This window comes from Pedobacter sp. UYEF25, from assembly GCF_054061655.1.
The window spans coordinates 173,015-403,700 of record NZ_JBSSEL010000001.1 but is presented as its reverse complement, the minus strand read 5'-3'; the positions used below and the strand labels follow the sequence as shown (position 1 = coordinate 403,700).

General features: G+C 38.2%; 173 protein-coding genes, 1 tRNA gene and 1 pseudogene (2 of these 175 cut by a window edge). 114 read left to right on the top strand and 61 right to left on the bottom strand.

Annotation, left to right across the window (positions count from 1 at the left end; translation table 11 throughout):
- Both ACVWYG_RS01605 and ACVWYG_RS01600 read right to left on the bottom strand, forming a co-directional pair.
- Nucleotides 1-267, bottom strand: the beginning of a protein-coding gene (locus tag ACVWYG_RS01605) for an exonuclease domain-containing protein (protein WP_457268376.1). It extends 1,107 nt beyond the left edge of the window; the window shows 267 of its 1,374 coding nt (coding positions 1-267); it begins with the start codon at nt 265-267; its stop codon lies off the left edge, out of view.
- A gap of 416 nt (nt 268-683) precedes the next feature.
- Complete coding sequence (locus ACVWYG_RS01600) at nt 684-1,307, bottom strand: hypothetical protein (RefSeq protein WP_457268375.1); 624 nt, start codon at nt 1,305-1,307, stop codon at nt 684-686.
- A gap of 197 nt (nt 1,308-1,504) precedes the next feature.
- On the opposite strand from ACVWYG_RS01600, the gene ACVWYG_RS01595 reads away from it, so the two are divergent.
- From ACVWYG_RS01595 to ACVWYG_RS01565, 7 genes are all read left to right on the top strand, one after another.
- On the top strand, nt 1,505-2,386 hold the full coding sequence (locus tag ACVWYG_RS01595) for a MerR family transcriptional regulator (protein ID WP_457268374.1): 882 nt from the start codon (nt 1,505-1,507) through the stop codon (nt 2,384-2,386).
- An 8-nt stretch (nt 2,387-2,394) separates the two neighbouring features.
- Nucleotides 2,395-3,231 (top strand): phytoene/squalene synthase family protein, encoded by an 837-nt coding sequence (locus tag ACVWYG_RS01590; RefSeq protein ID WP_457268373.1) that lies wholly within the window; start codon nt 2,395-2,397, stop codon nt 3,229-3,231.
- A 16-nt stretch (nt 3,232-3,247) separates the two neighbouring features.
- Complete coding sequence (gene idi, locus ACVWYG_RS01585; RefSeq protein WP_457268372.1) at nt 3,248-3,811, top strand: isopentenyl-diphosphate Delta-isomerase; 564 nt, start codon at nt 3,248-3,250, stop codon at nt 3,809-3,811.
- A 212-nt stretch (nt 3,812-4,023) separates the two neighbouring features.
- Nucleotides 4,024-4,230, top strand: a complete 207-nt coding sequence (locus ACVWYG_RS01580; protein ID WP_457268371.1) for a hypothetical protein — start codon at nt 4,024-4,026, stop codon at nt 4,228-4,230.
- A 132-nt stretch (nt 4,231-4,362) separates the two neighbouring features.
- Nucleotides 4,363-5,172, top strand: coding sequence for a HipA family kinase (locus ACVWYG_RS01575; protein WP_457268459.1), 810 nt, complete (start codon nt 4,363-4,365; stop codon nt 5,170-5,172).
- Nucleotides 5,150-5,533, top strand: a complete 384-nt coding sequence (locus ACVWYG_RS01570; RefSeq protein ID WP_457268370.1) for a DUF3037 domain-containing protein — start codon at nt 5,150-5,152, stop codon at nt 5,531-5,533. Before ACVWYG_RS01575 ends, ACVWYG_RS01570 begins: the two co-directional genes overlap by 23 nt.
- Nucleotides 5,534-5,585: 52 nt before the next feature.
- The gene (locus ACVWYG_RS01565; protein ID WP_457268369.1) at nt 5,586-6,035 is read left to right on the top strand and encodes a hypothetical protein; all 450 of its coding nucleotides are present in this window, start codon (nt 5,586-5,588) and stop codon (nt 6,033-6,035) included.
- Here ACVWYG_RS01565 and ACVWYG_RS01560 read toward each other — a convergent pair.
- Nucleotides 6,025-6,804, bottom strand: coding sequence for a murein L,D-transpeptidase catalytic domain family protein (locus ACVWYG_RS01560; protein WP_457268368.1), 780 nt, complete (start codon nt 6,802-6,804; stop codon nt 6,025-6,027). The genes ACVWYG_RS01565 and ACVWYG_RS01560 overlap by 11 nt on opposite strands.
- A gap of 206 nt (nt 6,805-7,010) precedes the next feature.
- Here ACVWYG_RS01560 and ACVWYG_RS01555 point away from each other — a divergent pair, with 206 nt between their 5' ends.
- The 3 genes from ACVWYG_RS01555 to ACVWYG_RS01545 all read left to right on the top strand — a co-directional run bounded on the left by ACVWYG_RS01555 (nt 7,011) and on the right by ACVWYG_RS01545 (nt 10,201).
- Nucleotides 7,011-7,142, top strand: a complete 132-nt coding sequence (locus ACVWYG_RS01555; RefSeq protein ID WP_457268367.1) for a hypothetical protein — start codon at nt 7,011-7,013, stop codon at nt 7,140-7,142.
- A gap of 209 nt (nt 7,143-7,351) precedes the next feature.
- Nucleotides 7,352-8,320 (top strand): exonuclease domain-containing protein, encoded by a 969-nt coding sequence (locus ACVWYG_RS01550; RefSeq protein ID WP_457268366.1) that lies wholly within the window; start codon nt 7,352-7,354, stop codon nt 8,318-8,320.
- A 24-nt stretch (nt 8,321-8,344) separates the two neighbouring features.
- A complete protein-coding gene (locus tag ACVWYG_RS01545; protein WP_457268365.1) occupies nt 8,345-10,201 on the top strand; it encodes a M1 family metallopeptidase in 1,857 nt (618 codons plus the stop codon).
- A gap of 480 nt (nt 10,202-10,681) precedes the next feature.
- On the opposite strand, the gene ACVWYG_RS01540 is transcribed toward ACVWYG_RS01545, so the two are convergent.
- The 4 genes from ACVWYG_RS01540 to ACVWYG_RS01525 form a co-directional block, all read right to left on the bottom strand.
- Nucleotides 10,682-12,595, bottom strand: coding sequence for an AMP-dependent synthetase/ligase (locus tag ACVWYG_RS01540; RefSeq protein ID WP_457268364.1), 1,914 nt, complete (start codon nt 12,593-12,595; stop codon nt 10,682-10,684).
- A 188-nt stretch (nt 12,596-12,783) separates the two neighbouring features.
- Complete coding sequence (locus ACVWYG_RS01535; RefSeq protein WP_457268363.1) at nt 12,784-13,110, bottom strand: HesB/IscA family protein; 327 nt, start codon at nt 13,108-13,110, stop codon at nt 12,784-12,786.
- A 103-nt stretch (nt 13,111-13,213) separates the two neighbouring features.
- Nucleotides 13,214-13,627: a Fe-S cluster assembly scaffold IscU gene (iscU, locus tag ACVWYG_RS01530; RefSeq protein ID WP_457268362.1), complete on the bottom strand. Its 414-nt coding sequence runs from the start codon at nt 13,625-13,627 to the stop codon at nt 13,214-13,216.
- A 187-nt stretch (nt 13,628-13,814) separates the two neighbouring features.
- A complete protein-coding gene (locus ACVWYG_RS01525) occupies nt 13,815-15,026 on the bottom strand; it encodes an IscS subfamily cysteine desulfurase (protein ID WP_457268361.1) in 1,212 nt (403 codons plus the stop codon).
- A gap of 116 nt (nt 15,027-15,142) precedes the next feature.
- Between ACVWYG_RS01525 and mce the strand changes: the two genes are divergently transcribed.
- From mce to ACVWYG_RS01480, 9 genes are all read left to right on the top strand, one after another.
- Nucleotides 15,143-15,550: a methylmalonyl-CoA epimerase gene (gene mce, locus ACVWYG_RS01520; protein ID WP_457268360.1), complete on the top strand. Its 408-nt coding sequence runs from the start codon at nt 15,143-15,145 to the stop codon at nt 15,548-15,550.
- 293 nt (nt 15,551-15,843) lie between these two features.
- Nucleotides 15,844-17,871 carry a M3 family metallopeptidase gene (locus tag ACVWYG_RS01515; protein ID WP_457268359.1) on the top strand — a complete coding sequence of 676 codons (2,028 nt, stop codon included), beginning with the start codon at nt 15,844-15,846 and terminating at the stop codon, nt 17,869-17,871.
- Nucleotides 17,872-18,042: 171 nt separating this feature from the next.
- Entirely contained in the window at nt 18,043-18,291 is a 249-nt protein-coding gene (locus ACVWYG_RS01510) for a type B 50S ribosomal protein L31 (protein WP_457268358.1), read from the top strand.
- A 71-nt stretch (nt 18,292-18,362) separates the two neighbouring features.
- Entirely contained in the window at nt 18,363-19,541 is a 1,179-nt protein-coding gene (locus tag ACVWYG_RS01505; protein WP_457268357.1) for a putative sugar nucleotidyl transferase, read from the top strand.
- Nucleotides 19,542-19,619: 78 nt separating this feature from the next.
- Complete coding sequence (gene tpiA, locus ACVWYG_RS01500; RefSeq protein WP_457268356.1) at nt 19,620-20,381, top strand: triose-phosphate isomerase; 762 nt, start codon at nt 19,620-19,622, stop codon at nt 20,379-20,381.
- Nucleotides 20,382-21,224: a 50S ribosomal protein L11 methyltransferase gene (gene prmA, locus ACVWYG_RS01495; protein WP_457268355.1), complete on the top strand. Its 843-nt coding sequence runs from the start codon at nt 20,382-20,384 to the stop codon at nt 21,222-21,224.
- A 40-nt stretch (nt 21,225-21,264) separates the two neighbouring features.
- Complete coding sequence (locus ACVWYG_RS01490) at nt 21,265-21,597, top strand: helix-turn-helix domain-containing protein (RefSeq protein WP_457268354.1); 333 nt, start codon at nt 21,265-21,267, stop codon at nt 21,595-21,597.
- A 111-nt stretch (nt 21,598-21,708) separates the two neighbouring features.
- The gene (locus ACVWYG_RS01485; RefSeq protein WP_457268353.1) at nt 21,709-22,410 is read left to right on the top strand and encodes a CoA transferase subunit A; all 702 of its coding nucleotides are present in this window, start codon (nt 21,709-21,711) and stop codon (nt 22,408-22,410) included.
- Nucleotides 22,411-22,517: 107 nt separating this feature from the next.
- A complete protein-coding gene (locus ACVWYG_RS01480) occupies nt 22,518-23,177 on the top strand; it encodes a 3-oxoacid CoA-transferase subunit B (RefSeq protein WP_457268352.1) in 660 nt (219 codons plus the stop codon).
- Between the two features lie 26 nt (nt 23,178-23,203).
- Here the strand turns inward: ACVWYG_RS01480 and ACVWYG_RS01475 are convergent, their stop codons facing one another.
- Together ACVWYG_RS01475 and ACVWYG_RS01470 are read right to left on the bottom strand one after the other, a co-directional pair.
- Nucleotides 23,204-23,848: a uridine kinase family protein gene (locus ACVWYG_RS01475; protein WP_457268351.1), complete on the bottom strand. Its 645-nt coding sequence runs from the start codon at nt 23,846-23,848 to the stop codon at nt 23,204-23,206.
- Complete coding sequence (locus ACVWYG_RS01470; RefSeq protein ID WP_457268350.1) at nt 23,845-25,362, bottom strand: LysM peptidoglycan-binding domain-containing protein; 1,518 nt, start codon at nt 25,360-25,362, stop codon at nt 23,845-23,847. The genes ACVWYG_RS01475 and ACVWYG_RS01470 overlap by 4 nt, the downstream gene beginning before the upstream one ends.
- 246 nt (nt 25,363-25,608) lie before the next feature.
- Between ACVWYG_RS01470 and ACVWYG_RS01465 the strand changes: the two genes are divergently transcribed.
- Together ACVWYG_RS01465 and ACVWYG_RS01460 are read left to right on the top strand one after the other, a co-directional pair.
- Nucleotides 25,609-26,088, top strand: coding sequence for a Dps family protein (locus ACVWYG_RS01465; RefSeq protein ID WP_457268349.1), 480 nt, complete (start codon nt 25,609-25,611; stop codon nt 26,086-26,088).
- 96 nt (nt 26,089-26,184) lie between these two features.
- Nucleotides 26,185-28,032, top strand: a complete 1,848-nt coding sequence (locus ACVWYG_RS01460) for a UbiD family decarboxylase (protein WP_457268348.1) — start codon at nt 26,185-26,187, stop codon at nt 28,030-28,032.
- 83 nt (nt 28,033-28,115) lie between these two features.
- Here ACVWYG_RS01460 and ACVWYG_RS01455 read toward each other — a convergent pair whose 3' ends face one another.
- From ACVWYG_RS01455 to ACVWYG_RS01435, 5 genes are all read right to left on the bottom strand, one after another.
- Nucleotides 28,116-29,324 carry a glycoside hydrolase family 76 protein gene (locus ACVWYG_RS01455; protein ID WP_457268347.1) on the bottom strand — a complete coding sequence of 403 codons (1,209 nt, stop codon included), beginning with the start codon at nt 29,322-29,324 and terminating at the stop codon, nt 28,116-28,118.
- A 107-nt stretch (nt 29,325-29,431) separates the two neighbouring features.
- Nucleotides 29,432-29,836, bottom strand: coding sequence for a hypothetical protein (locus tag ACVWYG_RS01450; protein WP_457268346.1), 405 nt, complete (start codon nt 29,834-29,836; stop codon nt 29,432-29,434).
- A 12-nt stretch (nt 29,837-29,848) separates the two neighbouring features.
- Nucleotides 29,849-31,339, bottom strand: a complete 1,491-nt coding sequence (locus ACVWYG_RS01445) for a hypothetical protein (protein ID WP_457268345.1) — start codon at nt 31,337-31,339, stop codon at nt 29,849-29,851.
- 23 nt (nt 31,340-31,362) lie between these two features.
- Nucleotides 31,363-33,972, bottom strand: coding sequence for a type I DNA topoisomerase (gene topA / locus ACVWYG_RS01440; RefSeq protein ID WP_457268344.1), 2,610 nt, complete (start codon nt 33,970-33,972; stop codon nt 31,363-31,365).
- Nucleotides 33,973-34,172: 200 nt separating this feature from the next.
- On the bottom strand, nt 34,173-35,285 hold the full coding sequence (locus tag ACVWYG_RS01435) for a metallophosphoesterase (protein WP_457268343.1): 1,113 nt from the start codon (nt 35,283-35,285) through the stop codon (nt 34,173-34,175).
- Nucleotides 35,286-35,622: 337 nt separating this feature from the next.
- On the opposite strand from ACVWYG_RS01435, the gene ACVWYG_RS01430 reads away from it, so the two are divergent.
- The 11 genes from ACVWYG_RS01430 (at nt 35,623) to ACVWYG_RS01380 (ending at nt 48,813) form a co-directional block, all read left to right on the top strand.
- On the top strand, nt 35,623-36,060 hold the full coding sequence (locus ACVWYG_RS01430; RefSeq protein WP_457268342.1) for an RrF2 family transcriptional regulator: 438 nt from the start codon (nt 35,623-35,625) through the stop codon (nt 36,058-36,060).
- A gap of 155 nt (nt 36,061-36,215) precedes the next feature.
- Entirely contained in the window at nt 36,216-38,303 is a 2,088-nt protein-coding gene (locus ACVWYG_RS01425) for a nitrite reductase (RefSeq protein WP_457268341.1), read from the top strand.
- Between the two features lie 4 nt (nt 38,304-38,307).
- Entirely contained in the window at nt 38,308-39,084 is a 777-nt protein-coding gene (gene cobA, locus ACVWYG_RS01420) for a uroporphyrinogen-III C-methyltransferase (protein WP_457268340.1), read from the top strand.
- Nucleotides 39,068-40,582 (top strand): TSUP family transporter, encoded by a 1,515-nt coding sequence (locus ACVWYG_RS01415; protein ID WP_457268339.1) that lies wholly within the window; start codon nt 39,068-39,070, stop codon nt 40,580-40,582. Before cobA ends, ACVWYG_RS01415 begins: the two co-directional genes overlap by 17 nt.
- Before the next feature lie 2 nt (nt 40,583-40,584).
- Nucleotides 40,585-41,295, top strand: a complete 711-nt coding sequence (locus tag ACVWYG_RS01410) for a phosphoadenylyl-sulfate reductase (protein ID WP_457268338.1) — start codon at nt 40,585-40,587, stop codon at nt 41,293-41,295.
- 140 nt (nt 41,296-41,435) lie between these two features.
- A complete protein-coding gene (cysD, locus tag ACVWYG_RS01405) occupies nt 41,436-42,341 on the top strand; it encodes a sulfate adenylyltransferase subunit CysD (RefSeq protein ID WP_457268337.1) in 906 nt (301 codons plus the stop codon).
- A 149-nt stretch (nt 42,342-42,490) separates the two neighbouring features.
- A complete protein-coding gene (locus ACVWYG_RS01400) occupies nt 42,491-43,741 on the top strand; it encodes a sulfate adenylyltransferase subunit 1 (RefSeq protein ID WP_457268336.1) in 1,251 nt (416 codons plus the stop codon).
- An 88-nt stretch (nt 43,742-43,829) separates the two neighbouring features.
- Complete coding sequence (locus tag ACVWYG_RS01395; RefSeq protein WP_457268335.1) at nt 43,830-44,045, top strand: hypothetical protein; 216 nt, start codon at nt 43,830-43,832, stop codon at nt 44,043-44,045.
- Between the two features lie 148 nt (nt 44,046-44,193).
- Nucleotides 44,194-45,606: a glycogen synthase gene (locus ACVWYG_RS01390; RefSeq protein WP_457268334.1), complete on the top strand. Its 1,413-nt coding sequence runs from the start codon at nt 44,194-44,196 to the stop codon at nt 45,604-45,606.
- A 9-nt stretch (nt 45,607-45,615) separates the two neighbouring features.
- Entirely contained in the window at nt 45,616-46,884 is a 1,269-nt protein-coding gene (locus tag ACVWYG_RS01385; protein WP_457268333.1) for a glucose-1-phosphate adenylyltransferase, read from the top strand.
- Nucleotides 46,885-47,022: 138 nt separating this feature from the next.
- Entirely contained in the window at nt 47,023-48,813 is a 1,791-nt protein-coding gene (locus tag ACVWYG_RS01380; RefSeq protein WP_457268332.1) for a glycoside hydrolase family 15 protein, read from the top strand.
- 88 nt (nt 48,814-48,901) lie between these two features.
- Here the strand turns inward: ACVWYG_RS01380 and ACVWYG_RS01375 are convergent, their stop codons facing one another.
- Nucleotides 48,902-51,076, bottom strand: coding sequence for a bifunctional alpha,alpha-trehalose-phosphate synthase (UDP-forming)/trehalose-phosphatase (locus ACVWYG_RS01375; RefSeq protein WP_457268331.1), 2,175 nt, complete (start codon nt 51,074-51,076; stop codon nt 48,902-48,904).
- 121 nt (nt 51,077-51,197) lie between these two features.
- On the opposite strand from ACVWYG_RS01375, the gene ACVWYG_RS01370 reads away from it, so the two are divergent.
- From ACVWYG_RS01370 to ACVWYG_RS01340, 7 genes are all read left to right on the top strand, one after another.
- On the top strand, nt 51,198-51,995 hold the full coding sequence (locus ACVWYG_RS01370; RefSeq protein WP_457268330.1) for a helical backbone metal receptor: 798 nt from the start codon (nt 51,198-51,200) through the stop codon (nt 51,993-51,995).
- Nucleotides 51,996-52,110: 115 nt separating this feature from the next.
- Nucleotides 52,111-52,341, top strand: coding sequence for a hypothetical protein (locus ACVWYG_RS01365; protein WP_457268329.1), 231 nt, complete (start codon nt 52,111-52,113; stop codon nt 52,339-52,341).
- Nucleotides 52,342-52,562: 221 nt separating this feature from the next.
- Nucleotides 52,563-52,644 (top strand) — tRNA-Leu (locus ACVWYG_RS01360).
- Between the two features lie 134 nt (nt 52,645-52,778).
- A complete protein-coding gene (gene tig, locus ACVWYG_RS01355; protein WP_457268328.1) occupies nt 52,779-54,131 on the top strand; it encodes a trigger factor in 1,353 nt (450 codons plus the stop codon).
- A 344-nt stretch (nt 54,132-54,475) separates the two neighbouring features.
- Nucleotides 54,476-55,183 carry an ATP-dependent Clp endopeptidase proteolytic subunit ClpP gene (gene clpP / locus ACVWYG_RS01350; RefSeq protein WP_457268327.1) on the top strand — a complete coding sequence of 236 codons (708 nt, stop codon included), beginning with the start codon at nt 54,476-54,478 and terminating at the stop codon, nt 55,181-55,183.
- On the top strand, nt 55,167-56,405 hold the full coding sequence (clpX, locus tag ACVWYG_RS01345) for an ATP-dependent Clp protease ATP-binding subunit ClpX (RefSeq protein WP_457268326.1): 1,239 nt from the start codon (nt 55,167-55,169) through the stop codon (nt 56,403-56,405). The genes clpP and clpX overlap by 17 nt, the downstream gene beginning before the upstream one ends.
- Before the next feature lie 78 nt (nt 56,406-56,483).
- Nucleotides 56,484-57,347 (top strand): AMP nucleosidase, encoded by an 864-nt coding sequence (locus ACVWYG_RS01340; RefSeq protein WP_457268325.1) that lies wholly within the window; start codon nt 56,484-56,486, stop codon nt 57,345-57,347.
- 208 nt (nt 57,348-57,555) lie between these two features.
- On the opposite strand, the gene ACVWYG_RS01335 is transcribed toward ACVWYG_RS01340, so the two are convergent.
- From ACVWYG_RS01335 to ACVWYG_RS01325, 3 genes are all read right to left on the bottom strand, one after another.
- Complete coding sequence (locus ACVWYG_RS01335; protein WP_354360485.1) at nt 57,556-58,416, bottom strand: sigma-70 family RNA polymerase sigma factor; 861 nt, start codon at nt 58,414-58,416, stop codon at nt 57,556-57,558.
- A gap of 402 nt (nt 58,417-58,818) precedes the next feature.
- Nucleotides 58,819-60,363: an OmpP1/FadL family transporter gene (locus tag ACVWYG_RS01330; RefSeq protein ID WP_457268324.1), complete on the bottom strand. Its 1,545-nt coding sequence runs from the start codon at nt 60,361-60,363 to the stop codon at nt 58,819-58,821.
- A gap of 23 nt (nt 60,364-60,386) precedes the next feature.
- Nucleotides 60,387-61,316, bottom strand: coding sequence for a hypothetical protein (locus ACVWYG_RS01325; RefSeq protein WP_457268323.1), 930 nt, complete (start codon nt 61,314-61,316; stop codon nt 60,387-60,389).
- A 194-nt stretch (nt 61,317-61,510) separates the two neighbouring features.
- Between ACVWYG_RS01325 and proS the strand changes: the two genes are divergently transcribed.
- The 4 genes from proS to ACVWYG_RS01305 all read left to right on the top strand — a co-directional run bounded on the left by proS (nt 61,511) and on the right by ACVWYG_RS01305 (nt 66,093).
- The gene (gene proS / locus ACVWYG_RS01320; RefSeq protein ID WP_457268322.1) at nt 61,511-62,983 is read left to right on the top strand and encodes a proline--tRNA ligase; all 1,473 of its coding nucleotides are present in this window, start codon (nt 61,511-61,513) and stop codon (nt 62,981-62,983) included.
- A gap of 123 nt (nt 62,984-63,106) precedes the next feature.
- Nucleotides 63,107-64,249 (top strand): cystathionine gamma-synthase, encoded by a 1,143-nt coding sequence (locus ACVWYG_RS01315; RefSeq protein ID WP_457268458.1) that lies wholly within the window; start codon nt 63,107-63,109, stop codon nt 64,247-64,249.
- 37 nt (nt 64,250-64,286) lie between these two features.
- Nucleotides 64,287-65,156: a TIGR02757 family protein gene (locus ACVWYG_RS01310; protein ID WP_457268321.1), complete on the top strand. Its 870-nt coding sequence runs from the start codon at nt 64,287-64,289 to the stop codon at nt 65,154-65,156.
- A 289-nt stretch (nt 65,157-65,445) separates the two neighbouring features.
- Complete coding sequence (locus tag ACVWYG_RS01305; protein ID WP_457268320.1) at nt 65,446-66,093, top strand: response regulator; 648 nt, start codon at nt 65,446-65,448, stop codon at nt 66,091-66,093.
- Between the two features lie 12 nt (nt 66,094-66,105).
- Here ACVWYG_RS01305 and ctlX read toward each other — a convergent pair whose 3' ends face one another.
- Together ctlX and ACVWYG_RS01295 are read right to left on the bottom strand one after the other, a co-directional pair.
- Nucleotides 66,106-67,023 (bottom strand): citrulline utilization hydrolase CtlX, encoded by a 918-nt coding sequence (gene ctlX / locus ACVWYG_RS01300; protein WP_457268319.1) that lies wholly within the window; start codon nt 67,021-67,023, stop codon nt 66,106-66,108.
- Between the two features lie 16 nt (nt 67,024-67,039).
- Nucleotides 67,040-68,503 carry an arginine deiminase family protein gene (locus ACVWYG_RS01295; protein WP_457268318.1) on the bottom strand — a complete coding sequence of 488 codons (1,464 nt, stop codon included), beginning with the start codon at nt 68,501-68,503 and terminating at the stop codon, nt 67,040-67,042.
- A gap of 248 nt (nt 68,504-68,751) precedes the next feature.
- On the opposite strand from ACVWYG_RS01295, the gene argS reads away from it, so the two are divergent.
- Complete coding sequence (argS, locus tag ACVWYG_RS01290; protein WP_457268317.1) at nt 68,752-70,524, top strand: arginine--tRNA ligase; 1,773 nt, start codon at nt 68,752-68,754, stop codon at nt 70,522-70,524.
- Nucleotides 70,525-70,613: 89 nt separating this feature from the next.
- Here argS and ACVWYG_RS01285 read toward each other — a convergent pair.
- Together ACVWYG_RS01285 and mgrA are read right to left on the bottom strand one after the other, a co-directional pair.
- Nucleotides 70,614-71,525: pseudogene (locus ACVWYG_RS01285) on the bottom strand (cation diffusion facilitator family transporter).
- Between the two features lie 24 nt (nt 71,526-71,549).
- A complete protein-coding gene (mgrA, locus tag ACVWYG_RS01280) occupies nt 71,550-72,539 on the bottom strand; it encodes an L-glyceraldehyde 3-phosphate reductase (RefSeq protein ID WP_457268316.1) in 990 nt (329 codons plus the stop codon).
- Between the two features lie 151 nt (nt 72,540-72,690).
- Between mgrA and ACVWYG_RS01275 the strand changes: the two genes are divergently transcribed.
- A complete protein-coding gene (locus ACVWYG_RS01275) occupies nt 72,691-73,866 on the top strand; it encodes an aldose epimerase family protein (protein WP_457268315.1) in 1,176 nt (391 codons plus the stop codon).
- Between the two features lie 622 nt (nt 73,867-74,488).
- Here ACVWYG_RS01275 and ACVWYG_RS01270 read toward each other — a convergent pair.
- Nucleotides 74,489-75,061 (bottom strand): phosphatase PAP2 family protein, encoded by a 573-nt coding sequence (locus ACVWYG_RS01270; RefSeq protein WP_457268314.1) that lies wholly within the window; start codon nt 75,059-75,061, stop codon nt 74,489-74,491.
- Nucleotides 75,062-75,243: 182 nt separating this feature from the next.
- On the opposite strand from ACVWYG_RS01270, the gene ACVWYG_RS01265 reads away from it, so the two are divergent.
- The 3 genes from ACVWYG_RS01265 (at nt 75,244) to ACVWYG_RS01255 (ending at nt 76,506) form a co-directional block, all read left to right on the top strand.
- Nucleotides 75,244-75,582, top strand: coding sequence for a hypothetical protein (locus ACVWYG_RS01265; protein ID WP_457268313.1), 339 nt, complete (start codon nt 75,244-75,246; stop codon nt 75,580-75,582).
- A gap of 7 nt (nt 75,583-75,589) precedes the next feature.
- Nucleotides 75,590-75,751 (top strand): DUF559 domain-containing protein, encoded by a 162-nt coding sequence (locus ACVWYG_RS01260; protein ID WP_457268312.1) that lies wholly within the window; start codon nt 75,590-75,592, stop codon nt 75,749-75,751.
- A 65-nt stretch (nt 75,752-75,816) separates the two neighbouring features.
- Nucleotides 75,817-76,506 carry a lysoplasmalogenase gene (locus ACVWYG_RS01255; protein WP_457268311.1) on the top strand — a complete coding sequence of 230 codons (690 nt, stop codon included), beginning with the start codon at nt 75,817-75,819 and terminating at the stop codon, nt 76,504-76,506.
- 186 nt (nt 76,507-76,692) lie between these two features.
- On the opposite strand, the gene pbpC is transcribed toward ACVWYG_RS01255, so the two are convergent.
- The 3 genes from pbpC to ACVWYG_RS01240 form a co-directional block, all read right to left on the bottom strand.
- Entirely contained in the window at nt 76,693-79,068 is a 2,376-nt protein-coding gene (gene pbpC, locus ACVWYG_RS01250) for a penicillin-binding protein 1C (RefSeq protein ID WP_457268310.1), read from the bottom strand.
- A 679-nt stretch (nt 79,069-79,747) separates the two neighbouring features.
- Nucleotides 79,748-85,339, bottom strand: coding sequence for an alpha-2-macroglobulin family protein (locus tag ACVWYG_RS01245; protein ID WP_457268309.1), 5,592 nt, complete (start codon nt 85,337-85,339; stop codon nt 79,748-79,750).
- A 197-nt stretch (nt 85,340-85,536) separates the two neighbouring features.
- Entirely contained in the window at nt 85,537-87,603 is a 2,067-nt protein-coding gene (locus ACVWYG_RS01240; protein ID WP_457268308.1) for a beta-L-arabinofuranosidase domain-containing protein, read from the bottom strand.
- A 178-nt stretch (nt 87,604-87,781) separates the two neighbouring features.
- Here ACVWYG_RS01240 and ACVWYG_RS01235 point away from each other — a divergent pair, with 178 nt between their 5' ends.
- Together ACVWYG_RS01235 and ACVWYG_RS01230 are read left to right on the top strand one after the other, a co-directional pair.
- Nucleotides 87,782-88,210 carry a GNAT family N-acetyltransferase gene (locus tag ACVWYG_RS01235; protein WP_457268307.1) on the top strand — a complete coding sequence of 143 codons (429 nt, stop codon included), beginning with the start codon at nt 87,782-87,784 and terminating at the stop codon, nt 88,208-88,210.
- 43 nt (nt 88,211-88,253) lie between these two features.
- A complete protein-coding gene (locus ACVWYG_RS01230) occupies nt 88,254-89,324 on the top strand; it encodes an alanine racemase (protein WP_457268306.1) in 1,071 nt (356 codons plus the stop codon).
- Nucleotides 89,325-89,576: 252 nt separating this feature from the next.
- On the opposite strand, the gene ACVWYG_RS01225 is transcribed toward ACVWYG_RS01230, so the two are convergent.
- From ACVWYG_RS01225 to ACVWYG_RS01210, 4 genes are all read right to left on the bottom strand, one after another.
- Nucleotides 89,577-89,789, bottom strand: coding sequence for a hypothetical protein (locus ACVWYG_RS01225; protein ID WP_457268305.1), 213 nt, complete (start codon nt 89,787-89,789; stop codon nt 89,577-89,579).
- A gap of 118 nt (nt 89,790-89,907) precedes the next feature.
- Nucleotides 89,908-90,285, bottom strand: coding sequence for an SRPBCC domain-containing protein (locus tag ACVWYG_RS01220; protein WP_457268304.1), 378 nt, complete (start codon nt 90,283-90,285; stop codon nt 89,908-89,910).
- A 77-nt stretch (nt 90,286-90,362) separates the two neighbouring features.
- On the bottom strand, nt 90,363-93,536 hold the full coding sequence (locus tag ACVWYG_RS01215; RefSeq protein ID WP_457268303.1) for a peptidase MA family metallohydrolase: 3,174 nt from the start codon (nt 93,534-93,536) through the stop codon (nt 90,363-90,365).
- A 111-nt stretch (nt 93,537-93,647) separates the two neighbouring features.
- Entirely contained in the window at nt 93,648-96,107 is a 2,460-nt protein-coding gene (locus ACVWYG_RS01210) for a transglycosylase domain-containing protein (RefSeq protein ID WP_457268302.1), read from the bottom strand.
- Between the two features lie 131 nt (nt 96,108-96,238).
- On the opposite strand from ACVWYG_RS01210, the gene ACVWYG_RS01205 reads away from it, so the two are divergent.
- From ACVWYG_RS01205 to ACVWYG_RS01175, 7 genes are all read left to right on the top strand, one after another.
- A complete protein-coding gene (locus ACVWYG_RS01205; RefSeq protein ID WP_457268301.1) occupies nt 96,239-97,123 on the top strand; it encodes a polyphosphate kinase 2 family protein in 885 nt (294 codons plus the stop codon).
- Between the two features lie 18 nt (nt 97,124-97,141).
- Nucleotides 97,142-98,329: a nicotinate phosphoribosyltransferase gene (gene pncB, locus ACVWYG_RS01200; RefSeq protein WP_457268300.1), complete on the top strand. Its 1,188-nt coding sequence runs from the start codon at nt 97,142-97,144 to the stop codon at nt 98,327-98,329.
- A gap of 32 nt (nt 98,330-98,361) precedes the next feature.
- Nucleotides 98,362-99,321, top strand: coding sequence for a glycoside hydrolase family 43 protein (locus tag ACVWYG_RS01195; RefSeq protein ID WP_457268299.1), 960 nt, complete (start codon nt 98,362-98,364; stop codon nt 99,319-99,321).
- A 157-nt stretch (nt 99,322-99,478) separates the two neighbouring features.
- Nucleotides 99,479-100,747 carry an L-fucose:H+ symporter permease gene (gene fucP, locus ACVWYG_RS01190; protein WP_457268298.1) on the top strand — a complete coding sequence of 423 codons (1,269 nt, stop codon included), beginning with the start codon at nt 99,479-99,481 and terminating at the stop codon, nt 100,745-100,747.
- Nucleotides 100,748-100,853: 106 nt separating this feature from the next.
- Nucleotides 100,854-101,189 carry an L-rhamnose mutarotase gene (locus tag ACVWYG_RS01185; RefSeq protein ID WP_457268297.1) on the top strand — a complete coding sequence of 112 codons (336 nt, stop codon included), beginning with the start codon at nt 100,854-100,856 and terminating at the stop codon, nt 101,187-101,189.
- An 11-nt stretch (nt 101,190-101,200) separates the two neighbouring features.
- Entirely contained in the window at nt 101,201-102,028 is an 828-nt protein-coding gene (locus ACVWYG_RS01180) for an amidohydrolase family protein (RefSeq protein ID WP_457268296.1), read from the top strand.
- Between the two features lie 83 nt (nt 102,029-102,111).
- The gene (locus ACVWYG_RS01175) at nt 102,112-102,582 is read left to right on the top strand and encodes a GyrI-like domain-containing protein (protein ID WP_457268295.1); all 471 of its coding nucleotides are present in this window, start codon (nt 102,112-102,114) and stop codon (nt 102,580-102,582) included.
- A gap of 567 nt (nt 102,583-103,149) precedes the next feature.
- On the opposite strand, the gene ACVWYG_RS01170 is transcribed toward ACVWYG_RS01175, so the two are convergent.
- From ACVWYG_RS01170 to ACVWYG_RS01155, 4 genes are read right to left on the bottom strand one after another with little or no spacing between them, the layout of a single operon-like run.
- Nucleotides 103,150-104,280 (bottom strand): DUF4998 domain-containing protein, encoded by a 1,131-nt coding sequence (locus ACVWYG_RS01170; protein WP_457268294.1) that lies wholly within the window; start codon nt 104,278-104,280, stop codon nt 103,150-103,152.
- A 29-nt stretch (nt 104,281-104,309) separates the two neighbouring features.
- Entirely contained in the window at nt 104,310-105,494 is a 1,185-nt protein-coding gene (locus tag ACVWYG_RS01165; protein WP_457268293.1) for a DUF5000 domain-containing lipoprotein, read from the bottom strand.
- Nucleotides 105,495-105,535: 41 nt separating this feature from the next.
- On the bottom strand, nt 105,536-107,422 hold the full coding sequence (locus tag ACVWYG_RS01160) for a RagB/SusD family nutrient uptake outer membrane protein (RefSeq protein ID WP_457268292.1): 1,887 nt from the start codon (nt 107,420-107,422) through the stop codon (nt 105,536-105,538).
- Between the two features lie 54 nt (nt 107,423-107,476).
- Nucleotides 107,477-110,671 carry a SusC/RagA family TonB-linked outer membrane protein gene (locus ACVWYG_RS01155; RefSeq protein WP_457268291.1) on the bottom strand — a complete coding sequence of 1,065 codons (3,195 nt, stop codon included), beginning with the start codon at nt 110,669-110,671 and terminating at the stop codon, nt 107,477-107,479.
- Between the two features lie 1,559 nt (nt 110,672-112,230).
- On the opposite strand from ACVWYG_RS01155, the gene ACVWYG_RS01150 reads away from it, so the two are divergent.
- The 32 genes from ACVWYG_RS01150 (at nt 112,231) to ACVWYG_RS00995 (ending at nt 159,582) form a co-directional block, all read left to right on the top strand.
- The gene (locus ACVWYG_RS01150) at nt 112,231-114,906 is read left to right on the top strand and encodes a c-type cytochrome (RefSeq protein WP_457268290.1); all 2,676 of its coding nucleotides are present in this window, start codon (nt 112,231-112,233) and stop codon (nt 114,904-114,906) included.
- Between the two features lie 61 nt (nt 114,907-114,967).
- Nucleotides 114,968-116,047 carry an aldose 1-epimerase family protein gene (locus ACVWYG_RS01145; RefSeq protein ID WP_457268289.1) on the top strand — a complete coding sequence of 360 codons (1,080 nt, stop codon included), beginning with the start codon at nt 114,968-114,970 and terminating at the stop codon, nt 116,045-116,047.
- Between the two features lie 31 nt (nt 116,048-116,078).
- Nucleotides 116,079-117,284 (top strand): class I mannose-6-phosphate isomerase, encoded by a 1,206-nt coding sequence (locus ACVWYG_RS01140; protein ID WP_457268288.1) that lies wholly within the window; start codon nt 116,079-116,081, stop codon nt 117,282-117,284.
- Between the two features lie 39 nt (nt 117,285-117,323).
- Nucleotides 117,324-118,358: a sugar phosphate isomerase/epimerase family protein gene (locus ACVWYG_RS01135; protein ID WP_457268287.1), complete on the top strand. Its 1,035-nt coding sequence runs from the start codon at nt 117,324-117,326 to the stop codon at nt 118,356-118,358.
- Nucleotides 118,359-118,384: 26 nt separating this feature from the next.
- Nucleotides 118,385-119,548 (top strand): Gfo/Idh/MocA family protein, encoded by a 1,164-nt coding sequence (locus tag ACVWYG_RS01130; protein ID WP_457268286.1) that lies wholly within the window; start codon nt 118,385-118,387, stop codon nt 119,546-119,548.
- 37 nt (nt 119,549-119,585) lie between these two features.
- Nucleotides 119,586-120,353 (top strand): 3-keto-disaccharide hydrolase, encoded by a 768-nt coding sequence (locus ACVWYG_RS01125; protein ID WP_457268285.1) that lies wholly within the window; start codon nt 119,586-119,588, stop codon nt 120,351-120,353.
- An 11-nt stretch (nt 120,354-120,364) separates the two neighbouring features.
- Nucleotides 120,365-121,777, top strand: a complete 1,413-nt coding sequence (locus ACVWYG_RS01120; protein WP_457268284.1) for a 3-keto-disaccharide hydrolase — start codon at nt 120,365-120,367, stop codon at nt 121,775-121,777.
- A 130-nt stretch (nt 121,778-121,907) separates the two neighbouring features.
- The gene (locus ACVWYG_RS01115) at nt 121,908-123,854 is read left to right on the top strand and encodes a plastocyanin/azurin family copper-binding protein (RefSeq protein ID WP_457268283.1); all 1,947 of its coding nucleotides are present in this window, start codon (nt 121,908-121,910) and stop codon (nt 123,852-123,854) included.
- A gap of 19 nt (nt 123,855-123,873) precedes the next feature.
- Entirely contained in the window at nt 123,874-126,969 is a 3,096-nt protein-coding gene (locus ACVWYG_RS01110; RefSeq protein WP_457268282.1) for a PVC-type heme-binding CxxCH protein, read from the top strand.
- A 214-nt stretch (nt 126,970-127,183) separates the two neighbouring features.
- Nucleotides 127,184-129,685 (top strand): DUF1549 domain-containing protein, encoded by a 2,502-nt coding sequence (locus tag ACVWYG_RS01105; protein WP_457268281.1) that lies wholly within the window; start codon nt 127,184-127,186, stop codon nt 129,683-129,685.
- A 30-nt stretch (nt 129,686-129,715) separates the two neighbouring features.
- Nucleotides 129,716-131,140, top strand: a complete 1,425-nt coding sequence (locus ACVWYG_RS01100) for a DUF1501 domain-containing protein (protein ID WP_457268280.1) — start codon at nt 129,716-129,718, stop codon at nt 131,138-131,140.
- 107 nt (nt 131,141-131,247) lie between these two features.
- Nucleotides 131,248-132,273, top strand: a complete 1,026-nt coding sequence (locus ACVWYG_RS01095; protein WP_457268279.1) for a hypothetical protein — start codon at nt 131,248-131,250, stop codon at nt 132,271-132,273.
- Nucleotides 132,274-132,603: 330 nt separating this feature from the next.
- Complete coding sequence (locus tag ACVWYG_RS01090; protein ID WP_457268278.1) at nt 132,604-135,774, top strand: PVC-type heme-binding CxxCH protein; 3,171 nt, start codon at nt 132,604-132,606, stop codon at nt 135,772-135,774.
- 91 nt (nt 135,775-135,865) lie between these two features.
- Nucleotides 135,866-136,888, top strand: a complete 1,023-nt coding sequence (locus ACVWYG_RS01085) for a ThuA domain-containing protein (RefSeq protein ID WP_457268277.1) — start codon at nt 135,866-135,868, stop codon at nt 136,886-136,888.
- A gap of 108 nt (nt 136,889-136,996) precedes the next feature.
- Entirely contained in the window at nt 136,997-137,848 is an 852-nt protein-coding gene (locus tag ACVWYG_RS01080) for a sugar phosphate isomerase/epimerase family protein (protein ID WP_457268276.1), read from the top strand.
- Nucleotides 137,849-137,878: 30 nt separating this feature from the next.
- Nucleotides 137,879-138,706, top strand: a complete 828-nt coding sequence (locus tag ACVWYG_RS01075; protein WP_457268275.1) for a sugar phosphate isomerase/epimerase family protein — start codon at nt 137,879-137,881, stop codon at nt 138,704-138,706.
- Between the two features lie 7 nt (nt 138,707-138,713).
- Entirely contained in the window at nt 138,714-139,517 is an 804-nt protein-coding gene (locus tag ACVWYG_RS01070) for an alpha/beta fold hydrolase (RefSeq protein WP_457268274.1), read from the top strand.
- A gap of 563 nt (nt 139,518-140,080) precedes the next feature.
- Nucleotides 140,081-141,805, top strand: coding sequence for a hypothetical protein (locus ACVWYG_RS01065; protein ID WP_457268273.1), 1,725 nt, complete (start codon nt 140,081-140,083; stop codon nt 141,803-141,805).
- 124 nt (nt 141,806-141,929) lie between these two features.
- Entirely contained in the window at nt 141,930-144,641 is a 2,712-nt protein-coding gene (locus ACVWYG_RS01060; RefSeq protein ID WP_457268272.1) for a family 78 glycoside hydrolase catalytic domain, read from the top strand.
- A 760-nt stretch (nt 144,642-145,401) separates the two neighbouring features.
- Nucleotides 145,402-147,327, top strand: coding sequence for a threonine--tRNA ligase (gene thrS, locus ACVWYG_RS01055; RefSeq protein ID WP_457268271.1), 1,926 nt, complete (start codon nt 145,402-145,404; stop codon nt 147,325-147,327).
- A 21-nt stretch (nt 147,328-147,348) separates the two neighbouring features.
- Nucleotides 147,349-147,918, top strand: coding sequence for a translation initiation factor IF-3 (gene infC, locus ACVWYG_RS01050; RefSeq protein ID WP_457268270.1), 570 nt, complete (start codon nt 147,349-147,351; stop codon nt 147,916-147,918).
- Nucleotides 147,919-147,953: 35 nt separating this feature from the next.
- The gene (gene rpmI, locus ACVWYG_RS01045; protein ID WP_457268269.1) at nt 147,954-148,154 is read left to right on the top strand and encodes a 50S ribosomal protein L35; all 201 of its coding nucleotides are present in this window, start codon (nt 147,954-147,956) and stop codon (nt 148,152-148,154) included.
- Nucleotides 148,155-148,233: 79 nt separating this feature from the next.
- A complete protein-coding gene (gene rplT, locus ACVWYG_RS01040) occupies nt 148,234-148,578 on the top strand; it encodes a 50S ribosomal protein L20 (protein WP_457268268.1) in 345 nt (114 codons plus the stop codon).
- Nucleotides 148,579-148,691: 113 nt separating this feature from the next.
- Complete coding sequence (locus ACVWYG_RS01035) at nt 148,692-149,456, top strand: DeoR/GlpR family DNA-binding transcription regulator (protein ID WP_457268267.1); 765 nt, start codon at nt 148,692-148,694, stop codon at nt 149,454-149,456.
- Between the two features lie 41 nt (nt 149,457-149,497).
- A complete protein-coding gene (locus ACVWYG_RS01030; protein WP_457268266.1) occupies nt 149,498-149,863 on the top strand; it encodes a response regulator transcription factor in 366 nt (121 codons plus the stop codon).
- A gap of 426 nt (nt 149,864-150,289) precedes the next feature.
- The gene (locus tag ACVWYG_RS01025; protein ID WP_457268265.1) at nt 150,290-151,879 is read left to right on the top strand and encodes a beta-galactosidase; all 1,590 of its coding nucleotides are present in this window, start codon (nt 150,290-150,292) and stop codon (nt 151,877-151,879) included.
- A 157-nt stretch (nt 151,880-152,036) separates the two neighbouring features.
- Nucleotides 152,037-152,717: a TolC family protein gene (locus ACVWYG_RS01020; RefSeq protein WP_457268264.1), complete on the top strand. Its 681-nt coding sequence runs from the start codon at nt 152,037-152,039 to the stop codon at nt 152,715-152,717.
- Nucleotides 152,718-152,734: 17 nt separating this feature from the next.
- Entirely contained in the window at nt 152,735-154,879 is a 2,145-nt protein-coding gene (locus ACVWYG_RS01015; RefSeq protein WP_457268263.1) for an exopolysaccharide transport family protein, read from the top strand.
- Nucleotides 154,880-154,916: 37 nt separating this feature from the next.
- The gene (locus ACVWYG_RS01010) at nt 154,917-156,194 is read left to right on the top strand and encodes an O-antigen ligase family protein (protein ID WP_457268262.1); all 1,278 of its coding nucleotides are present in this window, start codon (nt 154,917-154,919) and stop codon (nt 156,192-156,194) included.
- A 137-nt stretch (nt 156,195-156,331) separates the two neighbouring features.
- The gene (locus tag ACVWYG_RS01005; RefSeq protein WP_457268261.1) at nt 156,332-157,501 is read left to right on the top strand and encodes a glycosyltransferase; all 1,170 of its coding nucleotides are present in this window, start codon (nt 156,332-156,334) and stop codon (nt 157,499-157,501) included.
- Between the two features lie 30 nt (nt 157,502-157,531).
- Nucleotides 157,532-158,728, top strand: a complete 1,197-nt coding sequence (locus ACVWYG_RS01000; RefSeq protein WP_457268260.1) for a glycosyltransferase — start codon at nt 157,532-157,534, stop codon at nt 158,726-158,728.
- Entirely contained in the window at nt 158,725-159,582 is an 858-nt protein-coding gene (locus ACVWYG_RS00995) for a beta-1,6-N-acetylglucosaminyltransferase (RefSeq protein WP_457268259.1), read from the top strand. Before ACVWYG_RS01000 ends, ACVWYG_RS00995 begins: the two co-directional genes overlap by 4 nt.
- A gap of 108 nt (nt 159,583-159,690) precedes the next feature.
- Here ACVWYG_RS00995 and ACVWYG_RS00990 read toward each other — a convergent pair whose 3' ends face one another.
- From ACVWYG_RS00990 to ACVWYG_RS00975, 4 genes are all read right to left on the bottom strand, one after another.
- Entirely contained in the window at nt 159,691-160,539 is an 849-nt protein-coding gene (locus ACVWYG_RS00990; RefSeq protein WP_457268258.1) for an alpha/beta fold hydrolase, read from the bottom strand.
- Between the two features lie 4 nt (nt 160,540-160,543).
- On the bottom strand, nt 160,544-163,177 hold the full coding sequence (locus ACVWYG_RS00985; RefSeq protein ID WP_457268257.1) for a non-ribosomal peptide synthetase: 2,634 nt from the start codon (nt 163,175-163,177) through the stop codon (nt 160,544-160,546).
- Nucleotides 163,178-163,281: 104 nt separating this feature from the next.
- On the bottom strand, nt 163,282-164,070 hold the full coding sequence (locus tag ACVWYG_RS00980; protein ID WP_457268256.1) for a glycosyltransferase family 2 protein: 789 nt from the start codon (nt 164,068-164,070) through the stop codon (nt 163,282-163,284).
- 13 nt (nt 164,071-164,083) lie between these two features.
- Nucleotides 164,084-164,938 (bottom strand): glycosyltransferase family 2 protein, encoded by an 855-nt coding sequence (locus ACVWYG_RS00975; RefSeq protein WP_457268255.1) that lies wholly within the window; start codon nt 164,936-164,938, stop codon nt 164,084-164,086.
- Between the two features lie 214 nt (nt 164,939-165,152).
- On the opposite strand from ACVWYG_RS00975, the gene ACVWYG_RS00970 reads away from it, so the two are divergent.
- The gene (locus tag ACVWYG_RS00970) at nt 165,153-166,145 is read left to right on the top strand and encodes a hypothetical protein (protein WP_457268254.1); all 993 of its coding nucleotides are present in this window, start codon (nt 165,153-165,155) and stop codon (nt 166,143-166,145) included.
- A gap of 45 nt (nt 166,146-166,190) precedes the next feature.
- Here the strand turns inward: ACVWYG_RS00970 and ACVWYG_RS00965 are convergent, their stop codons facing one another.
- Nucleotides 166,191-167,540, bottom strand: a complete 1,350-nt coding sequence (locus tag ACVWYG_RS00965; protein WP_457268253.1) for a lipopolysaccharide biosynthesis protein — start codon at nt 167,538-167,540, stop codon at nt 166,191-166,193.
- Nucleotides 167,541-167,657: 117 nt separating this feature from the next.
- Between ACVWYG_RS00965 and ACVWYG_RS00960 the strand changes: the two genes are divergently transcribed.
- Together ACVWYG_RS00960 and ACVWYG_RS00955 are read left to right on the top strand one after the other, a co-directional pair.
- The gene (locus ACVWYG_RS00960) at nt 167,658-168,233 is read left to right on the top strand and encodes a gluconate 2-dehydrogenase subunit 3 family protein (protein ID WP_457268252.1); all 576 of its coding nucleotides are present in this window, start codon (nt 167,658-167,660) and stop codon (nt 168,231-168,233) included.
- Nucleotides 168,233-169,930, top strand: coding sequence for a GMC oxidoreductase (locus ACVWYG_RS00955; RefSeq protein WP_457268251.1), 1,698 nt, complete (start codon nt 168,233-168,235; stop codon nt 169,928-169,930). The genes ACVWYG_RS00960 and ACVWYG_RS00955 overlap by 1 nt, the downstream gene beginning before the upstream one ends.
- Before the next feature lie 342 nt (nt 169,931-170,272).
- On the opposite strand, the gene ACVWYG_RS00950 is transcribed toward ACVWYG_RS00955, so the two are convergent.
- The 6 genes from ACVWYG_RS00950 to ACVWYG_RS00925 form a co-directional block, all read right to left on the bottom strand.
- Nucleotides 170,273-171,595 carry a hypothetical protein gene (locus ACVWYG_RS00950; RefSeq protein WP_457268250.1) on the bottom strand — a complete coding sequence of 441 codons (1,323 nt, stop codon included), beginning with the start codon at nt 171,593-171,595 and terminating at the stop codon, nt 170,273-170,275.
- Nucleotides 171,596-171,976: 381 nt separating this feature from the next.
- A complete protein-coding gene (locus ACVWYG_RS00945; protein ID WP_457268249.1) occupies nt 171,977-172,933 on the bottom strand; it encodes a glycosyltransferase family 2 protein in 957 nt (318 codons plus the stop codon).
- Between the two features lie 37 nt (nt 172,934-172,970).
- Complete coding sequence (locus tag ACVWYG_RS00940; RefSeq protein ID WP_457268248.1) at nt 172,971-173,987, bottom strand: UbiA family prenyltransferase; 1,017 nt, start codon at nt 173,985-173,987, stop codon at nt 172,971-172,973.
- Nucleotides 173,980-175,056, bottom strand: coding sequence for a hypothetical protein (locus tag ACVWYG_RS00935; protein WP_457268247.1), 1,077 nt, complete (start codon nt 175,054-175,056; stop codon nt 173,980-173,982). The genes ACVWYG_RS00940 and ACVWYG_RS00935 overlap by 8 nt, the downstream gene beginning before the upstream one ends.
- 2 nt (nt 175,057-175,058) lie before the next feature.
- On the bottom strand, nt 175,059-176,234 hold the full coding sequence (locus tag ACVWYG_RS00930; protein ID WP_457268246.1) for a glycosyltransferase family 4 protein: 1,176 nt from the start codon (nt 176,232-176,234) through the stop codon (nt 175,059-175,061).
- Nucleotides 176,231-178,048, bottom strand: coding sequence for an ABC transporter ATP-binding protein (locus ACVWYG_RS00925; protein WP_457268245.1), 1,818 nt, complete (start codon nt 178,046-178,048; stop codon nt 176,231-176,233). Before ACVWYG_RS00925 ends, ACVWYG_RS00930 begins: the two co-directional genes overlap by 4 nt.
- A gap of 150 nt (nt 178,049-178,198) precedes the next feature.
- Here ACVWYG_RS00925 and ACVWYG_RS00920 point away from each other — a divergent pair, with 150 nt between their 5' ends.
- Nucleotides 178,199-179,119 carry a glycosyltransferase family 2 protein gene (locus ACVWYG_RS00920; RefSeq protein ID WP_457268244.1) on the top strand — a complete coding sequence of 307 codons (921 nt, stop codon included), beginning with the start codon at nt 178,199-178,201 and terminating at the stop codon, nt 179,117-179,119.
- Nucleotides 179,116-180,294: a glycosyltransferase family 2 protein gene (locus ACVWYG_RS00915; RefSeq protein WP_457268243.1), complete on the top strand. Its 1,179-nt coding sequence runs from the start codon at nt 179,116-179,118 to the stop codon at nt 180,292-180,294. Before ACVWYG_RS00920 ends, ACVWYG_RS00915 begins: the two co-directional genes overlap by 4 nt.
- Nucleotides 180,295-180,328: 34 nt before the next feature.
- Here the strand turns inward: ACVWYG_RS00915 and ACVWYG_RS00910 are convergent, their stop codons facing one another.
- Nucleotides 180,329-181,813 (bottom strand): hypothetical protein, encoded by a 1,485-nt coding sequence (locus ACVWYG_RS00910; protein ID WP_457268242.1) that lies wholly within the window; start codon nt 181,811-181,813, stop codon nt 180,329-180,331.
- A 284-nt stretch (nt 181,814-182,097) separates the two neighbouring features.
- On the opposite strand from ACVWYG_RS00910, the gene ACVWYG_RS00905 reads away from it, so the two are divergent.
- The 5 genes from ACVWYG_RS00905 (at nt 182,098) to ACVWYG_RS00885 (ending at nt 190,677) form a co-directional block, all read left to right on the top strand.
- Complete coding sequence (locus tag ACVWYG_RS00905) at nt 182,098-182,553, top strand: OmpA family protein (RefSeq protein WP_457268241.1); 456 nt, start codon at nt 182,098-182,100, stop codon at nt 182,551-182,553.
- A gap of 333 nt (nt 182,554-182,886) precedes the next feature.
- Nucleotides 182,887-186,096, top strand: coding sequence for a SusC/RagA family TonB-linked outer membrane protein (locus ACVWYG_RS00900; protein WP_457268240.1), 3,210 nt, complete (start codon nt 182,887-182,889; stop codon nt 186,094-186,096).
- A gap of 24 nt (nt 186,097-186,120) precedes the next feature.
- On the top strand, nt 186,121-188,019 hold the full coding sequence (locus ACVWYG_RS00895) for a RagB/SusD family nutrient uptake outer membrane protein (RefSeq protein WP_457268239.1): 1,899 nt from the start codon (nt 186,121-186,123) through the stop codon (nt 188,017-188,019).
- Nucleotides 188,020-188,040: 21 nt separating this feature from the next.
- Complete coding sequence (locus ACVWYG_RS00890) at nt 188,041-188,742, top strand: DUF3823 domain-containing protein (protein ID WP_457268238.1); 702 nt, start codon at nt 188,041-188,043, stop codon at nt 188,740-188,742.
- An 84-nt stretch (nt 188,743-188,826) separates the two neighbouring features.
- Nucleotides 188,827-190,677, top strand: a complete 1,851-nt coding sequence (locus ACVWYG_RS00885; protein WP_457268237.1) for a glycoside hydrolase family 2 protein — start codon at nt 188,827-188,829, stop codon at nt 190,675-190,677.
- Nucleotides 190,678-190,962: 285 nt separating this feature from the next.
- Here ACVWYG_RS00885 and ACVWYG_RS00880 read toward each other — a convergent pair whose 3' ends face one another.
- Entirely contained in the window at nt 190,963-192,294 is a 1,332-nt protein-coding gene (locus ACVWYG_RS00880) for a vanadium-dependent haloperoxidase (RefSeq protein ID WP_457268236.1), read from the bottom strand.
- Nucleotides 192,295-192,514: 220 nt separating this feature from the next.
- Here ACVWYG_RS00880 and ACVWYG_RS00875 point away from each other — a divergent pair, with 220 nt between their 5' ends.
- From ACVWYG_RS00875 to ACVWYG_RS00855, 5 genes are all read left to right on the top strand, one after another.
- Nucleotides 192,515-196,066 (top strand): VCBS repeat-containing protein, encoded by a 3,552-nt coding sequence (locus ACVWYG_RS00875; RefSeq protein WP_457268235.1) that lies wholly within the window; start codon nt 192,515-192,517, stop codon nt 196,064-196,066.
- Nucleotides 196,067-196,251: 185 nt separating this feature from the next.
- Nucleotides 196,252-197,274 carry a glycosyl hydrolase gene (locus ACVWYG_RS00870; protein WP_457268234.1) on the top strand — a complete coding sequence of 341 codons (1,023 nt, stop codon included), beginning with the start codon at nt 196,252-196,254 and terminating at the stop codon, nt 197,272-197,274.
- A gap of 33 nt (nt 197,275-197,307) precedes the next feature.
- Nucleotides 197,308-198,342 carry a glycoside hydrolase family 43 protein gene (locus ACVWYG_RS00865; protein ID WP_457268233.1) on the top strand — a complete coding sequence of 345 codons (1,035 nt, stop codon included), beginning with the start codon at nt 197,308-197,310 and terminating at the stop codon, nt 198,340-198,342.
- 26 nt (nt 198,343-198,368) lie between these two features.
- Complete coding sequence (locus ACVWYG_RS00860) at nt 198,369-199,457, top strand: glycoside hydrolase family 2 TIM barrel-domain containing protein (protein ID WP_457268232.1); 1,089 nt, start codon at nt 198,369-198,371, stop codon at nt 199,455-199,457.
- Nucleotides 199,458-200,435 carry a glycoside hydrolase family 43 protein gene (locus ACVWYG_RS00855; RefSeq protein WP_457268231.1) on the top strand — a complete coding sequence of 326 codons (978 nt, stop codon included), beginning with the start codon at nt 199,458-199,460 and terminating at the stop codon, nt 200,433-200,435.
- A gap of 10 nt (nt 200,436-200,445) precedes the next feature.
- Here ACVWYG_RS00855 and ACVWYG_RS00850 read toward each other — a convergent pair whose 3' ends face one another.
- The 4 genes from ACVWYG_RS00850 to ACVWYG_RS00835 all read right to left on the bottom strand — a co-directional run bounded on the left by ACVWYG_RS00850 (nt 200,446) and on the right by ACVWYG_RS00835 (nt 208,196).
- The gene (locus ACVWYG_RS00850; RefSeq protein WP_457268230.1) at nt 200,446-204,462 is read right to left on the bottom strand and encodes a hybrid sensor histidine kinase/response regulator transcription factor; all 4,017 of its coding nucleotides are present in this window, start codon (nt 204,460-204,462) and stop codon (nt 200,446-200,448) included.
- Between the two features lie 95 nt (nt 204,463-204,557).
- Nucleotides 204,558-205,889, bottom strand: a complete 1,332-nt coding sequence (locus ACVWYG_RS00845; protein ID WP_457268229.1) for a serine hydrolase domain-containing protein — start codon at nt 205,887-205,889, stop codon at nt 204,558-204,560.
- Nucleotides 205,890-206,118: 229 nt separating this feature from the next.
- A complete protein-coding gene (locus ACVWYG_RS00840; protein ID WP_457268228.1) occupies nt 206,119-207,210 on the bottom strand; it encodes a mannose-1-phosphate guanylyltransferase in 1,092 nt (363 codons plus the stop codon).
- 17 nt (nt 207,211-207,227) lie between these two features.
- Nucleotides 207,228-208,196, bottom strand: coding sequence for a KpsF/GutQ family sugar-phosphate isomerase (locus ACVWYG_RS00835; protein ID WP_457268227.1), 969 nt, complete (start codon nt 208,194-208,196; stop codon nt 207,228-207,230).
- A 90-nt stretch (nt 208,197-208,286) separates the two neighbouring features.
- Here ACVWYG_RS00835 and recQ point away from each other — a divergent pair, with 90 nt between their 5' ends.
- The 3 genes from recQ (at nt 208,287) to ACVWYG_RS00820 (ending at nt 212,101) form a co-directional block, all read left to right on the top strand.
- The gene (recQ, locus tag ACVWYG_RS00830) at nt 208,287-210,476 is read left to right on the top strand and encodes a DNA helicase RecQ (RefSeq protein ID WP_457268226.1); all 2,190 of its coding nucleotides are present in this window, start codon (nt 208,287-208,289) and stop codon (nt 210,474-210,476) included.
- A 91-nt stretch (nt 210,477-210,567) separates the two neighbouring features.
- A complete protein-coding gene (kdsA, locus tag ACVWYG_RS00825; RefSeq protein WP_457268225.1) occupies nt 210,568-211,380 on the top strand; it encodes a 3-deoxy-8-phosphooctulonate synthase in 813 nt (270 codons plus the stop codon).
- A gap of 4 nt (nt 211,381-211,384) precedes the next feature.
- Complete coding sequence (locus ACVWYG_RS00820; RefSeq protein ID WP_457268224.1) at nt 211,385-212,101, top strand: YqjF family protein; 717 nt, start codon at nt 211,385-211,387, stop codon at nt 212,099-212,101.
- Here the strand turns inward: ACVWYG_RS00820 and ACVWYG_RS00815 are convergent, their stop codons facing one another.
- From ACVWYG_RS00815 to ACVWYG_RS00805, 3 genes are all read right to left on the bottom strand, one after another.
- The gene (locus tag ACVWYG_RS00815) at nt 212,102-212,518 is read right to left on the bottom strand and encodes a DUF6526 family protein (RefSeq protein ID WP_457268223.1); all 417 of its coding nucleotides are present in this window, start codon (nt 212,516-212,518) and stop codon (nt 212,102-212,104) included.
- 2 nt (nt 212,519-212,520) lie between these two features.
- Nucleotides 212,521-214,374, bottom strand: a complete 1,854-nt coding sequence (locus ACVWYG_RS00810) for an OmpA family protein (RefSeq protein ID WP_457268222.1) — start codon at nt 214,372-214,374, stop codon at nt 212,521-212,523.
- 67 nt (nt 214,375-214,441) lie between these two features.
- Complete coding sequence (locus ACVWYG_RS00805) at nt 214,442-215,065, bottom strand: 7-carboxy-7-deazaguanine synthase QueE (protein WP_457268221.1); 624 nt, start codon at nt 215,063-215,065, stop codon at nt 214,442-214,444.
- A 105-nt stretch (nt 215,066-215,170) separates the two neighbouring features.
- Here ACVWYG_RS00805 and ACVWYG_RS00800 point away from each other — a divergent pair, with 105 nt between their 5' ends.
- Entirely contained in the window at nt 215,171-215,506 is a 336-nt protein-coding gene (locus ACVWYG_RS00800; RefSeq protein WP_457268220.1) for a Rieske (2Fe-2S) protein, read from the top strand.
- 153 nt (nt 215,507-215,659) lie between these two features.
- Here the strand turns inward: ACVWYG_RS00800 and ACVWYG_RS00795 are convergent, their stop codons facing one another.
- From ACVWYG_RS00795 to ACVWYG_RS00775, 5 genes are all read right to left on the bottom strand, one after another.
- Nucleotides 215,660-216,541 carry a bifunctional 5,10-methylenetetrahydrofolate dehydrogenase/5,10-methenyltetrahydrofolate cyclohydrolase gene (locus ACVWYG_RS00795; RefSeq protein WP_457268219.1) on the bottom strand — a complete coding sequence of 294 codons (882 nt, stop codon included), beginning with the start codon at nt 216,539-216,541 and terminating at the stop codon, nt 215,660-215,662.
- 25 nt (nt 216,542-216,566) lie between these two features.
- A complete protein-coding gene (locus tag ACVWYG_RS00790) occupies nt 216,567-217,499 on the bottom strand; it encodes an alpha-1,2-fucosyltransferase (protein WP_457268218.1) in 933 nt (310 codons plus the stop codon).
- A 1-nt stretch (nt 217,500) separates the two neighbouring features.
- The gene (lepA, locus tag ACVWYG_RS00785) at nt 217,501-219,288 is read right to left on the bottom strand and encodes a translation elongation factor 4 (protein WP_457268217.1); all 1,788 of its coding nucleotides are present in this window, start codon (nt 219,286-219,288) and stop codon (nt 217,501-217,503) included.
- A 597-nt stretch (nt 219,289-219,885) separates the two neighbouring features.
- A complete protein-coding gene (locus ACVWYG_RS00780) occupies nt 219,886-220,305 on the bottom strand; it encodes an acyl-CoA thioesterase (RefSeq protein ID WP_457268216.1) in 420 nt (139 codons plus the stop codon).
- Nucleotides 220,306-220,611: 306 nt separating this feature from the next.
- A complete protein-coding gene (locus ACVWYG_RS00775; RefSeq protein WP_457268215.1) occupies nt 220,612-220,953 on the bottom strand; it encodes a hypothetical protein in 342 nt (113 codons plus the stop codon).
- A gap of 142 nt (nt 220,954-221,095) precedes the next feature.
- Here ACVWYG_RS00775 and ACVWYG_RS00770 point away from each other — a divergent pair, with 142 nt between their 5' ends.
- The 3 genes from ACVWYG_RS00770 to ACVWYG_RS00760 all read left to right on the top strand — a co-directional run bounded on the left by ACVWYG_RS00770 (nt 221,096) and on the right by ACVWYG_RS00760 (nt 223,101).
- Nucleotides 221,096-222,013: a DUF58 domain-containing protein gene (locus ACVWYG_RS00770; protein ID WP_457268214.1), complete on the top strand. Its 918-nt coding sequence runs from the start codon at nt 221,096-221,098 to the stop codon at nt 222,011-222,013.
- A 96-nt stretch (nt 222,014-222,109) separates the two neighbouring features.
- Nucleotides 222,110-222,583: a redoxin domain-containing protein gene (locus ACVWYG_RS00765; protein ID WP_457268213.1), complete on the top strand. Its 474-nt coding sequence runs from the start codon at nt 222,110-222,112 to the stop codon at nt 222,581-222,583.
- A complete protein-coding gene (locus tag ACVWYG_RS00760) occupies nt 222,580-223,101 on the top strand; it encodes a DsbA family protein (protein WP_457268212.1) in 522 nt (173 codons plus the stop codon). The genes ACVWYG_RS00765 and ACVWYG_RS00760 overlap by 4 nt, the downstream gene beginning before the upstream one ends.
- A gap of 239 nt (nt 223,102-223,340) precedes the next feature.
- On the opposite strand, the gene hppD is transcribed toward ACVWYG_RS00760, so the two are convergent.
- Nucleotides 223,341-224,471, bottom strand: coding sequence for a 4-hydroxyphenylpyruvate dioxygenase (gene hppD / locus ACVWYG_RS00755; RefSeq protein ID WP_457268211.1), 1,131 nt, complete (start codon nt 224,469-224,471; stop codon nt 223,341-223,343).
- Nucleotides 224,472-224,668: 197 nt separating this feature from the next.
- Nucleotides 224,669-225,826 (bottom strand): homogentisate 1,2-dioxygenase, encoded by a 1,158-nt coding sequence (locus ACVWYG_RS00750; RefSeq protein ID WP_457268210.1) that lies wholly within the window; start codon nt 225,824-225,826, stop codon nt 224,669-224,671.
- Between the two features lie 833 nt (nt 225,827-226,659).
- Here ACVWYG_RS00750 and ACVWYG_RS00745 point away from each other — a divergent pair.
- From ACVWYG_RS00745 to ACVWYG_RS00735, 3 genes are all read left to right on the top strand, one after another.
- Nucleotides 226,660-227,664 (top strand): fumarylacetoacetate hydrolase family protein, encoded by a 1,005-nt coding sequence (locus ACVWYG_RS00745; protein ID WP_457268209.1) that lies wholly within the window; start codon nt 226,660-226,662, stop codon nt 227,662-227,664.
- A 178-nt stretch (nt 227,665-227,842) separates the two neighbouring features.
- Nucleotides 227,843-228,730: a flavin reductase family protein gene (locus ACVWYG_RS00740; RefSeq protein ID WP_457268208.1), complete on the top strand. Its 888-nt coding sequence runs from the start codon at nt 227,843-227,845 to the stop codon at nt 228,728-228,730.
- A gap of 476 nt (nt 228,731-229,206) precedes the next feature.
- On the top strand, nt 229,207-230,686 hold the 5' portion of the coding sequence (locus tag ACVWYG_RS00735) for a DNA translocase FtsK 4TM domain-containing protein (protein WP_457268207.1). 1,088 nt of this gene lie beyond the right edge of the window; 1,480 of the gene's 2,568 nt are visible here — the first part of the coding sequence; the start codon lies at nt 229,207-229,209; the stop codon falls past the right edge of the window.

The following is a 230,686-nucleotide window of genomic DNA, read 5'->3' as shown; positions in this document are numbered from 1 at the left end:
TACGTTATGGGCTACAAAAACCTTATCAGACAATAGCTTAAAGATTTTTGCAGCTACTTCATAAAATTTTGGCGCATTGATAAGCATTTGTTGATCAATCCCCGTCAGCGCAGTGATGTAAATTGGGATGTTACGTTCGGGATTAATGAGTGTAGAAAATCTCTCTACCACCTTGCCATCATCATGTATGTTTATGGCGACTTCAGTAATCCCACTTGCTGAGGCATGACCTCCCGTGGTTTCAATATCTACAACTGCGTATAACATTCAACATAAAATTTATCACAAATCTATGCTAAAATAATTAGTAAAAAAAAGAAAAAAATATTTTTGTAACGTAAGCGCTTTTTATGCCTCAAAAGCGTTAATATATATTTATCAGTATTATTTTCCCGTTATGGATCTCCATATCTTTCAATTTAGTATGCGCTAAAGCTAACCAAATAAGACATTTTAGTTGTTTTACGAAAATGTATTTTAAAATATCTTATTTAACAATCAACCGTTGTTTTTTAGGAAAACAAAAATTAGCACTAATCTTTAAGTAAATAGAAAAAAGTAAAGTACACGTCATTTATTTTAAATAGGTGAGTAATACAGCTTCCAAAGCAGTTTAAGTTAGCATCTATACTCCGCTTTTAACTTAAGCGTTGAATTCTAGAAAACAATTCTGCGCAAACTTTTTATAACTTACTTAATAACTTACTTAAATTCGGTTTTATGCCAACCATAATCGGCACTGCGCTGAACACCCTATTTTGGATTTTGCTAAATCCATACATGTAGCTTGCTTCAATAAATAAATTTGCGCTACCAATGTTGTATTCTATTCCGGCGCCTCCTTCGGCAATGCCTAGCGTATTCGTTTTATTGCTTAAAGTCACTTCAGCCATTGCAGTGTTAACCGCAGCTTGTGGAGTCAAAATAAACCCACCACCGGCACCAGCGAAGCCGTAAAATCCCCATTTCTGTACAATTTTTCGGTACCCTAACGCAATGTTAAGCAAGTACGTCGTAGACCTTCCTTTTTCCAAATTATAATTAAATCCAGCATCTGGTTTAAGTTGGTTGAAACCAAACGAATGTAGGCTTACTTTTGGATATAAAAATAAGCCTCCGTCGCCAAAACCCAAGTTCAAGCCTAAGGCTGTAGAAAATTTCGCTTTCAAAAAGTCGCTCGTCTCTCCAATGGGAAAAGAAAACCCCGCACCGTTCATTGTATAAAGTTTATCGACACGCTGAGCGAAAACTTTTGGGCTTAAAACAAAAACTGCAGCTGCAGTAAGTAGTATTAATTTTATTTTCATCTTTTATGATTTGAGTTTTTAACAAATTTTAACATAAAAAGTTTCCTTTTTTTCTCTTCAACTATTTACCTTAAAAAGATATTTAACGGAAAAAATCAAAAATTTTGAAGAACATAAATTTTTGGTAGATTAATGTACTAAATTTGATTTTTTAGTTTATTTTTGTTCAGATATTTGATGCAGAATATAAACAAAACATGAACTATAGTATATCGGACTTAGAGAAACTCTCTGGCATTCAGTCTCATACAATTAGAGTGTGGGAGCGCAGGTATAAAATATTGAAACCGCTTCGTACGCTAGGAAACACCCGTTTGTATGACGACGATGAATTAAAAAAGCTTTTGAGTATTGCCACACTCAATAAATCTGGTTTAAAGATTTCTAAAATTTCTAAACTTTCCACAGTTGATTTAAATAAACTTATTTCAGTTAGAGAAAATGCACATGTTGGAGAGAATGATTTAGATGTAGTTATCGCTCAAGTGTTAAATAGCGTATTCGACTTCGACGAGCAAAAAATTGAAATTTTATTAAATAAATCGATCAAAACATTTGGTTTCATAACGTGTTATAAATGCATCATGTATCCGCTATTGGTTAGGTTGGGTTTCATGTGGCTAAAGCAAAGCATTTTCCCTTCTCACGAGCATTTTTTAGTAAATATTTTAAGGCAGAAAATTATTGCCGCTGTAGACGCTATTCCATCTGTAAAGAATTTTAAGAAAACATGGATTTTATTTCTTCCCGAGCACGAAAATCATGATGTAGGTTTACTTTTTGCAAAATATTTGTTAAAAAAGGCTGGGCAAAAAGTAATATATCTCGGAGGAAATGTTCCACTGCCTGATATGGCTGAAATTGTAAAAAATACTCATATAGATTACGCGTTATTATTTATGATTAAAGCTCGGAACATTAACGAAGCACAATACTATTTTGATAAATTAGTTGAAAACTGCAAAGGCATTCCCGTATATGTGGCAGGCAACAAAGAGATTTTAAAAACAGTAAAAAAACCCATCGGAGTAACCTGGTTGAAAACGGTAACTCAGTTTGAAGCATGTATTAACAATTAAGGAAAGCTATGAAAGCGATATACGATCAATTATCTGCTGATTGCAGTAAAATGACCACCGAAAGGTACAGCACAAGTTTTTCATTTGGCATTTACTTTCTAAATAAAGATCTGCGACCGGCAATCTATTCTATTTATGGATTTGTGAGGCTGGCTGATGAAATTGTAGATACTTTCCATGATTTTGATAAATCTTACTTGCTTAGAAAATTTAAAGACGATACATTCGAATCAATTGCGCATGGAATTAGTTTAAATCCCGTGTTGCATGCATTCCAACATGTCGTAAATAAATATAATATCGATCATAAGTTGATAAACCAATTTCTAAAAAGTATGGAAATGGATTTAGAGAAACAGGAATATACAACTGCCTTGTACGAAGAATATATTTTAGGTTCAGCAGAAGTGGTTGGATTGATGTGTTTAAAGGTTTTTACCAAAGGTGATGAGGTAGAATATGAGCGCCTCAAACCATATGCTATGAAACTTGGTGCTGCTTTTCAAAAGATAAATTTCTTAAGGGACGTAAAAGCTGATCATCAGGAATTGAGTAGAAATTATTTTCCTAATGTTAATTTAGCAGCTTTTTGCGATAGACAAAAACAAGAAATTGAATTGGAAATTAAGGGCGATTTAAAAATTGCGTTACAGGGAATAAAGATGTTGCCGGTCAGCTCCAGAAACGGTGTTTATCTGGCTTACGTATATTATCAAAAACTGTTCATGAAAATACAGCGCCTGTCGGCAGAAAATATTATGATAGAACGCATTAGAATTCCAAATCGAATAAAGATTGGTTTAATGCTAGATTCTATGATAAGAAACAAACTTAACGTTATTTGATGTTACAGAAAATTAAATGATGAATCAACAATTGATTTTGGTAGACGAAAATGATTGCCAAATTGGCAAAATGGAGAAAATGGCTGTTCATGAGACTGGCGCATTGCACCGTGCATTCTCCGTATTTGTGTTCAACAGTAAAAATCAACTGCTTCTTCAACAACGTGCGCACGATAAATATCATTGTGGCGGGTTGTGGACAAATACATGTTGTAGTCATCCAAGGGTGGGCGAAGATAACACCTCGGCAGCCTGCAGACGTTTATTGGAAGAGATGGGTATGATTTCTAGTCTCGAACATAAATTTTCTTTTAAATATTACGCAAGTTTCGAGAACGGACTGATAGAGCATGAGATCGATCACGTTTTTTTCGGATTTTCCGATCAGATACCAGTTTTAAATCCTACGGAAGTTGAAGCTTATAAGTTTATGACTTTGGAAGAATTAAGTTTGAATATCGGACAAAACCCGAGCCTATATACGCCTTGGTTAAAAATTTGTATCTCTCAAGTAATCGAGTTTCAAAATTCTTCTAAACAAAAAACGGGAATGCAACCTAAGTCACACTCCCGCATCTAAATTAACGCTCTCGGAATCAAAGGTAAAAAAACATTTATCAATAAAAAACAATTTTTTACGAAGCTACGTAACTAAATGACATACAATCACTTATGTATTGTAACAATTTAGCGCTAAAAAAAATTACTTTAATTTTAAACTAAATAAATAGCTTTCAAAGTTTTTGATTAAACAATTGAGCACTAGTTGTGTTTTTTTTTAAATTACTCCCCATGGAAAGATTAGAAATCGTCGAAATGTTAGCAGAAATCAATCAGCAGGTAAGTTCGTCCATTCTTGGCGGAATGAACGATAAGTATGAGGAATTGGAGGCACTTGGGTTGGTTAAATTTGATACTGAAAACGCGCAGTGGTCTGCATCTTTAACTCAAAAAGGCCACGAGTTTTTGGAAAATAGAGGTGGAAAAGAAAACTTCTAAAATCTTTTTTAAAATAGAAATACCTTTCGTGCTGACCTCATACTTTAGCACTCTGTGCTGATAAACCTCCGCTTGCGTTAGCCTTTAAGTTCCATATTATTATTTCTGTATCTTGCAAAAACTTTAAAAATCCTGCTTTTGGATAGTCCAGAAAATTTTCTTTCTTTCAGAACAGTTCATGTTACTAGATATGTTAGTCCGTTACGAGAAGGCGGCTCATTGCCTGCATTGGTAGAGGCAGATGACGGTTTTTTATATGTTTTAAAATTCGTTGGTGCGGGCCAAGGTCCGAATGCACTAATCGCAGAATTAATTGGTGGCGAAGTGGCACGTTTGTTAGGGTTAAATGTGCCGGAACTTGTATTTGCTAATTTAGACGAAGCGTTTGGTAGAACAGAACCTGACGAAGAAATTCAAGACTTATTAAAAGCAAGTGTAGGGTTAAATTTAGCATTGCATTATCTACAGGGAGCAATTACATTTGATGCGACGGTGGGAAATATCGACCAATTGCTGGCGTCCAAGATTGTATGGTTAGATTGTTTTTTAACCAACATGGACAGAACTTGCAGAAATACCAATATGTTGATTTGGCACAAAGAACTTTGGCTAATAGATCACGGGGCTGCATTGTATTTTCACCACTCTTGGGACAATTGGGAGAAAAAGGCAGAAAGTCCGTTCTTACTAATTAAAGATCATGCATTATTGCCTTGGGCAACTCGAATGCAAGAAGTGGATGAGCAGTTTAAAGCCATTTTGACTGAAAGTAAGCTTAAGGCTATAGTTGGTTTAATACCAGATCAATGGCTTCGTTCCGAAGGTAATTTTGACGACAGTCAAAGCCACCGTGCAGCTTACTTAAAATTTCTATCAAAGAGATTAGCGCATTCTATTATTTTTATAAACGAGGCAAACCATGCAAGAGAAATTTCTGTTTGAGTACGCCGTGATTAGACTTGTGCCTCGGGTAGAGCGCGAAGAATTCTTAAATGTGGGTGTGGTGTTATTCTGCACTGCGAAAAACTTTTTAGAAGCTTTTATTTCCGTTGATCAGTCTAGGATTTTATGTTTAAATAGAGAAACCGATTTTGAGATGCTTCAAAATCATCTAAATGCTTTCGAAAACATAGCAAAGGGAATTAAGGGTTCTGGTGTAATTGGCTTTTATGACATAGCCTCGAGATTTAGATGGTTAACTGCCACGAGGAGTACAATTATTCAGTGTTCTAAGGTGCACCCCGGGTTCACAACAAATCCACATGCAACCTTAAATCGTTTGCATCAACAATTGGTTTTATGAAAGAATAAACATAAAAGTCAAAATTTTCTAAAATTGCAGCCAAACTACTTTCGTGGATCAACTATTTATTACATCATTTAAGGTTTTAAAAATTGGACTTGAACCAGGCTTAATTAAGCTTTACAGCAACTCCGCTCTTTGGACTTACCTTAAGGGAAAGGATCCTGATAGACTTTTGTTCCTAATTGACGAGATAAAGAGGAGATATGAGGAGAAATATCAGAAACCGCTGCATATTGGAGATTCGTCGCTTTTGGTAGAAATTTTAATCCATGTCTACTGTCACAATGTGGGATTATGCATATTGCCTTTTGTTAAAATTAATTTTTTCAGGACTGTCCTTGAAAAATTAATTGAGCGTGCGAGTATTGTCGATTGTGGAGAATTTAAAAGTGATACAAATCGTTGGTTTTGGGATTTACTCGGACCTTTTAAAACAATTGTAGTCGGCGCTTTTCCGAATGAATTAAAAATGATTAGCTATGCTAAACCTACAGGCTAGCAAGAAAAATATGTGCTTGCCTAGCAACTAGTGATGCTGTTTTTACATCCAGATATTGCGAATAATAATCGTCTTGAGAATGGTTGATAAATAGTACACTTCGGTTGAGGGTTGCATTTATAATTGCATCACTTAACGCTCGCGCAACTGCCGGACAGCCAAGACTTTTTCCCAATCTGCCGAGTTCGTCAATGCAATCTTGACTAACATAGTCGGCGCCATGTAACACTATGTCTCTATTGCGAGCATTGTCGTTAAATCCACTATCCAAACCATCTAATCGCATTGATCGGCCGTGTTTGCCAAAATAAACTTCTCCTGTTATGTAAAATCCAATGCTACTTTCGTTAGAGTTTAGTAGGTTGGAAAAATGATCAGGTTTATCTTCGCCACTATTTTTTCCATGCGCTACCCAAGTATTCAAAAGCAATTTTCTATGTACAACATCGATGAGAAAAAGTCTCTTTGTGCAACTTTCTTTATCAAAATCGATTATCGTAAGAATGTTGCTATTGGCAGATAATCCATCGAATTGCAAATTATAAAATCCAGTAATTGCCTTTTGAAAAACAAGAGGATTCAATCCAGCTGAGTCTAAATGTGCCTCTCTAAAAATTTCTAGGGTAAAAGAGTTATATAAGCTATCTGCTGAAATTATACCCGCAAACTCGTTTCCATAAAAAGAATTTACAGAAGCATTAGACCTTGCAACATTAACAATGAAAAGAAGAAATAATGTTGGTATAAACTTAAGAAAAGATCTGATCATCAAAATAGAGTTGGAAAGATTAGGCTATTTACGCTATGAAAAGCAGAATAGTGTCCAAATAGCTGATTATTCAATATCTAGTTATTTTTATTGCTTTAATATGACAATTATGCTAGCGCATTAACAAAAATGGAAATTCAACTGAGCCAACCATTTTGGTTAGAACTTGATCTAAGTTTTTTATCTTTGGCTTCAACACTAAAAGTATGGATGACGAGGGAAAGGATGAATCTTTTTGGAAAAAATATAAGCACTTCGCAAGTACCGAAATTATTATGTATTTAATAATGGTTATAGGTATTGGAGTCGGAATAATAATTATTTTACTAAACACCTAGAGTTTTGACTACCGGAATATTTTTGTTCTGGGTTTAAGTAGGCCGAAATTAGTTGGAATAAATATTGCACATCAAAAATCTATCTTAAGACAATGGAATGGCAGACGATAAGATTTAATCATTAATTAATTTGTCTTATATTTAAAACAATTGTTCTTTTTTAGCACCTTTGATTGTCATTCTTTTTAAGAAAGTAACTTATTCCTTACATGAAACTAAATTTAAAACGTCCGCTTGCATTTTTTGATATAGAGGCGACAGGCCTAAATGTTGGCGCAGACAGAATTGTTGAAATTGCCATTTTAAAAGCGATGCCCGATGGGTCTGAAGAAGTGAAAACCTGGCGGGTTAATCCTGAAATTCCCATTCCCTTAGAAACATCACTCATTCATAATATTTATGATGAAGACATCGCAAACGAACCTACTTTTAGAATGCTTGCAAAGGAGTTGGCCGATTTTTTTGGTGATAGCGATCTAGCCGGGTACAATTCTAACAAATTTGATATCCCCATGTTATTGGAAGAGTTTTTGCGATCTGGCCTTGATTTTGATATGACAGAGCGTAAGTTCGTAGATGTGCAAAATATTTTTCACCAAATGGAACAGCGTACTTTAAAAGCTGCTTATCATTTTTATTGTAAGGAAGATTTGGTAAATGCCCACGCTGCGGAGACTGATGTACGTGCGACCTATAAAGTACTGCTAGGTCAGTTAGATTTGTATAAGGATAAAGAGTTTGAAAGTAAAGATGGCAAAAAAAGCAAACCAGTAGTTAATGACATCGACCAATTACACAATTTTACCAATTTGCAAAAGCCCGTAGATTTTGCAGGCAGGATGGTTTATAACGACAAAGGCGATGTGTGCTTTAATTTTGGAAAGCACAAAGGTAAAACCGTTTTGCAAGTTTTTAGTGCCGAACCCAGCTATTATGCCTGGATGAAGCAGGGGGATTTTCCGTTGTACACCAAGAAAAAATTGGATGAGGAATGGGCAAAGTTCAACGAGAAGAAAAATGAGGAAAGGACATCAAAGGCGGCAGCTGAAGTTAAAAAAGTGCCAGTCCAGCACATAGAAACAACTCAACCTGTGCGCAAAGAGTTTAAACCAAAGCAGCCAGCCAAGCCGATAAATGACGAAATGCTGGATCAGCTCAAAATGAAATTCGGGAAATAATAATTTTAGATGAAGGTGTTGTATATGAGGTTTTTAGTCGCCTTTGCTTTAATTGTTTTCGGGTTTCTTTATGCCAGTGCACAGGTTAAACTTCCTATTGATCCTGTCTTTCAAAAAACATATACTCAAAAAACTAGAGATATGTCGGGGAAACCTGGCATAAATTATTGGCAAAATCATTCTGATTACAAGATTAAGGTTAACTTCAATCCAGATACCAGGCTTCTAAATGGACATGTAGACATCACCTATTCTAATAATAGTCCAAATACATTAAATCAAATTTGGTTCAAGTTGTATCCAAATTTGTATAAAAAGGGTACCAGTAGAAAATCTAAAATTGCTGACGCCGATTTGGGTGATGGTGTTTCCATCCAACAATTTAAAGTTAATGGAAAGGCAATTAGCAATTATCAGGTCGATGGAACGAACATGACATTGTCGGTGCCGTCGTTGCTTCCAAAAAGCAAGATGACATTTTCTATAGATTACAGTTATGTCTTAAATAGAGGGTCGCACATTCGCACAGGCCAGGTTGATGAAGGGTCTTATTTTATCGCTTATTTTTTTCCACGAATAGCCGTTTACGACGATGTTGACGGATGGAATAAATATCCATATAACGGAGCAGAAGAGTTCTATAACGATTTTGATCATTTTAAAAGTGAGATAACAGTTCCAAAAAATTTCGCAGTTTGGGCTACCGGAGATTTGTTAAACGCCAATGAAGTTTATCAGCCACAGATAGTGAATAAAATTAAACTCGCAGAACGCGTTGACTCCGTGGTAGATGTAATAAATGATAAGGAATTAAAACAGCAGCTGGTGACAGCGCAAAATGCATCCAATACATTCAAGTTCGAAGCTAGCAATGTAACGGATTTTGTTTTTGCATTAAGCGATCATTATCTGTGGAAATCAACAAGTTTGGTGGTAGATTCAGTAACTAAAAGGCGAACGCGAGTAGATGCAGCCTTCAATTCGACACATAAAGATTATTATGAAGTGATAGATTTCGCCAGAAAAACAGTTCATGCAATGAGCTACATTTTTCCAAAATGGCCATTTCCCTATCAGCATGAAACAATATTTGACGGTTTGGATCAAATGGAATATCCAATGATGGTAAATGATAATCCTGTAGAGAACCGTACAGATGCAATTACATTAACAGACCATGAGATCTTTCATACCATGTTTCCATTTTATATGGGTATCAATGAAACAAAATATGGGTGGATGGATGAAGGTTGGGCAACTATTGGAGAATGGACGATTTCTTCTATGATAGATTCTACCATCGTTGATGAATATGGGATCCAACCAACTGCAGCTTCTTCTGGTAGTAGAAATGATACGCCCATTATGACTTTAACTCCGAATTTATCCGGTAGCGGTGCTTTTACAAATTCTTATCCAAAACCCGGCCTAGGCTACCTGTATATTAAGGATTATTTGGGAGAGGTAAAATTTAATGTAGCTTTGCACAATTACATTAAAAATTGGCATGGTAAACACCCAATGCCATTTGATTTTTTCTACAGTATAAATGCAGGCGCCGGAGAAAATTTAAACTGGTTTTGGAAAAGGTGGTTTTTCGATGGAGGCATTACTGATATGGCCATCACAGCAGTAAATAAGACAGCAGATGGGTATTCGATTGCGATAGAAAATAAAAGTTTAAAGCCATTGCCGGTCGATCTGACCCTGAAATACCAGAATGGCGACGAAGAAGAACTACATTACACCATCGCCGTTTGGAAAAATGCTGAAAAGACGATAGCGACTATTAAGACGCAGAAAAAGTTAAAAAAGGTGGTATTGGGAAGCGCTCACGTACCCGATAAAAACAAGCATGATAACATTTTTTCAGTAAATTAGAAGAGACTGACAGGTTTGTTAAGTTTTTGTATCTGCATTAATTTTTAAACTGTTTATGTTTTCAATTTGGTTGGTGAGCCGATATTGCTTTGACGTGATGTACGGCAGGTGTTCGGTGAACGCCTAAATCATTTAAATCGTATTGAAATATATACTGAATTAGAATTTAACTTATGATTTTAGCGATCTGATCCGGAGGCGATAGCGTTTTTTAGCGCATTTCTCTCATCATCGAATCTCCAAATTCCATAATAAAAATTTATTTCTATTTTCAGCGTTTAGACGCAAAGTCCATTATGCGGTTAACGATTGCAGGGAAAATCCTTTTTGAGAGAAATGAGCAGAAAGATTGAAACGAAAAGCGTAACCCTTTTTTGGGGAACGCCCAATAACTGAAAATGGAAAATATGGTTAACGTGAACGACATTGACCATTGTTCACTTACGCTCATCGAAATTCTAAATCTCCATATCCCGGATTTCAATCTGTATCCGTAGAATTTTTGTACATGCTGCCAATATCTTTAGAGTATTTGCTTTCCACTACCTTGCGTTTAACTTTTAATGTCGGCGTAATTTCTCCTTCGTCTATACTAAAGGGTAGACGTTTTATTTTGAACGCTTTTATGCGCTCAAATTTTGCCAGTTCGGTCGATATTTTTTTAATATCTGTTTCCATCCAAGCCATGATTTCAGGATCTTCGATGAATGTATTATCTTGTTCGAAAAAGTTGTTTTGTAACTTAAAAGTTTCTTGAAGTGTCTCTCTATTAGGAATGATGATGGCTGTGATAAATTCGCGTTTATCGCCAATTAAGAACAACTGGTCGATTTTAAGGCTTTTCAGATAAATATTTTCCACAGGTGTTGGATAAATATTTTTTCCATACGCATTTACAATCATATTCTTCAAACGATCTGTAATTTGTAAGTTTCCTTTATAAAACCTCCCAATATCGCCCGTGTGAAACCATCCTTCTCTGTCAATTGCCTCGGCGGTCTCTGCAGGCTTGTTGAAATAGCCCTTCATAACACAGTGGCCGCGTACAATCACTTCTCCTTCTTCGCATTCAAAGTCTGGGGCAAAACTTTCATGCGTCTGGTTGGTTACAAATAATTTCGATTCAATATTCTGTATAGCTACTTCAATTCCCGGAATTATTCTGCCTACCGTGCCGTAAACTTGCCGATGGAACTCTGTTACCGACATGACTGGGGAGGTTTCTGTCAATCCAAACCCCTCTAAAATTACAATTCCCAAGTCTCCAAAAAATTCTCCAACGTTTTTGGGTAATGCCGCACCTCCAGAGATCATAAATTTTAATCGACCACCCGTTTTCTCTTTTATTTTGCCGAAAACAAGCTTTTCTGCAACAGCTTTTTTAGCGCTTAGCAGAAAACCGGGTCTGTGATCACTTTCCAGCGTGTTGCGATAAGTTTTTCCAACATCCAACGCCCAGTTAAATATTTTTGCTTTTGCGCGCCCATTTGAGGTTGCCGATTTGATTGCTTTATCGTGTATACGTTCCAACAACCGCGGAACGCAGCTCATTACCGTTGGCCTCACTTCTCCCATATTTTTTGCTAAGAGCTCTAGGCTTTGAGCAAAAGCAATTTTGCACCCTTGCGTACAACAAACGTGATAAGTGGCAGTACGCTCGAATACGTGAGAAAGCGGAAGAAATGATAAAAAGGTTTCATCTTTATTAATTACAGGAATTTGTTCCAGACAAACTTTTACATTTTCAACAAAATTACTATGTGTTAACATCACGCCTTTAGGTGTACCAGTAGTTCCCGAGGTGTAGATTAGCGATGAAATATCTTTTGGCATCACTAACTTCCTGCACTGGTCTATCGCCGCTTGTTCAGATGGGGTAACTTGGTGTTTTAACGCTAATATGTCCGCAAAGGCGATGATTTCTACATTCAAACCTTTCGGCACCTCAATAGCCTCGTACTCCGCGAACGCTGGAATTAAGTATTCAATTGACTTTGCATTAGAAATGAGTTTTAAAACCTTTTTATACAAAAAACTGGTGCCAATAAGTAACGCTTTAATTCCAGAATCGTTGATGATGTATTCGGTTTCTTTCTCTGAAAGTGTTGGGTAAATTGATACATTTATGGCACCTATTTGCTGTATGCCCTGATCAAAATACACGTACTCTGGCGAATTCTCTATTATTAATCCCAAGCGGTCTCCCTTATTTATTCCTTTTTCTAAAAAATAGGCAGAAACTGCGTCGGCTTTCTTCAAAGTTTCCTCAAACGAAATTTCCTTCCAATCATCTCCATTTTTTGCCAATAAAAAGGTTTCGCTAGCGGGGTGGATATGTGCTACTACGTTACGTAATAGGGTTGGGACGGTAGAATATTCGGTTATTAAAGACATAAAAATGGTACTGTAAAGTTTTAAATCACAATATTAGTTAATTTTAGCCTAACATTTAAACCAGATTTGGTGTGAGATTTTACATTAATTAACTAGGTTAACTGATTTATATTAAAATAGTTTTAGATAAAAACTGGCAAAAAAAAAAGCCCCGATAATTCGAAGCTTTTAAAAAGTTTATATTAATCTTAAACTGAAAAACTCTCTCCACAGCCGCAGGTTCTGCTCGCATTCGGATTTATAAAATTAAAGCCCTTTCCAGTTAACCCCTCCGTAAAGTCCAATTCCGTACCTGCTAAATATAAGAAGGATTTCATTTCTAGTGCAATTTTAATTCCTCGATCTTCGAAAAACTGATCGCCTGTTTTGACTTCGTTGTCGAAATCTAGCTTATAAGAAAGGCCAGAACAACCGCCCCCTTTCACAGAAACCCTTATGAAATAGTCCTCGCCCATTGCTGCATCTTGCATCAAATGACTTATTTTTTCTTTCGCTTTATCTGTTATGGTTATCATAATGTCAATGTTTAATAATTAATATCAACTAGTTTGTATCAAGTATCGATCGATCATCAAATTCGAAGAAATTCAAACTTAATACTTATATTTTGCTAATTTTTTAATGGTGACTTTTTTCAGAAACAAATGCTTCTAAACCGTTTTTAGTGCGATAATCGTTAATGGCAGACTTAATTGCATCTTCGGCCAACACTGAGCAATGGATTTTCACTGGTGGTAAAGCCAACTCTTCTACAATGTCCATATTATCGATGGTTAATGCTTCATCAATTGTCTTTCCTTTTAACCATTCTGTGGCCAACGAAGAAGAAGCAATTGCTGATCCACAACCAAAAGTTTTAAATTTAGCATCTGTAATAATGTTATCGGCGCCAACCTCAATTTGCAAGCGCATTACATCGCCACATTCTGGAGCACCAACTAAACCAGTGCCTACATTTTTATCGCTTTTGTCTAATGTTCCCACGTTGCGTGGATTGTTGTAATGATCTATTACTTTTTCTGAATATGCCATGTTTTATTTTTTTAAATCCTTATGCGAAGGTGATTTTTTATTTTTAGATAATAGGGTAATAGGTTGCAAGTTATGGTTTACATTTTACAGCTCATATGGAATGTTTTGGCATCCTGACTGATAACTTTCAACTTTTAACTCTGAACTTTTGAATTTTAACTTTCAAGCCATTAATTCGCTGGGCAGATTAATGTTCTGCCCATTCTATTTTACTTAAATCTATTCCTTCTTTAAACATTTCCCATAATGGAGAAAGTTCTCTTAAATGGTATACAGCTTTCTCCGTAATTGCTATCGCGTGGTCAATATCTTCTTCTGTAGTAAATCTTCCCAAACCATAACGGATTGAAGAATGCGCCAGATCATCAGAAAGACCTAAACTCTTCAATACATAAGACGGTTCTAAAGAAGCAGAGGTGCAAGCAGAACCAGACGAAACGGCCAAATCGCTCATTGCCATCATCAATCCCTCACCTTCTACATATTTGAAAGAAATGTTTGCCACATGCGGTAATCTATGTGCAGTATTTCCATTTACATAGCTTTCTTCCATCTTGTTAAGCGTGCTTTCTAATTTATCGCGTAAATGAGATAAACGTTTAGATTCGCTTTCCATCTCTAGCCTACAAAGCTCACAAGCTTTACCTAAACCAACGATGCCTGGAACGTTCAATGTGCCAGAGCGCATTCCGCGTTCGTGACCGCCACCATCCATTTGAGAAGTAACTTTAACTCTTGGATTTTTCCTACGCACGTAAAGTGCGCCAACACCTTTTGGACCGTACATTTTATGAGCTGTAAAAGCCATTAAATCAATTCCATCTGCATTTACATCCACAGGAATTTTTCCAACGGCCTGTGTGGCATCACTCATAAATAATGCGCCGTGTTTGTGCGCAATGGCAGATATTTCTTTTATAGGCTGAATCACACCGATTTCGTTGTTTCCATACATAATAGAAACCAATATGGTTTCTGGAGTCATCGCAGCTTCTAATTCGACTAGATCTATCAGGCCGTCTTCTTTAACACCAAGGTAGGTAACTCTTGCACCGATTTTTTCTAAGTGCTTGCAAGTATCTAAAACCGCTTTATGCTCTGTAACCGCAGTAATGATGTGATTGCCTTTTTCCTTATACATTTCAAAAACACCCTTAATGGCTAAGTTATCGGCCTCGGTTGCTCCTGAAGTAAAAATAACTTCTTTTTCTGTACAGCCAATTAATTTTGCAACTTGCTCGCGGGCATAATCAACGCCCTCTTCGGCTACCCATCCAAATGCATGATTTCGGCTAGCAGCATTACCAAATTTTTCATTAAAATAAGGTAACATAGCCTCCAACACTCGTGGATCTAAAGGGGTAGTTGCATTATTATCTAAATATATCGGCTGTTTCATTTTGTTCTCTTAATTTTGCAAAACAAAGATACATAAAAAGTTTTCGAACATTAATTATTCATGCCGCTAGGCAAGGCTTAAGCCAGCATTTTTACATTTAACCAACCTTCAAAGTAATGAAAAAAATAGAACACATTGGCATTGCGGTAAACGACTTGGAGCAAGCAATAGATATTTATCAGAAACTGTTTAATGCAGGCTGTTACAAGACAGAACAGGTTGAAAGTGAGCAAGTAAATACCGCTTTCTTTAAAATTGGTGAAAATAAAGTTGAGCTTTTGGAAGCTACATCCCAAGATAGTGCAATAGCAAAATTTTTGGCAAAAAAGGGAGAAGGCGTCCACCACATCGCTTTTGAGGTGGATGATATTTTGGCCGAAATGGAACGCTTACATAACGATGGTTTTGTGTTGCTGAGTGAGTTGCCAAAAAAAGGAGCAGACAATAAAATGATATGCTTCGTACACCCTAAAAGCACCAACGGTGTGTTGATAGAACTTTGCCAAGAGATTAAGTGGGTTTAATCTTTTAAAAGCATCGAACGAATGGACGTTATTCATCTTTAAATTCTGTTGTTCTCCATAACAGTTCGGTACATTGTAACCGTGCTAATTGCTCGCTTTAACGTGGGTTTGTATGCTGGCAAAGTGTTTTTTAGGAGTATTAATCCACTTATTGACCTTAAAGTTTCGTTCCATCATCGTTGGAAAAACATAGATTTTGTTGGTTTTTAGAATGCGAATTTTTACAACCGAAAAGTTTTATAATAGTGTATATTTATTCTGTTTAACACTTAGAAAAATTAAGAATATTAATCATGAAAAAAATTATTTTCTACTTGTCACTGGTCGTTATTGTTGCTGAATCAACGAGCTGTAACAATTCAAAGACTACTAAAAATGCATCTTCGGATGCGTCAGATACCTCTAATGTTTTTGCGAAGCCAAGCAAACTTGCTTTAGAAGCGCCAGACTTCGATAAGATAAAGGACAGCGATTTTGCGCCTGCATTTGACGCTGCCATGAAACAGCAACAGCAAGAAGTAGACGCTGTTAAAAACAATCCTGCAGCACCGACATTCGAGAATACTATTTTAGGTATAGAAAAAAGTGGCCAATATTTAGGTAGAGTAAACAGTGTTTTTGGTTTGTTAACAGGCGCAAATACAAACCCTACACTTCAGAAACTTCAAGAAAACATTGCCCCGAAGCAATCGGCAAATAGTGATGCAATTTATTTAGACAGCAAATTATTTGCACGAGTTAAAGCCGTATATGATGGCAAATCTTCTAGTAAATTGGATGCAGAATCTTTACGCTTGATCGATATTTATTATCAAAGGTTTACTTTAGCTGGCGCCAGCTTATCAGATGGAGATAAAGCAAAATTGAAAACCTTAAATAAGGAAGATGCTACGCTGTCCACTCAGTTTAGCAATAAGTTGTTAGCGGCCGGTAAGGGATTAGATAACACCACGCAACAATCTGCCTTGCAAGATATGTCCAATAGGGGCGAAAGAGAGAAATTATTTAATAAGGCTTGGAACCGTGCAGAAATGAACGATGCCAACGATACCCGAAAGACAATTTCTCGCCTCGCACAAATTCGTGGCGAACAAGCAAAGCTTTTGGGTTTTGCGAATTACGCAGCTTGGAAATTGCAAGATCAAATGGCTAAAACGCCAGAAGCAGTTAACGCTTTCTTAAAAGACCTGGTGCCTGCAGCTACTGCAAAAGCTAAGGCAGAAGAGAAAGACATTCAAAGTCTAATCGACACGCAAAAAGGTGGATTTAAAGTGCAGCCTTGGGATTGGAATTTCTATGCGGAACAGGTTAGAAAAGCTAAATACAACATAGACGAAAAGGAGATTAAACCATATTTTGAGCTAAATACAGTGTTAGAGAAAGGTGTATTTTATGCGGCAAATCAGCTTTATGGTATCACTTTTAAAGAGCGTAAGGATTTACCAGTATATCAAAAAGATGTTCGCGTTTTTGACGTATTTGATAAAGATGGCAGTCAACTTGGACTTTTTTATGGCGATTACTTCAAAAGAGACAATAAAAGTGGTGGCGCTTGGATGGGTAATCTTGTCCCTCAATCTAAATTATTTGGGCATAAACCAGTAATTTATAATGTTTGTAATTTTGCTAAACCTACAAATGGTGAACCCGCATTATTGAGTTTTGATGATGTTATTACCATGTTCCATGAGTTTGGACATGCGCTGCACGGCTTGTTTGGAAATCAACAATATGAAAGTGTTTCGGGTACAAATGTGGCCAGAGATTATGTTGAATTTCCTTCGCAATTTAATGAGCACTGGGCGTCTGATCCAAAAGTGTTAAAAAACTACGCCATTCAGTACAAAACAGAAAAAGCTATGCCACAAGATTTACTAGACAGAATAAAAAAGGCAAGTACTTTTAATGAGGGATATGCTTTTACCGAGGCTTTAGCTGCATCTACACTAGATATGCAATGGTATACGCTGCCGGCAGGTAGTCCGCTGCAAAATGTAAATGAATTTGAAAAGAACGCTTTGGCTAAAACAAATTTAAATTTAAACGCAGTACCGCCGAGATATAGGAGCAGTTACTTCCTACACATTTGGAGCAACGGTTATGGCGCAGGCTATTATGCCTACACTTGGACGTCTATGCTCGAAAACGATGCTTTTTCATGGTTTCAAGAACACGGTGGGTTGACGCGCGAAAATGGTCAGCGGTTTAGAGATATGATCTTATCTAAAGGAAACACAGAAGACTATAATAAAATGTTCTTCGATTTTAGAGGTCATAAACCAGACATCAAGCCGATGTTGAGAAAAAGAGGCTTGCTTTAGGACGGGATTCAATTATTTATTTTTAACAAATCATTGCTTTTTTGGAAATGATTAGGTATATTTGCAACCTCTAAAAATAGAAATATTAATGGAAAGCGTTATAGCCGTTTTTGCCAGCAAATTGCAAAAAAGGTCTTAATTTTTTCACACAAATAACTAAAAGATATTATCATGAAAAAAGATTTGCACCCAACTACTTACAGACCTGTTGTTTTTAAAGACATGTCTAACGAACATGCTTTTTTAACCAAATCTTGTGTAGAAACAAGAGAAACCGTTAAATGGGAAGATGGAAACGAATATCCTTTGTACAAATTGGAGATTTCTAACACTTCTCATCCGTTTTACACTGGTAAAATGAAATTGGTAGATACTGCAGGTCGTATCGATAAGTTTAAAACTCGTTATGCCAAGAAATAATTTCTAGCACTTACAATATTTTTTAAAGTCCGCGTGTTAAAAACAGCGGACTTTTTTTATTTTTGCTGCTTATGACAATCAATTTTTTTGATGACGATAGTTGGGAAACTTTAAATCCTCTCACTTTTACGCGCCCAGTGGCCGATTTGAGAATTGGCATACTTACGATAGCAGAAAAATGGGTTAAGTATTTCAATGCTGAATTTGGTTTTGTTACTGAAAGCTATCTTTCGCATAAATTTTTAAGACATCAGCGAGCAGATACTTTTATAAATGGATCAATTTGTCCCAATCAAGCGCTTTTAGAGGCTGTTGATCAACTTTTGAACGGTGAAGTTTTATTAAAGGGAGATGTAATAATCGCTTACAAGGCAACCTCCTTTAGTCAAGATAATTTTAATCCTAAAACAGACTTAAAGCAAATCCCGTTCGAAAAAGATTTTCTAAAAATCCGCTTTCCTGAAGATATATTTTCAAATAACGCTTCAGAAATTAACGTCGATTTTAAGCTTTTAGCTAAAGGAAGGACTTCTGCTAAGTTAAGCAATACCAACACATTTTTGGGTGAAAATATTTTCGTGGAAGAAGGTGCAACGGCAGAATGTTCGATTTTTAACAGTTTGCAAGGTCCCATCTATTTGGGTAGAAATTCACAAATTTGGGAGCTTAGTGCGGTGCGCGGCTCTTTTGCTTTGTGTGAACATTCGTCGTTAAAAATGGGTACAAAAATATATCCTGGCACTACAGTTGGTCCTCACAGTAGGGTTGGAGGAGAATTGAATAACGCTGTTATTTGGGGTTATTCTTCAAAAGGTCATGAGGGTTATTTAGGGAATGCAGTATTGGGGCAGTGGTGTAATTTGGGTGCCGATACCAATAACTCCAACTTAAAAAATAATTATGCTGATGTGAAACTTTGGGACTATACAACTGAACGTTTTCGAAATACTAACTTGCAATTTTGTGGCCTTATTATGGCAGATCATGCTAAATGCGCAATAGATACAACATTTAACACAGGCACAGTAGTAGGTGTAGCGGCCAACATATTTGGTGCCGGTTTTCCAAGGAATTTTATCCCGGATTTTTCTTGGGGTGGCGCTTCTAAGATAGAAGAATATAGTCTAAGGAAGATGGTAGAGACTGCCGAAAAAGTTTTTAAACGCAGAGCAATGACTTTTGACAACTTGGAAGAAGACATCATGAATCACGTGTTTGAACAGACCAGACGATTTAGGAAATTTAATTAATACTTAACGATAAAATGCTGTAGACTGTTAATCTTCAATGAGGTATCCAACACATTACTACAGCTTAAAACCGATGAAATGAGAAAGAAAATTATTGCAGGCAACTGGAAAATGAATTTAGATTATAATGAAGGCGTTTCTTTGTTTAGTGAGATTGTAAATATGGTTAAAGATGAACGCAAAGGCGATCAGATTGTGGTAATTTGCCCTCCTTATATTCATTTAAATAGTTTAGCGAAGTTGGGTGGTACCGAAGTTAAAATTGGCTCACAAAACATTAGCGACAAAGACAGCGGCGCTTACACGGGTGAAATTTCCGCCAAAATGGTCAAGTCTACTGGTGCCGAATACGTACTTATCGGCCATTCAGAACGGAGAGAATATTTTGCTGAGAGCGATGAATTGCTTGCTACAAAAACTAAGAAAGCGTTAGAAAACGATCTAAAGCCCATATTTTGTATTGGGGAAACATTAGATGAACGCAATAATGGAAGTTATTACGAGGTGTTAAAGAAACAATTATTTCACGGTCTGTTCAGTCTCGCAGAAGTTGATTTTGTTAAAGTCACTATTGCTTACGAGCCAATTTGGGCTATTGGTACCGGACTAACGGCCACCCCAGCGCAAGCACAAGACATCCACGCCTTTATAAGAAGCGAGATTGAAGCCAACTACGGGTTTAATGTGGCGGATGATACCTCCATTTTATACGGCGGAAGTTGTAATCCAAAAAATGCAAATGAACTTTTTTCGCAAAAGGACATTGATGGCGGTTTAATTGGGGGTGCATCTCTTAAATCTAGAGATTTTACAGACATCATAAGTGTATTCAATAGCTAAATGCAGTACATCAAAGTAGTATTTCAATTCGACAAAATCGAAGATTATCAGCAAGATTTGTTTGTCAACGATCTTGCTGATATTGGTTTTGATGCTTTCGAAGAAACGGCAAATGGTTTTATAGCATATGTTATAAAAGATCAGTTTGTATATGAAAAACTAAAAGTGGTTGTTGCTAACTGTGAAACCGACTTTACTACGAGCTATGAAATTGAAGACGTTGCGGAGGAAAACTGGAATTTGGAGTGGGAAAAAAACTTCGAGCCACTTATTATTTATGATGTTTGCTACGTAAGGGCATCATTCCATAAACCACAGCCGTCCTATCCGTATGAGATTATTATAGATCCAAAAATGGCTTTCGGTACTGGGCATCATCAAACTACTACCATGATGATGGAATACATTATAGCTGCGGACATTAAAGATAAGACAATTTTAGATATGGGATGTGGCACAGGAATTTTAGCAATCCTAGCCGCAAAAGTGGGAGCGAAACATTTAACCGCAATTGATTATGATGAGGTTTGTTACGAAAGCACAAAAGAGAATGCCACATTAAACCTCATAACCAACATTACATCCATTTGTGGCGGCAAGGAGGTTATTCCTGAAGGTATTTTTGAGTTAATTTTTGCCAATATCAATCGGAATATTCTTCTAGATCAAATTGCACGTTATGCAGAAGTCTTAGCTAATCATGGTCGAATTTTCTTTAGTGGGTTCTATCTAAATCCAGATTTAGAGATGATAAAGGTGGAGTGTGCGAAGTATGGCCTTAATTTCGTTGACCATAAAAGCCAAGATAAATGGGTAGCAGCTCAGTTCATCAAGGAGGTTTAACCAGCATTAAATATTTTTTCTTGAGTTTTTGAGGTTGTAAATGGGAAAGGAATTAGGAGACATTGGTTCAAAAATTAAAAAGCAAAGGACTAACTTAGGCCTTAGCCAAGCCGCTATGGCTAAATTGTTGACCATTTCTGCGCCTGCTTATTGCAAAATTGAAAGTGGTCAGACTGATTTGAATATTTCTAGATTCATCCAGATTTGCAAAGTCTTAAAGACAGCTCCTGGAGAAATATTTGGCGTCGATAGTCAACAAATAGCGCATAACGACGAACTCAATGCTGCAAAGAGAGAATTGCTGTTGCAGGAGGAAGAACTTAATAAGCTTAGAAAAAAGGTGATAAGTCTTTATGATAAATTAGAGATGTAAATTGTTTCGAGAACTCTTTTGCATCGCATCGGAATTTACTGACCCAGTAGATAAGTTTCCTTTATAACATCATCGCAATTTTGTAATTTAGCCACATAACCAAAGTATCTTATGATAAACAAAGTGGTACAGGATGCCCAAACGGCAACAAAGGATATAGAAAGCGGTTCTACAATAATGCTTGGAGGATTCGGTTTATGCGGCATCCCAGAGAATTGTATAACGGCCTTGGTTAATAGAAAAATCGACAATTTAACGTGTATTTCAAATAATGCGGGGGTAGATGACTTTGGTATTGGCTTGTTGCTGAAACAACGACAAGTAAAAAAGATGATTTCTTCCTATGTTGGAGAAAATGCTGAATTTGAACGGCAACTATTAAGCGGTGAGCTGGAAGTTGAACTCGTTCCGCAAGGAACGTTGGCAACCAGATGCATGGCTGCCGGATATGGTATGCCAGTGATCTACACTCCTGCTGGCGTGGGCACAGAAGTAGCCATTGGTAAAGAAACTAGAACGTTCGATGGTACGGAATATCTAATGGAGTATGCCTTTAAAGCAGATTTTGCCCTTGTAAAAGCGTGGAAAGGAGATACGGCAGGCAATTTAATATTTAGAGGAACGAGCAGAAACTTCAATCCTATTATGGCAATGGCGGGCAAAATTACCATCGCCGAAGTAGAAGAATTGGTAGAGGCGGGTGCGTTGGATCCAGATCAAATTCATACCCCTGGCATCTACGTCCATCGAATCTTTCAAGGCAAAGATTACGAAAAGCGAATTGAGCAGCGCACCACTAGAAAACTTGAATAAGGTTGAGTTAGATTGCGCGCTCCACAAAATATCTAGGATTTTAATTTTGGTGATTTTTGCTAGAACTATTGAACATTCACAAAAACTGTAAAAACGACAAGACGGATATGGCTTTAACCAAAGAACAAATAGCACAGCGCATTGCGATAGAAATTAAAGATGGTTACTATGTAAATTTGGGTATTGGGATTCCAACGTTGGTGGCTAACTATTTACCAAAAGGAATAAATGTGGTTCTACAATCAGAGAATGGATTATTAGGTATGGGGCCATTTCCAATAGATGGAGAAGAGGACGCAGATATGATTAACGCGGGTAAGCAAACCATAACCACTTTGCCCGGCTCATCAGTTTTTGATTCTGCCATGAGTTTTGGAATGATTCGAAGCCAAAAAGTAGATCTAACTATTTTAGGAGCGATGGAAGTTGCAGAAAATGGAGACATTGCAAGTTGGAAAATTCCTGGAAAAATGGTTAAGGGTATGGGCGGCGCGATGGATTTAGTTGCCTCCGCAAAAAACATCATCGTTGCCATGCAACATGTAAATAAAGAGGGGAAAAGCAAACTCTTAGGAACATGTACACTGCCATTAACTGGGGTAAAGTGCATTAAAAAAATAGTAACTGAGCTCGCCGTTTTAGAAATTTTACCGCAAGGCGGATTTCAATTGTTAGAAAGAGCGCCAGGAGTTAGTGTTAACCAAATTAAGGCCGCTACAGCAGGAAAACTGATTATAGATGGGGAAATACCAGAAATGAAATTTTGAAAATATGATGCGTAATTCGCAAAACCTTAGCGTTTAAAAATCTTTTCCTTCAATTCTTTAGAAATGTTTTCAGTAATTGAAATAATTTCATCAGCACTGTCTGTATTATTCATAATTAACTTATCGCAGGTCGGCTTATATGGAAGCAAAAACTGTTTATAAGCTGGTACCACGTGGTTGTTCCACTTATAAAGTACATCTGCTTCTGGATATCCGCGCTCTAAACCATCTCTTCTAACACGACGTTGAAGCGCAACTTCTTCATCTGCGTGAATAAAAATCTGTTGATCTATAAGTGAGGCAATTTCCTTAAAATGAAGAATAAACAACCCTTCCACGATGATGATCGGGGCAGATTTAATCTCAAGAATTTTTACTACAGCAAGCGGATTGTTAAAGTTGTACTCTTTCTTGTACACAACTCCACCGCCCATTAACTGCTTTATATCTGTTAAAAATTGTTGACTATCAATGGTGCTCGGAAGATCAAAATTATATAACATGTTCTCTTCTTGGCTCATCTCCCCTGCAGGGATGTAGTAATCATCCTGAGAAACCAAGGTCACTTCGTCTTGTTTAAAATGATGAAGAAATGCATTTAAAAAAAATGTTTTTCCAGAACCACTTCCGCCCGCTATTCCTACTATAAAGGGTTTTTCTTTTAAACTCATTGAGCACTATACATTAAGTCACACAAAAATCGCTTGTCTAGAGCCCCGAGCGAATCTGCTACCGCTTTAGTCATCACGATGATTACATCTTTCGTAGATTCATTTTCTGTAAACTTTCCTACCACTTTTGCAAAAGTAGAAATATTAGTCATAGGATTTGTAATTTTTATCACCGTACCGATTGGTGCGGAGCGATGAAGAACCAACATTTTAGAACCATCTAAATCTTGGTCTGCAATCCAAACGCCAGTGCCTTTCTCTTCCACTTGATTTAGACCATACACACTTGGATCTCTCCTCAACTTTGGGTCTTTTAAGGTTAAACTATCTGGGTGTTCTTTTTGGTCTTCAATAGATGCTTGATTGACCGATTGTGGCTCTGGAGGTTTCGGTATGATGATTTTTTGTCCAATAACAAGGTCATTGTTTTTTATGTTATTTGTATTTTTAATCTGGTATGTGGTCAGATTAAACTTCTTAGAAATGCTATAAATATCATCTCCACTGGCAACAACATATTCAAACGAGCTCAATGCTGATGGATCATCTGGAACCACTTTAGCAACTTTATTTTCGACAGGTATTACTTCGTCAACTTCAATATTCGACGGAATTTTAATTAACTGCCCAATTTGCAGGTTATTATCGTCGAGGTTGTTTGCTTTTCTGATTTGATAGGCCGTAACGCCAAATTTCTTAGCTAACGTAAAAATATTTTCACCTGCTAGTACCTTGTGAGTGCCTGCTACTTCTTTCTCAGCGGTATCTTGTCCGCCAACAGCGTCTGCGATATTATCTATACTTTTATCATCTATAACCTTGGTCACTGGAATCTTAAGCTTTTGCCCAATCTGTAGATGGCTACTGCTCAAATTGTTGAGTTTCTTAATGTCTTCTACCGTAGTTCCATAATTGTCCGCTATTTTATTTAAAAATTCCCTAGGCTTAACAATGTGCACTGAACCATCTTGCACTGAATTGTTATCAGCCATGGAAGTTGTTGGCGAAGTTGCAACTTCTTGGGGGGCGGCGGCGTCACCCAGGATTCTCGCTTTATCTGTAAGAGGTATTTTAATTATTTGTCCTATACTTAAAGTAGTTTTAGATAGGCCATTTATCTCTTTGAGGTTATCTATCGTAGTGCCGTATTTCTCGGCTAAAAAGTTTAAATTGTCTTTCGGTGCGATCGTGTAGGTAAAATAAGCTGAGTTTGCAACACTGTTGTTTGCATTTTTGTCCATGCTATTAAACGGTATCTTTGTCGGTACTCTGATGATGGTTCCAACCTTTAAAAACTTATTGTCGTTATAAACTAGTACATCTTTTGGGGAAACATTAAATCTCCTAGCAATAGAATAGTAAGTCTCTTTTACCGAAGCTTGATAAATAATTACTTTTAAACCGTTAATATTTTCTACGCCAATAGAATCTGCGGACGATTTTGCGTTAACAATTTGGAAATTTAAGGCGCTAATAAGGAATAGAATAACGGCAGATAAATATACTTTTTGCATCTATTTTATTTGGATTTTCTGATCACTGTTGGCAATTATACGAATAATAGTTGAGGCACTTTGGGCACAAGTGTCAATTTAATTTGTTTAAAACAATTATCAATGAACTTAATAATCTGTTTTTGTTTCTTGCCCTGTTATTGTTAGTAAACGGTCATACATTTAACGTATTGCTTAATGTGGTCATTTCAGTGAAACTTTATGGTTGCTTCTCGGTTAAATAGGTAGTAATAAATACAATAAAATATGAACGCGAAAGAAATTAGTTTAGAGGAGAATAAGATTAAACCGGTAGTGGATATGTTAAATGACTATTTAGCAAATTATCAAGTGCATTATCAAAAGTTGAGGGGTTGCCACTGGAATGTAAAAGGGCAAAACTTCTTTACGTTACATATAAAATTTGAAGAGCTATACACTAATGCCCAGGTCACTATAGACGAGATAGCTGAACGCGTGTTGACACTCGGTAAACCACCACATAGTACTTTCAGCGATTATATTTCTGAGGCTTCTATTAAAGAAAGCAAAACAATAGGCATGAAGGATCTGGAAATGGTTGACGTGTTATTGGACGACATGTCGAACTTGATAGAACTAGAACGAAATCTACTTGAGGAAACAGCCAAAGTCGGAGACGATGGAACTAACGACATGGTAAACAGATTTATGCAATTTAAGGAAAAGAACACTTGGATGCTGCGTTCTTTTGCCGGGAAAAAATAATTATTAATTAACTTTAACTGCCACAATAATTTTTGGTTTCGATGAACTGAATTTATTGTGGCTTTTTTAAATCTATTCAATCTCAAAAAACTAAAAATGGCCTATAGCAGTTTGGCGGCTTGCGTCGAAGATCTCGAAAAAAACGGACACCTGATTCGGATAAAACGTGAGGTGGATCCAAACTTAGAAATGGCTGCCATCCATTTAAGGGTTTTTGAGAACCAAGGACCCGCAATTTATTTTGAGAAAATTAAGGGAAGTCCGTTTCCTGCTGTATCTAACCTTTTTGGGACCTTAGAAAGATCTAAATTTATTTTTAGAGATTCTCTTCCCAAAGTACAACAACTTGTTACGCTTCGAAATGACCCGATGGAGGCGATTAAAAAACCTTTTAAATATGTTGGCTCCGCGCTAACTGCACTTAGTGCTCTTCCAATGCGATCTAATGCAGCAAAAAAGCGTTTCCTAAAAACCACCATAGATCAATTACCTCAAATTGTAAATTGGCCAAAAGATGGAGGTCCTTTTGTAACCATGCCCCAAGTGTATACCGAAGACTTCGACAAACCTGGTGTTTTCCATTCGAACCTCGGGATGTATCGCATTCAATTGGCAGGAAATGAGTACGAATTAAACAAAGAGATTGGACTTCATTATCAGTTGCACAGAGGAATTGGTATTCATCAAACCAAAGCCAACAAGGCGGGAATTCCCTTAAAAGTGAGCATTTTTGTTGGGGGACCGCCATCACATCCTTTAGCAGCAGTAATGCCGCTGCCCGAGGGCTTGTCTGAGTTGACCTTTGCAGGCGCTTTAGGCAATAGGAGGTTTAGGTATTTCTATGATGATGAAGGTTTTTGCATTTCTGCCGATGCAGACTTTGTCATCACTGGAACTGTTTATCCCGGAGAAAACAAACCCGAGGGTCCTTTCGGAGATCATTTGGGTTACTATAGCTTAAAACATCTATTCCCATTGATGAAGGTGCACAACGTGTATCATAAACCGAACGCCATTTGGTCGTTTACTGTTGTCGGCCGACCTCCGCAAGAAGATACAAGTTTTGGAGCTTTGATACATGAAATAACGGGAGCAGCCATTCCACAAGAAATTGCCGGTTTGAAGGAAATAAATGCAGTTGATGCAGCCGGAGTTCATCCATTGCTTTTTGCGATCGGTAGCGAGAGGTACACACCTTATCTGAAGCATAAAAAGCCACAAGAGGTTTTGACAATTGCCAACCAAATTTTGGGTAAAAATCAGTTGAGTTTAGCTAAATATGTATTTATCGCCGCACGTGAGGATGACGAAAGGCTCAGCACCTCAGATATTGCAGGATTTTTAAAACACATGTTGGAGCGAATAGATATGAAAGGCGACATTCATTTTTATACAAACACTACGATAGATACGCTCGATTATAGTGGTGACGGACTTAATAGCGGATCAAAGGTTGTTTTTGCGGCTGTTGGCGACGCTAGGCGCGATTTGGGTAAAAAATTGAGTGCAGCTGATCTTAGCCATTTCTCCGACAAAAATGAAATTTCTGTAGCATTGCCAGGTATACTTATGGTCTTTCCTGGTACCTATAAAGATGCAGAGGATACACTATTCCAAGTTGAAGAAATTAAACAACAGCTCTCAAAAATTGATTTGGCAACATGGCCATTAATTGTGTTATGTGATAATCCTGTTTTTGCTGCAAAGACTACTAACAATTTTGTGTGGGTTACTTTTACGCGAAGTAATCCTGCAGCAGACATTTACGGAGTTGGCGAATTTATAACGGATAAACATTGGGGATGTCTGGACTCTCTAATTATCGATGCCAGAAAAAAACCGCATCATGCGCCCGAAATGTATAAAGATGCTTTGACAGAAGAAAAGATTGCTCGGTTTTTTAATAGCGACGGAACGATAAACCAAAATGAAAATCAGTTCTAACAGTAAGTCAGCTAGAAGCGATCTCTCTGCAATCGACAAAGATCTTTAAACCGTATGCTTGGTAATTTAAAATTGCTATGCCTTTAATTTTTAATTAATTTTTCAAACGGTAGGGTATTCATAATTAACGACACAGCTGTCGACGATCCAAAAGCCGATTTAGGTTTATCCTCTGGGGTTTTTGTCGCCCATTTTGTATGTATTAAACCTAGCGAATTTCTATTGTTATAAGCAACTTTTGCATTTAGCAGCATCCAATCAACAAGATCAGTTTTTTTGGTTTCGATAGTGTACATCCGTGCGTAACGTGCAAAAATCCCTTTAAAACCGGGTAAATCGTTTCCGCCGTCTTCGTTATTCATCGTCTTTCCTTCATACATATTATCTTTCGTATAATTTGCAATACGCTCAGCATCCTGAAGATAGTTTGCTTCGCCTGTATATTTATAAAGCATTACTGCTGCTCCTAAAAATGTACCTTGGTTATAGGTAGAGCTCCAAGTGCCCGTTTTAATTAGACCTGTTTTTTTATCAAGATTAATATTGTCGTTTACTTTACCAGTAGAAGCATCAAAAAGATATATTTTAGACCAGCTGTACAAAGCAATTGCTTTATCGTAGTAACTTTTGTCGCCCGTGGCTTCTGCTAGGTAGCACGAAGCAACCATAGCAGGCCCCTGAATACAAGCGTTTTTAGAGGTTTTAGTTTCAAACCAATTTAAGCCGCCGCCATACTTATTGGTAAAAGCCCGCGCGTACATTTTATCAAACTGATCTTTACTCTTTTCTAAATAGACTTTATTCCCGGTTAGAAGATATGCACGAACACAAGAGATCGCGGCCCAGGCAATGTCATCGTTAAACTTGTTATACATCCAGTCGCCTGTATGCTGAGACAGAAAATTTTTGTACATGGCATCAAACTTCGTTAGGTATTTTCTGTCTTTGGTTACTTCATAGGAATCCAAAATTATTTCCATCATTTCAGCCCTATCCCAAAATCCCTTAAAAGTTTCTATATGATATTGAGTGTACCACGCGTCAAAAGTTTTTTCGGCAATGACATTAACCGAATCTGCAGGCTGAAGATCTGATTTAGGAAACAACCATTTTCTTGCACCGCCAGCGTCAATAAGAGCATTGCTTGCGTTAAGTAGTTTATTGTGCTTGTGCGAACTGTTTTTTATTGTGTACACAAAGTCAGATTGAGTTCTGGTTGTTCGGGCAAATCCTGAAATCGAACTTAAAAATATTGGGAGTAAAAATAAGCCGGGCAAAAAGATATATCTCATAGTCTTGTAATATATTAGCGTATGTAATTTGTTTAATTCTGGTAAAAAGGGTCAACTGCATGTCGCTGTAGATTTCGCTGCTAAATGAATATATAATCCATAAAAAGCTATTTAATCATTACACCGGGTTTATTAACTAACGGTATTTTTATCAAATTTTCGTCTACGATGCTTTCCGGCAGAAAGATAAATTTTTTATCGTAAATAGTACCATTAACATAATAACTTAACCAATATTCGTTTGTTAAACCGAACACCTCCGTATCTATCGCTTCGACACCTTTAAATGATTGGGCTTTTATATCCCCTAAAAAGTGGCGCAAAACAGATGTTTTAACTGGCTTGCCATTCTTATCACCGTAACCTTTAGAACTTATCAATACGTTATTGATCTCAATGTGTTTTAGGTTTATCAAATAAACCGTCCAGTTTTTTACTTCGGGCGTTTCACTCATTAATACCACAGCCATTCCAATTTCTTCTACTGTATTTTCAGGTAAATCCGCTTTCAATATAGATTTTTTTTAGTTAATGAGATTTTTCTTTTTGTTATGAATCAAGTAGATACTCCAAATATTTGCTCGATCTTGCCAATTGCTGATGTTAAACTTTAAAACCCACGCCGGATAGACGCTATAAATCCGTTCGCTTTTGTACTTATTCAATTCGGCGCCTAATTCTGCTTTTTTCTTAAATACATAAACGGAATCAAAATGATTTCTTTCCAGTTCGGATGATAAATTAGCCTCGTTGTCAAACACGATTTCAGTAACGTTTTTCTGCTTGTAGAAACTAGTTTTAATTCCGGCCAAGCTGTACAAAGATTCATTAACGCAATATATGGTTACAGGTTTATTTCTAAAGTGCTTGTAAACATAACTGTAGCAATCTAACGCTTCTTGGGCAGGAAAAAATGTTCTAAACAACAGTAGTAAACCATTTATTACTGCTAAAAAAACTAAACCATACTTGACAAGTGTATTTACGCTATAATTCTTAAAATAATAGTCACAACCAATGGCAGCTAAATAGGTTAACAAAAACCAGATTGGAAATAAAAATCGCATTTCTTTATGGCCAATTATAGAATGCCCGACTATGAAGCAAATAGCAACAAACGAAAATATATGTAAGGGCTTTTTGTAGATTCCGACTGCAAAAAAATACAATATAGCTAGGCTTAATGGAGGAATCGCTTTTAAAAAAAATAAGTTGAAATAATACCACCAGGGACTTACCCCAAAATTTGCGGCGACACCTTTTATCACATTTTCTACGTAGTAATTATATGGGGTAAGTTGCCAAGTACCATACAGCCACTTGTCCAAAAAAATACATATTACAATCCCAACTAATCCAGAAAATATTAATGTAAACCATTTACGCCAAGCAATTTTGTGGATAAAAATTAACCATAAGCCCAAACCTATTATGGCGAAAGCCATTTGAAATCTAAAAAAAAACGAAAAGCTCAGCAATAATCCTATTACAAAAAACGCAACATTTTCTTTCGATGGATTTTTGTAGGGCTTTAATAGAAGGTAAGTAGCAAATAGATAACTAATTGCGGCTGCATTTTCAGATGAAAAACGAACATTTATGTAAGGCACAAACCATAAAAATAGACTTAAGAAAATAAAAATCTTCTTCCCATTTTCGGTCGAAAAATTAGGCAATAATAAAAGAATTAGCTTGCTAACAACAACCCAACTACAAACTGCTGTGATTAAACGAAGAAAAAAAGCTAAAATGAATGGATTTTCTACACCCAAATAATTAAAAACCTTAATGAAACCAAAGGCAATATATGGCTGTAAACCTGATCGTATTTTGGCGGAAAACTCCCATGGCAGGTCAGATAGGGGACTGTTTCCCAATTTATAATTGGCAAATTCTAGAATTTGGAATTGTTCGTCGGGATGATGAAATCCTTTGCTAAACCAAGCCGTGATGATGCTAATTACTAAACTTAAAACGAAGTATTTAGAATAAACGGATTGGAAGATGGATTTCATTTATTGCTCATTAATCCATTATGTTACTTTTTCTTGGCTAATGCTTTCTTGGAAACGACTTTTTTTGCTACCGGTTTCTTTGCTGCGGTAGATGTTTTTTTTGCAGGGGTCTTTTTTTTCTTTTCAAAAGCGTCTGGCACTTGTTCTACAATCATCACTTTTACGGTCTCCAACTCAATTTCTACTAATTCTTCTGGCGTATATTTTTGTTTTGTTGTTGGGTTTGATCTTAGTTTAAGCATCGCTTTTCCAAAACGAATAAACGGTCCCCAACGCCCGTTTTCAATAGCTATTTTCTCTTCGTCCCAAGTTTTGATAAACCTGTTCTCTTCTTTTTCTACCTTTTTAGAAATTAAGGTGTCAATATCCGATTGGGATAAATCTTCGAATATATAGCCTTTTGCGGGTACATTTATAAACAAACTGTTCCATTTTATAAATGGCCCGAATCTGCCTTTTCCCTTTGTTACGGGTAATCCATCGTATTGCGCAATTGGGGCGTCCGTCTTTTGTTTTTCTTTAATAATTTCTACCGCCCTGTCGAAGTTTACCAACATAGGGTCTTCATTTTTGGGAAGTGAAATAAAACTCTCACCCCATTTTACATAAGGACCAAATCTGCCTACACCAATTAATATGTCTAAGTCCTCAAACGGTTCTAAACTGAAAGGAAGTTTAAAAAGTTCTAAAGCTTCTGGCAAGCTGATGGTAGAAACCGATTGGTTTTTCATTAAACTAGCATACTTTGGTTTCTCCTCGTCGTCTATTTCTCCAATTTGAACCAACGGACCAAATTTGCCAACTTTGGTATAAACATTTTTCCCAGTTTCTGGATCCAGACCCAATTTACGCTCTCCTGTCGCACGTTCGGCAGTTTCTAACGTACTTTCTACCTCTTTGTGAAATGGTTCATAAAAAGAATGGAGCATTTTAGTCCACTCCTGTAAACCATGGGCAATTTCGTCAAATTCCTTTTCTACATTGGCTGTGAAGTTAAAGTCTACAATTCCCTTAAAGTGCTCTACCAAAAAGTCATTCACTACTTGGCCAATATCTGTAGGAAATAATTTTGACTTTTCTGCTCCTGTTATTTCCTTTTTTATTTCCTTTTTTATCGCTCCGTTTGACAATGTTAACGCAGTAAAGCTTCGCTCTTTTCCGTCTCGATCTTCTTTAACTACATAACCTCGATTCTGCACCGTAGATATTGTCGGTGCGTAAGTAGAAGGTCTTCCAATGCCCAACTCTTCCAATTTTTTTACCAAACTCGCCTCAGTATACCTAGCCGGTGGGCGCCCGAAACGTTGCGTGGCTTGCATTTCGTTTAGAAGCAATGTTTGGCCTTTCGTTAATGGTGGCAACATATTGCTGTTTTCTTTTTCAGCTCCGTTGTCGGTTTCTTCTTCGTCGTCGTCAGTTGATTCTAAGTAAACCTTTAAAAAGCCATCAAAAATCAATACCTCGCCTTCGGCAACTAAATGTTCTTTTCTAGTAGATGGTTGTATTTGAGCAGTTGTTTTTTCAAAAGCTGCTTCGCTCATTTGAGAAGCAATAGCACGTTTCCAGATTAAGTCGTACAGACGTTGCTCGGAATAATCGCCGGTTACGCTGTGTTGGTTAAAATAAGTGGGCCGTATTGCCTCATGCGCTTCTTGGGCACCGGCAGATTTAGTTTTATATTTTCTATGGTGTAAATATTTATCTCCGTAAGCACTTTTAATTTCTGCTGCTGCCGCATCTAAAGCTGTATCAGATAGATTTACAGAATCAGTTCTCATGTAACTAATCTTGCCAGCTTCGTATAACTTTTGCGCAACCTGCATAGTTCTTGCCACAGAAAACCCTAATTTTCTAGAGGCTTCCTGTTGTAAAGTAGACGTGGTAAAAGGTGCTGCAGGATTTCTTTTCGTAGGTCGTGTTTCTAAACTTGTGATTTTAAAATCGGCACTTAAACAGTCCTTTAAAAAAAGTTCGGCTTCTGCTTCTCTTTCAAAACGTTGTGGCAACTCAGCTTTCACTAGCTCTTTTCCTTTACCGGTATTAAATTGAGCTGTAATTCTATAAGCAGCAGTTGAGTTAAAACCAATAATTTCTCGCTCTCTATCTACTATTAAACGCACCGCAACAGATTGCACTCTACCCGCTGAAAGCGATGGTTTTATTTTTCTCCATAGCACTGGCGACAATTCGAAGCCTACCAAACGATCCAATACACGTCTTGCCTGTTGTGCAAATACGAGGTTGTAATCTATTCCCCTTGGACTCTCAATTGCTTTTAAAATCGCAGGCTTTGTAATTTCGTGAAAGACAATCCGTTTGGTTTTTTCTTTTTGCAGGCCGAGCGTCTCAAACAGATGCCAACTAATGGCTTCTCCTTCTCGATCCTCATCAGATGCTAACCAAACCATTTCGGCTCCCTTTGCCAATTTTTTCAGCTCGGCTACAACGTTTTTCTTATCGGCGGGTACCTCATATTTCTGAGCAAAGTTATTTTTGGTGTCAATGGCAGAATCTCCTTTAATCAAATCCCGAATATGGCCGTAACTGGATTTTACTAGAAAATCTTTTCCTAAATAGCCTTCAATTGTTTTTGCTTTTGCTGGTGATTCTACAATGAGTAAATTTTTTGCCATTGATGAGGTTTTCTGCAAATAAAGCTATAATAAACGCTAAAATCAAAATCGGAGGACTTCTTTCGAAGTTATAATTTGTAATCTAACCTGTTTATCTATTGGATTTCGAAACATTTTTTAAGTCTTAGTGTGTCACAAACCATGTATTTATCCGATTTGTAAGAAAACTTCAGAACTAAAAAAGGATTTATCAGCGACAACTATTTTTTTCTAAGCGTAATTACTGTGATCTCTGGCCAAATACCAATCCTGCCAGAAAAACCTAAAAATCCAAAACCCCTGTTAATATTCAAATAGCGATTGTTTTCTTTCTTAACTCCTGCCCAGTGTTTGTAGCGGTATTTTACCGGACTCCATTTAATGCCGAATGCCTCAATACCAAATTGCATTCCATGTGTATGGCCCGCTAAAGTTAAGGCAATATCTGAAGGGAAATTTTTAACTTCTGCATCCCAGTGGGAGGGATCGTGAGAAAGTAAAATCTTAAAATCTTTTGGATTAGTTCCTTGCAAAGCTTTTTTCAAATCGCCGCGTTCTCCAAAGCCAATGCCCCAGTTTTCTATCCCGGCCAAAATAATTTTATCGGCACCTTTTGTTATAGTGACATGTTCATCTAAAAGAAGCGTAAAACCCAAAGCTGCATGGTTGTTTTTCAACCTTGTAAAATTTGTTGTTTTGGCTGCTGAGCTCGCCCATTTTGCATAATCGCCATAATCGTGATTTCCCAAAATAGAATATTTCCCGTAACCCGCCCTTATCTCTGAAAACATAGGGATATAGGGCTCGATTTCGGTAGCAACATTGTTCACAAGATCGCCGGTAAATACGAAAAGATCGCTTTTTTGCTTGTTAATTAAATCAATTCCTTTTTTAACTTCTTTGGGTTTTGTAAAACTTCCGGCGTGTACATCAGAAATTTGTGTAATCGTAAACCCATCAAAACTAATGGGCAAGTCATCGAAATAAAGGGTATGCCTAATAACTCGGTAAGCGTATTTTCCTTTTACAATTCCATATCCAAAAATAATAATTGTTAGCAGCAACATCACCAAACAAAAACATACCCAATAATAATTTCTTTCAAAATGGGATTGGCCGCTAGATATCTTCTCGGAGAAGGCGATGAGTAAACAAACTACATCACCCAGCAACAAAAAAGTTGAAAAAACGATTTCAGCCAAGAAGAACATTAAAAAGGCGTGGGTTACAATGGTAAAAAATTTTGTATTATGTTTTTTTCGAAACTGAAGAATGGCCAAAGTCAAAGCGACCGCCAACCCTATAGAAAGAACCCAAAAAAGTGGAATGAACATTCTTTCGGGAAATAAAACACGAAGCCCGGCTACTGCATATGCGGTTGATAGAAAATAAAAAACTATAAAAAGTAACAGCGGTAAAAGACTTAATTTGCGCATCGTGCGGGAGAAATTTTAAAAAGCACAAAGATAATCGATAATGATATGCGGCGAATTGTCAATCGTTTAACAAATGTCAATTTGTGGCGTGGTAAATATTGTATGCAGACACAACTTTTATGGTCATTGTGATGAGTTATAAAACCGGTTTGGAATGCTTAGAGAAAATTACAAACAAAAAAGAAGAAAAAGCATTGCTAGATTTTTCGGCTTTCTTTAGTAGCTTTGTTAGTATATGCTGTCTAAAAAAACCAAATATGCGATAAAGGCGCTTGTGGTACTTGGAAAAAACAAAGATAATCCGCCTATGCAAATTCAAAAAATTGCTGAGCAGGAGCATATTCCGAAAAAATTTTTAGAACAAATTTTGTTAGATCTTCGAAATGCAGGTTTTCTTTTTAGTAAGAAAGGTGCGGGGGGAGGATATTCGCTAAATAAAAAACCCGAAGATATTTTTTTAGTGCAAGTAATGCGAGTTACGGACGGCCCGATTGCAATGGTACCTTGCGCCAGTTTAAATTTTTATCATAAGTGCGAAGAATGTGAGGACGAAAAAACCTGTGGCATTAGAAGTGCTTTTATAGATGTTAGAGACGCAACCTTAAAGGTGCTAAGTGAAACAAGTGTAGCTCATATTATTGCGCGAGAAGATGATATGAAACGATTGGCATAAAGTTTTTTTTGGTAAAAATGTCTACTATTCCTATATACTTTATATATTTGACAGAAACTATTAAATGAAATAGGAAATCGATTCGGATAATGAGTTGTACAGGTTAAAAAAACATTAACAATATTTACCGCATAAAAGCACATAGTTTATAAAAAATGCAGAGTTTCAGAACAGAGTTAGAAAATCCAATTGTATCACAAGACATCATCGATTTAGAGAAAAAAATAAATGAATATAGAAATGGCAACCTGCACGATGATAAGTTTAGAAGTTTACGTTTAGCCAGAGGGATTTACGGTCAACGCCAGCCGGGAGTTCAAATGGTACGCATTAAACTTCCCTTTGGTAAAGTAACTTTTAAGCAGTTTTTACGCATTGCAGATATTTCCGAAGAATACGGAAGTGGAAATTTACACCTTACAACCCGTCAAGACATACAAATTCATTATGTTAGTTTAGACAAAACGCCCGAGCTTTGGGCTAAGCTTTCTGAAGATGATGTAACCATTAGAGAAGCTTGTGGCAATACGGTGCGTAACGTTACAGCTTCTCCAAATGCTGGTATAGACGCTGATGAGCCATTCGATGTGTCGCCTTATGCACACGCAACTTTTAAATATTTTTTAAGAAACCCCATCTGTCAGGAAATGGGAAGAAAATTTAAAATATGTTTTTCTTCCAGTGATAAAGATACAGCGATGAGCTTTATACATGACGTTGGCCTAATCCCCAAGCTTAATGAAGCGGGTGAGCGGGGATTTAAAGTGTCGGTTGGTGGTGGCTTGGGGGCACAACCATTTTTAGCGGTCATCATTAATGAATTTTTGCCAGAAGATCAATGCATTCCATTTATAGAATCACTTATTAGAACTTTTGATCGTTACGGAGAACGCAACAATAGAAACAAAGCGAGACTAAAATACTTAATCCAAAAAATTGGCATTGAGGAATTTTTAAGGCTTGCCCAAGAAGAACATGTTGCCAATAAAGTACAGTCTTTTAAAATTGATAGAGATGCTGTTCCGGCACCGAAAATACCAGAACTTATTGAGTACGCCGAAACAGATGTTCAAAAGGAATTGCATTATCAGCATTGGTTCGCTACCAATGCAGTTGAGCAAAAGCAAAAAGGATTTTTTGGCGTATACGTAAAAGTGCAAGTTGGCGATATGAAAGTGGATCAGGCCCGAGCATTTATAGCTGCGATAAAACCGTATGTGGCCGATGAAATTAGGGTTACGGTTAACCAAGGTCTACTCTTAAAATTTGTGCGCAAGGAAGCTTTGCCTTCCTTATATCTAGCTTTAAACAAAATCGGATTAACAACTGCAGGTTTCAATAGTGTGGCAGATATTACTACTTGCCCAGGAACTGATACTTGCAATCTTGGTATATCTAATTCTATGACGCTTGCAGAAGTTTTGGAAGACGTAATCTATTCTGATTTTCCTGAGCTTATCTACGAGAAGAACTTAAATATAAAAATTAGTGGCTGTATGAATTCTTGCGGTCAGCACGGTGTAGCAGAAATTGGATTTCATGGCAGCTCAGTAAAGGCAGATGGCAAAGTGGTTCCGGCCGTGCAAGTGTTGCTAGGCGGTGGAATTGTTGGCGATGGCGTTGGACGGGCTGCTGAACGTGTGATAAAAATACCAACTAAAAGGGCAGACAATGTTTTGCGGTATCTGCTAAGCGATTTTCAGGGAAACAATTTCGGTACGGAGAATTTTCAGCAATATTACGACAGGCAAGGAAAGGATTATTTCTATCAATTGCTTAAACCTTTAGGTAATTTAAAGAATTTAACGGCGGAAGAATTTGTAGACTGGGGCCATGAAGAGCAGTTTGAAACGGCCATCGGCGTTGGAGAATGTGCAGGCGTAATTATAGATTTAGTTGCTACTTTATTGTTAGAGGTGGATGAGAAGATGGCTATGGCTAAACAAAACATCAACAATGATAACTTTGCTGATGGTATCTATCACATTTACAGCGGTTTAGTAAATGCCGCAAAAGCATTGTTGTTGGATAAGGCTGTACAGTGCAATACGCAAATTGGCGTACTTAGAGACTTTGACACCCATTTTATAGAAACTGGAGAAATTATAATCGAAGGAACTTTTATGGATTTTGCGTTGCAAATAAATAAAAACGAAGCAAGCGAATCTTTCGCCAAAGCTTATTTTGCAAAAGCAGATCAATTCTTAAATAAAGTTAAAGAACAGAGAGCCGTTTTAAATTAAAGAAATGATCGAACAACAAATAAATATACAACCCAAAATAACCCTTTTAGGCGCAGGTCCTGGAGATCCGGATTTGATCACTTTAAAGGGAATTAAAGCGTTACAAAATGCAAATGTTGTGCTGTACGACGCGCTTACAAATGAAGCGCTGTTAGCCTATGCGCCAAAAGATTCGATCAAAGTATATGTGGGAAAACGTTCTGGAGAGCATTCTTACAAACAGGAGGCAATTAATAAATTGATTGTGGATTATGCCCAAAACTTTGGTCACGTGGTCAGGTTAAAAGGTGGCGATCCATTTGTTTTTGGGAGAGGATATGAGGAGCTTGATTATGCTAAGTTTTATAACATTCCGGTCACAGTAATTCCTGGTATTTCTAGTTCTATTGGCGTTCCCGGCTTACAGCAAATTCCGGTTACTCATCGAGGCTTGGCAGAAAGTTTTTGGGTGATTACAGGCACTACTACCTCCGGCGAAGTTTCTAAAGACATTTATCAGGCAGCCCATTCAGAAGCAACTGTTATTGTATTAATGGGTCTGAGACAATTGTCAAAAATAATTGAGATTTTTAAAATAGCAGGAAAACACGATTTGCCCACGGCTGTGATTCAAAATGGATCTGCAGAAAATGAAAAATTGTTGGTTGGAACTGTAGAAACAATCGAAGCAATGGTAGCGCAAGAAAGTATTAAAGCCCCTGTATTATTGGTTTTTGGCAAAGTGGTCTCCTTACATCCATCCTTTAAAAAGTTAATTGCCTCTTATGCAAGTCTTGCCTAACGCAGAAAATTCGTTGCAACCTTCCTTAATCGAAGAGGAGAAAGGCAATCAACTTTTTCCTGTTTTTGTGAAGTTGAATACGTTGCGTACGCTACTTATCGGCGCAGGTAATATTGGCTTGGAGAAGTTGACAGCTATCGTACAAAATAGCAAGAATGCAACCATTACTATTGTGGCAGAAAACATTTCCCCTGCGGTATTTGCACTTGCGGTGGGTTATCCGTTGATAACGCTAAAGCAAAAAAGTTTTGAAGTCTCAGATTTGGAGGAAATCGATATTGTGTTTGCCGCTACGGGAAACAATATTGTAAATCAACAAATAAGAGTTGTTACTCATCAAAAAGGTTTACTCATTAATGTGGCAGATACGCCAGATCTATGCGATTTTTATTTGGGGTCAATCGTTCAAAAAGGAGATCTTAAAATTGCCATTTCCACAAATGGAAAGTCGCCCACCATCGCAAAGCGGATAAAAGAAATTTTGAAAGAGGGCATTCCGGAGGAACTCGATGAAACTTTGCAGAATATGAGCGCTCTTAGGTTGACTTTAACGGGCGACTTTTCGGACAAAGTAAGGAGACTAAATCGAGTGACTAAAAAGCTCATCACGCCCAAGCGTAGTTTTGCAGAGCGCAATATGAAATGGTTAATTTGGGTAGCTTCTATTTTGCTCATTTCAACTGTTTTACTATCGTTGTGGAAGTCTGAGCCCGAGTTTCAATCGCTCGTGTTAAATATCGACCCTATCTTTTATTGGTTTTTAGGTGCAGGTTTTGTATTTGCGATGATAGATGGAGCCATTGGCATGTCTTATGGAGTTACCTCGGCCTCGTTTTCATTAGCGATGGGACTTCCGCCAGCGTCGGCAAGTATGGCGATCCATATTTCAGAAGTGTTAAGCAATGGCATTGCAGGGTGGATGCATTTTAAGATGGGCAATGTAAATTGGAAACTTTTTAAATTATTAATTATTCCTGCCATTATTGGAGCAGTTTTAGGGGCCTTTATTTTATCATCCCTGCATGCTTATGCCGATTATGTGAAACCTTTTGTGTCTTTATATACCTTGTTTTTGGGTTTTGTTATTTTGTCAAAAGCAATCAATATTAAACGCAAACAGTCTGGTAAAAAGATAAAGCGAATTGGTCTGCTTGGCTTTGTAGGTGGTTTTATCGACGCTGCTTTTGGCGGTGGTTGGGGTTCTATCGTGCTTTCGAGTTTGATTGCGGGTGGCAGGCATCCGCTTTTCTCCTTAGGAACAGTAAAAATTAGCCGCTTTTTTATTGCCACACTTAGTTCCTTAACTTTTTTCACCATTTTAGGCGTAAGTCATTGGGAAGCTGTTCTGGGCCTGATTATTGGTAGTGCGCTCGCTTCACCTATTGCGGCACGTGTTTCTAATAAAATCTCTGCGAAAACCATTATGGTTGTGGTGGGAATGATTGTAATCGCAGTAAGCATTCGCAGTATTATTTTATTTATTTTGAAATTAGTTTAAAGATGGAGAAGGAGTTTGAAGCAATAAGCAACGGTTTAATTGATTTAGGTAATGTGGTGGACAAGCTTAGGTTTTTGGCCGATTCTTATCCTGGTAGAATTGTTTTTTCTACCAGCTTTGGTTGGGAAGATCAAGTAATAACACACCTTATTTTTTCAAATAACATTCCCATCAAGGTTTTTACGCTTGAAACGGGTAGACTTTTTCCAGAAACTTATTATGTTTGGAATAGGACGATAGAAATATACAACAAGCAAATACATGCTTATTATCCAAAAAATGAAACGCTGCAAGCGATGGTGAATGAGAAAGGGCCGAGTAGTTTTTATCAATCGGCAGAAAATAGAAAAGAATGTTGCCACATTAGAAAAATAGAACCTTTGAAACGCGCATTGGCCGGCAACAGTATTTGGATAACCGGTATACGAGCTGATCAAAGTGTAAATAGGGAAGATATGAGAGATTTAGAATGGGATGAAGGCAATCAGTTAATAAAGTTTCACCCTATTTTTCATTGGACGTTGGATGAGGTAAAAACCTTTATCAAACAAAATAATATCATTTATAATCCATTGCACGATAAGGGTTTTCCAAGTGTAGGCTGTGCACCATGTACGCGAGCTGTGCAACCAGGGGAAGATTTTAGGGCAGGAAGATGGTGGTGGGAAGACCAATCTAAGAAAGAATGCGGTTTGCATGTGTCTGAAGGTTAATGGACAACTCTCAATTCTACGTCATTTCTTAAAAGCTATAATCGGCAACCAATGGCAAATAATAATTAATATTAAAGCGGTCCGCCATTATGCGTAACCCCTAACCGCAATTAAAAGTTAAAACAAGAAAGAGATAAAAAATGACAGCATATAATTACGACTACCTAGATGAGCTAGAGGCAGAGGCGATTCACATTTTAAGAGAAGTTGCCGGTCAATTTGAAAGGCCTGCACTTTTGTTTAGCGGTGGAAAAGATTCTATTACTCTTGTTAGGTTGGCAGAGAAAGCTTTTAGGCCTGGTAAATTTCCATTTCCGCTAGTTCATATAGATACAGGGCATAATTTTGAGGAAACCATTACCTACCGAGATGAAATGGTGGCCCGTATTGGTGAAAAGCTTATTGTAGGATTGGTACAAGATTCGATAAATCAGGGCAAAGTTGCAGAACAGAAAGGGAAAAATGCAAGTAGAAATCCTTTGCAAACCGTAACATTATTGGATACCATCGAGAAATATCAGTTCGATGCGTGTATTGGTGGCGCGAGGCGCGATGAAGAAAAAGCAAGAGCCAAAGAACGTATCTTTTCTGTTAGAGATGAATTCGGACAATGGGATCCGAAAAGGCAAAGGCCAGAATTGTGGAATATTTATAACGGCAAAATACACAAGGGCGAAAATGTGCGGGTTTTTCCAATTAGCAATTGGACCGAATTAGATGTTTGGAATTACATTAGGCGGGAGAACATTAGTTTGCCTAGCATCTATTTTTCTCATCAACGAGATTGCATTACCAGAAACGGTCAATTGATGGCTGCTTCGCCGTTTTTAAATATGGATGAGGAAGATGTAGTTGAACAAAAGCAAGTTCGGTTCAGAACTGTGGGAGACATGTCTTGCACCGCCGCGGTTGAGTCTGAAGCAATATTGATAGACGACATCATTTCTGAAATTAGTTCCTCAAAAATATCTGAACGCGGTGCCAGATTAGACGATAAAGTTTCTGAAGCAGCGATGGAGGATAGGAAAAAAGGAGGATACTTTTAGGGCGCTTTCGAGTAATTGGTAACAAGTATCAAGATTAAAAATTAACTCCCATTACAGATGCTTTATAAATAATACGATTAAATTGGTTTGAGTTTTTAGGCTGCGAGTAGCAGCCTAATACTTGATACTTTTATCCTTAAACTTTTAAAATGAACATTCTTAAGTTTTTTACTGCAGGTAGCGTAGATGATGGCAAAAGCACATTAATTGGACGCTTACTTTTTGATACAGATTCTATTTTGACAGATCAACTGGAAGCTCTACGAGCCTCAAATCGAAAAAATGACGACGGATCCATCGATTTAGCGATTCTTACCGACGGGTTGCGGGCAGAACGGGAACAAGGGATCACGATTGATGTTGCCTACAAATATTTTCAGACAGAAAAGCGAAAATTCATTATTGCAGATACGCCTGGCCACATCCAATATACCCGTAATATGGTTACCGGGGCGTCTACTGCAAATTTGGCAATTATTCTAATAGATGCACGAAATGGCGTTGTAGAGCAAACAATCAGGCATTCCTACCTCGTTTCCCTACTCGGTATTAAACACGTGGTATTGTGTATCAACAAAATGGATATGGTAAATTATAGCCAAGATGCTTATAACGAAATTCTTTCAACTTATAAAAAGCTTGCGGAAAAGTTGCGTTTAGTCGATGTGACTTACATTCCTGTTAGTGCGCTGAAAGGCGATAATATTGTGCAAAATTCGATGAACATGCCTTGGTTTAAGGGAGATAGCTTACTGCATTTTTTAGAAACGGTTGATACCGATCATTTAGAAAATTCTAAACGAGCACGCATGCCCGTTCAGTGGGTTATTAGGCCGCAGACAGAAGATCTTCCCGATTACCGCGGTTATGCCGGACGCATACTTAGCGGAACATTTTCTGTTGGAGATGCGGTAACCATTCTCCCGTCCAACGTAAAAACTACCGTAAAAAAGATAGATTTTTTCGAGGAGAACCTTAAAGAAGCAAAAGCAGGTCAATCGATAGTAATTCATCTGCAAGATAACTTAGACATCAGCAGAGGAGATACCATTGTAAATTCTTCCGCATTGCCTGAAGACAGTAAGCAAATTGAAGCCGACATTTGTTGGATGGACACAAAACCTTTGGACCCATCGATAACATATACCTTACAGCATAATAGTAAAAAGACTAGGTGCAAGATAGTCGATATTCTACACAAAGTGGACATCAATACTTTAGAAGAGCATGGTGCCGAAGATTTTAAGTTAAATGATATCGGACGGGTGATCTTAAAAACCGCCGAGGTTTTACCGCTCGATCTTTATAAAAACAATAGGGCAAACGGCTCTGCCATTTTGATAGACGACAGGACAAATTTAACTGTAGCAGCTTTAATGTTTCAAAAAGCGATGAATTGAGGTTATTAAATTTAAAATAGCATAAAATTAACCTAAAAATTTTATGCAAATACATTTATATAGTACATTTGCATCATAGAAGTTTATTATGAAAAAGTATTTAGGTTTGGGTATTGCTGTTTTAGGGTTACTTGTGGTCATAGGCTCGGTTATTTTTACTCCTTTCCATGCAATGAATGTCGGCGATTCGGGCAACAGTACCAATTTCGGCAGCATCGAGTTTTTCGCGGGCTTGATCACATTTGGAGCAGGTATAGTTGTTTTTGCAAATGCATCTGCAGCAGAAAAGGAAAATTCGAAATAATTCCGCCTTATTTTCCTAAAATATTAAAGATTTATACACAACCGATCGGCCTTGCCGACCGGTTTTTTTTTGCTTTTTAAATTAATAGCTATAGTTTGCATTGCTCAAAACAATTAGTAACTTGAGCAAGACAAAGAGCATAATATAAATGGAGATTATTCATATAAGCGCAGAGTGTTATCCGGTTGCCAAAGTTGGTGGTTTGGCAGATGTTGTTGGCGCGCTACCTAAATATCAAAATAAACTTGGTCATATCGCTAAGGTGGTAGTGCCCGCATACGATACAAAGTTTATCAGGGAAAATGACTTTGCAGTTGTTTATGATGCTTGGGGAAACTATGGAAACCACTGGTTTTCGTTCCGGATACTTAAAGAAAAAACAAATAAGTTAGGTTTCGATCTTTATATCGTTCATATCCCAGGTTTAACAGATCGGCCAAACGTTTATGGTTATCTGGATGATACGGAGCGATTCTTAGCCTTTCAGATTGCTGCTTTAGATTGGATTTCGCAATGGGAACATCGTCCCGACGTATTACATTTTCACGATCATCATACAGGTTTGGGGCCATTTATGACGGCAAACTGTGTTAAATATCAATCTCTAAATCAAACCCCAACCATATTAACCATCCACAACGCACAATATCAAGGTCAATTTGGTTGGGACAAACTATACTATATTCCCGCTTTTGATCTTTGGAAATCTGGTTTGTTAGAGTGGGAAGGAGATATCAATCCGCTTGCTTCGGGAGTGAAATGCGCCTGGCGTGTAACCACGGTATCTCCCAGCTATTTAGAAGAGATGAGATACAATGCCCGCGGCCTAGAGTCATTGTTTAATTATGAGCGTGGAAAATGTGTCGGCATTCTGAATGGCATTGATACAGAAGTTTGGAACCCCCTAACGGATCCAATGCTCGCTAAGAATTACGATTTGAAAACAGTCGAAGTAGGAAAGCTTGCAAACAAAAAAGCTATTTGTGGTGTTTTTGGTTTAGATGTGGACAAACCATTATTCGTGTTTATTGGGCGATTGGTGGATGAAAAGGGTGCAGATTTGCTACCCGATGTTTTTTACGATTCGTTGCACTATCATAAAAATAAAATAAATATTTTGGTGTTAGGCTCAGGGGATAAAAGCGTAGAAAATCGTTTAAATGACATCAAAAATGTACATTCTTCGAACTACAACGTGTACATAGGATACAATGAACAGCTGTCTCACCAACTTTATGCAGGTGCAGATTTTCTTCTGATGCCGTCGAGAGTTGAGCCCTGCGGTTTGAATCAGTTGTATTCATTGAGGTATGGGACTATACCAGTGGTAAGAAGAATTGGAGGTTTAAAAGATACCATAATAGATATTGGAGATGGCGGTTTTGGAATTTGTTTTGATCAAACCAATGTCTACGACGTTACAGATGGCATTAGTAGAGCAGTTGGGCTTTATGCAGATAAAAAAAACTTTAGAGCCATTAGGAAGGCAATTATGAAGATTGATCATTCTTGGGATAGGGCTGCTGAAGAATATATAAAACTATACCAAATATTAAAATAAATAACACTTATGACTAGTAAAGTTTTGGGCGTAATTCTTGGCGGTGGCCAGGGATCAAGATTAGCACCACTTACACAAACCAGGTCTAAGCCTGCGGTACCTATTGCGGGCAAATACAGGCTGGTAGATATTCCTATATCAAATTGCATCAACTCTGGCATTCATAGAATGTTTGTACTTACTCAGTTCAATTCTGCCTCTTTAAACAAACACATCAAGAATACATATCATTTCAGTCATTTTAGTAAGGCTTTTGTAGATATTTTAGCTGCTGAGCAGACGATAAGTAATTCAGGTTGGTATCAAGGAACCGCAGATGCTGTAAGACAATGTATGCATCATTTTGATGCGCACGAGTCCGACCGTATATTAATTTTGTCTGGCGATCAGTTGTATCAAATGGATTTTCAGGAAATGATTGATAACCACATTGCGGCAAATGCTGAGGTAACCATTGCAACTATCCCTGTTACCGCTAAAGAGGCGACCGATTTTGGAATTTTAAAAGCAAACACTGAAAATGTAATTACTTCATTTACAGAAAAACCTAAGACAGGCCTTGAAGACTGGATATCTGACACAGGTGAAGAAATGCAAGGCGAGGGAAGAAATTTCTTAGCTAGTATGGGAATTTACTTATTTAATCGCAAATACTTAATTGACATCTTAAACAATAATCCAGATGAGAAAGATTTTGGAAAGGAAATTCTTCCCAGAGCTATCGAAAATACAACCGTATTGAGTTATCAGTATGAGGGTTACTGGACTGACATTGGTACGATAGCTTCTTTTTTCGAGGCAAATTTAGGGTTGACGGACGAGTTGCCAAAATTCAACATGTTTGACAGTTCTCATACCATTTTTACAAGGGCAAGGATGCTTCCGCCTTCTAAAATTTCAGGCACCATGCTCAATAGAGCTATTATTGCCGAGGGATGTATTGTTCAGGCAGACACAGTAGAGCATTCCATTTTAGGAATTCGTTGTAGGGTTGGAAAATCAACCACCATTACCAATTCCTATGTGATGGGCAGTGATAGGTATCAAACTGCCGAAGAAATTATTGCGGCGAACGAATCAGGCACGCCATTAATAGGTATTGGAGATCGATGCTACATCAATAATGCCATTATAGATAAAAACTGCAATATTGGAAACGACGTAAAAATAAATGGTGGGGAACATCTGGCAGATGCGGAACACGAACTTTACACCATAAAAGATGGAATAGTGGTTGTAAAAAAGGGGGCGACCTTACCAAGTGGAACAGAAATTTGACCTTTAACGTAAGGTACATAGAGCCAATTTAGTTTAGGAAATTAATTTTTTCCTAAACTAAATTGGCTTTTTTTTCTTTAATCTATAGGAGATTCATTTTTCCAATTTAAAAAGCATTAAATTTTAGAAGCAACTTTTATGGCAGAAAAACACATTTACGAAACAGGAATAATTGGAAACTGTGGATTAATCGCTCACATAAATAAGAATACAAACATTAGTTGGTTGTGCATGCCAAGATTCGACAGTTCATTTGTGTTCGGCAGTATGCTAGATAAAAATAAGGGCGGTGAATTTACCATTCTTCCAAATGGGGAGTACAAATCTGAGCAATGGTACGTGGAAAATACAAATGTATTATGTACGCAGATAACTACCGATTATGGTGCTTATAAGATAACTGATTTCGCACCTAGATTTCAGCTGTATGAGCGCTATTACAAGCCACTTATGGTGATTAGAAAAATAGAGCCGGTAACAGGAGAACCAAGAATTACCGTAAAATGTAATCCAGTTTATAATTATGGTAAAACTAAACTGCGGAAATGTAGGGGAAGTAGTCATATGGATTTTGCCGGAGGAGACGAAAATCTCCAGTTAAGTACTAATGTATCATTAAATCACATAATTGAGGAACGTGCATTTGTACTTAATGAAACTAAATATCTTATTCTAACTTATGGATTTGATCTGCAAGCTGGCGTGCCGAGTACAGCAGAAGACTTTCTTCAAAAAACAGTCGACTATTGGCGTACCTGGATAAAACATTCCAATATTGCCGATTTTCATCAGGCCTTGGTAATCCGCTCGGCGCTTGTTCTAAAAATCCATCAATATGAAGACACTGGTGCAATTATAGCTGCAAGTACAACTAGTCTGCCGGAGTTTTTAGGAAGTACACGCAATTGGGATTATCGTTTTTGTTGGCTGCGCGATTCTTATTACGTGCTCACTTCCCTAAACCACATTGGGCATTTTGAAGAAATGGAAAAGTTTTTCAATTACTTAAGTGATATAAGTTACGCCGAAGACGACAGATATCAGCCTCTTTATGGCATTACTGGCGAGAAAGATTTAGAAGAAGTTGAGTTAGAATACCTTGACGGGTATATGGGTGAGAAACCAGTAAGAATTGGAAATCAAGCTTCAGAGCATATTCAAAATGACATTTACGGTCAAGTGCTTATATCCATGTTGCCATTGTACGTAGATCAGCGTTTTATATTTTCTCAACGCAATGATTCTCCAAAATGGATATCGCGCGTTTTATCGTTAATTGAGCGGACTATAGATGAGAAAGATGCAGGTATTTGGGAGTTTAGAAATATCGCAAACATGCATTGTTATAGCAATCTTTTTCAGTGGGCAGGTGCGAACGCAGCTTTAAAAATGGCCAAGCAGATTAAGAATAAAGATTTTGAAGATCGCGCGAATGTCTTGATCGCCAAAGCTTCTGCCCATATAGAAAATTGCTATGATCCAGAACGAAAGGTTTATACAAATGCGGTTGGAAGTAAACATTTAGATGCTAGCACCTTGCAGCTTATTGTAATGAACTATTTAGACCCCGCTTCTGATAGGGCTAAAAATCATCTTATGGCGTTAGAAAAGGAACTTAAAACCGAACACGGTCTTTTTTATAGATACATCCATGCAGACGATTTTGGAATACCAAAAACTACGTTTTTAATTTGTGCTTTTTGGTATGTAGAAGCCCTAGCCTGTGTGGGAAGAACCGCCGATGCAATTAGGGAATTTGAAAACATTGTTAAATATTCCAATCATTTGTTGCTGTTTAGTGAAGATGTGGATGCCGAAACTGAAAGCCAATGGGGTAATTTCCCGCAAGCTTACAGCCACGTTGGACTCATGAATGCGGCTTATAGGATTGCCACCAAATTAGATAGACCAATTTTTTTGTCGCAATAATTCTTAGCATTCCTGGTTTTTTACAAAGAAAAAGCTTAGAATCGTTGCAGTGCAATTGATTCTAAGCTTTTTTATTTACAATAATTATTTAATCAACTAGCGCCCAAAGTAATTCTCTCACTTCTTTATAATCTATCAAATAAAAACTGGCAGCAGAACTTGTGTCGCCAACCTTTATCGTAAAAGCGGTTTCAGGCAGCGCTTTAAAAATGTCTTCATCTGTATAATCGTCTCCCAAAGCCAATATAAAATCCGTTTTCCTTCCGTGAAGATAGTTAAGCGCTGCTTTCCCCTTATTCACTTCCATGTTTTTAAATTCAATAACCTTATTGCCTGGCATCAATTTTAAACCCTTATCAGCAACAAGTACACGCAAATTACTTACAATCTCATTTGCTCGTAAATCTCCTAGTCCCGCTTCAGATTTTCTATAATGCCATACTAAAGAGTAACTTTTTTCCTCGACAAAACTACCTGGAGTCCTGTCTGTGTAAGTATCTAGCAAAGCTTTAATTTCTCGCTTCCATCCGTCCGTTAATAAAGGCAGAGACGTCCATTCGTTACCTCGATATTTTTGCCATGCACCGTGTTCTGCAATAAAATTCACATCAAGATCGCCAAACCAGTTCTGCAAAGTTTGGTGTTGTCTGCCACTAATAATAACCACGTTGTTTTTTGGGTCCGAGATCAATTTATTCAGTAGATTTAACAGCTCCTCATTTGGGGTGGCTTGATCTATGTCCCCAGAAAAACCCACCAACGTTCCATCATAATCTAAAAATAGAGTCCGTTCGCTCGCGTTTTTATAATTTTCCACAATCTTTTCTCTAATCTTGCTTACAGCATGTTTGGTTTTTAATGAATTCTGAGCTTCTTTCACTTCGTTTAATTTGGAGATAAAATTGTTTACCCAATGATTTACATTGAATTTTGCCACTATGGCACGCATAGATGTCATGCGTTCTTGTTGTTGTGCTAAAGGCATTTCCAGCCCTTTAATAATAGCTTCTTTAATGTCGCTCAAATTGTTTGGATTTACTATCAGCGCCTCTGTCAGTTCTTTAGATGCGCCTGCCATCTCGCTTAAAATCAAAACACCATCGTTGCTAATTCTGCTCGCCACATATTCCTTACTCACAAGATTCATCCCATCTCTCATAGGTGTTACCAAACAAATGGCTGCGGTAGAGAATAAAGAGGAAAGCACATTAATAGGAAACGATCTATAAAAGTAATTAATTGGGTTCCAGTTTAGCGTTCTATACCTAGCATTTAAATTGCCTACAAACTGATCTATTTGATCTCTTAAACTTTTATACTGAGCAACATTATCTCTGGATGGCACAACAATCATATAGAGCTCTATTTTCTCTAAATACTCTGGATTTTGTTGGAGTAGCATTTCATAAGCGCGTAGCCTACCCATAATTCCTTTGCTGTAATCCAATCTATCAATGGACAAAATTAATTTAATGTTTTCTCTGCCTTCCTTTAAATTTGCGATTTCGATTTTGACATCATGCTGATTTGGTAAGTCGGCAAATTTTTCAGCATCTATCCCCATCGGAAATGCTTCCACCACCACAGACCGATCGTTCTCCATTAACACATTAGAAGAAGATTTTACAGACAGTAACCGGGTTGTAGTGCTTACAAAATGCCTTACATCATCGTAAGTATGAAAACCAATTAAGTCCGATCCCATTACGCCCTTTAACAATTCTTCGCGCCAAGGAATTAATCTAAAAATTTCGTAGGAGGGAAATGGGATATGGTTAAAGAAGCCGATGGTGGATTGAGGTTGTGCAAACCTTAAAATGCCAGGCAGAAGCATCAACTGATAATCGTGTATCCAAATTCTATCGTTTTCGCCCATTACGAAACTAGCCGCATCCGCAAATTTTTGATTTACAGATTTATAACTCTCCCAATAACGCTGCTCAAAATTTGCGTAAGTAACCATGTAATGGAAAACTGGCCAAAGAACCTCGTTTGAAAACCCTTCGTAGTAAAGATTGATTTCTTCTTGGGTTAGAAAAACAGGATAAAGATTTAAATGACTTAATTTTTCAATAACTTCTTGATGTCGTTCTGCAGGTACGTCTATACCAGGCCAACCAACCCAAATGGAATTTCCAGATTTGTAAACCCCACTTAGCCCAGTTGCTAGTCCACCCTCGCTTGGAATGAAAGTGTATTCGTCGTCTTTTTCAATTATCCTAACTGGTAATCTGTTAGAAATGATGATTGTTTTTTCGTTCATTATAGTTGTTATGCTGTTAATTTAACTAAAAAAAGCGGCAATTGTTCCGATTTTCTGAGGATATTAAGGGATGGACTTTTATTTAATAAGCGCTGTAGAATGGTTTTCTTACCTTTGAACAATGCAAAAAACATTCGTCGATCAGCTAAGAAACTCGGTTACAATTAATTTTCCACCGAAGCGAATTATATCTATTGTACCTTCCCAAACAGAGCTGTTGTTTGATCTGGGTTTGGATGATGAGGTTGTCGGACTTACCAAGTTTTGTATACATCCAATAGAAAAATTTACTTCTCGAACAAAAGTTGGTGGAACAAAAAAGCTCAATTTAGAAGTAATTGAACAACTTCAGCCAGATTTAATCATTGGCAATAAAGAAGAAAATAGCAAAGAAGATATCACGTTTTTGCAGCAACGGTTCCCCGTATGGATGAGCGATATTTACACCATTGAAGATGCTGTTGAAATGATCTGCCAGATTGGATCGTTGGTAGATCGCGCACCGGAGGCACATTATCTCAAACACTTAATTGAGGCGGGGTCTAGAGACTTAGCTTCATTAGCTGCACAAAATAGCGCAAGTAAGCGCGTTGCTTATCTTATCTGGAAAGATCCGTATATGGCTGCGGGCCAAAATACCTTTATAAACAGTATGCTTATCAACATTGGGGTTATAAATATGGTCAACCTAAATAGGTATCCAACAATAAGTTTTGAAGAATTAAGTGCACTAAATTGTGAGCTTGTTTTGTTGTCCTCAGAACCTTATCCATTTAAAGAGAAGCATTTTGCCAAAATAAAAGAAGCCCTGCCAAATTCCGAAGTTCTATTGGTTGATGGCGAAATGTTTAGTTGGTATGGAAGTAGAATGGTAAAGGCCGTGCAATATTTTTTTGAATTACAGAAGTCACTTCAGTAGTTCTTTGAAGGTTTCCTATTAATTCATGTCATAAAAATTAATCTAATTTAAACCGGGATGAAAAAAGCAATCTCATATTTGTTATTTGTTGTTGTTTTTTTCAGGGTATACCGCCATGAAAGACTCAGGCTCGGCAACTTGCGTTAAAGCTACCGGAATAATAGAAATGTTGGGAATGAGTTCTTTTCAATATGGAACACATATTCTAAAGGCAGCTAAAAAATCCTATGCGTTAAAAAGTAGTACTATCAATTTAGATAGTTATCTTGATAAAAGAGTTACGATGAAAGGAAAAAGAGTAGATGGCTATCCGTTAGAAGCAGGCCCAGAACGATCGTTAAAATGATTCAATTTTAATTTGATTGAAGCTCGCTTTGGAGGGTCGAAATACCATAACATGTGCTCTTTTAGGGCAGAGTTATGCAGCGTGTTATTTTTCTTTCTGGTGAGCCGTGTTGTAAACTAGGTACTTAGCTTTTTTTATGAAAATTATCTAGATAAAGTTTTATTTACTTTTTGATAATTCATTCTAATGTCTATCTTTGCAATCCAAATTAATTCCTAATTGCGGATGTGGCGTAATTGGTAGCCGCACCAGACTTAGGATCTGGCGCTTCACGGCGTGGGGGTTCGAGTCCCTTCATCCGCACAGTACTTGAAGCCGTTCCGATAACAATCGGAGCGGTTTTATTTTTTTGAACATTGATAAAAACGAAAAATCGGTGTGAAGATTGAGGGAAGTTTACCTTTAATATCACATTTTAATACTCAGACCTAAAAAAAATGAATATTACACAAGAAAAGACTGGAAACCTTACTGCGGTTGTAAAAATAAAAATGGCTCCCGCAGATTACACAGACAAGGTTGATAAAGCAATTAGAGATCAAGCTAAAAAAGCGCAGTTACCTGGCTTTAGAAAAGGGATGGTTCCTGTTGCGCACATTAAGAAAATGTATGGTAAAAGTATTTTGGTTGAGGAAGTAAATAATTTATTGAGCGACACACTTACCAATTATCTTACTGAGCAAAAATTAGAGATTTTAGGTCAGCCGCTTCCGGTAGTTGAAAAAGAAGGAGACTTTAAGTGGGATAATACTGATGAGTTTGAATTCGATTATGAGTTAGGCCTTGCTCCTGAAGTAAATGTAAACATTACTTCGAAAGATAAATTTACCCAATATGTGGTGAAAGCCGACAATGAAACGCTCGAAAGTAGGATAAAAAACATTCGAAGAAGCTATGGAAAAATGACGAATCCTGAAGTTTCAGCCGATGACGACGTATTGTATGTAGATTTAACAGAATTGGCCGCCGATGGAAGTGAAGTAGCAGGAGGATTGAGCAGTTCTGCAACCATTAGATTAGATCAGATTAAAGATGCTAAAATTAGAGCATCTTTAGTTGGATTGCAAAAAGAAGCCGAGCTCACTATCGACATTAAAGCTGCTTTAGTAGCATCTGATTTAATTGCCAAAGCGTTAAAAATAGAAGAAGACCAAGCAAGAGACGTTAGTTCTAATTTTAAACTTGTGGTAAAAAATGTAAACCGTTTAGAAGAGGCAGATTTAAATCAAGAGTTTTTTGATAAGCTTTTTGGCAAAGATGAAGTGACCGACGAGGCAGGTTTTAGAGAGAAGATAAGAGCAGAGGTAGAAGGCATGTTTCAACAGGACTCAGATCGCAAGCTTTCTAATGATATTTACGAGCAGTTATTGGCGCAACATCAGTTTGAATTGCCGGATGAGTTTTTGCGCAAATGGCTTAAAGCGACCAATGAAAAATTGAGTAATGAGGAGTTGCTTGAAGGTTATGATGACTTTGCAAAAAACTTAAAGTGGACTTTAATTGAGAATAAAATCATTAAAGACAATAAAATCGAGATCAAATACGAAGATGTTTTTCAAGCAGCTAAACAAAAAATCGATGCACAGTTTAGAATGTATAGTCCACAACCTTTGCCCGAAGATCAACTTGGTCAATATGTTGCCCAGTTTTTACAGGAGAAAGAAAATGCCAACCGAACATTTGAAGAAGTGAAAGCCTTGAAAACTTTTGAATACATTAAATCTTTGGCTACGTTAGAACAACAAGACATCGATTATGATAAATTTGTAGAAATGCAAAAGGTTAAATAGATTATAATGATGCAACTGTTACTGACGCTTTGACAGTGCGCATGATGTGAATTTAAAGAGAGCAAGCCTTAAAAAGTTGCTCTTTTTTTATGTCTAATAATTTCGCTTGACAGGATAGCAATCGAAATTACTCATTATCTGAATGTTAACGCCGCATTGCGTAAAAAATGTAAATATTTTGTAGTTTTAGAGGGATTATAGGATAATGGGTTAAATTTATCGTTTTCGATGTTAGATTAACTGGCACGAAAATTAACCAACTTAAGTAATATTCACAATTACAGAATGGGTTTTTATAAAAACGATTATGGTCATTTTTACAGCCCAATAAAGGAAACGAAACCATGAAAGCAGATTCAAAAGAATTTAGAAATTATGCCGTGAAGCACCAAGGTATTGGCGGCCTTCATGTAGATAAATTTATTGCTCAGGCCAACCTATCGCCGGAGTCGATGACGCCATATATTATAGAAGAGCGTCAATTAAATGTGGCCCAAATGGATGTATTTTCTCGATTGATGATGGACAGAATCATTTTTCTTGGAGACGCGATTCACGATCAAAATGCAAATATTATTCAAGCGCAGCTTTTGTTCCTACAATCTGCCGATGCAGAACGAGACATTCAAATCTACATTAATTCTCCTGGCGGCTCAGTTTACGCCGGACTAGGCATTTACGATACCATGCAGTATATTCAGCCAGATGTAGCTACAATCTGTACAGGTATTGCGGCTTCAATGGGTGCCGTTTTACTAGTGGCAGGGGCGGCAGGTAAACGGTCTGCCTTGCCACATTCTAGGGTAATGATTCACCAACCATCAGGTGGCGCTCAAGGGGTCGCATCTGATATGGAGATTAATTTAAGAGAGATGCTAAAGTTGAAGAAGGAATTGTATGACATCATTTCGGAACATTCTGGGCAAACATATGATTGGGTAGAAAAGGCATCTGATAGAGATTATTGGATGACTGCAGGAGAAGCTCAGGGGTTTGGTATGGTTGATGAAGTGTTATCGAGAAACGAGAAAAAAAATGGCAAAACAAAATAAAGATTCAAGATGTTCATTCTGCCATTCTGGCAAAAGTGAAACGTTGATGTTAATCGAGGGCATGGATGCCTTTATTTGTGATAAATGTGTAACTCAGGCAAATCAATTGTTGTTGCAAGAACTCGGTAATAAATCGGCAAAAAATATCCCCAATACGCTGTCTTTGTTAAAACCGTTGGAGATAAAGAATCATTTAGATCAATATGTAATAGGGCAGGACGATGCAAAAAAAGTCTTGTCTGTAGCTGTTTACAATCATTATAAGCGGCTTAATCAAAAAATAGAAAAAGACGAAATTGAGATCGAAAAATCCAACATTATGCTTGTTGGTGAAACTGGTACAGGTAAAACGCTATTGGCAAAAACAATTGCGAAAATCCTGCATGTTCCTTTTTGTATTTGCGACGCAACAGTATTGACAGAAGCAGGTTACGTTGGCGAAGATGTAGAAAGTATATTGACCCGTTTGTTGCAAGCTGCTGATTATGATGTAGCTTCCGCAGAACGTGGTATAGTTTACATTGACGAAGTAGATAAAGTTGCACGGAAGAGCGACAATCCATCTATTACGAGGGATGTATCTGGAGAAGGCGTACAGCAAGCGCTGCTTAAAATTTTAGAGGGGACTATTGTAAATGTTCCACCGCAGGGTGGAAGAAAGCATCCTGATCAAAAGATGATCCCGGTAGATACCAATAACATTTTATTTATTTGTGGTGGTGCTTTTGATGGCATCGAACGCAAAATTGCCAACAGGTTACGTACAAATGTAGTAGGTTATAAAGTTAAAAAGGAGGATGATGAGCTAGATTTAAAAAATCTTTATAAATACATCACACCTCAAGATTTAAAATCTTTTGGCCTAATTCCTGAACTTATTGGAAGAATTCCTGTGTTGTCGCATTTAAATCCATTAGATAAGGAATCGTTAAGGAGTATTTTAACTGAGCCAAAAAATTCTCTTATCAAACAATATGTAAAATTGTTTGACTATGAGGGAGTAAAGTTGGTTTTTGAAGACGATGTTTTGGATTCTATCGTTGATAAGGCAATGGAATACAAACTGGGAGCCAGGGGGCTCAGGTCTATTTGCGAGGCGATTATGCTTGATGCAATGTTTGACACTCCAACCCTAGCGGATGTGAAAGAACTGCACATTACCCTCGATTATGCGAACGAAAAGTTTCAAAAGGCAAATTTTAAGAACTTGAAAGCAGCCTGATAAACATGGAAAATCCCCTCGCTCAGCACGAGGGGATTTTTTTTAATAACTTATTTCTGGAATGTGATCTATTGAATTATGAACGAAGAAAAAGAAGTGAAGAAAGATATGATTCCTGGGATGAAGCAGAAAAAAATTAAAGAAATAGTTTCTGCGGTTAAATCTGGTTTGGTTTCCAAGGAAGAAATTGTAAACAATTGGTTGCCTAGATATACAGGGAGACCATTGTCAGAGTTTACTGACTATATTTTGCTAACGAATTTTAGCAAGTATCTGAGCATGTTTTCTGAATGGAATCAAAATGCACCTATTTATGGTTTGGATAAACCTATGCAAAGCGTTTCTGCCAATGGAATTACCATTATAAATTTCGGTATGGGAAGTCCCATGGCTGCGACTATGATGGATTTGCTTACTGCGATTAAGCCAAAAGCCGTATTGTTTTTAGGTAAATGCGGCGGATTGAAAAAGAAAAATCAGCTTGGGGATTTAATTTTGCCAATTGCAGCGATAAGGGGCGAGGGAACTTCTAACGATTACCTACCCGCTGAAGTACCTGCGTTGCCCGCATTTGCGCTCCAAAAAGCTATTTCTACCACCATTAGAGATTATGGAAGAGATTATTGGACAGGAACATGTTATACCACAAATAGACGTGTTTGGGAACACGATCGCGAATTTAAAAAATACTTAAAGACGTTGCGGGCTATGGCTGTAGATATGGAAACGGCAACCATATTCACCACAGCGTTTGCCAATAAAATTCCTGCAGGCGCGCTGTTACTTGTTTCTGATCAACCGATGATTCCCGAAGGTGTTAAAACCGAAAAAAGTGATAGTGCCATTACTGAAAACTACGTGGAAACACATTTACGCATAGGTATCGATTCATTGAAACAATTAATCAACAATGGGCTAACGGTAAAGCATTTGTTGTTTTAGTAAGGAGATTAGCATCAGCTCTTTTTTCTTTTGGACGAGATTTACCGGAGAGAGATAGGGAACATTTCACCACTTCAAAAAAAATGTTTTGCTCCATAGACGTCGTACGATCTTAGAGTATTGTTTGGTAAATCTTAATATAAAAATCTTCTAAACTAAAAAGGACCGGCAAATGCCAATCCTTTTTTTAATGTATGTGACTTGGTTTTTAACCAAGATAAGATTTTAAGATCTTGCTTCGAGAGGTATGACGTAAACGCTGCAAAGCTTTGTCTTTAATTTGCCTAACACGTTCTCTCGTTAAGTTAAATTTCTCGCCAATTTCTTCCAATGATAGTGGATGGTTAGATCCAAGCCCGAAAAACAACACGATGATTTCTCTCTCTCTTTCTGTGAGCGTAGATAAAGAACGTTTAATTTCTTCGGAAAGCGATTCGTCTATTAAGGAACTATCTGTATTCGGCTCGTGATTTTCCAACACATCTAGCAACGTGTTTTCCTCACCTTGAACAAACGGTGCATCCATCGAAACATGACGACCTGAATTGCTCAGTGTATCTGAAATTTTTTCAACAGTAGTTTCTAGGATTTCTGCCAATTCTTCAGGAGAAGGCTCACGCTCATACTCTTGCTCTAATTTAGAAAAAGCCTTGCTAATTTTACTTAAAGAACCAACCTGGTTAAGGGGCAAACGTACAATCCTGCTTTGTTCTGCGATCGCCTGCAAAATAGACTGTCGTATCCACCAAACGGCATAAGAAATAAATTTAAATCCCTTAGTTTCATCGAAACGTTTTGCAGCTTTTATAAGGCCTAAATTCCCTTCATTAATTAAATCTCCCAAAGTAAGTCCTTGGTTTTGATACTGTTTTGCAACAGAAACCACAAAACGCAAATTGGTTTTTGTTAAACGTTCTAATGCGGCTTGATCACCTTCCCGAATTTTTCTAGCTAAAATTACCTCTTCTTCTGCCGTAATTAAATCCACTTTTCCAATCTCGTGCAAGTACTTGTCTAGCGACTGACTTTCGCGATTTGTAATGGATTGCGTAATCTTGAGTTGTCTCATTTATGTGTTTTGTGCACTGTATAATATTTTCGGTTTGCAAAGTTACGAAAAATCATCAGTTTTTAAAAGTTAAAATATTGGAAATGTAAACTTTGCAGGCTTATTGTTGACCTTATTAAACCACAACAATCATTCCAGTTAAAAGTTTGTCAGCCATTTTTAGCGGCTTAATTCCATTCAGTTGTGTTTTCTAACTGAAGCTAACATTCATCTATCCTATCATTTATTCGCATCAAAATTTCAATATTTTCAGAGTTTAATCATTAACCCTCTAATTAAGACTTTGTTAATTCTCCGATCCATAAGAGTATTTAGTATCCTTCAAATAACATAAAATGCCCCATAGCAATATAACTTTGGGGCATTTAAATATTTCATACAGATTTAGAGAAAAGTTTAAGTCTAAAATCGCACGCCTAAAGTCAAGTATACATTGTCTGCAGTATTTTTAAGATCAGCAGTAGATCCGCTACCTGTAGTGGCAAAGTCTGCATACCCACTCGAAATGACGTATGGAGAGTTTGTGCTGTTATACATCGAATGTCTGTATGTCGCATCAAGATAATAATTGTCAAATCTAAAACCAACGCCTCCACTAACAGCTTGTGTGTTTACATCAATATTTTTATAAGGAGACGAAGCATAATTGTACCCTCCACGCAGCATAAACTGGCTAGCAACTTTCACTTCTGCACCTACGCGATAGTTCAAATTGCCCTTATAAGAATCGGAAATTGCCCTATTTGTATTTCTTTCCAACTCTCCGCCACCTGCCGTAAATTTGATACTGCTATAATCCACATACTCAACATCGGCCGTAAGAATTGCAGCATTTGCAACAATATAAGACACGCCTCCATTTACTCGGTACGGAGTTCTTAAGTTGTAGTTCTGGTCGTAGGATTGATCTGCATTTTTATATTCTGGAATTACCGTGCCGTCCTGTTTGCTATACCCAGTGTTCAGGCCTTCCGAATATCTGTCTGTAAGACTATACCAAGTCGGAGAAATGAAACTTAATCCTAAACGCAACGCGTCGACCGGTTTGTAAATCAATCCAACTTTAGCGTTAAATCCACTTCCCTTGGTATCTTGAAACGATCTATAGGCGAGGTTGTAACTCCCATTTAAAAAGTCTGCTTGTTGGCCAGGAAAAGTTTTAGTCAGTCCACTTTCACTGTATAATTTGTCAGAAGTAAAATCAATATTTGCAAAACCTAACGAAGCTCCAAAATAAAGTTTGTTGCTATAATTTCCTGCTACACCCAAATTGACTTCCGATTGAGAGCCGGTGTTTATTACACTAAAATTCTGCAAATTATTAAGTTGAGTGGTTGGGAAATAGCCACCAGCGTTATACTCAGTAAGAAAGTTTTTGTACGCCATTTGTTCTAACGAACCAGCATCAAAGAAATCTGCGCTTCCGTTAGGACCGGTCTTCGTACCATAATTTAACGTGGACTGATCTGCAAAATAATCCGCTATTGAACTGTTGGGATTGGTCCCCCCATAATTAATCTTTGAGTTAAAATTATTGGTTTTATTATAGCCAATCCCAAAATTAAGACTCACCCATCCGCTATTTACATCACTACCCTTCAATCTTTTAGTTGGAGAATAAAATACGGCTCCTATCTGGTTGATGCCGGCTTTACTCTGACTAGCATCAGCGTTTGTATTCAGATAAGAAGATCCAACCTTAAAGTTATTAAATTCGGGTGTGAAACTAAACTCTGATTTTGTGAAGAACCCCAAACCTGCGGGGTTTGATGAAAGCGAACTAATGTCGCCACCCAATGCTGTCTGCGCATTTCCCATGCCTTTAAAACGTGCAGTAGAGCCTTGTTCAGGCTGAGAAAAACGCAATGCATCTGCGGTGTATTGAGCATATAAAGAATTGCTGGCGAGCACTATGCCCGCCGCAATTAATACTGTTTTTATATTCATTTCAAGTGTGTGTTAAAAGATAATTATCTGCCGCCGCCTCTAGAAGGTCTTCCGCCGCCGCCACCGCCGCCGCCGCCTGATGAAGGACTTGGTGACGATGGAGGAGGGCTATAGCTTCCCCGTTCCGGTCTGCTAGATGGCTGGCTTTGAGGCTGTGGCCTGCTTTCTTGAGTTTGAGGCCTGCTCACTTCGCCTCGAGTAGGTCTAGCGCCTGTACGATTTGGTTGGGCATAAGTGTTGTTTCCAGAACCTCGTTCAGGTCTACCCGTTGCGTCGAGTGCGGGTCTACCATAATTACCAGCAGGCACAACACCAGTTCTTCCTCTATTGTCTCCGCTATATGCCGCTTGGTTTTCTCCACCACGACTTGGTCTTGGTCTAGCATTTTGATTGTTCGAGTAAATGCCTCCTCCATAATACCCTCCACCATATCCGTAATATCCGCCGCCACGTCCAAACGAGTCATAATAGGAATAAGGTCCCCAAGAATTATAACCATAAAAAGGACTTCCAAAATAGCTTCCGTAATAGAAGGGGTTATTCCAAATGCCTCCGTAATAACCCAGGCCATAGTTTAAACCAAATCCTGAGTTCCATCCCAATCCATAACCAAAGGAGTTTCCATAGAAAGAGTTTCCATAGAAAGAATTTCCATAATATGAATTGCTAAAATACGGATCATAATAAGACTGCCAAGCATATCCATTAGAAAATCTGTTTATTCTAGAGGCATAGTCCATATCCAAGTATGGGTTGCTGGTTCCGTAGTAACCATCATCGTAAACGGCAGCAGATTGATCAGGTACAGGCGAATAAACTACCTCTTGAGCCTTTGCTGTGGTGTTGTAAACATCATCCGTGGTCGAGTTATTGGCCAACTTAGGTGCTGCGCAGGAAGCCACCATCCCAGCAGTGGCAATCAACGCAATTTTTAAAAAATTAATTGATTTCATTTGTGTTTATATTTAATGTTGTGTGTGTCTAAAGAACCGAAGTCATTACAATATACGATTTTATTTCTCGATCAACGTCAGAAAACTGTAGAATTAGTTTTAAAATGTATAATGGTGTTTTTTACACATAAAGTTATAGATTTGCGACTATAATTTACACTGTTTTATACACAAATTACGTTCCAAAACCGTATATGAGCAAAGAAGTTACAAACCGTGCGACAGATTATTCGCAGTGGTATAATGATATCGTGATTAAGGCAGATTTGGCAGAGCACTCTGCAGTTCGTGGCTGTATGGTTATTAAGCCAAATGGATATGCAATTTGGGAAAGAATGCAGGCTGTTTTAGACAAAATGTTTAAAGATACTGGGCACAGCAACGCTTATTTCCCACTCTTTATTCCAAAATCCTTTTTTAGTAAAGAAGCTTCTCATGTAGAAGGCTTTGCTACCGAGTGTGCAGTAGTAACTCATTACCGACTTAAAAACGATGGAAATGGAAATATCGTTGTTGATGAAACAGCCAAATTAGAAGAAGAACTTATTGTTAGGCCAACCTCAGAAACCATAATTTGGAATACCTATCGGGGGTGGATTCAATCTTATAGAGATTTACCTTTACTAATTAATCAATGGGCGAATGTAGTTAGGTGGGAAATGCGTACTCGATTATTTTTGCGTACCGCTGAATTTTTATGGCAAGAAGGACATACCGCGCATGCAACGGCGCAAGAGGCCATAGAGGAAACAGAAAGAATGCTGCACGTTTATGCAGATTTTCTGGAAAACTACATGGCCGTACCGGTAATCAGAGGTCTAAAGTCGCCAAATGAACGTTTTGCTGGCGCGTTGGAAACCTATTGCGTAGAGGCATTAATGCAAGATGGAAAGGCATTGCAGGCTGGAACATCCCATTTTTTAGGGCAAAATTTTGCAAAAGCTTTTGATGTGAAATTTACGGGTAGAGATGGAAAATTAGATTATGTCTGGGCAACCTCTTGGGGCGTGTCTACTCGGTTGATGGGCGCGCTTATTATGGCGCATAGCGATGATAGTGGGTTAATTATACCACCAAAGTTGGCACCTACACAAGTTGTAATCGTTCCAATTTATAAAACAGATGAGGAATTGGAAGAAATCTCGGACTTTGCAAAATCTCTTACTGAAAAACTGAAGTTAGCAAATGTTTCTGTAAAGTTTGACAACAGAGATACACAAAGACCGGGTTTTAAGTTTGCAGAATACGAGCTAAAAGGTGTCCCTGTTAGAATTGCCATTGGCGCACGGGATATGAAAAATCAAGAAGTGGAAATCGCGCGTAGAGATACCAAAGAGAAACAAACCGTACCCCAAGCCAATCTAGATGAATACATTGTGCGGCTGCTTGATGAAATACAAACAAATATGTACAACAAGGCTTTAAATTTTAGAGATAGCCATATTACAAAAGCCGACAGTTACGAAGAATTTAAAAGATTGCTTGATGAAAAAGCAGGATTCATTTCCGCGCATTGGGATGGCAGTGCAGAAACCGAACAAAAAATTAAAGAAGAAACGAAAGCCACAATACGTTGTATACCACTAAATAATATGTTAGAAGATGGGATTTGCATTTATTCCGGAGCGCCGTCCACACAGAGGGTGCTGTTTGCAAGAGCTTATTAAAATAAAAGGAAATAGAATAACCTTAAAGCTCGGGTAAAAAAATGTTAATCTATCAGTGCGGAAATTAATTAAGCCTACTAATTACCGAAATACAAGGTACTCGGTTTTCACAAAAAATATAAAATTATGAAGTTTGGAACCAAAGCAATACATGCAGGACAACATCCAGATCCTACAACCGGGGCAGTAATGACCCCAATCTATCAAACATCCACTTACTGGCAAAAGTCTCCCGGAGATAACAAGGGCTATGAATATTCTAGAGGAACAAATCCAACACGCAAGGCTTTAGAAGATTGCATTGCAGCTTTAGAAAATGGAACCTATGGTTTGGCTTTTAGTAGCGGAATGGGTGCAATAGATGCTGTAATGAAATTACTGCTTCCGGGCGACGAAGTCATTACAGGAAATGATTTATACGGAGGGTCCTACCGAATATTTACTAAGGTTTTTGCCAATTATGGAATAAAGTTTCATTTTATAGATTTATCTAAGCCTGAAAATATATTGCCTTACGTAAATGCAAACACTAAAATGGTTTGGGTAGAAACTCCGACCAATCCAACCATGCAAATTGTTGATATCGCCGGAGTGGCCAGATTTGCGAAAGCACATAATTTACTATTTGCCGTCGACAATACATTTGCTTCTCCATATTTGCAAAATCCGCTAGATTTGGGTGCTGATGTAGTGATGCATTCCGTTACAAAATACATTGCAGGCCATAGTGATGTGGTTATGGGTGCGTTGGTAACCAATAATAAAGAGTTGTATGATAAACTTTGGTTTGTTTACAATGCTTGTGGCGCTACACCTGGTCCCCAAGATTGCTTTTTGGTATTAAGAGGAATTAAAACGTTACACTTGCGTATGCAAGCGCATTGTGCAAATGGAGAGAAAGTTGCTCAATATCTGAAAAACCATCCAAAGATTGATAAAATTTACTGGCCTGGTTTTGAAGATCATCCAAACCATGAGGTTGCTAAAAAGCAGATGCGTGGCTTTGGAGGAATGGTTTCGATAAGCTTGAAAAATGCAGATTTAGCAGAAACATTTAGAATTGCTTCAAACTTTAGTGTTTTTACCTTGGCCGAATCTTTGGGAGGTGTAGAATCATTAATAAACCACCCTGCCTCAATGACGCATGGTTCCATTCCAAAAGAGGAAAGAGAGAAGGTAGGTGTAACCGATAATTTACTGAGACTCAGCGTGGGCGTAGAAGACATTCAAGATTTACTAGCAGATTTAGAAAACGCATTGAAGTAGCGTTTTTGCGTTTGAAAAATTTGAAAAGCGCTAAGCTTTGGACTTTTTAACACTAAAAAATTTTCTCGACGAAAAAGTTGATCGGTACAATAGGCCAGAGTTTATTGTGAACGATCCAATTTGCATTCCGCACTTGTTTAATAATAAGCAAGATATTGAAATCGCTGGCTTTTTTGCTGCGATTTTTGCTTGGGGACAGCGAAAAACAATTATCGGCAAATGCCATGATCTGCTAAATCGGATGGATTATTCTCCCTTCGATTTTGTGGTGAATCACAGAGATGTCGATCTAAAAGGTTTGTTAAATTTCAAACATCGAACTTTCAACGACACCGATTTACTTTATTTCATCTCGTTTTTTAAGTTTCATTTTTCGCACTCAACTAGTTTAGAAGATGCTTTTATCCCGCAAAGCGGAAAATATTTAGATGGTTATTTGGAAAGTAAAGTGCACCACCGCTTAACCTCTCAGATGGAAAGTGTATGTTTAAGCAGTGAACTCGTCTATTCCATTGAAGATGCCTTAAATCATTTCAGACAATACTTTTTCTCTTTGGAAGATTATCCCCCAAGAACCGTAAAACATGTTTCTTCGCCACGGCAAAAATCTACTTGTAAAAGGCTAAATATGTTTTTACGTTGGATGGTAAGAAAAGACTCGAAAGGAGTAGATTTTGGAATCTGGAACAAGCTAAATCAGGCGAGCTTAATTTGTCCTTTTGATTTACATGTTGATAGAACTGCCCGAATGCTTGGATTGATAGACCGAAAGCACGCAGATTGGTATACTGCTGTAGAGTTAACCAATCGCCTGCGGGCGTTCGACCCGAATGACCCAGTTAAATACGATTTTGCTCTCTTTGGCCTTAGTGTAGAGAAAAATAATATTTTTTATGGTCGGAAATAATAATTTCTCGGGATATAATTGGGTTTTGATGTCCAACGAAAAAATCAATTTTTCGCAACGGTTCCGTTTTTTTTAAGTGCTCATAAATAGGTCATCCAAGCGAAGTCAGAGCAGCAAATAAAATTTAAAATTTATTATTAAGATTGATTAATTTAAGCTAATTTAGTGTGGTAAAATAGACTTTTCCAACAGTATTTTCTATTTGTTGAAAGCGAAATTTTAATTTAGATATTTGGGTGCGAATACGTTACACAATAAAAATTGAGGGTCTTGAAGATCCACAACTTAGATGAGCAAGCGAACAAATCTAAATAGGTTAATAATCTTAATCGCCGACGATCAGGAGATAGTTTTACGAGGACTAAAAAATCTTTTAACAGATTTTTGGCCTGGGGCAGTTATCCGTCAAGCAAAAACGATAACTGAACTGATGGTTGAGGTTAAGAAAAAACCCACGGTAATTATTACAGAAGTTACTTTTCCCGATGCTCAAGGGGTGAAACTGCTCAGGCGGATTTTAGACGCGCAGAGCGCGGCAAAGATCTTAGTTTTTTCTACGCTAAATGAGAGTATCTATGCGATGACTTATCTTCAACATGGTGCCGCAGGCTATTTATCTAAAAATGCACCAGAAGGTGAAATTATAGCTGCGCTGACCACCGTCTTGGCCGGAAGTAGATATTCTAGTACCACTATTAAAGAACACATGTTTAACAGTGCTTTTGGAACCACACAGAAACCACCATTTACGAAACTTTCTGCAAGAGAGTTAGAGGTGGCAGAGTTGCTGGTAAAAGGGTTTGGAGTATTGGATATTTCTAAGAATCTTAAGCTCCAAATGGGAACTGTGAGCACCTATAAACTCAGGTTATTTCAGAAATTAAAGGTTAAAAATATTATCGAGCTGGTCGAAGTAATTGCCATTTATCAATCTTAGAGAGGCCTTACATTATTTTAATAACTTGGGAAGAAAAATTTCTGCTAACATGCATCGAGCGCTCCCGCCGCCATTTTTTTCTATCGTGTAAAGGGGAGCGTAAATAATTCGGCCAAAATTTTTCAGTTTAGTGAGCTGTTCTTTATTTAAAATTTTAAAGGCTTGTTCGGACATTACAATTAACTTTTCTTCATCTTCATTCTTGATTTGCAGCACATTACCGGCAAATTTATTCATTTGATCAAACGTAATTTCAATAATTTCTTTACCTAAATTGCTTAAGCTTTCAATCACTTTTTTTCTTTCCTCTTTGTCGGCAATTGCGGCTGAGCAAATCACGGCGAAATCATCTGCTATACACATCATCACATTGCTGTGATAAATGGGAACAAGGTCTTGATCCAATCCATGAAAGACGATGGCTTTATAGTCTGTTTCCGTACAAAAATCTTCAATTACTCTTTCACTTGTCCTTACAGAAAGACAAGCATAGGCGAGTTTGTTTTTACGATCGAGCACTAAACTTCCTGTGCCTTCTAAATATAAACTTTCGGCTTCGTAGAAGCTTAGATCTATTACTTTTTTAACATAAAACTTCTCCCTCAGCAGATTTACAATATCCGCGCGCCGCTCCACCCGGCGATTTGGCGAAAACATTGGGTACAAAATTAATTCCCCGTCTTTATGCATCGATATCCAGTTGTTTGGAAAAATAGAATCTGGTGATTCTGGCTTTAGCGTGTCGTCAACCACCAACACATTTACGCCATTTTTTCGAAGCATCGAAACATACCCATCAAATTCTTGCAGTGCAAACTCCTGGACTTTACTATGGTCTGATTTCTCTTGGAACATGTTATTCACGGCCGTTAGCTTGTTGAACTTAAAGTCTACCGGGCGAATCATTAGGATGTTACTGGTTGCAGGCATATTTTTTACGTTTGAATTAGTGGTGTATTTTTGACAAATCTTCTAGGCGATCTCTTAAAAGGGGCATGCTCATACAATGAAAACCGCCACGGGCACGGGATAATTCGGCCGAAGGCATTAAAATAAGCGTGTCTTTAATGGTTTCCACATCAACTTTGCCAGATTCTAAGTCATTAATCAAATCTCTAACCTTTACAACATCGAATCCTGCGTCTTTAAAAGCTTCCACGGTCTTATCATTTCTATCATAGCCAACTACCACGCCTTCTTTCAGCGCGAGCAGGTTGCAAGAATCTGTCCATTGCTCTCTAGAATCATAAGGGAAAGAATTATTCCCGCTGTAAATAATTTTCGTCGGTTCGGTGCTTTTTAAATCGTTCTGACTAATGTCGTTAAGCAAGGCTTCAACATTTTGAAAAACTTTCGGTTTGCCGGGGTTTGATTTTGTAAATTGAATTGCAGTTGTTGCCTCTAGTCTTTCGGGCTCCTTTAAAAAATTTATAGGTTCTAGCGAATTGTACTTCGGAGAATGCGCTATGGAATTTAAAATAATCCATGTATTTCGTTTCACTTGCGTAAAAACGGTATCCAAATGCATGTAATCTCGTTTGCTGGGAATCTTCACTACAGTAACTTTTTCTACCACATTATTGTCGAAGAGTAATTTAATTGCTTCATTTGCCCCATGCTCGGATGTTCTTTCACTGCAACCAATCAATACATGGTTTGGCGCAACCACCATCACATCGCCGCCTTCTAAAGTGGTGCTAAAAGCTGGTTCGTCGCCCGGCCGTAAAAAGTGCATGGTTACATCAGGTATTTCTAAAACAAAATCACGATAAGCTTCGAATAATGCATGATTGAAGAAGATATACCTCATTAATAGCGTTTCTCTAACCCGAGCTTTTTTCGCAGGCTTATTTATGAGAATGAAATTATTGATGGTTGTGCCAACATCTCTCGTAAAAATTAAGTTTGGAATCGGGGCAAAAATCATCGTGTCGTTGGCAAGAGTACCCGAAATTAAAATTTCTGCAAGTTGCTCGGAATCTGTGTCGATCAACTCCAATTGCACTTTATAGGTAATTCCTTCAATTGCGCAAACTGCGGCAACAAGCTTTTTTTTGATAGATTCCATCTGCAATATTTCACTCAACAGCGTCTGAATTTCTATTACAGAATTTGAGTGATGGAAATCGGGGCTTTTTGGTTTATAGAAAGCCCGCTTGGCAGACGGAGCATCTATTGATGCCAACTTCCCCTTAATTTTAGCAGGATCTAAAAAATACATCAGTAGCTTCAAATAGTAATCATATTCTTTTCTTCTAATGGTATCTAAATGTACAATGTCTTCAAAAAGCCAATCTTGCGCCTTCGAGGGCACAACTTTCCCCAATCCGCTATCTGGGCTGTGAATGAGCAGCTTACGCAAGCGGCCAACTTCACTCATTACATTCACAGTTTCGATTTTTTTATCCATGTTTGACATATCAATTCATATAAGTTAGTGAGACCAACCAAAGTTTCTACAGGATAAGACGGCTCTAAACGTCTGTCCTCGAATTCGCAAAAACCAAATTCCAATAAATAGCACTATTTGGTTAAGGTCACTATTTTGGTTGTTCAAAAAATAAAAGTAAATCAATTTTTCTGATTAAAATGCGAAGTATGTCGGTTCTAAGTTAAATGTGTCTTTTTTAGCTAAGCGTTTTTAGCTACTTTTGACACATGGATTTTATTTACGATGCAACGCACAACGCTGTATTAGAACTTTACCAAGAGGATGTTTCCCCAAGTTTAATCAACATAACAGATACCCGCAAAGAGTTTGATGGACAGGTTACTGTGGTGGTTTTTCCTATCACGCGTTTTTCTAAAAAATCTCCAGAACAAACAGGTAACGAGATTGGCGAATACTTGAAAAATAATGTCGCTGAAATTACAGATTTTAATGTTGTAAAGGGATTTCTTAACCTCTCCTTAAGCGAAGATTTTTTTTTAAAACATTTTACTGAAGTGATATCTGAGGATGATTTCGGTAAATTTCCTTCAAATGGAAAGAAAATAATGGTCGAGTATTCTTCGCCAAACACCAACAAACCGCTTCATTTGGGGCACGTCAGAAATAATTTACTAGGTTATTCCGTCTCTAAATTATTAGAAGCTTACGGTTATGAAGTAATAAAGGTAAATCTGGTAAACGACCGAGGGATACACATTTGTAAGTCTATGCTAGCTTGGCAAAAGTGGGGAAACGGCGAAACACCCGAAAGTACAGGGATAAAAGGAGATCATTTGGTCGGAAAATATTACGTCATTTTTGATCAAGAATACAAAAAGCAAATAGAACAGTTAAAATTAGCTGGTGTAGACGAAGAGCAGGCCAAGAAAACTGCGCAACTCATTGTAGAAGCACAGCAAATGTTGCAAAAATGGGAAGCTAATGATGTAGAAGTGATGCAGCTTTGGAACATGATGAATGAGTGGGTCTATGCAGGCTTCGCAATCACTTATAAAAACCTAGGAGTAGAATTTGACAAGTATTATTTTGAAAGCAGCACCTATTTACTGGGAAAGGATACGGTAGAAGAAGGTCTAAGAAAAGGTGTTTTTTTTAAAAAAGACGATGGGTCGGTTTGGATTGATTTAACGGCAGAAGGACTCGACCAAAAGTTGGTACTAAGGGCAGATGGCACCTCGGTTTACATTACCCAAGATTTAGGAACTGCTAAAATGAAATATGATGATTTTGGCATGGATGAATCGATTTATGTAGTCGGTAATGAGCAAGATTATCATTTTAAAGTGCTCTTTCTTATTTTGCACAAGCTTGGTAAGAGTTGGGCAAATGGACTTTATCATCTGTCTTATGGCATGGTTGATTTACCGAACGGAAAAATGAAAAGTAGGGAAGGTACGGTAGTCGATGCGGATGAATTGATAGAAAGCATGGTCGAGACCGCCAGAGAGAAATCAATTGAGCTTGGAAAGATAAATGATTTTAACGAGCAGGAAAAAGAAGAGCTCTACAAAAGAATTGGTCTTGGTGCCTTAAAGTACTTCCTGCTAAAAGTTGAGCCAAAAAAACGACTTCTTTTTAATCCTGCGGAAAGTATAGATTTTCAAGGCAATACGGGGCCGTTTATTCAATACACGCACGCCAGGATAAAATCTCTCTTATTAAAAGCTGGTTACAAAAAAGCTAAATTAGATTCAAAGCTTTCTGGTCTAGGGGAGGTAGAACTCGATATGATTATTTTGTTAGCCAAATACCCCGCAGAAGTAGAAACTGCGGCACTCGCGCATAGTCCTGCAAGTTTAGCCAATTATTTATACGAGTTGGCGAAATTATTTAACAAATTCTATCACGATGTGCCTCCTATCATAAAAACCGAAGAACAAGAAGTACAGCGATTTAGGCTCAATCTTTGTAAAAAAACAGCGGATGTACTCCACGCGGGTTTGTCAATTCTTGGAATAAATGCGCCCGAACGAATGTAGTTATAGGTTTGCTTTCTAAATAGTTACATCTTAATTATCAGTTCTGATGCGGAGAAATTCTATCTAATTTATCGATTAATAGAATATCGTTAATTATCGAAAGAGGACGAAGAAGGTTCTATAACTACGTGCTTAATTACATCGAATTCCTTCTTTAAGAGATTTTTTATTCTTGCTACGCTCAACTCAATCTCCTGCGTTTTCATGTCATTGTTAAAATCAACGCTAAGCACAAGCAACACCTCGTTGGGAGATTGATAAGTTGATAAAAGCCTCCTAACAGCTAACACGCTTTTGTCTTTACCAACTGTTATTTTTACCTGTTCCTGTATTTTCTTAGATAAGCCTTCGCCCATGAGCAAACTTCTATTCTCTCTGCCTAAAATTATACTTACCAAAACGAGTAAAACACCAACCATTAAAGAGGCCAGACCATCTAGCCAAGGCATTTTAAAATGATGACTTAAAAGCATCAAGATAAATACAAAAAGCAGACCAAGAACTGCCGCGCCGTCTTCAAAAATAACAAGAAATCCAGATGGATCTTTACTATTCTTAAAAGCTTTCCACCAGTCAACACCTCTACGTGTTTGATTAAATTCTTTTAACGCAATAAGAAGGGAACTGCCTTCAAATATCAACGAAAGCGCTAAAACGATGTAATTCCAAGTAGGATTTTTTAATTCTTCGGGATTCAAAATGTGGTAAATGCCTTGGGTAATAGAAACCACTCCACCCAAGGCAAAAATCATTATAGCAACTATGAACGACCAGAAATAAAGCTCCTTGCCGTAGCCGAATGGACGAGTTTCATCTGCTGGTCTCTTACTTTTTTTTAACGCATATAGCAATAAGATCTAGTTACTTGTATCAACTGTGGAATGAATTCCTTCAGCAATCATGGAAGAGCTACTTGTAAAAGCACCGGCCACAAATTTAGTTATCGCGATAAGCAAATTTGCAGCTAAAGCGCTATAAATTGATTTGTTTGCTCTTGCCACTCAGTCTAGTTCTTAAGATACAAATTAGCCTAAAATTTTATCGATTTGATCTAATTCATCCGCGCTGAAAATGATGTTTTTTATAGCTTTTGCCGAGTCAAGCACTTGTTCGGGTTTGCTTACGCCAATAAGTACTGAAGTAATGCGATCGTCTTTCAAAATCCACGACAACGCCATTTGTGCTAGATCTTGGCCTCGAGATTGCGCAAGTTCGTTTAGTCTTGAGATTTTCGCCAATACTTCGGGAGTTAAATTGCTTTCCTTTAAGAAAACGCCGCTCGTCGCTATTCTAGAATCTTCCGGAATGCCTTTTAGATATTTATTGGTTAGTAAGCCTTGGGCCAATGGCGAAAAGGGTATGCAACCTACGCCGCTTTCCTCAAGTACGTCAAGCAATTGATCTTCAACCCAACGTTCAAACATAGAATATTTGGGCTGGTGTATGAGGCAAGGTGTTCCGTTTTTTTTAAGTATATCTATGGCTTTCTTTGCCTCGCCGGCTTCATAATTGGAAATACCAACATAAAGCGCCTTACCTTGCTGCACCATCAAACTTAGCGTATCCATGGTTTCCTGCAAAGGTGTTTCCGGATCTGGGCGGTGATGATAAAATATGTCTACATAATCTATCCCCAATCTTTTTAAACTCTGGTCTAAGCTAGAAACTAAATATTTTTTCGAACCCCAATCGCCGTAAGGACCATCCCACATAGTATATCCCGCTTTGCTAGAAATAATTATTTCATCGCGATAAGCTGACAAGTTTTCTTTTAAAATCCTGCCAAAAACCGTTTCAGCAGATCCCGGAGGCGGACCATAATTATTTGCTAAGTCGAAATGCGTAATTCCATGATCGAAAGCGGTAAAAATAATATTTTTACTGTTGTCGTAATCATTCACAAAACCAAAGTTGTGCCAAAGGCCTAAGGACATTCTTGGAAGCATTAAACCACTTTTTCCGCAACGGCGGTATTGCATCTTTTCGTATCTACTTTCTGCAGCTATATGTTCCATTGTATTCTTTTTATGCAATTATACCAATTTCTTATGAAAAAGGAATTTTTTAGAATGCTTGTCGAAAAAGTGGGCGTTTAACTTCTGTTTGCTATTTTAATTGTTATGGTTACATTTACATTTTATATTTTAACCTAAATATCTTTTTGAAATGAACCTAAAACTTGTTTACTGCCTGCTTGCTTCAGGTGGTTTATTGTTGGCATCTTGTCAATCAAATTCTAAAAAAGACGCGTCATCAGCAGATAGCGCATCAACTAACAATGTAAAAATGGCAAAATTAATGGCAGATTCTTTTAAAACAGAAATCGACGGAAAGCAAGTTGGCTTGTACACTTTAAAGAATAAAAACAATGCGGAAGCAATTTTTACCAACTTTGGAGGCAGATTGGTCAGCTTGTTAGTGCCCGATAAAAACGGAAAATTAGTTGATGTAGTCGTTGGGTTTAAAAGTGTTGCAGACTATGAAAAATCTACTGAACCTTATTTCGGGGCTACGATCGGCAGATTTGGAAATAGGATTGCCAAGGGCAAGTTTACGTTAGATGGGAAAACCTATTCACTTTTTAAAAACAATGGTCAGAACACTTTACATGGTGGTAAAAAAGGTTTTCAGTATGTGGTTTGGGATGCTAAACAGCCAAACGACCATGCCATAGAACTCCATTATTTATCTAAAGATGGTGATGAAAATTTTCCTGGCAATTTAGATGTAAAAGTGACTTACACATTAAATGATGATAATGAATTAGAAATGGATTATGTGGCAACTACCGATAAAAAAACAGTAGTGAACCTAACCAATCATGCTTTTTTCAATCTAAACGGAGAGGGAAGCGGGACAATTTTAGATCATACAGTAACTATTTACGGCGATAAATACACGCCAGTCGATTCTACTTTAATTCCGACAGGAAAAATGGACGCAGTCGCAGGAACTCCGTTTGATTTTACAAAACCAGAAACCATTGGTAAACGCATAAATGATAAAAATGAACAACTTGCTTTTGGGAAAGGATATGACCACAATTATGTATTAAACAAAACTGCAGGAATGGGTATGTATCACGCTGCCACTGTTAAAGGAGATAAATCTGGAATTGTTATGGATGTGTACACTCAAGAACCTGGTTTGCAATTTTATAGTGGTAATTTTATGCAAAGTAAAAACACTTTTAAAGGAGGTGCAACAGACGATTTTAGAACTGCATTTGCAATGGAGACTCAACATTTTCCTGATAGTCCAAACCAACCGACGTTTCCATCTACGGAATTGAAACCAGGACAAGTGTACAAAACAAGTTCTATTTATAAGTTTAGTAAATAGGTTGATATAACAAATAATTTAACGGATTGTAGTCGAGGCTGCAATCCGTTTTTTTATGGAACAGATTTAACTCAAGCTTAAAAGCGCCCTAATAATTAATACGCTCGATCTTAAATAAGTCTAATAAGTTTTTAGATCATTTGGGCGTTACCCTGAAGAGGGTCGCGCTTTACGTTGCAATCTTTTGGCTCGTTCCTCACAAAAAGTATTTCCAAGCAATCGCTAACCGAAATAGCCGAAATGAGTGGTGCGCTAACGATGGGAATGGCATCCTTTAATTGGCCGTTAAAAGCCAATTAAAGATACAATGGACAGCGTGTTAAAGCGCCCAAATAATCATCAATTTACATATCTTAAAATAAATCTTAGGAGTTAAGAAATAATCTGGGCGTTTCCCTGAGGAGGGTCGCGCTTTCCTTCCCAATCTTTTTGTTCGTTCCTCGCAAAATTTCCAAACATCGCTAACGCAAAACAGACATTAGGTCCGAGCGCTAATGGCAAATTCGTTATACTCTTGCCTGCCCTTAAGTGGAAAAACATGAAGTAGATGACCGCACAATGCGCTTAAATGACTCATAATCTTTTTAAAAGAATATTAAAAACTTAAAAAGCCGAAGTGGCTTCATATGTCATTTTTGCCTCTAAAATAAAGATAACACAGTGGGAAAAGTAAAGTTAAACCAAGCAAAAATCCACCCAAAACATCTGTAAACCAATGGGCACCGAGGTAAATTCTAGAAAATGGAATACTTACAACGTAAAATATAGAGATAGCGATCAGCACTTTTCTAATGGTTGGCTGGATTCCTTTCAGGGTAAACATTAGGATGAGTAAAAACCCAAAAAAGAGGGTGTAGGAAAGTACATGACCACTTGGGAAACTTTGGAATCGATTGATTCCTACCAACCGTACATAAAGCGCTGTCGGTCTGGGCCGATTGACCAAGTTTTTTACAACCAGAATGACTAAACCAGAACTCAAAATGCTTACAGTATAATAACCTTCTCTTTTGAAATCAGCTAGGTAAAAAATAATCGCTGCTAAAATAACGGATATTAAAGAATACGGCAACTCGCCGAAGAAACTTACGGCTAACATTGCATTGTCTAGTAAATTTGAATGATATTGCTGCAGATAATTTGAAATAGCAATATCTGCTTGGAAGATAGGGTGGTGCGCAATAAAAATGCTCAAAAAAATAAAAGCTGAAAGGGTAATTGCGAAAATTAACCAGAAAAAAAGTCCTATAAAGCGCATGTATTTACGTTATAACCTATAAATCAAAATTAAAATAACTTTATCATTCCTAAAGGTTTTTGGATAGAAATTTACTAATCTATTGAACAAATTTGTCTTTTTAGCTGTTGTTTTTATTGATGTCGTCAAAGTTATACCTACCTAAAGAGCGAAACAGAACAAAAGTCCCAAGTTTTGAAGAAGAAGCAGGATTTTACACATCAAAGGCGCGAAGTGCTGTTATGGCTAAAATAAAGGCCAAAGATACGATTCAGGAACTGCGGTTTAGAAATGCATTGTGGGCGAATAATGTACTTTACAGAACTCATATGAACCACATTTTAGGAAAACTAGATTTCGTAATTAACAAATATCGTTTGGTTATTTTTGTGGACGGCGATTTTTTGGCATGGCTTCGGTTGGGCAGAACGGAAGCAAAAAATCAAAACGAACGCTACTTTTTGGATCCCAAAAATTGAAAGGAATATGCAGCGCGATCAATTTGTGAATCAACAACTTAATTTTATGGGCTATACCGTGATGCGTTTTTGGGAACATGAACTGAAGGAAAAATTAAGCGTTTGTTTAAATCAGGTTTTATTGTATTTGGAAACTGTAAAAATGCACCGCATTCCTCCCTCCGAATAACGAGATTTATGCCGAATAAAATATACATTTGATTTGCTGATCACTAATTCCGTCGCATATAATTTATGAAAAATAAAGCTTATTCTATCCTATTTGCGATACTCACATTTGCTGCGATTCTTGCAGATTATCTAAAAAATACCGACTTATTGGCAATTGCAAAACCACTATCTATTGTGTTGTTGCTGGCTTGGCTTTTCCGGGCGGAGCGATTGACAGGTAGATTTCACAAACAGATCTTTATTGGCTTATGTTGTGCCTTCGTCGGAGATTTATATGTAGTTTTTGCAACAAAAGGATATTTAGAAACGACGATCTTTTTTGCGCAGTTTATCTGCTACATATTTTACATTAGGGCATTTTTACTTGATCACAAGTCTAATCCCAAACAAAAAAATAGTTATTTAATTTGGGCAATAATTGGTTTTACAGGTTTCTGTTTCGGAATATTCTTTTATTTACGTCCGCAACTCGGACCACTACAACCCGCAGTTTTACTTTACATGCTGATATTGTGCCTCATGGGAATTTTGGCAGTCAATCGGTTTGATAAAGTGAATCTTTTAAGCTTTAAAATGATTTTATATGCGGCGTTATTTTTCTTGTTTGCGAATACAGTTTGGGCCTTAGATAGATACGTTCAACCCATAGTGGGAAGCTCTGCCTTGGTAATCGCTGGTTATTTTATCGCCCAATATTTGGTCGTTTATGGTACAATCGTTAGGAAATTAAGAGTGAAGAAGACAGAGATTTAACATGAATCTGTGGATCTGTTTTTGGATTTTGAGGTGTAATTTTTGAAAGATTGAAATACCAAGATGGATTTATTTTAGCCCAATTACAATCACCAACTGTATCTCATAAATTAATGTATTAGATATAAAATGTCTTTTGCAAGCGCAAGTTAAAAGCGCACAAATAAAACTATGAACCACAAACTTTCAGTTGCCCTTCCGCTCCTTATCCAATATAGTAAAATACTGCTCCAACCGTTCGCCGTTTTCATCTACCAAAGTTAGTTTGTGCCTTCCCGGCGACGGACTGACAGCCAATTGATGAAAATTTGTGGTCGTTGCGATGTATTCGTCATCTATATGCCAGTAAATTTTTGCCAATGGATTTCTATGAGCGGCATTTAATACCACTTTCCCACGTGTGCCATCAATCTCTAACGGAATGTAAACTGTCGCGTGGTTTTTGGGATAAATAAGTTCCATGGCTGCGGTTGAAGTGTTTATGTCGCAGCCATTTTTAAATGGAGGCAGAGGTTTGTAATCGGCGTTCTTCACTTTATAGTAATATTCCATTGCCGGAGGAAGGATGAAAAAACTTCTATTTTGCATGTTTCCCACTTCTTCGCAATTATCGTTTACCCGATAAGTTCCTGTTTTATCTAAATGAATAAGTTTGTGATAAGGACAAATTCCAGTTTTTTCTCCGCCAAAAGGAACCAGTTCATCTATCACATCTGGGCAATTCTCTCCAGCCTTGTAGCCACTCTGCTTACATATTTTTATGGTTTTAAGTTTTGTTTTTGGCGTTTCAAACCACTTTCCATTTGGCAATTGCCTAAAAATATCAAACAATACTGGTGCGGCAGCTTCTACGCCAACCAATCCGGGGCGACCTTCGCCATCGGCGTTTCCAACCCAAACACAAACCACGTAATCTGGCGTTAGTCCAACGGCCCAAGCATCGCGAAAGCCGAAGCTGGTTCCTGTCTTCCAAGAAATGCGTTGAGAAGAAGAAAATTGTTGCCATAAACCCTCGTCGCCAGGGCGCATTAATTCTTCCATCGCATTAAAGGTCGCCCAAATAGATCCATGATCTAAATAAGAAGATTTTTCTAAAATTGGTTCTTTAGGTTTTTGTTTGATATACGTTGCTTGGTCGTAATCGGCCGCATTATAAAGGCCTTGATAACTGTTAAAATGATTTAAAGTTTTCACCATGCCCATATAAGTGTTCGCCAAATCCCACATGGTTACTTCACTGCCACCCAAAATAAGCGAAAGCCCATAATGGTCTGCAGGTTGGTTGAGCGTACCGATACCCATTTTTTTCAGCTTATCGTAAAACCGCTGGTATTTATATTGTTGCAACATTCTAACGGCCGGAACATTTAACGATCTGCTTAGCGCTTTATCGGCTGCGATTGCACCGTCATAGCCCAAATCGTAATTTTGGGGCGCGTAGCCAGATATTTGCGTCGGAATATCTGGCAATAAAGTAGTTGGCAGGATAAAACCATCATTAAGCATACTTGCATATAAAAAGGGCTTTAATGTGCTCCCCGGACTTCTAGGCCCCTTAATCATATCTACATGACTTTCTAAAGACGGGTCTTCTGGCTGATAAATGTTGCCGACGTAACTGGCCACTTCGCCAGTTCTCGCGTTTAATACCAACGCGGCAATGTTGTTAATTCCGTTAGCTCTATATCTATTGTTGTATCGTTTTACGATGCTGTTTATTTTAAGCTGAAGTTGTTCATCAACAGTCGTCTTTATGCGTGTAGAGTTTACTTTGAGTGCCGAACGTTCTTGCTTAAATCGATTTAAAAGATGTTGGGCGTTTTGCGGTAAGGGCAAAGGTTTACCAGGCACTGGTTCTAACTTAGCTAAGTTTGCCGTTTCTTGTGTGATGTATTTTAGCTTCGCCAATTTGTCTAGTAAATCGTTTCGCTTCTTAATCAGCTTTGATGCATTTTTGCCCGGTAAAACTAAAGACGGACTGTTTGGTAACACGGCCAACGTTGCCATTTCGCCCCAAGAAAGCTGACTAGGGTTTCGGCCATAATAACGCCAACTTGCGGCATCTAAACCAACCACATTACTCCCAAAAGGTGCATTTGCCGCATATAATTTTAAAATTTGATTTTTAGAATTTGTAAGTTCTAATCGTAAAGCCCAAATCATTTCTATTAATTTTTGGCTAATGGTACGGTCTTGCTTGCGCGATAAGCGCATCACCTGCATTGTCAATGTACTTCCGCCGCTAACTATACTTCTAGCGCGTATATCTTGTCTTGTTGCTCTGGCAAGCGCTAAAAAATCTATCCCAATATGATTGTAAAATCGCTTATCTTCAAATGCAATTATGCAATCTTTAAACTTTTGTGGGATGCTATCGGCAATTGGAAATCGCCATTGTCCATCGCTTGCAATAGATGCGCTTAGCAACTTTCCATCACTTGCTTCTATCACATAAGAAGTTGGATAATGGAATAGTTTCTTGGGCAAGCAAAACAGAAAAGCCAACACAATAAGCAGGCAGATGATATCTGAAAGGAGGAAGGCTTTTTGGGTGTTATTCATTAATTAACAGATGTTTCATTCTATTCTTTAAGGCTATTTGGTTGATAAAGGCGCAGTATTTTTTTAACCTTAGAATCTTTGCGATAACTTTAACTATCAATTAAGAATAAGCATACTCAAGCAAAATAAAAATGGGATAATTACGGATATACAAGTTATTCCACCACCTATTCCTTCTTTAAGCCTGAGATTTTGATTAATTAAATTGTTAAAATAAAAATAAACATTAACAGATCCAATCGCCAATGCTAGTAGGTTTAATAAGAGAATATATGGACTTTTACTATTAACCGAAAAACCTATTATAAAAGCAGTTTCGGCTAAAAGCATTGTTAAAACCCCAAAAGCAAAATATGTTCTGTTCGATTGGCGTGTAAAAAAAGTGCTTATCATCTTATTTTTTGTGTCGATAAAAACAGGGTCTAACAAATTGGCATTCTTTTATTGCTCCTCGAAAAATTTTAATTTTACCGAAATCGATATAGTTAAAATCTGGATTGTATAAGGATTCTCTTTCTCCCAATTATTCTATGGTGTTTTCTAATCCCATCGAATTTGATGGGATTAGAAAACATAGTTTTTGAAACTCTCAACAAACCATTTATTCCTAACTATGGCAAATTCGCAACAATTAAACGCTGATTTAAAAGTACCGAATTCGCCCCAACTTTAAAATCATTTACTTAACCACCTCAACCCATTGTCCATCCTTCGTTGCAGAAATGTTGTTATTATACATCGCTTCACATTGAACAGCTGATAAGTAATAGCGACCAATGTAAGAGGCGTTTAATAACACCTTGTACACCAAGCTTTCATTCTCTCTAATGTTGAAATAGGTAAACACCCGATCATCTCTAATGTCTTGATAATTAAAAGGCGAAGAAGCCAAAATACTCTGATTGTCGTTCAACCTCGTATTAATGATTTCCCAACCAGAAGGGAATATTTGCGTTAAAGCCATCTGCTCATAATAACCCATTTTCCCTGGGTTTTTAATGGTCACCTCGGCATAAAAATCAGACCCTTGTTTTATAGTTGTTGGATTTATCACTACACCATTAAGACGTTTGTACACCACATTCATGTCCAACACATCTGGTCGGTTTGGTAAGAAATTATTCTGACCAGCCACAGGTTGACCTTCTAGCACCAATCGTACAAACAATACATTGTCGCCAGTATTGGTGACTGTCGTGGCGTTGCCGCTGAAGTTTACTGCGGTGCTATTTAGATAATCATCGGCATTAACCGAAGCTGATTTTTTATCCAGCGTATAGCTATATTGCAGCCTATTTGCTGCTTTATTGCTTCCGCAAAATTTAGCAACCGCCAGTAAACTATAAGCCGTTGTTTGAGTGCTGTACCAAGTATCTTCGCCCAATTTGTTGGCAACAGACTGTAATATGCTCGCTGCCTTTGCTTTTTGGCCAAGTAAGGTAAGCGTTTCTAAAATCATCGCTTCATCTCTAACATCGCTGCCGTAAGTTCCACCTAATTGAGTATAAGGTTTTACTTCGATCGCCAATCCTCTAACCATATTTTGTGCAATATCATTTTGCCCTGCCAACTTGTATGCAGCAGCCAATCGCCATTTTGCAGCAACCGATAAATACTCAAAAGCTTTCAACCTGTTCATCGCAGCCATTTCTGGTTTTTTAGCTAAAGCGAGAATGTACAAACGATACGCCTGAGATAAATCGCCACCATAAAAATTATTACTATTCGGTGCCCAGTTATTGCCTTTGTCTTTCTCATAACGCAACAAGCCATCCATTAAACCCACGGGAATTGTGTAGCCCGCATCTTGCGCCTCTATTAAAAAGTGGCCCCCGTAATTAGTTCCCCATTCATCGGCATTTGGATCGCCGGGCCAGTAGGACAGTCCGCCACTAACGGTTTGGAAATCTTTAAGTTTGTTGATGCCAGCTTTGATATTTTTCTCTGTTTTGGCTTTCTGAGTTTCGGTGAGCTTGGTCAATCGATCCAAAAATAATTGTGGGAAAACGCCCGAAGTGGTTTGTTCAATACATCCATGTGGATATTGAATTAAAAAGTTCAAACGCTTGGTAAGGTTTATAGCCGGAATAGAAGATACTTCTAACGAACCAGTGTTTGTGCCTTCCATGCCAATTGGCTTGTAATTTACAGACCATTTTTGGCCGGGTTGCAATGTTGCCGAAACCACATTTGTAACATAAGGATTTGGATTCCGAATGTCCATCTCTACATCGTAAACGGTTTTTTCTGCTCCGCTTTGCGCGATGACTTTAATCTTTGCAATGCCAACTTTCTCTGGCGCTTTCACATCAAAATACGCCATTTGATCGCCAACTTTAGCGTAATGCAAGACAGTTTTGCTTGTTCCCTCAACAATTAAATTCCTGGTTTGTAGCGTTACGGAAACATTTTTTAAGTTGTTTTCGGTGGTAAAAACAGTAATTGGAAGTTTAAAAGCTTCGCCAGGACCAATTACCCTCGGCACAGTGGCCAACACCATTAATGGTTTTTTTACTTGTACAGATTTCTCTGCAGAACCGTATGCTCCATCGTTTCCAGCAACAACCATGGCGCGAACCGCACCAATGTATTGTGGCAATTTAAATTTATGGGTAGCTGTTTGCCCTTTTGCAAGATTAAATGGCCCCATAAATTTTACCACGGCGTTAAAGCGGTTTGCCTTTGCTGGGCTTAAGTTTTTATTGATGCTTCCATCACCACCGATACTTAAAATGCGTTCTAAGTTTCCACCGTACGCACCGAGCACATAGTCAAATAAATCCCAAGTTTTTACGCCCAAACCTTCTCTCGCATAAAACGAAGCATGTGCATCCGGCGTTTTAAACCGTGTTAAATCCAACAAACCTTCATCAACCAATGCAATGGTATAAGTCATTGCCTTGCCGTTTTGCTCGCCGATGGTGATGGTGTTTTCGATTTCGGGTTTAATTTTATCCAACATTTTTATGGTTGGCTTCAATATGGTTTGCGGGTCTTCTATCAACAGCGGAATAGCCCCATACATTCTAATTGGCAAGTCATTTATCGTTTGCGCATGCGGCTGCAACATGGTTACGTTAGCAAACACATTCGGGCTCATTTCTTTTTCTGCCTTAAAAGTAAATTGCGTTTCGCCAGCTTTGGTGTCAATCCAAAAAGTTTTAACTACCCGGCTTCCGTTTTCTAAAGAAATAAGCGCACGACCGTTTTTACTCGATGGCATCGTTAACGTAATGTCTTCGCCGACTTTAAATTTGTCTTTATTTGCAGTAAATGAAAGCATCGCTGCTTCTGTTGGGTTGCTTCCTTGCTCGCGTTGTTGCCAACCAGGCCAATCGATGTACACCGAAGTTCCGGTTACGTGGCCACCATCTAAACTGCGTACTAAAATTAAATAGCGCCCCCATTCTGGTTCGTCAACTCTTAAATTGTAACTGCCCTTGCCGTTGCTAAGTGTTACCTTTTTGGTCTCTATAAGTTTATTGTATTTGTTCTGCGTAAAGTTAGCGTAAGTATATTGGTTGTCTTGTTCCCACCACCACCGCCATTGGGTTTTGTATAACTCTACTTGTACCGTTTTATTACCAGTCAATAGTTTGCCGTCAGTATTTACATTTATAATTTCTACCTTATGGTCTTTTCCTGTTACCAACATTTCTGTTAATTTATTACCTTCTGGTGCTTTTACGCCAAGGTAATTGTTGTACATGTGGTACGGAACGCTTAAATAGTCGATGCTAAAATTGCCGCCTGGTTCAAACACCTTCGTGGTAAAGTTCGCTTTTAAAACGCCAGGTGCACTTGCATTTTGGTCTAAATTGGTGTTGATGATTGCCTCACCAGTGGCATTTAATGTCCCCTCAAATATGGTTTTAACCTGCGACTCGAAATTCACTGTCGGATTGTCGAAACTGTAGCCATCAAAACCTTTAAACTTGGTTTCGGTGGTGTTTAGGTTTACATCAACCTTTGCCTTTAAATTTTGCGCTACTGCACCAAAAAGATACTTGGCAGAAAGTTTAGCGGTAGATGTACCGGATGTTAAATAAGACTTGTTGCCAATATCAAAACTAATTTTTAATCTGTTGGGCATTACAGTTTCTATTTTGATGGTTTTGGAAAAAGTGGCGCCGCCTGCTTTTATTTTTGCCAACCAATCGCCGGTAGGCGAGGTATTTTCAGTAGCAGTCTTAAAGGTGTAAAAACCATTTAATGGTTTTGCATTAATTAGCCTTTTGTAAAGCTGTCCTTTTGGATTGTATAGTTCCATACTTACGGGATAATTGTCCGGTAATTTTTTTAATTTGTCTTCCAATACAAATGAAACAAATACACTATCCCCTGGTCTCCAAACACCTCTTTCGCCGTATATAAATCCTTTCATCCCGTTCTGCACCATGTCGCCACCGACATTAAATCGGCTCAACGGCAGGGAGTTTCCATCATCGAGCTTTAAATATCCACGCTCAGCGCCAATCTTAGCGATTAATAAAAATGGAGTCTTCTTCAAATCGAATTTTGCAAAACCATCACCATCCGTTTTGCCAGAATAGATAATCTGCTTTTGATAATCCATCAAGTCGAAATTTATGCCACTCAACGGTTTTGCTGTTAGTAAATCCGTCGCAACGATGAGCATGCTGTTGTCATTACCTCGTTTTGCAACTAGGCCGATGTTAGATGCTATCAGGTTTCTGCTAGCCCATTTGTCTGAGGTATAATAGGATGGTGTACAAGGGTCTTCTCTTTCATCCCAACGATAATTCTTTGGGTAATAGTCATTATAACGTTGCCAAAATTCGTCGTCTTCATCTATTTTATCGCCAGAGTTATCGCTGCCGTAAGCGTCATCATATGCCTCGCCCTCTTCTTTAGCGGAGTTCTCTATTTTACAACTAAATGCATTATATTCGGGCCTAAAGGCGATGCTTACGCGATACATTGCACCCGATTCTGTTCTGATGAGCTTATCTAAATCTAAACTAAATCTATTTTTTTTATGGAGGTCGATGGATTTATCAACATCCAATCGAACTGTTTTTTGCAGTAAGGGTTTGGCTACCCTCCTTAACTCATTCCCATCGTTATAATTGTTGGTTTGGAAGAATTGAGGAATGTTATTCTCATAAATTTTAATGACAGTAACATCTACCGCCTTCAAGTTTATGGCATCAAATGGCAATACCAATTTCCCCGAATTAGGCAAAATAGTTCCTGCCCCAGAAATGGTTACTGCAGGCATTTTATCTTCAAAAACCAAGTTGACTGTTTTGCTTTCAGTCAATTTTTTCTGATTGATGTTTTCAATTCCAGCAATGACCTTGATTGCATAAGCTCCATTAAACTCCTCTGCGGCATACACTTTCACCTGACTTCCATCAATGGTGTATCTTAAATCGCTGAGGTTGCCTATAGAGATCATTCCACTTAAATCTTGCCCTACGCCAACAGGCTCAGAAAATTGAACCAGTGCGTAATCTTCCTCACCTTGCACCGCCCTGATGTTTAGCACTTCGAATTTATTAAGGGCTGGAATACGTATTTCTTCTTCGCCTGTATGCGATGCATTTATCGGATCACCCGACCATTTTAGGTTTAACGTTTGATCTGTATTTTGCTTTTTTATACTGTCTATGGTAAATTTAGAAGTGTTTTTTGATGGATTGTGCTGCCATTTAATGTGTAGCTTCTGACTAAAATCTATAGTAATTGTTTTTTCGATGGCTTGTGTTTCTTCTGCATCAGAGGTAGCTATTTCGCCAGTCAACTTCATGTAATCTAATGAAGTGTTGTTTTGAGAAACTAATCCATTTTGTGTAAATGCAAGGCCGGGTTTTATAATTCTAAATTCAAAATCGAAATCTTCCAATCCCTTTTCTGTGGTTAAAATCTCCGAAAGGTTAAAGGATCCTTCATATGTTTTTCCAGATTTTAGCGGTTCATCAGGCCTAAATTCTATCGTTTGTGGATCAATCCAAAAAGTTTTTCCGCCAATTGACGGAGAAAAGTCAAACAGGTCTCGCGTCTCAGCTTTGTTTAAATCCTTCATCCCGGTAACGGCGTTTGCTAGATGAATTCTAATAAAGCTAGTTTTTGAAATTGTGCCCGAGGTGTAAGACTCTATATATTTGGCATACGCCTGATTGTCTTGTTGAGTTTTCTTTCGGTTGAAAAAAAAGATTGTCGCTATTGCCAGAATCGAAAGCGTAAGTACGCCAATAAAAAACACTTTTTTAGGGGTAGATGAAGCATATTTAGACGGCTGATCCATTTTTTTTAAGTTTGGTTTCGACCGTAAAATAACAAAAATATATGTACTTAGGTCACTTTTGTTTTGAGTTATTTAAAGAATTGATGCGTTAATAAACATTAATAGTACTTGCTTAAGGAACACATCTATACGATGTGAAATACACACAAAAAAAGCCCCCAAATTGGCGGCTTTTTTTAATTTTTTAACAAACGGATTTAATCTACAACAGGAAATGCAGAAATGCGCAATCGGGCGCCACCCATTGGGACAAGTATTAAGGATGTGCTTTTGCCATCTGTTTTTACCGGGCTTTGTGGCAAGTTACCAGCCAGCCCAGTGGCATCAATCGTCCAGCTTGGAATTTTTTTTCCTTTTGCTTCTAAAAAAATTGGTGCAGTTGCATTTGTAAAAGGATTGTTGTTTTTCGGCCATGGTCTTCGCACCACCTTAAACGAATTTTCAGGTTTCTCCTGGTCTAACAGCAAACCAAAATTCCATTGAGATTTCGGTAAAATTTCAAAAGAAGGCCATTTGCTTGGGTCTGCGTTGGGCTGCCATCCAGAATCTCCAATGGCTGTCTCTTTACTGTCTTTTTTAACATAGTTTTCATCTATTTTTAATGAATAGGTTAGTGGACCGTAATTAACGCTCACACTATTTTTGTTTTTTGCCCATTGTCTAACAGCAATATCCATCGGGAATTTAATGGTAATTTGGTCTTTGTCTTTCCAAAGTTTCGTCACTTTCACGTATTCACCCGGGGTTGCCATTACTTTTACTACCTGGTTGTTTACTTTTATTACGGGGCTTTTGCACCATTCCGGAATTCGTAAATACAGCGGAAAACTCACGCTTTTTTGCGTTGCTATGTTGATAGCAACCAAATCTTCGAAAGGATATTTTGTGTTTTCAGTTAGCGTTACATTTACACCACTTCCAACTTTTATCTTTACAGAACTTTCCGCATAAAGTTGCGCTGCTATTCCATTATCGGGCGTAGCCATCCAAGTGTTTTCTGCATAATAAACCCAACCTGCAGCATGGTTGTGTTGACAACAACGGCTGCTGAAGGGATTCATCATTAAAAACGGACCGGAATTGTCTATACCTGGATGGTGATTTTTGGAATCACTAATGACCATGTTTGGCGCAGTTAAATACCGGAGTGCTTTATAATCTGGCGTAAAGGCTGCCGAGAAAGTATTAAAAGCTACGTCTTCGCAATTGGCGGCCCAATACGTATCTCCCGTCATCTGTAACATCATTTCATCTGATGTCATTTGTTCGACCAATCCGCAAGTTTCTACAGCTTGCCGCGGGTCGTCATAGCCTTTTCTAGCATTTTCATCTGCGCCAAACATACCGCCTGGTACTTGTCCGTAAATGTTTCTAATTAAATGTTGATCGTTATAACTGGCCATTAAATCTCCTTGCTTATGACTTTGTAGATAAAATGTGGCAGGTTCTCTAAAGCACTCCGCAACATTTACATTATGCCAGTTTGGAAGGTTATCTTTTTGACGCCAATTGGCTGTATTTTTATCTATTTTAGTAGCTAAATCTAACAAAAATTTGTCACCGGTACGGTTATAAAGCCAATACACACTTACCAAATTATCCCCCCCACGGCTATTTTCCCAATAATCTTCTAGGAACTTATCATCAGGAATAGTTAACTGCCACTTAAAGTATTTGGTCATTAAATCTATTACTCTTTTATCATTACTATACTCATAATAAGACTGCAAACACCAAAGCATCGGCATATTAGTCCAAAGGTCTCTTTTGCCTTCGCCTTTATACACTAATGGACCGAAATCGCCGTTTAGGCGCTGGTTTTTGATGGCTGCATCAATCCAAAACTTTGTTTCTTTTAACATTTTAGGATCTTTTAACATATAGGCTATATTTCCATACCCTTTTAACCAGTAGGGGAGTTCTTCCCATCCGTATTTACCTTTTCCATCTTTATGCAGCCAAGCATTGTCCTCCTTTGAAAGCCAAATGCTTATCTCTCCTAAATTTCCGGTCAGTCCGTTTTTCTGAAGTTCTAAAACTTTATGTAGCCAGCCACCGGGCCTAATGCTACCAACGGGAAGTTTAATAAAATGACTTTGTAAAAGCGGTGATTTATTACTTACATAGAAACTATTTGTTGCAGTAGTGGCAGTGTTTTTTACACTTTCCACAATAATTTTTTGTTGTGTATTTCCGCGGATTGAAAAGCTCAAGCTCAAAAATAACGTCATTAAATATACCCTGAAAGAAAATAATTTTCTCATATGCTGATTAGATTGAAGACCCTAAAGTACAAAAACGATGTGCACCGTGCAATCTTTTGCAAAATCGATTTATTAAAATGGTGTTTTGGCGCTTGAAGTTTTATCTTTGCACCATTCTTAGATAAAGAGCAGTGGGATTAATCACAATTAATTTGCTTTTTACAAAAAAAACATCAACATGATTTTTAAAAACATAAGCGCTGAAACGGGGGAAGATTCAATTTTTACTAATGATAAGATTGCAATCTTTTTGGAACATCATTTAGGGAGGTTTGGCGATAAAAAAGAAGACATTCTCGCTTGCCTCGATTACGTGTTTGCGAAGGCGGGGTTCATCGTTCTTGCAACAGAAGAAGCAGAAATTCTTGGAGCCGTTGTAGTAAATGAAACAGGAATGAAAAAATACATTCCCGAAAATATTCTGGTTTATATCGCAGTCCATGAAAATACTAGAGGAAAGGGACTTGGAAAAAGCTTAATGGAAAAAGCAATTGCCACTGCGAAGGGAGATATTGCTTTGCATGTAGAAACGGATAATCCTGCAAAGAAATTATATGAAAGGCTGGGCTTTAGCAACAAATATTTAGAGATGCGTCTGAAACGATAGATGGAAAAATTGCATTTATCTTATTGTTTAATAAAACATTTTAATGGCGTATTTAAAGTTATATCGCAGTAAGCTTGCGCACAATTATCAAAAGCTTGAGAATTGGTTTTTAGATGCCGAAGTAAAGTGGGGCGTTGTTTCCAAGTTGCTTTGCGGCAATAAGTTGTTTTTAGAGGAATTGGTCAAGTTGGGGGTTACAGAGTTTCACGACACGAGAATAACCAATTTAAAAGTGATAAAAGAAGTTGCTCCAAATGCACAAACCGTATATATTAAGCCTCCTGCCAGCAGAAATTTAGCCCAAGTAGTTACTTATGCAGATGTAAGCTTTAATACCGAATTGAGCACTATAAAACTTTTGAGCGAAGAAGCAATCAGACAGAATAAGACTCATAAAATTATTATAATGGTTGAAATGGGCGACCTACGTGAGGGAGTTATTGGTGATAAACTGATGGCTTTTTATGCACAAGTGGTAGACATGACAAACATTAATATTGTCGGTCTTGGAACAAATTTAAATTGTTTAAATGGCATTTTGCCTTCGCACGATAAACTTGTACAACTGAGTTTGTACAAGCAATTAATAGAAACAAAATTTAACATTCATATTCCTTGGATCTCTGGCGGAACCAGCGTAACCGTTCCCTTACTGCTAGAAAAACAATTGCCGAAAACTGTAAACCATTTTAGAATAGGGGAGATGTTATTTTTTGGATTAAATCTTTTTACAAACAAAACTGTAGAGGGAATGAATAACGACGTGTTTAAGCTTTTCGCAGAAATTATAGAGTTGTATCGAAAACCAAAAACGCCTAATGGCGTTCAAAGCATCAATGTGTCTGGAGAAATACCTGTTATTGATCCTAAAGACATCGGTAAGAAGCATTATAGAGCGATATTGGATGTTGGATTGCTTGATTGTAATCCCCGTTATATGGTGCCAGACAACCAAGAAGTTCAAATTATTGAAGCAAGTTCTGACATGCTGGTGCTAGATTTGGGGAACAATAGTGAAGGATTAAAAGTTGGAGATTTACTGTCTTTTACCCTAACCTACATGGGGGTTTTAGGTTTAATGAATTCTAGATACATTGAAAAGCAGGTTGTTTAATAAAATGACAGGATATGCCAAAGCCATTTTAAAACGTGTACGTCATTTGCTATCAATAATTGCGACTTAAAATACATTTAAATGCGTCTCCCTAACCCAAACTTTCATACACAACATTTTAGATGCATATGTAATTTGAGTAGTTATAGTTTTAAAACCCATGCACTGATTTGCCATAAAACTACTGTTGCATTTAATATGATCTGCCCCATCCGTTTTAAATTTTTGCTGAGGCTGAATTAATAAAGAGCGTTACCTCTTTTTAGAAGTAGCCAATACAATTACTCCGGCTATTAAAACAATCCCTCCAACGTAAGGCGGCCAATTAACATCTTTTTGCCTATCGGCAGATATTTGAATGGGTCCTGCATCAACAATTTTTTCCTTTTTGGTGTATGTAAAACCTGTCCACACAAGCATTAGGATGCCTACAACAATTAAAATTAGTCCAATAGTCCTGTTCATACAATTAGTGTTTAGTTTAGAGCAGATAACAACACTTTTAAAATTATATTTTATTTACACTGGTTGGAATTTAAAAACAAGCTTGTGCAAATTCTTTTATCATTCAATAAAGAAAGTGTTATTCTTCAAAAAAATCTAATAATCCCCCAAAATAATTTTCCTCTAAACCAGAAGTAAAATCCAAGAAATCTGCTTCTGGAATATTTGTTTGGCGAAATTCTAATGAAGTTCCTTTATTATCTAGATGCAATTTTATGGTAACAATAGATTTCTCTTCGCGTTCGCCAAAATACCATTCTTGTTCTATTTTTTTTCCATCGTCAAATGCTAGGTTTTTTCCGCTTATGTCGCCATCCCAAAGAGAAAACTCAGTATCAATTTCCTCTTCAAATTCTACCTCAGCACCTGTCCAGAGTTGTATACTTGTTGGCTTGGTAAGTGCTAAATAAACTTCTTCTGGCAATGCCGGCAAGTAAACATATTTTTTGTAATCCATTTCGAAAAATTAGTAGATTTATTCAATTGTCAAAATATCAAACCTTTTCAGTTAAGAAAGTTTAAACTTTAAATCACCTACCATCCAGGGGCAAATGTCAATCCAAATACACCAGCTTTTACATCTTTTCTCTGGAAAGGAAAAGCGTAGTATGGTTCTAGCACAAAGTACCCAAATACATTAACCCTTAACGAAATACCCGCGCTCATTACAGGCGTACGTTCAGTGGTATTTTGGTAGGTTAGCGGAATTCCATTGGCATCTAATACCGGAGCTCCTTGGGCATCAACTACTGGTTCTGTGGTGTAGGTTGGATTAGCTTTAAATGCAACCTTCGTATCGTTAGTCCATGCCAAGCCTGCGTCAAAAAATAAGTTTAAATCAGAAAACAATAATTTAGATTGAATTTGAGCAAGCTTTTTAGGTCCCGTAAACGGAAGTCTTAATTCAAAGTTAAACACAGCGATTTTGCTACCACTTAACTGATTTATGTTAAATGCACTTGCCGCATCGCCAGATTGGGTTTTGTATATGGAATTTGCTTCATAACCTCTAATCAAGTAAGAATAGCCAATGTAATTTGGATAAAGCCTATCTGCATCTTTGCCAATTCTAAAATTATTGTAAGATCGTGCGGCAATCGTTACAGGTTTAATACGCCAATATTTTCTTAAATCTGCTGTTACTGCATAAAAGTCATAAGTACCAAGGTATTTTTCGCCGCTAACCCTGTACCGAAAACCCTCGAGTGGTGCGGTGAGGCCAAATAATGAATTGTCGCCTACAAACCCTACGTTCAATTGATAAAGTGTAAAAGGATCAAACGGGACACCATAATCTGTTTGTGCCTGAGCATTGCTCAATTTAGTGCGTTGAGAACCTAGGTAATATCCTTCTTGACTGTAATAATTGCTATACCTATCTATTCTATAGCTATAATGGGAAAATGCACCTCCAAGTTCGAAACGATGTATTTTATTGAAAGGGTAGGCGCCGAAAACCTGAATTTGGTCTTCGAAAGTTCTAATGATATCTGTACGATAATTAATGGCATTGGTGGTGCCGCCGCCTGTAGCAGGTAGTTGTTCAACACCATAAGAATTAAACCCCGAAGTATAAGGAATGTGCGAAATAGCCGCCCCCCAATTTATTCTACTTTCTTGGTTTATGTAGCCCACTAAACCGCCGAAATCATAAATCTCTCCATTTACAGAAAGGTTGGCAATGATTTTATTGGTTCCTAAAATGTCGCTAAACATACCCACAATTCCTCCTTGAACCCCAGTTCCGAATCGACTAGAAGAAACTCCAACACCGCTATTTGCCAAATAATCTAATTTGAATTTTGGGCGATAGGGTACAAGTCTAACCGAATCTTGATTTACTTTCTCAAATCGATCGAAATTTTTAAGATTAGAGTTAATGATGTTTACGCCAAAATTTTCCATTGGAGGGAGGATGGCTGCATCAAAATTTACGTCTTGATTGCCAATACGTTTTGCAGTAAAGTCGCTCAATTTGGTGTCATAAAGGGTATACCGTTGATAACGGTAATAACTGTATGCAATTTCATCATTTCTAGAGACCGAAATGGCAGGGGAATATTCTGTAATTCCAGAAATTCCTGTAAAATAATCTGTAAGTTGGTCTACGGTGTTGTCGGTAAAATTATACTTATATAAGTTTCTAAAGCCGTCTCTATTCGATAGAAAATAAATGTGCTGGCTGTCGCCAGAAAATTGAGCGTTTAAATTGTTAGCGCCTGCAAACACATCAATGTTCGAAATCGTCTTTCCAGCAATGTCATAAACTGATAAATTGATAGGATTTACCGCTGCAGAATTCTTTGATTGCACTGCGACTCTCTCAGATGAGAAGACAATTTTCTTTCCATCAGGGGAAAAAGTTGGTGCATAATCCGCATAAACATCATTGGTGATGTTGGTTACCTGTTTGCTATCTAAATTATAGGAAAATATGTCACTTTGGCCTTCTAACAATCCCGAAAAAGCAATGTCTTTTCCATTTGGAGACCAAGACAAGTTACTAAACTCAGCAACGTCGCCTAGCTTTGTACGCAACGCTGTACTTCCATTTGCCACATTAATAATTAAAAGTTCATTTTTCCCCTGACTAAAAATACTGAACGCAAATTGTTTTCCATCCGGCGACCAAGCACCTGCCGATTCTATGAAGTTATAGTTGTCTATATCGCTATTCCTTACTTGGCTACTTAGTTTCCTTATAACCCTTCCAGTCTTTGCGTCTGCAAGGTATAAGTCTATGCCAAAAAGATCTTTATCACTCATAAAAGAGATGTATTTTCCGTCTGGACTAAGCGACGGAGCCACGTTTAGGTTTCCCGCATTTTTATTATCAAGAATTTTCGTTCCGGTAATTTTAATCTGGCTACTATCGGCTTTCAACATAGGCCGATAATGATCATCGATAGATTTTTTCCATAAACCAGATAGGGTCTGATCGTCATAACCAAAAGTATACTTTATCGCGTTTTCGTAGCCATATTTTGCCGTATTTTTAAACAAAGGAACAATGGTCGTGTCTCCATATTGAGACCCAATATAAGTCCAGAATGCTTGGCCATACCTGTACGGGAAATACTTATTTGAATTTGTGAGGTCTTTTAGCGAAGGAATGTCTCTATTCAGCATCGCATCCCGCATCCACATAGAAGTAAAGGCATCTTTTTTACCTATCGATAAATATTCTGCCATTCCCTCCACCATCCATAAGGGCGTTCGGCCAACATTTTCTAAGCTGATAGAATCTTTTTCTAGCAACAAATGGTATTGAAAAGCATGTACAAGCTCGTGTCCGAGCACGTGGCGTGTCTGACTGCTTAAATCCATAATAGGCATGATCACCCTGTTTTTTAACGCTTCAGTTACGCCACCTGTTCCAATTCCAATGTCGCCATCTAATACCGTTGTTTGCTGAAAATCTGCATGGTTGTTATATAATATAATTGGATTTTTAGTTAAAAAAGTATCTCTAAAAACCTCTTGATGCATTTTATACCAAGTTTCTGCATCCTCTGAGAATTTTTTTATAAAATCCGGATTTTTTAAATAATAATAAATTTCAAAATGCGGCGTTTGCAACACTTTAAATTCCATTTTTTTATACCTCACTTTATTCTGACCAAAATATTGGGCCTGCGCAGATAAAGAAACAGCTAATAGGAGTAAAACCGGGGCGAGGCGCCTCAATTTGAAATGGCCAATTTTCATGTGTTATGCGTTTGAATGATTAACATTTAAATGTACGGATTATTGGATAAAAAAGATTGAGTGGTGGCCTTTGTAATTGGTAAAATACTACGCATCACACGTTTCCTAGCACTATTCGTTTATTTGTTTCCTACGGTCTCGATCCTCTTGCCTTTGCTTCCTTTTTAAATCCCGCTCCTCTTTTTTAGTCAGCGGTAGTGTTGCAGAAAGAGGTGGAGAATTTTGAGGAAGTGTCGTTTTTTTCTCTTCTTTTCTTAGCACAGGCTGTGGTGATTCTGCAGGTGTTTGTTGCTGGTTATCTTGTGTCGCAGAAGGCTCAAAATTAGTAGAATCTACAACGGCTGTGTCTGTTTGAGCGGTATCTCTTACAATCCTCGGACTTGGACAATTATAAGATCTTGTGATAGGAACTGTGGGTTTAGGAAATGGACCATAAGTATACCCTGACGTTGGATCTAGATAAACCTTTTCCATAAATTTAGCGAAGATAGGAAGTGCTGTGTGAGAACCTTCCCCCTGATCGCCATTTTTAAAATGCGCTGTACGTTCGTCGCAACCTACCCAAACGCCAGTTACCAAATCCTTAGTTAAGCCCATATACCAAGCGTCTACATAATCAGAGGAGGTGCCGGTTTTTCCTCCAATTTGATTGTTTTTTTTGAATAGATTTGGCCACTCCCATAACGCTTGCGAAGTGCCGCCAGGCTCTTCCATTCCGCCCCTAAACATGTACATCATTAACCAAGCAATTTCATCACTTAATACCTTTTTAGTTTTTGGGATGAAATCCTCAATCACTTTATCATCTTGGTCGGTGATTTTCTCTACCAAAATAGGCTCAGTTCTCACACCTTTACTTAAAAAGGTGCTGTATGCCTTTACCATTTCATACACACTTACATCATTTGAACCTAGGCTTACCGATGGAACAGATTCCAAATGGCTGTCTATTCCGCAATTGTGTGCCCATTTTACCACATTGTCCCAACCAACTTTTTCAGTAAGTTGTGCGGTAATGGTATTTACAGATCTCGCCATTGCCAATCGCAAACTCATGTCTTGATAGGTATTTCCCCAGTCGGCATTTTTAGGCTCCCAATATTTAGTTTCTCCTTTGTCTTGATAAGCAATCCGAACAGGTTTATCGGTCATTTTATCGCAAGGACTCATGCCTTGCTGAAGGGCAGTTAAATATGCAAATGGCTTAAAGGTAGAGCCTGCTTGGCGTTTGGCCTGATTTACATGATCATATTTAAAAAACTTATGGTCAATGCCACCCACCCAAACTTTAATTTTTCCTGTTGATGGTTCCATTGTCATCATACCGGTATTTAAAATCTTGCCATAATAACGAATCGAATCCATCGTAGAAAATAGCGTATCCCGGTCGCCTTTGTAGGTGAAGATCTGCATCGGCTTCTTTCTATTAAAGTAATGGTCAACAGAGTCTGGTTGGTTAGGGAATTTTTTTTGTAATATGCTGTAAATCGGCATCGATTTTTTTGCCCGATCTGGAAAATCTACTTTTTTCTTCTCAGAATCATACCAAGGATCTTCATTTCCCCAAACGTTGTAAAATCGACGTTGTAATACCCTCATTTGATCTTTGACAGCTTCTTCGGCGTAAGTTTGCAACTTAGAATCAATGGTGGTATAAATTTTTAGGCCATCTTCGTATAAATCGTAACCATTGTCTTTACACCATTTCTCTAAATATTTCGCAACGGCAGCACGTAAATAAGAATCGCCGTCACTGCTATCATCTAACTTTCCAGCATTTAGAGTAATGGGTTCCTTTTTAAGCATCGCCAAACTGTCTATACTTAAATAATGATACTTATTCATCTGCGTAAAAACTACGTTACGACGATTGAACGCATTTTTTGGGTTTTTAGTCGGGTTGTAAAGGGTGGTGCCTTTTAGCATTCCAACCAATAAAGCAGATTCTTCTATCTTTAAGTTTTTTGGTTCTCTGTCGAAATAAATTCTACTCGCTGTTTTTATTCCGTACGTATTGTTGCCGAAAGAGACAGTATTCAAGTACATGGTGATGATGTCATTTTTAGAATAATTGGCTTCCAGCTTTACCGCTGTCATCCACTCTTTAAATTTAAAAATAACGGTTCTTATCCCAGGAATTTTTGCAAGTAATCCCTGCGATTTATTATATCTGGTACGGTACAGATTTTTTGCCAGCTGTTGGGTAATGGTACTTGCGCCTCCATCTTGGCCCAATCCAATAACCGCCCTGCCAACAGCTTGGAAATCTATGCCCCAATGCTTATAAAAACGAACATCTTCTGTGGCCACCAAAGCATGAATTACACTGCTTGGAATTTCGTTGTAGTTTACAGGAGTTCGATTCTCCTTGTAATATCTGCCAATTAGTTTTCCATCCGAGGTGTATAGTTCAGATCCAACACGTTGTGTAGGTTGCTTTATGTCGCTCCGGCTCGGTGAGTATCCAAATAAGCCCAAAAAATTTAATTGTAGTGCCGAAAAGAAGATAATGATGAAATAGAGCAGGATTGTGAAATAACGTAAGTATCTGTTTTTTATTTCTTTAAACATATTAAAAGAGATGGGGTAAAGACTAAGTGCTGTGGGCTTAAATATATGAAAAACTATAAATACTGAGCTCGCTTTTAATTTCGGCTATTTTTAATCTATATTTAAATTTCATTTTATTCTATATCCTAACTATGAAAAACGAATTTAAAGAACTTATTGTACATGGTGGTAATAAATTTGTTTTAAAAAATGCCAAAACAAATAATACAGGCAATTACCATAAAAAGCAAGGAAAGGACGATCTGGCAAAATCTAAAATAGAAATGAGCGATTTGCAGGAACGATTGTATGCCTCTAACAGTTATTCTATCCTTATTCTGTTCCAGGCGATGGATGCAGCAGGCAAAGATAGCGCTATAGAACACGTAATGAGTGGTTTAAATCCGCAAGGTTGCCAGGTATTTAGCTTTAAAACGCCCAGTGCCCTAGAATATGAGCACGATTTTTTATGGCGGCATTACAGGGCGTTGCCAGAGCGTGGCAGAATTGGCATTCACAATAGGTCTCACTATGAAAATGTACTGGTTTGTAAGGTGCATCCAGAGTATATATTAAGCGAGCACATCCCTGGATATGCTGAAGTGCCAAAAATAGATGAAAAATTTTGGACACAACGCTATGAAAGCATCAAAAATTTCGAAAAACATTTAGCTGCCAATGGAACAATCATTTTAAAGTTCTTTTTAAATGTGAGTAAGGAGGAGCAAAAACAACGATTTATGGAGCGGATAGACGATCCAACAAAAAACTGGAAATTCTCTTCGGGCGATTTGAAAGAGCGTGCACTTTGGAACAAATATATGGACGCCTATCAGGAAGCAATCAACAAAACAGCTACCAAAGACGCTCCATGGCACATTATTCCTGCAGATAAAAAGTGGTACGCGAGATTGGCAATAAGCGAAATCATTACCGATAAGTTGAGAAGTCTAGATTTAAAATTTCCAACATTGGGCGAGGCTGAAAAAGCAAAGTTAGACGAAAGTAAATCAACCCTGTTAGGCGAAAAGCCATAAAATAGGCATTAGTATTATATGACACACCTTAAGCCGCAGGTAGGATTTACCTCTATTTTAGACAACGACTTTTATAAGTTTACCATGCAACAAGGAGTCATTAAGTTATTTCCTTTTGCACGCGCGAGGTATGAATTTATAAACCGAGGGGAACATTCTTTCCCAAAAGGATTTGATAAAGCTTTGCGTATTGCAGTCGACAGTATGGCAATGCTGAAATTATCAAGAGAGGAAAAAGCTTTCTTTGAGAAGGCGTGTCCCTATTTGGATCCGGTTTATTTAGATTTTTTAGAAGGTTATCAGTACAATCCAGCAGAAGTTTTTATTTCGCAGAAAGGTGAAGAGTTGGAAGTGCATATTGAGGGCTTTTGGTACCGCACTATCTTATGGGAGGTTCCAATTCTCGCCCTTGTCAGCGAGCTTTTTTACATGCTTAAACCAGCCAATAGAATTTCTGATGAGGAAATTGAAGGAAAAACAAAAATTAAAATAGAGAACTATCGCAAATTAGGCATCACAATTGCCGAATTCGGTACACGGCGGCGCCACTCTTACCATGTGCATCATTTGGTAATGCATGCCTTAAATAAATTTGGAAAGGGTGCTTTTATAGGTACAAGCAATGTTCATTTTGCAATGAAATTTAATACCAAACCAATTGGCACGCACGCCCATGAGTGGTTTATGTTTCACGGTGCCCGATATGGATTTAAAATGGCGAATGTGATGGGTTTAACGCATTGGGCAGACGTGTATAGAGGAGATTTAGGCATTGCTTTATCCGATACTTATACCACCGATGTTTTTTTCAGGCAATTTGATAAAATGTTTGCAAAATTATTTGATGGTGTCCGGCACGACAGTGGCGATCCGCTGAAATTTGCCCATAAGCTTATCGCACATTATAAAAAGCTTGGTATTGATCCCATGAGCAAAACAATTATATTTTCTGATGGATTGAATTATGAGAAAGTTGCCTACATCGTTCATGCGTGTAAAGGAAAAATAGGAATTTCTTTCGGCATCGGTACTAGTCTAACCAATGATGTAGGTCCAGAACCGATGAACATCGTTCTTAAAATGACCCAAACCATGCCTAAAAATGAGGAATGGATTGAGGTTGTAAAACTGTCTGATGAACCAGGTAAAAATACCGGTAATAAAAGAACTATCGAACTTGCAAAAGAAATTTTGGGTATCGATTAAAGATTAATTATATTAAAAATTAGATAATCAATATGAAAACATTTTTAAAGTTATTGTTTTTTTGCGGTTTTATGTTTATGCTTTTGGAGGTGCAAACCGTTTATGCACAGCACAGTAAGCAAATTAATCTAGCAGATCCAACGATTTTTTATAGTGATAAAACTTATTATTTATATGGTACAAATGAGGGCGCTACAGATCAAGGTTTTAGCGCCTATAGTTCAAGAGACAACTTGCATTGGAAAAACGAAGGTACAGTACTTAAAAAAGGTGATGCCTTTGGATCTAAAGGTTTTTGGGCGCCGCAGGTTTTTGAGTATCGCAATAAATTTTACATGGCGTACGTGGCCAATGAGCAAATTGCGATCGCAGAAAGCAATAGTCCGCTTGGTCCTTTCAGTCAACATGAAAAAAAACCAATTGCAGCACCTGTTAAGATAATAGATCCATTTATATTTTTTGATAAAGGTAAGATTTACTTATACCATGTAAGATTAGACAAGGGGAATAGGATGTATGTTGCCGAAATGAATGATGATTTACAGTCTATAAAAGAAGATACCGCTGTCGAGTGTCTGCATGCAACCGATCCATGGGAAAATACGGCTAGGACAGACTGGGGCGTTACCGAAGGACCAACTGTACTGAAACGAGACAACTTATATTATCTTTTTTATTCGGCCAATGATTTTAGAAATCCAGATTATGCCGTCGGGTATGCAACAAGCGCTAGTCCGATAGGACCTTGGAAAAAATTTTATCGCAACCCAGTATGGAGTAAAAATCAAACTAAGATAAACGGCACCGGTCACGGCGATTTCTTTATGGATGGAAAGGGAAAACTAAACTATGTTTTTCATACCCATCAGTCTAACGAAGTTGTGGGGCCTAGAAGGACCGCAATTGTTGAGGCAAAGTTCCAAAAGTCGACAAGTGAGGCTGGCAAGTTTGAAATGGAGCAGAATAGTTTTCGATTTTTAAATGCCGATTAAGTAATTTTTAATTTTAAATTGCATCGCTGTTTGAACGCTTAATGTGATAGTTAACGCTGTAAAAATCTTAGGCCGACGCATATTCTAAGTGATGCAACAGCCCAGTTGATTTAGAAAAAGTTATCGATAGTTGCAGTAGAAAAAACCAAATATACACATGAAACAAAAAAGCAATCTATTTGCGATTGGCTTGGTAACTACCTTGTTCTTTCTTTGGGGTTTCGCCCATAACCTAGATCCAATTTTAATTCCTCACCTCAAAAGATCTTTTACGCTAACTACACTCCAAGCTACTTTGGTAGATTCTGCGGTTTTTATCGCTTACTTTTTTATGGGCATACCTGCCGGTATTCTTATGAAAAAATATGGGTATAAAGCAGGTATTATTATAGGATTATTGGTTTTTGCAGTTGGATCTTTTCTTTTCGTACCGGCGGCAAACAACCAATCTTATGCTTTTTTCTTGGTGGCATTATTTATTATCGCTTGCGGATTGGCAACTTTAGAAACAGCTGCAAATCCTTACATAACGGTTTTAGGTCCACCAGAATCTGCTCCCTTTCGCATTAACTTTGCGCAATCTTTTAATGGTCTTGCTACTACAATAGCCCCTTTTATCGGCGCAAAATTAATTTTAACACAAGGCGCAACAGATGATCAACTAAAACTGATGAGTGAGGGCGTAAAACAAGCAACCCTGGCAGCAGAAGCATCAACTGTTAAAATGCCCTATGTTGTTTTAGGCTGCATTTTGGTTGTGGTTGCCATTCTTTTTTCCTTCACAAAACTTCCATCTATCGCTACCGACGATGAGAAACCTACCAGCAAAAATATTTTTCATGCCTTAAGGCATAAAAATTTGGCTCGAGGAGTTTCCGCCCAATTTTACTACGTTGGTGCTCAGGTTTGCGTATTTAGCTTATTCATTTTGTATGCGCAAGCATCAGCTGGCATCACAGAGAAAGAAGCGAGCATTTACTTAGGCGTTTGTGGCTTCGCTTTTCTCGCCGGGCGCTTTTTAGGTACTATTTTTATGAAATTTTTTAGGGCAGAGAAATTGTTGGCGATTTATGCAGTCATTTGTTTTTTCCTCTGCATCTTGGCAGCGCTACTTAGCGGCATAGTTACGGTTTACATTGTGGTTGGCATTTGTTTTTTTATGTCCATTATGTTTCCAACAATCTTCGCATTAAGCATTAAAGATCTGGGCAACGATACGTCGTTCGGAAGCAGCTTACTTATTATGGCAGTTGCAGGTGGAGCAATAATACCACCGATTTTTGGTTACGTAAGTGATAAGACAGGCAACATACAACTGGGATATTTTGTGCCAATGATCTGTTTCGCAATTATAGCCGTATTTGCTTTAAGCGGCGTACAAACAAGCAAATCTCAAGTGGAATTAGAACCCGGGGGTGCTTTATAACAATTTTGGCGTTTTAACACGCTAGGCGCGCTATCTTTTGGGCCCAAAAGCCACAAAAGATGCTGCTGCCATCGTTAACGCAATTTAAATCATCAAAAAAATAACCATGAAACGATACGGACTAGCATTAGATCTTGTGGACAATCCTGCATCAATTGCTGCATATGAAAATTGGCATAAGGCAGAAAACTGTTGGCCAGAGATCAGGAAGAGTATTTTGAATGCTGGCATTATCGACATGCAAATTTATCGCACAGGTAATCGTCTGTTTATGATTATGGAAACGGAAGACGATTTTAACTCTGCCATAAAAGAAGAAATGGATGCCAACAATCCCATTGTGCAAAAATGGGAAACTATGCTTGAAAAGTTTCAACAGGTGTTGCCATGGGCAAAAGTTGGAGAAAAATGGCTAACGATGGATAAGATTTTCCAACTTTAAAATTAGACAAAATGAAGCTAGATTCCCATCAACATTTTTGGAAGTTTGATCCCATAAAAGATGCTTGGATTGATGAAACTATGGAACTCATTCGACGAGATTTTTTGCCAGAAAATTTAAATCCCATTTTATCAGCGCATCACTTTGATGGTTGTATTGCTGTTCAGGCTGATCAAAGTGAAGAACAAAATACATTTCTACTGGATTTAGCCAAAGAAAATTCATGCATTAAAGGCATTGTCGGCTGGGTAGATTTAGCGGATGAAGAAGTAGAAGACCGATTGGAATATTACCAGAGTTTTCCTCTAATTAAAGGTTTCCGGCATGTATTACAAGGTGAAACGCAACGCGATTTTATGCTCACTCCTAAATTCAAACGCGGAATTGGCAGGTTGGAGAAGCATAATTTTACTTACGACATTCTTATTTTTACAGATCAAATTAAGCACGCTGAAAAATTAGTCAGCCAATTTCCAAATCAAAAATTTGTAATCGATCACATGGCAAAGCCGCACATCAAATCTAACGCATTAGCAGATTGGAAAAATGACATGACGGCCATCGCCCGACATGAAAATGTTTGCTGTAAAATATCTGGATTAATTACCGAAGCAGATTGGACAAATTGGCAAAAGGCAGATTTTATCCCCTACATGGATGCAGTTTTTGAGGTTTTTGGCACAAAAAGACTTCTCTATGGATCTGATTGGCCGGTTTGTGAGTTGGCCGGAGGATATGAAAAAGCATTGTCTATCGTAGAAGATTACACAATAAAACTAAGCGACACAGAGCAAGAAGATATTTTCGGAAATAACGCAGTCAAATTTTATAGCGTTTAAAAAGAGGAGAGGGCTGCGTCAAAAAATTAAATTTACAGGTTTTAGTGCTCAACAATTAAATATCCATTGGCTAAAATTAACAGATGCATCGTACAGAAAGAATTCGAAGAAAAGCGTGTAAGTTGATTGGAATTAAACTCGATCAAAAAACAATGAATAAAGATGGGCGGTCTAGCATCGACTGTGGAAAATTGTGGCAAAAATTTGAGATAGAAAAATTTGAAACTATTATTTCTAATAAATTAAGCGGTGATATTTATGCAGTATATTATGAATATGAAGGCGATTACACAAAACCGGTCAACTATTTTATTGGCTACGAAGTTGAATTGAACGCTGTTATTCCCGATGGCATGGTCCAATTATTTGTACCTCAGGGCACTTACACCAAAATTTTTTCAAAAGGTAAAATGCCCGATTGTGTCGCGAATTCTTGGAAAGCCATTTGGCAGTCGCAAATAAATAGGAATTATACATTTGACTTTGAGGTATATACTGAACGAAGCAAAGATTGGAATAATGCTGAACTAGAAATTTTTGTCTCAACTCATTAATGCAAATCAATTGAGTGCGGCGATTGCTGTAAAGCCCGGTTCATTAATTTTGTAAAAAGCGTTTGGTTTAAAATAGTGTTTTTTTACATTTTAAACGCGCTGCCATCAAATTTCTTGAAGCATTGTTTTTTCGCCAGGCAGATGAGGTAATTTGTTGGTTATAAAGTTTTTGGTTCATATTGATAAAAATCGACTTCATTAGATATTTATTTAGCCGATATTTTTTTCAGAAATCCTAAACCTAGGCAATTACCGACGGTTCTTTATTTGGCTTATTTCTGAACGGTCGATGAAATTTGAAAACACACTTGCCTAAACTAGGGAGGCTTAAAGTCAACACCAATAAAGGCAGTTTAAATGGAAGCTAAATATTTTGAAATGCATTTTAGGATCGTTTTAAGTATTGAATTTTATTTGTTCAAGTTGTGAAATTAAGCAGGAATTAATTTTTTCTAGATAGAGATTTTCTCTAGTAAAAAATGTGTTAACGCCGAAAATAATGCGCAAAAAAAAAGGGTCACTGTTAAGTGAACCCTTTTTATGAGAATGTCGCTATGCTGAATTATTTTACAGGCCGTACGTACTAATTTCGCCCAATACCATATTTGAATCTGAACCTTGGGTTCCAACAAACTTAAAGTACCTGGCTTTTGGATTGTTTGGGAGCACATAGCGTTGTTCCCCGTTTAAATTATGATCGAAATCAAAACTCCCTTGGCTCACCCAATTTACGTTGTCTATGCTGGTTAAAAAATCGAATTTGTCTGGCCCGCGTTTATCTCCGCCTGGGGAATCAAAATCCGTTCGCCAAACTCCAAATTGAGTAAGGATTCTTGGCGCACCCATGTCTATAATTATCCAATGTGGGTAATTCGAGCACCCGGCGCAAGAATGCCACCTTGTGTGTTCTGTTCCATCGATAAAATTAGCTGCAGCGTTGTCTCCGCCGGGGTGTTGAGAGGAGAAAGAAACGACATGCCAATCCGCTTTGTCAATAGCGAATAAACCGCCCTCCAGATATGGCGTATAAAACTTATCTATACTCATAGAATCCGGCTTAAAAATGGTTCGAAACTCGTAATTAGTGTTTGCCAACATGTCTGTTATTTCCGTTGTTTTTATCTCGCTCGTTTTAACCATCACCGGAAATACCTGAGTTTTTACTTTACCTAAAACATCGGTGTACTTAACTTCTGATGCATAGGCACCATTTGCAACATCAGCACCGCCCCAATTAATGGTTAGCTTTCCCGCTGCATTGATTAAGGTAGAGTTTACAGGTCTTGTGAGCAACTGTGATTGATATCTTTCCCCATAAGAGCCTCCAACTACTTCCACTGGAACAGAGACATTTCCTTGTGTGTCATAAGTTTTGATGACGAAAGTATAGTTTTTCTCCTCAAGATTGTTTATCATGACTTTTATCGAATCGCCGGTAATTGAAGCAATATCTACAACGATAGAGTCAGTAAAACTATTCCAGTAAATTTTTGCTTTAATTACGGATCGATCAACACCTTTGGGCCAAACAATTTCTATTCTACTTTGCCCCGAATGTGCAATGGCTATTGCCTTTCCTGGATAGACTAATCCTCCGGAAACCACGAAGTCTTTATAGGTTGCATCCATCTTTCTGCAGGCTGAAAACAGCAACAGTGTTGACAATAACATTAAACTGATATGAAATATCTTTTTCATAATATAATTTTTATTGATGAGGTTAAAATTTATGGTGCTATTTGTCCAAAGAACTTTAATTCCATGATTACTACCTGCCCGGGGCTACTGTATGTTTCTAAAGATTTTAAGCGTAAATACCGAACAGCAGGTGGTTGTACGGCAAATTCGAAATCAGCACCCAAGTTACAAGCATAATTAATATCTTCATTGGTTTTCTGGCCTAAAGGTAAACCTGAAGGTTTTGGCGTGGTATATTCACCCAATAGCGTCCAACTTGCCCAACTTCCGTCGGGATCTGGAGCATTTGACCCATAAAGTTCAAAATTCTTCAAACCCGACCCTGTATAACAGTGATCGTTTTGTTCCATAAATTGCTTAAATCTACTTAACAAAACCTTTTTGCCTAGATCAATGGTAATCCACTGCGGTAGAGACGAGGCATTAGATGAAGCATAAAGTCTTCTGTCTGCTAAGCCGTTCCATAAATTTTCGATATTATACCCAGCATCTGCAAGTGCAACTTGATCACTGGGCAACACCAATTTTTTATAGGTATCGCTGGGAATTTCAATTTCATATTTAGGTGTCAGCGTTTTAAAAAGGGTGTCAGATTTGTTGTTCCATCGGTCGCGAATGTATACTGCAAATTTTTGCGGTTTTGATTCAAATCCCCTCGCAGCAAAATCGCCCTTTATTGCGGCTGTGTAGAACGTTCTGGCAGTTACCCAATTGTTGTTTCCAGTAGTATCTTTTAAAATTACTATTGCCAAATCTGCTTTACTTGGATTTAGCATCGAAACGTTTACTCCACCAAAAGTCTCTTTAAATTCAACGGAATTAAAAACTGCCTTTACTGGCGGTGTTAACGGTTTAACATCAACCAAAACTGGCTCAGATGTTTTTTCGTTTGCAGCCACACTATATACTTTTACAGCATGAACAAGTTCATCTCCAAAACCTACCAAACGGAGCGTATCTGTATATTTCGATGATTTTGCCTCTCTAAAAACGCCAGGCTGTATTTCGTAAATTGCCTTTACGTAAGCTAAATTTACGTCGGGTGGCAACTTATATGTTAGGATACCACCGCCCGGGGTGGCATTAACCGTCACATTGGTTACCGGCATTGGTGCTGGGGTATTGGGATTTGCGGAATCTAACCTGCCTTCCTTTGCACATGCGCACCAAAAAAGGGCTATTAGCAATCCTCCAATAATATATGTATTTTTCATTTTTTGTATTGGTTAAATAATCAATCTTTAAATCCTGTAACTTACCAACCTAGGTTTTGAACTAAATTTCTGTTGTTAACAATGTAGTTCTCATCAATTGGCCAGAAATAGTCTTTTGCCCCAAATGATTGGTTGTAAATCACCGTAGTTCGGTAATAAGAAATTGGCTCAGTTTGAGTCAGATCCCATCCTAATATTTGCTTGTTTAGTTCTGTTGCAGAATCCTTCCACCGGCGCAAATCCCAAAGGCGCTGCGACTCAAAGCACAATTCAATTAAACGTTCTTGGTGAATAATGGAGCGCATGCCATCTTTATTTAAGTATTTAATGGGATTGGTAGAAAAGTTTGTCCATGATACGGCAACGGTAGGTAAACCTGCGCGTGCCCTTACTAAATCTACATATTTGTTTACATCTGCCACTGGTCCAGCAGATTCATTTAATGCCTCTGCATACAATAGATACAGGTCGGATAAACGCATAATTGGGTAAGGATAATCAATTACAGAATAATCGCTGGAAGAGCCGATCACATTTTGAAAGTTTATTAATTTCTTAAGGTTATATCCTGTTACAGTATTATAGCCATATTTACCTTTTCCATTTTTTTGTTTAAACTTACCTTCTAAATAAAATAAGCCATTAAAGTCGCTGTCATCATAACGACCATGGCCATAATAAATCCCACCATCAAAACCTAAGTCGGCATAAAAGCGGGGTTCTCTATTAAAGTGTAAACCAATGGTTGTATAACCTTTATGAACAAGTAATTTATCGTCGTCGCCAGATACACGCAACTGATAACGCCCTGTATAATTATAACTTTTATCTTCATTGATTGGCACACCATTTTCAGAATAGAACATCTCTGCGATTTTTAAAGGAGGCGAAAGTTCCCCTCTGGTAATCACTCCATCAAGATATCTAGGATCCCACCAGCTGGATGTTAAGCGCTGTAAATTTGCAGTGTTAGATTGGGTGTTGGCCCAAATAACTTCATTGTTCCACTTTTCTGTTATGGCGCCATTTAAACTTAACTGTGTTTTAATAGCGTCGCTAACCGCATATTGCTGGAATGCCGGATTGTAAATATATAGTTTCATCCCTGCCGAGGTGCAAACGTCTATGGCTCTCTTACAAGCAACCGCTGCACTATCCCATTTAATTTGAGAAAAAGTAGTGTTGAATAGTGGAGTTCCATTTGGATTCTTTAAAGCAGATTGATCTGTATTGCCATTAAACAAAGGGCTGGCCGCAGTGACCAATATCTTTGCTTTTAAAGCTAGCGCAATTGGCAGCGTAATTCTACCATCTTCGGTTGCCGGACTATTTACCACTAAAGGAAGGCCGGAAGCCGCTTCATTTAATAATTTTGTAATGTAGTTGAAGCACGAATCTACAGGGTCTCTAAAAACCTTAACCTCATTTACATCTGCCGAGATGGGCAGGTTGGTTTTGATCAAAGGAATTGGGCCATACATTCTAACTAAATAAAAATGGTAATAGGCCTTCAGAAATTTTACTTCAGCTATCCATCTAGTCTTCTCCTCAGGCTGCATATCTGGCACCTTGGTTATGTTTTCGAGGAATATATTACAATCTCTGATTCCCTGATACATCTGTGTCCAGCGGTCTCCAAGTGGCCCAACTTTACTTTGAAAGCCTTTGGCCATTTCCAAAAATGCTCCTCTCTCCGGTATCTCCCACAGTTCATCGCCACCTACCATTGCTGGGTCGTCTCCCAATTGGCCGTTTCTAGGAAGGAAAGAATAGCAGGTATATAAAAACTTTTTAGCTTGTGCGCGCAAAGTAAAAGCATTATCTATCGTAGCAACATTGTCTGGCACTACATCTAGAAACTTTTTGCAGGAACTTAACACGGCTAAAAATAGCGTTGTGTAAAGTCCAATGATTATATATTTTCTCATAATTTGTCTTTTTATGAATTTGCCGAGCGCTTATGAATGCGCCAAAATCCAATGTTATTTTAATGATATGTTTATACCTAGATTAAATACCCTTTGAATAGGATAGCCGAGACCGTCGCCGCCCATTTCAACATCCCATAAGTTGAATTTGCTAAAGTTTAGCAAATTGGTCGCATTGGCATAAATTCTAAAATTAGATGTGTGTAATCGGTGTTGAATTCCTTGCGGAATTTTGTAGCCAATTTCTACTTGTTTTAATCTTAAAAAAGCTCCGTCGCGCATAAACCAGGTACTTAGTTGGCTGTTATTTTCGTTAACTGTAGAACTTAATCTTGGCCAAAGGGAATAAATGTCTCTAGAATCTTCCGACCAGTGACTATCGGCATATGCTTTTAACAATTGTGTTTCGTTGTTAAAAGGAGAGGTAGCACGGGAGTCAATCCAGAAAGATTCGTTTGATAAACCTTGGAAAAAAGCAGAAAAATCAAAGTTTTTAAATCCAGAAGAAAAACCGAACCCATAAACTATTTCCGGTAACCTTGGGTTGCCGATTGGAACCATATCTGCACCAGTAATCTGTCCGTCACGATTGACATCTGTATATTTGATGTCTCCACCTCCATAGGGTCCAAAATTTTGTTTTGGGGAGTTTGCAGCTTCCACATCGTCAACAAACAATCTCTCTGCAATTAAACCATAATCCTGAAATATTGGATGACCGATACGACTGCGGTATTTTTCATCATATATCGGCTCTTCATAGACCGTAAATTTGCTCCTTGCATAAGTAAAATTTCCCATCACAGAAACCCAAAAGTCGTTGCTTACGGTTTGGTTGTATTCTAAAGAAAGGTCAGTTCCTTTTCCTTCAGCCTCACCTACATTCGCTCTCACATCTGCGGTTAAACCCATGGTTACCGGGATCGCTGAGCGGCTCATTAAGATATTTTTACGTTTCTCGGAGTACACTTCGGCGGTTAGTTTTAGCTTGTTAAAAAATCCCATTTCAAGGGCTAAATTTGTTTTGGTCGATTTTTCCCAAGTAATGTCTTCGTTGGCATATCTAGAAATATTTACACCATTTAAATAACTACCTGCACCTAATCCATTTCCAAAGCTAGCACCTCTGTAGTCTGCATTCATGTCTACATTTGAGAGGTAAAAAAATCGATCTGTAGGAGAGCCGATTGCATCGTTGCCAATAAGCCCATAAGTTGCTCTCAATCTTAGGTTGTCAACAACTGGTTTTACATTTTTGAAGAATTTCTCATTAGAGATTGTCCAAGCAACGCCTGCAGATGGGAAATACCCGTAGCGTTGTTTTGAAGAAAATCTTTCCGAACCATTGTATCCGAAGTTATACTCTACATAGTAGCGGCTGTCATAATTGTAAGTTGCTCTTCCAGACAGTCCCATGTTTCTAGAGGGCAGAGATTCTTGAAGGTCTCCTCCATTTGCGCTCAAGTTATTTTGCATCATAGCAACCAATAACGCGCTAAAGCCATGCTTTTTAAAGTTGCGGCTATAGTTTATCTGACCTTGTGCATAGAACACAGAATTTAAGATTCTTCCGCCTTGATTATAATCTAAATATTCGGTTCCGGTATCTTCATTTATCGGGTTTATGGAATAAGTGTTTTCAACGGGATCGTAACCAATAAGTTTGTAGAAATAGGGATTGTATGCCCTAGTTACATCGAAAAAAGAGGTGCGATTGGTGTTCATCATCACCTGTGCATTAAGTCCTTCAGTCACGACAGACAAGTCTTGCTTAACTTCTAGCTGCGCCAACATTAACGAACGAGACGAGTTCTTATATCCTCTAACTAAATCTGCATAAGGATTCAAGTAGCCGTGACCACCTACATCAGAATTACCAAACATGATGTGCTTTACAAACTGGTGTTGATCATCAAGCGGATAATAGGCGGGGAAAAGTACAGGATTGGTACGCATAACTCGTCTATACATTTCTGCTCCTCCATCTATAGGTCCAACATAATCGTCAAAATTACCACTTAAGCGAACAACCATTTCGGTTGTTTTGGTGAGATTGATGTTCACATTTGATCGAAGTGAATAACTTGTTAAGTCGATATTGTTGTTAAAATTATTTCGGTGATCTACTTTTAGTAAGCCATTATCCTTGCTCAGCGAACCGGACACGTAATATCTTGCCACTTGACCACCTCCACTTACGTTTAAGTTTGCACGTTGATTCATCGTATAATCTTTGAATACTAAGCTTCTCCAATCGTTAGCAGGATAAATATTTGGATTTAACCCTTGACCTGTATTGGCAATTTTTTCATCACTATACAATACTTCGCCAAGAGGGTTTCGGGTTAATACTGCCTCATTTGCCTGTTTCATATAGGTGATCGGATCTGCCAGTGCTATGTCTTTCACAGAGGTAGATAGGGAATTCTCTAACCTAAATGACACTTGCGCGCTACCAACTGCGCCTTGTTTGGTAGTGATTAAAATTACGCCATTTGCACCGCGAGCGCCGTAAAGTGCAGTGGATGTTGCGTCTTTCATTACAGAAAAACTAGCGATATCATCTGTTTGCAATCGGGCTAGTTCTGTCGTTCCTACTTCCATACCATCGATTAAAATCAATGGATCATTTTTATAACCAAATGTGGTTACCCCTCTAATAAAGAAATTTGCATTGTCGTTTCCTGGTTCGGCACCACGTTGAAAAGCAATCATACCCGGAATACGACCAGCCAATGCAGTTGTTAAATTGCTTGATGGTATTTTAAGGTCTGAAACTTTTACAGAAACAACAGAGCCAACGAGGTCTGACTTTTTTTGAGTACCGAAAGCCACAACCACTACTTCGTTTAGTGAGTTCTTTTCTGCCTTCAACAGGACGTTTATAACCGTTTTTCCACCCACAGGTATTTCTTGTGTGATGAAACTGACGTAGGAAAATACCAAGACCGAGTTTTTATCTGGAACTTCTAATGTGAAGTGACCATCTTTATCGGTTTGCGTTCCAATAGTTGTACCCTTGACCTTTACTGATACGCCATAAATGACGTCTATAGAGTCGCGAACTGTGCCTACAACAGTTATTTTTGGAACTTGACGCTCGAAATGCGCAGCTGCACGATTGTCTTTTGCACTCCCTTTTAAGGAAAATAAAACTAAAATAATGGTAAAAGAAAGCAATGGGGTAAAAAATCTTGACACAATACGGATATGTCTCCAGCAGTGAAATGCCGTATAAGCTTTATACATCTTAATAGTTGGTTAGGTTTTGAATTTAGTTGGTAATGAAATAATGCGGTGCAACTCTATGGAATTGGGGTTAGCAGTTGTTCGCTGATGTGGAAAGTGTTTTTAATTCATAACGTTCTTAGTTTTGGTTAATAATCGGTTAACTGATTTATTTTTAGGGGTAAATATTTATAGTTGGAAAAAATAGAATTTTTCCTAAATGGTAGACAGATTTGTATGCGAAAAAACTAAGTGGAAAGAAATTCCAAAGAAGTAAAATGGCTCCATTTTTCTTTGCGAATTCCTTTGTTCGGTTGGAAATTCTAGGGTCAAAAAAGAGTGCTTTGAGCACAGCAAAGCCATTAGCTTGCAACGGCAATTTTTGGTCATTCATATCTGTAATTTCGGTTACCCTCCAATCTGTTGGAGTTACGTTTAGTCTAACAGTTCTATTGGTGTACTGTAAATTGATAGTTAGTCAGATCTGTAAAGTCTTCGCCAGTTATTTTTTCTAATTAACTTATTTTTTGTTTGTTAGAGTAAAACGTTTTTCCATCTTCCTTATATTTGGTTTGATAAAAGTATAGAGGAAAATGGAAGACACTGTTATGCACTGTCCTGTTCGCAAATTATTTATTTATCATTTCCAGTTTACAATTCTTCATTTTTAGCAAACATAGTTTGGGTTTTATAAGCACATAACCGGATGAAAAATTAGCTTAAATACTACTTAGAAATCTTAAAAATATCAAGCAATTTTACAGTAGTAAAAAAACCCCTTTTTCCATATGTTAAAAAAGAAAATTAGCATAGCATATGCCAAGAAATTGCAAGAAAAAGCTGAATTGTTTTATTTGGAAATCTACAGTCTAACAGGAGCAGCAGTGTGGATGGATAACGAAGCTTTAGGGTAGCAAAAATTTTGATTATCCTTTAAATCGCTTACGATTATTTCCAAATAATGATGGTAAAGTGCCTAATAGTTGCTTTAATTGATATTATTTTTTTGGTCAATAACAGGTGAAAGATTTCTAATGAAAGGACCTATTTCCCAAAGCCTTTTTTATAAGATGGCCATAATTTGTAGGGATTTTCAATATTTAATCGATACTCCGCAAATTAAAGCTTCCAAAATAACCATGGTTAGTCACTCGGCGGCACATGTCGAAACAATATAATTTCGGGCATAAGCAATGTCCAGCCTTGGCAACAATAAAAGTATAGCGATTTCTATTTAGAATAATTTAAAACTCCATAATTATAAAATGCGCTTGCCAACATAAATCCGACTCAATAAAATATCTATAATCCTTTTAAAAAGAGTACCTTACTGTTCAGTTTGGGAAATCCTTTTTTTGAATAAATTTATTTTGAGTGATTTTTTAAGTCATCGACAGGACAGTACAGGTTGCATAACAGTTAAATAGTTCTTAACCTTATAAAACCAAATATTATTGTTTCTTCAAACTGAAGCGAACACCAAAATTAATTGTGGACAAGAATGCTAACCTATCTTACACTGTAAGGGGTCAGTAAATTCAATAACACGATCAAAAAAGTACTAAAGTAAACGATTAAATATGAGCTCAAAACGTAAGTTATCTACCAAATTATTAATAGGATTATCTTTAATGGTTGTAGTAGGTGTTTCTTTTACAACCTTCCAAAAATTTATACCTGGTCCTAAAGTAGAAAAGCTAAAACTTTTGCCAGGCTTCAAAGCGGAGCATTTGTACAGCCCATCAGACAGCAAAACGGGGTCATGGGTGGCCATGACTTTCGATGACAAAGGCCGGATGATTACTTCCGATCAATATGGCTTTTTGTATCGGCTGGATATCCCGCCAATTGGTTCGGATACCAACAAAGTTAAACTGAAAATCGAAAAGCTCATTGTGGGAGATTCCACTACTTCAAAAGTAGGCATTGGCTATGCGCACGGGTTGCTTTATGCATTCAATAGTTTATATGTCATGGTTAACCACAACAGTGATTCCACCCTTAAAAAAAGCAGTGGACTTTACCGTCTGCAGGACACAGACGGAGACGATCAATACGACAAAGTTACTCTACTTAAAGAACTTCATGGTGAGGGTGAGCACGGACCTCATAGCATTGTTTTATCCCCAGATAAAAAATCGATTTACATTATTGCAGGAAACCATACGGATATTCCAGAAATGGATGCCTATAGGTTGCCTAAAACCTGGAAGGAAGACAACGCCTTCCCGTTGATTAAGGATCCGAACGGGCACGCAAATGACCGTTATGCTCCCGGGGGTTTTGTTGCCAAAATCAATCCAGATGGCTCTCACTGGGAATTAATAAGTGCAGGCTATAGAAACGCTTTCGATCTTACATTTAACGAAGACGGCGAAATGTTTGTTTACGATGCGGATATGGAGTGGGATATTGGTATGCCTTGGTACAGGCCTACTCGCATAAGCCATTCTACAAGTGGTAGTGAGTTTGGCTGGCGTTCGGGCAATAGTAAATGGTCACCTAACTATCCCGATAATTTACCCGCAATATTAAACATTGGCCCGGGCAGTCCTACCAATCTTATAAGTGGGAATACAGCCAAATTTCCCGAAAAATATCGACGCAGTTTATTTGCCTTTGATTGGAGTTATGGGATTATTTATGCCGTTCAGCTCATACCCGACGGTTCGTCTTATACAACAACTGCGGAAGAGTTTGTTTCGGGGTCACCATTGCCTTTAACGGATGGGAAAATCGGGCCGGATGGTGCTTTGTATTTCTTAACCGGCGGACGCAAGCTCGAATCAGATTTATATCGGGTTTATTATGGAGAAAATACCTTGCCAAATGCCGATTTAGGACCAACAGGTTCAGCTGCCGAACTGCAGGCGAGAAATGTAAGAAAGCATCTAGAAGAATTTCATGCGCAGCCAAATGCTGATGCTGTTAAAACAGCCTGGCCTTACCTAAAAAGTCCTGATCGTTACATCCGTTATGCCGCACGAATAGCGGTAGAACACCAGCCTGTTGCGGAGTGGCAAGAGCGCGCGCTGTTAGAAAAAGATCCCGTAATATTGACACAAGCCATGGTTGCCTTGGCTAGAACTGGTGGTAAGGAATTAAACACTAGGATGTTAAACGCTTTGATGGCGGTCAATTACAATCTTTTAACTGAAGCCCAGCAAATTGATATATTAAGAGCTTTTGAACTGACTTTATTAAGAACCGGTAAACCGCTACCACCCGAAAAAGCGAAGCTAAGTGCGTATTTAAATGCGAATTTTCCGGCTAAGACCAATGAGCTTAACCGATCGTTGAGTAAAATTTTAGTCTATATAGGCGACAATCAAGTCGTAAAGAAAACGCTTAATTTAATCGACATTGCCAAAGACGATGACGCTGGTCAAAAAGCAATAACAAGTTCCTCAGATCTAATTTTAAGAAATCCCGAATACGGCTTAGATTTAGCCAAGATGTTAGCAAAAACTCCACCAGCACAGCAAATTTATTATATAACAACTTTAAGCGAAGCCAAAAATGGGTGGACAACTTTATTGAGAGAAAAATATTTTAATTGGTTTTATAAAGCTTTTAGTTACAAAGGTGGCAATAGTTATATCGGTTTTATCGATAAGGCACGTAAAACGGCGCTTGCTAATGCTCCAAAAGAACAATTTGCTCATTACAATAAGATTTCCGGAAATGCATTACTAGAAGGTGATGGTATGAAACTAGTTAACTTAACAAGACCTAAAGGGCCTGGAAAAGAATGGAAAATCGAGACAGCGCTAGCGGTAGTAAAGGACAGTCTGATTGGGCGTAATTTTATTAATGGCAAGAATATGTTTGCCGCCACGCTTTGCAGCTCATGCCACAGCATTGGAGGAGAAGGAGGAGCTGTTGGACCCAATCTAACACAACTAGGAACTAGGTTTTCGGAAAAAGATATTTTAGAGTCTATCATTGAACCTAACAAAGTCATTTCTGACCAATATGCTGCAACCGTTTTCTATTTAAAAGATGGAAGTTCCGTATTGGGAAGGCTTAATAATCAAACGAAAGAAAAATATTTCATTTCCCAAAACCCTTTTGCACCGCAAACGCTGCGTGGTATTAACAAAAAAGATGTGCTTAAAACTTCCTTATCTGACGTATCCATTATGCTCCCTAACATGATTAATAGTTTAAATGCCGACGAACTTAAAGATTTAATGGCTTTTTTAATCTCTGGAGGGAATAAAGACAATAAGATGTTTAAGGGAGTGAGTAAATAATAAAGGGTTGGACTGTACTAAGAGAAAGTACGTCCAATTAGTGTCGAACCAAGTATGAAATATGAATAAATCTGCCTTAGACAATCAAACTTGGCAAAATAAAATTTCAAATCCTGCGCAATTGGGAGGGATTGAAACTGCTATTATTGACAATGGTGCTGGTAAGGGAACCCGTATTGCGTGGATAAATACAGGAACTGGTTTACGCTTCAAGGTGGTTATCGACAGGGCGATGGATATTGCCGATGCCTTTTACAACCAGCATAGTTTAACATGGTTGAGCCATTTGGGCATAACACCTCCTCAACCTTTTTCTGATAAAGGCATTGATTGGATCCGAACATTTGGCGGAGGTCTGTTGGTAACATGTGGTTTAACCCATGTTGGTGGGCCTGAAGAAGACCAATTTGGAGAACGTGGCCTTCACGGGCATATCAGCAACATCCCAGCAGAAATAGAATCCATTGTACAGCCAGATCCCGTTGCCGGTAAAATGGAAATGAGTATAACTGGACTTATTCGGCAAACTCGTCCACTTGGCATTAGATTAGAATTGCGAAGGACGATCACTGCAACATTAGGTAAGGCTTCTATTCAAATTCACGATGAAGTCATCAACAAAGGTAATACCCAAATACCGCACATGCTCTTATACCATTGCAATTTTGGTTGGCCACTAGTAGATGAGGGTGCTGAAATTGTTTGGGAAGGTTCTTGGAAATCTCGCGAAAGCGGTGTTGGAAATAAAATTTTTAAGGAAGGAAATAGCTTTAAAAAATGTCTGGCTCCTTTAGCCGAGCACAGCGGCGGCGGGGAAGAAGCTGCATTTATTGACATTACACCCAATAGTTTCGGACAAAGTACCTGTGGGATTTATAACCCGGCAATAGGTATTGCACTAGCTTTGCGATTTAAAAAAGCACAACTGCCTTGGCTAACCAACTGGCTGCATTTTGGAAAAGGAGAATATGTAGTGGGCCTGGAGCCTGGAACAAATCCACCCGTTGGACAAGCAAAAGCACGCGAGTTAAATCAATTAATTCAACTTTTGCCGGGAGAAAGCAGGGAGTATGATCTGGAAATTGAAGTTTTTGATCAGGAAGCAACCATTAATGAATTTTTAAATTATAAAAATAGTTGAAACTAAATTATCCATTATAAATGATTAAAAAATGAGTTTAGCAGAAAAAGCATTAACACAAGGAAAAGGAATTCTACGTTTAGCGCCAACTTGGGTGCCGCGGTCATTTTGCGTACCGGGAAGAAGGATTAAGTTGCATCCAGACGACTATTATGTTCTTGGCGGAGCGCGTGGAGGTATTGACGAACGTTGGCTTTCGTCGACTACACCTGCTAAAAATGGCCCGTTGACTGGAGAGAATGAAGGATTAAGTACCATCGTTTACACTGATGGTACAAAGCAGGAACAACTCCTTTTAAAAGATGCGGTTGATGAACTAAAAGGGGCCTTAATCGGCGATCGTTTATGGGATGAACACCAAAGTTGGCCGATGTATTCAAAGTTTTTCGATAATATGGGACCCCTTCCACATCATATTCATCACAACGATGAACATGCGGCCAAAATTGGTCAGAAAGGTAAACCAGAAGCGTATTATTTTCCGCCTCAACTTAACAATCATGGCGGCGATTTTCCATACACATTTTTTGGAATTGCCCCAGGTACCACGAAAGAACAAATCCGAGAATGTCTGGTTAATTTCACCAAAGGCGATAATAAACTTACCAACTATTCTCAGGCATTCCGATTGGAGCCAGGTACAGGTTGGGATGTTCCTCCGGGAATGTTGCATGCACCTGGTAGCTTATGTACCTATGAGCCGCAAAAAGCTTCTGATGTGTTCGCAATGTATCAATCATTGGTTAATAAAGCCATTATTCCAGAGGAACTATTGTGGAATGGAACTCCAGACGAACGTAAGGGTGATTTTGATCAACTTTTGGAAGTAATAGACTGGGATTTAAATTTGAATCCCAATATACTGGAGACACGCTTTATGCGTCCAAAACCGGTAAAGCCTTTGGAAGAAATGGAAGCTGGCGGTTACATCGAAAACTGGGTTTGCTACCGTTCTGATGCCTTTAGTGCCAAAGAGCTGACCGTGTTGCCAGGAAAGACCGTAACCATTAAAGACAGTGGTTGCTACGGTATGATTGTAATGCAAGGGCATGGAACGTTTGGCGATTGGGACATCGAAACGCCAACACAGATTCGTTACGGACAATTAACGAATGATGAATTTTTTGTAAGCGAAAAAACCGCATTGGAAGGGGTTGTCATCAGGAATCCTTCCACAACAGACCCTATTGTAATGCTCAAGCATTTTGGTCCCGGAAATCCTGACCTCGTTCTGTAACAAATTAGGATCTAAAATCCTAAATAATTTTTTTGACTTATGATTTCGAATAATTATCCTAAACTCCATAATGCTACGTGGCCCGGAATTGTGGGCAAAGGTCCAGATTCAGAACCACCTGTTTCTTTAGACACAATGCTAGAAATGACCGCCGCCGGAGAAGTCGACGGCATTAGATTTGATGGGGTGGACATTGGTCTTTTTGATCCTTCCATCAATCTGGATGATTTGGATGGCATCAAAATATTGGCTGATAAGGTAAGCGCGCATAATTTAGTCATTGGCAGCTTAGTAGCTCCAATTTGGGGTGGTTCTGCGATGGGTAGCAAAGAAGAACGGGCAAATTTTGTAGACCAAGTACGTAAATCATGTATTTATGCCAAAACACTGAAAGAATTGGGCGTTCGCCCATATGGCGTAATCCGAATTGATTCTTCTACCAGTACAGAAGCGTGGGCTGTGGACCCTGTTAACAATACTAAACTCATTGCTCAAACTTTCCGCGAAGCTTGCGATGTAGCTGCAGATTACGGAGAAAAACTGGCTGCAGAAGGAGAAATTTGTTGGGGCGGAATGCATAGTTGGAAAGCAATGCTAGACACATTAGAAGCCGTTGATCGCCCCAATATAGGCTTCCAGGCAGATATGTCGCATACGTTTTTATACCTTTTGGGATACAATGCGCCGGAAGCCAGAGTGCTTCCCGTAGATTTTGAGTGGAGCGACCGGGAAGCATTAACAGCAGGTTTAAAAAAATTAACAGCAGCCCTTCGTCCATGGACGATCGATTTCCATGTAGCACAGAATGACGGAACTGCTTATGGATCAGGTTCTCATGATAAAACAGGAAGACATTGTTTGGCAACGGACCCAAATGGAAAACTAGATATTGCGAATGATGCCGGTTTCTGGCTTCGAGACGAGGAAGGAAAGCTTACAAAAGCGTTTAAACACATTTGCTGGGATGGTTGCATGTTTCCGAATGAAGTGCTACATCAGCAAAAGACATGGAATGATATTTTGGCAGCCATGATTAAAGTGCGTGACCTTCACGGATGGAATGAAGCTGGCTAATTAGCGTATTTAATGAAGCAGAACATATGAGTATTAAAAAAGAATTAAGAATAGGTTTAATTGGTTGTGGATTGATGGGTCGCACGCACACAAATGGTTATAAACGTGTGGGCGATTTTTTTCCTGAACTGGAATACACACCTGTTTTAAAAGCAGTTTGCTCGCGTAGCAGAGATAAAGCTCAGGTCTTTGCCGACCAATGGGGATACGAATCTATTGAGACGGATTGGAAGGCTGTCATTGCCCGGGATGACATCGATGCCGTCGATATTTGTGCACCAAATAACATGCACGCAGAAATTGCAATTGCTGCGGCAAAAGCTGGTAAAATGATCCTCTGCGAAAAACCTCTTGCTCGAACTTTAAATGAAGCAGAACTTATGGTGGATGCCATTGAAAAGGCAGGAGTGAATAACACGGTTTGGTACAACTATCGTCGTGTCCCAGCCGTAACGCTAGCTAAAAATATTATTGATTCCGGTAAGTTGGGCAGAATTTTTCATTATCGTGCCAACTTTCTGCAAGATTGGACAATCAATGCCGATCTGCAACAAGGTGGTGAAGCGTTGTGGCGTTTGGATGTAGACTCGGCGGGCTCTGGCGTTACAGGTGATCTTCTCGCCCATTGTATCGACACAGCAATGTGGATGAACGGTGGCATTAAGGATGTTTCTGCCGTTACTGAAACCTTTATCAAAGAACGCATGCATCAGGTAACCGGTAAAATGACGCAAGTCGGTATTGACGATGCCTGTATTTTTCACTGTCACTTTGAGAACGGATCGCTAGGGCTTTTTGAGGCCACTAGATATGCCCGTGGACACAAAGCTTTATATACCTTTGAGATAAATGGCGAAAATGCGTCCCTTCGCTGGGACTTGCATGATTTGAATCGTTTGGAATATTTTGATCATGCAGATGAATCAATTGTTCGCGGTTGGCGCTCTATCCATGTTACGGATGGCGACCATCCTTATATGAATAGATGGTGGATTCCCGGAACATGTATTGGTTATGAACATTCTTTTGTACACCACATGGCAGAATTCCTTAAAAGTTTGGAAACCGGAGAGCCTTGCTCACCAACTTTTAAAGACGCACTCGAAACACAGAAGGTTTGCCAGGCAGTAATCGATTCAGCTGCTTCCAGGAGTTGGAAAGAAACTGGTGTTACATGGCCTAAAAATTAATTAAAATCGTTTAATCCAATACTAATTAGAAATCATCATGAGTACGCTTCCCAAGTTTAAAAATGCAACAAGTTTATTTTCCATATTCAGTTTGTTATTATTCCTGCTATGGAGTGTACCTGCTTTAAGTCAGGAAAAAGGATTTAAAAAGATTTTCGACGGTAAAACGTTGAAAGGATGGGAGGGAGATCCAACCTACTGGCGAGTAGAGAATGGCAACTTAGTAGGAGAAATCACTCCCACTACGCTTCTTAAGACTAACTCATTTATAATATGGCGAGGAGGTATGCCGGCAAACTTTGAACTGACACTAGAATTTAGAATTTCAAAAGCTGGAAACAGCGGGATCAACTATCGCAGTGAAGAGTTAAAAGACATCCCTTTTGCGTTAAAAGGATACCAAGCTGATATAGATGGTGCCAACCATTACACCGGGCAAAATTACGAAGAAAGGGGGAGAACAACCTTAGCCTATCGTGGACAAAAAGTAATGATAAAAGCACAAGAAGATACCACTTTATCTTTACAATCTAAAATTGAAAATAATGCTTGGACGGAATCTGTTGTAACAGGATCTTTAGGTAACTCTGACTCCTTACAGACGCACATTAAGAGTGAGGGTTGGAATACATGCCGTTTAATTATAAAGGGCAATCATCTGCAACACTATATTAATGGGATTTTAATGAGTGATGTAACAGATAATGACAAAGTGAATGGGAAATTAACGGGATTGTTAGGCGTACAGGTGCACGTGGGCCCTCCGATGAAGGTTGAATATCGAAAAATTATGCTGAAACAATAAACCAAAACTTGATGCTCCTTTCAATACAAAGAATGGCATGCGTTATGCTTTTAGGCATATTGTATTCGCTGCCCAGCTCCTCCCAAGACCCAGTGCCGGTAACAATTTCACTGAACAGTCTGGATGCCTTTCGTGATCCCCCAAAAAATTGGATTGTTGCGTCTGATGCTTCCGCCGATTTTGGTAAATCTGGACCAATAAAATCTACAAGTGGTAGTGGTGTACTTGTAAATACGTTTTTGCAAAATGGAGCCAATTTGGTAACAAAATTAGCATACGGAGATGTTGAACTTGAGCTGGATTTCATGATGACTAAGGGAGCGGCATCTGGTGTGTATTTGCTCGGAAGATATGAAGTGCAGCTAGCAGATAGCTGGACAAAACTGAATCCAACCTTTGCAGATTTGGGTGCTGTTGGGCGACATAGCGGAAATAGTCTTGCTGGTTTTAACGGAAAATCTCCATTGATGAATGTATCGAGGGCTCCGGGTTTGTGGCAGCATCTGCGTATAAAGTTTAGCGCACCTAAATTTGCCAACGGCATCAAAGTAGCAAATGCACGTTTTGAAGAGGTGTATTTGAATAATGCAGTCATTCAGGAACATGTTGATGTGACAGCTCCAACCGAAGGTGCAATGTTTATTGATGAGCATGCAGAAGGCCCGATAATGTTACAGGGTGATCAGGGATCAGTGGCTTTTCGCAATATCATTACAACCCATATTCTTCCCGTTTCACATGTCCAAGCGATGGCTGTTCCAAACAATCCAATTCTCCTAAATCCTACGGGAAGGGCCTATATACTTCGCAGTTTTTTGAATTATGGCGATAGAAAACGTACACATGTAATATCGGTAGGGAATCCAAACCAGATAAGTTATTCATACGATTTGAAACAAGGTGCATTGCTGCAAATATGGCGGGGTCAGTTTGTAGATGTCACAGATATGTGGGATGGAAGAGGTGAGCCGCAGGTAGCAAAACCGAACGGCAGTGTCGTTCTTTTATCTGGGGCTCCTTCAATTGCATTTTTAGCTGATGCCAATTCGCTATGGCCAGATTCGATCGCTTTTGATGATTTTGACAATAAGGGATATGCATTGGATAAAGACAGAAATCCAACTTTTAGATATGTCTATAAAGGAGCCACGGTGACAGACAAAATTTCAAGTCAGGGCAATGGCGAATCCCTTATCCGTGAAATAAATGTGAGTAATGCTCCTGCAAATTTCTACTGTAGAATTGCTGCGGCAAGTATAATTGAGGCTGTTGGAAAGGGTATCTATGCTGTTGATGGCAAATCTTATTATGTCAGGATTGATAAACAGTTTAAGCCATTTGTTAGAAAAACACAAAAAGGACAGGAGCTTATTATTGGGGTAGAAAAAAACGTCTCCTCATTTACTTATTCTATTATCTGGTAAACGAAATATGATAAAAAACTACCTAAACATCTGTCGTTTGCGAACATTTTTGCTAGGCTTTATATTGTGTGGTCTTTGCTCTACGGTTGTTGTGGCACAAACAGCTACCCGATCACCTCAAAACAACGGTATGAGGTCAGATACCACCCGTAAACAAACGGAAGATGAGGTATTTAGGTTGCGCTCAGTGCCAATACCCCAGGGTCTTGCTTTGGAAGTTGGTGGCATGACTTTTTTACCAAACGATGCCCTAGCAGTTGCCACCCGCCGTGGCGAAATATGGATTATTAGCAATCCATACATGACAGACGGATTGCCCCCAAAATTTAGATTGTTTGCCCAGGGTATGCACGAAGTTTTAGGGATTAATTGTATTAAGGGTGATATCTACGTTGCCCAGCGTTCGGAACTTACCCGTTTAAGAGATCTCGATGGCGATGGTGAAGCAGATGAATACGAGACAATATATACCTGGCCCTTATCTGGCAATTATCATGAATACTCCTACGGCCCAATGCTAGATAAGGATGGCAATATGATCATTGCACTGAACTTGGGATGGACTGGCAAAGAAGTAAGCTTATCAAAATGGCACGGTTGGTTTCTTAAACTCACACCTGATGGAAAAATGGAGCCTTTCGCAACGGGCTTCCGTTCTCCGGCAGGAATGGCTCTTAATAATGAAGGAGATATTTTCTACGTGGAAAATCAGGGTGGATGGGTAGGTTCTGGGTTTCTCGCTCACGTTGAAAAAGGAGACTTTTTAGGGCATCCTGAAGGGTTAAAATGGGCAGATCAGCCTGGATCTCCTGTTAAATTGCGCGTAACAGATATTCCAAATACCGGTGAACCTAAATTTGAAGTGGCCAAAAGAGTTATTGGATTGAAAACACCTGCAGTATGGATTCCTCACGCCATCCTTGGGATTTCAACCTCAGGAATTTTGAATTACGACAGTAAAGGAAAAATGGGGCCATTTGAAGGACAAATGTTTGTTGGCGACCAGGGTCAGAGTAAAATTATGAGAGTAGCGCTAGAAAAGGTTAAGGGAGTGTACCAAGGTGCCGTCTTTCCTTTTCGGGAAGGTTTTTCTTCTGGAATATTGCGGATGAACTGGGGTTCAGACGGAAGCATGTTTGTTGGAATGACCTCTAGAGGTTGGGGATCAACGGGAACGCAACCTTATGGGCTGCAACAACTGGTATGGACCGGCATAATACCTTTTGAGATCAAAACAATCAAAGCACAGTCTGATGGCTTTGAATTAGAATTTACCGAACCGGTAAATGAGCGTACAGCACGTAATCCGGCTTCTTACAATATAAAAAGCTTTACTTACAAATATCATTCTACCTATGGAAGTCCTACAATCAATGCAGCGAACCGCCAGATTAATGCAATTGTAGTTGCTCCCGACCATCTAAAAGTTCGTTTAGTTATCGACAGTTTAAAGGAAGGATATATTCATGAGATCAAGGCTGAAGGAGTGCAGTCTGAGAATAAACTATCGTTGATGCATAATTTCGGGTATTATACACTAAACAAGATACCTGACGGAGAGAAGGTGGTCATTACTAATGAGAACAAGGCAGTATCAATGGCAGATCATCATATGTTAATGATGGGTCACTCAGCGGAAACTAAAACCACTACCGTGTCTTCAAAAAAGCGCGTAACTATTCAGCCGGCTGCTTGGACAAAAGGATCAGACCGTACAATTATTCTGTCTCCTAGGCCTGGATTAAAATTCAACATCGAAGCAATCACTGTTAAAGCAGGAAGCAAAATAAAATTAATTTTTAACAACAGTGATGACATGCAGCACAACTTTGTACTTACTGCCCCAAACTCGGCGAACCAGGTTGGCGAAATGGCGATTAAATTAGGGGTTGATGGAGAACGGCTTAACTACATTCCTTCAACTCCCTTAGTGTTGGCCCATACCTTACTCTTGCAACCGGGAAAGTCAGACGTCATTTATTTTAGTGCCCCTAGTGAACCAGGCGAATACCAATATCTATGTACTTATCCTGGGCATTATATGGTTATGAGGGGAGTCCTTAAAGTTATAAATTAATCCTTTAAATTAATTGAAAATGAATATCATAGCGAAAAAATATTTATTGTTAGTTAAGGTTTTTGCGGTTTTAGTTCCTGTAGGATTAGTCCTAAAAGCATGTACTTCTGCATCCAGTCAACAAACACTTACTACTAAGTTTAGAGTTGATACACCACTGACTGAGATGCAGAAACATTTGCCACAAAATGCGTTGAGGGGACTTTCTGTTGCACCAGGTCTAACGGTGCAAACCATGGCAACCGAACCAACATTAATAAATCCAACGAATATCGATGTTGACGAACGTGGAAGGGTATGGGTAACTGAAGCATATAATTACCGGTTTGAAATTAACAATAATAAACCAAGGCCTCAAGGCGACCGGATCTTGATATTGGAAGATAAAGATGGCGATGGGGTACTGGAAACCAGTAAAGTTTTTTATCAGGGTCCGGAAATCAATGCCCCCTTGGGTATTTGTGTTTTAGGAAACCGGGTGCTCGTTTCTCAAAGTCCTTATGTGTGGGCTTTTTATGATGATAATGGAGACGATAAAGCAGATCGTAAGGAAATACTCTTTCAGGGGATAGGCGGCGAACAGCACGACCATGGCATGCACTCGTTTACTTTTGGCCCTGATGGAAAATTATATTTCAATATGGGAAATGAAGGTAAAACGCTAAGGGATAAATATAATAAGGTAGTGTTAGACCAGGATGGAGATGAAATTGGACCCGAAAAGTATAAAGATGGTATGTTGTTCCGCGCTAATCCAGATGGTTCTAATGTGGAGTGCGTTGGATATAACTTTAGAAACGCCTACGAACCCGCTGTAGATAGTTATGGAAATATATGGCAAAGTGATAATGATGATGATGGAAACAAAGGTGTTAGAATCAATTATATTGTCGAATACGGTAATTATGGGTTTAAGGATGAAATGACAGGGGCTGCCTGGAGTACCAAACGCGTAAATCTTGAAGAGTCTATTCCTTTGCAGCACTGGCACCAGAATGATCCAGGTGTTATTCCGAACCTTTTACAGACTGGAGCAGGTTCTCCAACAGGCATGCTAATTTATGAGGGTTCTTTGTTGCCAAAGGAATTTCAAAATCAAATGATACATGCAGACCCAGGCCCTAATGTTGTTCGTTCGTATCCCGTTAAAAAGAATGCGGCAGGTTTTAATGCACAAATTATAAACATTTTATCTGGCGATAAAGATCAATGGTTTCGTCCTGCCGACGTTTGTGTGGCACCGGATGGTTCTCTGATTATTGCAGATTGGTATGATCCTGGTGTTGGCGGTCATAGAGTAGGAGACTTACAGCGTGGCCGCATTTACCGCGTTTCAACGGCAAAAGCATCAACTTATAAAATTCCAGTTCAGGATTATACAACTCCTGAAGGAGCCCTTAGCGCTCTGCAAAATCCAAATCTTGCCGTCAGACGTCATGCTTTTATCGCTTTACAGCAAATGGGTACAAAAGCAATTCCAAGATTAGAAAAATTATGGCGTTCTTCCAAAAATCCGCGGATGCGTGCCAGAGCTTTATGGGTACTGTCCAAATCGCCCAATGCAGAAAAATACCTTTCGCAAGCTATCGAGGGTCAAAATCCTGATTTAAGAATAACAGGATTAAGAGCAGCACGTCAGGCAAAAATAGATGTAATTAAATATGTAAAAGTGTTGGTTAATGATAGTGATCCACAAGTGCGAAGAGAGTGTGCCATTGCGCTAAGACATAACAAAGCACCCGAGGCGCCGAAACTGTGGGCCACTCTGGCAACTCAAAATGATGGAAGTGACCGCTGGTATTTGGAGGCTTTGGGCGTAGGTGCAGACAGACAATGGGACAGTTATTTTACCGCCTATCTAAATACCGTTAAAAACCCTACGCAAACTGCTGGAGGAAGGGATATTATATGGCGCGCCCGTACCGATATTACCCTTCCTTTTCTCGCTAAATTAGCTTCTGATTCAAGTGTTCCCATGAAATCTCGCCTAAGATATTTTCGTGCTTTCGATTTTATTCCGGGATTAGAAAAGACCAACACTTTATTAAAATTATTGGAACAAAATAAGGCGGAGGACATTGAAATGAGTGCCATAGTTTTAAAATTATTAGATGCTAAAGATGTGGCCAATTCGCTCGTCGCTGCCAAAGCAATTAAAGATGTTTTAAAGCTTTATGCTGGTACTCAAGAATATATAAACCTTGCAAGAAAATATCGCATTAGAACAGAAGGTTCTAATCTTTTAGATATGGTCATGGCAAATGGAAATGACCCTTTAGGAGTAGACGCGGCTAGAATGATATTCGAGTCTGACGACGAACAACGTTTTAAGGACCTATTAAATAGCAAAGATCTAAACAAAACGTCTAACATTTTAGCTGCGCTTGGAACAGTTGGAAATACCGAATCAATTGGAATATTATCTGGAGTGGCTTTATCAGATGTCTATAGTCTGGCCCTCCGTCAAAAAGCCACCGAAATGCTTGGTAACAGCAGTGTCGGAGAAGCTCACGTAATGGAAATGCTTAGAGGTAGAAAATTACCCGACAATTTAATTTCATCTGCAGTTTCAGGGTTAAGTGGCACGCGTAACAAATCGGTATACGAAGAAGCAAAAACGTTTTTACCGGGTGCCATAAAAGTTCTACCTGAGAAAAAAAGTTCGACAGTAAACTTGAGCCAACTGCTTGCTTTAACAGGGAATGTAGTCAAAGGAAACGTAGTCTATAATAAAACTTGCGCTGTATGCCATCAGGCAAATGGAAAGGGCTTCGATTTTGGTCCAAATTTATCCGAAATTGGTTCAAAACTACCTAAAGAAGGACTTTTCGATGCAATTATCAATCCTTCCTCAGGTATTAGTTTTGGTTATGAGAGCTGGCAAGTCGATATGAAAGATGGATCAAATCTCGTAGGAATTATTTCCAGCCGAACGGAGACAGATATTGAATTGAAATACCCCGGAGGATCAACTCAGAAAATTAAAACGGCTGATGTTAAACTGCTCAAAAAGTTGCCTGGATCAATGATGCCAGAGGGGATAAATGAAACGATCACTAAGCAGGAATTTTCAGATTTGCTCGAGTATCTTACTTCTTTGAAGAAAAAGAACTGACAAACTTGAAAGCAATTTAATTAGCAACGCCGATTGTCTATGATTAAAACAATTGGGGATGTTGCTTCTATTACAGGTAACGATTGATAGTAAAACAACACAAAAATCAGGATATTAAGGAAAGGATTCTCTAGCTCAATTACTAAAAAATTACCCATCCTGGCAACTCAGTTGTCTGAGCTGATTTTATTTTATTTGTAAATTTTAGTTGCTTATGAAGATGACTATTAAAAATATATTTCCAAGGAAGAAGATAACCGTTGTTATTATTATCATTATAATCATTTGCCTGCTGCAACTGATGTATAGTGGATTTGCTGAATCTCCTTCTGCTTCCGAAACTTTTTGGCTCTGGAGATTTTTAGGGAGGCTTCATCCATTGATGGTTCATTTTCCCGTAGTGTTGCTATTATTCGCTGCTGTATTGGAGCTTTTTACCCTGAAAAAGTTCAGATCAACGCTACGTCCCGGTATAAATCTATTCGTAGCTGCAGGCGTAATCTCTGCGATGGTTTCCGCTGTATTTGGACTACTACTTTCTAGAGAAGGAGGTTATGGTGAAGATCTTTTAAGCATACATCAATGGATAGGTATCGGCACAGCCTGCCTGGCAGCTATAGCCTGGTTTCTGCTAAACAGGATAATAAAAAAAAATCAGCTACATCTGGTAAAACCCTATCGTGGCATTTTATTTTGTAGTGCGTTGGGAGTATCGCTGGCAGGGCATTTTGGAGCCTCTTTGACGCACGGGAAGGATTATTTGTCCAGCACGATTCCATGGAGCGCGGATTATCCAGCAGCCAAAACTGCCAGTTTTGATTTAACCGCTTTCAAAAAGGATACAGCCGCGTTAACTAAAAAGCAGGAAGTCGAACTGAATGTACAAGTTAGAGCGATATTCGCCCATAATTGTTATAAATGTCACAGTGCTGAAAAAGTTAAAGGCGAGTTGCGGCTCGATCAAAAGAATTTGGTCTTTAAAGGAGGCGAAAATGGGCCAATCATTATCGCAGGAAATGCAAGCGAAAGTGAAATAATCCGGCGCATTACACTGCCTTCCAACCATAAAGAACAAATGCCATCTAAGGGTAAAAAGCTGTCTGACAATGACATAGCCGTGATAACCTTTTGGATTCAGAAGGGTGCTCCATGGCCCGACGGCGCTGATAAACAAAATATTTTCAAAGTTGCTGCACTGCAACCAAGAAATCCCCCTTTACCTCCCGCTTCTAGTAATTTTAACAACCCTGTCGACAGGTGGACGGATCAGTATTTCGTAAAGAATAAAATTGCCTGGCCTAAACTTGTTGATGACAGAACATATTTAAGAAGAATCTTCTTGGACATCATCGGATTGCTACCCAGCGTAGAAGAGATCGAAACATTTACCAACGATAACAGACCCGATAAAAGGGGCTTATGGGTGAGACAATTGCTAAATCGGGAAGACGATTACGCCATACACTGGCTAAGTTTTTGGAATGATGCATTAAGAAATGATTATACAGGAACAGGCTATATCACCAATGGACGCTATAATATTACCGATTGGCTGTATAAATCAATTAGATCAAATAAGCCCTATAACCAGTTTGTTAAAGAACTTGTAAGTCCGTCAGAAGAATCAAAAGGTTTTGTTGAAGGCATTAAATGGCGAGGAGTGGTGAATTCGAGCCAGAGAACTGAAATGCAGGCTGCACAGAATGTATCTCAGGTCTTTCTAGGACTAAATTTAAAATGTGCTTCCTGTCATAATAGCTTTATAAGCGATTGGAAACTGGATGATGCGTACGCCTTCGCTAACATTTTCGCCGACAGTACTCTTGAAATAAATCGATGCGATAAACCTACAGGTAAGTTCACCGATGCCAGAATGCTCTTCTGGAAAGAACTGGGTCGTATTGACAATAATGCCACGGTATCAGAAAAAAGAGCACAGCTGGCAGAGCATATGATTAAACCAGAGAATGGCCGTTTGTATCGTACCATTGTAAACAGGATTTGGGCACAACTTATGGGACGTGGACTTATTGAACCTGTTGACGTCATGGATAACGAACCTTGGAGCCAGGATCTTCTGGACTGGATGGCTTTCAATTTCCAACAGAACAAATCTGATATCAAGGAGCTGCTGTACCTAATCGCCACCTCCAATACTTATCAGTTGCCTTCTGTAGGATTTAAAAATCCAACTAACATTGTGTCACAGGATTACAAATTCACCGGAATGCTTAGAAAAAGAATGTCAGCAGAACAGTTCGCGGACGCTGGGGGAATGGTTGTTGGTCCGCTCTTCGCTGATTCAATGGTAAGATATAATCCATCTGGTCAGCCAGGATATGATCAATCAAGTCATCTTTTTGCCCGTGCTTCGCTGGTGGTAAATAACACTTTCCTCACTGCATTAGGCAGGCCAAATAGGGAAACAGTTTCCACCAGCAGGGAGTCGCAGGCAAATCTGTTGCAGGCCTTGGAATTAACCAATGGCGGTAGGTTCAATTCAATGATTAGAAAAGGGGCTGAAAACTGGAAACAAAAGTATAAGACTAGTGATGTGATAATTAATGAAATTTACAAGCGTGCATTGGGGCGTGAAGTACAACCAAAGGAATACAAAGTAGCCAAAACACTATTGGGCGACAAACCTGATACAGAATCTATCCAGGATTTGTTCTGGGCCGTTATGCTGCTTCCTGAATTTCAAATTATTTATTAAAGCTAATTTCTTTAACCAATTATATTGCTCATGAATTATTTATTGAATAGAAGGGAATTTTTAAAAGGAACGAGCGCAGCTACGATAGCAGCCCTAGCAGCAGGTGTTCCCCTTACAAGCTTTTTATCTTCCTGTAACAGTAGAAAAACCAATTCTAAGGCAGATACGGTAATTTTACTATGGATGGCAGGAGGAATGGCCCATACAGATACTTTTGATCCGAAAAGATTCACTCCGTTCTCCAAAGGAATGATGTCAAATGATGTGTTGAGTACCTTTAAATCTATTCCTACCGCACTAGATGGTGTTTTCTTTTCAGAAGGTCTGGAGTCAATCGGTAAAATAATAGATAGAGGTACCGCCATCAGGTCTTATGTGGCTGCTGATATGGGACATATATTGCACTCTCGCCACCAATATCACTGGCATACCTGTTACAAACCGCCCCAATCTGTTGCTGCGCCCCATATCGGATCTTGGATCGCCAAAGAATTGGGTTCTGTAAATCCCGTTATACCAGCTTTTATCAATATCGGACAAAGATTTACCTTAGGAGAAGGAGAAGAGTTAAAAGCCTTTCATACAGCCGGATTTTTAGGGAATGAATACGGACCGTTCCTAATACCAGATCCCTCTGCAGGCCTGGAAAGTGTAAAGCCGCCTATAGGAATGTCTGCGACAAGGTTTGAAAAGAGAAACCAACTGTATAATGATTTGATAAGTAAAAGTGCGATGGGCGAATTTGGCAGCGACTATCAGAAAGAGTCTTTGAAAATATCTATGGAACAGGCTTATATGCTTTTAAAATCTCCTGAAGCGGCAGCATTTGATCTAAATAAGGAACCCAAAGAAAGCTATGACATCTATAATACAGGGAAATTTGGTTTAGGTTGCCTGATGGCTCGCCGGTTAACGGAACAGGGCGCCCGTTTTATCAGCGTTACGACCGAGTACGAACCTTTTAAAAACTGGGATACGCATGACAATGGTTACACAAGGATGATTGATATGAAAAAGCAGATTGATGGCCCTGTTTCCCAATTGATAAAAGACCTCGAACGTACTGGGCACTTGGATCGAACCTTGGTTATATTGGCCAGCGAATTCAGTAGGGATATGATGGTAGAAGGACGTCCCGGTCTTAATGTAACGGAGCAGGTTAGCCAACCAGATGTCATTAACGACATCAAATATTATGGCATGCACCGCCATTTCACAGACGGATGTTCCATGTTAATGTTTGGTGGAGGTATTAAAAAAGGAAATGTATACGGTAAAACTGCGGACGAACGTCCTTGCAAAACCATTGAAAAGCCTATCGTAATAGACCAGATTCATCAAACTATTTATCATGCCCTGGGCATTGCTGAGGATGCACATTATGTTGTGGAAAAAAGACCATTCTATACAACACCCGATGGGCTGGGCAAACCGGAGATGGATTTGTTTGCATAGCATGTTCTTTAAAAAAAACATAAAAGTTTTGCTTTTTTCTTTAGAAAATAATCGGCCAATAAGCCTAATAAAAATAGAACAGAATCTCCAATTAACTTAAATCACTCATGAAAAGAAGAAAGTTTATCCAGCAAACGGCGATGGCAACCGGGGGTCTGTTGATTACGCATGATTTGTTTGCCAAACGTAAGGATAAAGTATATGGGTATAACAATATGACTTATACACTGGATACTTCGTGGTCTAAAACAAACGCGACTCAGCTTCCAGTAAACGATTGTCATGAAATGGTGCAGGACAGTAGGGGCAGAATTATCCTGTTAACGAATGAAACGAAGAACAATATTATCATCTATAATAAGGACGGAAAAGTATTGGATAGTTGGGGACATCTGTTTCCTGGAGGACATGGTTTAACGCTACATAATGAAAACGGGACAGAATTTCTGTACATTACCGACACGGCAAAACACCAAGTTTATAAAACAACGATGGACGGAAAGGTGCTGCTTACCATTGATGTGCCGTTGGATGCCGGCATCTATTCCAAACCGGAAGAATTTGTGCCTACAGAAACTGTCATAGATAAGAACGGGGATATCTTTATTGCGGATGGGTATGGAGCGCAATACATATTACATTATGATAGCAAAGGCAGATTAATAAAATATTTTGGCGGTCGCGGCGAAGGTGATGCGCATCTGGATAACGCACATGGCATTTGCTTTGACACCCGCAATGATCAGCATTCCTTAATTATCACCGACAGAACAAGAAATTGTTTCAAAAGATTTAACAAGAAAGGAGAACTTCTGGAAGTGATTAAACTCCCTGGAGCCTGCGTTTGCCGCCCAGTTATTAAAGGCGATCATTTATATGCCGCTGTACTTAGTTCACCCAATTTGGATGCCGGAGGCACCGGTTTTGTTACCATTCTGGATAAGCACAATAAAGTTGTCAGTAATATTGGTGGAAGTGAACCAATATACAAAAATGGTATTTTACAACCCATGAGACAAACAGACAAAATATTTTTTCATCCGCATGATGTTTGTGTAGATGGGGATGACAATATTTATGTTGCACAATGGGCATCGGGAAGAGTTTATCCCTACAAATTAACAAGGGCTTAACGCACTAAACTTATCTAAACAAAAATTAAGATATTATAACGTATTCTGAGATCCTGCTTTGTTTATTTGTTTCCGAGATAAATTGCCTCATGGTTATTTTTTAGCAACATCGGAAAGCACATTAGATGAAATAATTTTTTTGCGTGATTAAAGAATAACGCGAAATCTTGCCAACGAGGATTGCACCATTTAGGATAGACTCTAAATGGCTTCATCCGATTTTTAACCTATCGACTTCTGGAAGAAAGTCGTTTGATCTTAGCAGAAAATGAATACATCAGCTCAAAATAATTACTTCAGTTAATCCTGTACCTCTATAATGCCGATAAGATGACAATAAGAAAAAAAAATATGAAAGTGGCTTTTGCAACCATTATTGGAATCACTGTAATTTCATTAGTTGCATTTCAGGGCATCAACTCAAACTCGGTTGTACTAAAAATTAAAAAGGGAACTCACATTATTTTGGTTGGCAATAATCTTGGTTCCCGCATGATGGATTTTGGTTATTTTGAAACAGAGTTGCAGCTTCGCTATCCCGACAGCTTGTTGTATATCCGCAACATGTGCGATGGTGGAAACACGCCAGGCTTCAGGCCTCACTCCGGACGTCCTTCTCCTTGGGCATTTCCGGGTGCAGAAAAATTTCAAAATGAACTTGCTACTAATCCCGATAGCCAGGGCTTTAACGAAAATCCGGATGAATGGATCACACGGCACAAGGCGGATGTAGTCATCGCATTTTTCGGTTATAATGAATCTTTCAGTGGGCACGAAGGATTAGAGAATTATAAAGCAGAGCTGGATGCATTTATCAAACATACACTCATTCAAAAGTATAATGGACTATCGGCTCCACAGTTAGTAATTGTCTCTCCTATTGCTTTTGAAAACCGCTCAAAAAATCTTGATCTGCCAGACGGCAAGAAGGAGAATGATAACCTAAAGTTATATTCAGATGTAATGAAAGAAGTTGCCTTAGAAAACAAGGTATCTTTTGTGGATGTTTATGCGCCTACTAAAACCTGGTTTACTTCGGAAAATGAACCGTTGACGATAGATGGTTCACAGCTTAATGATGCAGGCTACGCTAAATTTTCCCCTTTGCTTGTTGATGGAATATTTGGCAAGATGACGATTAAATCCGAAGCAAATCGAAAGCTGATACGCGATGCTGTACTTGAAAAAAACTGGATGTGGTTTAAGGACTTTAAAGTACCGAATGGCGTGCATGTTTACGGACGGAGATACGATCCTTTCGGTCCAGATAATTATCCGGCGGAACTTAAAAAGATTAGGGAAATGACGGCAATAAGGGACGAAGCAGTGTGGCAGGCTGCACAAGGAAAAAAAATGAATGTAGATTCGGCAGATCAAAAAACTTTTCAGCTTCCTCCCGTGGCCACCAACTATATTACAGGTGATGGAAATGGTGCGCTTAAATATTTATATGGTCAGGAGGCTTTAGATAAATTTAAAATGGCTCCTGGTTATAAAATTGAACTGTTTGCTTCTGAGCGAGAGTTTGCTGATTTAGAAAACCCGGTTCATATTCAGTTTGACAATAAAGGCCGACTCTGGGTAGCTACTATGCCAACTTATCCCCATTGGAGGCCGGGAGATCCGAAACCAAACGACAAGATCATTATACTGGAAGATACGGATGGAGATGGAAAAGCCGATAAACAAACAGTTTTTGCAGATGGCCTGCATTTACCGCTAAGTTTTGAATTGGCACCAGAAGGTGTTTATGTTTCCCAAGGCACTAACCTTATCTTATTAAAAGACACAAACGGGGATGATAAAGCCGACACTCGGGAGATTCTTCTCAGTGGTTTTGACGATCACGATACCCATCACGCGCATCATGCCTACGTAAGCGATCCTTCGGGCGCCATTTATATGGGACAGGGCGTATTCTTACTCAATGATATAGAAACTTCTTATGGACCAATACGAGGAACCAATGGCGGTTTTTTCCGTTACAATACCAACCGTCATCAACTCGAAAGAACCGCACAACTCTCTATTCCCAATCCCTGGGGAATTGCCTTTGACGAATGGGGTGAGAATTTTTATGCTGAAACTTCCAGTCCGCTATTAAGCTGGATGATGCCCGGAACCGTTAAACCATGGTATGGCGAGTTCAGTCCCAAATCAAGGAACCTCATCGAAAACGATCAGTTGGTGCGGCCAACTTCCGGGTTGGAATTTATTTATAGCCGCCATTTTCCAGACGAAGTACAGGGCGATTTCCTGATTAGTAATACGATTGGCTTTCTCGGTACCAAAGAGCATACCATGGCAGATAGTGGAACGGGCTATAAGAGTAAATTCCGGCAGGATTTGTTGCAGTCAGATGATCAGAATTTTCGACCTGTCGATATGGAGTTTGCTCCTGACGGCTCGCTGTTTGTAGTTGATTGGCACAATGTGTTAATTGGGCACATGCAGCACAATGCCCGAGATCCACTCCGCGATCATACTCATGGACGAATATATCGAATCACGTATCCTTCAAGACCATTGATTGTACCTGCTAAAGTTGCAGGTGCAGACATTGATGCACTTTTAAATAATTTGAAGCTGCCGGAATTTAATACCCGCTACCGGACCCGCCGGGAATTGCGAGGCCGCAAAGCAGCTGAAGTGCTTTCTCATATTAAAACCTGGGTGGCAAAACTCGATAAAAATGATGCTCGGTATGAACACCATTTGCTGGAAGCTTTATGGGTAACCTGGGGGCTTGACCAGGTAGATCAAACTTTACTCCGTCAATTGCTCCAGGCTAAAGACTACCATGCACGTGCCGCCGCTGTAAGAGTGGTGCGTTACACCGGACATCAGGTAGCAGACCAGGTGAACTTATTGATGCAGGCCGTAAAAGATGAAAACTCACGTGTGCGGTTGGAAGCAATTGTCGCGGCTTCATGGCTTGATAAAGAAGATGGCTTAGCTATTGAGATGGAAGCCGCCAAAAAACCTATTGATGATTGGATGGAGGATGCTTATGAAACTGCTTTGGCACATTTGAACGGACATCCCAGGGAAGAGAAAAAAGCAGATGTTATTGCAACCAACCTTAAAGGTGCTGAACGAGATCTTTACATAGCAGGGAAAGTTATCTTTGCTAAGGAGGGCTATTGTAACACCTGTCATCAACCAGACGGCAAAGGGCTAGAAGCATCCGGATTCCCGCCCCTCACTGATGCCAAATGGCTGGCTAACGATGACCGACTGATAAAAATCGTGTTGAAAGGATTACTCGGGCCTATCGAAGTCCATGGTAAAAAATATCCCGGACAAGTACCTATGACTCCTTTCGAAGGAGTATTGAAAGATGAGGAAGTTGCAGCCGTACTTACTTATGTGCGTAACTCATTTGGCAATACAGGAAATGCTATTTCTGCAGCTAAAGTAAAAAAAGTAAGAACAGAAATAAGTAAGAAAACCGGCTTTTATTCCCCTGCAGCATTATTGAAACAGCATCCTATGAAGTAATGATTAAAGAAATAACGGGAAATTGTTGCGATAGTATTTTATTTAATGAAATGCCAAAATTGATTGGCCTGAAATAAATTTGCATAAATAAATGAAAAACACACCTATTAAAATCTTGTTGGTTAGTCTTTTGATGATAACAAGTGTCGAAGTTGCCACCGCTCAGAGCGGAAAACAATGGGTTGTTTACGAGGGGAAAGTGGGCGTAGGAAATGGAAAACACATTGTTTTTCTAAGTGGCGATGAGGAATATCGCTCAGAGGAAGCATTACCGATGCTTGCCAAAATACTAGCTGAACGTCATGGATTTAAATGCACCGTACTTTTTTCAATAAATCCAAAGACGGGTAAAATAGACCCAGACAACCAGGTTAATATTCCTGGCTTAGAGAATTTAAAAACTGCCGACTTACTAGTAATTTTTACTCGGTTTAGAGAGCTGCCTGATAAAGATATGAAATACATTGACGCTTACATTAACTCTGGTAAGCCTGTGATAGGATTGAGAACTGCAACTCACGCATTTTATTACACTCGGAACAAAAAAAGCCCATATGCGAAATATAGTTTCGACAGTAGGGTAAAAGGATGGGAAGATGGATTCGGCCGTCAAATATTAGGTGAGACATGGGTGGCTCATCATGGCAGCCATGGGGAAGAAGGGACCAGAGGCTTAATTAATGGCCTCATGGAAAAAGACCCTATTTTACGAGGGGTTAAAGATGTTTGGGGGCCAACGGATGTGTACGCCATTCGAGGTCTTACAGACGATGCGAGGGTTTTACTATACGGACAGTCTTCAGTTGGACTTACTCCAGAGTCGCCTTTAAGGTTTAAAAAATCGGTTATGCCCGTGGCGTGGATCAAATACCATAGAAATGAAAATGGCAGTACATCACGTATATTTAACACCACCATGGGCGCTTCCGTAGATTTTTTGAGTGAAGACCTTCGAAGGCTGCTGGTCAATGCTTGTTATTGGGCTACAGGAATGGAACAACAAATCCCCGAAAAGAGCAATGTGGAAATTGTAGGCGAATACCATCCCTCCATGTTTGGATATGGGAAATTTAAGAAGGACCAAACCCCGGCAGATTATGTTTTGAGCCAATAAAAACCGCTTTGAAAACGTGCTACTAAATTGCTTAGCGTCAGGGATTATTCTTTAGGAGTATATATTAGATGCTTAATTGATTGGCAACCTGGTTTTTTAACAATTAAAATGAATAAAATAGGATTTAATGTATTGGCATGGTCGGCAGTCGTATCAGACAAGTTGATGCCCATTGTAGAAAGATTGAAAGAGACTGGCTATGATGGCGTAGAGTGTTTAATAGGGTCAGAAGATAAAAATGCCTACTTGCGATTTGGCAATCATGCAAAGGATTTGGGATTGGAAGTAACGACTGTATTTGTATTAGATAAGGATACAAATCCAATCAGCAGTTCATCTGCCATTAGGGCTAAAGCACTTGACCGGATTAAATGGGCAATCGACCGCGCAAGTGATATGAATGCCAAAATAATTTGCGGTCCATTTCATTCGGCTCATGCGACGTTTTCCAAACAGTCTCCGCAAATACAGGAATATGGTTGGAGTGCAGAGGTATTGCATGCTGCGGGCGATTATGCGGCAAGCGCAGATGTTACCTTGGCTCTGGAAGCGCTTAATCGCTTTGAATGTTATTTATGCAATACCATGGATCAGTTGACTGGCCTTATAAACAGCGCCTCCCATCCCAATGTGAAAGCGATGTTCGATACGCATCACGCTAACATTGAGGAGAAAACAAATAGAGATGCCATCATTAAAGTGGCTCCTGTCCTCGCTCATGTGCACATCAGTGAAAACGATAGGGGAACACCCGGAGATGGACATGTACACTGGGATGAAACTTTTTCAGCACTTGCTAAAATCGAGTATAAGGGCTGGCTTACCATTGAAGCATTCTCTCGCAACGACCCTGATTTTGCCAATGCCATTAATGTTTGGCGGGAATATTCGAAGCCCTGGGACATCGCAGAAAATGGATTTAAGTTTATTAAGCAAATGTGCATAAAGCACGGACTGTGATTTTTTTTTGATGAGTAAATATGATTTGATATGACAGTACAACTCCCATTTCGTTTTGGCGCCGAGGTTTACACCTGGTTTATGAACAACGACGGATTGACACATAAAGGGCGCTTAGGGCATATGATCGAGGTGATTGCTAAAGCTCAATTTACTGGAATTCAACCCATCCATTTTTGGATGGGAGATTTAAGCGATCCCGGCCGCCTAGAGGCAAAACTAAAAGAGCAAGGGATAGAACTTGCTGCCATTGCATTGGCCTTGGACTGGAATGGGACGGGAGAAACGGAAAAAGAACGTCAAGAAGCAGACCAGACCATCAGTTTATTACAACGATTTCCCGAAGCGATACTCTGTACGGTTCAAAAACCCAGTGGTAGGCATAATTTAACGTCTCGCCGCCGCAGTTTGGTAAATATAGTAAATAGCGTTTCCAGAAGAGCGAAGGAAAGGGGAGTGCCATGTAGCTTTCACCCAAATTCCCCTGATTCTTCCATCACACGCACAGAAGAGGACTATCAGGTCATATTAGAATCATTAGATAGCGCTGCCACAGGCTGGACGCCGGACGTTGGTCACATCATTAATGGAGGGATGGATCCGTTAAAAAAAATGAAAGAATATGAATCTATGATCAATCATGTGCATTATAAAGATTGGGATGGTGAGCCAGAATTTACTTTGATGGGTAGAGGTAAAGTTGATCTTTTAGCCATAACTCAATGGCTTAAAGATCGAGCATATAAAGGCTGGATTATTTGCGAAGATGAAGGAGCGGAGGCTCTGGAAGATCCAGATTTTGTAACCCTGCACGATGGACAATGGATTCAAAAAGTATTACTACCGGGATTAAAATAAATTAGGAATGCCAATTATACACTCCAACGGAATTGATTTATATTATGAAGAACACGGTTCGGGAGGGCCGCTGTTGCTGATTATGGGCATTACAGCGCCCGGATCTGTTTGGGAGAAGCATGTAGATTGTTGGAAAAAGGATTTCAATTGCATACTTGTAGATAATCGAGGTGTAGGAAGATCAGACAAACCTGCCGAACCTTATTCTACAGAACAAATGGCAGATGATTACGCAGGCTTATTGGATGCACTTAAAATAGAAAAGGTTCGGGTTGTTGGGTGTTCTATGGGAAGTACCATTGCGCAGCAACTAGCTATACGCCATCCGGAGAAAATAAGCGCTTTGGTATTGATGTGTCCTTGGGCACGTTGTAATAACATCGCCGAAGCCGTATTTCAACACATGGTCAGTTGTAAAGCTAAGCTTGAGCCTGAAGAATTTAGTTTGTTTTTACAGTTGCTTATTTATTCAAGGTCTTCATGGGATAAGGATTCGATGTTTACTGAAATGGGAAAAAGCCGTAAACAGTCCACACTAGATGTGAATCCTCAACCACTTTACGGTTTGGAAGGGCAGGCCGCTGCTTGTATAAGTCATGATGTGCTGGCCAAACTCCATCAAATCCATCAACCTGTATTCGTTCTTGGAGGAAAAGAGGATGTTTTTATCCCTCAGTGGATGGTAGAGGAAGTGGCTAACGCTATCCCAAATGCCGAGCTTTATATGTATGAAGGATGCGGTCACGCGTTTCATTGGGAAAGAATAGAAGATTTTAATTTAAGAGTCAGAAATTGGATAATGGAGCACTAACACCTTGATGATTCCAGATGATTGCAAAATTGAACATGCTAAGAAAAACTAATTTCCTCATAAGACGCGGCTAGAATTCCACATTCGCTTCAAAAAAGAGGTCTGTGTGCGCCTATTCAACCGTTTGATATTTAAAGTATTACGTTTTTTTTTGAACATGATTGCTATTATCCTTGATGATAAGTTTTTTCATCAGACCTTTTGTAAGCAAGCTACGCTTGTGAAAAGCAGGATAGTACATGACAGTTTTCTACAGGTTAGCGGCTACTTTTACTTTTTTAGATTTGAAAAACCAAATAGGAAGAGCTCTTAGCTTAGTAAGTCATTTTTATCTTTATTGAGGCATAGATTTGATTTATATTTTTATGCACTTCTTAGCGGAGTTTTAATAAATCAACTATTGATTATGCCTGTTCTTTATAAGTGCATTATTTTTATAATCTGCCATTTACGATGTGTGGACTGTCAATAGCGATCTAGAAACAGCTGATGCAACTATAAAACGACTCTTGGTTTCCTTGAAAAAAATAATGCACAAGACAAAAAAAATATTCGCACTAAAAATGAATGTCCAATTCAAAAACAGAATATACAGCATAATGGCTGCGCTACTTTGCTTCTGTACATTAACTTCCTTTGAAGATTTTGCTCCTCAAACAGTTTCAGCGATGACAAATGCCGATCCAGAAAGTCCAAGGATCGTGAATATTGTAAATTTTATTCGATTGTTGGAACCTCGCGATTCGGCAATTACCGAAGACGTATTGTATCAAACTGTGGTGAAGCAAGTGGACATTATGAAGAAATATAAGCTCGGTGGTACGTTTCTGCTCCAATATGATGCACTTATCGATCACCGGTATCAGAAGTTATTGAAAGCTTTACCTCGCCCATCTTTTGAAGTTGGTGCTTGGTGGGAAATAACCCAGCCGCAGGTAGAAAAAGCTGGGCTAAAATGGCGTGGTCGATATCCTTGGGATTGGAGAGCCAATATCGGGTTTTCTACAGGGTATACGCCAAAGGAGCGGGAACTGCTAATCGACATTTACATGGTTGATTTTAAAAAAATATTTGGCTACTATCCAAAATCAATAGGTTCTTGGTTCATAGATAGTTACAGTCTAAATTATATGTATGAGAAGTATCACATTGTTGCTTCGAGCAATTGCAAAGATCAGTACGGCACCGACGGATATACGTTATGGGGCGGCTATTGGAATCAAGCCTATTATCCTAGTAAAATAAACGCTTACATGCCAGCTCAAAATGCTAAAAATCAAATTCCTGTTCCTATTTTTAGGATGCTAGGTAGCGATCCAGTAAGGCAGTATGACAATGGATTAGGGACCACCCTTCAAGGAGTAGTCACGCTAGAACCGGTATATAAATTTGGCGGTGGGGACTCGACTTGGGTAAGTTGGTTTTTTAAATCTTTTACCAAAGACAAAGCGCTTGGATTTAACTATGCGCAGGCTGGGCAGGAGAATTCCTTTACCTGGGACGCAATGAAAAAGGGTTTTGAACTGCAAATGCCGCTTATCGCTAAACTTCGAGATGAGCACAAAATCAGCGTGGAGACCATGGAGCAATCTGGGCTTTGGTTTAAGAAAAAATACAAAGTTACACCGCCTACATCTTTTACGGTAAACGAAGATGTAGCAGGGAGCAATCTTAAAACAGCATGGTTTAATAGCCGTTTCTATAGGATAAACTTACTGTGGGAAAATGGGTCGCTTCGCATTCGAGATCTCCATTTATTCAATGAAAATTTGCCCTCAGCTTATCATGACAAGGTAGCTACATCAAACGAATGTGCTTTTTTTACGCTGCCCGTGGTTGATGGATATATATGGAGCAAGCCAGATGAAATTGCCGGCCTACGCTTAAAGGCGATTGTTGGCGGTAAAGAAGTATTGTTAAAAGGTGGGACACCTGTCTACACCAATACCGATTCTAAATCAATGCATATTTCTTGGCCCTTAACAACGGTTAAAGGAACATTGGAAATAAACCTTGATGAAAAATCATTGAAAATGACAATGGTTGGCAGCAAAACTGAGCCATGGTTCTTCGATTTAAATGCCGCTAAAACTGCAAAAATGCCTTTTGAGAAAATAGAAAAAAAGCAATTAGAATGTGTTTTTGAAGGAATGAAATATGAGGTAAAAGCCTTAAAAGGATCGTTTTCCAAGCCAAATGACGGTACTGTTTTTCGCCTAACCCCAGAAAGTAATTCCATCGTTTTTGAATTTTCAAATGTTAACGGCAACTCATCTAGCCAGAAATAATAATGACTTGCTTAATTGCACTCCTATTCTAAAAATGTGATTTATGCTTTAATGTTTCTTGTATATTGCAAAATTGATTTTATTGAAACCTTTTGATCCTTTTATATAGCTTATTTAAATTATAATGTTAAAAAACTTTTCCTTTAAAATTACTAGCAAACTTCTCATTATTAGTGTTTTATCAATATTTTTTATTGCCACTACCTCGTTAACTGTTTACGCGCAAAGTAGGGCGATTAACTTGCAGGCTGAGCATCTGAATATACCAATGGGCGTAGATAACATTCATCCAAGGTTAACATGGCAAATGAGTGATCCAAGTGAGGGCGCAAAGCAAACGGCCTATCAACTACTGGTAAGTACAGATTCTGTTTTATTGGCGAAAGGTCAAGGGCAGGTATGGGATTCTGGCAAAATAAATGCAGAAACTAGCCTGGTAGATTTTAACGGAAAACCCTTAATGCCTTTTACAAAGTATTACTGGTTGGTAAAAATATGGAACAAAGCGGGGCTTAAATTACAAGACAGTCGCATAAGTAGTTTTGAAACCGGAATGATGAAAGTGACAAACTGGACTGGTAATTGGATAAGTGATGGCGGAAGTATAGATACCAAGCAAGCACCTTATTTTCGCAATGAATTCAATACGATAAAGAAAGTTAAATCCGCAAGAGCCTATATCGCAGTTGGCGGGCTCTATGAACTTTCTATCAACGGTAAAAAAGTAGGAAACCATCGGCTCGACCCTATGTTTACCCGTTTCGATAGGCGAATTCTTTACGTAACCTACGATGTAACTCATCAATTGCAGCAAGGCAAAAATGCCATTGGAGTTTTGTTGGGGAATGGATGGTACAATATGCAGTCGTTGGCCGTATGGGATTTTGATCGCGCACCATGGCGAAATCGTCCAACATTTTGTTTAGATCTTAGAATAACTTATGAAGATGGAACTTCGGAGGTTGTTTCTACAAATGACAGTTGGAGAACGCACAGTAGTCCTATTGTGATGAACAGTATCTATACCGGCGAACATTATGACAGTAGATTGGATATGCCAGGATGGAATAGTGCCGGGTATAATGATAAAGATTGGAGCGACACTAGGTTGAGGGCATCCCCAGCTCAAAATATTGTTAGCCAGCTCATGTATCCCATTAGAAACGTGGATGAAATTCCGACACAAACAATCAAAAAGTTTAGTGACTCTAATTATGTTGTTGATCTAGGAAGAAATATCGCGGGCGTTACAAAAGTGAAATTAAGAGGCGAGAGCGGCACCGTAGTTCGTATTAAGCATGGCGAAAGATTGTATCCTAACGGACACGTAGATCTTTCTAATATTGATGTGTATTATAGGCCCAAAGATGATGGCGATCCCTTTCAAACGGATATTGTTACTTTAAATGGAAAAGGAGAAGTAGAATTTATGCCTAAGTTTAATTACAAAGGCTTCCAATTCGTAGAAATTACGAGCAGCAAGCCAATAGTTCTTAACAAAAGCGATGTTACCGGCTATTTTATGCACAGCGATGTACCTGCTGCAGGTACCCTGAATTCTTCAAATCAGCTTATTAACAAGTTGTGGACTGCAACAAACAACTCATACCTATCTAACTTAATGGGTTATCCTACGGATTGTCCGCAACGGGAGAAAAACGGGTGGACAGGCGATGGACATTTTGCAGTAGAAACCGGATTATATAATTTTGATGGAATTACCATTTACGAAAAATGGCTTGCAGATCATAGAGATGAACAGCAACCAAATGGAGTTCTTCCGGATATTATTCCTACCGGCGGTTGGGGTTATGGCCATGCAAATGGTACAGATTGGACAAGCACCATTGCCATTATTCCTTGGAATTTATACCTTTTTTACGGCGATAGTAAACCGTTATCAGATAATTATAGCAACATTAAGTCTTACGTGAATTATGTAGATAGAATAAGCCCAGAGGGCCTTACAACCTTTGGTCGCGGCGATTGGGTGCCGGTAAAATCTACCTCTTCTTTAGAATACACTTCTTCAATTTATTTCTATGTAGATGCAGAAATTTTGGCTAAAACGGCAAAGCTGTTAAATCACAAAGAAGATTATGAGCACTATACCATGTTGGCGGGTAAAATTAAAAAGGCTATAAATGATAAATATTTTAACTCCACAACTGCTATTTATGGCGAAGGCGTGCAAACAGAATTGAGCATGGCGCTTCAGTGGGGTATTGTAGCAGATCAATATAAAAAGCGCGTGGCAAAAAACTTAGCAGACAGAGTAGCCGCAGACAACATGCACCTAGATGTCGGAGTGTTAGGCACAAAAGCAATTCTAAATGCGCTGAGCGATAACGGCCAAGCGGAAACAGCTTATAAACTTGCCGCTCAAGATACGTATCCTTCTTGGGGCTGGTGGATAAAAAACGGCGCCACTACACTTTACGAAAATTGGAAGATAGATGCCGAGCGTGATATTTCTTTAAATCACATGATGTTTGGAGAAATAGGAGCTTGGTTTTTTAAAGGCTTGGGTGGCATTCACCCAGATGAATCCAAGCCAGGATTTAAAAATATTCTATTGAGGCCGAATTTTGTAAAAGAATTAGATTTTTTTGAAGCTACTCATGAGGGTCCGTTTGGTAAAATAGTTTCTGCATGGAAAAGAAAAGGAAAAGACATTATTTACAACATAACAATTCCTGCAAATTCCTCTGCCACTTTAACTTTTCCCGCACAAAGTACTGAAGTGTATCTAAAGGGTGTAAAGCTTAACAATATTTCCAGTTACCAAGTTGCCGCAGGAAGTTATAGCTTTATCGTTAGTCAAGGAAGTAATTAGGGAGAACATTGATGTAGGAAATAAAAATTAGTGCCCATATCACCCAAAATGTCGACCTATCTAAAAATGCAATTCTATAGACAGTCATGACGGGCTTACCCTGTTCTGGCGCATTTGAAAAAAATGTTTATTGAACAAAAAAATGGGTATGTAAAAAGCGAAAAATCCAAGGAGTTTTGGCTGCATTGGTCTAACTCGGACGTCTACTTTTTTCAAAGTATAAAAAATGAATCTCCTGTTTTTACCCAATTAACTAATGGCGATGTTTAGGCGTAATTCGATAAGCTAAAAGGGACCTGGTAGTGGTCTCCTTAAGGCCTCCTTTAGGTCTTATTGTGTTCTGCCTTGGTTAAAGGGGGTATTACCACAACAAGACCACAAGGATACCACAACAAAACCTATTGTTTTGGTATTTTTACAAGCCAGTTTGAAATGTCTGATATTTCAGAAGTTATCTTGACTTCGACTCTCCTAAAGCAAAACATCTCTTTAAAGGCGAGCCAATTTTTGGATTTTTAATCTAGACTTTGCGCAAAAAGACTTCAGCGTTATTTGTCCAAAGCCTGGCAGTCAAAGAGTAAGTTAACGCCTGTTTAAATTAGTAGGCGTAGCGCCAGTAGGATAATGTATGTCAAGATTTTTAGTCAGCTTTTGAAAGCCTTATATTTTTCTTACCTTTACAGCAATCGCGTTGTAGGCGAAAGTTAAATTTTTTGTTAACCGTTTGAAGTTTTTACTAAGAACAAAATCATAGTTGTAGATGATTAATATTACGTTACCTGATGGCTCAGTTCGTCAGTATGAACAGGGCGTTTCTGCCCACGAGATTGCATTGTCGATTTCTGAGGGTTTAGCCCGCAATGTATTAGCTGCTGAAGTTAATGGTGAAGTTTGGGATTCTTCTCGATCGATTGATCAAGATGCAGCGGTTAAGTTGCTGACTTGGAATGACTCGGAGGGAAAAACTACTTTTTGGCATTCGTCTGCACATTTAATGGCAGAGGCTTTGGAAGCTTTATACCCTGGTACACAGTTCGGTATTGGCCCCGCTATAGAAACAGGTTTTTATTACGATGTAGATTTTGGCGATCGGGAATTTTCTTCAGAGGATTTTAAAGCTATAGAAAATAAAATGCTTGAGTTTGCGAAGCAAAAACAGGTTTTTAAACGAGAAAAAGTAAGCAAGGCTGATGCAATTTCTTATTTTAAAGAAAAAGGCGACGAATACAAGTTGGACCTGATTGATGGTTTAGAAGACGGAAAAATCACTTTTTACACTCAGGGCGATTTCACCGATCTATGTCGTGGGCCACACCTCCCCAATACTGGTTTTATTAAGGCCATAAAATTGATGAATGTGGCAGGTGCTTACTGGCGAGGTGATGAAACCAAAAAACAATTGACCAGAATTTATGGGGTAACGTATCCGAAAGCGAGCGAACTTACGGAATATCTGGCGATGCTAGAAGAGGCCAAAAAGCGAGATCATAGGAAGTTAGGAAAAGAGCTGGAACTTTTTGCATTTTCAGAAAAGGTTGGGATGGGCCTGCCATTATGGTTGCCAAAAGGTACGGCTTTGAGAGAGCGTTTGGTTAATTTTTTAACTAGGGCTCAAGCAAAAGCTGGTTACGAGCAGGTTATTACACCACATATTGGGCATAAAAACCTGTATGTTACCTCTGGCCATTGGGACAAGTATGGAGCGGATTCCTTTCAGCCAATCAAAACACCACAGGAAGGCGAGGAGTTCTTTCTTAAGCCAATGAATTGTCCGCACCATTGCGAAATTTATAAAGTCAAGCCGCGTTCATACAAAGATTTGCCTGTTAGATTTGCAGAATTCGGTACAGTTTATAGGTACGAGCAAAGTGGAGAACTGCACGGTTTAACACGTGTTAGAGGTTTTACGCAAGATGATGCCCACCTGTTTTGCATGCCGAATCAAGTAAAAGACGAATTTAAAAAAGTGATTGATTTGGTACTTTATGTTTTCAAATCGTTGGGATTCGAAAATTATACGGCTCAAATATCTCTTCGTGATAAGGCAAAAAGCGATAAGTACATAGGTTCTGACGAAAACTGGCGACTGTCTGAAAATGCCATTATAGAAGCAGCGGCAGAAAAAGGTTTAAATACCGTTGTGGTATATGGAGAGGCGGCTTTTTATGGTCCGAAGTTGGATTTCATGGTGAAGGATGCACTTGGTAGAAAGTGGCAGTTGGGAACCATCCAAGTGGATTACAATCTACCGGAAAGGTTCGAGCTAGAATATACTGGCAGCGACAATTTAAAACATAGGCCTGTAATGATCCACAGAGCTCCTTTTGGATCTCTAGAAAGATTTGTTGCGGTGTTGATTGAACATTGCGCAGGAAATTTCCCACTGTGGTTGAGTCCGGAGCAGTTTACAATACTGCCGATATCAGAAAAATTTGAAGAATATGCCAAAAAAGTTTTGGAAGAGCTAAATAATTCCGATATTCGCGGGTTGATTGATTTTCGTGACGAAAAAATAGGTAGAAAGATCCGTGATGCAGAGGTTAAAAAGATTCCATTTATGCTAATTATTGGCGAGAAAGAGATGGAAGAAGGAAAGGTTTCAGTTAGAAAGCACGGTGTGGGAGATTTAGGAAGCATGAGTTTAGAGGCTTTTAGCCTCATGATTGCGAAAGAAATTACAATTTAAAATTAAAAAAACAATACAAATTTGGCATTAGGAAGACCAGGATTTAATAGGGGGCCGCGTCCACCTTTTAAGAAGAAAGAAGCAGAGCACCGCATCAACCAGTATGTGAAAGCACCAGATGTGCGTTTGGCTGGAGACAATGTAGAACCGGGTATTTATCCACTTGCACAAGCTTTGGCCATGGCAGATGAACAGGAGTTAGATTTGGTGGAAATTTCCCCGAATGCAGCTCCTCCCGTTTGTAGGATTATCGATTACAGCAAGTTTATTTACGAGCAAAAGAAGAAGCAAAAGGAGATAAAATCAAATGCGAAGCAAACTGTAATTAAGGAGATTCGTTTTGGGCCTAATACCAATGAACATGATTTTCAATTTAAGTTAAAACATGCAGTTAGCTTTTTAGAAAATGGTGAAAAAGTTAGGGCTTATGTACATTTTAAGGGTAGGGCCATTGTTTATAAAGAACAGGGAGAAATATTGCTTTTAAAATTTGCGCAAGCCTTAGAAGACATAGGTAAGGTAGAGCTTTTGCCTAAGTTAGAGGGAAAGCGGATGTTTTTAACCGTTGCACCTAAACTTTCAAAGAAATAAATACACATATACAATACATATAATAAAAACAGGTTATGCCAAAAATGAAAACCAATTCTAGTTCAAAAAAGCGTTTTTCGCTTACTGGAACAGGTAAAGTCAAAAGAAAGAATGCATACAAAAGCCACATTTTAACTAAAATGACTACTAAGCGTAAACGCGCTTTAGGTCAAACCAGTCTGGTATCTGATGCCGATTTGGGAAATGTGAAACGCATGCTTTGCATCGGAAAGTAATTAATTAATTTAACCAGGTATCAGGCATTAAAGTTTCCTAAAAAAAAAAGGAACGCCGCTTACCAAAAACAACAAACACATGCCACGTTCGGTAAACGCAGTCGCTTCGAGAAGAAGAAGAAAGAAAATCCTTAAAATGGCCAGAGGCTATTGGGGAGCTAGAAGTAAGGTTTATACTGTTGCTAAAAACACAGTAGAAAAAGGTTTGCAATATGCATACCGTGATAGAAAAGTAAAAAAGAGAGAATTTCGTAGCTTATGGATTCAACGGATCAATGCTGGTGCACGTCAGCACGGATTGTCGTATTCTCAGTTCATTGGCAAACTAACTTCGAAAGAAATTGGTTTAAACCGTAAGGTGTTGGCTGATTTGGCTATGAACCATCCAGACGCTTTTAAGGCAGTAGTTGATGCAATAAAATAGCATTTGCCTATTCGATATAATTTAAAGAGGCTTAATTTTAGGCCTCTTTTTTGTTAGAATAAAATTTGTAAACCGACGTTTTCTCCCGTTAATTAACAAATGTTACAGTAAAAATGAAAAATTTAACCGAACGTCATCAGTTTATTTTAGATCGGTTGCAAACCGATCAATTTATCCAGGTGGTAGATTTGTGTGATGAACTTAAGGTATCTCCGGTAACCATTAGGAAGGACCTACAACTGCTAGAAAATAAAGGTCTTCTATTTAGAACACACGGTGGGGCTACGCAAAGCAATCCTTATACAGTTGACATACACTTTAGTGAAAAAGAAAAATTACGCGCTACCGAAAAGCAAAAAATTGGAACGGTTGCTGCAAACCTTTTGAAGGAAAATGATTCCATTGTCATCAACAGCGGAACTACCGTAATGTATTTTGCAAAGAGCATTCCCCCACTTGCTAAATTAACGGTTCTAACTCCTGCGTTAAATGTTGCGCTAGAATTGTCAAGAGATTCAAATATCGAAATCATTCAATTGGGCGGCTCTTTAAGACATAGTTCTTCAAGTGTAACTGGTAGTTATGCAGAGCAGATGTTGGGAGATTTTTTCTGCAATAAACTCTTTTTAAGTGTTGATGGGATAGATTTAGAATTCGGATTGACTACGACGAACGCTATGGAGGCCCAACTAAATAAAAAGATGGTAAAATCTGCACAACGAACCATCGTACTTGCCGATTCTAGTAAATTTGGTAGAAAAGGGTTTGGTAGAATCTGCGGCATCGAAGAGATCGACCACATCATTACAGATGCTGGGGTTTCTACTCAGATTGTAAAACACCTCGAAACTGCGGGAGTTAAGGTAACCGTTGTTTAAAATAAAAGCTATATTTACGGCTTGAAAATTTAAAATTGACAATGGAAAAGAAAAGAATACACATTTTAGAAGACGATCAAGACATAAGAAATGTGATAGAAATTTTTTTAGAGGAAGAAGGGTATGAAATGCAACTTTCCTCTTCTTTTGCAGATCTAAAAAAGAACATACAAGATGCGATGCCAGATTTATTTTTACTTGACGTCATGTTGCCTGACGGGAATGGAGCGGAAATCTGTAGAGATTTGAAGGAAGATATGTTTACCAAACACATTCCAATTATCGTAATGTCTGCACAAAATAACAGCGAACAGAGAGCTGTTGAAGCGCTAGCAGACGATTACATCAGTAAGCCATTTGACATTAATGACGTGTTGGCCAGAATTAAAGCACAAATTAAAAGTTAAGATCAAAGGACTGAATCTAGACGCTTAAAGGATAAAGCTTAATGCCAGACCAACGATTAAGTATTTAGAAGTAGAGCTTAAAGAAAAGCTTGGATTATTAGGATAGAAACTTGAGCGGGCAAAATTTCTTTGATGGTTCCTAAAGAAATTAATTGTGTTTCTAATGAGCCAAGTGATTTTTTCCTCCATAAGAATAGAAGATATACTAAGGTGATCGGCTTAAGCAGTCCGCTATTGTCAGCCTAATGCTTACTGAGCGGCATCGCCAGTACAGATGCCTTTTTTCTTTGAGAAAGGAAATGATCCATTAAATTGCGAAAGTGAATGATCAAAGGCCACAATCACAATTGTTAAAATTTAAGTCTTTTTATTTTTTAAATTGGGCTATTTTCCGGATATTTAAGGGACTAAATTGCACCAACTCGAATGAAAAACTTATTGGCATTTGTATTGATAGGCCTAACTTCAATGGCTTGTAACAGACATTGGATTTCGTCGACCCAGCCACTTCCAAATTTCTTAATAGATACTGTTAAAGCGAACGTTTCCGTTGTGCCCTTTAAAAATTATCTGGAAGTCAATGCTTTTGAATGGGATTTTGTTGCACCCAATAGTCCGGATCAAATAGAAGAGGCAAAGTTTAGCATCATCAGTTGTTTTGGTGGAATTCGGCATTATTTGGATTGGATGCGAATAGAGCCTAAGAAAGGCAAATACACTTTCAGTGTTACGCACGAAGGTGGTTACGATTACGATCAGATTTATGCCCGTATGAAGGAAGCAGGGCTTAGTGTTTTGGTAGATCTGAAGACATGCCCAAGATGGCTGATTGATACCTACCCAAAAGATCAGCAAGATGCGGAAAACGTTCCTGCGACCTTCGGCTTAGATAGGAAAGAACCAAAGTCTTATGTATTACAGGCAAAAGCCGCGTTCCAAATGGCTGCCCGATACGGTGCTAATAAAAACATAGACAGCAATTTGCTTTCTGTAGATACTGCCATTAGATGGCATGATGATAAGCGGAATCGTATAAAAATTGGTTTAGCCCTGATTAAATACATCGAGTGCGACAATGAAAGAGATAAGTGGTGGAAGGGTCCAAAAGCGCAACAAAGCCCCGAAGAATATGCCGCTAATATGTCGGCGTTTTACGATGGTGATAAGGGAAAATTAGGGAAGGATGTTGGGGTGAAAACTGCCGATCCAAGTATGGTAGTGGTAATGGGTGGGCTTGGTACTGCAGATCCAAAATTCGTCGAAAAGATGATTGAGTGGTGTAGGGAAAACCGCGGACTAAAACCAGACGGGCAGGTAAACTTATGTTTCGACGTGATCAATTATCATTTGTATGCCAACGACGCCGATGCAAATGGCGGAAAATCAACAGCAGGTGTAGCGCCAGAATTGTCTAATTTGACCGCCGTTGCTAGGGAGTTTTTAAAAATGGCGAAAGAAAAAGCCAATAATTTACCGGTTTGGGTGACTGAAAGTGGATACGATGTTGGCCCCGCCACCCCTCAACGGGCAATCCCGATTGGCAAAAAAAGTAGTCAGGCCACACAAGCCGATTGGAATTTGAGAACGGCCTTGCTGTATGCTCGGTTGGGCATTAAGAAATCTATCTTCTATATGTTAGATGACGTTGATTTAAATTCGACCATTCAATACTCCTCTTCAGGTTTTGTAAATCAAGATGGATCCCGCCGACCTTCGGCAGATTATTTCCTCCAAACAAAGAAACTCATTGGAGATTATCATTATTGTGGAACAATTAACAATAATCCAATTGTAGACGTATACAAAAAGGAAAGCAAAACAATATTTGTTCTGACGACACCTGATCAAAAGGGTAGCCTAATTAGTTATCAGCTAGATATTGGGAAACGTAGTAAGGCTTGCGTCTATGCTTTGCAGATCGGCAAAAACCAAATGACTGCTAAAACCGTAAACATAAAAAACGGTAAGGTAACTGTTGAGGTTTCTGAAACCCCGTTATTTGTAGAACCAATTTAATCGGATAATCATTTTAGAAGCAATTTTGAAGCAGATTTAGACTTTTTTGAATAGAGGTGAAATTTTTGTCCCTTAACTCAATTTAAATTATATCTGGTAGTTAAAACTAGTTTTATTATCTTTGCACAGTTATAATCTAAACAAAAGGATCCCAAAAATGAAAAAAGCATTTAAACTTACGCTTTTCCTACTCACTTTTTTTGCCGTGAAGAGTTTTGCTCAGGAGAGTATCATTCCTGACGTTAAATATGCTGATGTAGAAAAGTACATTGCCTTGGCAAAACAGAATGCACCAAAGCGTAAGATATTGGCAGAGCAGGCGGAAGGCATAAAAACGGCCATTCCTATGGCCTCACTTTCCTATTTGGATCTCTTTAATGGGTCTTATATCTACAGACCACAAGGCAAAGTAGCACTCGATCCCATTAATCCTTACAGTGTAAATGGATTCCAGCTTGGAATTAATCTTAACTTGGGTACTTTCTTACAAAAACCTTTTCTAATTAAAAAAGCAAAATCTGATTATAGAGTGGCCCAGTTGCAGCAACAAGATTTTGAAGCGACCTTAGCGACCGAAGTGAGGTCCAGGTATTACGATTACATTCAGTCTTTGGCACAATTAAAAATCGCGACGCAAGCTGCTCAAGACAATAAGGGTGTTGCCGAAAGTCAACGTTACAAATTTCAGAAAGCTGAAATAACTTTAGATACCTATAGTCAATCCAGAACTATGCTAACTGAATCTAGTACTGCAAAAATTGCTGCGGAAGTTACATTTCTCAAAGCAAAAGACCTATTAGAAGAGTTGATAGGGGTCAAATTAACGGATGTTAAATAGTTCAAGGCGCTTTTTAAATGGATATTAAAGCTTTTTTAAGGTTTATAGGCAGGTATAAGTGGGTCGTAATTTTAGTTCCTATTGTTGCTGTTATTATAACCTATTTCGCAGTTCAAAATCTACCTAAACAATACAGTTCTACGGCGAGTATTGCTACTGGTTTGTTGGATCCCTCAAAACAAATCATTTCAGATCAGACGGTTGATTTTTTTCAGATAAGTCAGCAATTTAAGAACATCATGGATAAACTTCAAATGAAGAGAACTGTTGATATCTTATCCTATAACCTTATTCTGCACGATCTTCAAAATCCAAAAGCGGCTTTTAAGAAAGCGAGCAAACAATTAGATTCTCTATCTGCGTCACAGAAAACAGAGGTAGCAGGCATCGTTCAAGAAAAGTTGCTTAAAAGAGACATCTTGACCATTACAAACAATAAAGGAAAATATAGACTGTATGACTTGGTTCAATCTATGGGCTACGATCAGGAGTCTCTGCAGAAAAAATTAAGCATCACACATGAGGACATTAGCGATTTCATAGACATTGAATACAAGTCTGACAACCCGAACTTATCAGTTTTCGTCGTTAATAATTTAGCTTCAGAATTTATAGCAAATTACGGGGCAGACGTGTCAATCAATCAAAATACGTCGTTGGCACTGCTAGATTCTATGGTGAAGAAGAAAGAGCTGGTTATGAATCAGAAGAACAATGCGCTTGCTGATTTTAAGCGGAGCAAAGGGGTGCTCAATCTCTCCGAACAGTCGGCAACTGTTTTTGCTCAGATTACCAATTATGAAAGCGAACGGGCAGAAACTTTAAAAAAAATACAATCTAGCCTAGGTGCGTTATCTGTTATAAACACGAAACTTAAGGGGGGCGATGTGTATGTAGATGGAAATTCTAGGGCTGATAATAGAGAAATTGTAGCGCTTAAGCAAAAGTTGCAGGCGGCAAATGAACGCTTTATAGACAATGGTTTTAAGATAGGAGATCAAAAATCAATAGACTCTCTAACGAGATTGATCTCTGCTAAGAGCAATCAAAGTGTTGATAACAACGCTTACGACCCAACAACTTCTAAGCAGGCACTTGTTCAACAAAGAACTAATTTGCAGATTGAAATTCAGCAGGCGAAAAGCAGCATGAGCACCATAAATAATGAATTGGCGAGCCTCCGGGGGAAATACAGCAGCATGGTACCCTATGATGCAGACATCCAAAATTACGAACGAGATGCAGAGCTTGCCACCAAAGATTATACCGCTTCTTTAGATCGATACAATAAGAACATCACTGAACAGCGGACAGGGCTAAAATTGCAGATTGCAGAGATGGGCTTAGTGGGGAATCCTTTGCCATCGAAGAAAGTACTATTTCTTGCCGGTGCAGGGATTGGATCTTTTTTCCTAACCATAGCTGTCTTTTTAGGCATGTTTATGGCAGATCATTCGATCAAAACCCCTCGAATGTTAGAATTGGCTACTAAATCACCAACTTTGGGAATTGTAAATTTAATTGGTGGGGACGAAAGAATTCCTAGAAATATCTGGAACGATAAAAGCGATGATAAAGGTTATGAACTGTATCGAGATCACTTGCGGTCTATTAGGTTTGATATTTTGAATAAAATGGAAGCAGATGACGCTAAGATTTTAGGGATAACAAGTTTGGCCAACGGTGCGGGTAAAACTTTTTTGAGTTACAGTTTGGCCTATGCATTTGCCATGACTGGCAAAAAGATTCTTTTAATTGCTGGAGATCAACCATTTGAAGCTTCTAAAGATAAGAGCTTAAGTACTGCAACTTCTTTCCAATCGTTTTTGGTAAAGAAAGAATTTCACACGGATGATTTAATTACAGTGATGAACAAGAGCAGCGAGCGTAATTCCCTGTTGGAAATTCAAAATATAGTAAGCCTGCGCGCGGGATTTGATGTTTTAAGAAATGAATTCGATATTATTATTATAGATGTGAATAGCTTGGAGGATGTAAATATTTCGAAAGAGTGGCTGTTGTTTACAGAAAAGAATATTGGAGTTTTTCAATATGGTACTAGCGTTTCTGAGCGTGATTACGCACACATTAAATATATTAAAGGTCAGCCCGACTTTTTAGGATGGGTATTAAATATGGTTGATAACAGTAAGTCCGCTTAACATTATACTTCCTATTTACAAACTTTACCGATAGGGCATGCAAAGAACTCTTTTTTTTATTTTATTAGTTTATTGCTTCGTTTTTGGAATTTTTGGTCGCGAGGTAGGAGGTTTGCCTTACGGCGTTTTTATAGAAGTTTTCCTAGTTCTAATTTTTATCGCAACATTAGTTCAAGGTTCAGGTGATGATTGGCGAAAAACCAACACGGATCTATTTTACATCTTGCTTATTTGGTTTACAGTAAGTTTGTTGGAAGTTTTTAATCCAGGAGCCGCATTTATGGGCTGGGTTAATGAGATTAGGACGACAGCCCTGTATCCGCTTACAATGGTAGCTTTGGGTTTGGCTGTATTTAAAACTAAGAAAGACTTAGACGTCTTTTTAGTTATCATTTTAATGTTTTCTACGTTTGCTACACTGAACGGGATAAAGCAATTGTATATAGGGTTATTCCCCGGTGAAGCTGATTTTCTTAGGGCACACGCAAGTACCCATCTGCTTTGGGGTAGATTGCGGGTATTCTCATTCTATAGTGACGCAGGTCAATTTGGAGCATCTCAGGCTCATATTGGTTTAATGGCATTAGTCTTGGCATTAGCGCCGATGAAAATTTGGAAGAAGATTTTATATCTGGTATGCGCTGCCTTAAATTTATACGGGATGCTTATATCAGGAACCCGAGGGGCATTATTTATTTTTTTCGTCGCGGCTTTTATGGCCATTCTTTTAAGCAAAAATTGGAAAGTGCTTATTCTAGGCGGCTGTATTGGTGTCCTAGCTTTAGGGACGTTAAAGTTTACACATATTGGCGATGGAAATTATCAGATTTATAGATTGCGTAGTGCTTTAAATCCTCAAGATGCTTCTCTTAATGTCCGCTTTGAGACTCAGCAACAGTTAAGTGTGTTAATGGCAGATCTTCCCTTTGGAGGAGGATTAGGGATTTTAGGCTACAATGGTAATTTGTATAATAGTGACAAGTATTTGTCAACTATCCAACCAGATAGCTATTTTGTAAAAATTTGGGTGATGTATGGGGTAGTCGGGTTAACGATCTGGTTTACCATTATGATGTTTATCCTAGGAAAGTGCTGCGCCATTGCTTGGACCATTAGGAACAGTGAGTTGCGTGTGAAAATCATTGCATTAACAGCGGGTTTTGCTGGTATATTGGTTGGATGCTACGGAAATGAGGTCATTAACATTATGCCAACATCAATTATTGTGTATTTATCCTGGGTATTTATTTATAAGAGTCCGAGTTTAGATGACGATCCAATTGAGAAAGTGGATAATCTGGCAATCGATTATTAACCAATTACCAATAACTGATAATACTCTAGAATGCCTGTAGAAATATTTATAATGCCGGGAATTATTGCTTTTGTATACGCCTTTTATAAGGGATATAAGCAATTTTATAGAAAGGAAGAAAATCAAACGCACGAAGAATGGTAGCATACGTCTGGTATTTAGTTCAAATTTTACTTGGTTACCAATTGGTCGTTCCAATAATCCTTTATTTTTTTTACAGAATTTCAGGGAAATCCAATTTACTTGTTCACACTGATCAGCGATACGATTATGCGATAATCGTTACTGCGTATCAGCAAACGGATCTCCTTCCCTCAGTGGTTAAATCGTTGTTGGAATTAGAATACAGCAATTACCTCATTTATATTGTTGCCGATAATTGTGATGTTAGTCATTTGCAATTTGACGATGACAGAGTCGTGCTCCTCAGACCTGAAGAAATTCTAGCTAACAATGTAAAATCGCATTTTTATGCCATTGCTCATTTTAGAAGAAATCATGAGTTGTTAACGATCATCGATAGCGATAATTTGGTTGAGCCAGATTATTTGAGGCAGCTAAATGTCTATTTTAACAATGGTTTTGAAGCAGTTCAAGGCATTCGGAAATCAAAAGACCTATCCACCACTTTGGCCGCATTAGACTCAGCTAGAGATTATTATTATCATTTTTATGATGGGGAAGTATTGTTTGCGTTAGGTTCGTCCGCAACATTAGCAGGCTCGGGGATGGCATTTACAGTAGATTTATATAAAAGGTGTTTTGAACATACAGTTCTAGAAGGTGCTGGTTTCGATAAAGTCTTACAAGCTCAGATTTTATTGCGTGGTAAGCGCATTGCATTTGCGAAGAATGCCATTGTCTACGATGAGAAAACAGCAAATTCTGGCCAACTGGTTAATCAACGTGCAAGGTGGATCAATACCTGGTTCAAATATTTTACATTTGGGTTCAATATTTTTTGGCGAGGGTTAAAGAAATTTAATAGGAACCAAGCTATTTTTGGGTTTATGTTGCTTAGGCCTCCCTTATTTATGTTTTTGCTGCTATCGGTTTTCTGTTTTGTCATTAATCTCATATTTAACCCTATTGTTGCAGTTGCGTGGGTTATTGCGCTTGCATTGTTCGTTTTGGGATTCTACATCGCACTTTTTCATGGACGTGCGGACAAGAAGGTGTATAAATCTTTAGTTAATATTCCTAAATTTATTGTTTTACAAATTGCCGCGCTATTGCACGCGCGTAATGCAAACAAAAAGTCGGTCGCAACTACTCATGTCGTTGCCTCCGAAGTACAGAAAAACTAGTGTTCGCAATTGTTGTTAAATTAGTTTGATTTGAAAAATAAAAACATCGTTATCGTTGGACAACAAGCTTGGGATACCGAAATTGGGAGTAACTGTAAAAATATTGCCTTGGAGTTTGCCAAGCATAACCAAGTTTTATACGTCAACTCTCCCTTAGATCGCATAAGTAAGTGGAAGTCCAAGTCTGATCCTAAGATTGAAAAAAGGATTAAAGTGATAAAGGGGCAAATGAATGGCCTTGTGAAGGTAGCAGAAAATCTATATGAACTTTATCCGGATGTACTCCTTGAGTCTATCAATTGGATCCCGATGGATGGACTATTTGATCTTTTTAATAGAATAAATAACAATAGATTTTCTAAATCCATTAGAAATGCACTCATAAAATTAGGTTTTGAGCAGTTTATCCTTTTTAATGATAGTGATATGTTTAGGAGTCTCTATCTTAAGGAATTGTTAAAGCCAGAGCTTAGCATCTATTATTCTAGAGACAATATGTTGGCTACCGATTATTTTAGAAAACACGGTAAAACCTTTGAACCAAAAATCATTGCTAAAAGCGATCTATGCGTTGCAAATTCAGCTTTTCTAGCAAATTATTGCAGTCGATACAATCAAAACTCGCATAATGTAGGGCAGGGCTGCGATTTTGAATTGTTCGACCAGTTAGATACCTCATTAATAGCCGGCGATGTAAAAAATATCCAATATCCTATCATTGGCTATGTTGGAGCACTCACAGTAGCAAGGTTAGATATAGAACTGATCATTGGCATTGCAAAATCAAAGCCTGATTGGCAAATAGTGTTGGTGGGGCCAGAAGACGAAGATTTTAAACGAAGTCCATTAAATGAACTAAAAAACATTCATTTTTTGGGGGCAAAGCCAATTGAGCAACTTCCGTTGTATATAAATTCATTCGATGTTTGCTTTAATCCACAATTGTTAAATGAACTGACCATTGGAAATTATCCCCGAAAAATAGACGAATATTTAGCGTTAGGAAAACCGACGATTGCGACCAAGACGGAAACTATGTTAAGTTTTGCCGAACATGTATACCTAGCCGAGAGCTTGGAAGAATATATTTTAGGCATTACTGAGCTGTTAGGAAACGAAAACGCAACGCAAAGATTGGAAAGGATTAATTTTTCACACTCTCACACCTGGGAGAATTCAGTAAGTTTAATTTATGCTGCTGTAGAGGAAACAATAAGAAAATTATGAAGGTTGCCACACTAATTATGGCTTCAAAATTACCTTTACAATTGGAACGCATGATAAAGGCGATGGAGCATCCGTGTTTTCACTTTTATATTCATGTCGATAAAAAAGTTGACATCACTTCATTTTCCGACTTAAAAAAATTGACTAATGTTACGTTCATACGAGAAAGAACATTATGCAATTGGGGAGGGTTTAGTTTTGTTAATGCTTATTTGATCGCATTGGAAGAGATTTTAGATTCTGGGGAAAAGTATGATTTTTATAGTTTGATGAGTGGGCAGGATTATCCCATTAAGCCTATACAGCAAGCTGTTGATTTCCTTTCCGCGAACAAAGGTAAAAACTTTATCTCCTACGATAGAGAGGGCAAAAAGGACTGGTGGGCTCATGCGGTAACAAGATTCGAAAAATACCATTTTACCGATTTAAGATTTAAGGGGAAATATGTATTACAGAATTTAGTAAATTTTTTAGCCCCTAAACGAACTTTCCCCCTTGCTGTAAAGCTATATGGAAGTAGTGATTCGACCTGGTGGACCATTACCGAGGCAAGCGCGCGTTATTTGATAAAATTTAAGTATGAACACGTTGAACTTTTTCGTTTTTTGAAATATACTTGGGTACCCGACGAATTTCTGATCGCGACTATTCTTATGGATTCACCTTTCAAAGATGATATAGTGAATAATAACCTGAGATTAATTACCTGGCGAGCGGGAAGCCCTAATCCAATCATTTTTAGAAATACAGATTTCAATTTAATCACTAATTCTCCATACCTTTTTGCGCGAAAGTTTGACAGTACAGTAGACTATGATATTTTAAATGAGTTAGACATTTATCTACGCGCTTAACTAATCATAAATTATGGTGAAGGATTTTCTTTTATCAGCGCTTGAATTATGCCACTACCTGTACTGGATTAACACTGGCTGCATATCGCTTATTAATTTCGTGTTCCCCTAATAATTATTATAATCCAATACATTTACGTTGGCATCTTTAAACGGCCTTGAAAAAAAGTCATCCACCCTGAGGTCAAATATCCTTCGATGCTCCATCAATGTATAATGACTAGAATTTGGAATGACCCACAAATGGGCTTGTGGAATGTTTTCAAATATTAACTGAGTGTGACCCAATTTAATTAAGTCGTGATCTCCGCAAATAATCAGCGCGGGACATTTAACTTTACGAAGTTCTTTCAAGGATATGTGCGGCTCAGTTAAATCCAAGTGAAGCATCCTCATATCCCTTAATTCTGATTCGGTTTTTTTATTTCTAATTTTGAGTGCCTCGTAGTCGCGTATGTTATTTCTCCAATCTGCAGCTGCTACCGCTGTGGTATCTGGCCAAAGATTGGCTCCTGAGATTGCAAGTTTCTTTACTTTTTCTGGATGACGCATGGCAAGTAAAAGCCCTGATATTCCACCATCGCTCCATCCCAAAACATCTGTTGAGTCGATATTCATGCTGTCTAATAAATCAGCATAGTCATCAGCCATCATTTCAAAAGTTAGAGAATCTTTGTTGTAAATAGATTTTCCCTGTCCCCTCGCATCCACAACGATGACTTTGTAGTCTTCGGTAAAATGAGGTATGTTGTATTGAAATGTATTTATACTTCCATTGTTTCCATGAATCATAAGTAATGGTTTACCAATACCATATACTTCACAATACAGCTTTATTCCCCTTATTTTGTAATATTTTCCCGCCTGGTGATTATTTCCATAAGATGGAATTCCATGTTTACACCCGAATGCCAACACAAGGAATACACATGCTAGGAACAACGGAGCTTTTTTCATAGTTCTAGAGTTGGTTTAATACTTTCTGCAAAATTTCTGCAAACTGAATTACATTCGGCATCAATAGCATTACCTTATGGTCTCCAGGCACATCCTTCACTATAATTTCTTTCCTAACATATTTTTTCCATCCCAAATATTTAAAATCATCTATGTAATAGAGCCTCTTTGTCGCTTTAAACAGAAATATTTTATCGTCGTATGGAGTAATTTTATAATTTTCCATAGCGACCCATAGTTTCTCCACTATGTCGCTCATGTATTTAGGTAAATTGTCGTCAAATACTTCTCGTTTGAGCAAACTATTCTTCACGGAAACATTTTTTACTTTCAACTTAAAAAACGAATACTGGTATTGGATGGTACTTATTGGGTGCTTAAAGAGAGACCTTATTGTAAAAAGCGCTTTTGGAAACTGCCTTCTAAATTTATTAAATAGTATCATAGACCGAGTATTTCCATCATACTGTTTCAGGTTTGTGTCAATCATCCCGAGCATTGTGACCTCTTTGCCGAGCATTTTCAATTGCTTTGCCATCTCCAGCGCAATTATACCACCCATGGAATAGCCTAACAGACAAAAAGGACCGTCGGGATTTTCCTCTAGCATTTCCCCAATGTACTGGGAAGCAATTTCTTCAAAATTATCAAGTGGGGCGTCCAAACCATTTAATCCAATCGCCTGCAAACCATAAACGCGTTGGTCGGAATTTAAATTATTAGCCAAATTATTAAATATTAATACATTAAGGCCAATTCCATGTATTAAATATAACGGATTTTTGCCTGTTCCGTCCTTAATTTTGACTAAGGTTTTCCAATTCCAGTGCGGATGATCTTTTCCAAATAATTGTGCGATTTTTTTGATGGTGGGATGTTGAAAAAAAGTAGAAATTGGCAATCGCTCCTTAAATTCCACCTCAATTTGTGTCATTATCTGGACTGCTATGATTGAATGACCACCTAGATCAAAAAAGTCGTCATTCACCCCAATATTTTCGAACCCAAGATATTTGATCCAAATTTCAGTTAATTTATTCTCAATATCGGTTTCAGGAGCTTCATAAATCGTTAGATCAGATTTAAAGATCGGCTCAGGCAGAGCCTCTTTATCAATTTTGCCATTAGGTGTTAATGGGAAAAAGTCAATTGGATGATAGGCTTGCGGCATCATATAGTCCGGTAAATTCTGAACTAAAGTCTTTTCCCAAGACTCTATACATTCTTTTAATTCGGATCCCGAAATTTTTATATTATTGATGACGTAAGCTACAAGTCGTTCGTTTCCCAATGAATCCGTGTGGACAACTAACAAAGCATCATCAATGTTTTCAAGAGCGGTCAAGTTTTTCTCTATTTCCTCAATTTCAATTCGAAATCCCCTAATTTTAATTTGATGGTCTAAACGACCTAGGCACAAAACCTCTCCACCATTCGTTATTCTTCCAAGATCACCTGTACGATAAAGTCTATCAATTCCATTGTGTTGATCGAAATTTTCAAAAAATCTTTCAGCGGTTAAATTTTTATTGTTTAAATATCCTCTTGAAACACCATCCCCCGCGATACAAATTTCTCCAATTTCACCAGGCTCGACAAGTGTTGACTCATTCAAAAGAAACACTTTGGTATTGTCTATCGGTCTACCAATGGTCACAACTTCATCGAATGAATTTATATGCTTAATTGTTGAATAGATCGTCGTTTCAGTAGGTCCATACATATTCCAAAGTTCCTTGCATTTTGGAATAAGTCTATTTGCAAGTTTTCTTTTTAGTGCTTCCCCTCCACAAAAAGCCTTAATTGGGAGGTAGTCCTCCCAGCCAGACTCCAACAGCATTTTCCAACAATATGGAGTTGCCTGTAAAATAGTCACACTTTCATCTCTTATGATCTGCAGAATTTTCCAACCGTCTCTTGATGCATCTTTATCTGCAATAATCAAAAGGCCTCCACATAGCAACGGGAGATAGAGTTCTAGCTCAAATATATCAAAGGAGATGGTGGTTACGGAAAGAAATATATCTTCCGCCGTCATACCGGGTGATTTTTTGATACTGAAGAGTAAATTGATCAGGTTGCGGTGTTCAATTTGCACACCTTTTGGCTTTCCTGTAGACCCAGAAGTGTAAAGAATGTACACCACATCACTACCGCTCACAGCTGTAATTGGTTCTTCTTTGGAATACTGGTCCATATTAACAAAAATGTCTTCTTGAAAAAATGTCTCTCTATCTGTCGATGAAAAATGGCTGTACTCTTTGGAGGTAATTAATGCCTTGGCGCCCGAGTCATCTAGCATAAAATTTAAACGCTCTAACGGAAAGTTTGGATCTAAAGGGATATATGCTGCGCCAGATTTTAATACGCCCAGAAAACATATCGCCATCTCTATAGATCTATCTAGTGATAGCGCAATAATGTCTCCAACTTTAATGTTGTTTGAGATCAATAAATTCGCTAATTGATTCGCTTTTTCATTTAAAGATTTATAAGATATGCTGGAATTGCCAAATTTAATGGCGATTTTTTCGGGTGTTTTAGTTGCCTGGTTGCTAATTAACTCCCCCAATGCCTTCTCTTTAGGAAAGGTCGCAAACGTTTGGTTTAAATTATCCTTGCTGTTTATTTCTTTCATTTATCAAAAGACAAGGGGGTTTAAATGGCAATCTTAAATTTGCCTTACCTTTGATTTAAGTAAAAAAATCAAAAACCCTTGAACCTAATACGTAATAGACGTCTTTAAGGTTTTAACTTTTTCATAAAATGGATGTCATAGTTGTACTTTATTTGACGATAGGTATCGCGGAGTAGGTTCATAAATAAATTTTGCCTATTTCTCCAACTTTCCCTGGTCATTGTACTTGGCTCATGCGCTGAATTTTTTTGAGTCAATAAGTTTGCGAAATCTTTGTAAAATAACCCTTGTCCTTTATTCTGAAGGAACGAAATGCACATCTTATACTCAGTAACGTCCCCTTTTAAACCTTCAGGGTATCTGCCAAATTTTTCAAAAAAAGAAGACCTACGCAGATGTGGGTGATCTGTATAAGCATATATTTTACTATAATCCTTTCCAAGTAGTGGGAAAAACATCTTTTCGAAGTCTGCGTTAAACGGTTTTAAGTATGGATAAGCATAATAGGCATAAAACTTTATAATGTCGAGTTCAAAATGTTGCTCCAATAACATGACAGATTCCCGCAATTTTTCCGGGAATTTATCACTTGGTACAAAGTCTTCTTGGATGTATAGCGTATATTTTTTAGTAACAGCGTCTTGCCCCTTGTTGATGTTGTTTCCTAAGCCTCTATTGATTGGTGTGGAAATGAGCTTAAATTCATACGTTTGTTTGAGTTCTTGCAACCTTTCTAGATGTTGAGGCTGACTTCCATCGTCAGATACGACTATTTCTCCAAAACTGCACTTTATCTCAATAAATTTTTCTAGAAGATGTTCTAAAGACTCGCTTCTATTGTAATGCGTAATGAGTAAACTTACTTCGTCGAACGGATTGTTATTACCGGCCATAGTTGTTGGTCAATTATTCGTTTTTACTTGTTTTTGTATCGTGTGGCTCGTGCGTGGAGAACAGCGAAAATATTTTTTTAGTCTCGACAGAGAGTCTTGAAATCAATGCCTGTGAAAAGGTACCATCCCTTTGCAATGTCCTCGGGGCTGTCCAAGCCCGCGCTTTATCGGCCTTCACTTGTTTAACCTTTCCGTACTTCATTAAATCGAAACAAAACCTGCCATCGTCCCCACGGGTATTGTGCATAATGTATCCAACTTTGAGGCCATATTCTGTCACATATCCCATGCTAATTCCAAAAGCATTTAAATAGGGTCTATTAAAATGTCTCAATTCAGCAATTACATCTTTCATTTTTTCTAACATCCACAATTTCCATCTTGGAAAGCCGGGTTCGGATAGAAAAGAATATCTGCCATACACACATGCAACACCCGGCAGACTCAATGATTTGATCATCTCTTCTAACCAGCAAGTAGGGTACACACAGTCTGCATCTGCCAATAAGATGTATTTTCCTTTGGCATGCTCCATGCCCATTTGCCGAGCAGGGCCACAACCCTGTATTTCTTGAAAAAAAGTTCGGATATTTAAATTTTCCAGGGTTTTTTTTGTATTGTCTTTCGAATTGTTGTCAACTACAATGATCTCGAAAGGGATATCAGTTACCTGATCAGCCAAACTGGCTACGTTTTTTAAGATATTGATTTCTTCATTCCAAGCCGCAATAAGAATCGTAACTAAAGGGGCAGACGTGTCGTTTTTACTCAATTTCAAATTGATCGAACTGAAAACGGACTTGGGGATTTCGTCAAAACTTTGAAAACCAAAGTTGTATTTTTTAATCCAAGAAGGTTCTTTTAACATAAAGAAACTATTTTTTGAGTAAGTAAAATGTGTGGTAAAAATACTAATCTTTTGAAGCTTTCACCAATTTTTTGATTGCTTGCTTGAGATAATTAAAGTTATATCAATAAATTTTTTAGTTTTTTTTTAACTCCTAATGAATCTCCTATATAAATACGGTATAGAAGTTTATATTTGCAGTCCACTCATTTAAATTAATTAATGTTAAAATAAAATGCTATCCGGAAAAAAAATACTTTTTATTGGAGTTAAATTTTATCATTATCACGATGAGATAGTCAACAAGCTTGAAGATAAATTTGGATCAATAGTGAAGTTTTATCCCGAAAGAGATACAAGTATTTTATATGGCTTTATTAATCGCATTCTTCCTAATAAGATCGAAGAATACCAAGATTTCTATTATAAAAAACTCTTTAAAAAACTATCGAAAGAAAAATTTGACTATTTTTTCGTAATAAGGGGGTTTAAGATGCCACTTTGGTTTGTTCAGGAAATTAAAAAAATTAATCCTAACATCAAGACAATCTATTATCAGTGGGATTCAAATGCGAATAGTCCCTTCATCGGCCTGGAAAAACAATACGACATTATTAATGAATTTGATTTGAAGCTTTCATTTGATTTCAAAGATGTTGAGGATTTTTCTACACTTAGATATTGCCCAACCTTTTATACTGATGAGGTCAAAGCATTGCAAAAAGATGGGGATGATCAGATTAAATACGATTTTTTCTATTTTGGTTCTTACTTGCCGGAACGATATAAAGGGCTTTTAAATTTCATTGAATACGCCAAGAGAAATAATCAGCTAATGAAAGTATATTTCTATATGCCACTTCGGTATTATATAATTGAAAGAATAAAGGGGACTAAGATCGATAGGGATTTAATAAAGACAAAGCCGATGAATCGAGAAACTTATTTGAGGCTACTTGATCAATCGAGATGTATTGTGGATGTGAGCAATGCAAAGCAAACCGGTTTAGCAATGCGAGTAATCGACAGTGTCGGGGCTTCTAAAAAGGTATTGACTACTAATAAATGGATATTAAAGGACAAGTCGTTTAATCCAACCCAGGCGTTAGTTATTGACATTCAAAATATTGTCATTCCTGATGGCTTCCTTAGGGCACCCATTCAGAATGAAAGCCACTACGATTTTTCTCTGGAAAGTTGGATTAAAAATATTTTTGAATGTTGTTAAATGGAACAGCTGCCTTTTGAATCATCAAAAAAATTATTTTAGCCGCTAACAATTCTTTTTCTTCCACGGCATGTTTTGCGAAATTAATTCGACTAATGCAGTATAACCGAGTTTGTATATGCTGGCTATTTTGAAAGGAGCATATTTCTGTAAATGGTGATTAGAAAGGAGGATAGCGGCCGTTACTGGGAAAATAGTGGCCACCACAACGCCGTAGACGTTCCCAAAGATGAGAACTCCTAGCACATCGGTCACTAAGTTCACCACGACCATAACAATTACTTTGTAAAAATTAATTTGTGGTTTATGGATGGCATCCAAGGCAACTGCCATAAACCTATCTAAAGGCGATAAAAGAGAAAATGAGAGATATAATCTAAAAATAACGACTGCCATACCCCCAGCAATGGTACCTTTATACTGACCACCGCCAATAATGCCCATAGCGAAAGGGGCAATAAAATAGGAGATGACAAGTATAGGTATTAGCCCAATAGTGACCATCCCAATATACTTTTTCATAATGGTAATAACCTCCTCTTTACTCCCCCTATTAAAAGCTGCAGCAAGTGACGGCATTGCAGTCGCAGTGAAACTTCGCAGCGGAATTTCTACAAGCTCTAAAAGTCTCTTTCCTAAGTTGTAAACTGCCAAGGCGGATGGCCCTATCATAAAATTGAGTACGGTTGTATCTGTTACCCCAAATAAATTACTGCTAATAGAGGTTCCAACGGTGTATTTTCCAAAATCGAAGATTTCTTTAATGGTTTCTGTTTTTTTCTTAAAGAAATATTTAATTCCAGACCATCCCATAAAAATGCAAAGCAGGCTTGTTGCTAACGCAGCAATAATATTAGCATACATTAAATGGTCTAATGTGGTTTTCTTAAAAATAATGAGCACACCTAATAGGCCAGTTAGCAGCAACACTTGAAACATTCGGATGTATAGCAGGTTGTCGAAGCGTAATTTGGCTTGTGCAATGCACATAGCCAAAATCATAGGCAGTGAGCAAAGCAAATTTATGGAGAAGTATTTGAAAAAATAACGCAGACTATCGTCACCAACATCTCTTAAAAAGAATAAGAAAGGAACGTTTAATGCCAAAAAGACAAAAGTAATGCAAGTTGCGATGAACCAAGTGGAGCCGATCACTTCACGTCCCCTTTCTTCGGAGGTTCCGGCAAAAAATTTAATAAATGCAGTCGTCAAAAACCCCTGCCTAAAGGTGTCTAAAAATGAGAGATAAGTCTGGAAGAAAAACCAAATCCCTAAATCCCTAACACTAAGGGATCGAAACAGGATTGCTGTAAAAATAAAAGTCAACACCGACATTCCTCCAGTACCCATCAATGAAAGGAAGTGAACGTTTTTTAGTTTTGATAAAAAATTCATTAATAGGTTTTAATCGATCATGCGGTATTAATTCTCTTGTATTTAAGTATTAATTACATTTTTTTGGATCCATACATAAATAAGCGCTAAATTAGTTTAAATTTTTTACATCAAACAGTGAATAGAAGAAAAGCAATTAAAAATATCTTTGCGCTGGGGATCGTTGGAGGCGCTGGATATGCAGGTGTTAAAGTGTTCGAATTACACCGAGAAGCAAATGTTGCGAGTTTTGTGGCCAAGCAATCCCTCATAGCCGACCTCGCAGACATCATTATTCCTGAAACGGATACCCCTGGTGCAAAAAGGGCTCAGGTAGCTGTGTTTATTGTTTCCGTATTGAGTAACTGCACCTCAAACGTTGAACAAAATCTTTTTTTGGGCGGTTTGGAACGGGTAGAGCGTTTTTGTGATCGTCATTTTAATAAGTCGTTCTCTGTATGTTCCCTTGTTCAACAAGTAGATGTTGTTGCACATTTTGAAAAAAGTGATCTCTACGATTCCAAACTGCTAAATAAAATAAACAGCAAATTTTTTGGCTTACCATTTTTTACCAAATTAAAAGACCTAACGATACAAGGCTATTGCAGTTCTCAGTTGGGCGCTTCAGAGGGTTTAGCTTATAATTATATTCCAGGCCATTTTAACGCCTGCATCCCGTTAGTAACGAATCAAAAATCTTGGGCTACAAAATAATGAATATCAATACAAACAAGTTTAAAGAGCGCACTTTCGATGCGATTGTGATAGGTTCCGGTATCAGCGGAGGATGGGCAGCTAAGGAACTTTGCGAAAAAGGACTTAAAACCTTGGTGTTAGAACGTGGAAGAGATGTAACACATGTGGTGGATTACCCAACGGCGCTGCTAAAACCTTGGGAATTTAAAAACGGGATGTTTAACAGCACAAAAGACATTAAAGAAAGTCCTGTACAAAGTCAAGCGTTCGATCCAGGCGATAAACTTTTTTTTGTGAACGATGCAGAACATCCTTATAAGCAGACAAAGCCATTTAACTGGTATAGAGGGTACCAAGTAGGTGGGAGATCTCTTACCTGGGGTCGCCAGTGTTATCGCTGGAGCGATTTAGATTTTGAGGCAAACGCGAAAGACGGACATGGAGTAGATTGGCCAATTAGGTATAAAGACATTGCACCCTGGTACAGTTATGTAGAGCAATTTGTGGGCATTAGCGGACAGAAAGAACAATTGCCTTTTTTGCCTGACGGAGAATTTTTAGACCCGATGCCATTAAATTGTATAGAGCACCATCTAAAAGATAGCATAAAAAATAGCGACGACCGATTATTAACCATAGCTAGAGTAGCCAATCTAAGTAAAGGATGGAAGGGTAGAGGACCTTGCCAATACCGCAATTTATGTAGTCGTGGTTGCCCTTTTGGGGGATACTTTAGTAGCAACAGTGCAACTTTACCTGTGGCTATGGCCACCGGAAATTTAACTTTAAGACCTTTTTCAGTAGTGACGGAAATTGTTTACGATGATAAGACGAAACGCGCGACGGGTGTGCGTATTATTGATACCATTACAAAAAAGACAGAAGAATATTTTGCAAAGATTGTGTTTGTAAATGCGTCGACCATTAATACTGCTGCAATTTTGCTCCGATCAACCTCTAATCGTTTTCCAAATGGTTTAGGAAATGATAGCATGGAACTTGGGCACAATTTAATGGACCATCACTCTTCTGCGGGAGCTTCAGGATACCACGAAGGTTTTACAGATAAATATTATGAAGGTAGGCGACCTGCAGGTTTTTTAATACCAAGATATAGAAATCTGAACGGTGAGAAAGAAAAGCTTTCTTTTAAGAGGGGCTATAATCTTCAAGGCCATGGAGAGCGTCAAGAGTGGATAGATAGAAGTTACAGTTTGCCGAGCTTTGGGAAAGATTTTAAGCAACAACTTACCACACCAGGTCCATGGACGGTTTGGATGGCGGGATGGGGGGAATGCTTGCCTTATCACGAGAATAAAATTTCTTTAAGTTCGGAAGTTGATGCTTGGGGAATGCCCTTGGTGGAGATTGACTTCTCTTTCAAGGGCAATGAAGATCAGATGATGGAGGACATCCAAGCAACTTCTGCTGATATGCTAGTAAAGGCAGGTTTTAAAGGGATAAATGCTTTTAACTATAAGAAGCCGGGTGGATCAACCGTACACGAAATGGGTACTGCTAGAATGGGAAATGATCCAAACACTTCTGTGCTCAATAAATTCAATCAACTGCACGCTATTCCCAATGTTTTCATCACCGATGGAAGTAGCATGACTTCTTCAGCCTGCCAAAATCCTTCGCTCACTTATATGGCTTTAACCGCCCGTGCATGTGCTTACGCAGTGGAGTTGTTGAAGAAGGGAGCACTCGGATAACGGCTAAGTCAGTTGTTTAATTCATAGTCTCAATTATTAAGTTTCTTGATTTAGCTGCTTCTATTTGATGGTCGTTCTGTTATGAAGCATGGCAATATAAATTCAACATGAATGCACATTAATCGTTGAATTTTTTTCTTTGTATTGATTTAAAGCGCATATAAGTGAGCACTGAGCTATTCAATTGCCAAAAAAACCTTTTCCATTGTGAAGGAAAAGGTTTTTTTTATTGGAACTTTCGGTAAAATTTTGTCAGCTTGTAAAGAAAGGAAAGTTTTTGAATTGCTAATTAGCCTTAACCTTAGCCTCCACTCATTTTTTCCACTCCATCTGTCTTAATTCTTATCTAGAAGCGCCAACTCCAGCAATGCGTGATCTAAAGTTAATGAGGTCTTCCACTGCATCACTGGCATTTGCTTTATAGATGTTGTTCGAGTTTTTTGTCAGCGTTGTTTTGCCTTTTGTCGACATATTATTTAGTATTACGCTGTCTCTGTTGTTAAACAGGAGATTATTGTACACCTCAACCGAAGTGTACACATCATAAAGATCTAATAACCTGCCTTCAAAATACTTCGGTGCTCCAGTATTCAATTGGCCCACAGTGTTGTTATAGACTTTCGCAATAAACCCAGGTTTGAAAGCGCTTTCTTCTTTTAATGAAGGAGGTACTTGTAGTTCAAATGCACCATATCTAGTGGTATTCCATACCACGTTGTTGTAAATTTCTACACTGCCTGGTTTGGTGATGCTACACATCCAGGCACGGATCATATTTCCCTGATGGTTGGTACAGGTATTGTTAAATACTTTTCCATTACCAATCACATGAAAAATACCGTTGTGGTTGCCCTGTTTGCTGTTTACATTGTTTATTTTATTATTGGAAAATTCGTAGTCTTCAGCACAGCCCAACCAAACGCCATCTGACAACGTTGGAGAGTTTTTTATGGTACAGTTGCTCATCTTAAAATTTTTAATCAAACCGGTAAATCCGTTATTTGTTACTGAACCAGATCCCGCGAAAAAGGTCTGGATGTTATCTGCCACTATATTGATTAATTGGATATTATTTGAAAAGCTGTTTGGCTGTCCATTATATGTTTTATCTATTCTAAAACTAATACAAACGTCCTTAATATTGCTGATATTTAAATTTTTTAAAATGAGGTCGTTTGCCTCGTCAAACATTTGAATAGCGCGATAAGAGCTGTTCTCTATGTTTAAATTCATCAACGTAACTCCATTCATAACGGTTAAATTAACAAGGCCGCCCACAACTTTTACCCGATTTGCACCATCTATGGTTACGTTTTTAAAGTTTTTGAATTGAAAGTCGGTATAGGTTCCAGGCTTAATGGTAATTTTTTTGTCTGTTAAATTGGTAAGTACCAAAGAACCTGAACCTGTTCCCACCTCCATTGTCTCACCGCTTGCCGGTGTAGATACCGGTGGTAACTTTACGGGTGGGGCAGTTACCGGCGGAACTTTACCGGTTGTATCCGGTTTGTTACCTGTAGAGTCTGGCTTTAAGATGGTCACACTTCCATTTCCTGCAGGCGGAATAATTGGGATATCATCTTTTTTGCAAGATCCGGTAAGTGTTAAAAGGAGAAAAACTGGCAGTAATTTTAATACGGGTTTAAAACTTTTTTTAATATTCATTGTTTGGTGGTTTTTTGTAATTTCTTTGTTTGACATTATAACCATCATTTTTTAGTATTCGTATCGACGCCAAGAAATTTTTATGGAAGAAATTCTGCTTTGGAGAAAAAAACAGCGAATACAGCGCAGGAGCGTAGTTTACGTCAGTATAAATACTACGTAAAAAATAATAATCTGACATAAAAATGACTTAATAAAACATCCAACGAATGCCTTTATATGTAAGACACTGATTAAATGATAGTTAACTAATTGCATGGTCTGCACAATAGCCTATGGTTTTTGTATTTTTGAAACTACGTTTTTACCCTTTTTGGTTCAAGGTTTGTCTAAAACGGCGTAAATTGACGAATGTCAATTTTTTTTTGAAAAACTACCTTGTTATTTTTTTGAAATTTTACGGCGGAAAGCGTTGAAAAAAACCTTGGGAATGGCCGAAATTGTATAGCGCTTGTTCATTGAAAAAGATTTTTGAAGCAAATGGTGTCCGCTGCTAAAATTAAATTCTCTCACAAGTCGGTGTTTGGCAAGTTCTACCAAACTGTCCATGTATTTGTGCTGTAAAATTAATTTCTCATCCTTAGAAATTAATCGATCAAAATCCTTTATAAAAATTTCTAGATCTGAAACATATAAACGCTCTAAAATTTCACTCCACTTTCTTCCGTCGTAAAGATTGATTTCATCCACCCGTTTGTTCCACAAACGCTCCAAGGTATATGCTGCCTTGCGCGGTGTAGTGAGCACAATTTTTAAGAACATGTACCAGTCGTCTCCAATGCGCAAATCTTCTCTCCATTTACTAGCGATGATTTCTTTTCTTACCAAGAGGGAGGAAGATGGCGATGGGCAAGATTGTAGATAAACCAACCTTAAATCCTCACTGTTTAAGGTGACCCAACCATCCACTGCATTTTTATGATGGAGAGAAAGATAAGGGTCATTCAATAGAAAGTCCCAGGTTTCTCCAAATTTCACCTCTTGATCCCAATTTGCAAAAACAAAGTCTAGTCTGTCTCTTTCCAACTTTTGCACACACTTTTCTAAAAATTCTGGATACCACACGTCGTCAGAATCCAAAGTTGCAATTAAATCACCTTCTGCATGTTCAAATCCCAGATTTCTCCCAGATGCTTGACCTCCATTTTCTTTGTAATAGTAAGCTACCTGAGGATAATGGCGAACCAATTGTTCAGTGTGGTCGACTGAGCCATCGTCTGCTACGATAATTTGGATGTTCGTATAGGTTTGATTTAGGAGGCTTTCTATCGCATCCTTAAGTTTATCTGCTCGATTATAAGTGGTAATGATTATGCTAACGAGGGGTGTTGAAGTCATTAAAAGATCGATTGGGACGAATATTTGATGTTTGGAATTAATTTAACGTTTTATTTATTGTTGTTTTTAAAAGGATAACCACATCCCTCCCTACAGAAATAATTTTACTCGGGAAGATGACCATGTGTATAAACAATATAAACCAACCAAAGTAAAATGCCAGAGCGTTTGTTAAAAGCAGGGACAGCGGTAAAAATACAAAATAATAGTCATTCATCATTAATTGATAACCTTGGTTTTTCGGACTGATGATGAAAGATATTTTATATCCTAACACATACCGCCTAGCTAACAGCAGTAGCATGTAGCATAGAAGCCCTAGCATTACATACACATTAAAAACCGTAGAAAGCATCATCGCCAATGCAATCACTTCTATTGTAAAAATAATCTTTTCTTTTATCTTGAAGTCATTGGGTTCAACTTCAATAGCAAATGTTTTGGTGCCGGACTTAATGTCATTTTCGCGGTCGAAAAATTGATGCCATAGGATGCCCCTGAGCCCATACATGAAAGACCAGACGGCTATGGCAAGGATTAGCAATAAATTTTTATGGCCACCAAAATAGAATACTAGGTTGGAAGCTACGAGCAAACTAGGGAATAAATGCGCGCCCGATGCATCACAAAGTACACCCCAAAAGCCCCGTTTTTTTAATCGAATAGGCCTTACGGAATAGAGCGTAAAAACCAAATAAGAGAGGGCTTGAAAAATCATTGATGGAAAATCCGGATACAATAGCAGGATGAAAACGGTACCTAATGTTAAGCAAATCAGCACAATGAATACCCGTACCGCCGGACTAAGGTTTGCCATGCTGTTCCGTTTTCCCGCAAGCGCATCTTCTCTTATGTCGGTTATGTCGTTGATTACACTTACATAGATAGCCCCCACAATTAGGGCTGCAAACAATAAAGCGATTCGAGGCAATGCGGCTTTAAATGGTTGATTTAGCGTAAGGATTATAAGATAGGCAACGGCTAACAAAGGAACCATTTTATACTCCCACCATTCGCTGTATCTTGTAAATTTTAGGAGTTTGATGCTACTCATGGGCTTGCTGTTGTTTTCTATACATCGAAAGTGCCTCTAAGCAAAATGCGGTGGTGGTTTCTTCAGAACCCCACCCAGTAGCTTTTGATGGGCCGCAGTAAAACAGTCGTGATCGTTTCCAATAGCCGTTCCTGCTTTGCGATTTTAAAAGCGTATCTATCCCGCTATCTAACTCTTTCCCTCGAAAATTTAAATTGAGAAGTGTAACGAGCGCCATCCCATGTTCAAGGTCGCTTTCTCCGAAACTGCCATTGTGGTTTATTTTAGTAAATAAGCGCGAGAGGATTAAAGGCTTTGCCGGCGCTAATTCCTTAACTTTAGGAAAATTTCTCGACACGAAATAATAAAATACAATTAGGTTTTTATACCATTTGTCGCTGCTTTCTTCGTTTGCACTTCTCAATACATCAAGTAGATAGTCAACGATGTGGGCAGTTTGGTCATTTAAACCAAAATAGAACAATGCATTTGCATTAACAACAGCATCTACATCATTTCTATTAACTTCATGTTTTAACCAGAAAGTCAGCGAATGTACTGGTCTCTTCAACTCACGCCCAAACACTTTAAAATCAGAGAACTTTATTTTGGCGCCCGGCCTCCAAACAATCCAAGTAAAAAATAACCCGCTTTTTGCGCGGTTGGCTAGCAGAAAAAGCTTGTTATTAGGGATATCTATGCTCAGCGCACTTAATAAGGCAGAGGTGTAGACCGTTGTATCTACATCGGGAGGAGTGAATTTAAAAAGAGGGTTAAACTTTGTAAAGAAATTCCACAACCCACCTGTCATCATTTGATAGCGCAAAAATTTAGAAGTTGACTCTAATATTTTTCTAACCTTTAAATCTTCCCTGAGTCCCAAAAGGCAACTTGCCAATACCGAGGTGCAAAAGACGTTACTTTCCGGATAGCACCATTCCTGCATGCGATCATCAGGTGATAGATAGGAACAAAATTCCCCGTTTGGATATTGATGCTCATAAAGAAAATCAATTCCCGCGTCTATTGCCAGTTCCAGACGCCGGTCAAATTGCTCCTCAATAGTGGTAAAATTCGTATTTGCTTCCATAATTAGCTAATGAATTTTAACACCATGTCTGCAAATATTTTGGCAGGATTTTCTGGAAGCGAAAGTTTCATTTGCGCACACGCTGCTGCTCCCATCGTTTCCCAATTTTCTCTTTGCTGCCAAGCTTCCTCCATAGCTGCATCAAAATCTTTTTCGTTTGCTTCCCCAATAAAGCCGCTTATTAAATGTTTTACAGTTTCTGCATTACCGCCAGCGTTTGTAGCAACGGCCATTCTCCCATAACTCATGGCTTCTGTAATGGTTAAGGGAAGACCTTCACTTCTCGATGGTAAAACAAGCGCATGGTGCTCTTGCCAAATTTTCTTTAAATCGTGCTCAAAGCCGATAAATTGCACATTGCGAAGGTCAAATAGCAGACAAAGGTCTTTCAACGCTTCCTCATCTGGTCCTGTTCCTATAAAAGAGATGTGAATGGCTCTTTCCTTCCATTTGGGTTTTTTAAGAATTCGCAATAAAATATCTTGTCCTTTATCAATGATGAATAGTCTGCCCACACAAGCGAGTCTAAATCCATTTTCTGTAGAAGGAAATGGCAAGAGAGATGGACTAAATTTATATGGGTTTATAATGATTTGTGCATTTTTTAGCCGTGTCCCAAACTGCTCTTCCGTCATTTTGAGGTTGTGTTCGGAAACAAAAAAACATTTTTTGGCTGTTGATAAAGCGTTTTTCATATAGGCCCTATCTGTTGGTTGTGGCCAAAAAAAATCTACTGCTTTATGGCTGATGAGAACGTAGGGAATGTTTAAAAGAATGCATTGTTGTGCGTATACCAAGCCATCGAAGTTTATGCCTTGAGAGATAATTGCAAAATCTATCTGATCATTTTTTAAATGTTCGAACATCTGTTTTGCAAGCTTATTCCATTGGTAAGTCGCAAGCTTAAATTTTTCTGCCAATCGAATAAAGCCGTCAACCGATTTATTGTATAATTTACCAAAGGCTTTAGTGTTTAGCGAAATTTCTTTGAGCGTTATCTGCTGATCGATAAGTTCCTTAAATTTGAGGTGTTGATTATTTATTGTTTTTTTATAAACGGTAATGTCTTTAATGCCGGCCTGTAAAAAGTGTGGAATGGATTTGGCCCATAATTCTTCGCTTCCGCCCCAATCGTCTAGGCAACAAGTTATGATGGCAAGTTTTGTGCTCTTTTTCATTGATTTTTTGCTAAATCAGCATCTTTAAACAAATCTGCATAGATTCCATCTGTATTCATCAAACCTGCATCCGTCCCCTCTTGAACTATCGTTCCGCCAGAGAGCACATAAATATAGTCGGCGTGTTTAACTGCCGAATGCCTATGGCTAATAACTACGGCACTTCGATCTCCCAGCTTTTGTCTAAAAGAACCCAACAATTCTTTTTCTGCAATGGCATCTAATGCGCTGGTCGCTTCATCGAAAATAAGGAGTTTTGCCGAACTGAAAAACGCTCTAGCAATGGCGATTTTTTGCCACTGGCCGATACTCACTTCCTTTCCGTCTTCGAAAATTCTACCCATCATTGTGTGATACTTTTCGGGAAATTGATCGATAAAATCATGCGCACCGGATTTTTTCGCCGCTTCTCGGATGTCATCTAACGTATATGCTTTTTTAATGTCTCCAAATCGAATATTGTCTTCAGCAGTAACATTGTATTTAGAAAAATCTTGAAAGACTGGACTCACATATCGTCTGTAATCTTCAGGGTCTATACCCGTTAAGTTTTCCCCGGCAAGGGTAATTTTGCCCTGATCTGGTTCGTATAGATTACACAATAACTTAATCAAAGTAGATTTCCCGGCACCATTTAATCCCACAATTGCAATGATTTTACCGGATGGGATTTTAAGGCTAATATTCGTTAATGTAGGCTTATCGCTGTGCGGATAAGCAAAGGATACGCGAATTAATTCCAAATCGGATCCATGAAGGTTAACGATTTTTTTTAATCCAACGTCGTTTTTTCTAATTGGTTGAATGTTCAACAGGTCGAAAATACTGGTAATAAATATACTGTTCTGATAGATTATGGAAATGCCGCCTGTAACATTTTGAATGATGGAAAACGATTGCGGAAATATAATTAAGAAGATTAATATGTCTCCTACACTCGTTCTTCCACTTAGCGCACCCAATGCAATATAACCGATGCATACAAAAAAGCCCGTGGTTGCGAGAGACGAAGTAATGGCCTCCAGCCAAGTTCTATTGTAGCTAATTTTAAGTTTGGTGGTAAATACCTCTGCGCGATACTTGTTGTAGAGGTTTGAAAAGTACTGCCCTAAATCAAAAGCCCTAACTTCTTTTGCAGCGGTATCTGTTGTAATCAAATTGCTCAGGTAAGATGATTTTCGTTCCAAAGCGGTATGTTTGATGCGCCACATATTTTGTTTGTTTGCGAAAAATATCCGTACAAAAAGAGTTGGAATAACAAATAAAATAAGCAAGGGTAATAAAAACCAGCTGATTGAAAAGATGATCGCACCAATCGCTGCTAAACTCATCAAATTTTTTACAATTTCCAGCATCGTGGTAATTACCAGGTTTGGGCGATCTGAACCTGCTTCCTTTGCGCGACTTAAGACATCGTAATAATCGGGATTCTCATAATAGGAAAGTTCTAATGAAACAGCTTTTAGATGAATTTCTTCATCGATGTGTTGTGCAACTTTGGTTGACTGAACTTCTATTAGATAGGTGGAAATTGCTCTTGCCAATCCATATAAAATGCTTAAAAGTGCCGCAAAGCCCACGTATTTAATTACTTCATTAGTGGCATTTGGACTGGCTGAATTTACATGTGAAATCTTGTCGACCAATAATTTCAAGGCATAAAGAGACCCTAAAAATAAAACAGTTTCTACAACAATCATTACCACGGATGCAATCATCCATCCTTTTGCGGCGGTCCAGACTAGGCCAAGCGTTTTTTCTAAGTTTAAGTTTGTCTTTAACCTCTTTACCTTATCAGTAAATTGTTTGATCATTTATAATACATTGGGATTTGGGACTCAAATTAACTATTCTCGTTAGACAAAGATACTTTTATTGATTCTAATAATGAAAACAGCCCGAAAACAAATATTCAAACATTAAACTTTCGTAAATGTCAACAGATTTTATATTTTTACGGCAAAATGAGCTCAGTTTCTATTATTACGGTCAATTTTAATCAATTTCAAGTAAATATAGATTTCTTGAACTCGATAAAGAACTATCCCTACACAGGGAAGTTGGAGATTATCTTTGTAGATAATGGAAGTTTGGAAGAACATGAAGGTCTTTATAAAGAAATTTTCCCCGACCTTATTTATATTCGCTCTGAGGCGAATTTGGGCTTCGCTGGTGGAAACAATCTTGGTGTTGCTGTTGCTAAAAGTAAATATTTGTTGTTTTTAAATAACGATGTAGAAATTTCTGAACATTTTATTGATAAGATGGTGGAGACAATGGAAAAGAAGCCAGACATTGGCATTCTGTCTCCGTTGATTCTGTTTTACGACGATCCCAATATCATTCAATATGCAGGATTTACTGAAATGAATTATATTACCTGTCGAAATAAAGCAATTGGTTTTAGGGAATCTAATAACCAACAGTATACAGATACGAGCAGGGAAACAGGTTATTGTCATGGCGCTGCGATGATGTGTAGAAATGCAGATGTAGTTGAAGTTGGTACCATGGCCGAAAATTATTTTTTATATTATGAAGAACTGGATTGGTGCGAGCGATTTAAAAAAGCCGGTAAGAAAATATGGTTTATAGGAAATACTCATATTTTCCATAAAGAATCTATAAGCGTTGGAAAGGAGAGTGCCCTGAAGACTTACTTTATGACGCGAAATAGAATGCTTTTCATTCGAAAAAATACTAGTCTGCCTAATACATTTCTTTTTTATGTCTATTTCATTGGGATCGCTTCTGTAAGACAATCGCTAATCTACTTGATGAAAAAACGAATTGATCTGGCTAAATGTGTTTTAAATGGAATTTTTTGGAACTTTACCCATGCCAAAAACAGTACCGATTTAGGCTTTAAAAGAACCCGTTTATGATTGTTTTTTTTTGGATTTGTTTAGTTATAGTTGGGTATACATTTGTAGGTTATGGTTTTCTGCTTTATATCTTGGTGAAAATTAAATCGGCTTTTAAAAAGGAAATCCCACTTCAAAAGGATGTTTTTTTTCCCACTGTTACGTTGTTAATTGCGGCATATAATGAAGAAGATCTTATTTTAGATAAGGTAGCCGATTCCTTAGCGCTGAACTATCCCAAAGAAAAGTTACAGGTTATCTTCGTTACGGACGGATCTACAGACAACACCGCAGATTTGTTGCGAAACTGTCAAGGAATAACAACACTACATACAGACGGAAGAAATGGTAAAATGGCTGCAATTAAACGCGCTATGCCTTTTGTAGAAGGCGAGATTATAGTTTTTTCTGATGCAAATACTTTTTTAAATCAAGATGCAATTAAAGAATTGGTTAAAAACTATCAAAACCCAAAGGTTGGCGCTGTTGCAGGAGAAAAGAGAATTTTGGTCGATGAACATGCAGATGCCAGTGCTGCAGGTGAAGGTTTTTACTGGAAATATGAGTCATTTTTAAAGAAGCTAGATTACCAGCTTTACTCTAACGTCGGCGCAGCCGGCGAGCTTTTTAGCGTGAGAAAAATTCTTTATCCTTACGTAGAGAGCGATACCATTATAGATGACCACATGATTGCGATGCGGATTGCAGAAAGCGGCTACATCATTGCCTATGAACCAGAGGCTTATGCCATGGAAACTGCTTCTGCAAATACAAAGGAAGAATTGAAACGCAAAATCAGAATTGCTGCTGGAGGAATGCAGTCGATTTTACGATTGCATAAAGCAGCGAATCCATTTAACAATCCGGTCTTAACTTTTCAATACATCTCTCACCGAGTGCTGCGATGGACTGTTACCCCATTTTTCTTAGTGCTGATATTTTTGTTAAACATACTCATCTGTGCAGAACAACCAGCGCATACATATGTTGTTTTATTAATAGCGCAGGTGTTTTTCTACCTTTGTGCGCTGATAGGATGGTATTTTGAACATAAAAATATCAAAATTAAGGCATTTTTCGTGCCTTACTATTTTTGCTTAATGAATTATGCGGTTGCTGCAGGCATCTTTCGGTATTTTAGAAAAAATCAAAGCGCTGCCTGGGAAAAATCGCTTCGTAAGGCGAAGACGTTGTAACTTGGTGGCGGCAAATTTGTTGGCGAAACATTTATTAAGGTTCTAACGCTCGAAACTTTGTATAACCGAAGCCCATCACAATCGCAGCAATAATTGCGGTAAGAAAAATTTTTATGTGGTTTGCATTTGCTGGCTCAGAGGAAGCTGCGGCAGGTTTTATGATCTTTCTATCTGCTCCATCTGTCACATAAGAAATGGACGTCTTTTCCTTCTGTTTAAGTAAAAAAGTGTAAACATTGGTTTTAATTTGGTGCTGCCTTTTTACGTAAACTAAGTTCCTTTCGATTTCTGGCATTTTATCCAAAAGCGATGAATAACCATTCGCTCTAAAAGACAATGTATTAATGTCTGCTGTAAACTTGGTTTTTAATAGCTTTAGGTGGTTTTCTAACTGTTGTTTTGATTGAATCATTTGGCTTTCAAATGCGCCCAATGCTTTGTTCTTGTCTGGAGATTCTGTGTCTAATTGCAATAAATTTGCCCTAGTTTTATAGAGTGATTTTACGATCTGGGTCAATGTTGAATCCTCGATACCTACATTCGATGGGATTAATCCCCCCTTGTTCTCTGTAGATTCGGCAAATAGTTTCAGTCGATCTAGTACCAATAAATCGACGCTCAGTTCGCTCAATTTCCCATCTGTCTGATCTACGTTTTCCAAATATTCCCTTCCCAAATTTTCGGGTGCTGCGTGTTTCCCAATTTGATTCGCTTTTAACTTTGGCTCGATCATTAGTAACTCTGCCTCCACCATTTCCAATTGATTGTTAATGAACTTTGCAGTATTTACAGCAAGGACATTGTGCGCATCAGAAGAATGTCGTGTAAAAGCGGTAATAACCCCATTTAAGATTGCAGTTGCCCTAACTGGATTTTTATCTGTTAATGAAATATTTAAGTGGCTCGCATTTGCTGCTGGCATAACAGTAATGTTGTTTGATAAAGATTCAATCACTTCCTTAGGCGACAAAAGACTGAAGTCGTAATTCTGTTCATTATTCTGCTTGATTAGCGCATTTCTTAAAAACATCAACTCTCCATATGGAGTCATTACCCATTTATTAAAAGGATACCCCTTTCCACCAATTTCAATCAAATAGTCGCTAAACCTAAAAGGAATGTGCTCAAATGTTTTTAAGGTGTTTATCGTTTGTACTTTTATTGCAATCGGAGCATCTCTATAAAGCAGCCGTTTTGCTAATTTATCTATTGAATACACCTCTGTGCATAAACTCAGCTGTTCAACAATTGCATAAAGGGATAAATTTGCAGTGATGGATTTAGTCGCCTCCAAAATAGGCTGACTTCCTTTCTTACTTTTTGGAGTGTAAAAAATTTCTGCAGTAGCCCGATAAATACTCGGCTTAATTCGTATGTAAAGCCACGAACAAACAATAGCAAGAATAAGTAGTACTGCATAAATAGCCCAAAAACGACTAAATATTTGTTTTACGGTCAGCTTTGGTATAGAGTTTACCTTACTGCCTTTATTGGTCACTTGATGCTGATTGATTGCCATTTAAATTATTAACAGACAAATTCATTTTGTTTTCTATTCCATAGCGCATTGTCATGCGGTGTAATTGGTGTCACCAATTGCGGAAATTATAGTGCACTTATTTCTTGTATACGTTTTTTTAATTAGATCAGTTTCTTAACGTATAAATTAGCTTTAAAGGTATTTTCGTTCATTGTTCTAAACGCTTTCATGAAAAACAACAACTTATATGTTTAGCCATCAAACTAAAAATCTGTACCCGGCGAATCTCCGTAAGTATCCTTTAAAACTTAAAACCACTTTTTATGAAAATGAAAATTTTAACAGGACTGGCATTCGTTTGTTTATTTCTTACTGTGAAAGCAAATACCAACAATGCGCGTAAGACAGTCGCCAAGTCCGTTTCCGCTGCTACCTTAAGCGCGCTTACAAAGAATGTGGAGTACGAATTTGACAAGGCTAATGTAAAAGATGACTATTATTCAAATTTAGATCAGTTGGCAAAAGCAATTGTGAAATATGATTTTGCTGTATCTCTAAAAGGTTATGCTGATGGAATTGGTGCTTACAAATACAATTGGGTATTGTCTGATAAGCGCGCGAGTAGTGTGAAAGATTACTTGGTGAGTAAAGGCGTGAAAGCGAGTAGAGTCATTACTACTCCTTTTGGAAGTACAGAACCGATTGCTAGTAACGATACAGAAGCTGGCAGACAAAAAAACAGAAGGGTAGAAATATCTTTAAAGAAAATTAATGAGTAATCGTTAAAGTATATCATTATACAACCTGAAAGAGAAGCTGCAAATGCTTCTCTTTTTTTTTTGTTTTAAAACGGTTGTGGGTAATAAAAAAATTCCATTATATAGAGTAGAAATTGGTGTGGAGGAAAAGTAAAAGGGCTTAAGCCGAAAAGATCCGTTTTATAGATATCGCTCAAAGCGCCGTCAATGCATATTTAGAATTTATTTTGAGACAAAATAGAACAAGAATGAGAAGTTTTAGCTGATCAACATCTTTACAAAACAGCGTTCTTTGGTATAAAGGAATCTAGCCAAATTCCGAATCCTTACAACATTAGACCAAATACCGTAATTATGAAAAAAAGTTTACTTCATTGTTACAGAAGTAAGTCTGGGTATGAGCCAAAAGTTTTCCGATCTTCATGGATAAGCAATTACGCTACTGCTCTCTTATGCTTCTGTCTGTTATCGCTCAGTGCGATGGCACAAACCAAAGTAACAGGAAAAGTTACCGACTCAAAAGGAGAAACCCTTGTTGGTGTTACCGTTGCTATTAAAGGTACTAAGATTGGTACGACTACCGATGCAAATGGAAATTACAGCATCGAAGTTACCTCAAATGCTACCTTATTGTTCGCGTACGTAGGATACATTACCCAAAATATTCCCTCCAACGGACGAACGACCATCAATGTTCAAATGAAGGATGATTTGCAGGCCTTGGATGAGGTAGTTGTAACCGGTTATGGCACACAAAAAAAGGAGTCTATCACCGGAGCAATTTCTGGTGTCACCTCAAAAGACATCGACAGGGTGCATGCAGGCGCAAACGTAAGTACTGCACTTGCAGGCAAAATTCCAGGGGTAACGTTTCGTCAATCAGACGGCCGACCTGGAACAAGTGCAAGCATTCAAATTCGTAACATGGGTGATCCATTATATGTAATAGACGGAATACAGCAAGATGCTGGGCAGTTTAACAATATAAATCCTAATGACATAGAAAGTATCAATGTATTAAAAGATGCTTCTGCCGCAATTTATGGTGTAAGGGCAGCGAATGGAGTGGTAGTGGTTACCACAAAGAAGGGTACAGGTGAAACTAGAATCAACATAGATGGCTATCTAGGGTTTCAAAGCTTTACGCGTTTTCCACATGTAACGAGTAGCTCTTATGATTATGCGAGGTATCTTGCCGAAGCACAGGTAAATCAGGGCAATACGCCCTCATATTCTCCAGAAGATTTAACAAAATTCCAAGCAGGTACAGATCCTGCGTACCGCAGTTTTGATTGGAGGTCTTACGTGTTACAAAATGATGGAGCTCCCCAAAACTTCGTTAACGCAAATTTTACCGGCGGTTCAGAAAAAATTAAGTATTACATCTCTGCAGCAAACGTGTACCAAAACTCACAGTTGGGAAAAGAATATTTCTTTAATCGCTCTAACATTCAATCAAATGTGCAAGCACAGGTTGCAAACGGTTTAAAGGTAAGTTTGGATTTAAATGGTAGGGTAGAAAGCCTGGAAAATCCTGGCGTACCCGGTGGTGATGATTACTTCTTAGCTAGATTTGCAGTTTTACGTAATCTGCCTACAGAGCGGCCATACGCAAATGACAATCCATTATATTTGAACAAAATTAGCAATACAGAATCTAACTACGCATTCTTAAACGATAAGCTTGCTGGTAAACTTAGAAGCGATTGGCGCGTATTACAGACAAACTTTAATGCCGAGTACGATATTCCGTGGGTGAAAGGATTAACCGCGAAAGGCACTTATTCTTATTATGTTGCTGATCGGTTGTTAAACAACCAGGAGTATACGTATAAAGCATATACTTATAGACCAGAAACTGATACTTATGATGTGACAGGCGGAAGTACAAATCCTTGGAGAGAAAGGGAACAACGGAAAGAATTTGCAACTACTTCTCAATTTCAATTGACTTATAACAATACTTTCGGATTGCACAGCATAAATGCAACTGTTGTAACAGAACGGTTAACAAATAGGCACTTAAGAAATTGGCTACATGCAAATCCCATTTCAAATAGCCTTCCTTTGATATACTTTCCAATTATAGATCAGTATCAAGATAGCGACACCAAAGAAGCGCGTGTTGGCTACGTTGGAAAGATTGATTATAGCTATGGAGGCAAATATTACGCATCTGGTTATTTCCGTAGAGATGCAAACTACCTTTTCCGTCCAGATAGTAGGGTAGGTTTCTTTCCTGGTTTTTCTGCCGGATGGCGCATTACTCAAGAAAAATTTATGAAGAATCTCTTGGGTGAGAACTCCGTATTAGACGACTTGAAGTTCAGGGGCTCATACGGGATATTGGGAGACGATAGAAATCCAAATGATTCGAATCAATCTATTGTTGCCCCATACGCTTATTTGCCTGGATATAATTACAATCAAGGCACTGCAATTCTAGATGGTAATTCTGTAATAGTCTCTAGTGATAAAGGTTTGCCAATTACGAGAATTTCTTGGCTCAAGAGTAAAATAACGGATTTTGGTGCAGATTTTTCCCTATTTAAGACGAAGCTGACGGGTTCGGTAGATTATTTTTATAGAAAACGTACCGGGCTAATCGGATCTAAAAACGACATTACCTTACCGCTTGAGCTGGGCTATAATTTGCCAAGTGAAAACATTAATAGCGATTCTAACGAAGGTGTTGAAGGCTCATTAAGCTATCGAACAAATATTGGTGAAGTGGGTTTAAATATTGGTGGAAATATTTCTTACTCTCGATCAAAATTCATCAGCTCTTACAATCCTCTGTTTTTCAACTCCTTAGATCAATATAGGAATTCTTCTGAAAATAGATTCCGCAACATTACTTGGGGTATGGTTGCAACTGGTCAATTCGAGTCTCAAGATCAGATTAACAGCTATCCTGTAAACATCGACGGACAGGGAAATAGAACTCTATTGCCTGGAGACATTATTTATAAGGATCAAAATGGTGATGGTGTAATTAACGGGCTGGACGAAAGACCGATTGGTTATGGCTATGGCACTCAGCCAAATATTAACTTTGGTTTCAATTTTGCGGTTAATTATAAGTCATTTGATTTTCATGCTGATTTCTCAGGCGCATCTGGTTATACTTGGTTTCAAAATTATGAGACCAGATGGCCATTCCAAAACAACGGAAACTTTAACACGATTTTCGAAGATAGGTGGCACCGTGCAGATCCTTACGACATCTCTAGTGCGTGGATTCCTGGAAAATACCCGGCATTACGTGTTAATCCAGGTTTTGGCTCAAGTAACAATCAGGTTGCAGGACAACAGAACTCTACTTTTTGGTTGCACAATGTCAGCTATTTGCGCGCAAGAACAATTGAACTTGGCTACTCGCTCCCTGACAAGTGGATAAAATTTGTGAAGATGAAAAAAGCGAGATTTTACATCAACGCCTACAATTTGTTCTCGTTTGATAACCTTAAGCAGTATTCTATAGACCCTGAGGTAACGGATGATAACGGATTACAATTTCCTCAGAATAGGATTATTAACGTTGGTACAAACATCACGTTTTAAGGCGTTTAACTTTAATTTAATCAAATGAAAAAGATATTTATAATAACAGCCGGCGTCTTTCTTTTAGCGATCGGCTCTTGTAAAAAAGACAGCGAATTTTTGGATATTCCTCCAATAAGCATATTGCCGGTAGAATTGACATTTTCCGATCCGGCGTTAGTACTTTCGGTGCTAGGCGACCTGTATAATAGGGAGGTAGATTTCTCATCTTTAGACAATGGCTGGCGTTCATTCGCGGATTTTAGCGAATCTTTCCCATCAGAAAACGGCAGTTACTTTATTGTTCAACGAAATGGTTGGGGATATGGTGAATGGGGTTTATGGGATTACACTTACGTGCGAGATTTAAACCTATTTATAAAACGGGCAACAGATGCGACAAAATTAGAAGACGCAGATAAAAAACGTTTCTTGGCAGAGGGCAGATTTTTAAGAGCAAGTCATTATTTTGAAATGGTAAAAAGAATGGGTGGCGTGCCACTTATTCTTGACCCAACAGAATACGATTTTAGCGGCGACATTACAAAATTCCAAACCCCAAGGGCTAAAGAATCTGAAGTTTACGACTTTATCATTAGCGAGTGCGAAGCCATTAAGGGCGACCTACCGAAAGATGTAAATGAAAAATCTCGTGCCACTGCAGCATCTGCCTTGGCAATGGAAGCGCGCGCAGCACTTTATGCAGCTTCTATTGCTAAGTATGGTGCAACAACTCCGCAGGTATCATTGCCTGGGGGAGAAGTTGGAATCCCTGCAAGTATGGCAAATGGCTATTATCAGAAAGCGTTGGCCGCTTCACAATCCATCATTAATGGCGAAGTCGGAAATTACAAGCTTTATCAAGTTTACCCGAACCTTTCGGATAATTTTGCAAATATATTTTTAGATAAATCAAGTGTAAATCAAGAGTCTATTTACATAGAAGATTTTAAGGTTGGAGGAAAAACACACGGTTTCACTACCAATGATCAACCATACTCCATTTCTGATGAGGGTGCTGATGCAGGTAGATTAAATCCTTCATTAAACTTGGCGGAGTCTTTTGAAAAATTAGACAATACGTTTGCACCATTTGTGACTGGAAGCGCCGGTGCTAATCCAGTTTATTACACAGATCAGCAAGATATTTTTGCAGGTAGAGACGCGCGTCTGGCAGGAACAATTCTATTGCCGGGGCAAATTTTTAAGGGAAAGGCTGTAGATATTTGGGCAGGTTATTTATTGGCAGATGGTTCTGTGTTAACCTCCGGAGATGCTTCACAGCTTAAAGAGCTACCTGGAACAAATGTTAAGGTTCAGGTTGTTGGTCAAGATGGCCCAATAAATGGGCTGGAACTTAGAACACAAAGCGGGTTCTACATACGTAAATATTTAGATCCAACAGTTGGTTCGGGTAGAAGAGGAAGGGGTAGCGAAACAGCTTTTATCCGTTATCGTTTTGGCGAGATTTTGTTAAATGCAGCAGAAGCGTCTTTTGAACTAGGAGACAAAGCAACAGCGGCACTTTATTACAACCGCGTAAGAGCAAGAGCGGGGCTAGTCATTCCGTTAACGCCAGCAGACATCACTTTTAATAGAATGGTTCATGAGCGTAGAGCTGAACTTTCTTTTGAGGGTCATACCTTATTTGATATGAAAAGATGGCGAATTGCGACCACTGTTTGGGACGGACAGCCAGAAAGCAAAGCAGATTTATTAAGCAATATCGGTTCGGCTACACATAGAAATACCCAACCTTGGGCATTGTGGCCTTATAGATATTACAACCCTGGCAATCCTAATAATGGTAAATGGGTGTATAGAGAAATTTTACCAAATGCAGTTACCGGCAGTAACAGGTTTCAATTTGGTAACTATTATTCGCAAATTGGGGATAACATTATTGGTGCGAATCCTAAAATTGTTAGACAGCCGAACCAATAGTTTAATTTTAAAATGAAAATCATGAAAATAAAATTTCAGCACGGCTTATTATGTTTTTTAATTCTTGCAATGGCGGCATGTAAAAAAGACAATTATAGCGCACCAAGTGTAAAACTAACCGGGCAACTTACTTATAAAGGAAGCCCAATTGGGGTTGAATACAACCAAGTGCCCTTTAACCTTTTCCAGTCTGGTTTTGGAAAAAAAGGACCTATTAATGGAACTTTCGCGCAAGACGGCTCTTATTCGAGTTTATTGTTTGCGGGAGATTATCAGTTTATTATACCAAACAATCAGGGCCCATTTCGCTGGAACGAAAATTCATCGGGAAGCAGAGATACGATAAATGTTCAATTACAGGGAGATAAAGTGATGGATATTGAGGTTACTCCTTACTATATCGTGAGAGATCCTCAGATTACCGCTTCAAATGGCATGGCAAATGCCAGCTTTAAAATCGAAAAAGTGATCACCGATGGAAATGCAAAAACCATTAACAGCGTAACGCTTTACATTAACCGAACTCAATTTGTATCTGGAGGTGATAACATAAAATCTACGGCGATAAGTGGAGCAGATATTGTTAACTTAAATAATGTGGCTTTAAGCGTTGCGATTCCAGCAATTGTCCCTGCACAAAATTATGTTTTTGCCCGCATTGGAATTAGGATCGATGGGGTGGAGGATATGATTTTTTCACCGCTTCAAAAAATAACTTATTAAGCACAATAAAGGCCCTAATGCCTCAATTTTACCTTTTAAGGCCGTCCGTTTTTTCTGACGGCCTTATTTTAGTATTTTAATCACATGATGAAAAAAACAGTATTGTACGCAGTTGCTTTTGCACTTGGTTTTGTTACATTTAAAGCAGGCGCGCAAGAGAATAAAGACTGGCAAATTAATAAAACGCATATTTTAACCGAATGGGCAACTAAAGTAAACCCAGCTTCCCCACTGCCAGAATATCCACGTCCGTTGTTAGAACGTGGAAATTGGAAAAATCTTAACGGTCTTTGGGAATACGCCATTACCGCAAAAGATGCCGCTCAACCCGATAAGTTTGATGGCAAGATTCTCGTGCCATTTGCAGTAGAATCTGCCCTTTCTGGTGTTGCAAAAACCGTAGGAAAAGACAGTACTTTATGGTATAGGAATGCGATCGTGATTTCTCCCGCCATGCGAAAAAACAATGTCTTAATCCATTTTGGCGCTGTAGATTGGAGAACAGAAGTATTTGTAAACGGAAAAAAAGCAGGTATGCATGAGGGCGGTTACGATCCTTTCTCTTTTAACATTACTTCATTACTAAAAAGCGGCACCAAACAAGAAATAGTGGTTAAGGTTTGGGATCCGACAACAGATGGGCCTCAGCCTGTTGGAAAACAACGAGTTACGCCAGAAGGCATTTGGTACACACCTGTTACCGGGATTTGGCAAACTGTTTGGTTGGAAGCGGTACCAAAAAGTTATATAGGAAGCACTAAACAAACCCCAGACATCGATTCGAAAACACTAAATTTTAGTGCTGAAGTCATAAATGCAAAACCTGGTGATAAGATTAAAGTAAGTGCTTGGGATGGCGAAAACAAGGTTGCCGAGCAAGAGGTTAACCCTGGTGAAATGGTTGCTATTTCTATTCCCAACCAAAAGTTATGGTCGCCGGATAGCCCTTTTTTATACGGCTTAAAAATCTATCTAATGAGTAATGGAAAGGTAGAAGATGAAGCGAAAAGCTATTTTGCGATGCGAAAAAGTTCTTTGGGTAAAGATGCAAATGGAATTGAGCGGATGCAGTTGAATAATAAATTTGTTTTCCAATATGGTCCTCTAGATCAAGGTTGGTGGCCAGATGGTTTGTATACTCCGCCAACCTATGATGCCATGAATTACGACATTATAAAGCTTAAAGAAATGGGTTTTAATATGATAAGAAAGCACATTAAGGTGGAGCCAGCGCGATATTATTATGAATGTGATAAGTTGGGTATGCTTTTATGGCAGGATATGCCTAGCGGAGATTATGGCAACCATTGGGCAAATAGGCCAGGTGTTTATGAAGGTCCGACAGATAAAGACAGAACTGCTGAATCTGAGGGGTATTACCGAAAGGAGTGGAAAGCAATTATGACCGCATTGCACAACTATCCGTCTATTGTTGTCTGGGTTCCTTTTAACGAAGCTTGGGGTCAGTTTAAAACGGTTGAAATTACAGAATGGACCAAAAAAATGGATCCTTCTCGATTGGTTAACAGTGCCAGTGGCGGAAACTTTTTCGACACAGGAGACATTGTCGATTTACATAATTACCCCCAACCGGCTATGCCAAGGGCAGAGATTTTTGGTAAGACTAAAGCAGTAGTTTTGGGGGAATTTGGTGGCTTAGGACTACCGATGCCAGATCATAGCTGGAAGAAAGACAAGAATTGGGGTTATCAAACTTTTAAAACTTCGGAAGAAATGTTTAAAAAGTATGCCTCTTTTATGGACACGATGAAGGAAATGATAGGAAAGGGGCTTTCTGCAGCGGTTTATACCCAGACCACAGATGTAGAAAATGAGGTTAATGGTTTTATGACTTATGATAGGAAAGTGATCAAAATGCCAGTCGCCGATCTAAATAGAGTTAATTCTGCCCTATATAAAGTAGAAGTAAAGTAAGTAAATTTTGGTTAATAGGAGCTTCCAGATTAATTTCTGGAGGCTTTGTTATTTAAAAGGTTGTCTGAATTTTGATTAATAAGATTAGTGGATTTTAGATTTCTTGCTCATTTTCTTATTGTAATTAAAGTCAGTAAATTTTAAAGCTCAGCAATGCCAATTAGGATGAATTGCCAAACGGCCGACATTTTAAGTACCAGTCTAGTGGATTATATAATTAACCTAATCGGAAAATGATCCAATAATCCCCTAATCCCAACAATCTTAATTCAGACTACTTATTCCTCAGTTCTTATAACTTTTATTTCTTCTCGTACTAAATTTATCAACACAAAAATTCGCCAATACTCTACCTTGTTCTACACCATTTCTAATGGCAGGCATGTAGTGAATCCCACCGTAAAACCTGCTAATTGCCGCCTCACTAGAAGCATCTAAAAAGCTTTTAAAATTTCTAACCGGTAGGCCAAATTCTACTTCTGTAGAATCTGCGAATGCAAAATTATCGCCGTACATTTTCGTCAGCGCAACTGCTGCAGCTGTAGAAGCAACACTGTGTCCGCTCGTGTATTCTGGAAAAGGCGGCGTTTGCAACAGGGGAGCCCATTTTTTGTCGATGTATTGATTTATATAAGTTTCCGGCCTAATGGTATTGCTCCTAAATTTCTCATCCCAACAGCTTATAAAGGAATCGTACAAAATGGCTGCAACATACGCGTAAGTTTCTGCAGTTTGAATGTAATCTGCCTTTACTTTTTTGGTCGTCAATGCGGCAATATTAATCCAGTGCCCTCCTGGAGATATTTTTTTGGAAGCGTACATAATGTGCCCATGTGTGGTTACTTTAAAAGGATTGCAATCCCAGAATTTGGCCACGTCAGTTCTTTCATTTTTTGAAGAATCTAACGCGTTTTTAACTTCGATCGCATCGCTATAAAATTCGCTGGTTGGATTTTTAGAAAATTTTGGAGGTGGGATAGGCTTAAATTGAGCGGCCGAATCAATAAGTAACGTTCTCATTTTATTCCAGTTTGGTTCTACCGCTTTCATGTAAGCTGGGGGCGTTGGTTGCCAAAATCCTTCACTTACAGTAACATTGTATTGAGACATGGATTTCGTTTTAATGTAGTTGTCTGTTGCAGCCCAGGCTAAAATGGCATCTGCAATTTCCTGTCCGAAAGCGATGGAGTTTTCATACACATCACTCGGCATACCGTTTTCCTTAAACTCATTGCTTAGATCGTTATAAAATTTGGTTACTTTATCTTCGGAGGTTACCATTTTTTTCCCCACCATTAACACGGCATGTACTGCAGCTAAATTAAAGCAATATGTTTTATTTTTATCTGGTTTTGGTACCATTACTAATCCGTGGAGTTGATTGGCGAGCGAAATATATTTCTTTTTTTCATCTCCGTTAATTGCTGCTTCATAAGCAGCAGTACTAATGTAAGCGTATGTTCTACTTGCCACCGGTGGCGAATAAATATCATGTACCATTACATCGGTAATTTCTTTTATCGCCTTGCGGATGTATTCTGGATTTTCAGATGCTTTTTTCCATTTGTTACGTTCTTGATTGCAGGAACTAAAAATAGCAATTAACAAAACAATCACTGTCACTGATCTTATTTGGAAAAACTGTTTACTTCTATATTTGGTGCACATGTTTTCAAATTTAACGTTAATCTTTTTAAAATAAAAGATTTACAAGTCCAAATTTCAGTTTCAAAAACCCTTCATAAAACGAAATTCTTTATACATAGATTTGATGTTAACGATGTAAAGATTTATATTTATTGTTTAAGCTTTTAACCAAATAAATCATTGTTTTCAAATGTCTATCAGCTCCAAATACAAATTTTTATTCATCAGCATCTTCGGTTTAGTATTCCTTTATTCCTGTAAAAAAGAAGGTGCAAATACCCTTTTCAGTCTGCTCCCTTCCTCAAACACTGGTATCGATTTCAATAATAAAATTACCGAAAGTGATAGCATAAATATTCTCACCAAACCATATTTATACAATGGTGCAGGCGTGGGTGTGGGTGATTTTAATAACGATGGGAAACAAGATCTTTTTTTTGCTGGCAATATGGTGGCGAGTAAGTTGTACTTGAATAAAGGGAATCTAAAATTCGATGACATTACAAAAAACGCTGGAATAAACACCGTCGGTAAATGGTGTGCTGGAGTAGCCGTGGTGGATATAAATAACGACGGTTGGCAGGATATTTATGTGTGCGCTTCTTTTAGCACCAATGAAAATAAGCGTAAAAACATGCTTTTCGTTAATCAGGGATTAAATAAAAAGGGTGTCCCGACCTTTAAAGAGGAAGCGCAGAAATACGGAATAGACGACTCTGGTTATAGCACACAAGGAGTGTTTTTCGACTATGACAATGATGGGCTTCTAGATTTGTATGTGCTTACCAATGTACTAGATGACGGCACAAAAGTTGAATATCGGCCAAAATTAGAAGATGGTTCTGCGGTAAATACAGATAGGCTTTACCACAACAATGGCAATGGAACGTTTACCAATGTAAGTAAAAGAGCGGGGATTGTTTTTGAAGGTTTCGGAAATTCGGTTTCTGTGGCAGATATTAACAATGATGGTTATCAAGACATTTATGTTGGTAATGATTTCATATCTAACGATCTATTATACATCAATAACAAAAACGGAACCTTTACAAACCGCGCTAAAGAGTATTTTAAACATACGGGCTGGTCTGTGATGGGTTCTGATATTGTCGACGTGAACAATGATGGTGAACCTGACTTAATTTCTCTGGAAATGTTGCCTGAAGGAAATTCAAGGAAGAAAACCATGTTGATGGGCGATAATTACATCACCTACATCAATAACAATAAATTTGGTTACGAGCCGCAATACATCAGAAACGTGTTTCAGCTTAACCAAGGGCAGACCCCGCTAGGGCATCCTCAGTTTGGAGATGTTGCCTATCAGGCTGGTATTTTTGAAACCGATTGGAGTTGGGCGCCGCTTGTTGCCGATTTTGACAATGATGGCTTTCGAGATATGGTTTTTACAAATGGCTATCCTAGAGATGTTACAGACTTAGACCACGCTTTATACAGCAATGGGCAAAACACTGTAAAAGAGGTTACTACACTTGCTGCCGCAGATTCCTTTCCGGTGGTAAAAATTGCCAGTTATGCTTTTAAAAGTATTAAGGGAGATCGTTTCGATGATGCCTCAAAAAAATGGGGAATTACGCAACCAGGCTTTTCTACAGGCGGCGTCTACGTAGATTTAGACAACGATGGCGATCTTGATTTGGTGGTGAACAACATTGATGACGAAGCTTTTGTATATGAAAATACCCTGAAAACCAAAGATAAAAAAGACGATGAACAATGCTATTTGAACTTAAAATTCAAAGGCGATAAAAATAATATCAATGGCATCGGCTCTGCGGTAAGGATCTATTATGATGGCAAACAGCAATATTTTGATCAACAACCAACCAGAGGGTATATGTCTACACATGAAAATATTGGGCATTTTGGCTTAGGTAAGATAAAAGTTTTAGATTCTTTACGCATCCGCTGGCCTAATGGTAAAACGCAGTTACTAACAAATGTCAAGTCAGACCAAACCCTAATTTTAAAATATACCGACGCCTCAGGTTTTGTAAAAGCAGGTATTCCCCTCAGCGGAGTTAGGGCATTCACGGAGGTATCCAAGCAGTTGGGAATAAATTTTAAACATGAGGAAAAAGATGCAATCGATTACAACATTCAGCGTACTTTGCCTCATAAACTAAGCCAATATGGTCCATGTTTAGCCGTTGGAGACATAGACAACAATGGATTCGATGACTTTTTTGTGGGAGGAGCTGCCGGCAATCAAGGTGTGTTTTATATGCAAAACAGCAACGGCAAATTTACTTTAGATAAATCTAGATTTGTTGATGAAAGTTATAAGGAAGAGGAAGATATGGGCGCTATTTTGTTCGATGCAAACGGCGATGGTTATTTGGATTTATATGTGGCGAGCGGCAGTTACGAATTTCCAAAAGAACACAGTTCTGCCCAAGATCGTCTCTATATAAATAACGGAAAAGGAAAATTTAAAAAAGATTTATCAGCCTTGCCAAACCAATATGATAATTCTTCGACCGTACGAGTAGCAGATTTTGATGGGGATGGGGATTTAGATTTATTTGTTGGAGGGCGATCTGTTTCGGGCGCTTATCCATCTCTCCCGCAAAGTCATTTGTTAGTTAATAACGGCGGAAAATTTGTTGATGAGACTGAAAAGCTTTGTCCGGGGTTAGAAAAATCTGGGATGATTACCGACGCACTTTTCTCTGATTTCGATGGCGATGGGAAAGTAGATCTCATTACCGTTGGCGAATGGATGCCGATGAATTTCTACAAAAACAATGGACATGGCTTTTCGAAAGTTAAAAATACCGGGGTGCAAACACATGTGGGTTGGTGGAATAGCATTGTGGCTGGAGATTTTAACAATGACGGAAAAATGGATTATGCAGTTGGTAACCTTGGACAAAACTCCAATTATAAAGCTTCATTTAAAGAACCTATGACCATAATTGGAAAAGACATAGATGGAAATGGCTCTTTCGATGCAATGATTTTCTGCTATGCTAAGGCTGAAGATCAAAGTAGAAAGCAATTTCCAATGCATACTAGAGACGATATGATCAGCCAAGTATTGGGTATTAGAAAAAAGTTCCCTACCTACAAATCTTTTGGAACTGCCACAATTGATGATATTTGGAGCAAGGAAGATAAAAAAGGTGCGATAATTTTTAATGCTACAGATATGAACAGTAGTCTTGTGATAAATAAAGGCGGTGGTGAGTTTGAGATTAAGGCTTTGCCAACAGCTGCACAAGAAGCACCGGTCTATGGAATGTCTGCAATCGACGTAAATCAGGACGGGAATTTAGACCTGGTAATGGTTGGGAATGATTACGGAATGGAACCTTTTACTGGCAGGCATGATGCCATGTTTGGACTTTATTTAAAGGGCGACGGAAAAGGAAATTTTAGCAAAGAGCCTGTTGATAAAAGTGGTTTTTTTGTTCCAGGCGATGGAAAAGCTTTGGCGCAACTGCATTCTGCAAACGGCTATAACCTGCTAATCTCAAGCCAAAATCAAGATAGTTTAAGGGTTTTTAGACCAAATAGAAATCAAATTGAAACCCGCTGGATTAAGTTACAACCGCAAGATTTCTTTGTAGAAAGTACCATCAACGGTAAAATAACTAAGAAAGAGCTTTATTACGGTTCCTCTTTTTTAAGCCAGTCTACTAGAATGTTTGGTATTGATGAAAAAGCAAGTGCCATTAACATCTATAGTTTCGATGGCAAGAAAAGAAAAATAAAGTAGCATTTCTATGGATTGTCAATCTGCGCAAATCTTAAACGCTTTGCACGCACTTAGATCTAATCTTATTGAGACGATTTGGCAACAATTTGAGATGTTTTTCATGTTAGTTAACTGCCATAAACCTGTATTTTAGAGGATTGTGATTTTAGTATAAATCATTTAAAATGGCCAAATAGAATTTTTCAATGAGACAACATATAAAACTGCTGTTATTTTTTATTGTTGTTTTTCCTTTCGTCGCATTGGCTCAAGTCCAAAAGACGAGCAACAGAAAAGCTCCCGCGCCACTTTTTCGAGACCCAATTACAGATGGAGCGGCAGACCCAGTGGTTTTTTACAATCCAACTGAAAAAGCTTGGTGGATGCTTTATACTCAAAGGAGAGCGAATTTAGATTTACCGGATGTTGCGTTTTGTTATGGCAATTCGATCGCCATTGCTTCTTCAAACGATCATGGCAAAACTTGGGTTTATAGAGGCACGCTTAAGTTGGAATTCGAACATGGTCAAAATACTTTTTGGGCACCTGATGTTGTTTACCAAAACGGAAAATTCCACCTTTTTGTCGCCTATATAAAGGGTGTCCGAAGCCATTGGGGCGGAGAAGCTAAACTTGCTCATTTTGTGAGCAAAGACATGTGGACTTGGAAGTTTAACGATTTTTCTGACCTCGGAATAAAAGATGTCATAGACGGCTCTATTATAGAAAAGCCCGATGGGGAATGGCGAATGTTTTATAAAGGACCAAATGCGCTTACCATGATGTCCGACAGTAAAGATTTAGTTCATTGGAAAACCTTCAAAGATCCTGTCATAAAAGGCGCTCCTCACGAAGGTCCAAATGCTTTTAAATACAAAGATTATTATTGGTTATTGACCGATGAATGGCATGGAATGAGGGTTTACCGATCTAAAGACTTGACTACTTGGGAGAAACAAGGTCTTATTTTAGATGATATTGGTCAGAGAACAGATGATCACCCAACTGGTGCGCATGGCGACGCAGTGGTAAGTGGAGACAATGCGTACGTGTTTTATTTTACTCATCCTGGTAGGAAAAGTCATTTAGATGCAACCATGGACGCAGTTGGCAACTATTCTTATCAAGAAAAAAGGTCATCTATAGAGGTAGCTCAGCTTGTATTTAAAGACGGTACCCTGATTGCGAAAAGAAATGAAGATTTCGATTTTTGGTTGGCAGATGAATAAATTTAATTTTTTAACCTTCAATAAAATTAGCATATGAAGAATTTCAGATTGGCATTCTTAATAAATTTCTTTTTTATTTTAGCAACTTTTCAGTTGCACTCGCAAACGTTCAATAACCCATTACTGCCATCTGGTCCAGATCCTTACAGTCTATATAAAGATGGATTTTACTATTATACGAGTACATTAGGTAACCGTTTGGGCATCTGGAAAACAAAAAGTATTGCCGACTTAAAGAATGCAACTTATAAAACCGTTTATACTCCACCTGTGGGAACAAACTACTCTAAACAACTTTGGGCGCCAGAAATCCAGTATTTGAATAACAAATGGTACATGTATTTTGCGGCAGATGATGGTTTGAACGACAATCATAGAATGTATGTAGTAGAAAATTCATCTCTTGATCCATTAAGTGATACTTGGGTTTTTAAAGGTAAAATTTCAGCGCCATCAGATAAGTGGGCGATTGATGGAGATGTTTTCAGCCTTAATAATCAGCTTTATATGATTTGGTCTGGGTGGGAAGGGAATGTGAATGGCCAGCAAAACATCTATATCGCAAAAATGAAAAATCCTTGGACAATAGGGGGAAAGAGGGTAAAAATTTCGAGTCCAGAATTTAGTTGGGAAAAACATGGAGATTTAAATGAGGCAACACTCAAACATGTAAATGTAAATGAGGGACCTCAGTTTTTAGCTCATGGGGATAAGGTTTTTGTAATTTATTCTGGCAGTGGCTGTTGGACAGATCATTATGCGCTTGGAATGTTAAGCGCAAAATCAAACTCGGATTTGTTAAATCCAAAAAGTTGGCGCAAACACAGCGAGCCGGTTTTTAAAGAATCGCCTGAAAATGGTGTTTATGCGCCTGGGCACAACTCGTTTTTTAAATCGCCCGATGGCAAAGAAGACTGGATATTATATCATGCGAATGCAGAACCTGGACAGGGCTGTGGCATCAAACGATCGCCACGGGCACAAAAATTTACGTGGGATAAAGATGGATTCCCCGTTTTTGGTAAACCAGTGAAAACATCCGAGATTCTGGCAATTCCGTCCGAATAAATTTTTAAACAATCAACTAAAAAAATATGAAAGGTTCAAGATTACATTTATTATTTGCGCTCTGCGCGATGTTGTTTTTCGGCTGTTCGCCAAAATCACCAGAAAACTCAAATGCGACCGTCAGGCCGATCTGGACTGTTGAAAAGGCCAATGATTGGTATAAAAAATGGGGCTGGCTTAGAGGCAGCGATTTTATTCCAAGTACTGCCATAAACCAATTAGAAATGTGGCAGGCAGATACTTTCGATCCAAAAACAATTGATATAGAACTAGGTTATGCAGAGGGTATTGGTCTAAATTCCATGCGTGTCTATCTGCATCATTTAGCGTGGCAGCAAGATAAAGTAGGTTTCAAAAAACGAGTTGGCGATTATTTGGATATCGCAGATAAACACCACATCTCAACCATTTTTGTGTTGTTTGATGACTGTTGGAATCCGACCTATAAAGCCGGAAAACAGCCAAATCCAAAACCTGGCGTGCATAACTCTGGATGGTTAAGAGATCCTGGCGATTTTATTTACACCGATTCGACTTTGGTAGATACGTTAGAAGTGTATGCAAAAGACATGTTAACCACGTTTAAAGATGATAAGCGTATTGTGCTTTGGGATTTATACAATGAACCTGGCAACTCCGCTAATGGTAATAAAAGTTTACCATTGTTGAAGAAAGCTTTTGAATGGGGCCGCACGGTAAATCCATCTCAGCCTCTGTCTGCAGGGATATGGGACTGGAAACTGAAAGAACTTTCTGATTATCAAGTTAACAATTCTGATGTAACAACCTACCATAATTACGGCAATGTAAAGGACCATACTTTTTGGATAGATACGCTAAGAACGCTTTCTAAACGCCCATTAATTTGTACCGAATATATGGCTCGAAAAAACAATAGTCTGTTTAGCAACATTATGCCTTTGTTAAAGAAAGAAAATATAGGGGCATACAATTGGGGACTTGTTTCTGGAAAAACCAATACAATTTACGCTTGGGATACGCCGATTCCGAGTGGAGAGGAGCCAAAAATTTGGTTTCATGATATTTTTAGAAACGACGGTACTCCCTACAAAAAATCCGAAGTAGATTCTATAAAAATGCTTACCGGAAAATAAATGCTTAAAGTAAATATCGCCATTGTTTTGCTATTGATCTTTGGCTTATCGAATGCCAAAGGTCAACAGCGAGTGGCTGTCAATGCAGATTTCCCCGACCCTACGGTTATTTTATATCGTGGAGTTTATTATGCCTATGCAACTCAAGGGATAATAAATGGAAGAATGGCCAACATACAACTTGCAAAGTCCACAGATTTGAAAAAATGGACAGTACTAGGAGATGTGCTTCCGGTTAAACCTATTTGGGCAAAAAGCACACAAGATTTTTGGGCGCCGCATGTGCTTTTCGATGACGAAAATCAGCAGTTTGTGTTGTTTTTTTCTGCCAAATCTGACGATAGTAAATTTGATAAATGTATTGGTGTAGCTTTTTCTAGTAAGCCGGAAGGTCCTTTTGTAAGCACCGAACGTCCGATTGTCTCTGGCCCTGGTTTCGAAAACATAGACCCTTTTGCCATCCGAGACAAAAAAACGCATAAAAATTACTTATTCTGGGGCTCTGGTTTTCAACCGATAAAGGTTAGAGAATTAAGCCAGAACTGGGATACCTTTGCAGGGGGATCACTTGCAAAATCACTCATTTATCCCGGCAAACAAGAACCGTATAGCAACTTAATCGAAGGTGCCTGGGTAGATTATTTTGGTGGATTTTATTACCTCTATTATTCTGGCGATAACTGTTGCGGTGTACATGCAAATTATGCAGTTATGGTTGCTCGATCAAAAAATTTAACGGGCCCCTACAGTACAATGGCCCAAGTAAACGACCTTAAATCTAGTGTAGTTTTAAAAAAAAATGCCAATTGGTTAGCGCCAGGGCATAACTCTATTTTTAAAGATAAAAAAGGACAGCGTTGGATTGCGTATCACGCAATACTAGCTTCGGAACTAACAGCAAAACTGCAAAAAAGAGTGATGTGCCTTAGCCGTTTGAGCTATAAAAATGGTTGGCCGGTTATAGAAATGGCCAAATGAGTTTAAAAAACTATCGACTGCTTCGCTCAATTTTTTCTGTAGGCTGCCTCTCATCCTTTATTTTTTGCGCATATTCTGTTGGTGAACATCCGAACTGTTTGTTAAAGTTTCTGCTAAATCTAGATTGAGAACTGTAACCAACTAAATCGGCTATCTCGTAAATTTTATAACTGCCGCTCGCTAAAAGCTCTGCAGCTCGTTTCAATCGGGTTACATTTATAAGCTCGCTTGGGGTAAGGTCTGAGATGGATTTTATTTTTCGATATAAAGTGGGTCTGCTCATGTTCAGCTCTTCGGCCAACAATTCAACATCCAAATGCTCATTGCTCAAGTTTGCCAATAAAATAACCTGCAATTGTGCTAAAAATGATTCCTCGTGTTTGCTTAGTGCAATTGTGCTAATATTTGCCAAGGGCGATTTTGAGAAATGATCTCTAATTTTCTTTCGGTTTTCGAGAAGATTTTCCACTTGAGCGAGTAAGAAATCGGGCGAAAACGGTTTTTCTATATAGCTATCTGCGCCAAGCTCTAAGGCATCTATCTTACTTGTTAAAGTGCTTTTTGCGGTCAATAGTATTACGGGAATGTGGTTGTAATGAACGTTGCTTTTAACAAATTCGCAAAGCTCAAACCCATCCATTTCGGGCATCATAATGTCAGAGATTAACAGATTAACAGAGTTTTCGTCCATGATTTTCAGTGCTTCTAAACCGTTTTTGGCACGAAGGATATGGAATTTTTCGGTCAATTCGCCTTCAATAAAATCTAAAATCTCCTCGTGGTCATCCACCAATAAAATAACATTTCTTAAACTGTTTTCTTGTAGGTTTTTAGGGGTTGGAATTGCCTCCGTAATTTTTTCTTCAGTTAAGTCTAGTTCTTGCAGATGGTGAATTGGCAGCATAAGCTCGAAGACGTTCATTGCATTTTCTATCTTTCCTAAAATTAACGTTCCTTCATGAAGTTCAGTCAAAAACCTAGCTAATGGCAAACCAATGCCTGTTCCAGATGATTTCCCCTTGTCATCAATTCGAAAAAATGGATCAAAAATTTTCTCTTTCAAATTTTTGGGGATCAAATATCCGTCATTAGAAATTAGAAGCTTAACGAAATCACCATTGTCATCCGGTCGATGTAAAACCACAATAATTTTAGACTCTGCATATTTAATTGCATTACTAAGAAGGTTACTTGCAATTTTTTCAAAGGCTTCCAAATCTACGTAAGCAAATACAGGATCTTCCGGAACAACTAGGTTGAAGGACAAGTTTTTTTGCACCGCCGCCAACTTAAAACGTGCGAAAATACCTGCAAGCACATTAGAAAGGTTTATGCGTACAAAAGTAAGCTTATAACTATTTGTCTCTACTTTTCTTAAGTCTAACAGTTGGTTGGTTAAATTTAGTAATCGTTCAGTGTTTTTATCCATAATGTGTAAACTCTCTACAAGTTCTGGCACTGATGCTGCTTGCTTTATAATTTTCTCCATCGGTCCCTTTATCAGTGTTAAAGGCGTTTTAATTTCATGTGCAACATGGGTAAAAAAGGAGATTTTCGCTTCGTAAATTTCACGCTCTTTCCGGTTTTCCAGATGGTTTGCTTTGGTCAAATGTTTTTCTTTTTCTCGTTTGAAAAAAAATCGAGTGATAAAATAAAAAGCACTTCCTATAAAAACTAAATAGGCTAGATAAGCCCACCAAGTCGCCCACCACGGTGGTAAAACCGTGATGTGTAATTGCCTTATTTGTGGGGTGGTATGATGGCTTTGGTTGGCAACCTTCACCTCAAAAACATAACTTCCTGGTGCTAGCTCGGTAAAATACACTGTTCTGTTGGTCTGCAGATATGTCCATTCTTTATTTATGCCCAACATTCTATAGGCATATTGTGTCATCTCTGGCGCTGCGTAACTTAAGGCAGAAAAGTTGATGTTAAAAGAAGATTGTTTATGGGTTAACGAGATATTATCGGTTGATAGAATTGATTTTTTTAAAGGACCGGAACTAGATATTTTGACCTCTTTATTATCTATCTGAAACCCAGTTAAAAAAAGCGGTGTATTAAAATTTGTCTTATTAAAGTCGTCTGGATTAAAGCTTATCATTCCTTTTGTACCACCGAAATACAAATTTCCAAAACCATCGGCATAGCCAGAGTTGTAGTTAAACTGATCGCTTAGTAGCCCATTGGCCGTAGTGTAAATTTTAAACTGCCCAGATTTATGTTGCCTTACCACAAGTCCTTTAGAAGTAGTAATCCAAATATTTTGAAATCTGTCTTCCAATATCTTAAAAACTAGGTCGCTGGGAAGCCCGTTTCTAGTGTTAAAAGAACTAAATTTTTTTGTCCTCGGATCGAGCACGGAAAGACCGCCACCATAAGTTGCAAACCAAATTTTATGGTCAGCGCTTTCAAATGTGCTTGTTACGGCATTGGAACTTATGCTGTTTCCATTTGCTGTATGTGTATATAAACTGGAAACGCCAGTTTTTAAGTTATATTTATAAACGCCATTGTCTAAGGTGCTCGCCCAAATATTCCCGAAGGAATCTTCCATTAAATTATGTATAAATGAAGCCTGCTTAGCTAAAAAAATTTCTTTAAAATCATCTTTCATTTCGTTATATACAAATAAGCCGTTACTTGTTCCAATCAGCGTTTGGCCAATTCGGGTTTTTATAATGCTCAGTACGAAATTACTTTTCAGTTGGCTAGAAGACGGGCCGGCGGAATAGTGCTTGATAATTTTTTTGCTTTTGATGTCCATCACATCTAATCCATGTTCAAAGGTACCTATCCATAATTTATTTCCATCGGCAAAAAGCGCATGTATATTGCTATAAGCTATACTTAGTTGGCCAGCATGAGGTGTGAAATTTTCGAATTTTTTGGTTTCTGTATCGTAAAAGTTCAATCCTCCGTCTTCTGTACCAATCCAGAGATTGTTGTTTTTGTCTTTACATATTTCTCTTACAATGTTGCCTTTAAGCGAATTATTACTTGAATTTGGAAAGTATTTTTTAAAATTAGAGAAAGTTTTCGAGTAGTAATTTATTCCTCCAAAATAGGTCGCAGCCCAGATGCCTCCATCGCTATCTTTGTAAAGGTCGTACACGGCGTTATCAGAAACGGCATAGGGGTCGTCTATTTTTTTTTCTAATTGTTGATGCTGTTTGGTTTTTGTATTGTAAATGTAAATACCAGATTCAGTTGCAACCCAATATTCGTAGGGTTTTGTTTCTACAAATTTTCGCACAAATATATTTGTCTGACTGTTATTTACAATGGAAATATCCTCGTAGCTGAGTGTGTTGCAGTTGAAAATTTTTATGCCTTGGTTAGTGGTTCCAACCATTATTGTGTTGTCTCTTCCTTTTTCTATGGTTTGGATGTAATGAGAAGCTGCAGGTTTAGAGTGGGAGAAGAGATCGAAAGGAACTTCAAACTTCTCCTTGATAGGCAAGTATCTACTTAAGGTTCCGTTGCTATATGAAATCCATACCTGCCCTAAAGTGGTCATCGTTATACTAGTTGGATAGCTATTGTTGACGTTACTGTATTGGCGAAAGATTTTCTTTTGGACATCGTAAAAGCACAACTCGTTATTTGCGGTCATCCAAATATTGCCAAGCGCATCAGTTTTAATCAATGGCACATCTTTATCTGCTGTATATTCTAATTTTGTAAAATTTTCTTTGTCAGGGTGGTAGATGAACAATCCTTTTGTGGTACCAACCCACATTTGACCATTTTTATCTTCTAAAATAGCGTGAATAAAATTACTTCCTATGCTCGTTGTGTCCCCTTCTTTGTGCCTGTAAACTTTAAAAGAATAGCCGTCAAATCTGTTTAAACCGTCTCTGGTCGCAAACCACATCAAACCCCTAGAGTCTTGCAACACGTTAAAAACAGAATTGTAAGAAAGTCCGTTCTCTGCGGTGTAGTGCTTAAAATAGTAGGGTTGTGCAGCGCCTATTATTGGGGATAACAGTAAAAGAAAAAGGAAAATAGTTTGGTTAGTTTTCAAAATTTTATCTGGTCTGTTCAGTTACTAAATTTGATTTAATTAGGATAAGGATTGAATGAGTCCGAGGATATTTTGCCTTGCGACATAAAAACTTCTTAATTTTCGGATTTTGATAGAACGAATTGATAGACAGCACCGCCCTGTTTTAGAAGCATAGTTTTCTGTGTTGGGTTAAATTCCATTACGATTCCCGCAAGTGAAAATCGAAACTCATTCTTAGCTGTTGCTTCCAAAGCGATGGCAGATTGGCCCGTAGCCTGTGCCATTAATGTTTTTCCCTCCTTCGTAACAGTAATTTTTAATGCAACCTGTTTGCTAATGTACACTCCCGTATAGTGGCTTAAATCTTCATCGGTTAATTGCAATAATTTAGTAGCCCCGCTTTCGGTTGAACTGCTGTATGCGGCAGTTAATAAAGCAATTAATATTTTATTATTATCAGTTCTTGTCCCGTTAGAAATGATTGCGGCAGCAACATCGTCCTCATCAAAGTGATAAAGCATAGAGGTAAAGCCATCTATTCCACCATTATGACCAAAGCCGAACTTACTATAAAACGGTATTTTAAACAATCCCATTCCAAAGTTATCTTTTAGTGTCTGCATTTGTTTTAGGTCGGCAATTGAAACCAGCTTTCCATTGAAAAGTGCTTCTATAAAGATGGTCAAATCCGCAGGAGTAGAGAAAATTCCGCCAGCGCCCATCGGAATCGAAGGGTCTGTAACAGGTTGTTTTACCCATTTGCCCTGAAAGGCGTAAGAGTTAGCGGAATTTTTCTTTTTAATTAATTCATTTCCGAAATAGGTGTTCTTTAAACCCAATGGTTTGACTATTTCTTTTTCCAATAAGGATGCGAAGTTTGTTTTATAGCACCTTTGCAACATAAAGGACAACAATACAAAGTTCGAATTGCTGTATTGAGCGTTAGAATCTGGGTCGAAATCGCTTCCTCCTTTCGCTATGATGTTGATCATCTGTTTTTCCGTCTTGATGCCCGTATTCCAAGTTTGATAGGTGGAATCATCAGTAAAATTATGAATGCCACTTCTATGATATAGTAAATCTGCAACCGTTATTTTTTTTGCATTAACGATGTCAGGGAAGAATGTATCCAGGTGGTCTGTCAATTTTAGTTTTCCATCGGCTATAGCCTTAAAAACCATAACCGTTGTAAAAGTTTTAGAAATTGACCCAATTCCGTATGTTGTAGCGGCATCTGGTCTATATTTTGCTTCTAAGTCCGCATAGCCTATTTGCTTTTCGTAAATGATTTTCCCTTGTTTAGCGATTGCTACACTACCCATAAATTCATCATTTTTATCTAGTGCGTTAAACAAGCTGTCTAACTTAGCAGCATTTGAAGTTTGAGAAAAACCCTGCTGCAAGGTCAAAGCAAGCATAAGTGTTATAAAGACTGTTTTCGGCATATTGGGATTTTTTGAACTGATTAAGCGGTAATTTTATTTAGCTAAAGATATTGAATTAATACAAAAAAGATATAAACCGCGTCAATGGAAATGATGCAAAGCGAATTCTATAAAAAATATTATACAGATTTTTGGAAGGGTATTGAAATAGGAAATCCACTTATTATTCCTTTAACGAGCTAAAGAAAAATAAATGGATTTTTAAAAAGGTGTGAAGCTTAATGTCGGTTTAGACAAATTTACTGCCGTACCTGGATTTCACCTCCGCGACAATTTCTTTCACTTTTTGTTCCTCTGCTCTTGGGCAAACCATTAGCATATTGTTGTTTTCCACGACGATATAATCGTGCAGGCCTTGTAAAATAACAAGTTTGTCTTTCGGGACGTTGACCATACAGTTAGAAGAATCGAACATAATCACTTGATCTGAAGGAATTACAACATTTCCTACATAATCTTTGTCGGCCATGTCGTAAATCGAAGCCCAAGTGCCAAGATCAGACCAGCCAAATTCTGCAGGGAGCACATATACATTATCGGCACTTTCCATAATTCCGAAATCTATCGAAATATTTTTGCACTGGTAATAAGCATTGCTAATAAAGTTTTTTTCTCTATCGGTATTCAAATCTCCATATCCGGAATTAAAGACTTCGTAAACGTCGGGCAAATGCTTTTTAAATGCATTTAATATTGAGGTTGCAGACCATATAAAGATTCCAGCATTCCATAAAAAATCGCCACTTTGAATAAACGACTTCGCTATTGCAAGACTAGGCTTTTCGGTAAAAGTTTTTACTTTATGAAAAGCTTTATCTGTATTCAACACATGCGCAGTGTGTTGAATGTATCCATATCCAGTATCTGGGCGATTGGGTTTTATCCCAAGTGTAATTAAGCAGTTATTGGTCGATGCAGCAGCTAACGATTGCTCTATTGCCTGAACAAAACCACCTAAGTCTGCTATGGTGTGATCGCTTGGTGAAACCACAATAGTAGCATTTGGATTCAATTTGGCTATTTTTATACAGCCATAAGCAATACAAGGAGCAGTATTACGCATCATTGGCTCCCCTAAAATCTGGTTGTCTGTAATTTGTGGAATCTGCTCTTTGATTAAAGCCCTATAACCTTCATTAGTTACAATAAAAATATTTTCAGGCGGACAGATCTTTAAAAATCTATCGTAAGTGCTCTGGATTAACGTTCTCCCTATGCCAAAAAAATCTATAAACTGTTTCGGATATTCTGCGCGGCTAACAGGCCAAAACCTACTGCCCACGCCGCCTGCCATTATTAAAGCGTAAAAATTTTTATTCATGTGATAAGTTAGATTTTTTATACAATGCCTTCGTTCAAAAGGTCATGTAAGTGAATGATTCCAAAGTACGCTTTTTCTTTTAAAACCAACAATTGGGTAATGTTATTTGCCTTAATTATTGCCAAAGCATCTACTGCCAACGCATCAAACTGAATACTTTTCGGGTTTGTTCCCATAATTTTTTCCGCTGTTAGCGCAGTAATGTCTGAATGTTTTTCCAACATTCTCCTGATATCGCCATCGGTAATGACGCCTAAAATATTATTTTCGTGATCTATAACAGCTACGGCACCCAAACGGTTTTTGCTAATTTCTACTAAAACTTCCTTAACTGGCGCCGTCGATTTTATTTTTGGTTTCTCGTTTCTCAACGCCAGATCTCCCACCTTTAAATAGAGTTTTTTCCCCAAAGCCCCACCTGGATGAAACTTAGCGAAATCATTTTGCTTAAAATCCCGGCTTTCCAACAAGCAGATGGCCAAAGCATCGCCCATAGCCAATTGCGCAGTAGTGCTTGTAGTCGGAGCCAAATTATGTGGACACGCCTCTATAGATACTGCTGTGTTTAAAATAAAATCTGCTTGCAAAGCTAAGAAGGAGTTGAGTTCGCCAACCATGCCAATAAGCGTATTGCCTGCCATTTTTAACAAAGGCGTTAGCACTTTAATTTCGGGTGTGTTGCCACTTTTAGAAAGACAAATAACCACGTCACGAGTTTGTATCATCCCCAAATCACCATGAATTGCATCTGCCGCGTGCATAAATATCGCTGGGGTTCCGGTAGAATTAAAAGTGGCGACAATTTTCTGTGCGATAATGGCACTTTTACCAATTCCAGTGACAACAACACGACCATCACACTTTAATATGGCGTTTACCACTTCGGAAAAGTCTCCATCCAAATGTTTTATGAGCGCTAGAATAGCAGTCGACTCAATTTCTAAAGTTCTTGTGGCAGACTCGATTATGGATTTTTTACTTTTCAAGGAGATTTTTTTTTTCGTGGATACTTGAAATTGATGCAAAATTATGTTAATTTGGATATAAAAACAGCATCGAATATTTTATTACAATAAATGGACGTTAAAAAGTCGCTATTTGACAATTTGCAAAATTTTTTCGGATTTGATAATTTTAAGGGAGATCAAGAGCCGATTATTACAAATATCTTAGAAGGAAATAATACCTTCGTAATTATGCCAACAGGTGGAGGGAAATCCATCTGCTACCAATTACCGGCTTTGATGAGTGAGGGAACAGCCATTGTAATTTCGCCTCTTATTGCACTGATGAAAAATCAGGTCGATCAGCTCAGGGCTTTCGGCGGTAGTGACAATATTGCACATTTCTTAAACTCCTCGTTAAATAAATCAGAAATTACGCAAGTAAAAGCAGACTTGCTTAGTGGACAGACCAAATTACTCTATGTTGCGCCTGAATCTCTTGCCAAACAAGAAAATATAGAATTTCTACAATCTATTAAGATTTCTTTTGTAGCCGTAGATGAAGCGCACTGTATTTCTGAGTGGGGACACGATTTTAGACCTGAATACAGGAAAATTAGGCAGGTAATCTCTGGGTTAGGAGAGAACATTCCAATTATTGCATTAACAGCAACTGCTACACCAAAAGTTCAGCAAGACATCGTTAAAAATTTGGGTATGTTGGATGCCACCTTATTTAAATCTTCCTTTAACAGACCAAATCTGTTTTACGAAATTAGGCCTAAGCGGGAAGTTTTAAGGGAAATTATCAAATACATAAAGAATAACCAAGGGAAATCTGGTATTATTTACTGTTTAAGTCGGAAGAAGGTAGAAGAGGTTGCTGAAGCTTTAAACTTAAACGGAATTAGTGCTTTGCCGTATCACGCTGGTTTGGATCCAAAAGTTAGAGCCGATACGCAAGATAGGTTTCTAATGGAAGACGCAGAAGTCATTGTAGCGACAATCGCCTTTGGAATGGGGATCGATAAACCAGATGTGCGCTTTGTTATTCATCATGACGTGCCAAAAAGCATGGAAGGCTATTATCAAGAGACAGGTAGATCTGGACGAGACGGCGGCGAAGGTGTTTGTATTGCTTTTTATTCTCAGAAAGACGTAGACAAACTTGCTAAGTTTATGAAAGACAAGCCGGTGTCTGAGCGGGAGATTGGTACTCAAATTTTAAAGGAAGTGATCGATTACGCAGAGTCCGGCGTTTGTAGAAGGAAACAGATTCTGCATTATTTTGGAGAGAATTTTAATGAGACTGGTTGCAATTGCATGTGCGACAACTGCAAACGCCCCAAAAGCACTTTCGAGGGAAAGGATAAACTTGCCCACGTGCTGAGTTTTATTCAGCAAAACGAAGAAAAATTTGATGATGCCCATATTTTAAATGTTTTTTTAGGTCTTGAGACTGCTCAAACGATTGCATACGAGCATGGCAAGACACCAGAGTTCGGGATGGGCAAAGAGGATGGCGAGCTGATGTGGAAATCGGTAGTAAGACAGGCGGTACTAAATAATTATCTCTACAAAGACATAGATAATTATGGCTTGTTAAAGCTCACCAAACAGGGGAGAGATTTTATAAAAGAGCCTTACAACATCAAGTTTATTCTTAGCGAACCCATTGATGCTGAAACAGAATCAGAGGAAGAAGATACTAAACAGAACTCTGCAGTGCTCGATACAGAGCTATTGATACTGTTGAAAGATCTGCGAAAAAAAATTGCAAAGCAAAGAAATGTTCCTCCATTTGTGGTTTTCCAGGATCCCTCGTTAGAGGAAATGTGCACCCACTATCCGGTATCTATTGATGAATTAAAGCAAATACATGGAGTGGGAAATGGAAAAGCGCTGAAATTCGGAAGCGCCTTTTTAGAAGTTATAAAACAATATGTTGCGGACAACGATATTGAAAGACCTGTAGATTTAGTGATAAAAACCCAAGCAAATAAGTCTCAGATGAAAGTGTCAATTATTCAAAATATTGATCGGCAGATTGGCTTGGAAGATATCGCAAAATCAAAAGGAATAACTTACGAAGATATTCTTAAGGAAATTGAATCAATTGTAAATTCTGGCACAAAAATAAATCTTAAATATTACATTGATGAAGTGATAGATGACGATAGGCAAGAAGAAGTTTTTGATTATTTCAGGTCTGCTGAAACAGATTCTATTGACGCAGCAATAAAGGAACTTGGGGAAACGGATTATACCCGCGAAGAAATACAATTAATGCGTATTAAATTTATGAGCGAGTTGGGAAATTGATGCTGCCCTCAAATATTATCTTCTTCTCCTGCTTAATTAAATTCTTTGACCTTAACTTTAATGGGTCTTAAGAGCTAACGTCTAACACTTTATGTTAAATTACCTAGAAAAAATAAAAAATACCGATTCAGATAACTTTTTTCTGATGGCTGGGCCGTGCGCCATAGAAGGTGAAGACATTGCAATGCGAATAGCTGAAAAAATTGTATCTATTACTGATAAACTTCGAATTCCATATGTATTTAAAGGTTCTTATCGCAAGGCTAACAGAAGTAAAGGAAGCTCGTTTACCGGAATTGGAGATGAAAAAGCCTTAAGAATTTTAGAAAAAATTGGCAAAACTTTCGACGTTCCAACGGTAACTGACATTCACGAAAGCCACGAAGCAGCGATGGCTGCCGCTTATGTTGATGTTTTGCAAATTCCTGCTTTTTTGTGTAGGCAAACGGATTTACTAGTCGCTGCAGCAGAGACAGGAAAAGTAGTAAATATTAAAAAGGGACAATTTCTTTCTGCTGGATCGATGAAATTTGCCGTAGAGAAGGTTAGAGAAAGCGGCAATGAAAAAGTAATTCTTACTGATCGGGGCAATACGTTTGGGTATCAAGATTTGATTGTTGATTATCGTGGTTTGCCCGAAATGCAATGTTTCGGCGTTCCGGTCGTAATGGACTGTACGCATTCGTTGCAGCAGCCAAATCAAAGTAGCGGTGTTACCGGTGGCAAACCCGAACTTATTTTGACAATTGCGAAAGCTGCGATCGCTGTTGGCGCTGATGGATTATTTATTGAAACGCATCCTGATCCAAAAAATGCAAAATCTGACGGGGCAAATATGTTGCATTTAGATTTGTTAGAAGAGACACTAGTAAAACTAGTCAGAATTAGAGAAGCAATTCGTTAACGCATTGAAAACAGAAAATACATTTTTATCCGCAGAGTGGCGAAAATTAGTATTCGCACAATATGAAGTGAGTGCTGAAGTCTTGCAAAAATATCTGCCTAACAATGTTGAGCTAGATGCCTGGCAAGGAAAATATTATGTGAGTTTGGTAGGGTTTATCTTTACTGATGTACGTTTGCTAGGGGTAAAAATTCCCTTTCATAGCCATTTTGAAGAGGTTAACCTTCGGTTTTATGTTAAATATCGCGAGGGCGAGTTTTGGAAACGCGGAGTAGTTTTTATAAGTGAGGTGGTGCCAAAGCCAGCCATTACATTCGTAGCTAACACACTTTACGGGGAGAAATATAGCACCTCGAAAATGAATTATGAGTTGAAAGAAACTGCTGATTCGATTAACATCGCTTTTTCTTGGAAGAAGAAACGCTGGCATAAATTTTCGGTCATTGCAAATAACTCTGGCCAGCCGATGAGATTAGGTGGTGAGAGCGAATTTATTACAGAGCATTATTGGGGTTATACCAAAGTACGTGGAAATAGGACGTCAGAGTACGGAGTGCAGCATCCAAGTTGGGACGAATATGAAGTGAGAGATTTCCAAATAGATGTAGATTTCGAAATAAATTATGGGATAGATTTTGCGCATTTATCAAACGAAAAACCTTCTTCCGTTATTTTTGCAGAAGGTTCTCCGATAAAGATTATGGGTGGGAGAAAGTTTTAATTACACTCTATAATCATCAGCTCTCCAAATTTGTATAGCTTCCTTAATTTCTTTTGACGAAAGATTTTCTTTCACCGTGCGTTCAGTTAACGCTAAAAACTCGTCTTTACTGGCAAATCGCAACGCAATAATTTGTGATAGGGTAAGCGGATCTGGGAGTTGCTTTCCAGTTAATATAAAATACCTTAAATTTTCTTCAGTACGTATAATTCTGTCTTGTGTTTTTAAAGAAAAAGAACGTCCAAGAACAATGGCAAAAAACATCAGAAAGAATAATAAAAGAAAAAGCCAACTGATGAGTGAGGGGCTTTGAAAAATTTGATAAATGGAAAGGCCGAATCCGATTAGTGTAAGCGGAACAGCAAAAAAGTGAAAAGGAGGAAAGAATCGCAAATGATTTTTTAAGTTTTGTGACATAATTAGATTTTAGTAATTAAAAATGAAGTTCTTCTATTTTTTTGTCGGCCGTTTTCTGTTTTGTTGTCTGCCACAGGCTTACTTTCGCCAAAGCCTTTTGCTGTTAATCGCTTAGAAACGATGTTCTGCTTAATTAAATAATTGTAAACGGCCATTGCACGATTTTGAGAAAGTATCTGATTTAATTTATCATCCCCGTTAGTATCTGTATATCCTTGAATTTCAATAGCTACGGTTGGATTGTTATTTAAAAAATCTGTCAACTTTTGTAATTCCCTAATAGAAGTAGGCAATAGATCAAATTTGTTTGTATCGAAAAAAATGTTTTTAAGGGTGACATTTCCTCCCGCTTTTATTTTTTCTAAATCGACGATAATTTTGTACGGAGCAGTTAGATCAGCTTTGGTTAATTGATAATTTTCTGAATAGAACAAATATCCATCGGCACTTACGTTAAATAGATAATTGCTCCCGATAGGCATTACTGCTAAAAATTGGCCATTTTCGGCATCTGTATAATCGTCGAATACAGTTTTGTTTGTTTTAAGGTCTATAATCTCTACACTGCTTTCCATCGTTTTCTTACTGCCTATATCTCTCACAATGCCCTTTACATACACTACCCTTTTGGGTTTAGCAACTTCAGGAATATCGAATCGGTAAATGTCCTGTTTGCCATATCCACCAGGCAAAGCAGAGGAAAAATAGCCTTTTGTTCCATCCGCACTAACTACTAATCCTGTTTCGTCTTCGAAGGAGTTGATCGGCGAACCGATATTTACTGGTATTTGCCAATTTCCAACACTGTCTAAACGGCTGTAAAAAATATCTTTATGTCCAAAACCGGGCCAACCATCCGAAGAGAAATACAGTGTTTTACCATCTGCATGCAAGTAAGGCGTGTTTTCATCATATGAAGTATTTATTTTTGACCCTAAATTTATTGCAGCACCCCATTTAGAATCGGCAGTAATGGTACTTTTCCAAATGTCGTATCCGCCAATTCCACCTGGTCTATTGCTGATGAAATACAATGTTCTGCCGTCTGGACTAATGGCTGGCTGAGATTCCCAATATTCGCTATTTACTGGTTTGCCAATGTTGTACGGTTCGCTCCATTCCGCACCTTCACGGTGGGCCACATAAATGTCGCACCTGCCCAAGCCATCTGGGCGATTACATCCGGTAAAGAATAAGTATTTGCCATCTGGAGAAATGGTTTGTGCACCTTCATTATAAGCTGTCGTATTGATTTTTGACGACAGCGGCACAGCTGTATTCCATGAATTATTTAAAAAATTCGATGTCCAAAAATCTTCATTGCCATCCACTTGCCTAGTAAAAATTAAGGTTTCATCATCGGCAGTAATTGCAGGAAAATATTCTGCGTTTTTAGTGTTTACGCCATTTCCCAGATTTAAAGGGGTATATTTTACTGGTTTTTTAATCGCAATCTCCGCAAAATCACAGTCGAGTAGATAATTTTTTGCTTTTCCTAAGTCTTCAGTTCTTGGATTTGAATCACAAAATTTTTGAAAATTACGCTTGGCTTCAACATATTTGCCGCTTGCAAACTCACTTTCAGCTAGTTTATAATACACAACCCAGTTTGTTGGGTCAGTTATAATGGATTTTTGATAGTTGTCTGCTGCCTTCGGATACCTTTTTGTGGTCATAGATATATCTCCCAAGAGAACCTGTGCTGCGGCAAAGGTTGGGTCTAATAAAAGGCACTGCTCTAGCAGACTGGATGCTTGATTGAAATCGTGTTGTTGGGCTGCAGCGCCGGCTTTGTCGAATAGATTTTGGGCTTTCCTGTCTGCAGACTTTTGGCCAAAACAATTGGCGCAGATCATTAGAAAGCAAAAAAATAGAAAGCGCCTCATACAAAATAATCGGAATGACTAAGACAAGTTAATGTAATTATGGAATATTTAAAAATTTATGGGTTTGTAATGAAATTTCCCATTTCGGATTTGCCATTACGTATTCAATAATTAATGGAGTTATCTCTTTTGACTTTGACCATTCTGGTTGGAGATAAAGTTTACAACTTGGCCCCACCAAGTTAGCGTGCTCTTCAGCCCATTTAAAATCACTCTTATTGAAAACAATTACCTTAAGCTCATCCGCCCTCGACGTAACATCTGGTCGTGGTCCCTTGAATTTTTTCGGAGATAGACAAATCCAGTCCCAAGAACCGGAAAGAGGATAAGCACCTGACGTTTCTAAGAACGTTACAATTCCATTTGCTTGTAACTGCGCAGTTAGGTAATCCATATTGTAAATGAGCGGCTCGCCCCCGGTAATAACAACTGCCTTCCCTGGATATTTTAAAGCATTTTGCACAATAATGTCTGCAGCGGTTAATGGATGAACACTTGCGTCCCAACTTTCTTTTACATCGCACCAGTGGCAGCCTACATCGCAACCACCCAGCCTAATAAAATAGGCGGCTTTGCCAGTATTAAATCCTTCTCCCTGAATGGTGTAAAATTCTTCCATCAATGGAAGCATGGTGCCGTTTTCTGGTATTTCTTGTTTCATTTTGAGGGGGCAAATATCTCAAAAATAAAATGGTCGCAAGCGCAATTTTAATTATTTCTGAAAAGATGAAATACGACTGATGGTAATTTGGTTTAATTTAGCCGGATGCAGTGGATTAAGGTGTTAAATAAATTCGATCTACCAAGAGAGAGTGATATAAAAACGGTGACAGCAAATGGAAAGCAGCTTTGTGTAATAAACCACGCAGCTAAAATATATGTAACGCAATCTATTTGTCCCCATGCTGGGGGTCATTTTAGCGGCGGATGGTGTAAAAATGCGCACTTGGTATGTCCGGTTCATCGATATGAGTACAGCTTAGAAAATGGAAGGGGAGCACCCGGACAGGGAGATTATATCAATATTTATCCCACAGACATTAGACCTGATGGATTGTATGTAGGGTTTGAAAAAGGTTGGTGGAGTAAAATTTTCGGGTAGAATTTTATATGTGCTGGGAAAGTCGGCTCAAATTATGTTAACAATTGGAAATTCAATTTCTAATCGGTGATTAATTGGCTGAATATTGATCAAAGAAATCTTGACGTCATTAGGGAGTTAATAGTCTTTACCATTTGCTCTTTACCCTAGCTATTAAGAATAGATTTCTTTCCTTGCCGAGGCCAATGTATTTTTCAAAAGTCCAACGATAGTCATTAGCCCCACACCGCCCGGAACAGGCGTAATGTAAGATGCTTTCAGCGCTACATGCTCAAAATCTACATCGCCATAAAGCTTATATCCTGATTTTGTTTGAGTTGAATTTTCCCTATTTATGCCTACATCTATAATAATGGCGCCATCTTTAACCATATCTGCGGTAACAAAATTCTTTTTCCCAATGGCAGCAATTATGATGTCAGCTTGCAACACTTGCGCCTTCAAATCCCTAGTTTTAGAGTGCGTTAAAGTTACGGTACAATTACCGGGATTTGCATTTCTTGCCATTAAAATACTCATCGGACTACCCACAATGTTACTTCTGCCCACCACAACGCAATGTTTTCCTGTAGTGTCTATGTCATAGGCTCGCAGCATGAGTAAAATTCCATACGGTGTAGCGGGAATAAAGCAGGGTAAATTTCGCATCATCCTTCCTAAATTTATCGGATGGAAACCGTCTACATCTTTCCTGTAATCTATTGTTTCAGTTACTTTTTCAGGATCGATGTGTTTTGGTAAAGGCAGTTGTACGATTAAGCCATCTACATCATCATCGCCATTGAGCTCATGGATTTTACTTAACAATTCTGCTTCAGTTACCTTTTCGTCATACCTAAATAAGGAAGATTTAAAACCAACTTTTTCGCAGTTTCTCATCTTGCTAGCCACATAGGTTTCGCTGCCACCATCCGTTCCTACCAAAATTGCCACTAAATGCGGCTTTCTTCCACTTTGTTCTGTAAATGCTTCGGCCTCTTCTGCAATTTGCAGCTTAATTTTCTCTGAGGTTGTTTTCCCGTCTAACAGTTGCATATCAAATCTAAATCTATTCTAATTTTTATACCGTAAATTTATATAATTCTTTTCCCAAAAAGTTTTCTTCAGGCAATAAGCTAGAGTTAAACGACGCAATATCGATGAATTGACCACTTTCTAACAGCATTGTTAACGGTTTATCTCCGTAAAAAGCAGCCCACTGGCTGTAAGTGCTAGGTGGACCAATAATTGCATCGCATTTGGCCAACAGATATAAATCTACAATAAAGTGTCTTGATTCACAAAAAACATCCAAACCACTAAATTTGCTGATGTCCACTACATCGTTACTTGCAATTAAAAACACACAAGTTTTTCCAATTGCAGCATATTTACTTTTTAAGACTTTCATCCACCCTGCATAATTTTCGTCGCTGTAAAACCATTTGCCACCAATAAATTCCTTATAGTCTCCCCTGCGTATGTGAACGCCAATCAACACATCGGCCATAGTTTTCATTGCAGAAGCGATTGTATCTACTTCTGTTCGATAAGGTTCTACAGGAGTAAAGAATTTACAAATTGTCTCCCTTTGCTTTCGCAAGCCACTTAAATCTCTAAACATCCAGCCCTGTACTAAAATGTTTTTATGTTGTGCGTCGGTTATAAAGTCTGGATTATTTAAGTCGAAGATTTCCGGTATAAGATCGTTGCTAAAGGTGGTATGGTAAAACTTTCTAATAGTCGGCGTTATTCCAAATTTTCTGTGGGTAAAACTGAACCAGTTTTTAAAAAGATTGCTGTAAAAGTAATCTAATTTTGGGGAAAATGATCTCTTGACACTGATCGGATAACCATCAAAATCGTTGTTTTTAGTCGCTTCAAAGTATGGCAGATATTTATGAAAACCGATGTTTACCAATCGGTAATTGTAGGTTAAACTATTGGCTATAAAACTCGAAAACCCGAATAATCTATTGCATAACTGTGCATTTTGACTATTAATGATGACCATTTTAGTCCAATTTTAATACTGCCATAAATGCAGATTGGGGTATTTCCACGTTTCCAACCTGACGCATTCTTTTCTTACCTTTTTTCTGTTTTTCCAACAGCTTACGCTTACGGGAGATGTCACCACCATAACACTTGGCGGTAACATCTTTTCTGAGCGCACTTATGGTTTCTCTAGCAATTACTTTGGCGCCAATGGAAGCTTGAATTTTTATCTCAAACTGCTGACGAGGAATTAGTTCTCTCAATTTTTCACATATTTTCTTACCAAAATCGTAAGCATTGCTTCTGTGAATCAATGAAGATAATGCATCTACAGGTTCTTCGTTTAACAGCATGTCTAACCTAACCAAATCAGACTTTTTATAACCCATTTGGTGATAATCGAACGAAGCGTACCCCTTAGAAATGGTTTTCAATTTATCATAGAAGTCGAATACAATTTCGCCCATTGGCATTTCGAAAGTTAATTCTACACGATCTGATGTGAGGTAGCTTTGGTTGACAATAATTCCTCTTTTCTGGATACAAAGTGACATAACTGGTCCAACAAACTCCGCTTTGGTGATGATGGTAGCTTTTATAAAAGGTTCTTCAACAGACTCCAACTTGCTTGGATCTGGCAAATCAGAAGGATTGTTTACGATAAATTCATCTCCTTTAGTAGTGTGCGCAATGTAAGAAACGTTGGGTACCGTGGTGATTACTGTCATATCAAACTCGCGCTCTAGACGTTCTTGCACAATTTCCATATGCAACATTCCTAAAAATCCGCAGCGGAATCCAAATCCTAATGCAGCTGAGCTTTCCGGCTCGAATACAATAGAAGCATCGTTTAACTGTAATTTGTGCATGGCTTCGCGCAGCTCTTCATATTCGTCTGTGTCCACAGGGTAAATCCCCGCAAAAACCATTGGTTTAACCTCTTCAAAACCCTGTATGCCAACAGTAGCAGGTCTTTCAACTGTAGTAATAGTGTCTCCAACTTTTACTTCTCTAGCTTCTTTAATTCCGGAAATAATGTAACCTACATCTCCGGTTTTTACCACACTTCTTGGCGACATTTCCAATTTCAAAATGCCTACTTCATCTGCTAAATATTGCTTACCGGTATTTATAAATTTAACTTTATCGCCTTTTTTGATCTGGCCATTAACAACTTTGTAGTACGCAATAATTCCCCTAAATGAATTAAAAACAGAGTCGAAGATGAGCGCTTGTAAAGGCGCCTCGGGGTCACCAATTGGAGCGGGCACCCGATCTACAATTGCTTGGATGATCTCTGGAATTCCTAGGCCAGTTTTTCCCGAAGCAGGAATGATATCTTCGCGTTTACAACCTATCAATTCAATAATCTGGTCTTTCACTTCCTCTGGCATTGCACCCGGCAAATCCATTTTATTTAAAATGGGAATAATCTCCAAATCATGCTCCAATGCCAAATAAAGATTCGAAATGGTTTGTGCTTGAATGCCCTGTGAAGCATCAACAATGAGTAGCGCGCCCTCGCAAGCAGCGATAGAGCGAGAAACTTCATAAGAAAAATCTACGTGTCCGGGAGTATCAATTAAGTTGAAATTGTATTCTATTTCACCGACTTTATAGTTCATTTGGATGGCATGACTTTTAATGGTAATGCCCCGCTCGCGCTCCAAATCCATATTGTCCAACAGTTGCGCTTGCGCTTCACGCTGCGAAATAGTAGCTGTATATTCAAGTAGCCTATCTGCTAAAGTGCTTTTGCCGTGGTCTATATGTGCAATAATGCAAAAATTTCGTATGTGCTTCATCTTTGCGCAAAGATATAGTTTTTAAGGTATATTAGAATGTGGAAAATTCAACCAAAAATGAGGGGTAAATTCAAAAAGGCGAAGTCGGCAAGTTTGCACAAAATGCTACTCAGAAAAAGCATGTAAGTGAAAGTCCTTCTTTATTTTTTTTGTAGACTGTAAATGGCGTTTCTTTTTTTAACTTATTGTTAATGCCAAAGTATTAAAAACTGTAGGGTCGGTTAAAAAAAATTTTGCCTATCGAAAACCGGGTGTATGTTTCTCTTGGCTAGGCTACTCATTAATATATATCGACAATTGTAAGAACGAATGTAGCAATTCCAACCACAATGATCGACTAGCCCTTGAATTAATTCTTTTGGTTTTAAATTTTCCATATCAGACATTTGCTCAAATAATCCTTGAGATATCTAAAGCCTGAAATAGTATTAATTTTTGGTAAATTTAATTTTTCAACTAGGGGTACAATCGTGTAATATAATCCATCGTAATTCAGGATTAGAAAAAGGAGTTTTAATAAGCATCAAAAACCTAGGTTTTCTGAATCTCGCCTTAGAATTATCTTTCGAAAATATGGTCTAACTGAAATAAAAATATTTAGATGCTATAGGCTTTTAACATTTCGTCAGTAACCTTTGCGCTTTTGTAAGTAGACAATTCAACCAAAACGTAATCGAAAATTCCATCTGAGGCAACCTTGCCCGTTTTCTTGTTTAAGATTTCAAACTGTACAGAACAGCCTTTCGTCTGCATGCTCAAAACACCCGTTCTAATCAGCATGATATCGTTCATATATAGTGGTCGCTTTAAATTCATCGTTACCCTACTTACTACCCAGCCATAGCCAAGTTGGGTAAACGCTTCCCAAGGCATTTTGTAATCATCCCTCATTTGCTCATACCTCGCAGCGAGTACAAAATCTAAATATCTACTATTATGAACATGGTTAAACATATCTATATCATCTGGACGCACTCTAAGTTCAGTTTCGAATATGCTATATTGATTATTTTCCAATCCCTTTTATTTTATCTGTAAAAGTATAAATAAACTATAGACCAATTTGTTTTGATTTGTTTGAAATTGAGATAATTCATCAATTAGATGCAAAATAAATAAAAATTTGATGTTGTCAAAGTGAAAAAAAGGACAGTTTTTACCGCGAACGGCTAAATATGCCGTTTACTAAATTTCTATACCTTTTTAAGTTTAAAAGTGAAAAATTTGCCGTTGACGACGACCCATATTCTGCAAACTACCTACTACGTTTATTAAATATCTTGTGAAATTCAGAATCATTTGTCATTCAAGACCTAGCTGTTTTCAATAAATGTAAGCGATTGATTCACCAATCTTATATCTTAAGGTTTTCTTTTCTCCCCCGTCTTTAACCTGTATTTCTCCATTCATTAGATATTCGAATTTGCCGGTCACCAAAACTTCTGTTGTTTCCCAATTGGATACAATTTTGTCAGCATTTTTAATTTCAAGTAAATTGCTTTTAAAATTTGCGTGACCATAAAAAGACGAAATACTTTTATCATTATTGACCATAGCGGAATCGCAGCTATACACTGGATTTTCGGTTTGACCCGCTGGAATCTTTTCTTGAGCAAATGCGTTGAAAGAAAAGAAAAGAGCGGATAACAGGAGTAGATTTTTCATGTGAGTACATGTAGTTAACATAACGAATATACACAAGAAACCCCAGAAAATAAACTGACCCGCAGCGTTTTTAGTATTCAAAATATCGAATTTAGCAATTAAAACCGTTTAAAAAACCGTGTATATTCCTTAACTTTAGCTCATGCAACACCCTAAATTAGAAACAGAAATCAACTTTGGTAATTTAGAAATTTTGGCAAATCTAGTAGTAGAAGGGTTTATTACTGGTTTACATAAGAGTCCTTTTCACGGCTTTTCGGTTGAGTTTGCAGAACACAGGCAATATAATGTTGGCGATTCGGTAAAAAATATTGATTGGAAACTATATGCCAAAACCGATAAATTATATAGCAAAAGATACGAGGAAGAAACAAACTTACGTTGTCAATTTATAATTGACGTTTCTTCCTCCATGTATTTCCCTGAAGGAAAAAATAGCAAGTTGGCCTTCTCAGTAAGGGCGGCAGCAGCTTTGATGATGTTATTAAAAAGGCAAAGAGATGCCTTCGGTCTGAGTCTTTTTACAGATGAAATTATTCTAAACGCTGATGCAAAATCAACCACTGCGCACCAAAAGTTCTTGTTCAACCAGATGCAAGGATTGTTGGATCGGGATGAGAAATCAGTAAAAACAAATATAAGCTACGCGCTGCATCAATTAGCAGATCTTGTTCACAAAAGATCTCTTATCGTTGTTTTCAGCGATTTGCTAACCACAGATGCAAATTCAGATCTTATCGCTGACTTTTTCAGTTCCCTACAACATCTAAAATTCAATAAGCATGAAGTGATTATCTTCAATGTATTAGATAAGGGTAAAGAAATAGAATTCGATTTTGAAAACCGACCGCACCAATTTGTGGACATGGAAACTAATGAAGTTGTCAAAGTGCACGCCAGTCGTGTAAAAGAAAGTTACAAAAAAGCTATTGACGATTACCGACAAAAAATTGCTTTAAAGTGCAATCAGTATAAAATAGATTTGATTGATGCAGATGTAGCAGAGGGCTACTTTCCCGTTTTGCAGCATTACCTCATCAAAAGACAAAAAATGAATTAGTTAACTACCTACGCTTTTCTCTTTGCTTTAAAATGTTAAAAAACTTTACCCCTTTTTTTATGTTTCCTTTTAAAGACATCTTAAACTTATTCTTGCATGGAAATCTTAGAAAAAGGTAGGCAAGCGCCAGATTTTGAGCTGCAGGCGACTCCAGATCAACACTTAAAATTATCAGATTTTAAAGGGAAAAATGTAATTCTGGCATTTTATCCCGCTGACTGGAGTCCGGTATGCAGTGATCAGATGGCTCTATACAACGAAATGCTTAAGTTTTTTACTAAAAAAAATGCGCAAATCCTTGGTCTTTCTGTTGATAGCACCTGGTGTCACAGCGCATTTAGTAAGGATCGAAACTTACATTTCCCACTCTTGGCCGATTTTGAACCAAAAGGCGAGGTTTCTAAGGCTTATGGCATATATGATGAAGCGTTAGGGGAGCGCAAACGTGCGTTGTTTGTAATAGACGAAGAGGGAAAAGTTTCTTGGAGCTACTTGGCACCAACCGCGGTCAATCCAGGGGCCGATGGCATATTAGATGCATTAGAGGAATTACAAAAAAATAAGTCATGAGCAAATTAAAAACAGCAGTAACTGAAGAAGACCATTTCCAGGGAAACAGAGGTGCTAAGGTAGTGGTGGTAGAATATGGAGATTATGAGTGTCCGCATTGTGCACATGCGCATCATGTTTTAAAAAACATAGTGGATTATTTTAAAGGACAAGTTTCGCTCGTTTTTAGAAATTTTCCTCATACCGAATCACACCCAATGGCTTATCCCGCAGCAGTCGCAGCCGAAGCCGCTGCAAAACAAGGCAAGTTTTGGGAAATGAACAATGCGCTGTTTGAGAATCAAGATGATTTATCAGCAGACTTATTCATCCAGCTTGCAGCGCAACTTGGTTTGGATGTGCAGCAATTTGAAGGGGATTTAGCACAATCTGATGATCTAAAAGAAAAAATAGAAGTAGATTTTGAAGGCGGCGTAAGGAGTGGCGTAAATGGAACCCCATCTTTTTACGTAAATGGAGAAAAATTTGATGGTGGCGCAGAAGATCTGTTCGATATGTTAAGAGGAAGTACTGATTAAAAAAAACCTCATATACGTTAAGTATATGAGGTATCAGATAAGGGTAACCGGAAAACTAAAAAACTATTTATGAATTTTAGAGTTAACAAAACGGAAATCGCTTCTTGTGTTTTGTTATTTCAAAGGTGCAGTTTGTTTATGAAGGAAATATGAAGTTCCTTACATTTAGGGGCATCAAACCACTAATTAATCTGCTTTTTGAAAATGTAAACTTGAATTTGTAAGCAGATTAACCTGTTCTATAAATTCCCCCTAAGCTCTTGTTCGCGTTCTAAAGATTCGAATAAGGCCTTAAAATTACCTGCACCAAAACTTTGTGCACCCTTACGCTGTATAATCTCAAAAAATAAGGTAGGTCTATCTTCTATCGGTTTGGTGAAAATTTGGAGTAAGTATCCCTCTTCATCACAATCGACCAAAATGCCCAATTCCTCTAAAATTCTAATTTCCTCATCAATTTTACCAACACGCTCAGGCATCATGTTATAATACGCTTCCGGTGGCGCGCCTAAAAATTCTACACCTCTAGATTTTAGCGCTTTTACGGTTTTAACAATGTCTTTTGTGGCTACAGCGATATGTTGAACGCCTTCGCCTTCATAAAACTCCAAATATTCTTCGATCTGGGATTTCTTTTTTCCTTCTGCAGGTTCGTTAATCGGAAATTTAGAAAAGCCATTTCCATTGCTCATTACTTTACTCATCAAGGCCGAATATTCCGTGTTGATCTGTTTGTCATCAAATGAAAGAATGTTAACAAAGCCCATTACATCTTCATACCATTTAACGGCGTCGTTCATGCGGTTCCATCCTACATTCCCCACACAATGATCGATGTAAAGTAGTCCAACTTCATCTGGCTTGTAATCACTTTCCAATTTTCTAAAGCCTGGCATGAAAGGACCGTTGTAGTTTTTCCGCTCAACAAACATGTGCACCGTTTCGCCATAAGTGTAAATGCCGCTCATTCGTACTTCTCCGTCATCATCGCTAATGGTTTTTGGCTCCATATAGGGTTTTGCTCCGCGTTTAGTGGTTTCTTCAAATGCACTGTAAGCGTCATCTACCCAAAGCGCCAAAATTTTTACGCCATCTCCGTGCTTTTTAACATGTTCTGAGATTGGATGATCTGATTTTAATGCGGTAGTCAGTATCAATCTAATTTTTCCCTGTTGTAACACGTAAGAGGCCCGATCTCTAACGCCCGTTTCTGGACCGGCATAAGCCAAAGACTGAAATCCGAAGGCAGTTTTATAATAGTGTGCCGCCTGTTTTGCATTGCCAACATAAAATTCTATATAATCCGTGCCGTTTATGGGTAAAAAATCTTGTGCCTCGGCTATTTTCTCTGCAAATGTTTGTGTACTCATTGTTGTTTTTTATTAGGTGATATGTAATAGCTAGTAGGTGTGAGGTTTAAGGTAAAAGGCAATTCTGCCATGCGTTTTAATGGTTCTTTTTTACCTCAATGCGCTCAAAGTTGTTAACCAAGGATCAAAGGATATTATGTAGATAAAGTTTTCTATATGCCACTTAAAGTTTTAACCCTCAACCTTTAGCCTCTCCTTTATTCCTGCCAGCTTTTATAATAATTCTCGTCTTCGATGTCTAATGCATCCTCAGTAAGCATCAAAGGTTTAAAAGGATCTATCATAACGGCCAACTCTTCTGTCTTTTCTTGTCCGATAGATTTTTCTACTGTTCCCGGATGTGGCCCATGCGGAATACCGCCAGGGTGTAAAGTAATTTGTCCCCTAACTACACTTTTCCGACTCATAAAATCTCCATCTACATAATACAACACTTCATCGCTGTCTACATTGCTGTGGTTATATGGCGCCGGGATAGAATCTGGATGGTAGTCGAATTTACGTGGAACGAAAGAACAAACTACGAAATTATCCGCCTCGAAAGTTTGGTGTACCGGTGGTGGTTGATGTAACCTGCCTGTTATCGGCTCAAAATCGTGGATAGAAAATGCATAAGGATAGTGATATCCGTCCCAGCCTACATAATCGAACGGATGAGTTCCGTAAGTGTAGGGATAAATCAATCCTTGCTTTTTTATCAATACCTTAAAATTGCCATATTCATCATGGGTTTCTAAGTTTTCTGGCAATCTTAAATCGCGTTCGCAATAAGGCGAGTGCTCCATCAACTGGCCATATTTATTCATGTATCGTTTTGGAGGCCTTATCGGACTAAAACTTTCAATGATAAATAAACGATTTTCTGCTCCATCAAATTCCATTTGATAAATAGTCCCTCTGGGAATAATTAGATAATCGCCGTAGCCAAATTTGATGTTTCCAAAACCTGTTTTTAACCTTCCTGATCCCTCATGAACAAAAATCATTTCATCAGCCTGACTGTTTTTATAAAAATAATCAGTCATAGATTTTCTTGGTGCAGCAAGTATAATATGCAAATCGTTGTTAACTAAAACAGGCTTTCGGCTTTTTAAGTAATCATCGTCTGGTTTAATTTTAAAACCGATTAAACTGGTGTGCTTTAAATGCTTCTCACGGGCAATTTTAGGTTCTACAGAGTAAGGTTCGCCTAATTCTTTTACCAATGTCGGTGGATGGCAATGGTAAACGAGAGAATACAAACTTGAGAAACCTTCGGTCGAAACAAGTTCTTCGGCATACAAATTTCCGTTAGGTTTGCGAAAAACGGTATGACGTTTTGGAGGAATTTGACCTAATTTATGATAAACAGGCATAATCGATTAATATTTTGGATGAAAATTTTTAGAGAATTAGAATCTGGCCTTTGGCCGAAACGCTAAAAGCTATTGAGGCTTAATCTTCGAAAGAATATTGAGCCATGATAATTTTAGAAAGCATCTTGTAACGACGCATTGCGATGGCGTTGTTTACTAGATTTATATGTAATGCTTTTAAAATCATGCTCTGGATGTCGCTAATGTAGCTATTTTCTAACGATTAAAAAATTAACTTTAGGTCGCTAAAATTAAGAACAGGAAAGTTGGACCATTGTTTTATTCGCATTCCTAATTTATTTGTTTAGGTGAGCGCATCGTATGGAAAAATGCAAAATCAAAGTAATAGAAAACTAACACAAAAGACCCGAAATATTTTTTACGCGGAATGTTGTGATGGACTAGCGCTAGCAAAACATAGGGGACATATAGCAACGGAGCTGAAAAATTAGGGAAATATTGTTAATCGTCGCTGTATTTTGGGTTCAGTAATAGGTGTTGGAGCAGAATTTTTTTATTGTCTTATTTTTAAAATCTCGCTGACTGATTTTGCATAACCATTATTTCGTCCACCAATTTCAGCTGATTTGGAATCTATAATTGGCCCCTTTTTGCGAACGAAAGACACTATATAAAATCAGAAGCCAATATTTCTCACTTATAAAAGACGATCTCCAAAATATATAATTTTGAATTAGCGATGACCACGAGTCAGCCCTCCGCAGAGGAGATTTTAAAAGACATGCATTTGAGCAATTCTTTTTCATTTACTCACACGGATGTTTTTCTAAGTTAAATTATTAGTTTTACTTAAACCTGTAATTCATATACATATGAAATTAGTTTCCTACAAAACCGAAGAGCAAGAACATTTAGGTATTTATATGAATGGCCACATCTACAACCTCAATAGTTGCGATAAATTAATTCCGGACAATATGAATGCATTTTTAATGGGTGGGGATGTATTGATGGAACGCGCAAAAGAAGTTGATCATGAAATTAAGACCAATAGTTTGCGTGCAAAGGAAGAAGTTTTTTACGAGCTCTTAGCTCCGATACCACATCCCACAAGTTGCAGAGATGCCTATGCTTTTAGGCAACATGTACAAACTTCCAGACGAAATAGAGGAATGGAGATGCTTGCCGAATTTGATGAATTTCCGGTGTTCTATTTTACCAATCACCATGCAATTTTTGGTACCGGAGAAATTAGCTGCATGCCAGATCATTTTAAGCAACTGGATTTCGAACTCGAGCTTGCCGTAGTTATTGGGAAAAAAGGCCGAAACATTCTCGCCGCAAAGGCAGATGAATATATCGCAGGTTACATGATTATGAACGATTTAAGCGCAAGAACTTTACAGATGGAAGAAATGCGATTAAATCTAGGTCCTTCAAAAGGAAAAGATTTTGCGACCTGCATTGGTCCGTGGATGGTTACGCCAGATGAACTTGAATCATTTAAAATACCAACAAAAAACGGGCATGTTGGTAACGTTTACGATTTGAAAATGAGTTGCCGCGTAAATGGAGAATTGGTTTCTAGCGGCTCTGCAGCAGATATGAATTGGACTTTTGCAGAAATTATAGAGCGTTGTGCGTATGGCGTAGAATTGCTTCCGGGCGATGTAATTGGATCTGGGACAGTCGGAACTGGTTGTTTCTTAGAATTAAATGGAACAGCGAAAATAGCAGATCCCAATTACAAACCGCAGTGGTTACAACCTGGCGATGTGGTCGAAATGGAAATAACTGGATTGGGCGCACTTACAAATACCATTGTTAGCGATACAAGTACACTTTCCATACTTGCATTAAAAAAGAAAAAATGCTGAAATTTCCCTTGGCTCTCCTAACTTTGGTTGCCCTTTTGGCAATCAGCTCGATTTATTTTAGGAAATCAAGGGCGAGTTTTACGCTACGCATTTTAATGGTTTAGCTGCATTTTTGCTTCTGCCGTTTTCGTTCATCTATTTAACTACTTTCAAAATAAATCCATCAAAAAAATTCAATATGCGATCGTTCAAAGTAGAGGACTTACAACCCTCACAAGTTCAAAATTATTTATATTATGCAATTGCTCCTCGTCCAATCTGTTTTGCATCTACTGTAGACGTTGAAGGAAATGTTAACCTAAGTCCATTTAGTTTCTTTAACTTATTTAGCATAAATCCGCCAATTTGCGTTTTTTCTCCGGTTACGCGTATGCGCGATAATTCGACCAAACATACATTAGACAATGTGCTTGAAGTGAAGGAATGCGTTATAAATATCGTAAACTATGCGATGGTGCAACAGATGAGTTTGGCAAGTACCGAATATGGAAAAGAAGTCAATGAGTTTGAAAAAGCGGGTTTTACGATGGCTGATTCCATATTGGTAAAACCGCCTAGGGTATTAGAAGCGCCAGTACAGTTAGAATGTAAAATAAATGAGGTGATTAATCTCGGCAAGCAAAAAGGTGCCGGGAATTTAGTAATTGCAGAAGTTGTAGTCATTCACGTAAACGAAGGAATTTTAGGAGAAGACGGAAATATAGATCAACAAAAAATAGACTTGGTTGCCAGACTTGGTGGAAATTGGTATAGTAGGGTTACAGCAGAAAGTTTGTTTGAGGTAGCAAAACCACTTAGAACTTTAGGAATCGGTGTGGATGCTTTGCCAAAAAATGTAAGACTTTCTATGGTTTTAAGCGGCAACGATTTAGGTCAGTTGGGAAATTTAGAAATCTTACCGTCCGCAGAAGAAATAGATGCAGCGATGTCTTTAGCGGAGGTTAAAGAAATTTTAGATGTAACTATTGGCGATAGCAAAACCAGAGAAATTGAGTTGCATACGCTCGCAAAACGTTTACTCCTTCAGGGCAATATTAAACAAGCATTAACTGTAATTTTACTCTAGAAATAAAACACGCGAAGGTAATTGACTTCAAAACATTAACCAAACTAAAAGTTTCTTTCTTAGAAAGCGTGGCGTGTTGAAGCGCTACAATGAAGAAGACCTTTAACAATTTTTTTAGAACAACACCTGGAAGGATCAACTAGTCAAGATAATTGCGAAAACGGATTTTGCGACTTACATCGAACGGCCCATAATAAAAAAATCCCGCCTCGCTAAAGCTATTCGAGACGGGATAAACCTAAAACAAAAATCAATAATCTTCAAAACCTAATCGTATTCCTAAATAGACGAGGATGTGGACACATGGTTTAATCGTAAAGTCTATTTGTTACTATTTTTGATTATTGTGTTAATTACATGGCAAAGCTTTGCACGCCAATTATAATTTTGGAAACCAACAATTTTCTCAAAGCTTTTTGTAAATGCTGCGCAGATTTGCATAAGTTTGTTACTAATTAGAAATTTTAACAAAGAAGATGTCCGCACGTGGTAATCAGTTTAAAACCAATTCTTTCAGAAATAACAGTACAGAAAATACCTCTGGCAAATCATCTAGGGCAAAAAAATCTTTTGAAAAAGCAGAATATCTACCGAAATTCGATTTGCAAGATGGGCGTGCCGTTAAGGTTTTCGGCCTGTTTTTCATTATTTCATCCCTTTACTTCCTAATTGCATTTACGTCTTATTTATTTACTTGGCAAGACGATCAAAGTTATGTTATAGATGCGAATGGCGGCTGGAGTAACTTGTTTAAAACGACAGAAGAATTAAAAACTCTTGGTGTAAATACTACAGTGGTTCAAAATTGGCTTGGAAAATTTGGTGCCCTACTATCCCATCAATTTATTTATGAATGGTTTGGCATTGCTTCGTTTTTATTTGTATTGGTTTTTTTCATTATCGGATATAGGTTATTATTTAAAGTCAGGATATTGTCTATTTCTAAAACCTTAGGCTATAGTTTCTTTCTTTTAATTTTTATCTCAATAACATTAGGCTTTGCTCATGGATTCTGGTCAGAGTCTCCGCATTTTTTAGAAGGAGAGTTTGGATTCTGGAGCAATAAAATCTTATCCGCCCAAATTGGGACCGCAGGTGTTGCCGGATTAATTCTTTTTGCAGGGTTAACTGTGCTAATCGTGGCTTACAACATTGATTTTAAGTTTCATAAAAGAGAATATTTTGAAGACGACTTAGAGCCAGCGGATGGATTAAAGAAAAATCAGTTGGTTAATGAAGATCGAGCAGACATGGCACCCTATGGCGAGACTGCAAAGCGACCCACATTGAATGATCGATTGGCGCAAAACATTTCAGTAGATCCAGGAAAGCGGGAACGGGAAAGAGAAGAGTTTGTTCCGGTAACTTCAGCTCAGAAAACACCTTTGCCTATTAATAAACTTACTGCACCCCCATTAATTGTCGAACAGCAGCGGGAGCACGAAGAGGAAATTGTTGTTTCAACGCCTTTAACGGTAGAAAAAAGCGCCGAAGATAGAAAGTCTGAAGATTTGGTAGAGCAGTTTGGTGCATATGATCCAACACTTGATCTTCCAGGTTACAAAAAACCTACGTTAGAATTGCTGGAAAATTATGGATCGAGCAAGATATCTGTAAATGCCGAAGAATTAGAGGCAAACAAAAACAAGATCGTCGAGACGCTTAATCATTACAACATCGAAATAGATAAGATAAAGGCCACTATTGGACCAACCGTAACGCTTTATGAAATTATTCCGGCGCCGGGAGTTCGAATCTCCAAGATAAAAAACTTAGAGGACGATATTGCTTTATCTCTTGCTGCACTCGGTATTAGGATCATTGCGCCAATGCCCGGTAAAGGAACTATTGGGATAGAAGTTCCAAACTCCAATCCTGAAATGGTTGCCATGCGCAGCATGATAGCAACGGAAAAATGGAACCAAACGAATATGGATTTGCCGATAGCGCTGGGAA

Excerpts from the sequence above, each read along its gene's own strand:
- ACVWYG_RS01600 (WP_457268375.1), bottom strand. The coding sequence starts at position 1,307 with ATGAAAATAAAATTAATACTACTTACTGCAGCTGCAGTTTTTGTTTTA.
- ACVWYG_RS01595 (WP_457268374.1), top strand. The coding sequence starts at position 1,505 with ATGAACTATAGTATATCGGACTTAGAGAAACTCTCTGGCATTCAGTCT.
- ACVWYG_RS01590 (WP_457268373.1), top strand. The coding sequence starts at position 2,395 with ATGAAAGCGATATACGATCAATTATCTGCTGATTGCAGTAAAATGACC.
- idi (WP_457268372.1), top strand. The coding sequence starts at position 3,248 with ATGATGAATCAACAATTGATTTTGGTAGACGAAAATGATTGCCAAATT.
- ACVWYG_RS01580 (WP_457268371.1), top strand. The coding sequence starts at position 4,024 with ATGGAAAGATTAGAAATCGTCGAAATGTTAGCAGAAATCAATCAGCAG.
- ACVWYG_RS01570 (WP_457268370.1), top strand. The coding sequence starts at position 5,150 with ATGCAAGAGAAATTTCTGTTTGAGTACGCCGTGATTAGACTTGTGCCT.
- ACVWYG_RS01560 (WP_457268368.1), bottom strand. The coding sequence starts at position 6,804 with ATGATCAGATCTTTTCTTAAGTTTATACCAACATTATTTCTTCTTTTC.
- ACVWYG_RS01555 (WP_457268367.1), top strand. The coding sequence starts at position 7,011 with ATGGATGACGAGGGAAAGGATGAATCTTTTTGGAAAAAATATAAGCAC.
- ACVWYG_RS01550 (WP_457268366.1), top strand. The coding sequence starts at position 7,352 with ATGAAACTAAATTTAAAACGTCCGCTTGCATTTTTTGATATAGAGGCG.
- ACVWYG_RS01545 (WP_457268365.1), top strand. The coding sequence starts at position 8,345 with ATGAGGTTTTTAGTCGCCTTTGCTTTAATTGTTTTCGGGTTTCTTTAT.
- ACVWYG_RS01540 (WP_457268364.1), bottom strand. The coding sequence starts at position 12,595 with ATGTCTTTAATAACCGAATATTCTACCGTCCCAACCCTATTACGTAAC.
- ACVWYG_RS01535 (WP_457268363.1), bottom strand. The coding sequence starts at position 13,110 with ATGATAACCATAACAGATAAAGCGAAAGAAAAAATAAGTCATTTGATG.
- iscU (WP_457268362.1), bottom strand. The coding sequence starts at position 13,627 with ATGGCATATTCAGAAAAAGTAATAGATCATTACAACAATCCACGCAAC.
- ACVWYG_RS01525 (WP_457268361.1), bottom strand. The coding sequence starts at position 15,026 with ATGAAACAGCCGATATATTTAGATAATAATGCAACTACCCCTTTAGAT.
- mce (WP_457268360.1), top strand. The coding sequence starts at position 15,143 with ATGAAAAAAATAGAACACATTGGCATTGCGGTAAACGACTTGGAGCAA.
- ACVWYG_RS01515 (WP_457268359.1), top strand. The coding sequence starts at position 15,844 with ATGAAAAAAATTATTTTCTACTTGTCACTGGTCGTTATTGTTGCTGAA.
- ACVWYG_RS01510 (WP_457268358.1), top strand. The coding sequence starts at position 18,043 with ATGAAAAAAGATTTGCACCCAACTACTTACAGACCTGTTGTTTTTAAA.
- ACVWYG_RS01505 (WP_457268357.1), top strand. The coding sequence starts at position 18,363 with ATGACAATCAATTTTTTTGATGACGATAGTTGGGAAACTTTAAATCCT.
- tpiA (WP_457268356.1), top strand. The coding sequence starts at position 19,620 with ATGAGAAAGAAAATTATTGCAGGCAACTGGAAAATGAATTTAGATTAT.
- prmA (WP_457268355.1), top strand. The coding sequence starts at position 20,382 with ATGCAGTACATCAAAGTAGTATTTCAATTCGACAAAATCGAAGATTAT.
- ACVWYG_RS01490 (WP_457268354.1), top strand. The coding sequence starts at position 21,265 with ATGGGAAAGGAATTAGGAGACATTGGTTCAAAAATTAAAAAGCAAAGG.
- ACVWYG_RS01485 (WP_457268353.1), top strand. The coding sequence starts at position 21,709 with ATGATAAACAAAGTGGTACAGGATGCCCAAACGGCAACAAAGGATATA.
- ACVWYG_RS01480 (WP_457268352.1), top strand. The coding sequence starts at position 22,518 with ATGGCTTTAACCAAAGAACAAATAGCACAGCGCATTGCGATAGAAATT.
- ACVWYG_RS01475 (WP_457268351.1), bottom strand. The coding sequence starts at position 23,848 with ATGAGTTTAAAAGAAAAACCCTTTATAGTAGGAATAGCGGGCGGAAGT.
- ACVWYG_RS01470 (WP_457268350.1), bottom strand. The coding sequence starts at position 25,362 with ATGCAAAAAGTATATTTATCTGCCGTTATTCTATTCCTTATTAGCGCC.
- ACVWYG_RS01465 (WP_457268349.1), top strand. The coding sequence starts at position 25,609 with ATGAACGCGAAAGAAATTAGTTTAGAGGAGAATAAGATTAAACCGGTA.
- ACVWYG_RS01460 (WP_457268348.1), top strand. The coding sequence starts at position 26,185 with ATGGCCTATAGCAGTTTGGCGGCTTGCGTCGAAGATCTCGAAAAAAAC.
- ACVWYG_RS01455 (WP_457268347.1), bottom strand. The coding sequence starts at position 29,324 with ATGAGATATATCTTTTTGCCCGGCTTATTTTTACTCCCAATATTTTTA.
- ACVWYG_RS01445 (WP_457268345.1), bottom strand. The coding sequence starts at position 31,339 with ATGAAATCCATCTTCCAATCCGTTTATTCTAAATACTTCGTTTTAAGT.
- topA (WP_457268344.1), bottom strand. The coding sequence starts at position 33,972 with ATGGCAAAAAATTTACTCATTGTAGAATCACCAGCAAAAGCAAAAACA.
- ACVWYG_RS01435 (WP_457268343.1), bottom strand. The coding sequence starts at position 35,285 with ATGTTCATTCCACTTTTTTGGGTTCTTTCTATAGGGTTGGCGGTCGCT.
- ACVWYG_RS01430 (WP_457268342.1), top strand. The coding sequence starts at position 35,623 with ATGCTGTCTAAAAAAACCAAATATGCGATAAAGGCGCTTGTGGTACTT.
- ACVWYG_RS01425 (WP_457268341.1), top strand. The coding sequence starts at position 36,216 with ATGCAGAGTTTCAGAACAGAGTTAGAAAATCCAATTGTATCACAAGAC.
- cobA (WP_457268340.1), top strand. The coding sequence starts at position 38,308 with ATGATCGAACAACAAATAAATATACAACCCAAAATAACCCTTTTAGGC.
- ACVWYG_RS01415 (WP_457268339.1), top strand. The coding sequence starts at position 39,068 with ATGCAAGTCTTGCCTAACGCAGAAAATTCGTTGCAACCTTCCTTAATC.
- ACVWYG_RS01410 (WP_457268338.1), top strand. The coding sequence starts at position 40,585 with ATGGAGAAGGAGTTTGAAGCAATAAGCAACGGTTTAATTGATTTAGGT.
- cysD (WP_457268337.1), top strand. The coding sequence starts at position 41,436 with ATGACAGCATATAATTACGACTACCTAGATGAGCTAGAGGCAGAGGCG.
- ACVWYG_RS01400 (WP_457268336.1), top strand. The coding sequence starts at position 42,491 with ATGAACATTCTTAAGTTTTTTACTGCAGGTAGCGTAGATGATGGCAAA.
- ACVWYG_RS01395 (WP_457268335.1), top strand. The coding sequence starts at position 43,830 with ATGAAAAAGTATTTAGGTTTGGGTATTGCTGTTTTAGGGTTACTTGTG.
- ACVWYG_RS01390 (WP_457268334.1), top strand. The coding sequence starts at position 44,194 with ATGGAGATTATTCATATAAGCGCAGAGTGTTATCCGGTTGCCAAAGTT.
- ACVWYG_RS01385 (WP_457268333.1), top strand. The coding sequence starts at position 45,616 with ATGACTAGTAAAGTTTTGGGCGTAATTCTTGGCGGTGGCCAGGGATCA.
- ACVWYG_RS01380 (WP_457268332.1), top strand. The coding sequence starts at position 47,023 with ATGGCAGAAAAACACATTTACGAAACAGGAATAATTGGAAACTGTGGA.
- ACVWYG_RS01375 (WP_457268331.1), bottom strand. The coding sequence starts at position 51,076 with ATGAACGAAAAAACAATCATCATTTCTAACAGATTACCAGTTAGGATA.
- ACVWYG_RS01370 (WP_457268330.1), top strand. The coding sequence starts at position 51,198 with ATGCAAAAAACATTCGTCGATCAGCTAAGAAACTCGGTTACAATTAAT.
- ACVWYG_RS01365 (WP_457268329.1), top strand. The coding sequence starts at position 52,111 with ATGAAAGACTCAGGCTCGGCAACTTGCGTTAAAGCTACCGGAATAATA.
- tig (WP_457268328.1), top strand. The coding sequence starts at position 52,779 with ATGAATATTACACAAGAAAAGACTGGAAACCTTACTGCGGTTGTAAAA.
- clpP (WP_457268327.1), top strand. The coding sequence starts at position 54,476 with ATGAAAGCAGATTCAAAAGAATTTAGAAATTATGCCGTGAAGCACCAA.
- clpX (WP_457268326.1), top strand. The coding sequence starts at position 55,167 with ATGGCAAAACAAAATAAAGATTCAAGATGTTCATTCTGCCATTCTGGC.
- ACVWYG_RS01340 (WP_457268325.1), top strand. The coding sequence starts at position 56,484 with ATGAACGAAGAAAAAGAAGTGAAGAAAGATATGATTCCTGGGATGAAG.
- ACVWYG_RS01335 (WP_354360485.1), bottom strand. The coding sequence starts at position 58,416 with ATGAGACAACTCAAGATTACGCAATCCATTACAAATCGCGAAAGTCAG.
- ACVWYG_RS01330 (WP_457268324.1), bottom strand. The coding sequence starts at position 60,363 with ATGAATATAAAAACAGTATTAATTGCGGCGGGCATAGTGCTCGCCAGC.
- ACVWYG_RS01325 (WP_457268323.1), bottom strand. The coding sequence starts at position 61,316 with ATGAAATCAATTAATTTTTTAAAAATTGCGTTGATTGCCACTGCTGGG.
- proS (WP_457268322.1), top strand. The coding sequence starts at position 61,511 with ATGAGCAAAGAAGTTACAAACCGTGCGACAGATTATTCGCAGTGGTAT.
- ACVWYG_RS01305 (WP_457268320.1), top strand. The coding sequence starts at position 65,446 with ATGAGCAAGCGAACAAATCTAAATAGGTTAATAATCTTAATCGCCGAC.
- ctlX (WP_457268319.1), bottom strand. The coding sequence starts at position 67,023 with ATGCCTGCAACCAGTAACATCCTAATGATTCGCCCGGTAGACTTTAAG.
- ACVWYG_RS01295 (WP_457268318.1), bottom strand. The coding sequence starts at position 68,503 with ATGGATAAAAAAATCGAAACTGTGAATGTAATGAGTGAAGTTGGCCGC.
- argS (WP_457268317.1), top strand. The coding sequence starts at position 68,752 with ATGGATTTTATTTACGATGCAACGCACAACGCTGTATTAGAACTTTAC.
- mgrA (WP_457268316.1), bottom strand. The coding sequence starts at position 72,539 with ATGGAACATATAGCTGCAGAAAGTAGATACGAAAAGATGCAATACCGC.
- ACVWYG_RS01275 (WP_457268315.1), top strand. The coding sequence starts at position 72,691 with ATGAACCTAAAACTTGTTTACTGCCTGCTTGCTTCAGGTGGTTTATTG.
- ACVWYG_RS01265 (WP_457268313.1), top strand. The coding sequence starts at position 75,244 with ATGTCGTCAAAGTTATACCTACCTAAAGAGCGAAACAGAACAAAAGTC.
- ACVWYG_RS01260 (WP_457268312.1), top strand. The coding sequence starts at position 75,590 with ATGCAGCGCGATCAATTTGTGAATCAACAACTTAATTTTATGGGCTAT.
- ACVWYG_RS01255 (WP_457268311.1), top strand. The coding sequence starts at position 75,817 with ATGAAAAATAAAGCTTATTCTATCCTATTTGCGATACTCACATTTGCT.
- pbpC (WP_457268310.1), bottom strand. The coding sequence starts at position 79,068 with ATGAATAACACCCAAAAAGCCTTCCTCCTTTCAGATATCATCTGCCTG.
- ACVWYG_RS01245 (WP_457268309.1), bottom strand. The coding sequence starts at position 85,339 with ATGGATCAGCCGTCTAAATATGCTTCATCTACCCCTAAAAAAGTGTTT.
- ACVWYG_RS01240 (WP_457268308.1), bottom strand. The coding sequence starts at position 87,603 with ATGAGAAAATTATTTTCTTTCAGGGTATATTTAATGACGTTATTTTTG.
- ACVWYG_RS01235 (WP_457268307.1), top strand. The coding sequence starts at position 87,782 with ATGATTTTTAAAAACATAAGCGCTGAAACGGGGGAAGATTCAATTTTT.
- ACVWYG_RS01230 (WP_457268306.1), top strand. The coding sequence starts at position 88,254 with ATGGCGTATTTAAAGTTATATCGCAGTAAGCTTGCGCACAATTATCAA.
- ACVWYG_RS01225 (WP_457268305.1), bottom strand. The coding sequence starts at position 89,789 with ATGAACAGGACTATTGGACTAATTTTAATTGTTGTAGGCATCCTAATG.
- ACVWYG_RS01220 (WP_457268304.1), bottom strand. The coding sequence starts at position 90,285 with ATGGATTACAAAAAATATGTTTACTTGCCGGCATTGCCAGAAGAAGTT.
- ACVWYG_RS01215 (WP_457268303.1), bottom strand. The coding sequence starts at position 93,536 with ATGAAAATTGGCCATTTCAAATTGAGGCGCCTCGCCCCGGTTTTACTC.
- ACVWYG_RS01210 (WP_457268302.1), bottom strand. The coding sequence starts at position 96,107 with ATGTTTAAAGAAATAAAAAACAGATACTTACGTTATTTCACAATCCTG.
- ACVWYG_RS01205 (WP_457268301.1), top strand. The coding sequence starts at position 96,239 with ATGAAAAACGAATTTAAAGAACTTATTGTACATGGTGGTAATAAATTT.
- pncB (WP_457268300.1), top strand. The coding sequence starts at position 97,142 with ATGACACACCTTAAGCCGCAGGTAGGATTTACCTCTATTTTAGACAAC.
- ACVWYG_RS01195 (WP_457268299.1), top strand. The coding sequence starts at position 98,362 with ATGAAAACATTTTTAAAGTTATTGTTTTTTTGCGGTTTTATGTTTATG.
- fucP (WP_457268298.1), top strand. The coding sequence starts at position 99,479 with ATGAAACAAAAAAGCAATCTATTTGCGATTGGCTTGGTAACTACCTTG.
- ACVWYG_RS01185 (WP_457268297.1), top strand. The coding sequence starts at position 100,854 with ATGAAACGATACGGACTAGCATTAGATCTTGTGGACAATCCTGCATCA.
- ACVWYG_RS01180 (WP_457268296.1), top strand. The coding sequence starts at position 101,201 with ATGAAGCTAGATTCCCATCAACATTTTTGGAAGTTTGATCCCATAAAA.
- ACVWYG_RS01175 (WP_457268295.1), top strand. The coding sequence starts at position 102,112 with ATGCATCGTACAGAAAGAATTCGAAGAAAAGCGTGTAAGTTGATTGGA.
- ACVWYG_RS01170 (WP_457268294.1), bottom strand. The coding sequence starts at position 104,280 with ATGAAAAAGATATTTCATATCAGTTTAATGTTATTGTCAACACTGTTG.
- ACVWYG_RS01165 (WP_457268293.1), bottom strand. The coding sequence starts at position 105,494 with ATGAAAAATACATATATTATTGGAGGATTGCTAATAGCCCTTTTTTGG.
- ACVWYG_RS01160 (WP_457268292.1), bottom strand. The coding sequence starts at position 107,422 with ATGAGAAAATATATAATCATTGGACTTTACACAACGCTATTTTTAGCC.
- ACVWYG_RS01155 (WP_457268291.1), bottom strand. The coding sequence starts at position 110,671 with ATGTATAAAGCTTATACGGCATTTCACTGCTGGAGACATATCCGTATT.
- ACVWYG_RS01150 (WP_457268290.1), top strand. The coding sequence starts at position 112,231 with ATGAGCTCAAAACGTAAGTTATCTACCAAATTATTAATAGGATTATCT.
- ACVWYG_RS01145 (WP_457268289.1), top strand. The coding sequence starts at position 114,968 with ATGAATAAATCTGCCTTAGACAATCAAACTTGGCAAAATAAAATTTCA.
- ACVWYG_RS01140 (WP_457268288.1), top strand. The coding sequence starts at position 116,079 with ATGAGTTTAGCAGAAAAAGCATTAACACAAGGAAAAGGAATTCTACGT.
- ACVWYG_RS01135 (WP_457268287.1), top strand. The coding sequence starts at position 117,324 with ATGATTTCGAATAATTATCCTAAACTCCATAATGCTACGTGGCCCGGA.
- ACVWYG_RS01130 (WP_457268286.1), top strand. The coding sequence starts at position 118,385 with ATGAGTATTAAAAAAGAATTAAGAATAGGTTTAATTGGTTGTGGATTG.
- ACVWYG_RS01125 (WP_457268285.1), top strand. The coding sequence starts at position 119,586 with ATGAGTACGCTTCCCAAGTTTAAAAATGCAACAAGTTTATTTTCCATA.
- ACVWYG_RS01120 (WP_457268284.1), top strand. The coding sequence starts at position 120,365 with ATGCTCCTTTCAATACAAAGAATGGCATGCGTTATGCTTTTAGGCATA.
- ACVWYG_RS01115 (WP_457268283.1), top strand. The coding sequence starts at position 121,908 with ATGAGGTCAGATACCACCCGTAAACAAACGGAAGATGAGGTATTTAGG.
- ACVWYG_RS01110 (WP_457268282.1), top strand. The coding sequence starts at position 123,874 with ATGAATATCATAGCGAAAAAATATTTATTGTTAGTTAAGGTTTTTGCG.
- ACVWYG_RS01105 (WP_457268281.1), top strand. The coding sequence starts at position 127,184 with ATGAAGATGACTATTAAAAATATATTTCCAAGGAAGAAGATAACCGTT.
- ACVWYG_RS01100 (WP_457268280.1), top strand. The coding sequence starts at position 129,716 with ATGAATTATTTATTGAATAGAAGGGAATTTTTAAAAGGAACGAGCGCA.
- ACVWYG_RS01095 (WP_457268279.1), top strand. The coding sequence starts at position 131,248 with ATGAAAAGAAGAAAGTTTATCCAGCAAACGGCGATGGCAACCGGGGGT.
- ACVWYG_RS01090 (WP_457268278.1), top strand. The coding sequence starts at position 132,604 with ATGACAATAAGAAAAAAAAATATGAAAGTGGCTTTTGCAACCATTATT.
- ACVWYG_RS01085 (WP_457268277.1), top strand. The coding sequence starts at position 135,866 with ATGAAAAACACACCTATTAAAATCTTGTTGGTTAGTCTTTTGATGATA.
- ACVWYG_RS01080 (WP_457268276.1), top strand. The coding sequence starts at position 136,997 with ATGAATAAAATAGGATTTAATGTATTGGCATGGTCGGCAGTCGTATCA.
- ACVWYG_RS01075 (WP_457268275.1), top strand. The coding sequence starts at position 137,879 with ATGACAGTACAACTCCCATTTCGTTTTGGCGCCGAGGTTTACACCTGG.
- ACVWYG_RS01070 (WP_457268274.1), top strand. The coding sequence starts at position 138,714 with ATGCCAATTATACACTCCAACGGAATTGATTTATATTATGAAGAACAC.
- ACVWYG_RS01065 (WP_457268273.1), top strand. The coding sequence starts at position 140,081 with ATGAATGTCCAATTCAAAAACAGAATATACAGCATAATGGCTGCGCTA.
- ACVWYG_RS01060 (WP_457268272.1), top strand. The coding sequence starts at position 141,930 with ATGTTAAAAAACTTTTCCTTTAAAATTACTAGCAAACTTCTCATTATT.
- thrS (WP_457268271.1), top strand. The coding sequence starts at position 145,402 with ATGATTAATATTACGTTACCTGATGGCTCAGTTCGTCAGTATGAACAG.
- rpmI (WP_457268269.1), top strand. The coding sequence starts at position 147,954 with ATGCCAAAAATGAAAACCAATTCTAGTTCAAAAAAGCGTTTTTCGCTT.
- rplT (WP_457268268.1), top strand. The coding sequence starts at position 148,234 with ATGCCACGTTCGGTAAACGCAGTCGCTTCGAGAAGAAGAAGAAAGAAA.
- ACVWYG_RS01035 (WP_457268267.1), top strand. The coding sequence starts at position 148,692 with ATGAAAAATTTAACCGAACGTCATCAGTTTATTTTAGATCGGTTGCAA.
- ACVWYG_RS01030 (WP_457268266.1), top strand. The coding sequence starts at position 149,498 with ATGGAAAAGAAAAGAATACACATTTTAGAAGACGATCAAGACATAAGA.
- ACVWYG_RS01025 (WP_457268265.1), top strand. The coding sequence starts at position 150,290 with ATGAAAAACTTATTGGCATTTGTATTGATAGGCCTAACTTCAATGGCT.
- ACVWYG_RS01020 (WP_457268264.1), top strand. The coding sequence starts at position 152,037 with ATGAAAAAAGCATTTAAACTTACGCTTTTCCTACTCACTTTTTTTGCC.
- ACVWYG_RS01015 (WP_457268263.1), top strand. The coding sequence starts at position 152,735 with ATGGATATTAAAGCTTTTTTAAGGTTTATAGGCAGGTATAAGTGGGTC.
- ACVWYG_RS01010 (WP_457268262.1), top strand. The coding sequence starts at position 154,917 with ATGCAAAGAACTCTTTTTTTTATTTTATTAGTTTATTGCTTCGTTTTT.
- ACVWYG_RS01005 (WP_457268261.1), top strand. The coding sequence starts at position 156,332 with ATGGTAGCATACGTCTGGTATTTAGTTCAAATTTTACTTGGTTACCAA.
- ACVWYG_RS00995 (WP_457268259.1), top strand. The coding sequence starts at position 158,725 with ATGAAGGTTGCCACACTAATTATGGCTTCAAAATTACCTTTACAATTG.
- ACVWYG_RS00990 (WP_457268258.1), bottom strand. The coding sequence starts at position 160,539 with ATGAAAAAAGCTCCGTTGTTCCTAGCATGTGTATTCCTTGTGTTGGCA.
- ACVWYG_RS00985 (WP_457268257.1), bottom strand. The coding sequence starts at position 163,177 with ATGAAAGAAATAAACAGCAAGGATAATTTAAACCAAACGTTTGCGACC.
- ACVWYG_RS00980 (WP_457268256.1), bottom strand. The coding sequence starts at position 164,070 with ATGGCCGGTAATAACAATCCGTTCGACGAAGTAAGTTTACTCATTACG.
- ACVWYG_RS00975 (WP_457268255.1), bottom strand. The coding sequence starts at position 164,938 with ATGTTAAAAGAACCTTCTTGGATTAAAAAATACAACTTTGGTTTTCAA.
- ACVWYG_RS00970 (WP_457268254.1), top strand. The coding sequence starts at position 165,153 with ATGCTATCCGGAAAAAAAATACTTTTTATTGGAGTTAAATTTTATCAT.
- ACVWYG_RS00965 (WP_457268253.1), bottom strand. The coding sequence starts at position 167,540 with ATGAATTTTTTATCAAAACTAAAAAACGTTCACTTCCTTTCATTGATG.
- ACVWYG_RS00955 (WP_457268251.1), top strand. The coding sequence starts at position 168,233 with ATGAATATCAATACAAACAAGTTTAAAGAGCGCACTTTCGATGCGATT.
- ACVWYG_RS00950 (WP_457268250.1), bottom strand. The coding sequence starts at position 171,595 with ATGAATATTAAAAAAAGTTTTAAACCCGTATTAAAATTACTGCCAGTT.
- ACVWYG_RS00945 (WP_457268249.1), bottom strand. The coding sequence starts at position 172,933 with ATGACTTCAACACCCCTCGTTAGCATAATCATTACCACTTATAATCGA.
- ACVWYG_RS00940 (WP_457268248.1), bottom strand. The coding sequence starts at position 173,987 with ATGAGTAGCATCAAACTCCTAAAATTTACAAGATACAGCGAATGGTGG.
- ACVWYG_RS00935 (WP_457268247.1), bottom strand. The coding sequence starts at position 175,056 with ATGGAAGCAAATACGAATTTTACCACTATTGAGGAGCAATTTGACCGG.
- ACVWYG_RS00930 (WP_457268246.1), bottom strand. The coding sequence starts at position 176,234 with ATGAAAAAGAGCACAAAACTTGCCATCATAACTTGTTGCCTAGACGAT.
- ACVWYG_RS00925 (WP_457268245.1), bottom strand. The coding sequence starts at position 178,048 with ATGATCAAACAATTTACTGATAAGGTAAAGAGGTTAAAGACAAACTTA.
- ACVWYG_RS00920 (WP_457268244.1), top strand. The coding sequence starts at position 178,199 with ATGAGCTCAGTTTCTATTATTACGGTCAATTTTAATCAATTTCAAGTA.
- ACVWYG_RS00915 (WP_457268243.1), top strand. The coding sequence starts at position 179,116 with ATGATTGTTTTTTTTTGGATTTGTTTAGTTATAGTTGGGTATACATTT.
- ACVWYG_RS00910 (WP_457268242.1), bottom strand. The coding sequence starts at position 181,813 with ATGGCAATCAATCAGCATCAAGTGACCAATAAAGGCAGTAAGGTAAAC.
- ACVWYG_RS00905 (WP_457268241.1), top strand. The coding sequence starts at position 182,098 with ATGAAAATGAAAATTTTAACAGGACTGGCATTCGTTTGTTTATTTCTT.
- ACVWYG_RS00900 (WP_457268240.1), top strand. The coding sequence starts at position 182,887 with ATGAAAAAAAGTTTACTTCATTGTTACAGAAGTAAGTCTGGGTATGAG.
- ACVWYG_RS00895 (WP_457268239.1), top strand. The coding sequence starts at position 186,121 with ATGAAAAAGATATTTATAATAACAGCCGGCGTCTTTCTTTTAGCGATC.
- ACVWYG_RS00890 (WP_457268238.1), top strand. The coding sequence starts at position 188,041 with ATGAAAATAAAATTTCAGCACGGCTTATTATGTTTTTTAATTCTTGCA.
- ACVWYG_RS00885 (WP_457268237.1), top strand. The coding sequence starts at position 188,827 with ATGATGAAAAAAACAGTATTGTACGCAGTTGCTTTTGCACTTGGTTTT.
- ACVWYG_RS00875 (WP_457268235.1), top strand. The coding sequence starts at position 192,515 with ATGTCTATCAGCTCCAAATACAAATTTTTATTCATCAGCATCTTCGGT.
- ACVWYG_RS00870 (WP_457268234.1), top strand. The coding sequence starts at position 196,252 with ATGAGACAACATATAAAACTGCTGTTATTTTTTATTGTTGTTTTTCCT.
- ACVWYG_RS00865 (WP_457268233.1), top strand. The coding sequence starts at position 197,308 with ATGAAGAATTTCAGATTGGCATTCTTAATAAATTTCTTTTTTATTTTA.
- ACVWYG_RS00860 (WP_457268232.1), top strand. The coding sequence starts at position 198,369 with ATGAAAGGTTCAAGATTACATTTATTATTTGCGCTCTGCGCGATGTTG.
- ACVWYG_RS00855 (WP_457268231.1), top strand. The coding sequence starts at position 199,458 with ATGCTTAAAGTAAATATCGCCATTGTTTTGCTATTGATCTTTGGCTTA.
- ACVWYG_RS00845 (WP_457268229.1), bottom strand. The coding sequence starts at position 205,889 with ATGCCGAAAACAGTCTTTATAACACTTATGCTTGCTTTGACCTTGCAG.
- ACVWYG_RS00840 (WP_457268228.1), bottom strand. The coding sequence starts at position 207,210 with ATGAATAAAAATTTTTACGCTTTAATAATGGCAGGCGGCGTGGGCAGT.
- recQ (WP_457268226.1), top strand. The coding sequence starts at position 208,287 with ATGGACGTTAAAAAGTCGCTATTTGACAATTTGCAAAATTTTTTCGGA.
- kdsA (WP_457268225.1), top strand. The coding sequence starts at position 210,568 with ATGTTAAATTACCTAGAAAAAATAAAAAATACCGATTCAGATAACTTT.
- ACVWYG_RS00815 (WP_457268223.1), bottom strand. The coding sequence starts at position 212,518 with ATGTCACAAAACTTAAAAAATCATTTGCGATTCTTTCCTCCTTTTCAC.
- ACVWYG_RS00810 (WP_457268222.1), bottom strand. The coding sequence starts at position 214,374 with ATGATCTGCGCCAATTGTTTTGGCCAAAAGTCTGCAGACAGGAAAGCC.
- ACVWYG_RS00805 (WP_457268221.1), bottom strand. The coding sequence starts at position 215,065 with ATGAAACAAGAAATACCAGAAAACGGCACCATGCTTCCATTGATGGAA.
- ACVWYG_RS00800 (WP_457268220.1), top strand. The coding sequence starts at position 215,171 with ATGCAGTGGATTAAGGTGTTAAATAAATTCGATCTACCAAGAGAGAGT.
- ACVWYG_RS00795 (WP_457268219.1), bottom strand. The coding sequence starts at position 216,541 with ATGCAACTGTTAGACGGGAAAACAACCTCAGAGAAAATTAAGCTGCAA.
- ACVWYG_RS00790 (WP_457268218.1), bottom strand. The coding sequence starts at position 217,499 with ATGGTCATCATTAATAGTCAAAATGCACAGTTATGCAATAGATTATTC.
- lepA (WP_457268217.1), bottom strand. The coding sequence starts at position 219,288 with ATGAAGCACATACGAAATTTTTGCATTATTGCACATATAGACCACGGC.
- ACVWYG_RS00775 (WP_457268215.1), bottom strand. The coding sequence starts at position 220,953 with ATGAAAAATCTACTCCTGTTATCCGCTCTTTTCTTTTCTTTCAACGCA.
- ACVWYG_RS00770 (WP_457268214.1), top strand. The coding sequence starts at position 221,096 with ATGCAACACCCTAAATTAGAAACAGAAATCAACTTTGGTAATTTAGAA.
- ACVWYG_RS00765 (WP_457268213.1), top strand. The coding sequence starts at position 222,110 with ATGGAAATCTTAGAAAAAGGTAGGCAAGCGCCAGATTTTGAGCTGCAG.
- ACVWYG_RS00760 (WP_457268212.1), top strand. The coding sequence starts at position 222,580 with ATGAGCAAATTAAAAACAGCAGTAACTGAAGAAGACCATTTCCAGGGA.
- hppD (WP_457268211.1), bottom strand. The coding sequence starts at position 224,471 with ATGAGTACACAAACATTTGCAGAGAAAATAGCCGAGGCACAAGATTTT.
- ACVWYG_RS00750 (WP_457268210.1), bottom strand. The coding sequence starts at position 225,826 with ATGCCTGTTTATCATAAATTAGGTCAAATTCCTCCAAAACGTCATACC.
- ACVWYG_RS00745 (WP_457268209.1), top strand. The coding sequence starts at position 226,660 with ATGAAATTAGTTTCCTACAAAACCGAAGAGCAAGAACATTTAGGTATT.
- ACVWYG_RS00740 (WP_457268208.1), top strand. The coding sequence starts at position 227,843 with ATGCGATCGTTCAAAGTAGAGGACTTACAACCCTCACAAGTTCAAAAT.